This is a genomic window from Streptomyces poonensis, assembly GCF_014650915.1.
Classification (GTDB): Bacteria; Actinomycetota; Actinomycetes; order Streptomycetales; family Streptomycetaceae; genus Streptomyces; species Streptomyces poonensis.
On record NZ_BMVW01000001.1, the window covers coordinates 1,086,661 to 1,254,037 of the forward strand.

General features: G+C 70.5%; 148 protein-coding genes, 2 tRNA genes and 4 pseudogenes (1 of these 154 cut by a window edge). 76 read left to right on the forward strand and 78 right to left on the reverse strand.

Features of this window, described 5'->3' with window-relative positions; genetic code table 11:
- The 6 genes from rplW to gdhA form a co-directional block, all read right to left on the reverse strand.
- Positions 1-240 carry the 5' portion of a 50S ribosomal protein L23 gene (rplW, locus tag IE242_RS04830; RefSeq protein WP_189855539.1) on the reverse strand. The gene continues 180 nt to the left of window position 1, outside the view, so only the first 240 of its 420 coding nucleotides appear in the window; it begins with the start codon at positions 238-240; its stop codon lies beyond the left edge, outside the window.
- Positions 240-890: a 50S ribosomal protein L4 gene (rplD, locus tag IE242_RS04835; protein WP_030571201.1), complete on the reverse strand. Its 651-nt coding sequence runs from the start codon at positions 888-890 to the stop codon at positions 240-242. The genes rplW and rplD overlap by 1 nt, the downstream gene beginning before the upstream one ends.
- An 8-nt stretch (positions 891-898) precedes the next feature.
- A complete protein-coding gene (gene rplC, locus IE242_RS04840) occupies positions 899-1,543 on the reverse strand; it encodes a 50S ribosomal protein L3 (RefSeq protein ID WP_030571197.1) in 645 nt (214 codons plus the stop codon).
- A gap of 16 nt (positions 1,544-1,559) precedes the next feature.
- Complete coding sequence (gene rpsJ / locus IE242_RS04845; protein WP_003948644.1) at positions 1,560-1,868, reverse strand: 30S ribosomal protein S10; 309 nt, start codon at positions 1,866-1,868, stop codon at positions 1,560-1,562.
- Between the two features lie 425 nt (positions 1,869-2,293).
- Positions 2,294-3,097, reverse strand: coding sequence for a hypothetical protein (locus IE242_RS04850; protein ID WP_189855541.1), 804 nt, complete (start codon positions 3,095-3,097; stop codon positions 2,294-2,296).
- A gap of 161 nt (positions 3,098-3,258) precedes the next feature.
- The gene (gene gdhA / locus IE242_RS04855; protein ID WP_189855543.1) at positions 3,259-4,623 is read right to left on the reverse strand and encodes an NADP-specific glutamate dehydrogenase; all 1,365 of its coding nucleotides are present in this window, start codon (positions 4,621-4,623) and stop codon (positions 3,259-3,261) included.
- Positions 4,624-5,041: 418 nt separating this feature from the next.
- On the opposite strand from gdhA, the gene IE242_RS04860 reads away from it, so the two are divergent.
- Positions 5,042-5,542, forward strand: a complete 501-nt coding sequence (locus IE242_RS04860; protein WP_229858162.1) for a cupin domain-containing protein — start codon at positions 5,042-5,044, stop codon at positions 5,540-5,542.
- A gap of 71 nt (positions 5,543-5,613) precedes the next feature.
- A complete protein-coding gene (locus IE242_RS04865; RefSeq protein WP_189855547.1) occupies positions 5,614-6,240 on the forward strand; it encodes an NADPH-dependent F420 reductase in 627 nt (208 codons plus the stop codon).
- Here IE242_RS04865 and IE242_RS04870 read toward each other — a convergent pair.
- Positions 6,237-6,965 (reverse strand): NADPH-dependent F420 reductase, encoded by a 729-nt coding sequence (locus IE242_RS04870; protein ID WP_189855549.1) that lies wholly within the window; start codon positions 6,963-6,965, stop codon positions 6,237-6,239. The two genes, IE242_RS04865 and IE242_RS04870, sit on opposite strands and share 4 nt — an antisense overlap.
- Positions 6,966-6,972: 7 nt before the next feature.
- Here IE242_RS04870 and IE242_RS04875 point away from each other — a divergent pair, with 7 nt between their 5' ends.
- Entirely contained in the window at positions 6,973-7,326 is a 354-nt protein-coding gene (locus tag IE242_RS04875) for a winged helix-turn-helix transcriptional regulator (protein WP_189855551.1), read from the forward strand.
- Here IE242_RS04875 and IE242_RS04880 read toward each other — a convergent pair.
- Together IE242_RS04880 and IE242_RS04885 are read right to left on the reverse strand one after the other, a co-directional pair.
- Positions 7,321-7,515: a DUF397 domain-containing protein gene (locus IE242_RS04880; RefSeq protein WP_189855553.1), complete on the reverse strand. Its 195-nt coding sequence runs from the start codon at positions 7,513-7,515 to the stop codon at positions 7,321-7,323. The genes IE242_RS04875 and IE242_RS04880 overlap by 6 nt on opposite strands.
- The gene (locus tag IE242_RS04885) at positions 7,512-8,366 is read right to left on the reverse strand and encodes a helix-turn-helix domain-containing protein (RefSeq protein ID WP_189855555.1); all 855 of its coding nucleotides are present in this window, start codon (positions 8,364-8,366) and stop codon (positions 7,512-7,514) included. The genes IE242_RS04880 and IE242_RS04885 overlap by 4 nt, the downstream gene beginning before the upstream one ends.
- Positions 8,367-8,518: 152 nt before the next feature.
- Between IE242_RS04885 and IE242_RS04890 the strand changes: the two genes are divergently transcribed.
- The 3 genes and pseudogenes from IE242_RS04890 to IE242_RS04900 form a co-directional block, all read left to right on the forward strand.
- Positions 8,519-9,040 carry an ATP-binding protein gene (locus tag IE242_RS04890; protein ID WP_189855556.1) on the forward strand — a complete coding sequence of 174 codons (522 nt, stop codon included), beginning with the start codon at positions 8,519-8,521 and terminating at the stop codon, positions 9,038-9,040.
- 139 nt (positions 9,041-9,179) lie between these two features.
- Positions 9,180-10,223: a helix-turn-helix domain-containing protein gene (locus tag IE242_RS04895; RefSeq protein ID WP_229858169.1), complete on the forward strand. Its 1,044-nt coding sequence runs from the start codon at positions 9,180-9,182 to the stop codon at positions 10,221-10,223.
- Positions 10,207-10,545: pseudogene (locus tag IE242_RS04900) on the forward strand (hypothetical protein); the annotation flags it as partial. The gene IE242_RS04895 and the pseudogene IE242_RS04900, both read left to right, overlap by 17 nt.
- Positions 10,546-10,919: 374 nt before the next feature.
- Here the strand turns inward: IE242_RS04900 and galK are convergent.
- From galK to galT, 3 genes are read right to left on the reverse strand one after another with little or no spacing between them, the layout of a single operon-like run.
- Positions 10,920-12,104, reverse strand: coding sequence for a galactokinase (galK, locus tag IE242_RS04905; protein WP_189855558.1), 1,185 nt, complete (start codon positions 12,102-12,104; stop codon positions 10,920-10,922).
- A 60-nt stretch (positions 12,105-12,164) separates the two neighbouring features.
- Positions 12,165-13,151 carry a UDP-glucose 4-epimerase GalE gene (galE, locus tag IE242_RS04910; protein WP_189855560.1) on the reverse strand — a complete coding sequence of 329 codons (987 nt, stop codon included), beginning with the start codon at positions 13,149-13,151 and terminating at the stop codon, positions 12,165-12,167.
- Complete coding sequence (galT, locus tag IE242_RS04915; protein WP_189855562.1) at positions 13,148-14,227, reverse strand: galactose-1-phosphate uridylyltransferase; 1,080 nt, start codon at positions 14,225-14,227, stop codon at positions 13,148-13,150. Before galT ends, galE begins: the two co-directional genes overlap by 4 nt.
- A gap of 277 nt (positions 14,228-14,504) precedes the next feature.
- Here galT and IE242_RS04920 point away from each other — a divergent pair, with 277 nt between their 5' ends.
- Together IE242_RS04920 and IE242_RS04925 are read left to right on the forward strand one after the other, a co-directional pair.
- Positions 14,505-16,184 carry a sodium:solute symporter family protein gene (locus IE242_RS04920; RefSeq protein WP_189855564.1) on the forward strand — a complete coding sequence of 560 codons (1,680 nt, stop codon included), beginning with the start codon at positions 14,505-14,507 and terminating at the stop codon, positions 16,182-16,184.
- A gap of 21 nt (positions 16,185-16,205) precedes the next feature.
- A complete protein-coding gene (locus IE242_RS04925; RefSeq protein ID WP_189855566.1) occupies positions 16,206-16,505 on the forward strand; it encodes a hypothetical protein in 300 nt (99 codons plus the stop codon).
- A gap of 66 nt (positions 16,506-16,571) precedes the next feature.
- On the opposite strand, the gene IE242_RS04930 is transcribed toward IE242_RS04925, so the two are convergent.
- The gene (locus IE242_RS04930; RefSeq protein ID WP_189855568.1) at positions 16,572-17,462 is read right to left on the reverse strand and encodes an RpnC/YadD family protein; all 891 of its coding nucleotides are present in this window, start codon (positions 17,460-17,462) and stop codon (positions 16,572-16,574) included.
- A 64-nt stretch (positions 17,463-17,526) separates the two neighbouring features.
- On the opposite strand from IE242_RS04930, the gene IE242_RS04935 reads away from it, so the two are divergent.
- Complete coding sequence (locus IE242_RS04935; RefSeq protein ID WP_308436750.1) at positions 17,527-18,084, forward strand: DUF5753 domain-containing protein; 558 nt, start codon at positions 17,527-17,529, stop codon at positions 18,082-18,084.
- 10 nt (positions 18,085-18,094) lie between these two features.
- Complete coding sequence (locus IE242_RS04940; RefSeq protein ID WP_189855570.1) at positions 18,095-18,379, forward strand: DUF397 domain-containing protein; 285 nt, start codon at positions 18,095-18,097, stop codon at positions 18,377-18,379.
- Between the two features lie 328 nt (positions 18,380-18,707).
- Here IE242_RS04940 and IE242_RS04945 read toward each other — a convergent pair whose 3' ends face one another.
- The 9 genes from IE242_RS04945 to rsmI form a co-directional block, all read right to left on the reverse strand.
- Positions 18,708-19,412 (reverse strand): helix-turn-helix transcriptional regulator, encoded by a 705-nt coding sequence (locus tag IE242_RS04945; protein ID WP_189855572.1) that lies wholly within the window; start codon positions 19,410-19,412, stop codon positions 18,708-18,710.
- A 288-nt stretch (positions 19,413-19,700) separates the two neighbouring features.
- A complete protein-coding gene (locus tag IE242_RS04950) occupies positions 19,701-21,293 on the reverse strand; it encodes an outer membrane protein assembly factor BamB family protein (protein WP_189855575.1) in 1,593 nt (530 codons plus the stop codon).
- Positions 21,294-21,416: 123 nt separating this feature from the next.
- Positions 21,417-23,240, reverse strand: a complete 1,824-nt coding sequence (locus tag IE242_RS04955; RefSeq protein ID WP_189855578.1) for an ABC-F family ATP-binding cassette domain-containing protein — start codon at positions 23,238-23,240, stop codon at positions 21,417-21,419.
- A gap of 58 nt (positions 23,241-23,298) precedes the next feature.
- The gene (locus IE242_RS04960; protein ID WP_189855580.1) at positions 23,299-24,213 is read right to left on the reverse strand and encodes a 4-(cytidine 5'-diphospho)-2-C-methyl-D-erythritol kinase; all 915 of its coding nucleotides are present in this window, start codon (positions 24,211-24,213) and stop codon (positions 23,299-23,301) included.
- Positions 24,214-24,222: 9 nt separating this feature from the next.
- A complete protein-coding gene (rsmA, locus tag IE242_RS04965) occupies positions 24,223-25,125 on the reverse strand; it encodes a 16S rRNA (adenine(1518)-N(6)/adenine(1519)-N(6))-dimethyltransferase RsmA (protein ID WP_189855582.1) in 903 nt (300 codons plus the stop codon).
- A gap of 34 nt (positions 25,126-25,159) precedes the next feature.
- Entirely contained in the window at positions 25,160-26,797 is a 1,638-nt protein-coding gene (locus IE242_RS04970; RefSeq protein ID WP_271208563.1) for a resuscitation-promoting factor, read from the reverse strand.
- Positions 26,798-26,961: 164 nt separating this feature from the next.
- On the reverse strand, positions 26,962-27,852 hold the full coding sequence (locus IE242_RS04975) for a TatD family hydrolase (protein ID WP_189855584.1): 891 nt from the start codon (positions 27,850-27,852) through the stop codon (positions 26,962-26,964).
- Between the two features lie 57 nt (positions 27,853-27,909).
- Positions 27,910-28,314 (reverse strand): hypothetical protein, encoded by a 405-nt coding sequence (locus tag IE242_RS04980; RefSeq protein WP_229858172.1) that lies wholly within the window; start codon positions 28,312-28,314, stop codon positions 27,910-27,912.
- 290 nt (positions 28,315-28,604) lie between these two features.
- A complete protein-coding gene (rsmI, locus tag IE242_RS04985) occupies positions 28,605-29,456 on the reverse strand; it encodes a 16S rRNA (cytidine(1402)-2'-O)-methyltransferase (RefSeq protein ID WP_189855586.1) in 852 nt (283 codons plus the stop codon).
- Positions 29,457-29,532: 76 nt separating this feature from the next.
- Between rsmI and IE242_RS04990 the strand changes: the two genes are divergently transcribed.
- The 6 genes from IE242_RS04990 to IE242_RS05010 all read left to right on the forward strand — a co-directional run bounded on the left by IE242_RS04990 (position 29,533) and on the right by IE242_RS05010 (position 38,169).
- Positions 29,533-31,281 carry a dolichyl-phosphate-mannose--protein mannosyltransferase gene (locus IE242_RS04990; protein ID WP_189855592.1) on the forward strand — a complete coding sequence of 583 codons (1,749 nt, stop codon included), beginning with the start codon at positions 29,533-29,535 and terminating at the stop codon, positions 31,279-31,281.
- 1,499 nt (positions 31,282-32,780) lie between these two features.
- A complete protein-coding gene (locus IE242_RS38525; RefSeq protein WP_268249423.1) occupies positions 32,781-32,906 on the forward strand; it encodes a hypothetical protein in 126 nt (41 codons plus the stop codon).
- A 334-nt stretch (positions 32,907-33,240) separates the two neighbouring features.
- A complete protein-coding gene (locus tag IE242_RS04995) occupies positions 33,241-34,869 on the forward strand; it encodes a penicillin-binding transpeptidase domain-containing protein (protein ID WP_189856412.1) in 1,629 nt (542 codons plus the stop codon).
- 94 nt (positions 34,870-34,963) lie between these two features.
- Positions 34,964-36,694 carry a penicillin-binding transpeptidase domain-containing protein gene (locus IE242_RS05000; protein WP_189855594.1) on the forward strand — a complete coding sequence of 577 codons (1,731 nt, stop codon included), beginning with the start codon at positions 34,964-34,966 and terminating at the stop codon, positions 36,692-36,694.
- 72 nt (positions 36,695-36,766) lie between these two features.
- Positions 36,767-37,327, forward strand: coding sequence for a YbaK/EbsC family protein (locus IE242_RS05005; protein WP_189855596.1), 561 nt, complete (start codon positions 36,767-36,769; stop codon positions 37,325-37,327).
- On the forward strand, positions 37,324-38,169 hold the full coding sequence (locus IE242_RS05010; RefSeq protein WP_189855597.1) for a DMT family transporter: 846 nt from the start codon (positions 37,324-37,326) through the stop codon (positions 38,167-38,169). The genes IE242_RS05005 and IE242_RS05010 overlap by 4 nt, the downstream gene beginning before the upstream one ends.
- Positions 38,170-38,228: 59 nt before the next feature.
- Here IE242_RS05010 and IE242_RS05015 read toward each other — a convergent pair whose 3' ends face one another.
- Positions 38,229-38,900, reverse strand: coding sequence for a DUF4232 domain-containing protein (locus IE242_RS05015; RefSeq protein ID WP_189855599.1), 672 nt, complete (start codon positions 38,898-38,900; stop codon positions 38,229-38,231).
- Positions 38,901-38,950: 50 nt separating this feature from the next.
- Positions 38,951-39,586, reverse strand: coding sequence for a VanZ family protein (locus IE242_RS05020; RefSeq protein WP_189855600.1), 636 nt, complete (start codon positions 39,584-39,586; stop codon positions 38,951-38,953).
- Positions 39,587-39,743: 157 nt separating this feature from the next.
- Between IE242_RS05020 and IE242_RS05025 the strand changes: the two genes are divergently transcribed.
- The 5 genes from IE242_RS05025 to IE242_RS05045 all read left to right on the forward strand — a co-directional run bounded on the left by IE242_RS05025 (position 39,744) and on the right by IE242_RS05045 (position 43,759).
- On the forward strand, positions 39,744-40,955 hold the full coding sequence (locus IE242_RS05025; RefSeq protein ID WP_189855601.1) for a sensor histidine kinase: 1,212 nt from the start codon (positions 39,744-39,746) through the stop codon (positions 40,953-40,955).
- Entirely contained in the window at positions 40,952-41,599 is a 648-nt protein-coding gene (locus tag IE242_RS05030) for a response regulator (protein ID WP_189855602.1), read from the forward strand. The genes IE242_RS05025 and IE242_RS05030 overlap by 4 nt, the downstream gene beginning before the upstream one ends.
- 85 nt (positions 41,600-41,684) lie before the next feature.
- Entirely contained in the window at positions 41,685-42,296 is a 612-nt protein-coding gene (locus IE242_RS05035; protein ID WP_189855605.1) for an ArsR/SmtB family transcription factor, read from the forward strand.
- Between the two features lie 11 nt (positions 42,297-42,307).
- On the forward strand, positions 42,308-42,502 hold the full coding sequence (locus IE242_RS05040) for a hypothetical protein (protein WP_189855607.1): 195 nt from the start codon (positions 42,308-42,310) through the stop codon (positions 42,500-42,502).
- Positions 42,503-42,865: 363 nt separating this feature from the next.
- Positions 42,866-43,759 (forward strand): hypothetical protein, encoded by an 894-nt coding sequence (locus IE242_RS05045; protein WP_189855609.1) that lies wholly within the window; start codon positions 42,866-42,868, stop codon positions 43,757-43,759.
- An 18-nt stretch (positions 43,760-43,777) separates the two neighbouring features.
- On the opposite strand, the gene IE242_RS05050 is transcribed toward IE242_RS05045, so the two are convergent.
- A complete protein-coding gene (locus tag IE242_RS05050) occupies positions 43,778-45,871 on the reverse strand; it encodes a serine/threonine protein kinase (protein WP_189855611.1) in 2,094 nt (697 codons plus the stop codon).
- Between the two features lie 642 nt (positions 45,872-46,513).
- Here IE242_RS05050 and IE242_RS05055 point away from each other — a divergent pair.
- Positions 46,514-47,247: pseudogene (locus IE242_RS05055) on the forward strand (hypothetical protein).
- Between the two features lie 202 nt (positions 47,248-47,449).
- The gene (locus IE242_RS05060; RefSeq protein WP_189855613.1) at positions 47,450-47,725 is read left to right on the forward strand and encodes a DUF1876 domain-containing protein; all 276 of its coding nucleotides are present in this window, start codon (positions 47,450-47,452) and stop codon (positions 47,723-47,725) included.
- Between the two features lie 18 nt (positions 47,726-47,743).
- Here IE242_RS05060 and IE242_RS05065 read toward each other — a convergent pair whose 3' ends face one another.
- The 5 genes from IE242_RS05065 to IE242_RS05085 all read right to left on the reverse strand — a co-directional run bounded on the left by IE242_RS05065 (position 47,744) and on the right by IE242_RS05085 (position 52,160).
- A complete protein-coding gene (locus IE242_RS05065; protein ID WP_189856414.1) occupies positions 47,744-48,940 on the reverse strand; it encodes a serine hydrolase domain-containing protein in 1,197 nt (398 codons plus the stop codon).
- A gap of 85 nt (positions 48,941-49,025) precedes the next feature.
- Positions 49,026-49,475, reverse strand: coding sequence for an organic hydroperoxide resistance protein (locus tag IE242_RS05070; RefSeq protein ID WP_189855615.1), 450 nt, complete (start codon positions 49,473-49,475; stop codon positions 49,026-49,028).
- 81 nt (positions 49,476-49,556) lie between these two features.
- Positions 49,557-50,333 (reverse strand): energy-coupling factor ABC transporter ATP-binding protein, encoded by a 777-nt coding sequence (locus IE242_RS05075; protein ID WP_189855617.1) that lies wholly within the window; start codon positions 50,331-50,333, stop codon positions 49,557-49,559.
- Positions 50,321-51,082 carry a cobalt ECF transporter T component CbiQ gene (cbiQ, locus tag IE242_RS05080; protein WP_189855619.1) on the reverse strand — a complete coding sequence of 254 codons (762 nt, stop codon included), beginning with the start codon at positions 51,080-51,082 and terminating at the stop codon, positions 50,321-50,323. The genes IE242_RS05075 and cbiQ overlap by 13 nt, the downstream gene beginning before the upstream one ends.
- Before the next feature lie 10 nt (positions 51,083-51,092).
- Complete coding sequence (locus tag IE242_RS05085) at positions 51,093-52,160, reverse strand: energy-coupling factor ABC transporter permease (RefSeq protein WP_189855621.1); 1,068 nt, start codon at positions 52,158-52,160, stop codon at positions 51,093-51,095.
- Between the two features lie 275 nt (positions 52,161-52,435).
- On the opposite strand from IE242_RS05085, the gene IE242_RS05090 reads away from it, so the two are divergent.
- Positions 52,436-52,789 (forward strand): SsgA family sporulation/cell division regulator, encoded by a 354-nt coding sequence (locus IE242_RS05090; protein WP_189855623.1) that lies wholly within the window; start codon positions 52,436-52,438, stop codon positions 52,787-52,789.
- Between the two features lie 79 nt (positions 52,790-52,868).
- On the opposite strand, the gene IE242_RS05095 is transcribed toward IE242_RS05090, so the two are convergent.
- On the reverse strand, positions 52,869-55,145 hold the full coding sequence (locus IE242_RS05095; protein ID WP_189855625.1) for an MMPL family transporter: 2,277 nt from the start codon (positions 55,143-55,145) through the stop codon (positions 52,869-52,871).
- Positions 55,146-55,320: 175 nt separating this feature from the next.
- A complete protein-coding gene (locus IE242_RS05100) occupies positions 55,321-55,923 on the reverse strand; it encodes a TetR/AcrR family transcriptional regulator (protein WP_189855627.1) in 603 nt (200 codons plus the stop codon).
- A 225-nt stretch (positions 55,924-56,148) separates the two neighbouring features.
- Between IE242_RS05100 and IE242_RS05105 the strand changes: the two genes are divergently transcribed.
- Positions 56,149-59,847, forward strand: a complete 3,699-nt coding sequence (locus tag IE242_RS05105) for a S41 family peptidase (RefSeq protein ID WP_229858175.1) — start codon at positions 56,149-56,151, stop codon at positions 59,845-59,847.
- Positions 59,848-59,937: 90 nt separating this feature from the next.
- On the opposite strand, the gene IE242_RS05115 is transcribed toward IE242_RS05105, so the two are convergent.
- From IE242_RS05115 to IE242_RS05130, 4 genes are all read right to left on the reverse strand, one after another.
- Positions 59,938-60,159, reverse strand: a complete 222-nt coding sequence (locus IE242_RS05115) for a hypothetical protein (RefSeq protein WP_189855629.1) — start codon at positions 60,157-60,159, stop codon at positions 59,938-59,940.
- 80 nt (positions 60,160-60,239) lie between these two features.
- The gene (locus tag IE242_RS05120; protein WP_189856416.1) at positions 60,240-61,157 is read right to left on the reverse strand and encodes an SDR family oxidoreductase; all 918 of its coding nucleotides are present in this window, start codon (positions 61,155-61,157) and stop codon (positions 60,240-60,242) included.
- Positions 61,158-61,234: 77 nt separating this feature from the next.
- Positions 61,235-62,197: an alpha/beta fold hydrolase gene (locus tag IE242_RS05125; RefSeq protein WP_189855631.1), complete on the reverse strand. Its 963-nt coding sequence runs from the start codon at positions 62,195-62,197 to the stop codon at positions 61,235-61,237.
- The gene (locus IE242_RS05130; RefSeq protein ID WP_189855633.1) at positions 62,194-63,753 is read right to left on the reverse strand and encodes a flavin-containing monooxygenase; all 1,560 of its coding nucleotides are present in this window, start codon (positions 63,751-63,753) and stop codon (positions 62,194-62,196) included. Before IE242_RS05130 ends, IE242_RS05125 begins: the two co-directional genes overlap by 4 nt.
- Before the next feature lie 255 nt (positions 63,754-64,008).
- Here IE242_RS05130 and IE242_RS05135 point away from each other — a divergent pair, with 255 nt between their 5' ends.
- The gene (locus IE242_RS05135) at positions 64,009-64,656 is read left to right on the forward strand and encodes a MerR family transcriptional regulator (protein WP_189856418.1); all 648 of its coding nucleotides are present in this window, start codon (positions 64,009-64,011) and stop codon (positions 64,654-64,656) included.
- Positions 64,657-64,684: 28 nt separating this feature from the next.
- On the opposite strand, the gene IE242_RS05140 is transcribed toward IE242_RS05135, so the two are convergent.
- Positions 64,685-64,945, reverse strand: a complete 261-nt coding sequence (locus IE242_RS05140) for a GntR family transcriptional regulator (protein ID WP_189855635.1) — start codon at positions 64,943-64,945, stop codon at positions 64,685-64,687.
- A gap of 161 nt (positions 64,946-65,106) precedes the next feature.
- On the opposite strand from IE242_RS05140, the gene IE242_RS05145 reads away from it, so the two are divergent.
- The gene (locus IE242_RS05145; RefSeq protein WP_189855637.1) at positions 65,107-65,331 is read left to right on the forward strand and encodes a hypothetical protein; all 225 of its coding nucleotides are present in this window, start codon (positions 65,107-65,109) and stop codon (positions 65,329-65,331) included.
- Between the two features lie 43 nt (positions 65,332-65,374).
- Here IE242_RS05145 and IE242_RS05150 read toward each other — a convergent pair whose 3' ends face one another.
- Positions 65,375-66,178 (reverse strand): exodeoxyribonuclease III, encoded by an 804-nt coding sequence (locus tag IE242_RS05150; protein WP_189855639.1) that lies wholly within the window; start codon positions 66,176-66,178, stop codon positions 65,375-65,377.
- A 65-nt stretch (positions 66,179-66,243) separates the two neighbouring features.
- On the opposite strand from IE242_RS05150, the gene IE242_RS05155 reads away from it, so the two are divergent.
- Positions 66,244-66,726: a GNAT family N-acetyltransferase gene (locus IE242_RS05155; RefSeq protein WP_189855641.1), complete on the forward strand. Its 483-nt coding sequence runs from the start codon at positions 66,244-66,246 to the stop codon at positions 66,724-66,726.
- A 69-nt stretch (positions 66,727-66,795) separates the two neighbouring features.
- On the opposite strand, the gene IE242_RS05160 is transcribed toward IE242_RS05155, so the two are convergent.
- Together IE242_RS05160 and IE242_RS05165 are read right to left on the reverse strand one after the other, a co-directional pair.
- Positions 66,796-67,431: a response regulator gene (locus tag IE242_RS05160; protein ID WP_189856420.1), complete on the reverse strand. Its 636-nt coding sequence runs from the start codon at positions 67,429-67,431 to the stop codon at positions 66,796-66,798.
- Entirely contained in the window at positions 67,428-68,858 is a 1,431-nt protein-coding gene (locus IE242_RS05165) for a sensor histidine kinase (RefSeq protein ID WP_189856422.1), read from the reverse strand. The genes IE242_RS05160 and IE242_RS05165 overlap by 4 nt, the downstream gene beginning before the upstream one ends.
- A gap of 229 nt (positions 68,859-69,087) precedes the next feature.
- On the opposite strand from IE242_RS05165, the gene IE242_RS05170 reads away from it, so the two are divergent.
- On the forward strand, positions 69,088-69,825 hold the full coding sequence (locus tag IE242_RS05170) for an ABC transporter ATP-binding protein (protein ID WP_189855643.1): 738 nt from the start codon (positions 69,088-69,090) through the stop codon (positions 69,823-69,825).
- Positions 69,819-72,293, forward strand: coding sequence for an FtsX-like permease family protein (locus IE242_RS05175; protein ID WP_189855645.1), 2,475 nt, complete (start codon positions 69,819-69,821; stop codon positions 72,291-72,293). The genes IE242_RS05170 and IE242_RS05175 overlap by 7 nt, the downstream gene beginning before the upstream one ends.
- A gap of 70 nt (positions 72,294-72,363) precedes the next feature.
- On the opposite strand, the gene IE242_RS05180 is transcribed toward IE242_RS05175, so the two are convergent.
- From IE242_RS05180 to galU, 7 genes are all read right to left on the reverse strand, one after another.
- Positions 72,364-72,437 (reverse strand) — tRNA-Ala (locus tag IE242_RS05180).
- A 120-nt stretch (positions 72,438-72,557) separates the two neighbouring features.
- Positions 72,558-74,105 carry a divisome protein SepX/GlpR gene (gene sepX, locus IE242_RS05185; RefSeq protein ID WP_189855647.1) on the reverse strand — a complete coding sequence of 516 codons (1,548 nt, stop codon included), beginning with the start codon at positions 74,103-74,105 and terminating at the stop codon, positions 72,558-72,560.
- A gap of 232 nt (positions 74,106-74,337) precedes the next feature.
- A complete protein-coding gene (locus IE242_RS05190) occupies positions 74,338-75,003 on the reverse strand; it encodes a GNAT family N-acetyltransferase (RefSeq protein ID WP_189856424.1) in 666 nt (221 codons plus the stop codon).
- Positions 75,000-75,653: a MogA/MoaB family molybdenum cofactor biosynthesis protein gene (locus IE242_RS05195; protein ID WP_189855649.1), complete on the reverse strand. Its 654-nt coding sequence runs from the start codon at positions 75,651-75,653 to the stop codon at positions 75,000-75,002. The genes IE242_RS05190 and IE242_RS05195 overlap by 4 nt, the downstream gene beginning before the upstream one ends.
- A complete protein-coding gene (gene moaC, locus IE242_RS05200; RefSeq protein WP_189855651.1) occupies positions 75,650-76,129 on the reverse strand; it encodes a cyclic pyranopterin monophosphate synthase MoaC in 480 nt (159 codons plus the stop codon). The genes IE242_RS05195 and moaC overlap by 4 nt, the downstream gene beginning before the upstream one ends.
- An 85-nt stretch (positions 76,130-76,214) precedes the next feature.
- Positions 76,215-77,537 (reverse strand): molybdotransferase-like divisome protein Glp, encoded by a 1,323-nt coding sequence (gene glp / locus IE242_RS05205; RefSeq protein ID WP_189855653.1) that lies wholly within the window; start codon positions 77,535-77,537, stop codon positions 76,215-76,217.
- Positions 77,538-77,542: 5 nt separating this feature from the next.
- Entirely contained in the window at positions 77,543-78,445 is a 903-nt protein-coding gene (gene galU / locus IE242_RS05210; RefSeq protein WP_189855655.1) for a UTP--glucose-1-phosphate uridylyltransferase GalU, read from the reverse strand.
- Between the two features lie 60 nt (positions 78,446-78,505).
- On the opposite strand from galU, the gene IE242_RS05215 reads away from it, so the two are divergent.
- Positions 78,506-79,171 (forward strand): 5-formyltetrahydrofolate cyclo-ligase, encoded by a 666-nt coding sequence (locus IE242_RS05215; RefSeq protein ID WP_189855657.1) that lies wholly within the window; start codon positions 78,506-78,508, stop codon positions 79,169-79,171.
- An 83-nt stretch (positions 79,172-79,254) separates the two neighbouring features.
- On the opposite strand, the gene IE242_RS05220 is transcribed toward IE242_RS05215, so the two are convergent.
- Positions 79,255-82,059: a penicillin acylase family protein gene (locus IE242_RS05220; RefSeq protein WP_189855659.1), complete on the reverse strand. Its 2,805-nt coding sequence runs from the start codon at positions 82,057-82,059 to the stop codon at positions 79,255-79,257.
- 205 nt (positions 82,060-82,264) lie between these two features.
- Here IE242_RS05220 and IE242_RS05225 point away from each other — a divergent pair, with 205 nt between their 5' ends.
- The 6 genes from IE242_RS05225 (at position 82,265) to mscL (ending at position 88,125) form a co-directional block, all read left to right on the forward strand.
- Positions 82,265-83,836, forward strand: coding sequence for a potassium/proton antiporter (locus tag IE242_RS05225; RefSeq protein ID WP_229858180.1), 1,572 nt, complete (start codon positions 82,265-82,267; stop codon positions 83,834-83,836).
- A gap of 330 nt (positions 83,837-84,166) precedes the next feature.
- On the forward strand, positions 84,167-85,438 hold the full coding sequence (locus IE242_RS05230) for an MFS transporter (protein WP_189855661.1): 1,272 nt from the start codon (positions 84,167-84,169) through the stop codon (positions 85,436-85,438).
- A 69-nt stretch (positions 85,439-85,507) separates the two neighbouring features.
- A complete protein-coding gene (locus IE242_RS05235; protein ID WP_189855663.1) occupies positions 85,508-85,813 on the forward strand; it encodes an FmdB family zinc ribbon protein in 306 nt (101 codons plus the stop codon).
- Between the two features lie 102 nt (positions 85,814-85,915).
- Complete coding sequence (locus IE242_RS05240) at positions 85,916-86,764, forward strand: S-methyl-5'-thioadenosine phosphorylase (protein WP_189855665.1); 849 nt, start codon at positions 85,916-85,918, stop codon at positions 86,762-86,764.
- 161 nt (positions 86,765-86,925) lie between these two features.
- Positions 86,926-87,513 (forward strand): hypothetical protein, encoded by a 588-nt coding sequence (locus IE242_RS05245; RefSeq protein ID WP_189855667.1) that lies wholly within the window; start codon positions 86,926-86,928, stop codon positions 87,511-87,513.
- A gap of 126 nt (positions 87,514-87,639) precedes the next feature.
- Entirely contained in the window at positions 87,640-88,125 is a 486-nt protein-coding gene (gene mscL, locus IE242_RS05250) for a large conductance mechanosensitive channel protein MscL (protein WP_189855669.1), read from the forward strand.
- Between the two features lie 8 nt (positions 88,126-88,133).
- Here mscL and IE242_RS05255 read toward each other — a convergent pair whose 3' ends face one another.
- Positions 88,134-88,328 (reverse strand): hypothetical protein, encoded by a 195-nt coding sequence (locus IE242_RS05255; RefSeq protein WP_189855671.1) that lies wholly within the window; start codon positions 88,326-88,328, stop codon positions 88,134-88,136.
- Between the two features lie 162 nt (positions 88,329-88,490).
- Here IE242_RS05255 and IE242_RS05260 point away from each other — a divergent pair, with 162 nt between their 5' ends.
- Together IE242_RS05260 and IE242_RS05265 are read left to right on the forward strand one after the other, a co-directional pair.
- The gene (locus tag IE242_RS05260; protein ID WP_189855673.1) at positions 88,491-89,582 is read left to right on the forward strand and encodes a P1 family peptidase; all 1,092 of its coding nucleotides are present in this window, start codon (positions 88,491-88,493) and stop codon (positions 89,580-89,582) included.
- A gap of 181 nt (positions 89,583-89,763) precedes the next feature.
- Positions 89,764-90,513, forward strand: coding sequence for a DUF6227 family protein (locus IE242_RS05265; protein WP_189855675.1), 750 nt, complete (start codon positions 89,764-89,766; stop codon positions 90,511-90,513).
- A 38-nt stretch (positions 90,514-90,551) separates the two neighbouring features.
- Here the strand turns inward: IE242_RS05265 and IE242_RS05270 are convergent, their stop codons facing one another.
- From IE242_RS05270 to IE242_RS05295, 6 genes are all read right to left on the reverse strand, one after another.
- Positions 90,552-90,857, reverse strand: a complete 306-nt coding sequence (locus IE242_RS05270; RefSeq protein WP_189855676.1) for a hypothetical protein — start codon at positions 90,855-90,857, stop codon at positions 90,552-90,554.
- A 206-nt stretch (positions 90,858-91,063) separates the two neighbouring features.
- The gene (locus IE242_RS05275; RefSeq protein ID WP_189855678.1) at positions 91,064-93,187 is read right to left on the reverse strand and encodes a PTS fructose transporter subunit IIABC; all 2,124 of its coding nucleotides are present in this window, start codon (positions 93,185-93,187) and stop codon (positions 91,064-91,066) included.
- 115 nt (positions 93,188-93,302) lie between these two features.
- Positions 93,303-94,256, reverse strand: coding sequence for a 1-phosphofructokinase (gene pfkB / locus IE242_RS05280; protein WP_189855680.1), 954 nt, complete (start codon positions 94,254-94,256; stop codon positions 93,303-93,305).
- The gene (locus IE242_RS05285; protein WP_030579814.1) at positions 94,253-95,014 is read right to left on the reverse strand and encodes a DeoR/GlpR family DNA-binding transcription regulator; all 762 of its coding nucleotides are present in this window, start codon (positions 95,012-95,014) and stop codon (positions 94,253-94,255) included. Before IE242_RS05285 ends, pfkB begins: the two co-directional genes overlap by 4 nt.
- A gap of 759 nt (positions 95,015-95,773) precedes the next feature.
- Entirely contained in the window at positions 95,774-96,772 is a 999-nt protein-coding gene (locus IE242_RS05290; protein WP_189855682.1) for a sigma-70 family RNA polymerase sigma factor, read from the reverse strand.
- Between the two features lie 566 nt (positions 96,773-97,338).
- Positions 97,339-98,100, reverse strand: coding sequence for a dioxygenase family protein (locus IE242_RS05295; protein ID WP_189856428.1), 762 nt, complete (start codon positions 98,098-98,100; stop codon positions 97,339-97,341).
- Between the two features lie 252 nt (positions 98,101-98,352).
- On the opposite strand from IE242_RS05295, the gene IE242_RS05300 reads away from it, so the two are divergent.
- On the forward strand, positions 98,353-98,856 hold the full coding sequence (locus tag IE242_RS05300) for a MarR family winged helix-turn-helix transcriptional regulator (protein WP_189855684.1): 504 nt from the start codon (positions 98,353-98,355) through the stop codon (positions 98,854-98,856).
- A 49-nt stretch (positions 98,857-98,905) separates the two neighbouring features.
- On the opposite strand, the gene IE242_RS05305 is transcribed toward IE242_RS05300, so the two are convergent.
- Both IE242_RS05305 and IE242_RS05310 read right to left on the reverse strand, forming a co-directional pair.
- The gene (locus IE242_RS05305) at positions 98,906-100,471 is read right to left on the reverse strand and encodes an MFS transporter (RefSeq protein ID WP_189855686.1); all 1,566 of its coding nucleotides are present in this window, start codon (positions 100,469-100,471) and stop codon (positions 98,906-98,908) included.
- A 298-nt stretch (positions 100,472-100,769) separates the two neighbouring features.
- Positions 100,770-101,414, reverse strand: a complete 645-nt coding sequence (locus IE242_RS05310; RefSeq protein WP_189855688.1) for a TetR/AcrR family transcriptional regulator — start codon at positions 101,412-101,414, stop codon at positions 100,770-100,772.
- 405 nt (positions 101,415-101,819) lie between these two features.
- Between IE242_RS05310 and IE242_RS05315 the strand changes: the two genes are divergently transcribed.
- Both IE242_RS05315 and IE242_RS05320 read left to right on the forward strand, forming a co-directional pair.
- The gene (locus IE242_RS05315) at positions 101,820-103,127 is read left to right on the forward strand and encodes a M6 family metalloprotease domain-containing protein (RefSeq protein WP_189855690.1); all 1,308 of its coding nucleotides are present in this window, start codon (positions 101,820-101,822) and stop codon (positions 103,125-103,127) included.
- 35 nt (positions 103,128-103,162) lie between these two features.
- Complete coding sequence (locus tag IE242_RS05320) at positions 103,163-104,872, forward strand: IclR family transcriptional regulator domain-containing protein (protein WP_189855692.1); 1,710 nt, start codon at positions 103,163-103,165, stop codon at positions 104,870-104,872.
- Positions 104,873-104,982: 110 nt separating this feature from the next.
- Here IE242_RS05320 and IE242_RS05325 read toward each other — a convergent pair whose 3' ends face one another.
- The gene (locus IE242_RS05325) at positions 104,983-106,458 is read right to left on the reverse strand and encodes a serine hydrolase domain-containing protein (protein WP_229858183.1); all 1,476 of its coding nucleotides are present in this window, start codon (positions 106,456-106,458) and stop codon (positions 104,983-104,985) included.
- 402 nt (positions 106,459-106,860) lie between these two features.
- On the opposite strand from IE242_RS05325, the gene IE242_RS05330 reads away from it, so the two are divergent.
- Positions 106,861-107,616 carry a TetR/AcrR family transcriptional regulator gene (locus IE242_RS05330; protein ID WP_189855694.1) on the forward strand — a complete coding sequence of 252 codons (756 nt, stop codon included), beginning with the start codon at positions 106,861-106,863 and terminating at the stop codon, positions 107,614-107,616.
- A gap of 259 nt (positions 107,617-107,875) precedes the next feature.
- On the opposite strand, the gene IE242_RS05335 is transcribed toward IE242_RS05330, so the two are convergent.
- Both IE242_RS05335 and IE242_RS05340 read right to left on the reverse strand, forming a co-directional pair.
- Complete coding sequence (locus IE242_RS05335) at positions 107,876-108,517, reverse strand: 3'-5' exonuclease (RefSeq protein ID WP_189855696.1); 642 nt, start codon at positions 108,515-108,517, stop codon at positions 107,876-107,878.
- A 175-nt stretch (positions 108,518-108,692) separates the two neighbouring features.
- A complete protein-coding gene (locus tag IE242_RS05340) occupies positions 108,693-109,139 on the reverse strand; it encodes an arsenate reductase ArsC (protein WP_189855698.1) in 447 nt (148 codons plus the stop codon).
- Positions 109,140-109,227: 88 nt separating this feature from the next.
- On the opposite strand from IE242_RS05340, the gene IE242_RS05345 reads away from it, so the two are divergent.
- Both IE242_RS05345 and arsB read left to right on the forward strand, forming a co-directional pair.
- The gene (locus IE242_RS05345) at positions 109,228-109,536 is read left to right on the forward strand and encodes an ArsR/SmtB family transcription factor (protein WP_189855700.1); all 309 of its coding nucleotides are present in this window, start codon (positions 109,228-109,230) and stop codon (positions 109,534-109,536) included.
- Positions 109,533-110,621: an ACR3 family arsenite efflux transporter gene (gene arsB / locus IE242_RS05350; protein WP_189855702.1), complete on the forward strand. Its 1,089-nt coding sequence runs from the start codon at positions 109,533-109,535 to the stop codon at positions 110,619-110,621. Before IE242_RS05345 ends, arsB begins: the two co-directional genes overlap by 4 nt.
- A gap of 83 nt (positions 110,622-110,704) precedes the next feature.
- Here arsB and IE242_RS05355 read toward each other — a convergent pair whose 3' ends face one another.
- Together IE242_RS05355 and IE242_RS05360 are read right to left on the reverse strand one after the other, a co-directional pair.
- Positions 110,705-111,076, reverse strand: a complete 372-nt coding sequence (locus IE242_RS05355; protein WP_189855705.1) for an ArsR/SmtB family transcription factor — start codon at positions 111,074-111,076, stop codon at positions 110,705-110,707.
- Between the two features lie 4 nt (positions 111,077-111,080).
- Positions 111,081-111,296: an NAD(P)-binding protein gene (locus IE242_RS05360; protein ID WP_229858186.1), complete on the reverse strand. Its 216-nt coding sequence runs from the start codon at positions 111,294-111,296 to the stop codon at positions 111,081-111,083.
- A 168-nt stretch (positions 111,297-111,464) separates the two neighbouring features.
- On the opposite strand from IE242_RS05360, the gene IE242_RS05365 reads away from it, so the two are divergent.
- The 4 genes from IE242_RS05365 to IE242_RS05380 all read left to right on the forward strand — a co-directional run bounded on the left by IE242_RS05365 (position 111,465) and on the right by IE242_RS05380 (position 114,343).
- On the forward strand, positions 111,465-112,844 hold the full coding sequence (locus IE242_RS05365; protein WP_373299472.1) for an NAD(P)-binding domain-containing protein: 1,380 nt from the start codon (positions 111,465-111,467) through the stop codon (positions 112,842-112,844).
- A 107-nt stretch (positions 112,845-112,951) separates the two neighbouring features.
- Positions 112,952-113,371 (forward strand): DUF6086 family protein, encoded by a 420-nt coding sequence (locus tag IE242_RS05370; protein WP_189855709.1) that lies wholly within the window; start codon positions 112,952-112,954, stop codon positions 113,369-113,371.
- A 443-nt stretch (positions 113,372-113,814) separates the two neighbouring features.
- Positions 113,815-113,887 (forward strand) — tRNA-Arg (locus IE242_RS05375).
- A 114-nt stretch (positions 113,888-114,001) separates the two neighbouring features.
- Complete coding sequence (locus IE242_RS05380) at positions 114,002-114,343, forward strand: hypothetical protein (protein ID WP_189855711.1); 342 nt, start codon at positions 114,002-114,004, stop codon at positions 114,341-114,343.
- Between the two features lie 95 nt (positions 114,344-114,438).
- Here IE242_RS05380 and IE242_RS05385 read toward each other — a convergent pair whose 3' ends face one another.
- Positions 114,439-115,623, reverse strand: a complete 1,185-nt coding sequence (locus tag IE242_RS05385) for a tyrosine-type recombinase/integrase (protein ID WP_229858189.1) — start codon at positions 115,621-115,623, stop codon at positions 114,439-114,441.
- A gap of 54 nt (positions 115,624-115,677) precedes the next feature.
- A complete protein-coding gene (locus tag IE242_RS05390; protein ID WP_189855714.1) occupies positions 115,678-115,959 on the reverse strand; it encodes a helix-turn-helix domain-containing protein in 282 nt (93 codons plus the stop codon).
- A gap of 466 nt (positions 115,960-116,425) precedes the next feature.
- Between IE242_RS05390 and IE242_RS05395 the strand changes: the two genes are divergently transcribed.
- The 4 genes from IE242_RS05395 to IE242_RS05410 all read left to right on the forward strand — a co-directional run bounded on the left by IE242_RS05395 (position 116,426) and on the right by IE242_RS05410 (position 121,025).
- Positions 116,426-116,668 carry a helix-turn-helix transcriptional regulator gene (locus IE242_RS05395; RefSeq protein ID WP_189855716.1) on the forward strand — a complete coding sequence of 81 codons (243 nt, stop codon included), beginning with the start codon at positions 116,426-116,428 and terminating at the stop codon, positions 116,666-116,668.
- Between the two features lie 690 nt (positions 116,669-117,358).
- The gene (locus IE242_RS05400; protein ID WP_189855718.1) at positions 117,359-118,525 is read left to right on the forward strand and encodes a DUF3631 domain-containing protein; all 1,167 of its coding nucleotides are present in this window, start codon (positions 117,359-117,361) and stop codon (positions 118,523-118,525) included.
- A 305-nt stretch (positions 118,526-118,830) separates the two neighbouring features.
- A complete protein-coding gene (locus IE242_RS05405) occupies positions 118,831-119,331 on the forward strand; it encodes a plasmid mobilization relaxosome protein MobC (protein WP_229858196.1) in 501 nt (166 codons plus the stop codon).
- Positions 119,328-121,025 (forward strand): relaxase family protein, encoded by a 1,698-nt coding sequence (locus IE242_RS05410; protein ID WP_189855720.1) that lies wholly within the window; start codon positions 119,328-119,330, stop codon positions 121,023-121,025. Before IE242_RS05405 ends, IE242_RS05410 begins: the two co-directional genes overlap by 4 nt.
- Here IE242_RS05410 and IE242_RS05415 read toward each other — a convergent pair whose 3' ends face one another.
- Together IE242_RS05415 and IE242_RS05420 are read right to left on the reverse strand one after the other, a co-directional pair.
- Entirely contained in the window at positions 121,026-121,571 is a 546-nt protein-coding gene (locus tag IE242_RS05415) for a flavoprotein (RefSeq protein ID WP_189855722.1), read from the reverse strand.
- Positions 121,568-122,839, reverse strand: a complete 1,272-nt coding sequence (locus IE242_RS05420; RefSeq protein ID WP_189856436.1) for a helix-turn-helix domain-containing protein — start codon at positions 122,837-122,839, stop codon at positions 121,568-121,570. The genes IE242_RS05415 and IE242_RS05420 overlap by 4 nt, the downstream gene beginning before the upstream one ends.
- Positions 122,840-123,014: 175 nt before the next feature.
- Between IE242_RS05420 and IE242_RS05425 the strand changes: the two genes are divergently transcribed.
- The 8 genes from IE242_RS05425 to IE242_RS05460 all read left to right on the forward strand — a co-directional run bounded on the left by IE242_RS05425 (position 123,015) and on the right by IE242_RS05460 (position 133,399).
- Positions 123,015-123,446: an ATP-binding protein gene (locus IE242_RS05425; protein ID WP_189855725.1), complete on the forward strand. Its 432-nt coding sequence runs from the start codon at positions 123,015-123,017 to the stop codon at positions 123,444-123,446.
- A gap of 39 nt (positions 123,447-123,485) precedes the next feature.
- A complete protein-coding gene (locus IE242_RS05430; protein WP_189856438.1) occupies positions 123,486-124,769 on the forward strand; it encodes a carboxyvinyltransferase in 1,284 nt (427 codons plus the stop codon).
- Positions 124,766-126,001 (forward strand): bifunctional UDP-sugar hydrolase/5'-nucleotidase, encoded by a 1,236-nt coding sequence (locus IE242_RS05435; protein ID WP_189855727.1) that lies wholly within the window; start codon positions 124,766-124,768, stop codon positions 125,999-126,001. The genes IE242_RS05430 and IE242_RS05435 overlap by 4 nt, the downstream gene beginning before the upstream one ends.
- Positions 125,998-126,537: a dCTP deaminase gene (dcd, locus tag IE242_RS05440; RefSeq protein WP_189855729.1), complete on the forward strand. Its 540-nt coding sequence runs from the start codon at positions 125,998-126,000 to the stop codon at positions 126,535-126,537. Before IE242_RS05435 ends, dcd begins: the two co-directional genes overlap by 4 nt.
- A complete protein-coding gene (locus IE242_RS05445; RefSeq protein ID WP_189855731.1) occupies positions 126,534-127,070 on the forward strand; it encodes a dCTP deaminase in 537 nt (178 codons plus the stop codon). Before dcd ends, IE242_RS05445 begins: the two co-directional genes overlap by 4 nt.
- Entirely contained in the window at positions 127,067-128,188 is a 1,122-nt protein-coding gene (locus IE242_RS05450; protein ID WP_189855733.1) for a glycosyltransferase family 4 protein, read from the forward strand. The genes IE242_RS05445 and IE242_RS05450 overlap by 4 nt, the downstream gene beginning before the upstream one ends.
- Before the next feature lie 111 nt (positions 128,189-128,299).
- A complete protein-coding gene (locus IE242_RS05455; protein ID WP_189855735.1) occupies positions 128,300-129,343 on the forward strand; it encodes a serine hydrolase domain-containing protein in 1,044 nt (347 codons plus the stop codon).
- Between the two features lie 930 nt (positions 129,344-130,273).
- Positions 130,274-133,399, forward strand: coding sequence for a tetratricopeptide repeat protein (locus IE242_RS05460; protein WP_189855737.1), 3,126 nt, complete (start codon positions 130,274-130,276; stop codon positions 133,397-133,399).
- Between the two features lie 132 nt (positions 133,400-133,531).
- Here the strand turns inward: IE242_RS05460 and IE242_RS05465 are convergent, their stop codons facing one another.
- A complete protein-coding gene (locus IE242_RS05465) occupies positions 133,532-133,681 on the reverse strand; it encodes a hypothetical protein (protein WP_189855739.1) in 150 nt (49 codons plus the stop codon).
- Between the two features lie 144 nt (positions 133,682-133,825).
- Between IE242_RS05465 and IE242_RS05470 the strand changes: the two genes are divergently transcribed.
- The 3 genes from IE242_RS05470 to IE242_RS05480 all read left to right on the forward strand — a co-directional run bounded on the left by IE242_RS05470 (position 133,826) and on the right by IE242_RS05480 (position 139,789).
- Positions 133,826-135,559: a hypothetical protein gene (locus tag IE242_RS05470; RefSeq protein WP_189855740.1), complete on the forward strand. Its 1,734-nt coding sequence runs from the start codon at positions 133,826-133,828 to the stop codon at positions 135,557-135,559.
- A gap of 179 nt (positions 135,560-135,738) precedes the next feature.
- A complete protein-coding gene (locus tag IE242_RS05475; RefSeq protein ID WP_229858199.1) occupies positions 135,739-136,092 on the forward strand; it encodes a hypothetical protein in 354 nt (117 codons plus the stop codon).
- Positions 136,093-136,153: 61 nt separating this feature from the next.
- Positions 136,154-139,789, forward strand: a complete 3,636-nt coding sequence (locus IE242_RS05480) for a P-loop NTPase family protein (protein WP_189855742.1) — start codon at positions 136,154-136,156, stop codon at positions 139,787-139,789.
- Between the two features lie 425 nt (positions 139,790-140,214).
- Here the strand turns inward: IE242_RS05480 and IE242_RS05485 are convergent, their stop codons facing one another.
- From IE242_RS05485 to IE242_RS05505, 5 genes and pseudogenes are all read right to left on the reverse strand, one after another.
- Entirely contained in the window at positions 140,215-140,847 is a 633-nt protein-coding gene (locus IE242_RS05485) for a hypothetical protein (protein ID WP_189855744.1), read from the reverse strand.
- A gap of 253 nt (positions 140,848-141,100) precedes the next feature.
- Positions 141,101-142,217: pseudogene (locus IE242_RS05490) on the reverse strand (tyrosine-type recombinase/integrase).
- A gap of 210 nt (positions 142,218-142,427) precedes the next feature.
- A complete protein-coding gene (locus IE242_RS05495) occupies positions 142,428-142,958 on the reverse strand; it encodes a GNAT family N-acetyltransferase (protein ID WP_189855746.1) in 531 nt (176 codons plus the stop codon).
- 309 nt (positions 142,959-143,267) lie between these two features.
- On the reverse strand, positions 143,268-144,194 hold the full coding sequence (locus IE242_RS05500) for a hypothetical protein (protein WP_189855748.1): 927 nt from the start codon (positions 144,192-144,194) through the stop codon (positions 143,268-143,270).
- Between the two features lie 93 nt (positions 144,195-144,287).
- Positions 144,288-145,121 carry a hypothetical protein gene (locus IE242_RS05505; protein WP_189855750.1) on the reverse strand — a complete coding sequence of 278 codons (834 nt, stop codon included), beginning with the start codon at positions 145,119-145,121 and terminating at the stop codon, positions 144,288-144,290.
- Between the two features lie 815 nt (positions 145,122-145,936).
- Between IE242_RS05505 and IE242_RS05510 the strand changes: the two genes are divergently transcribed.
- Positions 145,937-146,197 (forward strand): DUF7683 domain-containing protein, encoded by a 261-nt coding sequence (locus IE242_RS05510; RefSeq protein WP_189855752.1) that lies wholly within the window; start codon positions 145,937-145,939, stop codon positions 146,195-146,197.
- Positions 146,198-146,416: 219 nt separating this feature from the next.
- On the opposite strand, the gene IE242_RS05515 is transcribed toward IE242_RS05510, so the two are convergent.
- Both IE242_RS05515 and IE242_RS05520 read right to left on the reverse strand, forming a co-directional pair.
- Entirely contained in the window at positions 146,417-147,730 is a 1,314-nt protein-coding gene (locus IE242_RS05515) for a hypothetical protein (RefSeq protein ID WP_229858214.1), read from the reverse strand.
- Positions 147,731-147,932: 202 nt separating this feature from the next.
- Positions 147,933-148,646, reverse strand: a complete 714-nt coding sequence (locus IE242_RS05520; RefSeq protein ID WP_189855753.1) for a VCBS repeat-containing protein — start codon at positions 148,644-148,646, stop codon at positions 147,933-147,935.
- Positions 148,647-148,870: 224 nt separating this feature from the next.
- Between IE242_RS05520 and IE242_RS05525 the strand changes: the two genes are divergently transcribed.
- Positions 148,871-149,068, forward strand: a complete 198-nt coding sequence (locus IE242_RS05525) for a DUF1737 domain-containing protein (RefSeq protein WP_189855755.1) — start codon at positions 148,871-148,873, stop codon at positions 149,066-149,068.
- Between the two features lie 554 nt (positions 149,069-149,622).
- On the opposite strand, the gene IE242_RS05530 is transcribed toward IE242_RS05525, so the two are convergent.
- Positions 149,623-150,858 carry an MFS transporter gene (locus IE242_RS05530; protein ID WP_373299449.1) on the reverse strand — a complete coding sequence of 412 codons (1,236 nt, stop codon included), beginning with the start codon at positions 150,856-150,858 and terminating at the stop codon, positions 149,623-149,625.
- A 116-nt stretch (positions 150,859-150,974) separates the two neighbouring features.
- Between IE242_RS05530 and IE242_RS05535 the strand changes: the two genes are divergently transcribed.
- From IE242_RS05535 to IE242_RS05550, 4 genes and pseudogenes are all read left to right on the forward strand, one after another.
- Positions 150,975-152,066 carry an ArsR/SmtB family transcription factor gene (locus IE242_RS05535; protein WP_189856447.1) on the forward strand — a complete coding sequence of 364 codons (1,092 nt, stop codon included), beginning with the start codon at positions 150,975-150,977 and terminating at the stop codon, positions 152,064-152,066.
- Positions 152,067-152,075: 9 nt separating this feature from the next.
- Positions 152,076-152,681, forward strand: coding sequence for a glutathione peroxidase (locus IE242_RS05540; protein WP_189855757.1), 606 nt, complete (start codon positions 152,076-152,078; stop codon positions 152,679-152,681).
- Between the two features lie 208 nt (positions 152,682-152,889).
- Positions 152,890-153,752: pseudogene (locus IE242_RS05545) on the forward strand (MerR family transcriptional regulator).
- Positions 153,753-153,972: 220 nt separating this feature from the next.
- The gene (locus tag IE242_RS05550; protein WP_373299450.1) at positions 153,973-155,715 is read left to right on the forward strand and encodes a DUF8823 domain-containing protein; all 1,743 of its coding nucleotides are present in this window, start codon (positions 153,973-153,975) and stop codon (positions 155,713-155,715) included.
- A 228-nt stretch (positions 155,716-155,943) separates the two neighbouring features.
- Here the strand turns inward: IE242_RS05550 and IE242_RS05555 are convergent, their stop codons facing one another.
- Positions 155,944-158,691, reverse strand: coding sequence for a D-alanyl-D-alanine carboxypeptidase (locus IE242_RS05555; RefSeq protein WP_229858218.1), 2,748 nt, complete (start codon positions 158,689-158,691; stop codon positions 155,944-155,946).
- A gap of 238 nt (positions 158,692-158,929) precedes the next feature.
- Here IE242_RS05555 and IE242_RS05560 point away from each other — a divergent pair, with 238 nt between their 5' ends.
- The 4 genes from IE242_RS05560 (at position 158,930) to IE242_RS05575 (ending at position 163,471) form a co-directional block, all read left to right on the forward strand.
- Positions 158,930-159,685 carry a GOLPH3/VPS74 family protein gene (locus IE242_RS05560; protein WP_189855761.1) on the forward strand — a complete coding sequence of 252 codons (756 nt, stop codon included), beginning with the start codon at positions 158,930-158,932 and terminating at the stop codon, positions 159,683-159,685.
- A gap of 521 nt (positions 159,686-160,206) precedes the next feature.
- Entirely contained in the window at positions 160,207-161,067 is an 861-nt protein-coding gene (locus IE242_RS05565; protein WP_189855762.1) for a helix-turn-helix domain-containing protein, read from the forward strand.
- A gap of 231 nt (positions 161,068-161,298) precedes the next feature.
- Positions 161,299-161,490 (forward strand): DUF397 domain-containing protein, encoded by a 192-nt coding sequence (locus IE242_RS05570; protein ID WP_189855764.1) that lies wholly within the window; start codon positions 161,299-161,301, stop codon positions 161,488-161,490.
- Between the two features lie 403 nt (positions 161,491-161,893).
- Positions 161,894-163,471, forward strand: a complete 1,578-nt coding sequence (locus IE242_RS05575; RefSeq protein ID WP_189855765.1) for a sodium:solute symporter family protein — start codon at positions 161,894-161,896, stop codon at positions 163,469-163,471.
- 187 nt (positions 163,472-163,658) lie between these two features.
- On the opposite strand, the gene IE242_RS05580 is transcribed toward IE242_RS05575, so the two are convergent.
- Positions 163,659-164,771 (reverse strand): ADP-ribosylglycohydrolase family protein, encoded by a 1,113-nt coding sequence (locus tag IE242_RS05580; RefSeq protein WP_189855767.1) that lies wholly within the window; start codon positions 164,769-164,771, stop codon positions 163,659-163,661.
- 185 nt (positions 164,772-164,956) lie between these two features.
- Here IE242_RS05580 and IE242_RS05585 point away from each other — a divergent pair, with 185 nt between their 5' ends.
- Positions 164,957-165,511, forward strand: coding sequence for a DUF2165 domain-containing protein (locus IE242_RS05585; protein ID WP_189855768.1), 555 nt, complete (start codon positions 164,957-164,959; stop codon positions 165,509-165,511).
- An 84-nt stretch (positions 165,512-165,595) separates the two neighbouring features.
- Here the strand turns inward: IE242_RS05585 and IE242_RS05590 are convergent, their stop codons facing one another.
- A complete protein-coding gene (locus IE242_RS05590; RefSeq protein WP_189855770.1) occupies positions 165,596-166,468 on the reverse strand; it encodes a DUF4231 domain-containing protein in 873 nt (290 codons plus the stop codon).
- Between the two features lie 107 nt (positions 166,469-166,575).
- On the opposite strand from IE242_RS05590, the gene IE242_RS05595 reads away from it, so the two are divergent.
- Positions 166,576-167,364 carry a WD40 repeat domain-containing protein gene (locus tag IE242_RS05595; protein ID WP_189855772.1) on the forward strand — a complete coding sequence of 263 codons (789 nt, stop codon included), beginning with the start codon at positions 166,576-166,578 and terminating at the stop codon, positions 167,362-167,364.
- The last annotated feature ends 13 nt before the right edge of the window (positions 167,365-167,377 follow it).

Below are 167,377 nucleotides of genomic sequence, written 5' to 3' on the forward strand. Positions count from 1 at the left end.
CTGGGTCTTGTTGGCCTTCGGGTCCACGATGAACGTGTACTTGCCCTCGTCGAGAAGCGCGTAGCTCTTCTCGGACACGACCGGCTTGATCAGGACGTCACGGGGGTCCGTGTACGCCTTGCTCGCCGGGGTGACGACGGTGTTCTTGCCCTCGGTGGCGTGGCGGCGCGCCTTGGCGACGCGCGCGGCCTTGGCGGCCTTGGCGGCCTTCGAGGCGATGCTCGGGTGACGCGTAGCCATCAGGCCTCGCTCCCTTCGGTGTCAGCGGCCTTGGGGCCAGACACGAAGGACTCGAAAGCGGCCTGGGTGAAGACCACGTCGTCCGAGACGAGAACGTCGTACGTGTTCAGCTGGCCCGGCTCCAGGATGTGGACCTGGGGCAGGTTGCGGGCGGACAGCCACGCGGCCTCGTCGGAGCGGTCGGCGACCAGGAGCAGGTTCTTGCGCTCCGAGATCTTGCCGAACAGCGTCTTGGCGGCCTTGGTGGAGACCTCGCCCTCGACCACGCCGGAGACGACGTGGATACGGCTGTGGCGGGCCCGGTCGGTGAGGGCACCGCGCAGGGCGGCGGCCTTCATCTTCTTCGGGGTCCGCTGCGAGTAGTCACGCGGCACGGGACCGTGCACGACGCCACCACCGGCGAACTGCGGCGCGCGGGTCGAACCCTGGCGGGCGCGACCGGTGCCCTTCTGGCGGTACGGCTTCTTGCCACCGCCACGGACCTCGCCGCGGGTCTTCGTCTTGTGCGTGCCCTGGCGGGCAGCGGCCAGCTGCGCGACGACGACCTGGTGGATCAGCGGAACGCTGACCTTGGCGTCGAAGATCTCCGCGGGGAGCTCGACGGTACCGGCCTTGTCGCCTGCCGGCGAAAGGATGTCAACAGTGCTCATCGGTTACCTCAGGCCCCCTTGGCCGCGGTGCGGACCAGGACGAGGCCGCCGTTCGGACCGGGAACCGCGCCCTTGATGAGCAGCAGACCCTTCTCCGCGTCAACGGCGTGGACGGTCAGGTTCTGGGTGGTGACCCGCTCGTTGCCCATGCGACCCGCCATGCGCAGGCCCTTGAACACGCGGCCCGGGGTGGCGCAGCCACCGATGGAACCGGGGGAGCGGTGCTTGCGCTGGGTGCCGTGTCCGGCGCCGAGGCCACGGAAGTTGTGGCGCTTCATGACACCGGCGAAGCCCTTGCCCTTGCTCTTGCCGGTGACGTCGACCTTGACGCCCGCCTCGAACACCTCGGCGGTGACTTCCTGGCCGAGGGTGTACTCGCTGGCGTCCGCGGTGCGGATCTCCACGAGGTGACGGCGCGGGGTGACGTCGGCCTTGGCGAAGTGGCCCTTGAGGGGCTTGTTCACCTTGCGCGGGTCGATCTCGCCGAAGGCGATCTGGACCGACTCGTAGCCGTCGACGTCGTTCGTACGGACCTGGGTGACGACGTTGGGGCCGGCCTTGACGACGGTGACCGGAACAACACGGTTGTTCTCGTCCCACACCTGCGTCATGCCGAGCTTCTCGCCCAGGATGCCCTTGATCTGCTTAGCCATTCTCAGATCACCGGCCTCAGAGCTTGATCTCGATGTCGACACCGGCCGGGAGGTCGAGTCGCATCAGAGAGTCAACGGTCTTGGGCGTCGGGTCGAGGATGTCGATCAGGCGCTTGTGCGTGCGCATCTCGAAGTGCTCGCGCGAGTCCTTGTACTTGTGCGGCGACTTGATGACGCAGTACACGTTCTTCTCAGTGGGCAGCGGCACCGGGCCCGCGACCGACGCACCAGTACGGGTCACCGTCTCGACGATCTTCTTCGCCGAGGAGTCGATAACCTCGTGGTCGTAGGCCTTGAGCCGGATGCGGATCTTCTGTCCCGCCATGGCTACTCAGTAGTCCTGTCTCTCATACGCTCCGGAACCCGGTGTTCCGCTGCCTTTCTCCGACCCACGCGGTCGGGCGTGTCGCGGTCCCGCTGACACAGATATCCCTCACGGAACATCCCTGCTGGGGGAACACGGCCCTACCGGAACCGCAAGTCGGGGACGAAAGGCCCACCGGGTGCCTGGTCGGTGCCGCGCCCACGCTTCCCGGAAGATTCCCGTACGTCCGCCCCACACGGGGACGACGAGTACTGTGGGACTCGCTTCCGGTCCTCCCGGCGGGAGGCGCGCAGCATCAACACTCGACCGAGCAACTCCGACAGTCTGCCATAAGGGGCAGGGGGTCCGCCAATCGAGCCGTAGAGATTACCCGGGGAGTGACGCAGGTCAAACCTGGGGCGGCTCCGGCCGGCTCGGGGCCGTTCTCATCCGCTCGCCGCCTCGGCCGCTTCGCGCTCGCCGGCGGTGCCGAGTCCGCCGGGCGCGTGCGGACAGCGCCAGATGCAGTAGCCGCAGGGTGGGGCTTCTCCTGCTGCTGGTCTTCGGGATCCGGCGGGCTCCGCTTCGGCCGAGGACTCTGCCGACTCGTTCTGGGGCGGTTCGAACACATTGGGCGCAGCGTTGCGCGCGGCAGCCTCGTAGTACTCGCGCGAGCGTGTGAGAAGTCGGCGGCGGACGCGGGCCGACATGGGCGCGTGCCTTTCCAGGTATATGTCCCGCCCGTATGTGAAGCTGCCGTCGAGACTGTTCAGGGGGTCCGCCAGGGCCCTTACGCTCGTCTCCAAGGAAGCCAAGTCCCGGTCACGTGCCTTCTCGTCCTCGGGCGGCGACTGGACGAAGTCGTCGATCTTCCTCCCAGTGCGGCCGAGTACGCGCTGGAAGTGGTCGAGGGCATACCCGTGCTGCCGAAGCTCGGTGCTGAGCTGGGCAAGCTCATCGTCACGCTGCGTGTGGTCCGCGAAAAGCTTCTGCCTTCCTTCGGCCGTCCGCACGCCCCCGCCAGCGCCTTCCCGCAGGGAGAGAAGCGCCTGCTCGCAGTCCTTCACAGCGGCCTCGGCCACTCCCCTGACACCTCCGCAGTAGGAGCTCAGACTGAGCAACAGGTCGGCCCAATCGTCCTGTGAAGCCTCGCCCCCACCCGTGACACGAGCTGCCCGCACGAGACCCACAGCGCCGATCACAGCAGTGATCAGAGCCGTGAGCAGAGTCAGGACGGCCTCGCTCTGCACGGTGCCCCCTTCGCGCAGCCGAGCGATGTCAGTGCTTGATCTCTAGGTAAGCATGTCGAACGCTTGTGGGACAGATGGTGTCGGTACTTCCGGAGAGGGCGCCGGAGAAACACCCGTCCTCCGTCCCCTGAGGTCGCAGAACCCCAGGGGACGGGGAACCGTCAGATGACGCCCTGCGCGAGCATCGCGTCCGCGACCCGTTCGAAGCCGGCGATGTTGGCGCCGGCCACGTAGTCGCCGGGGGCGCCGTAGCGAGTGGCGGTCTCGTGGCAGGTGGTGTGGATGTCGTTCATGATGCGGGCGAGCTCGCTCTCGACGCGCTCGGCCTGCCACGCCGTACGGGACGCGTTCTGCGCCATCTCCAGGGCGCTGACCGCGACGCCGCCCGCGTTGGCCGCCTTGCCGGGGCCGAAGGCGACGCCCGCCTTCTGGAGCAGGTGCACGGCCTCCGGCGTGGTGGGCATGTTCGCGCCCTCGGAGACCGCCTTCACGCCGTTGCGGACGAGGGTGGCCGCGTCGTCCTCGTTCAGCTCGTTCTGGGTCGCCGACGGGAGCGCGACGTCGGCCGGGACCTCCCAGACCCGCCCGCCGGGCATGAACCGCGCGGAGGCGCCCCGGCGCTCCGCGTAGTCGCTCACGCGGCCGCGCTCGACCTCCTTGATCTGCTTGAGCAGCTCCAGGTCGATGCCCTTCTCGTCGACCACGTAGCCGGTGGAGTCCGAGCAGGTCACGGCGTTGGCGCCAAGGGCCGCGAGCTTCTCGATCGTGTAGATGGCGACGTTGCCCGAGCCGGACACGACCGCCGTCTGGCCCTCCAGGTCCTCGCCGCGCTCGCGCAGCATCGCCGCCGCGAAGAGGACGTTGCCGTACCCGGTCGCCTCGGGCCGGACCAGGGAGCCGCCCCAGCCCTGGCCCTTGCCGGTCAGGATGCCCTCCCAGCGGTTGGTGATCCGCCGGTACTGGCCGAAGAGGTAGCCGATCTCCCGGGTCCCGACGCCGATGTCGCCGGCCGGGACGTCGGTGTGCTCGCCGATGTGCCGCTGCAGCTCCGTCATGAACGACTGGCAGAACCGCATGATCTCCGCGTCGCTGCGGCCGCGCGGGTCGAAGTCGCTGCCGCCCTTGCCGCCGCCGATGCCCTGCCCGGTCAGCGCGTTCTTGAAGATCTGTTCGAAGCCGAGGAACTTGATGATCCCGAGGTTCACGGACGGGTGGAATCGCAGTCCGCCCTTGTACGGGCCCAGCGCGCTGTTGAACTCGACGCGGTACCCGCGGTTGACGTGCACCCGGCCTTTGTCGTCCTGCCACGGGACCCGGAAGATGATCTGCCGCTCCGGCTCGGCGAGCCGCTCCAGGAGCCCCGGTTCCGCGTACTCGGGGCGGGCGGCGAGCACCGGCGCGAGCGTCTCCAGTACCTCGTGGACGGCCTGGTGGAACTCGGGCTGGGCCGGGTTGCGGTGCACGATCTCGTCGCGCAGGCGGTGCAGGGAGTCCAGCGAGGTCTTGGTGTCGAGGGGTGTCGCCACGGGGGCCCTTTCTGGCGCGGGGTGCGAGTGCAGATGACTGGTGCGGTCTTCGGTTCGTATACAGCCCACTTTCCACCACGTGCTCACTGCATGGAAGGCTGTGACCAGCGAACCTTTCCCAGGTGTCCGTCATCTGAGATGAAACGTGCCGAACTTCGTACACGTTCCGTCCAGGCCTGGGACTGCCGCGCCGAGAACTTACCGCCTCACGTGAACGTTCGGACGGATACGAGACAACGGTCGCGGCGCGGTCCCGGCCCTTCCCGCCCGGCGCGGGGCGCTCCCGGCCGAGGCGGGAGTTCGCCTTTCGATTTCGCTGGATTTCGCTAGATTTCGCTGCGGGAAGCCCAGAATGAGCAGGCGTTCCCGACAAGCGCGCCAGTACGGGAACCGGACGAGCTCCGAGCAGGGGGTCACTGTGACGTACTTCTCCGCACCCGCCGACAGCCCGGACCGCCGCTACGCACTCGGCCAGGAACTGCGGGTCACCGTCCTCACCACCGGGGAGGAGACCGACGGCCGGCACGATCTGACCGACTCCTTCATGCCCGCGGGCGCGGCCACACCCCTGCACCTGCACACGAAGTACGAGGAGCGCCTCTGGGTGGTCTCCGGTTCGCTGACGGTGTGGGCAGGTGAGAAGAGCATGACCTTACGGTCGGGCGACTTCTGCACCGTGCCCTTCAACACTCCGCACGCGATCGCGTCCGGTCCCGAGGGCGCCCGGGCCCTCAACATCTCCTCCCCCGCCGGTTTCGCCGAGCTCGTCGCCCGCGCCGGAACCCCGCTGCACCTGGCCACCCCGGACACCGAACTGGACGCGGACCTGTTCGCCGCCGTGTCCGAGGAACTGGGGGACGTCATCCTGGGCCCGCCGCCCGGCACGACGCACTTCACCCCGCAGACCCCACGGGACTAGGTCTCCGGTGCCGGTCCACCCGGGCCCGAGGTCCGATGCGCCCGAGTCCTGACGACAGCTAGCGTCACGCCATGCGCTTAGGACTACTTGGCACCGGCAATGTCGCCCGAGCACTGGCCCACGGCTGGAGTGCCGCAGGACACGACGTGCTCCTCGGTTCACGCCGCCCCGACGACCGGAAGGACCTCGGTCTCCCCGTGGCGAGCCTGAACGAGACAGCCGCTCACGCAGAGGTACTCGTCAACGCCACGCCGGGAACCGTCTCCGTGGAGCTGCTGCACTCCATCGGGGCACCGGCGCTGGCCGGCACCGTGCTGATCGATGTCGGGGTCGGCCTCTCCGACGACTTCACCGAGCTCTCGCATCCCAACAGCAGCCTGGGCGAACAGATCCAGAAAGCCTTCCCGCTGACCCCCGTCGTCAAGACGCTGTGCACCATGGACTCCACCGTGATGACAGCCCCGGACGGTCTGGACGGCCCGAGCACCGTCTTCCTCTCCGGCGACGACACCGAAGCCAAGCGGACCACCGGCCGGCTGCTCACCGACCTCGGCTGGCCCCCGTCGTCCCAGCTGGACATCGGCGGCATCAGCACCGCGCGCGGACAGGAGCACTTCGCCCTGCTCTTCATCGGAATCGCGGGTGGTCTGGGTTCGCACTCGTTCAACATCAACGTGGTCACCCGCCCCTCCGTCTAGCGGGTTCCCGCGTACTCCACCGGCGGCGCGATCGCCTGGGCGTCCGCCCCCTCGCCCACCCACAGACCGATCAGGAACGCGGCAGTCGCCTCCAGCAGGGCCGCCCGGTCGAGCCCACCGCCGTTGAGCGGCTCGCAGCCGAGGTCGCGCACGAGGCGGCGTACGGTGTCGAGGGCCTGTGCGTCGTCGCCGCAGATCGGGACCGCGAGGGGACGGCCGTCGAAGACGGGCGGGGACAGCCGCCATACGCTCTCGTGGCAGAGGTTGAAGGCCTTGACCACGTGTGCGTCGGGCGCGGCGGCGGCGATGCGTTCGGCGGCCGAGGGTCCGCCCTGGGTCGCGAGGATGAACCCCGGGGCCACCGGGTTGGTGCAGTCGATCAACGTCCGCGTCCGGTTCGCGAGGGTGCCGGCGAGGCCGGACACCACGCCCGCCGCCGCGGCGTACGGCACCGCCAGCAGCACCGCGTCCGCGCCGTGCTCAGCCGCGTCCCGCAGGTTCCCTGCCTGCCGTGCGCCGATCCTCTCGGCGAGGGCGCCCGCGCGACCGGTGTCCCGACCGCCGACCAGTACGTCGTGACCGGCCCGTACCCACTGTCCGCCGAGGGCCTCCGCCATGCTGCCGGTGCCGATGATCCCGATTCTCATGGTGTTCGTCCGCTCCCCTGTGCTCGTCCTGCCGATCGCCGAATCGGTAATGACGCTAGGGAGTCCTTTGGGCACCATTCGGTAAGTGACCGTTGACCAAGGCTTCCTCGCCGACTGCCGCGCCCGGCTCGCGTTCGACCTGTTGGCCAACACCTGGAACGCGGTGGTGATCTGGGCCCTGCGCGAGGGTGCGGAGCGACCTGGCCGACTGCGTGAGCGCATCGGCGGCATCAGTCCCAAGGTGCTCACCGAGACGTTGCGCCGACTGGAGTTCAACGGACTGGTCGAGCGCCGCGTGCGTGCGGGTGCACCGCCCCGTGTCGACTACGAGCTCACCGACCTGGGGCGAAGCCTCTTGCCGCCGATCGAGGCGTTCGGTGTCTGGGCGTTCGAGCACGGAGACGAGGTGATGGCCGCCCAGGAGCGAGGGGGGTCATGAGGTGGTGTACGTCAGGAAGTCCGCCCACGCGGACGGGGTGAAGGCGAGGCGGGGGCCCGGGAGGTTCTTGGAGTCGCGGACGTGGACGGTGACGGGAGTGGTGGCGATCTCGACGCACGAGTCGCCTTCATTGCCGCTGCTGTAGCTGCTTTTGAACCACTTCAGCTCAGCGGAGGCCTTGCGGATCATGTCTCTCCCAGCAGTTGCTCAACAAAGGCCAGCGAGTCGCTCGGGGAGAGAGCCTGAGCCCGGATGGTGTTGTACCGAAGCTCAAGAATCCGCAGCTGCTTCGGATCGGAGGTCGGCCTGCCGTTGAACGCACCGTCGGAGCGTCCCACTGCCGTTCCGTCCGGGAACTTCAGCACCTCGATCCTTCCGTCGAGCCCAGGGTGTGCCTCACAGTGCAACGGCATCACCTGCAAGGTGACGTGGCGCAACCTCCCCACCACCAGCAGCTGTTCGAGCTGCTGACGCCAGACCATTGTGCCTCCGATGGGGCGCCTCAACGCCGACTCTTCCTGGACGAAGCTCAGCGCCGGCGCGGGTGAGCGCTCGAAGATCGACTGCCGTGCCAGGCGGGCAGCCACCGCGCGCTCCACCTCGTCCAGCGAGTACGGCGGCTGTCGTGCCGTGAACACGGCCCTCGCATGATCCGAGGTCTGCAGCAAGCCGTTGAGGCTGTGGCTCTCGTACACACCCATCTCGACCGCTTGAGCCTCCAGCTTCACCAGCTCTCGAAGCCGCTTCGGGTACCGGACCTTCCGCACGTCCTCCTTCATCGCCGAGAGCAACCCACCCGCCCCCAGCACCTCGTCCGCCCTGTCCAGATACTCGGGACGGGGGATCCGCTTCCCGCCCTCGATCTTGTAGACCAGGTCCTCCCCGTACCCCACCGCCGTACCGAACTCGGCGGCACGCATCCCCACCGCTTCCCGCCGTAGCTTCAGCTGCCGCCCAACAGTGGCAATGACAGCGATGCCCCATTCGTCGTCGGGGTCCACTTCCCACCCCGGCTCGTCCTTCTCACCGTCCACCGACATGCGTCCCTCCGCCGTCCCGCGCCGTATCGCGACGCCCCACCCGTACGAACCGTCCCGACAGCCCGGACAGCACCGGACAAGCCCCGGACAGTGACCGTACGCACCCGTCCAACTACTCATCACGGTATGCACAGGCAGCCACGCTGAGTGACGTGAATCAGGAAAGCGACTTCCCGAACTACAGCGTGCGGCTGCCGTCCACACCCCATGGCGCACGCCTCGCCCGCCTGCTCGCGGACGAACAACTACGCCGCTGGGGACTCCCGTCCGAGGCCGCACGGCACATCGTGGCCGAGCTGGCGGCCAACGCCGCCACGCACGGACGCGTCCCGGGGCGGGACTTCCGTCTCACGCTCTACGTGATCGGCGGGACGCTCCGCATCGAGGTCACCGACACCCGAGCCGAACGACTTCCCCGACTCCGGCAACCGGCCACCGGCGCCGAGTCCGGCCGTGGCCTGCTGCTCGTGGAGGCACTGGCGCACCGCTGGGGAGTGGCGGAAGGTCGCTCCCCGCACAAGACCGTCTGGGCGGAACTGCGCACTCAGGCACCGGATCCCATCCCTTCATGCTCCGGTGACGTCGGCGCCTTTCTCCAAGAAACGAGAGGGGAAAAGGAACCCCACCAAGCCCCACCCCTCCCGCCCGTAGGTCGCACTCACTCGGGCGGGTGAACATCCCCGCATCGGCTGGCTTTCGCGGCCCCCGACACCCCTACGCTCAGCCGAGACAACCGCAGACATGCATCGGCCCCCGGCCGGGACTCGCAATCCCGATCGAGGGCCTGACCACGAGGAAGAAAGCACCTTCCCAATGGGTATCCAAAACCCTAGCGTGCCCTCGCACGCCCAGTCCGCCGTTGGCGGCAACGAACCCCACTACCGGGCGAGCTCACAGCTCCGCGTGCGCCCCTCCGCCGCCCACCAGCCGCCCGGCGTGACCCACGAGAACACCCGCCACGCCTCCCGGTTCACCGTGATCGGCAACCACCTCGCCCAGCACCCGAAGCTGTCCGGACTGGCCATCGGACTCGCCGTCCACATCCAGTCCCTCCCCAGCGGCGCCCGCGTCGACATCAAGACCCTGGCGAGCCGCTTCCCGGAGGGCACGACCCGTATCGCCGCCGCCCTGCGCGAACTGGAAGCCCACGGCTACCTCCGCCGCGAACGCGAGCGCACCCCCGCCGGCCGTATCGTCACCCGCACGATCTCCTGCAACCAGCCGAGGGCACCGCGGCGCCATGAGCCCGCCGCCGCTCCGACCATGCCGGATGACGTGGCGTCCGAGGAACATCAGCCGAGCAGCAAGCCAAGCGAACCTCGCAAGAAGCGCCCCCTGCCACCCGTGCCTCTGCCCGCCTACGCCTCCCCCACCCTCCTCCAGCAGGCCACCGACCTCCTGTCCGGCCTGGGTCGCCGCGACCCCCGCCTCCTCCTCTCCGCCTGCGACACCGGCCACCTCGCTCCCGGTGTCGCCGCCTGGCTGGAACGCGACGTCACCCCCGCCGCCGTACGCCACGCCCTCACCACAGCCCTCCCGCCCGAAGGCGTACGCCGCCCCGCCGCCCTCCTCGCCCACCGCCTCACCGCTCAGCTGCCGCCCCTGCCGCCGTTCCGCGCACCGGCCGCCGGGCCCCCACCCGTACCGCACCGCATGCAGAACTGCGACAACTGCGACCGTGCCTTCCGGGCCCCCGTACCCGGTCTCTGCCGCGACTGCCGTGAAACGGCGCCGGAGGCGTCTGCCGCCCGGACACACGGGGGCGCTCCGTTCCTACTCGCCCCCTCAAATACCTCGTCCAGGACGACTGACCTGGCCGGTGTGCTCCCAGGAGGACACCATGAGCACGCAGGCTGACCGCGGACACACGTTGGTGCCCCGTCCCGCGCAGACGCCGGACGCCCTGCGGGCAGCCCTCGCCGTCGTCGACCCCGCGCGGCTGCCGGAGATGCAGCAGACGAAGGACGAGGCCTTCGCCAAAGCTGTGGAATGGCAGTCCTTCAGCCCGGTGCGGAGCTGGGTACTCGCCTGGGCGAGGGACATCGAGATCGCCCGCCGCCCCGACCTCGCCACCCGCCATGCCCGTGCCCGGAGCGACCTCGAGCACCAGGACGCGGTCGTCGCCCGGGAAGCCCTGCGGGAGCTGAGCCTTGTCCTGGACGAGGCCATGAGCGCAGTAGCGCAGAGTCGTCGGCCGCTTCCAGAAGGGATGACGGAGGAACGTGCGATGACGGATCAGCTGCAGGAGCGAGCCGCCGCCGCGCGCAAGCACGCTCGCGAGGTCGTCGGCGTCGACATGAGCGACGAGGACTCCCGCGTCGACGTACTCGGCAATCTACGGAAGATCACTGCGGACAGGGTTCTCGCCATGCGGAAGTCCGCGGAGCCCCCGGCGTGATCATCCTGGACACCAGTGCCGTCGTCGCGCTTGCCACGGGGCACAGAACCCTCACCACGCTCGCCATCGGCATCGACTCCCCTGGCATGCTCGGCTTCCACTGAGGGCGGGCCTGAGCGGGTCGGGAACGCCCACCCAAGCTGCCCGTCAGACGGTCACACGACCCGCCGCGCCCCCGCCGAAGGCACCGCCGTGAACACCCGCGGAGCCGTGAAGCCCGCCGCCGCGAACGCCTCCTCCACCGCCTTCGTCACCGTGTCCTCGTCCGCCGCCTCCACCAGCACGATCGCCGAGCCGCCGAAGCCGCCGCCCGTCATGCGGGCGCCGAGGGCGCCGGAGGACAGGGCCGTGTCGACGACCAGGTCGAGTTCGGGGCAGGAGATGCGGAAGTCGTCGCGGAGGGAGGCGTGGCCCTCGGCCAGGATCGCGCCGATCGCTCGCGTCTCGCCCGATTCGAGGAGGGCGACCACCTTCTCCACCCGCTGGTCCTCCGTCACCACGTGCCGGACCAGGCGGCGCACCTCCTCCTCGTCGTCACCGAGGCGGGCGAGCGCCGCGTCCAGGTCGTCGTACGCGATGTCCCGCAGGGCGTCGACGCCCAGCAGGGCCGCGCCCTTCTCGCAGCCGGCGCGGCGCTTGCCGTACTCGCCCTCGCTGTGGGAGTGCTTGACCTGGGTGTCGACGACCAGCAGGCGCATGCCCTCGGCGGCGAGGTCGAAGGGGATCTGCTTCTGGGAGAGGTCGCGGGTGTCGAGGAAGAGGGCGTGGCCCTCCTGGCAGCAGGCCGAGGCCGTCTGGTCCATGATGCCGGTGGGGGCGCCGACGTAGATGTTCTCCGCGCGCTGGCAGAGACGGGCGAGCTGCCAGCCCTTCAGGTCCAGGGTGTAGAGGTCGTTCAGGGCCAGGGCTATGACCACCTCCAGGGCGGCGGAGGAGGAGAGGCCCGCACCCGTCGGGACCGTGGAGGTCAGGTGGACGTCCGCGCCCGTGACCGCGTGGCCCGCCTCACGCAGGGCCCAGACCACCCCCGCCGGGTACGCCGTCCAGTTGCGGTCCGACTCCGGGGCGAGGTCGTCGAGGCTCAGCTCCACCGGGGCGCCCTCCACGTCCCCCGAGTGCAGGCGCAGCACGCCGTCGGTGCGGCGCGAGACCGCCGCGACCGTGGCGTGCGGCAGGGCGAAGGGCATGACGAAGCCGTCGTTGTAGTCGGTGTGCTCGCCGATGAGGTTGACCCTGCCCGGCGCCGACCAGACTCCCTCCGGTGCGGCTCCGTACAGCTCCTCGAAGCGTGCGGCAACAGCCTCGGCCGCCACCCCGACCTGCGCGGCAGTCTCGCTCATCCCTGACCCCTGACCTTCCGTATCGGGCCTGCACAACCGTGTGGGCCCTCAAGTTACTTGTTACTGCGCGCGCCGCTGGGTGAACTTCCACGCGTCCGCGACGATCTCCGCCAGGTCCGCGCGGGACGGGTTCCAGCCCAGCTTCTCGCGGGCCGTGGCCGCCGAGGCGACCAGGACCGCCGGGTCGCCGCCGCGGCGCGGGGCCACCACCTCCGGGATCGGGTGGCCGGTCACCTGGCGGACCGTCTCGATGACCTCGCGGACGGAGAAGCCGTTGCCGTTGCCGAGGTTGCAGATGAGGTGGTTGCCCGGCTCGGCGGCGTCCAGGGCGAGGAGGTGGGCCTCGGCGAGGTCCGCGACGTGGATGTAGTCACGGATGCACGTGCCGTCCGGCGTCGGGTAGTCGTCGCCGTAGACGGAGATCGCCTCGCGCCTGCCCTGGGCGACCTGGAGGACCAGCGGGATGAGGTGGGACTCGGGGTCGTGGCGCTCGCCGCAGTCGCCGTACGCGCCCGCGACGTTGAAGTAGCGGAGCGACACCGCGCCCAGGCCGTGCGCGTTCGCCTCGCCGGTGATCATGTGGTCGACGGCCAGCTTGGATGCGCCGTACGGGCTGGTGGGCCGGGTCGCGGCGGTCTCGACGATCGGGGTCTCCTCCGGCTCGCCGTACGTGGCGGCCGTGGAGGAGAAGACCAGCTTGCGGACGCCCGCCTCGCGCATGGCGGTGAGCAGCGCCATCGTGCCGCCGACGTTGTTGTCCCAGTACTTCTCGGGCTTCACGACCGACTCGCCGACCTGCGAGAACGCGGCGAAGTGCAGCACCGCGTCGAAGGAGGGGTCGAGCCACTTGGCGGCGTCGCGGATGTCGCCCTCGATGAAGGCGGCGCCCGCCGGGACGCCCTCGCGGAAGCCGGTCGAGAGGTTGTCCAGGACGACGACCTCGTGGCCGGCCTCCAGCAGGTGCTGGGCGACCACGCTGCCGACGTACCCCGCACCCCCGGTGACCAGGTACTTACCGGTGCCGCTACCGATACCGCTACCGCTCATGAACTCGCTACCTCTCGCAGTCGCTCGGCCGCGCGCTCCGGCGGCACGTCGTTGATGAACACGTTCATGCCGGACTCGGAGCCCGCGAGGAACTTCAGCTTGCCGGAGGTCCGTCGGATGGTGAAAAGCTCGAGGTGGAGCGCGAAGTCCTCGCGGACCACGCCGTCGAACTCCTCCAGCGCGCCGAACGGCGCCTGGTGCCAGGCGGCGATGTACGGCGTGGGGGACTCCTGCTCGTTCCTTCCGTCCTGTCCGTCGAAGATCCGGTCGAAGCGCCTCAAGAGTTCCAGGTAGACCTGGGGAAACTCTGTGCGCGCGGCCTCGTCGAGGGCGAGCAGGTCCGGCACCCGGCGGCGGGGGTAGAGGTGCACCTCGTACGGCCAGTGCGCCGCGTACGGGACGAAGGCCACCCAGTGCTCGGTCTCCAGGACGACCCGCTCGCCCGCCAGCTCACTCTCCAGTACGGCGTCGAAGAGGTTCTCTCCGCCGGTCGCCTCCTTGTGCGCGGCCAGCGAGCGCAGCATCAGCGCCGTACGGGGGGTGGTGAAGGGGTAGGCGTAGATCTGCCCGTGCGGGTGGCCCAGGGTCACGCCGATCTCGGCGCCGCGGTTCTCGAAGCAGAACACCTGCTCGACGGCCGGGAGGTGGGACAGCTCGGCGGTGCGGTCGGTCCACGCGTCCAGCACCAGGCGCGCCTGCTCCTCGGTGAGGTCCTTGAAGGACGCGTCGTGGTCGGAGGTGAAGCAGACGACCTCGCAGCGGCCGGAATCGCCGGCGAGGGAGGGGAAGCGGTTCTCGAAGACGGCCACGTCGTACGAGGAGTCCGGGATCTCGCTGAGGCGGTCGCCCTGCGACGGGCAGAGCGGGCACTCGTCGGCCGGGGGGTGGTAGGTGCGGCCCTGGCGGTGCGAGGCGATCGCGACGGAGTCGCCGAGCAGCGCGTCGTGGCGCACTTCGGACGTGGTGACCGTCCGCTCCAGGGGACGCCGGTCCACCGCGTCGCGGACCGCGTCGTCCCGCAGGTCGTAGTAGATGAGCTCACGACCGTCGGCAAGCCGGGTCGAGGTCTTCTTCACTGTCGGACTCCTCAGCCACGCCCATCAAACACAATCCAACATAACAAACCACAAGGCAACAGTCACGTCAATCCCCGCGCGTAACCCGCACGGGGACACGGAGCGGATGCGGATGCGGGCGGGTGTGCGCGCGTGTAGGCAGGGAAGCAGGGGGCAGACGGTCCAAACCACCCCGCTCGATCACAATCAAACAAAGAACACCAGCGGGACTGTTCATTTCTTGAAGTTGGAAGCGTAAATTCCGGTCGGATCAGTTCACGCAACGAAGCGAGTACGCATGCAGTCCCCCACATATCTGGCCGAAGGACTCCGGCTCCCCACCAACGCCCTCGACTACACCATCCTGGCGATCTACTTCGTCGTGGTGCTGGGCATCGGCTTCGCCGCCCGCCGCTCGGTGAAGACCAGCCTGGACTTCTTCCTCTCCGGACGCTCGCTGCCCGCCTGGGTCACCGGCCTCGCCTTCGTGGCGGCCAACCTGGGCGCGACCGAGATCCTGGGCATGGCGGCGACCGGCGCGCAGTACGGCGTCGCGGTCACCCACTGGTACTGGATCGGCGCCATCCCGGCCATGGTCTTCCTGGGCCTGGTGATGATGCCGTTCTACTACGGCTCCAAGGTCCGCTCGGTGCCCGAGTTCCTGCTGCAGCGCTTCGACAAGTCGGCGCACCTGCTGAGCTCGGTCCTGTTCGCCTTCGCCGCGATCCTCATCGCGGGCGTCAACCTGTACGCGCTCGCGATCGTCGTCGAGGCGCTGCTGGGCTGGCCGCAGTGGGTGGCGATCGTGGTCGCGGGCTTCTTCGTGCTCGCGTACATCACGATCGGCGGCCTGTCCTCGGCGATCTACAACGAGGTGCTGCAGTTCTTCGTCATCCTCGCCGCGCTCATCCCGCTCTCCATCCTGGGCCTGAAGAAGGTCGGCGGCTGGGACGGTCTGACCGACTCGCTCACCGAGAGCCACGGCGACAACTTCCTCTCGGCCTGGGGCGGCACCGGCATAGGTGACCCCAACCCGCTCGGCGCCAACTGGCTGACCATCGTCCTCGGCCTCGGCTTCGTGCTCGGCTTCGGCTACTGGACCACCAACTTCGCCGAGGTGCAGCGCGCCCTGTCCGCGAAGAACCTCTCCGCCGCGAAGCGCACCCCGCTGATCGCCGCCTTCCCGAAGATCTTCATCGTCTTCGTGGTGATGATCCCCGGTCTGGTCGCCGCGGTCCTCGTCCCGAAGATCGGCACCGCCGGCTCGGACCTCCAGTACAACGACGCGATCCCGTACCTGATGCAGGAGCTGCTGCCCAACGGTGTGCTCGGCATCGCGGTCACCGGTCTGCTCGCGGCGTTCATGGCGGGCATGGCGGCCAACGTCTCGTCCTTCAACACGGTCTTCACGACGGACATCTGGCAGCGGTACGTGGCCAAGGACCGGGACGACGCGTACTACCTGAAGTTCGGGCGGCTCATCACCGCGATCGGCGTGCTGGCCTCGATCGGCACGGCGTTCATCGCGTCGAGCTTCTCGAACATCATGAGCTACCTCCAGACGCTCTTCTCCTTCTTCAACGTGCCGATGTTCGTCGTCTTCATCATCGGCATGTTCTGGAAGCGCGCCTCCATGAAGTCCGGTGTCTGGGGCCTGGTCGCGGGCACCACGGCCGCGATGGTCAACTACTTCTGGATCTACAAGCAGGGTGTCATCGACATCCCCAGCGACCAGGGCGCCAACTTCGTCTCCGCCATCGTCGGCTTCGTCGCCGGCGCGGTGGTCATGGTCGTGGTCACCCTGTTCACCGCCCCGAAGCCGGAGGCCGAGCTCGCGGGCCTGGTCTACGGCACGAAGTCCCCGGGCATGGAGGAGGCGCCGGAGGAAGGTGACGACGCCTGGTACCGCAAGCCGGCCCTGCTCGGCTGGGGTGCCGTCGTCCTCGCCGCCCTCTGCTACCTCCCCTACTCCTTCTGACCCTTTTCGGAGGCAACGACCATGTCCGACCTGCACCGCGAGGTCTCCGACCTGGAGACGAAGTCCGCGACCGCCGCCCGTCTCTTCGACATCCGGCGCATCATCGGCGGCCTGTTCGTGATCTACGGCGTCATCGTCACGATCGCCGGCGTCTTCGCGTCCGACGACGACCTGAAGAAGGCCCAGGACGTCAACATCAACCTGTGGACGGGGCTGGCGATGCTGGTCCTCGGCCTGTTCTTCCTGGTGTGGCTGAAGCTGCGGCCCGTCAAGCCGGGGCCGGTGCCGGAGGGGGCAGCGCCGGGGCGGGGGGCCGAGTAGCGGGTCAGCCGGGTGCACGGGGCCGGGGTCGCGGGGGCGACTTCGGCCCCGTACGGCTGTGCGGGCTCAGTTCCCGCTGTCGCGAAACAGATCTTCAACGCTCGTCGCACGGACCGCGCGTTCGGCCCAGTCTTCGAGCTGCTCCAGGTCGGAACAGGCCGTCACCCGCTCACGAACGGAGTTCGGGACCGGGATGCCGCGCCAGTCGAGGATCCGGAGAACCATTGATGCGCGCTCCTGCTCAATGCCCTCTTCGCGGCCTTGTTCCCGAACCTTCTCGGCGACCTCGTGCCGGAAGAAGTAGTTGACCGGCATCATCAGTTCCTTCCACGTCTGCTTCGCCTGCACATCCATCAAGCATGATTCGACAAACTGCGCGATCATTCCCGCGCTGTCCGTGTCCGTGGTCGCCAAGGCTGCCGCCAGCGGTTTCAGTATGGCAGCGGCATCGGGCCCCTTACCATGCGTCATCGCCGAGAAGGCCGCGAGGAATACGTCCCGCTTGGCCTCGGCCTCATCGGTGATCAGCGGCACGTTCTCCGGGCTCAGGACGAGCGGTCGTACGGTGAGCGAGTGCCACCCGGGCAGGCCCAGCCGGATCGGCCGTGTCGCCCAGCGGGCCGTGGATCTGCTCTGTGTGAGGACGACCAGCACCGGCTCCCAGCGATATTTCGCGTACAAGTACGAGAGGTAGTACGCCCAGCTCCCGCGCTTGTTCTCGTCCCGCTTGCCCTGGGACTCGATGACGAGGAGATACGTCCCCTCGTCCGTCTCCGCCCGCAGCAGCGTGTCCACCCGGCGCTCGACCGGCTCGATCTCTGTCAGATCCGCGTTGAGAACCGCGAAGTCACGCGGCTCGGGAAAGGGAATGTGCAGCACGCGCTGAAGGGTGCGTGTGAACCCCGCGGGCTCCTTCTGGCAGATGTGGTGCAGCGCCTCGTGTGACGAGCCGACCATCGGCTCTCCTTTCTGTACGCCGTGATCAACGCGCTACGCCGAGTTCCGGTGCACCCTTCCCGCAGTGTTCCTGGACGTCGCCGAGTTGGAGCACCACGCGACGTTCCTGCGCGAGGTCGTCATCACGCACGTACCCGGACTGTTCCAGACCCCTGACTACGCTCGCGCGGTCTTCGGCTACATGGGCCCGGAGCTTTCACTCAGTGAGTTGGAGCCCCGGGTCGAGCGCAGGATGCGCCGAAAGGCCGCCCTCCAGGGGGATGGCGCCGCCGAGTACGAGACGGTCGTCCACGAGTTCGCACTGCGCATTCTTGTCGCCGACCGCCAGGTGGCCCGCGCCCAACCACAGGAGATCCTGCGGCAGATCGAGCGGGGCCACACCGTCCGGGTCATCCCCATCGACGTGCAGGGTTTCGCAGGTGCCAGCAGCGCGATGATGTACGTCGGCGGACCACTGCCCCGACTGGACACCGTGCTCCGCGACTCGCCTCACGGCACCGCGTTCCTCGATGCGGAATCCCAACTGGACCGGTTTCGGAAGCTCTTTCGTAAGGTGAAGAAGGCAGCGCTCGATCCCGTGCCGTCGCGGGACCTCATCCATCGCATCGCCAAGGAACTGTGAGGCAATCGGCATGACCGATCACCTTCACTGGCAGAAGTCGTCCTTCTCCGAGGGAGGTGACGGCAACACCTGCGTAGAACTGGCGGCAGTGCGTACCCCCAGCCGCTGGCAGAAGTCGTCCCTCTCAGGCGGCGGCGAAGGCAACGACTGCGTCGAACTCGCCACCACCCCCGGCACCATCCACCTCCGTGAGAGCGACACCCCCGCCACCCGTCTCACCACAACTCCCACCCCACTGGCCCACCTGCTGGACTCCATACGCTCCGGGTCCCTCACTCACCCACGCACTCGCTGACCCGCCGAAGCCGGCCCACCATCCCGTACGTGGCTGCGGACCAGTACCACCCAGTCCACCAAGCGCGGAACACACCGCCCGGCTGCCCCGTCCACGGGGGCCGGATCGTCCGGCAACACTACGTCTGCGATCGCGAAGAGATCTGCCGATCGAAGGCGGAGCACAGACGCAGCAGGGCACACACATCCGGCTGCCCGCCCTCCGGCAACCGCTTCAGCCGCGCACCGAAGCCCGCTTCCCCCGTCACCGGGCCAGCATAGCCCGCGAGTTCACTCGTCTGCGACAGCGAAGCGACGTTTGCGACAAGCCCACGGCACCCGGCGGCCCGTCACCGCTGCGGCCCCTCCGACGGCGTCCCGTCACGCATCACCGGCCCCGCCCGGTCCAGCAACCCCGTACGCGCCGCCAGCGCCGCCGCCTCCAGGCGCGACCCCACGCCCAGCTTCATCAGCACCCGCTGGACGTGGGTGCGGGCCGTCGACGGGGCTATGCCCATGCCGGCCGCGATCAGGCGGGTGTCCTCGCCGTCGGCGACGCGGACCAGGACCTCGACCTCGCGCGGGGTCAGCATCTGCAGCAGGCGCTGGCCCTCGTCGTCCGGCTGGCTCGCCGGGTTCAGTAACTCGCTGAAGGCGCCCTGGAGCAGGGCCGGGGCCACCGCCGCCTCGCCCGCCCTGGCCTTCATGATCGCTCGCTCGACGCCCTCGATCCGCTCGTCGTGACGTACGTAGCCCGAGGCGCCCGAGGCGAACGCGGCGGCGATGCCGCGCGGGCTGGGTACCGGGCCCAGGACGAGGACCGCCACCTGGGGGCGCTCCCGTTTGATCTTGATCACCGGGTCGAAGATCCCCGGTTCGGCGGGAGTCGCCGTGCCGAGCAGGCACACCTCAGGAGCCCGTGTGATCACCAACTCCGCCGCACCCGCGGCGGGCGCGGCCGCCGCGAGCACCCTGTGCCCGCGCAGCTTCAGCGCCGAGGCCAGTGCCTCGGCGAGCAGTCGGTGGTCGTCGACCACCATGAGCCGCACTCCCATCGAGCTACCCCCCAGTCCCCCCAATGGCTGCCCACTATGGCCGTCCACCGGTCCCCACGTCCCCACGGACAAGAGCCCCCCGGCTCCCCCCGCCCCTTCATGCGCCCTTCATGCCCCCGGAAGCTACACGCTTGTTCGACATTGCGCTCCCCCTACGCGGGAGAACTGCCCTGGAATACCGAGAAGCCTCCCATTCGCGGGTGTTGGGGTGTACGTGAACGGCCCCGTTCCTGATTCGTCGCTGATCAGGGGCGAGGTCATCCCGCAGAAGCCAGGGGGCGTGTGGGATCACTTCACGCCGAAACCGAGCGCCGCGTACTCCTCGCCGTCCTCGGAGCGCGGCTTGCTCACCTGTTCCTTGGCCAGGAACAGCCGCCCGTCGGCATAGAGCACTTCGTCGGCGTACGGAATGATGCCGCTCATCGCCCCGAGCACCCGCGGGTGGGCCGGCGTCTCCAGCAGCACGGTGGCCTTCGACGAGGAGCCGTCGACGGAGATGACCTGATCGCCCTTGTCGAACACACCCTCCTTGTAGGCGATGAGGTCCGAGCCGTCCATGCGGAGCGGAAAGAGCGTGTAATCGTCGCCGGCCTCGACGCGTTCGCCGGTGGACCTGCCGGTGTCCAGCGAGAAGGACACGATCTCGTTCGTTCGACTGAATTCGGCGGTGCCCTCGCGATACTTGGTCGACACGTACAGCTTGCCGTTGCCGACCGTGATGCCCGCGCAGCCCCAGGCCTGGCCGCTGCCACAGGTGTGGTGGTACGTGTCGCCCGCCAGCTCGATCTTCGCGCGCAGCCTGCCGCTGTCGTCCAACGAGAAGACCTCGGTGGCATCGACAGGGTCGGCCTCGCTCGGGCCCACGGCGTAGACGACCGGCTCGGTGGAGATCACCTCGGCGGTGTCGACACCTGCGGGCAGCTTGTGACTCCACTTGCTGACGCCGGACTTCGGGTCCAGGAGCTGGATCTCGTACTCCTCCTCCCCGATGTCGCCGCACATGCGGACCACGACCAACTGGGCGCCCCCGGTGTACGCGGAGTCCAGGCAATCGCCGGTCTTGGGCGTCCACAGCGACTCGCCGGTCCGCGCGTCGAAGGCGGCGCCGCCCAAGTAGCCGGCGACCGCGACCGTGGTGCCCGAGATGACGACCTGGTTGAAGGTCGTTGCCGACCCTCTCTCCTCGACGGTCCTCGTCCACAGCTTCTCACCGTCGCTGACCTCGAAGGCGGTGATCCGCGAGCAGTACCCGCTGCTGCCGTCGCTGCCGCGCTTCTTGTCCTTGTGCACGACGACCGCGACACCGTCGTCGGTGACCTCACCGGAGCCCCCGCAGGTCTGACCGGACAGCGGGAGCGTCCAGGACCTGTCGCCGCTGTGCGCGTCGTATCCCACGATCTCGTCGACGCCGGCCTTGGCGTACACCGAGCCGGTCAGCCAGGAGCCCTTGACGCTGTCGATCCGCTGCCCCTCGGCCTTGGGCGCGGGCACCTTGAGGAGGAGCTCGGCCGGAGCCTTGTCCTGGCCGCCCTCCCCCTCGGTGCCGGTGCCCCCGGACGTTCCGCCCGTGCCGCCGCCGGAGCTCGCGGAGGTGGTTCCGTCCTCGTCCTTGCCGGTGGAGATGGCGTACCAGGCACCGCCGACGACGACCATCACGAAGGCGGCCATCGCCGCGACGACGAGGGCCAGCCGGGAGCCGGACAGTCCTCCGCCGCCCGGCGCGGGCGGCGGCCCGTACCCGTACGGAGGCTGGGCGTACGGACCCGGCTGCGGGCCGTGCGGGCCCGGCGGCGGGGGCGGAACGGGGGCGCCGAAGCCGCTCTGCGGCGGCTGGTTCGGCGGAGGAGGAGAGGCCGGCGGCCGGTCGGGAGGCTGAGTCATCAGCGCGGTCCCCCCTTTTTTTCGCTGCTTACGAGCCACCAGCCACCCGCGGTCAGCGTGGTGATGGAAACCAGACTGTTCTCAGTCGGCTCTTTCTACCACTGGGAGACCATGGGGACGCGCTCACGCGTCCTCGGCCAGTTCCAGCCAGCGCAGCTCCAGTTCATCCCGCTGCCCGCCCAACTCCCTCAGCTCCGCGTCCAGTTCGGCCACCTTCGCGAAGTCGGTCGCGTGCTCGGCGATGCGCGCGTGCAGCGACTGCTCCTTCTCGGAGATCTTGTCCAACTGCCGCTCGATCTTCTGGAGTTCCTTCTTCGCGGCCCGCTGGTCGGCGGCGCTCTTCTCCGGGACGGCCTTGTCGGAGGCCTTCTCGCCGGCTGCGGGCTTGGGCGCCGCGGCGGCCGCCGCCTCCTCCATGCGCCGGCGCCGCTCCAGGTACTCGTCGATGCCGCGCGGCAGCATCCGCAGCGTGCCGTCGCCGAGCAGCGCGTGCACCCGGTCCGTCGTCCGCTCGACGAAGAAACGGTCGTGGGAGATGACGATCATCGAGCCGGGCCAGCCGTCGAGCAGGTCCTCGAGCTGGGTCAGCGTCTGGATGTCGAGGTCGTTGGTGGGCTCGTCGAGAAAGAGGACGTTCGGCTCGTCCATGAGCAGGCGGAGGAGCTGGAGGCGGCGCCGCTCACCACCGGAGAGATCACCGACCGGCGTCCACTGCTTCTCCTTGCCGAAGCCGAACGTCTCGCAGAGCTGGCCCGCGGTCATCTCGCGGCCCTTGCCGAGGTCGACGCGGTCACGGACCTGCTGCACGGCCTCCAGGACCCGCCAGTTCGGGTTGAGCTCGGCGACCTCCTGGGAGAGGTAGGCCAGCTTGACGGTCTTGCCGACCCGGACCTGCCCGCCCGCGGGCTGCTGCTCCCCCTCGCTGTACGCGGCGTCGGCGAGCGCCCGCAGGAGCGAGGTCTTGCCCGCGCCGTTCACACCGACGAGGCCGATGCGGTCGCCGGGGCCGAGCTGCCAGGTGAGGTGCTTGAGCAGCACCTTGGGCCCGGCCTGGACGGTCACGTCCTCCAGGTCGAAGACGGTCTTGCCGAGCCGGGAGGAGGCGAACTTCATCAGCTCGCTGCTGTCGCGCGGCGGCGGCACGTCCGCGATCAGCTCGTTGGCGGCCTCGACGCGGAAGCGCGGCTTGGAGGTGCGGGCGGGGGCGCCGCGCCGCAGCCAGGCCAGCTCCTTGCGGACCAGGTTCTGCCGCTTGGCCTCCTCGGTGGCGGCGATGCGCTCCCGCTCGGCCCGCGCGAAGACGTAGTCGGAGTAGCCGCCCTCGTACTCGTGGACGGTGCCGCGCTGGACGTCCCACATCCGCGTGCAGACCTGGTCCAGGAACCAGCGGTCGTGGGTGACGCAGACGAGCGCCGAGCGGCGGGCGGCCAGGTGCCCGGCCAGCCAGGAGATGCCCTCCACGTCCAGGTGGTTCGTCGGCTCGTCGAGGACGATCAGGTCCTGGTCCTCGATGAGCAGCTTGGCGAGCGCGATACGGCGCCGCTCGCCACCCGACAGCGGGCCGATCACGGTGTCCAGGCCCTGCGGGAAACCGGGCAGGTCGAGTCCGCCGAAGAGGCCGGTCAGGACGTCGCGGATGCGTGCGTTGCCCGCCCACTCGTGGTCGGCCATGTCCCGGATGACCTCGTGCCGGACGGTGGCCTCGGGGTCGAGCGAGTCGTGCTGGGTGAGGACGCCGAGGCGCAGCCCGCCGGAGTGGGTGACCCGGCCGGAGTCGGCCTCCTCCAGCTTGGCGAGCACCCGGATCAGGGTCGTCTTGCCGTCGCCGTTGCGTCCGACCACGCCGATGCGGTCGCCCTCGGAGACGCCGAGCGAGATCCCGTCGAGCAGGGCCCGGGTGCCGTACACCTTGCTGACGCCTTCGACATTGACCAGGTTGACGGCCATTTCACTCCTGCACGCGGGGTCGGATCAGCCTCCCAGGGTACGGCGTGTTCCGGACCGGTCAGGCAGCGCGGCGGATCACGGTCGCCCCGGGCGCGGGCGAGTCCGCGACCCGGGCGGCCCGGCAGCTGCCGGAGGCGAGCAGCGCCCCCGCGACGACCTGCGCGGACTCCGCGTCGCGGGCGAGGAACGCCGTGGTCGGTCCCGAGCCCGAGACCAGCGCGGCCAGGGCTCCGGCCGCCCGTCCCGCCGCAAGGGTGTCGGCGAGCGAGGGGAAGAGGGAGAGCGCGGCGGGCTGCAGGTCGTTGGTGAGGGTGGCCGCGAGGGCGTCGGCGTCACCCTTGGCGAGCGCGGCGAGCAGCTCCTCCGACGCGACCGGCTCCGGGACCTCCGTCCCCTCGTGGAGCCGGTCGAACTCCCGGTACACGGCCGGGGTCGACAGGCCGCCGTCCGCCACCGCGAACACCCAGTGGAAGTCGCCGCCCACGTCCAGCGGACGCAGCCGCTCGCCCCGGCCCGTGCCCAGCGCCGCCCCGCCCACCAGGCTGAACGGCACATCGCTGCCCAGCTCGGCGCAGATGTCCAGCAACTCCTGCCGGGAGGCACGCGTGCCCCACAGCGCGTCGCAGGCGAGCAGTGCGCCCGCCGCGTCCGCGCTGCCGCCCGCCATGCCGCCGGCGACGGGGATGTCCTTGTCGATGTGCAGGTGCACGCCGGCGTCGGCGGCGCTGAGGCCGTGCCGCTCGGCGAGGGCGAGGGCGGCGCGGGCCGCGAGGTTCGTACGGTCCAGGGGGACCTGGTCGGCGCCCGGCCCGGAGCAGGTGATGCGCAGCTCGTCGGCCGGGGTGGCCGTGACCTCGTCGTACAGGCCGACGGCGAGGAAGACGTTGGCGAGGTCGTGGAAGCCGTCGGGGCGGGCGCCGCCCACCGCGAGCTGGACGTTGACCTTGGCGGGGACGCGGACGGTGACGCTCACGGCTTGGATCTACTCCTCGTCGGTGTCGGCGGAGTCGGCAGCGGGCTCGGCGGCGGGCTTGTGCTCCGCGATACGGGCGAACTCCTCGACCGTGAGGGACTCCCCCCGCGCCTGCGGCGAGACCCCGGCGGCCACGAGGGCGGCCTCGGCGGCCACGGCCGAACCCGCCCAGCCGGCGAGGGCGGCCCGCAGCGTCTTGCGGCGCTGGGCGAAGGCCGCGTCGACGACGGCGAAGACCTCCCGCTTGGATGCGGTGGTCGGGAGGGGCTCGGTGCGGCGGACCAGCGAGACGAGGCCGCTGTCCACGTTCGGCGCGGGCCAGAAGACGTTGCGCCCGATGGCCCCGGCCCGCTTGACCTCGGCGTACCAGCCGGCCTTCACGGACGGCACCCCGTACACCCGCGACCCGGGCCCGGCGGCCAGCCGGTCGGCGACCTCCGCCTGCACCATGACCAGGGTGCGCTCGATGCTCGGGAAGGTGTCGAGCATGTGCAGCAGGACGGGCACGGCCACGTTGTACGGCAGGTTGGCGACCAGGGCGGTCGGCGCGGGGCCCGGCAGCTCGCGCACGTGCATGGCGTCGGAGTGGACCAGCGCGAACCGGTCCGCCCGCTCGGGCATGCGCGCGGCGATCGTGGCGGGCAGCGCGGCGGCCAGCACGTCGTCGATCTCGACGGCGGTGACCCGGTCGGCCACCTCCAGCAGGGCGAGCGTCAGCGACCCGAGCCCCGGGCCCACCTCGACCACCACGTCGTCGGGCCGCACCTCGGCGGTCCGCACGATGCGCCGCACGGTGTTGGCGTCGATCACGAAGTTCTGGCCGCGCTGCTTGGTGGGGCGCACGCCGAGGGCCGCGGCGAGTTCACGGATGTCGGCGGGGCCCAGCAGGGCGTCTGGGGTGGGGCTGCTCACGCCCCAAGGGTACGGGGCCGCTCAGGTGTCCCTCTCACTCCTGCAGCTCGGCCCCGCAGTGCGGCCACGGGCTCGCGCCGCGCTCCAGGTACAGCTTCTTCGCCCGGTAGGTCTGTTCGTCCGCCGTCGCGTCCTGCGGGCGGCCGTGGCCGCCGAGGCTCTCCCAGGTCCGCCGGTCGAACTGGTAGAGGCCGCCGTACGTCCCCGAGGAGTCCACCGCGTTCGCCCGGCCGCCGGACTCGCAGACCGCGAGGCCGTTCCAGTCGAGGTGGTCGGTGCCCTGCACGGAGGACGGCAGCGGCTTGGTGCCCACCTTGACCACCTGGGTGCGCGGCGGGCGGATCATCTCGGAGTGCAGCCGGCGGGGTTTCTGCCTGACGCCGTTGACGGTGCGCAGGGAGTACGTGACCCGGCGCACGCCCGGTTCCCCGGCCCACTCGACGACCTCGGTGCCGCGGAACAGCGAGGGGTCCTCCGTCCGCTCCACGTCGAACGGGATCGGCTCCTCCCGGACCTCCTTCCTGCCCTTGATCCGCAGCACGGTGATCGTCTGCCCGTCCCGGGGGAAGCTCTCCTGCGGCACCGAGGTGGTGTCCTGTCCCTCCAGGGTGATGCCGGCCTGTTCCACGGCCTCCCGGACGGTCGCCGCGTTGGTCCGGATCCGGCGCGCCCGCCCGTCCGCCATGACGGTGACGGTGCGCTCGGTGCGGACGTCCAGCGCCAGTCCCGCGCGCCCGATCGGCCGGGCGCGTTCGGTCGACACGTACGCCCCTTCCGTGCGCACCCCGAGCTGCTGGAGCGCCCTCTCGACCGTACGTGCCGTCGTCCACACGTCCCGCCGCTGCCCGTCGAGGGTGAGGCGCACCGGCCGCCCGTAGGCGACGGCGACCTCGTCACCGGTGGTCAGGGGGGCGCCGAGGGCGGGCGCCACCCTGTCGTGGGCGCCCACGTCGACGCCCTCCCGGGCGAGCAGCTCGGTCACGTCGTCCGCGAAGGTGTGCAGCTCGCGCGGCTCACCGTCGACGTTCAGCTCGATCGCCTTGTCCTTGGCGACGAACGCGCTGGTGCCGCCCGCGAGGAACGCCACCACCAGGGCCTGCGGGACCAGCCGGCGCAGCGGTGCGGGGCGCTCGGCGGTGCGCCGGCGGCGGGCGGCCCGCCGGGCCCGTGCCCGTCCCCCGTCGGCCTGCCGCGGGAGCACGACCTCGGCCGCCTCGGGCATCTCGGACACCTGTTCACGGGGGTCGTCCTGCTGCGTCTCGGCCGCCTTGCGCGACCCGGCCCGCCGTGACTCGGCCCGCCGTGTCTCGGCCTTGCGTGCCTCCGCCCGCCGTGACTCGGGCCTTCGCGCCTCGGCCCGCCGCGACTCGCCTCTTCGCCGTCCGTCCTGCCGTTGCGACGTACCGTCCCGGGCCTCGTCGGCGACGGCGGGCAGGACGTCCTGGACCTGGGTCTCGTGGCCGGGCAGGTCCCCGTCCCGCTGGTAGACGGCGTACGGGAGCACGTCGTACGGGACGGTGTCCGCGCCGTACCGCGGGGACCCGGGCGGGGGCCCCGGCGGAGGCCCGCCGTGCCGGGGCCGGGTGCGCGGGTCGGGGGGCGGGGCCGGGGTCGCGCCGTACATCCCGTACTGCGGGTGAGGCGAGTACGGCGAGGGCTGCGCGTTGCTCACGACGAGACGCTCCAGAGGGGCCGGCCGGATCGGGCGACCAGAACCTAGCGGAGGCTTCGTCACTCTCCAAAGCGGTCCTACTACGCAGCGTAACCACAGCGGGCCGGGCTCCGTACCGGTGGTCACCCGGACGGCCCAGTGGGGCTGCCGGGGAGCGTGATGCGTCAGTAGGCGAAGGCGCGCGCGGTGTTCGCCGCGATCGCCGCGGCCAGCGTGTCCTCGTCGATCCCGCGCACGGCGGCCATGGCGCGCACCGTGACCGGAATGAGATACGGGGCGTTGGGCCGTCCGCGGTACGGCGAAGGGGTGAGGAACGGCGCGTCGGTCTCGACGAGGACCAGTTCCAGCGGGGCGACGGCCAGGGCGTCGCGCAGCGGCTGGGCGTTCTTGAAGGTGACGTTGCCGGCGAAGGACATGAAGTAGCCGGCGCGGGCGCACACCTCGGCCATCGCGGCGTCGCCGGAGTAGCAGTGGAAGACGGTCCGCTCGGGCGCGCCCTCCTCCTTCAGGATGCGCAGCACGTCGGCGTGGGCCTCACGGTCGTGGATGACCAGGGCCTTTCCGTGCCGCTTGGCAATCTCGATGTGGGCGCGGAAGGACCGCTCCTGCGCGTCCTTGCCCTCAGGGCCGGTGCGGAAGTAGTCCAGTCCGGTCTCGCCGACCGCCTTCACCTGGGGCAGCGCGGCCAGCCGGTCGATCTCGGCGAGCGCCTCGTCCAGCGCCGTGTCCCCGCCGGGCTCGCGGGCACCCTGCCGGCTCCAGCCGTCAGGGTCGCCGTGCACGATGCGGGGCGCCTCGTTCGGGTGCAGCGCGACGGCCGCGTGGACGGCGTCGTACGCGGCGGCGGTCTCGGCCGCCCAGCGCGAGCCGTTCAGGTCGCAGCCCACCTGCACGACCGTCGTCACGCCGACCGACGCGGCCTTGGCGAGGGCCTCCTCCACCGTGCCGGACTGCATGTCGAGGTGGGTGTGGGAGTCGGCGACGGGCACCTGGAGGGGCGCCGGGAGCGGGGGCGCGGTGTTCTTGTCGTCCTGGGCGGGGGTGCGGGAGGGCATGCCCCGATCCTACGAAAGGGGCATGCCCTCACCGCTGGGGGAGGCCGCCGAGGGCGGTCAGCAGGTCCTGCGCTGGAAGAGGTGCAGGAGGCCGGTGAGGTGCCGGGCCGGGGCAGCCGGGGGCTTGTCCGCCGTTGACTCGTCCGCCGGCGACTCGTCCGCGGGAACCCGTCGCTCCTGCCGGGGCAGACCGTTCTGCGCCGAGGAAACCTGTCCCGGTCGCATGATGCGCACCACGTGGCCGTCGCACCGCCGGCACATGGGCCGGCTCAGCGGCGACGGGACGACCTCGCCGTCCACCACGTACCGCACCCGCTCCCGGCCCTCGGCGTCGGGGTGGTGCTCTATCTCGTACGACTGCTCCCAGCCGTGCCCGCAGCGCATGCAGGCGAAGGAATACGACTCGTGAACGACGGCGGTGGCCGCTGTCCGGTCACCGATCTGCCCTGAGACGTCGGTCATGCCAGCTCCTGGTTGTCCGCTGGACAAGCACCCCGCACGGGGAAACCCCCCGGGATCCCCTGGGGTCCGGGGACGGGTGCGTCCCCTCGACCAGTGGACTCCTCCGTCGGCACGGGCGCACCGCACCTGCCAACTGTTGGAGCGGATTTGGCCTGTGCTTGTGGCGAAGCCCCTGGTCCCGGGGTTGCGCTTTACCTGGGGCCGACCGGCCTTTGCCCGCGGTTGGGGCGCCGGAACCGGCCGTGCGCCGCACCGGGCGCTCCCGGAGCGGAACGGCCGCCGCAGTGGGTTCAGCCGCGCCCGGCGTTCTTCGCCGCGACCACCGCGTCGAAGACCTCGCGCTTGGGCAGCCCCGCCTCGGCGGCCACCGCCGCGATCGCCTCCTTGCGCCGCTCCCCCGCCTCCTCGCGCACCCGCACCCGGCGCACCAGCTCGTCCGCGTCCAGTTCCTCGGCGCCCTTCTCCGGGGCGCCCTCGACGACGACGGTGATCTCGCCCCGTACGCCCTCGGCGGCCCACGCGGCCAGCTCGCCGAGCGGCGCCCGCTTGACCTCCTCGTACGTCTTGGTCAGCTCGCGGCAGACGGCGGCCCGCCGCCCGTCCCCGAAGACCTCGGCCATCGCGGCGAGGGTGTCGTCGAGCCGGTGCGGGGCCTCGAAGTACACGAGCGTGCGCCGCTCGTCGGCGACCTCCCGCAGCCGTCCCAGCCGCTCACCGGCCTTCCGCGGCAGGAACCCCTCGAAGCAGAACCGGTCCACGGGCAGCCCGGACAGCGCGAGCGCGGTGAGCACGGCGGACGGACCGGGGACGGCGGTGACGCGGATGTCCTTCTCCACGGCGGCGGCGACCAGCCGGTACCCCGGGTCGGACACGCTCGGCATGCCCGCGTCCGTGACCAGCAGCACCCGCGACCCGCCCGCCAGCGCCTCGACGAGCTCGGGCGTACGGGCGGCTTCGTTCCCCTCGAAGTACGACACGACCCGGCCGGCCGGCTGCACGCCCAGCGCCTGTGTGAGCCGCCGCAGCCGCCGGGTGTCCTCGGCTGCGACCACGTCCGCCGAGGCCAGCTCCTCGGCCAGCCGGGGCGGGGCGTCCGCGACGTCGCCGATGGGGGTGCCTGCCAACACAAGGGTTCCTGTCACGACAACCAGTCTCGCAGGAGCGCCCTTCATGGCCCGGGCACGGGACTGGCACAGACACGTTCCCTACGATGGCGCGGTGACGAGTACCGCGTCCTCCACGGACACCCCGGCGGGACAGGGGCAGACGACCGACGACCAGCGGCCGTCGTGGCAGCAGCGGCTGCACCGGTTCGGATACACCGGGCGGCCGAGAAGCGACGTCCGCGACCGGCTGGTACCCCCGTACACCGCGCCCTCCCCGCGTCTGTGGGCCGCGCTCGGGTTCCGCATGGACGCCGCCGCACGCATCATGCGCTGGTCGGCGTGGGGCGGTCCGCTGCTGGTGACGCTCGTCGCCGGGATCCTGCGGTTCTGGAACCTGGGCAGCCCGAAGGCGGTGATATTCGACGAGACGTACTACGCCAAGGACGCGTGGGCGATCGTCCACCGCGGATTCGAGGTCAACTGGGCCAAGAACGCCAACGACCTGATCCTGCAGAACAACGGGGACGTCCCGATCCCGACGGACGCCGCGTACGTCGTGCATCCGCCGGTCGGCAAGTACGTCATCGGGCTCGGCGAATGGCTGTTCGGCTTCACCCCGTTCGGCTGGCGCTTCATGACGGCGCTGCTCGGCACGCTGTCCGTGCTGATGCTGTGCCGCATCGGCCGCCGCCTGTTCCGCTCCACCTTCCTCGGCTGCCTGGCGGGCGCCCTGATGGCGGTGGACGGACTGCACTTCGTGATGAGCCGCACGGCGCTGCTGGACCAGGTGCTGATGTTCTTCGTCCTGGCCGCCTTCGGCTGTCTCGTCATCGACCGCGACCGGGCGCGCGCACGACTCGCGGCGGCGCTGCCCGCGGACGCCGACGGCGTCGTACGGCCGGACGCGGAGGTGGCCGACCACCTCGGCATGGCCTGGCGGCCGTGGCGCTGGCTGGCGGGACTGTGCCTGGGCCTGGCGTTCGCCACCAAGTGGAACGGTCTGGTCTTCCTGGCCGCGTTCGGCGTGATGACCGTGCTGTGGGACGTGGGCGCCCGCAAGGTCGCCGGCGCCCGGCGCCCCTACCTCGCCGTGATCAAGCACGACCTGGGCTGGGCGTTCCTCGCGACGGTGCCCGTGACGCTCGCGACGTACCTCGTCTCGTGGACCGGCTGGATCCTCTCGCCCGACGACGGCACCGGCGGCTACTTCCGCGACTGGGCGGTGACGGCCGGCAAGGACAGCCACTGGAGCTGGCTGTTCCCGGACTGGCTACGCAGCCTGTGGCACTACGAGAACGAGGTCTACGCGTTCCACAAGGGCCTGTCGTCGCCGCACACCTACCAGTCCAACCCGTGGAGCTGGATCGTCACCGGCCGCCCGGTCTCGTACTTCTACGAGTCCCCGGCACCCGGCAAGGACGGCTGCCCCACGGACGCGGCCGAGAAGTGCGCCCGCGAGGTGCTGGCCATCGGCACGCCCCTGCTGTGGTGGGCGGCCGCCTTCGCGCTCCTCTACGTCCTGTGGCGCTGGTTCTTCCGCCGCGACTGGCGGGCCGGCGCGATCGCCTGCGGCATCGCGGCCGGCTGGCTCCCCTGGTTCATGTACCAGGAACGCACGATCTTCTACTTCTACGCGGTCGTCTTCCTGCCGTTCCTCTGCCTGGCCCTGGCCATGATGATCGGCGCGATCCTCGGCCCGCCCGGCTCCACGGAACGCCGCCGCGTCGCGGGCGCGGCGGGCGCGGGCGTGCTGGTGCTGCTGATCTTCTGGAACTTCATCTACTTCTGGCCGATCTACACCGGGACCGCGATCCCGATAGACGACTGGCGGGCTCGGATGTGGCTGGACACGTGGGTCTGACCAGGCTGACGCACCACGGGGGCGCGGCGGTGAGCCGCGCCCCCGTGGTCGTTGTCGGTCGTCAGCGGCTGTCGCCGGCCGTCCTCGGACGGCCCGGAACCGGCCCAGCTGCCTGCGGGAGGCGACAGCTGCTGCAAGGCAACACCGCCACCGCCTGTCCCGGCCGCCGACGATAGGAACACGCCTTCTTCCGCACCTGCTCACCCGACCGGTTCCTGGCCACCACAGCCCCCGATTTCCCCATGCCGGTCAGACTTCACCTCCACATGCTGTACGCATCATTGGAGTGCTTCTCCAAGCTGATTCGGCATTACCGCGCAACAAGCGGATGATAGAGCCGTCACAAAAGGCCCGGCAATCTCGGGAAGGCTTCACAGAGGAACACCCATCGGCGTAGGCTGCCATACCTTGATGTACCAGCTCTTACCTACAGACGGGGGACAGTCTGTGGACACACCACTTCTGATTTTACTCGGAGCTGGTGGCGGATCATTGCGCGGACTGCTGGACGTACACAACCAGGTCATGGCCTGGCGAGCCGCACGCCACGAACATCGGACAAAAGCGGAACAGAGCGAGGAGCCGCCGCGCCTCCGCGACTATTTCGATGCACTTCCGGACATCGTCGCCGTAGTGGGGAACGCAGCCTTAGGCGCTATCACGGCGGGATTGTTCGCGATACAGGGCCAGATCAGCGGAGCGTACGCCGCCATCGCAGTAGGGCTGTCCGCGCCGGCGCTCCTTTTCCAGATCGGTCAGGTCCAGCCCGTAAGCGCATCCGTGTCCGGTGTACCGCAGAACTCAGAGCATCAGCCCACTGGGACTGATCATCAGGTCCCCGTTCCGCCCACCGGCCTCCCTCCGGCCCAGACAGCCACTACCGCCGCAAGCCGTGAGGGAGCCAATACATGACCGAGTCCTCCACCAGGCAGCGATGCACCGGGGCCCTCTTGGGCCGCCGGCAGTCCGCGCCTCCGGGGCCGCGCGCCCCCCAGAAGACGCAGCATTCACTCGGCCGTCGCATAATAGCGGCTCTTCTGGGTGTGCCATTACCTGCCTCTGGCGATTACCCGCCGGACGCCAATCACATCTACGCCGCCCGCAAGCCCAGTCACTGGAAGATGATGGCTCTCTGTGCTTGCTGCGCGATACTCACGGTTCTCACCACATCAATAGTGGTGAGTCACAACACCGAGGGAGGCGGCCCTAAACCGACAGCCGCGGATACGTCCACACCGACAGCCGGGGATACGTCCACGGATTCCCCTGGACACCAAGTCCCACCCGATCTACCCGACTCTGAAGCCGCGGATCCGGGGCCCGCACAAACTCCACAACCGCTTCCACCTTCACGCTTCCCACAGAAACTCGCGGGAGAGTGGTGCGCGGTCGGCTCGTCCTCTCACATCTCCCTCGAGAGCGACGGCACTTATCACGCCGATGATTACCGCGGACTGACCGATGGAATCGTCATCACCAGCGAGCAGGACGACCACTTGATGTACTTCTACGATCGCGACGACACTCAGTCACCCGCGCTCGAAGCAGAATGGTCGATCACGCCCGACCAGCAACACGGGAAGACGCTGCGTCTGGATGAGGACGTCTTCCACCGCTGCGCCTAGACGCGCACGTACGCTGCGGACGGAAGAGGACGTCACCTCGCATGCGCTGTGGAGCGGTGAAGGTGGGCACCGGCGATCCGACGAGCCGCTCCACCGGCGTGTCTGAGCATCCGTGAAGCCCGAGCAGCCATCGATCCGGCCCTTGCCGGTTCCCGGGCGGTGTCGTCGGCCGGCAGAGGCGCAACGCCTACGAATAAGACGTACGAACCGTCCGGGGCGGCGGAAGCCCGGGAAATCCGGGACTCCCCTCCCACCCTTCACTCCCGGCGCATACAGTGCGGTGACTGACGACCGAGTATCTGAACGCGTGCAGAACGTGGGGGAGGAGCGCGCCATGCGCAAGGGGGCGAAGGCCGCCATCGTCGGCGGCGTGTTCGCCGTGATGGTGGGGGGCGCCGGGTACGGCGCGTTCAACGTCGTGGCCGCTCTCAACGGGGACGCGGGCGCCGGGTCACCCGTCGTCAAGACCGGGCCGCCGGACGCCGACGAGGTGCGGGAGACGTCCGAGGCGTTCTTCGCGGCCTGGGAGAAGGGCGACATGAGCACGGCGGCGTCCCTCACGGACTACGCCGGGCAGGCCGGGGCCGTGCTGGCCGCCTACCGCGACAACGCCTACATACGCGACGTGCGGATCACCCCCGGCACGACCACCGGGCGCACCGTGCCGTTCTCCGTCAAGGCGACCGTGGAGTACGAGGGCAAGAGCAAGGAACTCGCCTACGACAGCGAGCTGTCCGTCGTGCGCGGAAAGACCACCGGCAAGGCGCTGGTCGACTGGGAGCCGTCCGTCGTGCACCCCGAACTGAGAGACGGCGACACGCTCGTCACCGGGGAGGCCTCGGCACCGCCCATCAAGGCCGTGGACCGCGACGGTACGGAGCTGACCGAGGAGAAGTACCCCTCCCTCGGGCCGATCCTGGACGCGCTGCGCGAGAAGTACGGCGAGCAGGCGGGTGGCGAGCCCGGCATCGAGCTGTCGATCCGGCGCGGCGGCGCGGCTGCGGAGGACACGGCCGACACCACCCTGCTGACCCTGGCCGAGGGCAGGGCGGGCCGGCTGCCGACCACGATCAGCGCGGGCGCGCAGGCGGCGGCCGAGAAGGCCGTGCAGAAGTACGCGGAGTCGTCGGTGGTCGCCGTGCAGCCCAGCACCGGCGAGGTGCTGGCCGTCGCCAACCACCGCGAGGACGCGTTCAACGCGGCCTTCCTCGGCCAGCTGGCCCCCGGCTCCACCATGAAGATCGTCAGCGCCGCCACCCTCATCGACAACGGCATCACCACGGCCGACGGCCCGGCGCCCTGCCCACCCGACGCCACGTGGCAGAGCGCGACCTTCCACAACCTGAAGGGCATGACCCCCAACGAGCAGGCCACCCTCTCGGAGAGCTTCGCCCGCTCCTGCAACACCGCGTTCGTGAAGTACGCGGACGAGGTCAAGGTCGACTCGCTGACCAGGGAGGCCGAGGACCGGTTCGGGCTCGGCCGGAACGACTGGAAGGTCGGCATCCCCTCCTTCGACGGCTCGGTCCCCGCCTCCGGCGGCCCGGACACCGCGGCCAACATGCTCGGCCAGGGCAAGGTGCAGATGAGCCCGCTGAACATGGCCTCCGTCACCGCGACCGTCGTGACGGGCCGTTTCCGGCAGCCGGTCATCGTCCCGCAGAACCTTGACGACCGCGAACTGGCGACCGCCCAGGGCCTGTCCGCGGGCACCGCACAGCAACTGCGCCAGATGATGAACCGCACCGCGACCAGCGGCACCGGCGCCGCCGCGATGTCCAAACTCAGCGGCGACATCGGCGCCAAGACCGGCTCCGCCGAGGTCGACGGGCAGGAGAAGTCCAACAGCTGGTTCACCGGCTACCGCGACGACATGGCAGCCGCGGCCATGGCCCAGGAAGGCGGCCACGGCGGCGACGTGGCCGGTCCGATTGTCGCGGCCGTGCTACGAGCGGGCGGCTGACTCACTCGTTGTCGTACCGGGACTCTAGGGTGGTGCTCTCGTTGGGGAGTGTGAGGGCACCGGGGGCCTGGGGACAGCGGAGGATCGGGAAGCTGTGGGCAAGAGAAGGCGCGTCACGCGCGTCACCGAGGAGAAGAGCAGGAACCGCCCGGCCGTCGTCGGCGGGCTGATCGCCGTCGTCGTCGGTGGCGGCGCGTTCGGCGCGTACGCCCTGTACGGCACGGACACGGAGGACGTGTCGGCCTCGACCGCCGCCGAGACCGTGAAGACCGGCCCCCTGTCGGCGGAGGAGGTCCGTACGGCCGCGTCCGGCTTCCTCACCGCCTGGCAGGACGGCTCGGTCGCGAAGGCGGCGGCCGCGACGGACGACGCCACGGCCGCGAGGACCGCGCTGACCGGCTTCCGCGAGGACGCGCGGATCACCGACGTCACGCTCACGCCCGGGAAGCGGTCCGGCGACGAGGTCCCCTTCTCCGTGCGGGGCACGGTGTCGTACGAGGGCGTCAGCAAGCCGCTGACGTACCGGTCGTCGCTGACGGTCGTCCGCGGCGCCGAGGACGGCGAGCCGGTGGTCGACTGGGAGCCGTCCGTCGTCCACCCCGACCTCCAGGAGGGCGACCGGCTGGTCACGGGCGAGGCGGGCACACCCCCGGTGAAGGCGCTCGACCGGGACGGCGGCGAGCTGACCGCCGAGGCGTACCCGTCCCTGGGCACCGTGCTGGACAGCCTGCGGGAGAAGTACGGCGAGAAGGCGGGCGGCACGGCGGGGGTCGAGCTGCGGGTGGTGCGCGCGGAATCCGCTGAGGCCTCCGAAGAGACGTCCGGGGAGGCGTCCTCGCGGGCGGCCGGCGCCAAGAAGTCGGCCGAGGACAAGGTCCCCGACAAGACGCTGCTGGAGCTGAGCGAAGGCACTCCAGGGACCGTGCGGACGACCCTCAGCCCCACCCTCCAAGAAACCGCCGAGCAGCAGGTCGCCGCCAAGGAGCGGGCCTCGGTGGTCGTGCTGCGTCCCTCGACCGGCGAGATCCTCGCCGTGGCGAACTCCAACCCGAACTTCAACACGGCCTTCCAGGGCTCCCTCGCCCCCGGCTCCACGATGAAGGTCGTCACCGCGGCCCTGCTCTTCGACGAGGGCCTGGCCTCGGCGGACAAGGGACACCCCTGCCCCAAGTACTCGTCGTACGGCGGCTGGAAGTTCCAGAACCTCGACAAGTTCCAGATCAAGAACGGCACGTTCAAGGCGAGCTTCGCCGCCTCCTGCAACACGGCCTTCATCTCCCAGGCGAAGAAACTGAAGAACGACTCCCTGACCAAGGAGGCCCAGGAGGTCTTCGGGCTCGGTCTGAACAACTGGTCCATCGGCGTGCCGTCCTTCGACGGCTCGGTGCCGGTGCAGAGCGACGCCCCGATGGCCGCCTCGCTGATCGGCCAGGGCGGCGTACGCATGAACCCGCTGAACATGGCGTCGGTGGCGGCCACCGCCAGGACGGGCACCTTCAAGCAGCCCTACCTGGTGTCCCCGTCCGTGGACGGCCGCACCCTCGCCACGGCCTCCCGCACGATGTCGTCCTCCGTCCACTCCCAGCTGCGCGAGGTCATGCAGTACACGGCGGCGGCCGGCACGGCGGCCGAGGCGATGTCGGGTCTCGGGCCCGACTACGGCGCCAAGACGGGCTCGGCGGAGGTCGACGGCCAGAAGAAGCCCAACGGCTGGTTCACGGCGTGGAAGGGTGACCTGGCCGCGGCGGGCGTGGTCCAGCAGGGCGGGCACGGCGGCTCGACGGCGGGGCCGATCGTGGCGGCGCTGCTGAAGGCGGGGAGCTGAGGCCGGGGGCGGCAGTGGCCGCCCCCGTAACCCGGTCGCGTGGGCCGTACACGTACCGCTAGCGTGCCCACCATGACCGCTTCCGACGCCACCACTTCCTCCGCCCACCCCCAATTCGCCGCGGCCCTGCGCGAGTTGGGTCTCGATCACCTCAACGACCGCATCCGCCGCTTCCCGGACGCCACCCGTACGGCCGCCGAGGCCGCGGCCGCGATCGGCTGCGGGCTGAGCCAGATTTGCAAGTCGCTGGTGTTCGCGGCATGGGGGTCCCCCCTGCTCGAGCGCAGTCGAGAGCTTGGGGGAGGCGTGCCGGTCCTCGTCCTGATGGACGGTGCGTCCCGGGTCGACGTCGAGCTGGTACGGCGGGAGCTGGGCGCCGGGAAGGTCACGCGGGCCAAGGCGGACGTGGTCCGGGAGACGACGGGGTACGCGATCGGGGGCGTGCCGCCCTTCGGGCACCGGACCAGGACCCGCGTCCTGGCGGACCGCGCGCTGCTGGAGCACGAGACGGTGTGGGCGGCGGCCGGCACCCCGCACACGGTGTTCCCGATGGACCCCAAGTCCCTGATCGCCCACGCGGGCGGCACGCTGGTGGACGTGCGCGAGCGGACGGGCAGCGAGCGCGCGGAGTGACGCCGCTCGTCACCACCGCCGTCCTGCTCGCCGCCGTCACCCACGCGAGCTGGAACGCCATCGCCCACCGCATCACGGACAAGCTGGTCGGCTTCACGCTGATCTCGGGCGGGGGCGCGCTGATCGGGCTGGCAGCGGTGCCGTTCGTGCCGGTCCCGGCGGCCGGGGCATGGCCCTACCTGATCGCGTCCGCGGTCATCCACCTCGCGTACTACGTCCTGCTGATGCGCTCGTTCCGGCTCGGGGACTTCGGGCAGGCGTACCCGATCGCGCGGGGCACCGCTCCGCTCGTGGTGACGGCGCTGGCGGCGGTGTTCGCGCACGAGGTGCCGGACGGCTGGGCGGCGGCGGGCATCGGACTGTCGTGCGCGGGCCTGACGGGCGTCGCGCTGTGGGGACTGCGGGGCCGTCGCCCCCACTGGTCGGCCATCGGCGCGGCGCTAACCACGGGCCTGTCCATCGCCGCGTACACCGTGGTGGACGGGCTGGGCGTGCGCGTCTCCGGTACGTCCCTCGGGTATATCGCCTGGCTGATGTTCCTGGAGGGCCTGGCGGTCCCGGTGTACGCGGCGTACCGCTGGCGCGGGCAGTTGGTGGCGGTGCTACGACCCGTCGCCGGGCTCGGTCTGCTGGGCGCCGCGCTGTCCGTGGCGGCGTACGGCCTCGTCCTGTGGGCCCAGACGAAGGCGGACCTGGCCCCCATCGCCGCGCTGCGCGAGTCGTCGATCATCGTGGGCGCGGCGATCGGCGCGGTGTTCTTCAAGGAGCGGTTCGGGGCGCCGAGGATCGCGGCGGCGGGGCTGCTGGTGGTGGGGATCGGGCTGATGCTGCACGCGGGCTAGGAGCTGTCCGGCGATCGTGATCGTGATCGCCGGACAGCTCCTGGGACCGACCGGAGCGGTCAGGACGTGAAGGGGACGGCGTCCTGCGGGTCGGTGTGCCAGTTGGTGACGAGGGGCTGATCGACGAGGACGCTGCCGACCTTGAGCGAGACGGGGTTGGGGTCGTCGCCCGTGACGGAGACGATCACGGTGCTGTACTCGGTGCCGCCGTCGCCGCTCGTGCTCTTCGGGCTGACACCGGCGTACACCGTCGTGCCGCCGGAGAGGGTGATCTCCTCGCCGACGACCTGCTCGGCGGGACCGGCCTGGGTGCCGCCCGAGCCGAAGGCGATGACGGGCAGGCCGCCGGGCAGGACGCAGGTGATACCCGGCTTGGCCTTGACGCTGACCTGGTAGTAGCCGCCGGCCTGGGTCATCTCCTTGGCACTCCAGGACAGGTCGTTGGTGCCGCAGGACTGGCCGTAGCCGGACTTGTCCCCGGCCTCGGCTTCCGTGACCTCCGTAACCTCCGTGGCCTCCGTGGCCTTCGTGGAGGAACCCGAGGTCGAGGCCGAACCCGAGTCCGCGGTCGGCTCCGAACCGCCCTTGCCGCTGTCGGTACCGGAGTCGGCCGCGGCGACGGGAGCGGCTCCGGCGGCTCCGGCCGTCCCCTCATCACAGGCGGTCATCAGGAAGCCGGCGGTGACGGCGGCGGTGGCGACGAGGGCGGCGCGCAGACGGCGGTTCATCATGGTGGGTCTCGCTTTCGGTGAAGGGTTACGGAGGTTCGGGAACGGGTGCGTCAGGGACGGATGACGGGGTCCGCGACCGGGGCCGGCCGGGGCCCCTCGGCGGCCGCTGTCCGCCGGCGGTCGTCCTGCAGCGCCGCGGAGCGGGGCAGCGCGGCCGCGAGAAGGGGCCCGCGCACGGCCGGCGCACGCAGGGCGAGGGTGACCAGGGCGTAGCCGGCGAGTCCGCCGAGCGTGTTGGCGAGGAGGTCGTTGACGTCCACGGAACGGCCGTTGTTCAGGACGATGTACGACAGCAGCTGGGCGGCTTCGATGGCCAGGCTGGCCGCCGCCGTCATCAGGGCCGCCCGTGACGGTGAGGTGGCGCGCCGGGACATCAGGGGCAGCAGGAAGCCGAACGGAACCATCATGATCACGTTGGGGACGATGGTGACGTCGGCGGTGAGCAGCGGGATGAAGTTGATCTGACTGATCCAGGGGGCCTGGTTGGCGTACTCGCCCCAGGTCACGTCCAGCGGGAAGATCGTCAGGGACAGCACGGCGGCGACGTAGACGGCGGCGGCCAGCTGCAGCAGGGCACGGCGCACGTTCCACGCGTCGCGCCACACCTGGACGGCGGAACCGACCGCGAACAGGACGAGCGCGGGGCCGAGAACGGGTGCGGAATCCACCGTGAAACGGATGTCCATGAGGGCTGATCCTTCGGTCGGGGCGAGCGGCGCTGACGTCGTTCAGCTTCCGTTCGGGACCCGGTCCGCCGGATCTGCCGAAAGATCCATTCCTCGGCAGCCGGCTACGACTTTCGGCAGAGGGGGCCCGGCTGCGGGCGCGGCTAGATTGCTCACCATGATCGGATCACCGCGCGCCGCGGCTGTCGGCCGGTTCGTCGGCGGCGCCCTGCTGCTCTGTGTCCTCGGGGCGGCCCTGCTGGTCGACGTCGGCACCGGCCTCCTCAGGTACGAGGGCACCGGGCTCCTGCTGTTCCTGTCGACTGCCGCGGCGGCGGCCGGTGCCTTCCCGGCCGCCGTGGGGATCAGGCTGCCTCCCGCGGTACTGGCGTGGGCGGCGTGCGGCGTGGCCCTGGTGTCGCTGGCCTGTTCGGTCGGGCTGCGCCTGGCGGCGGGCGGCGACGCGAACCTGGACGAGGCCTCGGACACCTACACCCTGTTCGAGCCGGCCGCCCTGATGGTGCTGCTGCACGTGACGGCGCGGCGGGGTTCCCCGGCCGGCACCGCCGTCGCCCTGCCGCTGCTCATGGCCGCCGTCATCCTGCGCCCGCTGGTGATCGAGGTGGACGAGGGCAGCAGCATCGTCGCGCTCGTCCTGACCCTGGTGGCCAGCGGCGCCCTGGCCTCCGGCCTCACGGTCCGGCTGGTCGTCGCCTCCCGTCGGCAGCGCGAGGAGCAGATCAGACTCGAACAGCGCCTCGGCTTCGCCCGCGACCTGCACGACTACGTCGCCCACCACATATCGGGCATCGTGGTCCAGGCACAGGGTGCCCGTGCCGTCGCGGCGAAGAAGCCCCAGGCGGTGGGCGACGCCCTCGAGTTGATCGAGACCACCGGGGCGGAGGCGCTGACCGCCATGCGCAAGATGGTCGGCGCGCTGCGCGAGGACACCGTCCCGAACCCGCGGGCACCGGGCACGGACGCCGTCCGCGCCCTCGTCGCCGACTTCCGGCTGCCCGGCGCCCGGGCCGGCTACACCGAGACCGGCCCGGCCGACAGCCTCCCCGCGGACGCCGCGCACCTCGTGGAACGCGTGGTCATGGAGGCCCTGACGAACATCCGCAAGCACGCCCGCGACTGCACCACCGCGCAGGTGCACCTGGACGTCTCCCGCCGCCGGGTGACCGCGCGGATCACCGACGACGGAACCCGGCGCCCGTCCGACGCCTCCGACGGCGGCGGCTACGGACTGCGCGGCCTGCGCGAGGTCACCGGCGCCGCCGGGGGCACACTGACCGCGGGCCCCGGCCCCGAGTCCGGTCCCGGGTCCGACGCCGGCTGGCACGTCGCACTCGAACTCCCCCTCCCCCTACGGCAGGTGTCCCGATGACCATCCGTGTCCTTCTCGCGGACGACCAGACGATCGTCCGCACCGGCATGGCCATGATCCTGGCGGCGGAGGACGACATCGAGGTCGTCGCCCAGGCCGCCGACGGCGTCGCCGCGATCCAGCAGGCGGACGAGCACCGCCCCGACGTCGTCCTCATGGACATCCGCATGCCGCGGCTGAACGGCATCGAGGCGCTGCGGCACCTGCACCGCCCCGGGGCCGCGCACACCCCGAAGGTCGTCATGGTGACGACGTTCGACGACGACGAGTACGTCCACCAGGCCCTGCACCACGGCGCCTGCGGCTTCCTCCTCAAGGACGCGGGCCCTCGCCTGCTCGCCGAGGCCGTCCGCTCCGCCGCCTCCGGCGAGGCCCTCATCAGCCCCTCCATCACCGTCCGCCTGCTCCAGCGGTTCACCCGCCCCGCCGCCGCCCCGGTTTCCAGTCCCTCGCCCCTCTCCCAGCGCGAGACCGAGGTCGCCGCCCTCGTCTCCCGCGGGCACACCAACACGGAGATCGCCGCCGCCCTGCACATCAGCGCGGGCACGGTGAAGACCCACCTCACCAACATCCAGAGCAAGCTCGGTGTCCGCAACCGGGTCGAGATAGCGGCCTGGGCCTGGGAGTCGGGGCTCGCCCGCTGACCGGATCGCGAGGCCCGATACTTACAAAGAGTCCGTTGCAAAGAAACCCTTGCAACGGACTCTTTGCATCGCTACCTTCGTACGCATGGACGAGCCGCAGAGCCCGCAGGACCCGAAGGACCCGAAGGACCCAGAGGTCCGCAGCCTCGACGCCCGCTCGCTGCGCGGACTCGCACATCCGCTGCGCATGCAGCTGCTGAGAGCACTGCGGCAAGGCGGACCGGCCACCGCGTCCCAACTGGCCGCGAAGCTGGGCGAGTCCAGCGGCGCCACCAGCTACCACCTGCGGCAACTCGCCGCGCACGGCTTCGTCGAGGACGCGCCGGAGCACGGCAAGGGGCGGGAACGCTGGTGGAAGACGGTGCACAGGGGTGTGCAGTTCGACGATGCGCTGTACGAGGACCGCAGTCCCGAGGTACGCGGAGCCGCCGCCCTCTACATGCACGAGATCGCGAACCACCACACTCGGGAGCTGGCGACCTGGATCGGCACCCGTGACAACTGGTCCGAGGAATGGAACCGCTCCTCGGACATGAGCGACTGGACTCTGAACCTCACGCCCGAACTCGCCCTAGAGCTCATCAACAAGATGCACGCACTCGTCGGCAGTTACCGCGCCCTGGCCCCTGACGACGGCACCCCGGGCACCGAGCAGGTGCGCGTCCACACGCACGTCATCCCCACCCACAAGGACTGAGAGGCCGCGCGATGCACCCCGAAACCCACCTCGCCCTGCACCACACCCGCGCCTTAGAACTCCGCGCCGAAGCCGACGCGTACCGACTCGCCGCCACGGTTCGGCGCCCCCGGGACTTCCGCACCCGCCTGGGCTGGACCCTCGTGGAGGTCGGCCTGCGCCTGGCCACCACCCCTCGGCCAGCGACTGCGGCCTCCTGCTTCTAGCCGGCACGGCCGATCGACACCTCCGCCCAGACCGTCTGGCCCACCGGACGACGAGGTGACGAACCCCAGCACGCGGCCAAAACGTCCACCAGGAACAGGCCACGACCCGACTCGCCCTCGGGGGACGCCGAGGGCGGGGTGTCGGGTGGCCGCTGTGACGCGCCCAACCCACTGTTGCTGGAATGCTGTTGCCGACTAATCGCCCCGTCGGACACCTCCCGCACGGATACCATCGTGGCCTTGCGATCGGAAGCACCATTTCGCCCGCGATGTCGTCGACCGTAGACGGAACGACCTCGCGTTCGGCAAGGCATGTCCGGTTCGTACTGTCATCGGCCGAAAGCTAGCCGGAAGGCGTCGTTTGTGGTCACAGCCCGGATGATGGCGCGACACCGGCGCGCCGCGGTGTTGTGTCGGCAGGCCGGACGTACGGGTGCCGCGCTGCTTGCCGCGGTCGTCACGTTGACAGGGTGCCGTGATCGCGCCGGTGAAGCGTCAGGACGGCCCACGTCAGATGCTGCGGTATCGGTGGCGTCTCGGGAGATCCGCAAGGTCGACTTCGCCAATCTCGAGTGGTTCGACTCGACGTTCGGGTCAACCGTGAAGCTGGTCGACGGTTCTGCCTGGCACGCCGCAGGCAACGACACCGGCGGATGGCAGTGGAACCTGTTGGGGAGGCCCCAGTTCGCCGACGTCGACGGTGACGGTCACGAGGACGCCGTGGCGGGGCTGGCGTCGAGTGGTGATATGGCGATGGGCCAGGCATGGTACGTCTGGTTGTGGCGCGATGGCCGGGCCCAGCAGCTGCGGGTGCCGGTCGTTGCATCGACGCGATGCGACCGGCGCATCGAGTCCGTGACGGCCGTCCCGCACGGGTTCGAGGTTCAGGCGTTCCTCTTCGTGGACGGGGACAGCTGTGCGGGAGGCGGCTCTGTGCCGATCACGTATGTGGTGGGGGTGCGAGACGGCTGGCCTGTGCGGCTGCGTCCGCAATACGGTCCACTGGACACCTGTGATCCGGGGAAGCTCACCGTGGCCCTGCACCCGCAGGGGAAGCCGGTGCTGTACACCTCGCCGGACGTGCGCTCCCCGACCGTGGAACCGGCCGCCCACTACGATGCGTTGCTCGTCGACGAGTACGCCGCCGATCCCGCGCTCTCCCCCGAGCTGGACTGGGTTCTGGGTATCGCGGTGAGCGGCGACCGCCGGGTGTGCGGGTGGGCACGTGCGGATCAGGTCCGGGGGGCGTGGCACTGACTTCGGCAGGGGCCCTTGCTACTGGGGCGGGTACTTCGCCCACAGCTCGACCAGGTCGGTGCCCGGGCTGTCCGTGACGGCGACTGCGAGCGAGAGCGAATCTTCGTCCTTCCACACCAGCGCCCGTTGGGTGGGGCTCCAGGCGAAGACATGGAGTCCCGACGGGGGTGCCTTCTCGCCGCCCACCGGACGGGCGGGCGGTGCGGCGTCGAAGTACGCACGCGAGACCTTGGCGAAGGTGTCCCGTCGGTAGTCGGCGAACATCAGGGTGAGGTTGCCGTCGTTGGTGCAGTAGCTGCTGTTCGTCGGCAGCCCGGCCTGTGACTCGTGGGCCGGGAAGTTACCGGTGAGGGCGGTCTTCCCGTAGCCGGACCGGCATCGGTTCCAGTTCGGGTAGCGGTCCCAGGCCCCGATGAACGTCTGCATGCCTGATCCCAGGTCGCTGGGCACACGGGGAAGCCCTGCGATGGTGTCGTCGCTCTGCGGAGCGGCGGGGTCGGACGTTCCTCTCGGTGACTCGTCGTCCAGGAGCGTGCCGAGGGGGACCAGTACGACGGTGGCGACGCCGATGGCGAAGAGGAGCAGAAGGGTACGCCGCCATACGGCCGGCAGGCGCAGGCCGGCGGGTTTCCGGCGGGCAGTCGCGGGTCCGGCGGGTCCGGCGGGTCCGGCCGCATCGGCCGGTGGCCGGGTGGGGTTTCCTGCCCCGGCAGGCTGCTGCGGGCGCAGCGCCAGCCGGATCCGGTGGTCCAGCGGGTCGGTGTCCGCCAGTCCCGGGAGGAGCGGTCCAGGCGCGGACCGGCGTAACACCGTGGCGATGACGGACGCGGCGTCTCCCGTTCTGGAGGACAGCCAGGCGGCGATCCCTCCGTGGACGTCCGGACTCACCCGCTCGCTCACTGCCAGGTGCAGTACGGCGTCGAAGGCGTCGTCGAGCAGGTCCCCCTGGGGCAGGCTCCCGGCGCGGTCGGCGATGGTCAGCAGCCATGTGATGGCACGGCCGTGGTCCGCGGCTTCCGACCCGGTCACGCCGCTCCCGTACAGCGAGCGGATCGCACGTACGACCTCCCCGACCGAGTGCGGATCGGCCTCCACGGCGGCCCGGAGATGGTGAGGATCGAGTGCGACGAGTACGTCCCGGAAGAAGGCGTGGTCGAGGTCGATCCGCGCCGCCAGCCGGAACAGCTCGACCAGGGCCGTCCGGTTCCCCGCACGCACGGCGGGGAGAAGGTGTCCGCCCCGGGCCGCCGGCTCGGTCGGCGCGTCGAACTCCGCCGTGACCATGGCGAGAAGTGCGTCGACTGTCGCGACCCTCCGGTCGGGGTCGTGCAGCGTCGCGGCCCGGACGATGGTGCGCCACGGCCCGGAGGGCGGCAGCAGCGGCACGTTCTGCTGTGGCCAGGTACCCGTGAGGGCCCAGCCGATGATCTGTCCGATGCTGTAGACGTCGGCTGCGGGTCCGGCGGTGTGCGCGTCGACCGCGAGCTCCGGCGCGGCGAACCCCTCCGTACCGAATCGGACGCCCACCTGTGTACGGCGAGGATGGGTGGTCTGTCCGCGGGGCCGCCTCCCCAGTCCCCAGTCGGCCACCACCCACCGGTCGTCGAACCGCAGGAGGTTGTCCGGCTTGAGGTCTCGGTGCACCCAGCCCTGCCGGTGAGGCTCCCGCAGCGCCGTGCACATGGCGGTCACGAGCTCACGTGCTGCCGCCGGTTCCGACAGTTCCTCTGCGAGGTGCCGTGCCGTGCCGTCCGCCGGCGGCATGACGAACCAGTCGTACGACAGGCTCCAGTCCAGGACCGGCAGGACATGGGGGTGACCGCCGAACAGGCAGGCCGCTTCCACCTCACGCCGCATCCGCGCGTGGGCATCGGGAAGGCGTGAGCCGAGTTTCTTGAACGCGACGCGTGCACCGGTGGGTTTGTGGACGGCGCCGAAGACGGTCGCCTGCCCGCCCCGGGCGATCGGCTGGGGATCGAGGGCGAAGTCCTTGCGCGAGCCCCGGGCTGCGAGCCGTACCGCCGCCAGTGCGGTCGTCAGCCGAGGATCGATCGGGTGGTCCGTCCTGGATGCCGTGTATGCCGAGGCCCTGCCACCTGGGTGCGTGGACATCAGCGGCAGGCAACCGGTGCATCGTGCCGACAGCCGTTCCGGCTCACGCCGAGCCACCTCCGTGTCTGTACCGACGGGACGCCTGCGAGCGGACGGCTGGGCGACAGCGCCGACAACGACGTGGACCGGTCGCTCTGTGACCTGCCACGTCCGACGTCTCGGTCGTCCAACCGGAGGATGAAGATTAGCGCGCGTCACACGGCGGTTTCCGCTTGATCGGGCGAAGGCCTCGTCCAGGAGGTGACTGCGCACCACGGTCGAACAGGGGTTGGTGACGACCGAGTTCGAGCCGCAAGAACCCACGGGGTCTTGGCGACCGGCTCCTGGGCTGCGTTCAGCAGCGGGTCGAGGGCCACGCACCACCGCGTCCGAGTCCACCACAATCCGGTCGCGAGCCCTTTTCCGGGCCCGCCGGTTCCTTGTGCACGAGGGTCCGGCGGGCCGCTGACCTCCGTAAAGAACCGGGGACAGAACTACCCGCCCACCCACCCTCCCGCCTGCGTCACCCGTCTGGGTGAGTGGCTTGCAGGGGCGGGATCCGGGCGGTTACGTTCGCCGCGACAACCGCAAACAGTTACGGCCCCCGGCCGGGACGGCAATCCCAATCGAGGGCCTGACCGATCAGGAAGAGACACCTTCCCGATGGCTGACCCGCAGTCTAACGCGCGCCTGCGCGCCGACGCCGGAGCTCCGACCTCCGGCGTGATTCACGTACGCACCCGGCTCGCAGCCGACTTCACCGTGATCTCCAACGCCCTCGCGCAACGGCGCGGCAGTGCCTGGAGGTGGCCGGGTACTTGGAGCGCCGCCGCGAGCGGGTGCCCGCCGGGCAGATCCGTACCCGGACGTACTTCTACGACGTACCCGGCGGCGACACTCCGGACGACCCTCCCGAGCCGCCGAAACCGCGCCGCCCCCGGAAGCAGCCCACTGCTGCCGCCGAGAACCCTCCCGCGCCCACGCGGCGCGAGGCCGATCCCCCGGCCGCCCCGCTCACCGACGCCGACCCGCAGGCCATCGCCGTACTCACCGCACTGCGCCGCGTCGACCCGCGTCTGATGCTCTCCCAGCAGGAGGCAGCCCGCCTGGCACCGGCCGTCGGCCAGTGGCTCGCGGCGGGCGTGGGAGCAACGCAGATCACCGACGTACTCACCACCGGCCTCCCCGACCGCTTCCGGGCCCGCCCGGCAGGCATCCTCGCCTTCCGCCTCCGCGAGACGCCCCTGCCCGCCCCGCCCCCGCTCACGCAGCCCGTGGAACGCCCGGCCGTCCTGCCCCTCCGGAACTGCGACGGCTGCGACCGGGCATTCCGCTCAGCGACTCCGGGACGCTGCCGGGACTGCCGGCCCGAGGACCGTCTCGGTGCGGCCGGCTGAGCCGATGAGTCACCGCGTACGCGGCCGGGCCGCCCTTCTCGATCGCGCGGTGGATCGCCTCACGGCGCTTGTCGAGCCTCCCGACCAGCGCCACGACCGCATCGAGCGGACGTGGCCCTGACGCTCCGGTCGGCCGTGCGCCGAGCGGCCGGGAGGAGCACCCTGGAACCACAGGGCAGCAGCGGATCCGGAGGTATTCGTCATGGTGCACACCATCGCGGGGTGGCATGTGGAGCTGGAGTTCGAGGAGGACCACCAGCGCACCCGGGCGGCGGCGCTCGTACGGCTGCCGGACGGGAACGAGGTGTACGCGCACGGGTACGCGACCCGGCACCGTACCGACAGCAACCAGCCCCGGGTCGGTGAGGAGATCGCGGGCGCGCGGGCGCTGAACGAGCTGGCGATGAAGCTGCTCACGAAGGCGCACGACGAGATCGACCAGGAGTCGGGGCGGGTGTCGCACCCGATCGCGATCTAGGCGCCGTCCGCGCCGGCCTCAGCCGCCCGCACCGGTCTCAAGGGATGCGCGGACTCCCCGTACCAGCGCCTGGGCGCGGGGGTCCGCCGTCACCGTCTTGCGGAAGCCGTTCGTGACGTAGCCGAAGGCGATGCCCGACTCCGGGTCGGCGAAGCCGAGCGGGCCGCCCCGGCCCGGGTGGCCGAAGGAACCGGGGAAAAGGAGCGGGGACGCCGGGCCGTGGAGCATGAAGCCGAGGCCGAAGCGGGTGCTGACCACGAGGGTGCGGTCCGGGCCCGCGGACTCCTCGCACCGGGCTGCCGCCAGCGTGGCCGGCGTCCACAGGCGTACGCCGCCGTCCACGTCGCCGATCAGCGCGGCGTAGAAGCGTGCCAGCGCGTCCGCCGTGGCTATGCCGTTGGAGGACGGGTGGGCGGCCGCCCGGTAGGCCGGGTCGTTGTCGTCGGGGGGCGGGGTGATCGCCGCGAAGGCGCGGGAGGTGACCGAGTCGGGGTTCGCGTACGCCTCCGCCACCGATCGCTTCGCGCGCATGCGGAGCCCCCCGGCGGTTTCAGGGGGCCGTACGGGACCTGAGCGGCCCACCCGGTGCGCCTGCTGCGGAGGCAGGCCCACCCAGAGGTCCACGTCCCCCAGCGGCCGGGATATCTCCGTGTCGATCCACTCGCCGATGCCCCGGCCGCCCGTGCCCTCGACCCTGCGGAAGAGTTCGGTGAGCATCCAGCCGTACGTGTGCGGGTGGTAGCCGTGGTCCGTGCCCGGTTCCCAGAGCGGGGCCTGGGCGGCGATCGCGGCGGCCGTACGGTCCGGGTCGGACGCCTCGGCCGGGGTCAGCGGGCGGTCCACGACCGGTACGCCCCCGCGGTGCGCCAGCACATGCCGGACCAGCAGCCGTTCCTTGCCGTGCGCCTTGAACTCCGGCCAGTACGCGGCGACCGGGGCGTCCAGGTCGAGTTCGCCGCGCTCGGCCAGCATCAGGGCCGCGGCGGACGCGACGCCCTTCGTCGCCGAGTGCATGACGTGGGCCGTGTCCCGCTCCCACGGCTCCGGGCGTTCCGTGCCGTCGACGTCCCGCGTGCCGCCCCACAGGTCGACCACCTTGCGGCCGTCGCGGTACACGGCGACCGCCGCGCCCCGCTCCCCGAGCTCCGCGAAGTTCCGTACGAACGCGTCCCGGACCGGCTCGTAGCCCTCGGCCACCGTGCCGTTCACGTTCACGTGCGCGTCCACGTATGCACTCCCGTCATGCCCACCTGCTCGCCTGCGACAGTGGGTGCAACGCCCACCCGCCGCCTGCGATTCCTCAGCCGAGCACGACCGTGACGTCCACGTTGCCGCGCGTCGCGTTCGAGTACGCGCAGACCTTGTGCGTCGCCTCCACGAGCTCGGCGGCGAGGTCCTGGTCCAGGACGGGCAGGGAGATGTTGAGGGCGATCGCGAGGCCGAACCCGTCCTCCTGGCCGGTGGGGCCGATGCCGACCTTCGCGCTGACCGTCGAGCCGGACAGGTCATAGCCGCGGCGTCGGCCGACCAGCATCAGCGCGTTGTGGAAGCAGGCGCTGTACCCGGCCGCGAAGAGCTGCTCCGGGTTGGTGCCGTTGCCGTCGCCGCCCAGCGCCGGAGGCAGCGCCACCTTCAGTTCCAGGTGGCCGTCCTGGCTGGTCACATAGCCTTCCCGGCCACCGTGCGCGGTGGCCTCGGCCACGTACATGATCTTCGTCGGGCGGGTGTCGACAGCGGCGCCGTCTGACATGGCGGGACCTCCCCCTGCGTCAGCGACTCACGAGTGCGCGAGTACTTCGCGATCAAGGTAACCGCCGAAGGTGAAGCCCGGTTACTCGGGGGTAGAGATCTTGATCGAGCGCGGGTCGAAACCGAAGGGGAGCTCCAGGCGGTGGGCGCGCATCAGGTCCTCGTCCGCGAGGAGGTCACCGGTCGCGCCGTCCGCGGCGATCACTCCCTCGCTGAGGATCAGCGCGCGCGGGCACAGTTCCAGGGCGTACGGCAGGTCGTGCGTGACCATCAGGACCGTCACGTCCAGCGAGCGGAGGATGTCGGCGAGCTCGCGGCGGGAGGCCGGGTCGAGGTTCGAGGACGGCTCGTCCAGGACCAGGATCTCCGGCTCCATGGCGAGGACCGTCGCCACGGCCACCCGGCGGCGCTGGCCGAAGGAGAGATGGTGCGGCGGACGGTCCTTGAACTCCGCCATGCCGACCTGGGCGAGGGCACGGTCCACGCGCGCCTCCAGTTCGGCGCCCTTCAGCCCGGCCGCCGCGGGACCGAACGCCACGTCCTCCCGTACCGTCGGCATGAAGAGCTGGTCGTCCGGGTCCTGGAAGACGATGCCGACCCGGCGGCGGATCTCGGCCATGTGCTTCCGGCCGACCGGGAGCCCGGCGACCTTCACCGTGCCGGCTCCCCCGGTCAGGATGCCGTTGAGGTGCAGCACAAGGGTGGTCTTGCCGGCGCCGTTGGGACCGAGCAGGGCCACCCGTTCGCCGCGCGCGATCGAGAAGTCCACGCCGAACAGGGCCTGGTGCCCGTCGGGGTAGGCGAAGGCGAGGCCCGAGACCTCGAGGGAGGGAGCAGCAGGAGCAGTCACAGGGTCCATCCCAGCACGCAGACGACGAGCGCGGTCACCGGGAGGGCCAGGGCGTACGACCACTGCGCCCGGGAGGCCGTCACCTCGTCGATCACCGGCATGGAGCCCGCGTAACCGCGGCTCACCATCGCCAGGTGCACGCGCTCCCCGCGTTCGTAGGAGCGGATGAAGAGGGCGCCCGCGGACTGGGCGAGCACGCCCCAGTGCCGTACGCCCTTCGCCTCGAACCCGCGCGACTCGCGGGCGATCCGCATCCGCCGCATCTCGTCGGTGATGACGTCGCCGTAGCGGATCATGAAGGACGCGATCTGCACGAGCAGCGGCGGGAGCTTGAGGCGCTGGAGGCCGAGGAGGAGTTCACGCAGTTCGGTGGTGGAGGCCAGCAGGACGGACGCGGCGACGCCCAGCGTGCCCTTGGCCAGCACGTTCCAGGCGCCCCACAGTCCGTTGACGCTCAGCGACAGGCCGAGGACCTCGACCCGCTCCCCCTGTGCCACGAACGGCATCAGTACGGCGAAGGCGACGAACGGGATCTCGATCAGCAGCCGCTTGAGGAGGAAGCCCGCCGGCACGCGGGCCGCGTACGCGACCGTGCCGAGCAGCGCCGCGTACAGCGCGAACGCCCAGACCGCCTCGCGCGGGGTGGAGACCACCACGACGACGAAGGCGAAGACGGCCGTGAGCTTGGTGTGCGGCGGGAGGGCGTGCACGGGCGAGTGCCCGTGCCGGTAGAGCCTGTGCGCGTGTCCTGCACCCATGACCGCGCCGTCAGACGTTCTCGCGCACGTCGGGCACGGATGTCGCCGACGGCGGCTCGCCGCTGCGGCGCCTGCGCACCGCCCAGAACACGCCGGTGCCCGCGACCACGGTGACGCCTACGCCGATCACGCCCGCGAGTCCGCCCGACAGGCGCCCGTTCGTGATGCCCTCCACGCCGTAGTCGGCGAGCGGCGAGTCGGCCGCCGCGTGCTCCTCGGCCTTGGCGTCGATGCCCTTGTCGGCGGCGACCTTCTCCAGGCCGTCGGGGCTGGCGGAGGCGTAGAAGCTGACGACTCCCGCGAGGAGCAGGGAGGTGGCGAGGCCGGCGAGCAGGATCTTGCGCGGGGAACGCGCGGTGGCGGGTGCGGCTACGGGCTCCGCGGCCGGTGCGTCGACCAGTTCCCCGTTCACCCGGAGCTTCAGCGGGGCGGTCAGGCCGCGGGCGCCGTGCACCAGGTCGGGGCGGACGGCGATCACGGCGCCCACCGTGAGCGCGGTGATCGCGGCCTCGCCGATACCGATGAGGACGTGGACGCCGACCATGGCGGTCAGGACCTGGCCGATGGGGACGTCCGTGGTGCCGCCGACCGCGTAGAACAGGGTGAAGGCGAGGGCCGCCGCGGGCACCGAGAGCAGCGCGGCGACGAACGCGGAGACGGTGACGGAGCGCCGCTTCCTCGGCAGGACCTTCACCAGGCCGCGGAAGACGGCGTACGCGACGACCGTCGTCACCACGGCCATGTTCGTGATGTTGACGCCGAGCGCGGTGAGGCCGCCGTCGGCGAAGAGGATGCCCTGCATGAGGAGGACGACGGAGACGCAGAGGACCCCTGTGTAGGGGCCCACGAGTATCGCGGCCAGGGCTCCGCCCAGCAGATGGCCGCTGGTTCCGGCGGCCACCGGGAAGTTCAGCATCTGCACGGCGAAGATGAACGCGGCGACCAGGCCCGCGAGCGGTGCCGTCCGCTCGTCCAGTTCCCGTCGCGCTCCGCGCAGGCTCACCGCGACGGCGCCCGCGGCGACGGCGCCGGCGGCCGCCGAGACCGGGGCGTTGATGAATCCGTCGGGGACATGCATGGGGAGGGCTCGCTCTCCGGGCTCATGGCTGGTTCGCCGTACGAAATGGCTGGAACCGTACGATGATGAGCCTCTTGCAACTGATTTGCAAGAGCGTGAGGATGCGAACAACCGGCGGAACCCGGCCCGGCGTCAAGCAGTGCGCCCGGGAGCCGTACCCCGGTAACTGTGCGACATTGGACAGACAGCGGATCCCGGATTCCAAGCTTCTGTTCCAGATCAACAGATCCAGCGATCGAGCGATCGAGCAGTCGAGCGTCGTGAGGAGCCGTCCGATGTCCGTCGTCGAACAGTACGCGCGCGCCCACATCGTCACGGACGCCCCGGAGGACCGGGACGTGGTCCCGGTACTGCTCCGGTACGACCCGCAGGACGACCCGCGCGCGATTCACGTCAGCCTTCCCGAATCCCACGACTGGACGGTCTCCCGCGATGTCGTCGAGCGCGGGCTGCGCGCCCCGGCCGGCACGGGTGACGTGCGGGTCTGGCCCTGCGGGCGGGTGACGGCCGTGCTGGAGCTCCACTCGGCGGGCGGCGCACGGGTGCTGCAGTTCGACTCCAAGGCCCTGCTCCGGTTCCTGCGCCGGACGTACGCGGCGGCCGAGGTGCCGGCGACCCACGTCCACTGAACGAGCGGCCCGCGCCACGGAGGAACCGTGGCGCGGGCCGGTGAGACGTGAGACGAGTGACAGGTGCCGTGGCCGGCCGTCAGGCGTTGACGAGCTCCTTGCGGTCGCCGCCGCCACCCCGTCCGTCCTCGCCGTCGGCCAGCTGCTGCTGCAGCTTCTCGCCCTCGACGTCGACGTTCGGCAGGGCCCGGTCCAGCCACTTCGGCAGCCACCAGGCGGTCCTGCCCAGCAGGGCGAGCACCGCCGGGACGATCGCCATACGGACGACGAACGCGTCGAAGAGGACGGCGATCGCGAGGCCGAAGCCGATCATCTTGACCATCTGCTCACTGGAGCCGATGAAGCCCGCGAAGACCGCCATCATGATGACCGCCGCGGCCGTGACGACCCGGGCGCCGTACTTGAAGCCGGTCACCACCGCCTGGGTCGGCTCCTCTCCGTGGACGTACGCCTCGCGCATCCGGGTCACGAGGAAGACCTCGTAGTCCATCGCCAGGCCGAAGACCACACCGACCATGAAGATCGGCATCATCGACATGACCGGGCCGGTCTGCTCGACGCCCAACAGGCCGGACAGCCAGCCCCACTGGAAGACCGCGACGACCGCGCCCAGGGCCGCGAGCACCGACAGCAGGAAGCCGAGGGCCGCCTTGAGCGGGACGAGGATCGAGCGGAAGACCAGGATCAGCAGGAGGAAGGCCAGGCCGACCACCAGGGCGAGGTACGGGAGCAGCGCGTCGTTGAGCTTCTGGCTGACGTCGATGTTCATCGCCGTCGAGCCGGTGACCAGGACCTCCGCGTCCGTGTCCGCCTTGATGTCGGCACCCGTGTCACGGATGGCGTGCACCAGGTCCTCGGTGTCGGCCGAGGACGGCTTCGAGCCCGGGATCACGGTGAGCATGGCGGTGTCGCCGGCCTTGTTGAACGTCGCCGGGTTCACCATGGCCACGTCGTCGAGGGCCTTGATCTCGTCGGTCACGGTGGCGACCGCGGCCTTCGGGTCGTCGCTCTTCTCCGTGTCGACCACGACCATGAGCGGACCGTTGAGGCCGGGGCCGAAGCCCTCCGAGATCAGGTCGTAGGCCCGGCGCTGGGTGGTGGAGGTCGGCTGCGCGCCGTCGTCCGGCAGGCCCAGCTCCAGCTGGGTCGCCGGCACGGCGGCCACACCGAGGCCGACCACACCGAGCAGCAGGACGGCCACCGGACGGCGGACGACGAAGCGGGCCCAGCGGGTGCCCATGTTGGGCTTGTCGGCGGGCTTGTCGGCCTGCGTCGCCTCGCCGCTGTTCCCGGTCCCCTCGTTCTTGCTCTTGCCGCCCTTGCCGCCGAACAGCTTGCTCTTCGCACCGGCGGGCTGGATCCTGCCGCCCGCGTAGCCGAGCAGCGCCGGAATCAGGGTCAGGGCCACCAGGACCGCGACGACGACCGTGCCCGCGGCGGCCGCGCCCATCTTCGTCAGCATCGGGATGTTGACGACGGCCAGGCCCACCAGGGCGATGACGACGGTGAGACCGGCGAACACCACCGCGGAGCCGGCGGTGCCGACGGCCCGGCCGGCCGCCTGCTCGCGGTCGCGTCCCTCGGCCAGTTCGGCCCGGTAGCGGGAGACGATGAACAGCGCGTAGTCGATGCCGACGGCGAGGCCGATCATCGAGGCGAGGATCGGAGTGGTGGAGTCCAGTTCGAGGGTGCTGGCCAGCGCCGTGATGGTGCCTACGCCGATGCCCACGCCGATGATCGCGGTCAGCAGCGGCAGCCCGGCCGCGACCAGCGAGCCCAGGGTGATGACGAGGACGACCGCGGCGATGGCGATACCGATGATCTCGGCGGCGCCCGTGTGCGGGACGGCGGAGAGCGCGTCACCGCCGATCTCGACGGTCAGCCCGCTCTCCTGGGCCTCGTCGACCGCCTTCTCCAGGGCGTCCTTGGAGGAATCCTCGAGCTCCAGGGCGGAGACCTCGTACGACACCTGCGCGTACGCGATCGTCTTGTCCTGGCTGAGGCTCTGGGTCACGTACGGGTCGGTGACGGAGACGACCTCGGAGCCGTTGCCGAGCTCCTTCACGGTCTGCTCGACGGTCGCCTTGTGGGCGGCGTCCGTCATCTTCCCGCCGTCCGGCGCCTGGAAGACGACCCGGGCGGTCGCTCCGTCGGCACTGGCGTTGGGGAAACGTTCCTCCAGCAGATCGAAGGTCTTCTGCGCCTCGGTGCCGGGGATCGAGAACGAGGTGGAGCCCGCGGCGGGGGCACTGGCCGCCCCGGCACCGACGAGGGCGAGCAGGGCCACCCAGAACAGGGCGACGAGATGCCGTCGCCGGAAGGCGAACCGGCCTAGTTTGTAGAGCAATGTGGCCACGGGGCGTACTCCCGTTCAGGTCGTGATGGGGCATACGGGCAGGGAAGGTTCCCCTGTGGGGACAGGGGGGACCGGCCCGACGACGAGAGCGGACGCGTCAGGCGATCAGCTGCCGGTCGGGCAGCAACCGCGGGGATTTCTCGGTGGGACGGGGTCCACCGGCGGGGCGGGGGCCCTACCGGTCGGTCGGCACGCCGAGGGCGGGGAGGACCACGGCATCGACGTACGAGGTCAGGAAGGCCCGCGTGGGAGGCCGCTGCTCGAGCAGCGCCCGGGTGGCGAAGGCACCGAGCATCATGTGCACCATGTACTCGAGCGCCGGGTTGTCCGCACGGACTTCCCCACGGTCGACGGCGCGCCGGATCACCCGGTGGAACTCCTTCATCTCCGGTTCCACGAGCAGTTCCTGCAGAGCCTGGAGGAGATCCGGGTTCGTGTGGATCGCCATGGCGAGGCCCCGCAGCAGTGCGGAGTTCTGCTCCATGACGGCGTCGTCCTCACGTCCCACCAGGGCGAGCAGATCGCCGCGCAGCGAGCCGGTGTCGATGTCGGCGGTGTTGCCCGGCTTGATGCACCGGACCGCCTTCACCACCAGCTCGGCCTTGCCGCCCCACTGGCGGTAGAGGGTGGCCTTGCTGGACCGGGTGCGGGCCGCCACGGCGTCCATGGTCAGGGCGTCGTAGCCGACCTCCCGAAGCAGGTCGAGCACGGCCGTGTACAGCTCGGCCTCGCGCTCAGGTGTGATCCGACTGCGGCGCGTCGTCGCGACTCCGGTCATCACCCCCACCTTCCTGCTCCTCGCCCAGGGCGTCAGGTTATCGCCCGACGGAACGTCGGCCCAGCCCTGAACGAAACGGTTTCGTACTGCTACGAAGATAGCCCGCGAACCTGCGAAACGAAACCGTTTCGTACGTGTGCTGGGTCACAGAACTCACGTCACCCCCCGGAGGCAGTCAAATCGTCATAAGTTGCCAGTGCCCCGCCCGCGGAAAAGCATGGGTGGGTGAGCGACGAGTACGAGCACGCGGCCGCGACCGGGACGGCCGAGGACACCGCAGCGACCGGGACGGCCGGGGACACCGCAGCGGTCAGGTCGGCCGAGAGCTCCACAGCGGTCAGGTCGGCCGAGAGCTCCACAGCAGCCGGGGCGGTCGAGGACACCACAACAGCCGGGTCGGCCGAGAACTCCGCAGCAGCCGGGGCGGCCGAGGACGACCACTCCCCCGGCTATCTCCGTTTCCCCCACCTCCACGGCGACCGGCTCTGCTTCGCGGCCGAGGACGACCTGTGGGTGGCCGACCTCGACGGGCCGCGCCGCGCCTGGCGGCTCACCGTGGACCGCACCAAGGCCGGGCACCCGCGCTTCTCGCCCGACGGCCGGCACATCGCGTACACGAGCTGGCGCACCCTGGACCCCGAGATCCATCTGACGCCGGTGGCCGGCGGGCCCACGGAGCGGCTCACCTACTGGGGCAGCTCCGACACCCGGGTCTGCGGCTGGTCCCCCGAGGGCGACATCCTGGCCGTCACCTCCTACGGGCAGCCCTTCTCCCACCTCACCTGGGCCCACAAGGTCCCCGTCGACGGCAGTCCGGGCGGACGGCTGCCGTGGGGCCCGGTCTCCGACATCCAGTGCGCCGACCTCGCCGACGCCCCCCGACTTCCCGGCTCCGGGGACGGACACAGAACCCTGCTGCTCACCGGCACCCCGCCGCACGAGCCCGCCTCCTGGAAGCGCTACCGGGGCGGCGCCACGGGCCGGCTGTGGCTGCACGGGCAGCGGCTGCTCGCCGGCCTCGAGGGCCATCTGCACTCGCCGATGTTCGTCGCCGGCCGGATCGCCTTCCTCTCCGACCACGAGGGCGTCGGCAACCTCTACTCCTGTGCGTACGACGGCTCCGACCTGCGCCGGCACACCGACCACGACGCCTTCTACGCCCGGCACGCCTCCTCCGACGGCCGGCGGGTGGTGTACCAGTGCGCGGGCGAGCTGTGGATCGTCGACGGCCTCTCCCCGGACTCCGGGCCGCGCCGCCTGGACGTACGGCTGTGCGGTCCGCGCGCGGGGCGCCGCACCCACCAGGTGCCGGCCGGGCAGCACGTCGGCGGCCTCTCGGTCGACGAGACGGGGCGGGCCAGCGCGGTCGTCGTCCGCGGCAGCCTGTACTGGCTGACGCACCGCGACGGCCCCGCCCGCACCATCGCCGACACCCCCGGCGTACGGGTGCGGCTGCCCGAGATGCTCGGCACGGGCGGCCAGGTGGCGTACGTGACGGACGCGGAGGGCGAGGACGCCGTCGAGATCGCGTACCTGCCGCGGGCCACCGGTCCCCGGGCGCCGCGCCGGCTGGCCTCCGGGCGGCTGGGACGGGTGCTGGAGATGGTGTCCGACCCGGACGGCGAGCGCCTCGCGATCGCCTCGCACGACGGGCGGCTGCTGCTGCTCGACGCGTCGGAGACGGCGGAGGGGCCGGAGGCGGCGGAGGGAGCGGGCGGCGAGGTGACGGAGCTCGTCCGGTCCGACAACGGGCCGGTGCGCGATCTCGCGTTCTCCCCGGACGGGGCCTGGCTGACCTGGGCGCACCCGGGCATCGGGCGGACCCTGCGGCAGATCAGGATCGCCCGGATCGCGGACCGGCTGATCGTCGACGTCACCGACGGCCGCTTCGAGGACGAGAGCCCGGTGTTCACCCGCGACGGCCGCTATCTCGCCTTCCTGTCGTGGCGCGGCTTCGACCCGGTGTACGACGTGCACACCGGGGACCTGTCCTTCCCGCTGGGCTGCCGCCCGTACCTGGTGCCGCTGTCGTCGGCGACCCCGTCGCCGTTCGCGCTGAACCCGGAGGGGCGCCCCGCGGCCGGCGGACTCGATCCGGGAGAGGGCACGGGCGACGGCGCGGCGGTCGTGGAGGTCGAGGGGCTGTCGAGCCGGGTGACGGCCTTCCCGGTCACGGCGTCCAAGTACTCGTCGCTGCACCCGGTCGAGGGCGGCGGGCTGGTCTGGCTGCGCTGGCCGATCTCGGGCGCGCTGGGCGAGACGTTCGCGAACCCCGACGACATGACCGGGCGGCCGACGCTGGAGCACTTCAACATCGCCAAGGCGAGACGGTCCGAGCTCGTCGGCCATCTCGACGCGTTCGCCGTCAGCGGGGACGGCTCGCGGCTGGTGGTCGTGGACGAGGGCGACCTGCGGGCGGTGCCGGCCACCGAGCCGGGCGACAGCGACTCGACCACCTGGATCGATCTGCGGCGCATCCTGCACGAGGCCGACCCCGCGGCGGAGTGGCGGCAGGCCTACGCGGAGGCGGGCCGGATCATCGGCGCCTACTTCTGGGAACCGAACATGTGCGGCATCGACTGGGACGCGGTGCTGGACCAGTACCGGCCGCTGGTCGAACGGGTCGCCTCCCCCGACGAGTTCGCGGATCTGCTGCGCGAGGTGCTGGGCGAACTGGGCACGTCCCACGCGTACGTGGCGCCCGCCCGCCGCAACGAGGGCCCGCCGCACTACCAGCGCCGACAGGGGCTGCTCGGCGCCGACTTCCTGTGCCGGGACGGACGGTGGACGGTGCGGCGGATCCTGCCCGGCGACTCCTCCGACTCCCGGGCCCGCTCGCCCCTGGCCGGCTCCGGGGTCCGCGAGGGCGCGGTGCTCACGCATGTCGACGGGCGGCCGGTGGATCCGGTGACGGGTCCGTACCCGCTGCTGGCGGGGGCGGCGGCCACGACGGTGGAGCTGACGTTCGTGCAGCCCGTGGGGCCCGTGCAACCTATGGAGCCTGTGGAACCTGTGGAACCTGCGGGGCCTGTACGGTCTGTGGGGCCCGTGACCGGCGGGGGAGACGCCCCGCGGGCCGACGCCACGGAGCCGGTCGAAGCGGCCGAGGTGCCCGAGGTGCCCGAGGTGCCCGAGGTAGTTGACGTACCCGAGGGATCCGAGGTTTCCAAGGTGTCCGAGGTGTCCGACGCGCGGCCCCGGCGGGTGGCCGTCGTCCCGCTCGTCGACGAGATGCCGCTGCGGTACCAGGCCTGGGTGGCGGGCCGCCGCGCGGTCGTCCGGGAGCTGAGCGACGGGCGCTGCGGTTATCTGCACATCCCGGACATGGGCGGCTCGGGCTGGGCCCAGTTCAACCGCGACCTGCGCATGGAGGTCTCCCGGCCCGCGCTGATCGTGGACGTCCGGGGCAACGCGGGCGGGCACATCAGCGAACTGGTCGTGGAGAAGCTGACGCGCCGGATCATCGGCTGGGACCTCACGCGCAACGCCCAGCCGGTGCCGTACGCATCGACCGCCCCGTGCGGTCCGGTGGTCGCGCTCGCGGACGAGGCGACCGCGTCGGACGGCGACATGATCACCGCGGCCTTCAAGCAGCTGGGGCTCGGCCCGGTCGTCGGCCGGCGCACCTGGGGCGGGGTCGTCGGCATGACCGGGCGGCACCGCCTCGGCGACGGCACGGTCATCACGGTGCCGATGAACGCCGCCTGGTTCGACGCGTACGGCTGGTCCGTGGAGAACCACGGCGTGGAACCCGACGTGGATGCCCTGCGCACTCCGCTGGACTGGGCCGAGGGCCGGTACGCGCAGCTGGACGACGCGGTCCGGCTGGCCCTGGACCTGCTCACCACGCATCCGCCCGCGTCCCCGCCGGACTACTCCGACGTACCGGACCGCAGACGGCCGGAGCTGCCGCCGCGGGCGTGATCCGGCCGGGCGGAGGAACAGGACAGAGACAACCGAGAAGGGGTGCCCCCATCGGGGACACCCCTTCCGTTCCGCATACATCCAGGCAGGTCAGATGTCGTACTCGTCGTCGAGACGGTTCCGCTGGTCCCGGTCCCGTATCGCGCGTTCCGCGTCCTGTCGGCCTCGCTGGCCCTGCTGCTGGGCGCGTTCGCCGGTCTGGCGGGCACGCTCGCTCGTCTCGTCGTGACCCTGGCCGATCCGGCTCTTCGCCTGCTGCGCCTGCTGCTTCAGCTGCTCGGCCTTGTCCTGGAACTGGTCCTTCATGCCCATGCTGTTCACTCCCGTTGTGGGTGAGGGGATTGGGCCTCGACCAGACTGACACGGCCGGACATTACACGCATTTCGAGCAGTTACGAACGGTCACCCACCGTGTCGCGCTCCTCCTCGTCGGCCGCTCCGCCCGCTCCCACGAGCCCCTTGCGCACACTGCCGAGCCGCGGTTCGAACCGGCGCATCTCCCGCTGGCCCACGGTCCCGATGAGCGCGGGCAGATACCCTCGGATGCCCTGCATCCCGCGCAGCCACCACTGCCCGTACACATGGCTCGACCGCCGCTCGATGCCGTCGACCATCCGGTCCACGGCCGGTCCCAACGGGTACGTCTTGTTCGACGGCCACGGCAGCCGCTGCCGCAACTCCCGCATCACGTCGTCCTGATCGGCGCCGCGCACCATGTCGGTGTCGGTCCACGAGAGGTACGCGACCCCGACCTTCACCCCCTTGTGGCCGACCTCGGCGCGCAGGCTGTGCGCGTACGCCTCCACGCCCGACTTGGAGGCGCAGTACGCGCTCATCATGGGGGCCGGGGTGATCGCCGCAAGCGAGGCCACCTGGAGCAGATAGCCGCGGCTCTCGGTGAGCGCCGGCAGGAACACCCGTGCCGTCACCGCCGATCCGATCAGATTCACCTCGATCACCCGCCGCCATGCCACCGGGTCGGAGTCGGCGAAGGGACCGCCGTTCGCGACACCGGCGTTGGCGACGACGATGTCGATCCTGCCGAAGCGTTCCTTCACCTCCTCCGCGACCCGCGCCATGGCCTCGTGGTCGGTGACGTCGGCGTGCCAGTACTCGCTCTCGCCGTGCAGCCGCGCCGAGACCTCCTTGAGGGCCTCCGGCTCCAGCCCGACGAGCGCGATCCGCGCGCCGCGCACGGAGAGCTTGCGGGCGAGGAGCTCACCGACGCCCCGCGCGGCACCCGTGATCACCGCGACCTTGCCGTCCAGCACGTTCCTGCCGTTGCCGCTCGTCCTGCCGTTGCCGCTCATCCTGCCGTTGCCGCTCTTCCCACCGCTCCCGCTGTTCCCACCGCTCCCGCCGCTCCAGCTCTTCCCGCCGCTCCCGCTCATGCGCTCGCCTCCTCGTTCGCCGCACCCGCGCTTTCCGCCGCCGACTCGTCCCCCGCACCCGGGAGGTACGTACCGACGAGCTCGCGGATGCGAGAGGTGACCAGTTCCGGGGCCTCGACCGGGGTCATGTGCCCGACGCCCGGCAGTTCGGTGACGCCGACGCACTCCGGCAGCGCGGCGGCCATCGCGCGCGAGTGCACAGGCGGGGTGAGCCGGTCCGCCGTACCGATGACGACGGCCGTGGGCACCCTCAACTCCCGTACCCCGTGCTCCAGATCGAGCAGGTCGAGCACGCCCGCCCAGGTGCAGCGGACGCCGGTCGGGCACGCGTGCACGATCCGCGCGCACGCCTCCACCATGAGCGGGGACGAACCCGGGCCCATCGTCGCGTACTTGAGGATCCGCATCCCGACCGGCGTGACCGGTCCGAGCGGCAGCCGCGCGCCGAGGATCTTCCGCGTGACGAAGGTGCGCAGCCCGCCCGCGGGCAGCGGCAGCACCAGCGACTCGGCGACCAGCTTCGAACTGCCCGTGCTGCACAGCAGGACCGCTGCCGCGTGCTCGCGGAAGGCAGGCCGCCCGGCCGCCGCCATCACGGTCATCCCGCCCATGGAGTGCCCGACGATCACGGCCTTCTCCCCTGGCGCGAGCGTGGCCCGCAGCACCGCCTCCAGGTCGTCGGCGAGGGCGTCGGTGCTGCACGTGGCCGCGGCCGGGGTGCGTCCGTGTCCGCGCTGGTCGTAGGCGACGACCCGGTGGTCGGCGGCCAGGGCCCGTATCTGCGCCGCCCAGAAGGCCGTCGAGCAGGTCCAGCCGTGGGCGAGAACGACGGCGGGGGCGCCCTCGGGACCGTGCACCTCGACGTGCAGCCGGGAGCCGTCGGCGGACCGGGCGGTCAGCTCACGCACGGGCACCGGCGGGGCGTACGGTCCGCTCTTCACATGCATGAGTCGGGTCATGCTCCGGCCTCCACCTTCGTGGTCTCCGTGGTCGTCCGAGGTGCTGCCGCCGGTGCCCGCAGCACCTCGTACTCGGCGAGGTTCACGCGGCGCGTCGCGCTGCGGAACTCCGCGGTCGTGCCGGGCCAGACGGTCGTGTTGCGGCCGCTGGCGTCCAGGTACCAGCTCGTGCAGCCGCCGGTGCTCCACACGGTGCGCTCCATGCGCTCCTGCACCCTGCGGTTCCAGCCCGCGACCGCGCCGGGCCGGGCGTCGAGGGCCGCGCGTCCGCCCAGCTCGTCCAGCTGCCGCAGGTAGTCGGCCATGTAGTTCAGCTGGGACTCGATCATCAGGATCATGCTGGAGTTCCCCAGGCCCGTGTTGGGGCCGATGATCGTCATCCAGTTGGGGAACCCGGCCGCGGACGCGCCCCGCAGCGCCTCCATGCCGTCCTTCCACGCCTCGGCGAGGGTGTGCCCGTCCGCGCCGACGACGCGTTCGGCGATGGGCATGTCGGTGACGTGGAAGCCGGTGCCGAAGACGATCGCGTCGACCTCGGCGCGCGTCCCGTCGGCGGCGACGACGGTGGAGCCCTCGACCCGGGCGAGCCCGGAGGCCACGACATCCACATTGGGCCGGGTGAGCGCCGGGTAGTACGTGTTCGACAGCAGGATGCGCTTGCAGCCGATGCGGTAGTCGGGGGTGAGCTTCGCGCGCAGGGCCGGGTCCTTGACGGCGCGGGCCATGTTCCGCCGAGCCAGCTTCTCCACCAGCCCGAGCTCCTGCGGGTGCTTGGTGAACGCCTGCACCTGCAACTCCCGGATGCCCCACAGCAGCCCGCGGCGGGCCTTCGCCGTGAAGGGCAGCTGCCGGTGCAGCCACCGTTCGGCGCCGCTGATGGGCCGGTCGACGCGGGGCATCACCCAGGGCGGGGTGCGCTGGAACAGGGTCAGCCGGCCGACCTCGGGCTGGATCTCCGGCACGATCTGAATGGCGGACGCACCCGTACCGACCATCGCGACCCGCTTGCCGCGCAGGTCGTAGTCGTGGTCCCAGCGGGCGGAATGGAAGACCTTGCCGGGAAAGGAGTCGAGCCCCGGGATCTCCGGGACCTTCGGGTCGGACAGCGGCCCGGCGGCGGACACGACGACATCGGCGGACAGCCGCCCGGAGGCGGTCTCGATGTCCCAGCACAGCCGCTCGGCGTCCCAGGTCATCAGCTTGACCTCGGAGTCGAAGCGGATGTGCGGCCGCAGCCGGAAGACGTCGGCCACGTGCTCCAGGTAGGCGCGGATGTGCCGCTGCCCGGAGAAGGTGCGTGGCCAGTCGGGGTTGGGCGCGAAGGAGAACGAGTACAGATGGGACGGCACGTCACAGGCGCACCCGGGATAGCTGTTGTCCCGCCAGGTCCCGCCGACGGAGTCCGCCCGCTCCAGGACGACGAAGTCGGTGATGCCCTCGCGCCGCAGCCGTACGGCGGCACCCAGCCCGCCGAACCCGGACCCGACCACGGCGACGCGTACGTGCTCGGTGCTCGACTCCCGCCCGGCCCCCGGCCCTCGCTCATGCTCGGCCATCCGACGCCTCCCTGGTCTCGTACGACTGCGCGAACCATGCCAGTGAACACTGGCACTGTTGGGAGGGTAGAACAGCGCCGTACTGATGGGTAGGGGTCGGAACGAAGGAAGTTACCGTCGGTACGGTCAGGGCCCTCATGAGCGGAAGGGCTCTCCGGGAGACACGGAAGGGATGCCGCCGCGCGCACCGCATAGGCTGCCGACGTGGCTACGGAACCGGAAGCGGGAGAACACCGCGGTCGACGCGAGTACCGCATGGAGGAGCTGGCCGAGAAGGCCGGCATCACGGTGCGCACCCTGCGCTTCTACCGTGAGCGCAAGCTGATTCCGCCGCCCCGCCGCGAGGGCCGTATCGCCTGGTACGACGACACCCACCTGTCCCGTCTGCGCACGATCTCCGCCCTGCTGGAGCGTGGCCACACCCTGAACGGCATCGCGGAACTGGCCGAGGCCTTCGACCACGGCCGCGACGTCGGCGAACTGCTCGGCCTCGGCGCCCCCACGGAGGAGACGCCGGTACGCCTGTCCCCCGAGGACCTCGCCGACGTCTTCGGCGGCCAGGCCACCCCGGAGAACCTTTCCTCGGCCATGGACCTCGGCTACCTCGCCACGGACGGCACCGAGATCGTCCACATCAGCCGCCGACTGCTCGACACCTCGGCGGCCCTGGTCCGCGAAGGCATCCCGCTCGCGGACATCCTGGCGACGGGCCACCGCGTCCGCGTCCACGCCGAGGCCCTGGCCGGACTCTTCACCGACCTCGTACTGGCCCAGGGCGACCGCACCCCCGAGGACCTGGAGCGGCTGCGGCCACTGGCGAAGAGCGTGGTGGAGGCGGAGCTGTCGATGGCTCTGGACCGGCGGCTGCGGGCACTGGAGGACGAGGAGTCGCGCGGCGAGTAGCGGGGCGCCCGGTACCGCGTGCAGGCGATCAGCCGTCTGCGGCGCCGGCCGACTGCCGCGGCACGAACGACCCACGCGCCGGAACGGTGACCACCTTCCCGCGGTCCCGCAGGATGGCCAGCGCCCGCCGCACGGTCTGCGAACCGACGCCGTACTCCTGCGCGATCGTCATTTCACCGGGCAGCCGCGTTCCCGGCGGCCAGGCACCGTTCTCGATCTTCGCTGCGAGCAGATCGGCGAGTTGTTCGTAGTGGTAGGCGGGGTTGGTCGGGTCGATGCCGTTGCTCATAGGGCGTGACCGTACGCGGTCGACCCCGATCACGCACCGCCGACATCGGGCGAAGTCGGTCAACCGCTACCGCCCGCTGTCGACCACGGTTAGCTTCGTCACAAGGCGCCCCGGCGATGCGGGCAGGCATCCCGGGGCCGGCCGACTACTGAGGAGTCGACGTGAGCGAGCGTACTGTCGTCCGGTACGAGGGCGGCGCCATCCACGTATCCGAGCCGGACCCGACCGAGGAACTGCTCATCACCAACGCCCGGCTGGTCGCGGGGCACGCGGCCCCGTTGCTGGACGCCGACAGGATGACCCGCCGCGAGGCACGGTTCACGGCACTGGAACTGGTGCGGTGCGTACGCGACCTGCTCGTGATCGTCGGCCACACGCGCGACTGATCTCCCAGCGCACGCAGGAGCGCTCCGGTAACGGCCCTCGGTCCTACAGGTCGTACACGACCGTCACGGGCGCGTGGTCCGACCAGCGCTCCGCGTGTGTGGCCGCCCGCTCGACGTATCCCTTGACCGCCCGTGCGGCCAGACCAGGCGTCGAGACATGGAGGTCGATCCTCCATCCCGAATCGTTGTCGAAGGCACGCCCCCGGTACGACCACCACGAGTACGGCCCCTCGACGTCCGGGTGCAGTGCCCGTACGACGTCGACGTAACCACCCTCCGCCGGATCGAGGACGCGGCTCAGCCACTCCCGCTCCTCCGGCAGGAACCCGGAGTTCTTCTGGTTCGCGCGCCAGTTCTTCAGGTCGGCCTGCTGGTGGGCGATGTTCCAGTCGCCGCAGACCACGACCTCGCGGCCGTCGGCGGCCGCACGCTCACGCAGTTCCTTCAGGTAGGCGAGGAACTCGTCCATGAAGCGGACCTTCTCGTCCTGCCGCTCGGTGCCGACCTCGCCGGAGGGGAGGTAGAGGCTGGCGACGGTGACACCGGGGAGGTCGGCCTCCACGTACCGGCCGCTCGCGTCGAACTCGGTCGAGCCGAAGCCGACCCGCACACGGTCGGGCTCGCGGCGCGTGTACAGGGACACCCCCGCCCGGCCCTTGGCCGCCGCGGGCGCGTGCAGGACGTGCCAGCCCTCCGGCTCCCTGACCTCCGCCGGCAGCTGCTGCGGCTCGGCGCGCACCTCCTGCAGACACAGGACGTCGGCCGAGGTCCCCGCGAGCCACTCCACGAAGCCCTTCTTCGCGGCGGCGCGGAGTCCATTGACATTGACAGAGGTAACAGTGAGCACACCGGAACGATACCGGCACAATGGACTGTCCCCTCGTGTGTTTGAGTGAATATACGGTGTGCAGCATGGATATACGCCGGGTCTCCTATGACCACCCCGACGCCCGCAAGCTCGACGACCAGGTCCAGGCCGAGTACGCCGTCCGCTACGGCGACGACGGTGACGCCACGCCCATGGCCGCGTCGGACTTCGAACCGCCGAACGGCATCTACCTGCTCGTCTACGACGAGAACGGGGTCCCGGTCGCCTCGGGCGGCTGGCGCGCCCAGGACGCCAACGACGAGGGCAACCGGGACGGCGACGCCGAGCTGAAGCGGATGTACGTGGTGGAGGAGATGCGCGGCCGGGGTCTCGCCCGCCGCGTCCTGGCGGCGCTGGAGGACGATGCCCGCGCGGCCGGCCGGGTCCGCATGGTCCTGGAGACGGGCACCAAGCAGCCGGAGGCCATAGCCCTGTACATCTCCAGCGGCTACGAGCCGTGCGAGAAGTTCGGCTACTACCGCTTCCACGACTCGAGCCTGTGCTACGCGAAGCAGCTGCAGGCGTAATCCGTGGGCCTGCCGTAGGTCAGCCGTAGGCCTGCGGGCGTGAGGGCGCCGGGAGTCCCGGGCGCCGCCTCACGCCCGCAGGTACGCCAGCACCGCCAGCACCCTGCGGTGCACGTCGTCGGCCGGAGGCAGGTCCAGCTTGGTGAGGATGCTGCCGATGTGCTTGCCGACGGCGGCCTCGGACACCACCAGGTGGCGCGCTATCGCGCCGTTCGACCTGCCCTCCGCGACCAGCGCCAGCACCTCCCGTTCGCGCGGGGTGAGCCGCTCCAGCGGATCGCGGCGCCTGCGCAGCAGCTGCCGTACGACCTCCGGGTCGACGACCGTGCCGCCGGCCGCTACCTCCCCCAGCGCGTCCACGAACTGCTCGACCTGGCCCACCCGGTCCTTCAGCAGATACCCGACGCCCGTTCCGTCGCCGGAGTCCAGCAGTTCGGACGCGTAGGCGCGCTGCACGTACTGGCTGAGGACCAGCACCGGCAGCGCGGGCCGCTCCGCGCGCAGCCGTACCGCCGCGTGCAGTCCCTCGTCCTGGAAGCCGGGCGGCATCCGTACGTCCGTCACCACGATGTCGGGCCCGTGCTCGGCGACGGCGGCGAGCAGCGCGGGCGCGTCGCCGACGGCCGCCACCACCTCGTGCCCGAACCGGGTGAGCAGACCGACGAGGCCGTCCCGCAGCAGCACGCTGTCCTCGGCCAGGACTATGCGGAGCGATCGGACACCGCGCTCGCCCCGCCCGACGTCCTCGCCGCGCCCGACTTCCTCGGCTCCCCCGACTCCCTCGGCCCGCTCGGCTCCCTCGGCCCTCTCGGCCCGCTCAACTCGGTCAGCTCGCACGGGATCTCCACACGCAACAGGGTCGGTCCGCCCGGCGGGCTGGACAGGGAAAGTCTGCCATCGAGGACCGACACCCGGTCCGCGAGACCGGTCAGCCCGCTGCCGCCGTCCGGGTCCGCGCCGCCGCGCCCGTCGTCGCGCACGGCGAGGATCAGCCTCCCCGTGCCGGGCTCCCCGCCTGGTCCCCCTCCTGGTCTCCCTCCTGATCCCCCGTCTGTTCCGCCGTCGTAGCCTCCGCGCACCTCCGCGCGGCTCGCCCCGCTGTGCTTGGCGATGTTGGCGAGCGCCTCGCAGACCACGAAGTACGCGGCCGTCTCCACCGACTGGGGCAGCCGTCCGGGCAGGTGCAGGTCGACGTCGACGGGGACGGTGCTGCGGTCGGCCGCGTCGGCGACGGCCGCCGCGAGTCCGTAGTCCGCGAGCACCTTGGGATGGATGCCGTGGATCAGCTCGCGCAGTTCGGCGAGGGCCCGGCCGGCCTCGTCGTGCGCCTTGGCGAGCTGGTCGGCGAGTGGTCCGGGCGGGACGTCGAGGCGGGCCAGGCCCAGCGTCATCGTCAGGGCGACCAGGCGTTGTTGCGCGCCGTCGTGCAGGTCGCGCTCGATGCGGCGCCGTTCCGCCTCGAAGGCGTCGACCAACCGGACACGGGACCGCGTGAGTTCGACGAGCCTGGCGTCGAGCTCGCCCTCGCGCGGGGCGATCAGCAGCCGGGTCAGCCCGGCCCGGGCGCCGGCCGCGACGCCGAGGACGTACGCGCCGACGGCCAGCAGGAGCACGCCCAGTACGGCGACTCCGCAGGCCGCCGGCCAGCCGGTGACCGTCCACTGCTTGAGCACCTTCGCCTCCCGGCCGTCGCCCACCGTCGCCAGCAGCAGCGGAGTGGCCGTCATCGACGCCGGGAAGAGCAGGGCGACCGTGACGACGAGGGCCTCGGCCGGCCACAACAGGACCGCGAACAGCAGAGTGTGGCCCAGCTCACGCCAGGTCAGGCGCTCCCGGACACGGGTGACGTACCAGCTCCACGGGCCCGGCCGGGCGGGCACGGCATGCGCGCCGGGTGCCGGGTCGCGGTCGACCAGCCGCAGCCTGCGCCGTTCGACCGCGGCCACGGGCAGGCCGACGAGGACCGTGGCGGCGAGGAGGGGAAGGCCGACCAGGACGATGGCCAGCACGCCGCCGACCGCCACCGTGGTCACGAGGGCCACCAGGACGGTCACACCGGCCACCACGCCCGTGAGCAGGTAGGCGGCGGCGCGCCAGGGCCACGCCGACAGCAGGAAGCCGGGCCGGGACATGGCCTGCCACACATGGGAGGGCGTGCTGCGAGGGTGCATGACGATCACCGTAGAAGGGCCGCGCCCGCCGTGCCATCGGGCCAGGCACCGGCTGAGGGTATGGCTGGCCATACCCCCAGGTCTCGGTCCTGCCGCACTGCGCCGCACCGCCGTCACGCGGTTTCGTTGAGTCACTCCACCACCAGTGCCGATCACCGGCGACGAGCAACGAGTGAGGACACGCGGCCAGATGACCGACCATGCGATCCAACTGCAATCCGTGACTCGGCGGTACGGAACGGGCAGCGGCCTCGTGACCGCGCTCGACCACGTCTCACTGGCCTTCCCCGCAGGCACCTTCACCGCCGTCATGGGCCCCTCCGGCTCCGGCAAGTCCACCCTGCTGCAGTGCGCCGCCGGCCTCGACCGCCCCACCGGTGGCTCGGTGCGGATCGGCGGCACCGAGCTGACGGAGCTGAGCGAGCGGAAGCTGACCCTGCTGCGCCGCGAGCGCATCGGGTTCGTCTTCCAGGCGTTCAACCTGCTGCCGTCCCTGACCGCCGAGCAGAACGTGGCGCTCCCGCTGCGCCTGGCCGGCCGGCGCCCGAAGAAGGCCCGGGTCCGCGAGGTGCTGCGCCAGGTCGGCCTCGGCGAACGGGCCGGGCACCGCCCCTCCGAGCTGTCCGGCGGCCAGCAGCAGCGGGTCGCCCTGGCCCGCGCGCTGATCACCCGCCCCGAGGTCCTGTTCGGCGACGAGCCGACCGGCGCCCTCGACTCGCGGACCGGCCGCGAGGTGCTGTCCCTGCTGCGCGGCATGGTCGACGCCGACGGCCGGACGGTCGTCATGGTGACCCACGACCCGGTGGCCGCCTCCTACGCCGACCGCGTCGTCTTCCTGGTCGACGGGCGCGTCCACGGCGAACTGGCCGGTGCCTCGGCCGACGCCATCGCCACCCGCATGACCGGACTGGAGGCCGTGCCGTGCTGACCCTCGCCCTGCGCACCCTGCGGACCCGCTGGACCACCTTCGCCGGCAGCTTCACGGCACTGTCGCTGGGCGTCGCCCTGCTCACCGTCATGGGACTGGCACTCGCCTCGTCGCTGGACGCCCCCGAGCGCCGGCCGGAGCGCTTCGCCGCCGCCCCGGTGGTGGTGAAGGGCAAGGACACCCTGCGCGTCACCACGCCGATCGGCGACCGGACCCAGGAACTCGCCCGGCCTAACGCCATACCCGCGCGCGTGGTGGCCGCCCTGAAGGAGCTGGGCACCGTCACCGAGGACCGTTCCTTCCCCGTGCGCGCCGAGGGCGGGCCCGACGACCTGGTGGGCCACCCCTGGTCGACGGCCGCCTTCGCCCCGTACGAGCTGACCGCGGGCCGCGCGCCGCAGGCGGCCCACGAGGTCGTCGTGACCGGCGACTGGGCTTCCGTCGGCGAGCGCCTGCGCACCGGTCACGGCACGGTGACGGTGGTCGGAACGACCGCGACCGCCCATGGAACCGGCTTCGAGAACGCCGTCTTCCACACCGACACCCGCGCCGCCCGCCTCTCCCCGCACAGCACCCAGCTCGTCGTGGACGCCGACGCCGCGGCCGTACGACGGGCCGTGGCCGGTACGGGCGGCGCGGACGGCGTCAGCGTCCTCACCGGCGACGCGCGTCGGCTCGCGGACGCCGACCCGGACCGGGACAGCGAGGCACTGGTCGCGCTGAACGCCCTGTTCGGCACGGCGGGCGGGGTCACGGGCTTCGTGTCGGTCTTCGTCGTGGCGTCGACCTTCGCCTTCGCGGTCGCCCAGCGGCGCCGGGAGTTCGGGCTGCTGCGCACCGCCGGCGCGACCCCGGGGCAGATCCGCCGGCTGGTCCTCGCCGAGGCCCTGCTCGTCGGTGTCCTCGCCTCGGCCGCGGGCTGCGCGCTCGGCGCCCAGGGCGCCCCTCACCTCGCCGAGTGGGTCGTCGACGGCGGCCTCGCGCCCGGCTGGTTCACGATCGGCGACCACATCTGGCCGTACCACCTGGCCTTCTGGACGGGCCTGCTGGTGGCGCTGTGCGGCGCGGTCGCCGCGTCCTGGCGAGCCGGGCGCACCGGCCCCACGGAGGCGCTGCGCGAGGCGTCGGTCGACAGCGGGACCATGACGTGGGGGCGCCTGCTGACCGGCGCGGCCCTGCTGACGGCCGCCGTCGTGACGCTCGCCCGGGCCCTGCTCACCGATCCGGGCGACCTGCTGCACCGCAAGACGTACGTGAGCCGCCCGATGCTGCTGATCACAGCGGTGGCGCTGCTGTCCCCGCTCCTCGTCCGCCCCCTGACCCGGCTGATCGCCTGGCTGCCCGCCCGACTGCCGTACGCGGGCGGCATGCTGGTCCGCGAGAACGCCGCCGCGGGCGTCCGGCGCACCGCCGCCGTCGCGGCGCCCGTTCTGGTGACGGTCGCCCTGACGGGCTCGCTGCTCGGGGCGACGGCCACCCTCAACGGGGCGAAGGCCACGGAGACACGCGACCGGACCACCGCCGACCTCATCGTCTCCGCCCCCACCGGAGCGGACTTCGACGAGGCGACGCTCGACCGGCTGCGGCAGGTACCGGGCGCCGAGATCTCCCCGACGGCGTCGAGTGCCGTGTACGTCCTGGAGGAGGGCACAGCACTGATCAAGTCGGAGGCGAGGGCGGCCGATCCGCGCCTGCTGGCCGCGACCGCACGGCTGCCCCTCACGGCCGGCCGCGTCAGCGACCTCGATGACGACTCGATCATCGTCAACGAGGAGTGGGAGCGGCACACCGTCGGCCAGGCCGTGACCGTCCACCTCGGCGACGGCACGAAGCGCAGACTGACAATCGCCGCGGTGATGTCCACCGGCACCGGCGACAACGGCGTGTACGTCACCCCGGCCAACGCTCCGCGCGCCCCGATCGACCGGGTCGACGTCCGCGTCGAGGCCGGCGCGGACACGTCGACCGTCGCCGCGGCCCTGCGCGAGGCGGCCGCGCCCACCGCCGCCCAGGTCCTCACCAAGGACCAATGGATACGGGCGACTCACCCCGAGACCGACGAGAAGACCCGTCTCGGCCTCCTCCTCGTCCTCGGCATCGCCCTCCTCTACACGGGTATCTCCCTGGCCAACACCCTGGTCATGGCGACCTCCGACCGCGTACGGGATCTGACGACCCTGCGGCTGACCGGTGCCACCACGGCCCAGGTACTGCGGCTGGTCGCCGGGGAGGCGCTGACGGTCGTGGCGGTCGGCGGAGTCCTGGGCCTGCTGGTGGCGGCGCTCAACCTGCTCGGCATGTGGGGCGCCCTGGGCCTGCAGTCGGTATGGACACCGCTCGAGATGCCCTGGCCGGCACTGGGCTCGGCCCTGGCGGCCTGCGCCGTCCTGGCGGTGGCCTCGGCGGTCCTGCCGGCCGCGTTGCTGGTGCGGCGGGGGGCGGCCCGGCCGGTGGGCGTACGGGACTGAAGGCGCCGCGGTACGGCCCGTGACACGACAGAACCCCTGTCGGTGCTCCCGACAGGGGTTCTGTGCTGCGTGGACCTGAGGGGATTTGAACCCCTGGCCCCCTCGATGCGAACGAGGTGCGCTACCGGACTGCGCCACAGGCCCTTGCAACGAGTGAAACTCTAGCATCCCCATCCGGGTGCTTGGAAATCCGTTCCCCGCTGGTCAACGGTGGCCCCCGGCGCGGCCGCAGAGGGCCACGCCTCCGGCCCTGGTCGCCGGGGCCTACTCGTTGGCCGCGCGGGGCCGGTCCCCGTCCTCGTACTGGTCGAACAGCGGCGTCCGTCCCCGTTCCCGCGCCCGACGTGCGGACGCGGCACGGCGGGCGTCGGTGCGCCCCCCGTCGGAACCGTCACCGTCCTCCGTGCCCTTCTCGGCCGAGGGGGACGAGGAAGGGGAAGGGGACGAAGCCTCGGGCGCGGCCCCGGATCCGGAGGCCGACCCGGGCGCGGTCCCGGGCAGCGGAGCCCCCAGCGTGGGCTCCGACTGCCGGTCCGACTCTCCCGCTCCCGGCTCGGCCGCGCTCGAGCGTGCCGAGCTCCACGCGTCCGGCGCTCCCATGTCGACGCTCGGGGTGGCCCGCGGAGCGACCGGAGCGGTCACGTACGTGGGGAGCGGCACCGGGACCGGGTCCCAGCTCTCGCCGTGGCCGGGCCGCCGCTGGCGCTCGCGCTGCTGGTCGATCCACTCCGCGTGGTCGGTCTGCTCGACGAGGGCCCGGCGGTCGGCCGCTAAGGCGGACAGATCCGGCCTGGTCTCCGCCTCGGGCCCGTCCTCCGGCTCGTCGGTGCCGTGGTCGGTCACCGGCCGGCGCGGGCGCTGCCGCTCGCGGAGCCGCTGCGCGGCCGCCTCGGCCCGCCGCCGGTCCATCGTGAAGGCGAACCGCCGCCGTTCCTGGGCGCGCAGATAGGCGATGTACGCGCTCAGCAGCACCGCGGGCACACCGGGCGCCCAGAGGAGCGCGAGCCCGCCGACCGCCGCGACGATCGACCCGAGCGTGAAGGCCAGGAAGAGCATCACGGTCGTACGCCGTCGGCGAGCGAGCGCCTTCGAGCGCTGCGCCCGGGCCGCGGCCTCCGCCGAGACACCTCGCCTCGCGAGCCCACCCGGCACCGGCTTCTTCCCGGCCCTGGCGGCGGGCGGCTGGGGCGCCTGGGACACCTGTGACGCCTCAGAGGCCGGAGCCTGGAACTGCGACGCCTGGGATGCCGGGAATGCCTGGGGTGCCTGGGACGACTCGGGTGCCTTGGCGCCTTGGCGCAGCTGACCGGACGGACCGGCGGAACGGCCCGACAGGGGTTCCTGCCGGCCCGGCGCCTTCTTGGTCTGCTGCGGCACCGCGCCGGACATCGGCCTCGGCGCCTGCTCCGTGCCGGTGAAGGACCCCACCGGGCCCTCCGCCGCGCCCGCGGGCCGTGCGCCGGACGACGCCGTGACGTCCGGGCCGGCCGGACCGGACCCGCCGCGTTCCGCCGGCAGCTGTGTCTTCGTCTCCGGTCGGTACGGAGGCATGGCGAAGGCCCGGACGTCCACCGAGTCGGTGACCGCCTCCGGGTCGACGGCGTGCTCCACCTCGTCGGCGGAGCGCGCCCGCAGGTCCTTGGCGTATCGGCGCTCCATACCCGCCCGTCCGGACAGCAGCCGGATGGCGGTGCTGAAGCGTTCCGTCGGACGGGCCTCGTTCAGCTCGTCCTGCCTACGGAGCCACATCGGCACCAAGTAGGCGGCCCAGGCCCCGACGATGACTGCGTAGATGAGGCCGCTGCTGCTCACGCCTCACACGGTAGAGGGGTTTGCATGAGGCCATCTGCCAATTGAGCCGGTGTGTCGCACGATCTGGCTGATATTTCGAGCTTTTTTTGTGACCGATGCGATCAGCAGCCCGCTGAGGCCGGGAGATTAACGCTTTGAGACGATCGGCAGCCGATCAATTTCGAACATGTATTTCATTTATGAGGCCGGTAACGCAATGCGTGAGGGGCATCGTGGTCACGCCGTGCTCGCGTCACGGGCGGTTCGGGCCGCTTCCCTCGGCGTTCCGCGCGTCCCGCGGAGCATTGCCGGCGCGAGCCTTGCGCCAGCGGGCCAGCAGTCCGCCCGGTACCTCTTCGGCGGTCAGCGCGTAGACCAGGTGGTCCCGCCAGGCGCCGTCGATGTGCAGATAACGCGGCCGCAGGCCTTCCTCGCGGAATCCGAGTTTCTCCACGACACGGCGGCTGGGCCCGTTCTCCGGGCGAATGCAGACCTCGATGCGGTGCAGGCCGACCGTGCGGAAGCAGTGGTCGACCGCGAGCGCCACCGCCGTCGGCATCACGCCCCGCCCGGCGACCGCCTCGTCGACCCAGTAGCCGACGTGCCCGGAGCACATCGAGCCCCAAGTGATCCCGGCGACCGTCAGCTGCCCGGCGAGCCGCCCCCGGTAGTCGATCACGAAGGGCAGCATCCGGCCCGCGCCCGCCTCCCGGCGCAGATGGCGGACCATCTGGCGGTAGGTCGGCCGGTGCCCGATCGGACCGCTGGGAGTGGGCGGCGGGATGGTCGCCTCCCAGGGGCGCAGCCAGTCCCGGTTGCGCTGGTTGACCTCCCGCCAGGCCTGCTGGTCGCGCAGCCTTATCGGCCGGAGGACGACATCGCCGTCGGCCAGCTCGACGGGCCAGGATGGGCTGTTCAGCTCGCACCCCCACTCGGTCGGGAGCCGTCCGCGCCGTCCGCAGGGGCGCCCCCGGAACCGCCGTGGTGCCCGGCGGACCCCGCGGTGCCGGGTGCCCCCGTGGCGTCGGCCGGCCCCGCGGTGCCGGTGGGCCTCGGGTGGTCCACGCCGCGCAGCTGGTCCACGGCGTGGATCAGCAGGGGCTCCAGTACGGCCAGGCCGTCCCGGACCCCGCCGGTCGAGCCCGGCAGGTTCACGATCAGGGTGCCGTCGGCGATCCCCGCCAGGCCCCGGGAGAGCGCCGCCGTGGGCACCTTCTCCCTGCCGTACGCCCTGATGGCCTCGGCGATGCCCGGCACCTCGCGGTCGAGCACGCTGCGGGTGGCCTCCGGGGTCCGGTCGGTGGGCGAGATGCCGGTGCCGCCGGTGGTCACGACGACGTCGTACCCGGCCCGGACGGCAACGCGCAGGGCGTTCTCCACGGGGTCCCCGTCAGGCACGACCCATGGGCCGTCCACGGCGAAGCCGAACGTCCGCAGCCCCTGAGCGATCAGCGGTCCGCCCTTGTCCTCGTACACACCCTTCGCCGCGCGGTTGGAGGCGGTGACGACCAGGGCCGAATACGGTGCGGTCAGGGCGCCTCCGGTGGGGGGCTCGTCCGGTGCCGTCATGTCCGGCTCCAGTCGCCCGACTTCCCGCCGGTCTTCTCCTCGACGCGTACGTCCGTGATGACCGCCCCCTTGTCGACCGCCTTGACCATGTCGATCACAGTGAGCGCCGCCACGGTGACCGCGGTGAGGGCCTCCATCTCCACGCCCGTGCGGTCGGTCGTCTTCACGGTGGCCCGGATCTCGACGGCGTCGTCCGCCACCGTCAGATCCACTGTGACACCCGCCACTGACAACGGGTGGCAGAGCGGGATCAGGTCGGGTGTGCGCTTGGCGCCCATGATGCCCGCGATGCGCGCGGTGGCGAGGGCGTCGCCCTTGGGCACCCCCTTGCCGCGCAGCAGTTCGACCACCTGCGGCGAGACGAGGACCCTGCCGCTCGCGCTCGCGGTGCGCGCGGTGACGTCCTTCCCCGATACGTCGACCATGCGGGCGGCTCCCGCCTCGTCGATGTGCGTCAGTCGGTCCTGCGTACTCATGTGGTGTGGCGCTCCCGGTCAGGGCCCGTCGCGGTGCGGCGCGTGGCCTCGTTGTGCGCGACACGGTACCCCCAAGCGCGAGCCCTCACCCCAGGAGGACTACCTCCACCTCGGTGCCGGGTTCGACCGACTCCACGTCCTCCGGGACGACGATCAGCGCGTCGGCGCGGGCGAGGGCGGCGACCAGATGGGAGGAGGCGCCTCCGACGGGGGTGACCTGGCCGTCGGCGTAGGTGCCGCGCAGGAACTGCCGGCGTCCCGCGGGCGAGGTGAGCGCCTTGGAGGCGTGGAGCGTCGCCCGGGCGGTGGGGCGGTGCAGGTCCTCCAGGCCCATCAGGGCACGGATCGCCGGCCGGACGAACAGTTCGAAGGAGACGTACGACGACACGGGGTTGCCCGGCAGCGCGAGCAGGGGTGTGTGGTCGGGGCCGATCGTGCCGAAGCCCTGCGGTTTGCCGGGCTGCATGGCGAGCCGGCGGAACTCGACGCCGCCGCCCGCCTCGTCCTCGTCGCCGACGGACTGCAGGGCCTCCTTGACCACGTCGTAGGCGCCCACGCTGACCCCGCCGGTGGTGACCAGCAGGTCCGCGCGGACGAGCTGGTCCTCGATGGTGGAACGGAGGATCTCGGCGTCGTCGGTGACGGCGCCGACCCGGTAGGCGATGGCACCGGCGTCGCGGGCGGCGGCCGTCAGGGCGAAGCTGTTGGAGTCGTAGATCTGGCCGGCGCCCAGGGCCACGCCGGGCGGCACGAGTTCGCTGCCGGTGGAGACGACGACCACGCGTGGGCGCGGGCGCACGCGGACCGTGGCGCGGCCGATCGCGGCGAGCAGCGCGATCTGCGGCGGGCCGAGGACGGTGCCCGCCGCCAGCGCCCGGTCGCCGGCCTGCACGTCGCTGCCCCGCGCGCGTACATGCGCGCGTGCCTCGGCGGCGCGGTGGACCTGCACCTGCCCGGTGGCGCCCTCGGGGGCGGCGCTGTGGGCGCGCATCCCGGCCGCGGGTCCCCGGCCGAGGCCGCCGTCGGTCCACTCGACGGGGACGACCGTCTCGGCGCCGGGCGGCAGCGGGGCACCGGTCATGATGCGTGCGGCCTCGCCCGGCCCGACATGGGGCTGTTCGCCCTGGCCCGCGGCCACGTCGCCGATCACCGTGAGGACGGCCGGGTACTCCTCACTCGCGCCCGCGACGTCCGCGACCCGCACCGCGTAGCCGTCCATGGAGCTGTTGTCGAAGGGCGGCAGCGAGACCGGCACCGTGACGTCCTCGACCAGGACACAGCCCTGGGCGTCGAGGAGTTGCAGCTCGATGGGGTCCAGGGGGCGGACCGTGGCGAGGACGTCCTCCAGGTGCTCGGTCACCGACCAGAGGCGGTCCGGGTCGGTGTCACGGGTCGCGGCGCTGCTCAACGTGGCTACATCTCCTCGGTCACATAACTGCGGAGCCAGGTCCGGAACTCCGGACCCAGATCTTCACGTTCGCACGCGAGTCTGACAATGGCACGCAGATAGTCGCCACGGTCGCCGGTGTCATAGCGGCGGCCCTGGAAGACGACGCCGTGCACGGGGCCGCCCACCTTCTCGTCGGCGGCGAGCTGCTGGAGCGCGTCGGTGATCTGGATCTCGCCGCCACGGCCGGGCTCGGTCTCGCGCAGGACGCCGAAGATGCGCGGGTCCAGGACATAGCGGCCGATGACGGCGTAGTTGGAGGGCGCGTCGGCCACGTCCGGCTTCTCGACCAGGCCCGTGACCTTGACGACGTCTCCGTCGTCGGTGGCGTCCACGGCCGCACAGCCGTAGAGGTGGATCTGCTCGGGAGCGACCTCCATGAGGGCGATGACGCTGCCGCCGTGCTGTTCCTGGACCTCGATCATGCGCTGGAGCAGGGGGTCGCGCGGGTCGATCAGGTCGTCGCCGAGGAGGACGGCGAAGGGCTCGTCTCCGACGTGCGGGGCGGCGCACAGGACGGCGTGACCGAGGCCCTTGGGGTCGCCCTGACGAACGTAGTGGATCATCGCGAGGTCGCTGGACTGCTGGACCTTGGCGAGGCGGCCGGCATCGCCCTTCTTCTCCAGGGCCGACTCGAGCTCGTAGTTCCGGTCGAAGTGGTCCTCCAGGGGACGCTTGTTGCGCCCTGTGATCATCAGGACGTCGTCGAGCCCCGCGGACACCGCCTCCTCGACCACGTACTGGATCGCGGGCTTGTCGACGACGGGAAGCATCTCCTTGGGAGTGGCTTTTGTGGCCGGAAGGAACCGTGTACCGAGACCGGCTGCGGGGATGACAGCCTTGGTGATCCTGGGCTTCGACTCAGTCATGGCCGAACCATATCCGGTGCCTTTGTGAGCACTCTGTGGATCCGGTTAATTCGTTCTCATATGAGCGGATTGAGAACAGTACGGGAGCATTTTGTGAGCCAGACCGGACACGGTGTCGAGCCTGACGAGCCTGACAAACGCACGTTGCGGCGATCCCTCCTGACGGTGAGAAACAGGTTGCCTGCGGATGACGTGCGGAAGACGGCGGACGCCCTCGCGCGGTGCGCCCTCGAACTGCCCGAACTCGCGCACGCGCGCACGGTTGCGGCGTACGTCTCCGTCGGCACCGAACCGGGCACCCTTCCGCTGCTCGACGCCCTCCACGCGCGCGGAGTGCGTGTCCTGCTGCCCGTCCTGCTGCCCGACAACGACCTCGACTGGGGCCCGTACGAGGGCGAGGGCTCCGTCCTGCCCGTTCAGTACGGCGGGCGGATGGCCCTCCTGGAGCCCGCGGGCGAACGCCTCGGGCCGTGGGCCGTGACGGAGGCCGACGTCGTCCTGCTGCCGGGCCTCGCCGTCGACGCGCGCGGTCTGCGGCTGGGCCGCGGCGGGGGCTCGTACGACCGCGTCCTCGCCCGGCTGGAGCGCGCGGGAACCGATCCGGCGCTGGTGGTGCTGCTGTACGACGCCGAGGTCGTCGACCGCGTCCCGGAGGAGCCGCACGACCGGGCGGTGCACGCGGTGGTGACCCCGTCGGGCGTACGGCGCTTCCGCACGCCGCACTGAACCACGCCAGCCCCTCCCCGTACGCGAAATGGCCCTCCACGCGCGCGTGGAGGGCCATTTCCGTCAGACCGCCGGGGGCGGGGTCAGGGCTTCAGCAGCAGTGTGTCGCTCGTGCTGTCCTTGACCGCCTTCTCCGTGAAGGACCAGGGCAACAGCTGCCCCTCGGCCCACTTGTCCGTCTGGTCGGTGTAGTGGGCGCTGTAGGCGTGTCCGGAGGCGCCGGTGAGGTTGATCCACCGGGATTTGTCGAGGTCGGCGAGGTTGACCACCATCCGCATCGACGGCACCCAGACGACGCCGTAGCCGCCGGCCGCGTTCCAGCCGGTCGCGTTGACCGTGGCCTCGCCGCCGCCGAGCTCCCAGGGGCCGCGGTTGAGCATGTACTGCAGGAAGCCGGGGCCCGAGGTGCCGAGGGTCTGGTTCTTCAGGAACAGGCGGTGCAGCCGGCCCCAGTTCCAGGTGTCCATGTCCTTGCCGAGCTTGGCGGTCAGCTCCCAGCGGGCGTCCTCCATGGCCCGCGCGAACAGCTCGTCACGGGTGTCGGCGGCCTCCTCCGTGCGCGTCGCCGGCGTGGACCACCAGTCGTTGTCCTCGTCGTCGACGATCCGGCGGACCACCTCGAACCAGCGGTCGCCGCCGTCCGGCTGCGCCTGGTCCGCGTCGCGCTCGCCGCACTCGCGCACCTTCTGGTCCTCGTCGGCCGGGCCGGTGCCGGTCGGCTCGACGTACAGGCACTGGCCCTTGACCCGCAGCTCCTTGGGCAGCTTGTTGCCGAAGGCGAGCTTGAGGATGTTGCGCCAGACCGCGTTGAAGTAGGCCGCCGCCGACGAGTCGGCGTCCTGGGTGTAGTCCCAGCCCTCCAGGAGCTTCTGCGCCTGGCGGACGTTCTTGTCGTCGACGTCGATGTTCAGCAGCTTGGGCACCAGCAGCCGGGCGATCTCGCTGCTGTTGTCGAGCTGCATCTGGCGCATGTCCTCGGTTGAGATCTTGCCGCCGCCCTTGATCTTCGACTCGATCAGGTCGGTGATCCGCTGGCTGCGCGTGCCGTAACCCCAGTCCGTGGTGAGCGTGTAGGGGTAGTCCTCCTCGTCGACGACGGCCTGGTTGGCGGTGACGATGTAGCCGCGCTCGGGGTCGTACTCGTGGGGCAGCTCGTCCTGCTTGATGTAGCCGGTCCAGTCGTAGTCGGAGTCCCAGCCGGGGGCCGGGACGGAGCCGTCGTGGCCCTCCGCGCGCGTGGGGATCTTCCCGGGCAGCTGGTAGCCGATGTGGTTCTCGGTGTCGGCGTAGATCAGGTTCTGCGAGGGGACGTCGAACAGGGCGGCGGCCTCGCGGAAGTCCGTCCAGTCCTTCGCCTTGTTCATCGCGAAGACGGCGTCCATGGAGGTGCCGGGGTCCAGCGCGGTCCAGCGCAGCGCGATGCCGTAGCCGTCGCCGCGGTCGGGGGCGGCGCTGTCCACGGTGGCCTTCTTGCCGACCTCGACGAGCTCGTCGTTGCGGTCGGAGAGCAGGGGGCCGTTGTTCGTGGTGCGGACGACGATCGTCTTGGACTTGCCGCCGGCGACCTTGATGGTCTCCTTGCGGGTCTCGAACGGCACCACCTTGCCGTCGTACTCGTAGCCCTCGCCGGTGAGCTTCTCCAGGTACAGGTCCGTGACGTCGACACCGGAGTTGGTGAAGCCCCACGCGATGTTCTGGTTGTGGCCGATGACGACACCGGGCATGCCCGCGAAGGTGTAGCCGGAGACGTCGTACTGGCACTTGGCGGAGACGCTGCGGCAGTGCAGGCCCATCTGGTACCAGACGGACGGCAGCGAGGCCGACAGGTGCGGGTCGTTGGCGAGCAGCGGCTCACCGGTGATGGTGTGGTCGCCGGAGACGACCCAGGAGTTGGAGCCGATGCCGTTGCCGTTCACGCCGACGGCGTCGGGCACGTCCTCCAGGACGTCGTAGAGGCCCATGAGCTGTGTCTGGAGCACCGCGGAGGCGTCGGTGGCGGTCCCGGTCCCCGCGGCCGTCCCGGTGCCCGTACCGCCCGTGCCGACCGTACCGCCCGTGCCGACCGTGTCGCCCGTGCCGCTCTGCGTGGAGCCGTCCGAGCTTCCCGTCCAGGTCTCGGTGAGCTCGTCGTACTGCCCCTCCTGCACGATCGCCTTGTTCCGGTCGTAGGGGTAGTCCGGGTACAGGTCGGCGATCTGCTTCGGGCCGAGGCGGCTGGTCATCAGGGCGCGGTCGATCTCGTCCTGCATGTTGCCGCGCAGGTCCCAGGCCATCGCCTTCAGCCACGCGATCGAGTCGACGGGCGTCCACTCCGCGGGCGCGTAGTCGTTGGTGAAGCCCAGGGCCGCGTACTCCAGGGAGATCTCCTCGCCCTTCTTGCCCTTGAGGTACGCGTTGACGCCCTTGGCGTACGCCCGGAGGTACTTCTTGGTCTCGTCCGACAGCTTGGACTCGTACTCCTCCTCGGCGACCCGGCTCCAGCCCAGCGTGCGCAGGAACTCGTCGTTGTCGACCTGGCTCTTGCCGAACATCTCGGAGAGCCGGCCCGAGGTCAGATGGCGGCGCACGTCCATCTCGTAGAACCGGTCCTGCGCCTGGACATAGCCCTGCGCCATGAACAGGTCCTCGTCGGAGGAGGCGTAGATCTGCGGGATCCCGTAGTCGTCGCGCCGGACGTCGACGGGTCCGGACAGGCCGTCCAGCGTGATGGATCCCTTGGTCTGCGGGAAGGAGGCCCGCACCGTGCTGACCGACCAGTACGCGCCGTAGGCGACACCGCCGATGATGGCCAGCACCAGGACGATCACGATAAGACGGGCTTTGCGCCCCTTCTTCCTGCCGGACTTGCCGGGCTTCTGTCCGGAAGAGGCGTTGGTGTTCGGGGGCATCGCTGTCCTTGCTGTCCTAACGCGAGCGGCAGGGCGGGCTGGTGCTTACTACTGAGCGCTGGGCGCTGGAGCAACCATAGGCGCAGGGCGGGGCACAGCTTGACGCGGAGTCGGCAACCAGCACGCACGGGCGTTCGATCATCGCCGCTGAAGCGTCAAGAAAGCGTCAAGAGTTAGGTAAGGTAACGAAGTAACTTGCACCGAAGTGCGCGCCGACGGCCTGCTACGTGTGGCGCGGTCACTGCCCGGTCCGGCGAGAAGGGAACAGCCCCTGACTGTCCACCACCTCAACCAGCTCCTGCTCATCTGCGCGGTCGTCCTGCTCGTCGCGGTGGCAGCGGTCCGGATATCGTCGCGCAGCGGGCTCCCCAGCCTGCTCGTCTATCTGGGCATCGGCATCGCCATGGGCCAGGACGGCATCGGGGACATCCACTTCGACAGCGCCGAACTGACCCAGGTCATCGGCTACGCGGCCCTCGTCGTGATCCTGGCGGAGGGCGGCCTCGGCACGAAGTGGCACGAGATCAGACCGGCCCTGCCCGCCGCCAGTTCACTGGCGCTCGTCGGCGTCGCGGTGAGCGTCGGCGTCACCGCCGCGGGCGCCCACTACTTGATCGGGCTGGAATGGCGGCAATCGCTCATCATCGGGGCGGTGGTCTCCTCCACCGACGCGGCGGCGGTCTTCTCCGTACTGCGCAAGATCCCCCTCCCCGCGCGCGTGAAGGGCGTTCTGGAGGCCGAGTCCGGGTTCAACGACGCCCCGGTGGTCATCCTGGTCGTCTCGTTCTCCACCACGGGCCATGTCGAGCACTGGTACGTCCTGCTCGCCGAGATCGCGATGGAGCTGGCCATCGGTGCGGCCATCGGCCTCGCGGTGGGCTGGCTCGGCGCCTTCGGGCTGCGGCACGTGGCCCTGCCCGCCTCCGGCCTCTACCCGATCGCCGTCATGGCCATCGCGGTCACCGCGTACGCGGCCGGGGCCCTCGCCCACGGCAGCGGTTTCCTAGCCGTCTACCTGGCCTCCATGGTGCTCGGCAACTCCAGGCTGCCGCACTGGCCCGCCACGCGCGGCTTCGCCGAAGGGCTCGGCTGGCTCGCCCAGATCGGCATGTTCGTGCTGCTCGGACTGCTCGTCACCCCGCACGAGATGGGCGACGACATCCTGCCCGCGATCGTCATAGGCCTGGTGCTGACCATGGTGGCCCGGCCGCTGAGCATCGTGATCGGCCTGCTGCCGTTCCGGGTGCCGTGGCAGGAGCAGGCCCTGCTGTCCTGGGCCGGGCTGCGCGGCGCGGTGCCGATCATCCTCGCCACCATCCCGATGGTGAACGGCGTCGAGTCCAGCCACCGGATCTTCAACATCGTCTTCGTCCTGGTCGTCGTCTACACCCTGGTCCAGGGGCCCACCCTGCCCTGGCTGGCCCGCAAGCTGCGGCTCGGCGAGGGGTCCGAGGCCGCCGACCTCGGTATCGAGTCGGCACCCCTGGAGCGGCTGCGCGGACATCTGCTGTCCGTACCGATCCCGGACGGGTCGAGGATGCACGGCGTCGAGGTCAACGAGCTGCGGCTGCCCACGGGCGCCGCCGTCACGCTCGTCGTACGGGACGGGACGTCGTTCGTACCGCTGCCGACCACGGTGCTGCGGCGCGGCGACGAGCTGCTCGTGGTGACCACGGACCCCGTCCGGGACGCGGCGGAGAGGCGCCTGCGAGCCGTCGGCCGGGGCGGCAAGCTGGCCGGATGGCTGGGAACGGGGAACGACGGGGCGAGCACGTGATCCTGCCCACAGGGGCAGGGGCGACGGGACGCGTTCCTCGCACGCACGCGATCGTGCTCACGGTCGGGGTTCGTCCAGGGCCGGGGCGGTTTGCACGATCAGGCTTGGCCACGGCCGGGGCGGTTTCCACGATCAGGGCTTGCGGTCGCGGCTTGTATACGATGAAGACCCATCTTGATCGGACCACCCCTGCCTGACGCAGGGCTGGCGCGACCGTATGGCGGCCGGGACACCCCCACGGCGGGCGCCGGTATCTACCGCAGTACGCGCGAGAGGACAGCCCTCGGCGCCCCCGCACGGGCGCTACCAGGCAGCAGAAAGGCACGGGCCGTGGCATCCACGGTCACCTCGACGTCGTCCCGCCCGGGTTACGGGCAGCTGCTGCGCACCCGCGGCGCCTGGACGTTTCTGCTCCCCGGCTTCGCGGCGCGTCAGCCGTTCGCGATGCTGACCATCTCCATCGTGCTGCTGGTGCAGCACACCACCGGTTCCTACGGGGCGGCCGGCGCCGTGGCCGCCGTCACCGGTGTCTCCATGGCGCTGTTCGCCCCGTACAGCGGCCGTCTGGCCGACCGGCACGGACAGCGGGCGGTGCTGATCCCCGGCGTGCTGCTGCACACCGTGGCGGGGCTCTCCCTCACCGCGCTGGCCCTGGCGGACGCCCCCCTGTGGACCCTGTTCGCCGCGGCTGTGCCCACCGGTGCCTCGGTGCCGCAGGTCGGGCCCATGGTGCGGGCCCGCTGGGGTGTGAAGCTCCAGGGCTCGCCCCTGATGACGACCGCGGCGGCCTTCGAGTCCGTCACGGACGAGCTGACCTTCGTACTCGGCCCGCTGGTGGCGACCGCGCTGTGCACCGCCGTGGACCCCGCGGCCGGCCTGGTCACGGAGGCGGCGCTGACGCTGCTCGGCGGACTGCTGTTCGCGGCACAGCGCGGTACGCAGCCTTCTCCCGCCGCCGACGAGCACGCGCGCGTGAAGCACGATCCTGCACTGCGGGTGCCCGGCGTACGTGTCCTGGTCGTCACGTTCCTGGGCATCGGCACCGTCTTCGGCGGCATGCAGGTGTCGCTCGCGGCGTTCACCGAGTCGATCGGCGAGCCGGGCCTGAACGGTGTCCTGTACGGCGTCTTCGCCGCGGGCAACATGCTCTCCGGCGTCGTCTGCGGCGCCATCGCCTGGAAGGCGGCCCCGCAGCGGCGGCTGGTCGTCGGGTACGCCGCGCTCGCGCTCACGGCGTCGGGCCTGTGGGCCGCCCACTCCGTACCGCTCCTCGCCGGCCTCGGCCTGCTGGTCGGCATGTGCATCGCCCCCTCACTGATCACCGGCTACACGCTGGTCGAGGACCTGGTCGCGGCGGGCGCCCGCACCGAGGCCTTCACCTGGCTGACCGGTGCGGTGGCGCTCGGCCAGGCGGCCGCCGTCACGGTCGCCGGCCAGCTGGAGGACCGCCTGTGGGACGGGGCCGGATTCCTGGTCCCGATGGCGGGCACCGTGCTGGCCCTGGTGACCCTCGTGGCCCTGCGGTCGCGCCTGGTGGCCCCGTCCCAGGGGCGCACGGTGGCGCGTGGCGTCGGTCACCGACAGGCGGTCCCAGTGGACTGATCCCCGGGAATACGTCACTATGGACCGTCGTTAGCACTCATCGAGTGAGAGTGCCAGGAGGAAGACACAGTGCCGACGTACCAGTACCAGTGCACCGAGTGCGGTGAGGGCCTCGAAGCGGTGCAGAAGTTCACCGACGACGCCCTGACCGAGTGCCCCAACTGCGGTGGCCGCCTGAAGAAGGTTTTCTCCGCGGTCGGCATCGTCTTCAAGGGCTCCGGCTTCTACCGGAACGACAGCCGCGGCTCGTCCTCGAGCAGCAGCCCGGCGTCGCCCGCCAAGTCGACGTCCTCGTCGTCCTCCTCGGACTCGTCGTCCTCGACCACGAGCTCGTCGTCCACGACCTCCTCGTCGAGCGGCAGCTCGGCCGCGTAAGCGGATCCGGGCGGTGCCGACGGGCACCCGAAGACTCACAGGACCCCGCCGTCGTACGACGGCGGGGTCTCTGGCATTCCCGGCCCCGGTTAGGGTGCGGGCATGGCGAACACGGGCAACGGCACGGCCGAGATCGGTGTCATCGGCGGTTCCGGCTTCTACTCCTTCCTCGACGACGTCACCGAGATACAGGTCGACACTCCCTACGGGCCGCCCAGCGACTCCGTCTTCCTCGGCGAGCTCGCCGGGCGCCGGGTCGCCTTCCTGCCCCGTCATGGACGCGGCCACCATCTGCCGCCGCACCGGATCAACTACCGTGCCAACCTGTGGGCGCTGCGGTCGGTCGGAGTGCGCCAGGTGCTCGGCCCCTGTGCGGTGGGCGGGCTGCGGCCGGAGTACGGGCCGGGCACGCTGCTCGTGCCGGACCAGCTGGTGGACCGTACGAAGTCCCGGGCACAGACGTACTTCGACGGACTGCCGCTGCCCGACGGCACCGTCCCCCATGTCGTCCACGTCTCGCTGGCGGACCCGTACTGCCCCATCGGCCGCAAGGTCGCGCTGGAGGCGGCGCGCGGGCGGGACTGGGAGCCGGTGGACGGCGGCACCCTGGTCGTCGTCGAGGGCCCGCGCTTCTCGACGCGCGCCGAGTCGCTCTGGCACCAGGCGCAGGGCTGGTCGGTGGTGGGCATGACCGGCCACCCCGAAGCGGCGCTCGCCCGGGAGCTGGAGCTCTGCTACACCTCGCTGACCCTGGTCACCGACCTCGACGCGGGCGCCGAGACGGGCGAGGGCGTCTCGCACGAGGAGGTGCTGGAGGTGTTCGCCGCGAACGTCGACCGGCTGCGGGGCGTGCTGTTCGACGCGATCGCCGCGCTGCCGCCGAACGGGACACGGGACTGCCTGTGCAGCGAGGCGCTGGGGGGAATGGATCCGGGGTTCGGGATGCCGTGACGGGTTCCGGAGTGCCGTGACGGGGCCGGAGTGCTGCGGAACTCTCCGTTCGGGTGCGGGAGTTATCCACAACCCGTTCGTTGTCCACGGGCGTCAGCAGACCACGCCGCGAAGCCTCATCGTGGGACCGCAAGCCGATCCCACGCAGCAGGCGGTGACTCATGTTCCCTCGTTCGCCCTCCTCACCCGTTCCTTCGGTCGCACCCGCTCCGACCGGCATCCCACTGGGTCCCGACGCGCCTCCGACCTGCGACGTTCCCCATTTCGCCCCACTGAGGACGCACGGGGCACGGGCGCGGCTGCGACGGCTGGCACGGTGCCGCAGGCGGGCCGTGGCGGCCGGGCTGGCCGTGACCGCGGCGGCACTGGTCGCGGCGGGACCGCGAGACGCGGAGGGGGTGCGGGACGGGCAGCGGGCGCGCGGCCATCCGGTGACCGAGCCGGTGCGGGAGGAGCGGCGGGCCGGGCAGCGGGCTGTCACGAAGGTCTCCGCACCGGTACGGATCGCCGACGCGGCCACCGTGCGGCTGCTCCGCCCCGGCGACCGGGTCGACGTGATCGCGGCCGAGGACTCGCCGGCAGCCGGCGGTCACGCGCGAGTGGTCGCACGGGGGGCGCGGGTCACGCAGGTACCGGCGGCGAGCTCCGCCGAGACCGGTGCGCTGATCGTTCTGTCCGTTCCCAGAGCCACGGCCGCGCGGCTGGCCGGCGCCGGCGCGACCGCACGGTTGGCGGTGACCCTGTGGTGAGGGTGGCGGAAGCGGCCCTGCCTGCGCCGGGTACCTGGCCCGGGTTCTGCGACTGGACAGGCCCGGGACGCCCTGCCGTAGGTTGCGGAGTCGATCGTTCCGCACAGAGCACGAGAGAGGTCTCCGGTGAGCGAGCAGAAGAAGCCGAGTGTCCTGGAGGGTTTCAAGGCCTTCCTGATGCGGGGGAACGTCGTCGACCTGGCCGTCGCGGTCGTCGTCGGCGCGGCTTTCACCAACATCGTCAACTCGGTGGTGAAGGGAATCATCAACCCGCTGGTGGGGACGTTCGGCACGAAGAACCTCGACAGCTACAGCGCATGCCTGAAGGGACCGTGCGAAGTGGCCGCGGACGGCACGGAACACGGCGTGCGGCTCCTGTGGGGCTCGGTGCTCGGTGCCACCCTGACCTTCCTGATCACCGCGGCCATCGTCTACTTCCTGATGGTCCTGCCGATGTCCAGGTACCTAGCGCGGCAGGAGGCCCGCCGGAAGCAGAAGGAAGGCACACAGGAGACCGTCGAGGTGACCGAGCTGGAGGTCCTCAAGGAGATCCGGGACGCCCTGGTGGCCCAGCGGGGTCCGGGGACGGGCCCGGGCCAGGACCGCGCATAGCGCGGGTCTCAGAGGTGGTGGGGCGGCTTCTCGTCGAGGAAGCGCTTCAGGTCGGCCGCCGCGTCGCCGTCACGGTCGCCGGAGAGCTCACCCCACCCGCGGTCGGTGTCGTCCGCCGACTGCTGGCTGAGCGGGTCGTCGAAGACCAGCGCGGCCTTGGGGTCGCGCGGCCCGGATGCGGATGCGGATGCGGCGGTGCTCATGTCCCCAGGGTACGGCGCTGTGCACGGACGACGGCGGGAGACAGCCGACCGGGGACCGGACGACGACGAGAAGCAGCCGACCGGAGATCGGACGACGGCGGAAAGCGGCCACCGGCTTCCGGGAGGCGACACAGTGGGGCCCGGCGGCGGAAGACTCCTCCCATGAGGGTCGACGCTCTGACGGATGTCATGGGGCTACGAGTGGGGCACGCCACCCGGATCGGCGCCGGCCGGCTCACCGGGACCACGGTCGTCCTCGCCCCGGAAGGCGGCGTCGTGGCGGCCGTGGACGTGCGCGGCGGCGGGCCGGCCACCAGGGAGACGGACGCGCTCGACCCACGGAACGTGGTGCAGAGGATCGACGTGGTCGTGCTGACCGGGGGCAGCGCGTACGGGCTGGACGCGGCGTCCGGTGTGATGGGCTGGCTGGAGGAGCGCGGGCGCGGGGTGCGGGTCGGGCCCGAACCGGCGCACGTCGTTCCGGTGGTGCCCGCCGCGTGCGTCTTCGATCTGGGGCGGGGCGGTGACTTCCGGGCCCGGCCCGACGCCGCCACGGGCCGCGCCGCGGTCGAGGCCGCCGCCGCGAACGCGACGGGCGCACCGGTCGAGCAGGGGTGCGTGGGCGCGGGCACGGGGGCCGCGGTGGGCCACCTCAAGGGCGGCGTGGGCACGGCGAGCACCCTGCTGGAGTCGGGCATCACGGTGGCCGCGCTGGTGGTGGCCAACGCGGCCGGGTCGGTGATGGATCCGAGGACGGGGGTGCTGTACGGGGAGTTGCTGGAAGAAGGGGGACGTACGGCAGTTCCGGCGGCCGCGGTCCACGAGGCCGCGCGGCGGCGGCTCGCGGAGGCTGCCGCGCGGAACGTCCCGTCCCCGCGGAACACCACCCTCGCCGTGGTCGCCACCGACGCCGATCTCACCCGTGCCCAGGCCCAGAAGCTGGCGGGCACGGCCCACGACGGCATCGCCCGCGCCGTACGGCCCGTTCACCTGCTCAACGACGGCGACACGGCGTTCGCCCTGGCGACCGCCGCCCGTCCGCTGTCTTCGGCGGGACCGCCGGCCATGCGAGCCGTGCAGGCCATGCAGGCTCTCCAGGCCCTCAACGAGGTGCTCGCGGCGGGCGCGGACATGGTGACGCGCGCGATAGTACGGGCGGTCCGCGCGGCCGAGTCCGTGGCCGGTCCGGGCGGGATGTGGCCGGCGTACAACGCGCTGTACGGGGAATACGCAGCACGCGGCGTGGTTGAGTGAAAGCCGGGTGAAAAAGGCCCTCACCAGGGGCCGTCAGCGGAATCGTGGGGCTGTTCGGGAACCTCGCGCGGGACTCGTGCGTTTTTTGGGCGTACGTTTTCTCGGTTTCCGGACATGATGTCCGACCGAGGGGCTACGGTATGCACCCACTAGGTGACATGCAGCAACGCCGGGAGAAACCTTGAGCGTTCCGTACGAGACGGCAGCGTACGAGCCACCCGAGTCGCCCGAGTCTCCGGAAGAGCACCTCGCGCGACTCCTCGGCCGCGCCCTGAACTCCTTCGAGTTGCCCGACGAGACGATAAGGCGGCTCGACTGCGCGCTGGCCCACGACAGTTCGCTGCACTCGGCGCACTACAGCGCGGGACTGCACCGGACGACGTACCGGCACACCTGGCTGCTCGCCGACGGGTCCGCGCTCACCCTGTGGGAGCTCGCGCACAACACGGCCCCGGACAGCCGCCCCCAGCACGAGCTGTACGTGGACGAGGAGGAGCTGCATGCCGCCACCGCGCGGCTGCCGCTGCCGCCGGACGCACCGGAGTTCGAGCTGCCGGTGACGCCGGAGGTGGCGCCACTGCCCGAGCCGCGTCACGAGTATCTGCCGGACGACTCCGCCGACCACGCGCGCCGGCTGCTGCGGCGCGCGGAGAACGCGGACCCGCCGGGCGGCGAGCTGGCCGCCCTGCTGCTGCGCACGGCGTTCGCGCACGAGATCACGCAGGCGTTCGGGCGTCCGACCCGGCCGGGCCACGCGGGGCCGAGCTTCTCGCTGTACGAGCACGCGTTCTTACTGACCGACGGGCGGGAGATCTCCCTGTGGGAGGTCGAGCACACGGCGACCCCGGACGGCCACCACATGTGCGAGGTCTACGCGACGGAGGACGCGGCCCGGGAGGCCATGGAACGTCGGGCGGCAAGCCGGGGGTGACCCGCGCGTGCCCCCGCGTGCCCCCCTCTTACGACTTCTTACGAGCGGTCGTCGGAGCGGTCACCGGAGCGGTCGTCGCTGAGCTGACGGACCAGGGCGAGGAAGGCGTCGCGTTCCGCCGAGGTCAGTTCGACGTCCTCCGCGTGAGAGGCCCGGTGGCGCTGGCGGGGCAGGGAATGGAGGGTGCGGGTGCGGGTACGGCGGCGAGGCGTACCCGTGAGGTGGCGACGGTGCACGGGGACGCCCCGGCGCAGGACGCGAACCAGCACGGCGACCCAGATGGCCGCCGACACCGCGAGGGTGGCCACGCCCACCAGCTGAAGGATCGACATGTGCTCAGGCATGCGTTCCAGTGAACACCACCATCCAGGACATCGGCGCTGCATCGTGATGCATCTCGCAGGTGGGGCGAAGAGGGCACGAACAGCGCACCACGGACAGGCATCACCGACACCCCGACACCGCCAGCAGGAACCACCGGCACACCGGCTGAAAAAGCGGCGGCCGCAGCCCCCTGTCCCAGGGCTGCGGCCGCCGTGCTGGTGGTGGCTCAGGCCGCCACCGGCTCCCTGGACTCGGTCCCGGACGCCGCAGCGGGCTCGCTCGCCGTGCCCGGCCGGCTCTTGCGCATGCCCTTCAGCACGATGACCAGGCCGGCCGTGACCGCCGTACCGGCCGCGATGGCCAGCAGGTACAGGAACGGCTTGCCGATCAGGAAGGTGACCCAGACACCGCCGTGCGGCGCGCGCAGCGTGGAGCCGAAGGCCATGGTCAGCGCGCCGGTGACCGCGCCGCCCGCCATGGAGGCGGGGATCACCCGCAGCGGGTCGGCGGCGCCGAACGGGATCGCGCCCTCGGAGATGAAGGAGGCGCCGAGGACCCAGGCCGCCTTGCCGTTCTCGCGCTCGGTGGCGGTGAACAGGCTCTTGCGGACCGTGGTGGCCAGGGCCATGCCCAGCGGGGGCACCATGCCCGCGCCCATCACGGCGGCCATCACCGCCATCGCGGAGTCGCTCGGGTCCTGGACGGCGATACCGGCCGTGGCGAAGGCGTACGCGACCTTGTTGACCGGGCCGCCGAGGTCGAAGCACATCATCAGGCCGAGCAGCAGGCCGAGCAGTACGGCGTTGGTGCCGGAGAGGCCGCTCAGCCAGTCCGTCAGCGCCTTCTGGGCCTCGGCGATGGGCTTGCCGATCACCACGAACATCAGGAAGCCGACGGCCATCGACGAGAGCAGCGGTATCACGACCACCGGCATGATGCCGCGCAGCACGGGCGGGATCTTCACCCGCTGGATGCCGAGGACGACCGCACCGGCCAGCAGACCGGCGACCAGACCGCCGAGGAAGCCGGCGCCGATGGTGGAGGAGATCATGCCGCCGACGAAGCCGGGCACGAGTCCGGGACGGTCCGCCATGCCGTACGCGATGTATCCGGCGAGTACGGGGATCAGGAAGTTGAAGGCGACGTTGCCGATCTGGAACAGCAGCGCGGCCCAGGAGTCGAGCTGGGTCCAGACGAAGTGCTCGGTGACCGGCTCGGCCCCGTTGATGTCGTAGCCGCCGAGCGCGAAGCCGAGGGCGATGAGCAGACCGCCGGCCGCGACGAACGGGACCATGTAGCTGACACCGCTCATCAGCCACTTGCGCAGCTTGGTGCCGTAGCCCTCGCCGGGCTCCCCCGCGCGCTCGACGGGGGTGGAGCCGGGCCGGGCCGCGGCCGTGACCTCGCCGCGCGCGGCCTTGTCGCGGACCTCGGCGATCAGCTCGGCGGGCCGGTTGATGCCCGCCTTGACGCCGACATCCACGGTGGGCTTCCCGGCGAAGCGTTCCTTCTCCCGTACGGGGACGTCATGGGCGAAGATCACGCCGTCGGCGGCGGCGATGACGTCCGGGTCGAGCCGGGTGAAGCCTGCCGAGCCCTGTGTCTCGACGGCCATCTCGACGTCACCGGCGTCGCGGCCGGCGTTCTCCAGCGACTCGGCGGCCATGTAGGTGTGCGCGATGCCGGTGGGGCAGGAGGTGACGGCGACGATACGGAACGGCTGGGCGCTCTTTCCCTCGGTGACGCCTGCCCGCTCCGGCTCAGCGCTCTCCGCCTCGGGGGCGGTCGGCGCGGGGGCGGTCGGCGCGGGCGAGGCACTGCCCGCGGCGGCACCGGAGGAGGCCGTTCCGTCCGGTGCCGCCGCGGAGTCCGCGGGTTCCTCGGTGGCACCCTGCACGTCGCCGGACTGCACGTCCCCCCGGATGAGCGCGGCGGCGCGCTCCGCGTCGTCCACGGCCCGCAGTGCGGTGGTGAACTCGGCGTTCATCAGCTGGCGGGCGAGGGACGACAGGATCGTCAGATGGGCGTCGTCGGCGCCGGCCGGGGCGGCGATCAGGAAGATCAGGTCGGCGGGACCGTCGGGCGCGCCGAAGTCGATGCCGGCCGCGCTGCGCCCGAAGGCGAGGGTCGGCTCGGTGACGTGCGCGCTGCGGCAGTGCGGGATGCCGATACCGCCGTCCAGGCCGGTCGGCATCTGCGCCTCACGCGCGGCCACGTCGGCGAGGAAGCCCTCCAGGTCGGTCACCCGGCCCTTGGCGACCATCCGCTCGGCCAGGGCGCGCGCCGCCGCTTCCTTGGTGTCGGCGGACAGGTCGAGGTCGACCAGGTCCGCGGTGATCATCTCGCTCATCGCGGGCTCCTTCGCTCGCGTATCGCCCGGGGCCGGGGGACGTCGGGCCGGGCGGGGGTGGGGACAGAGGTGTAGCCGGGACAGACGGGGAAGTGGGGGCGGCGCAGGTGAACGGTCATGGCACGGGCTCCGACAGCACGCGGTCCATCGGGATCTCCGCCGTCACCGTCACCGCGGCCGGCTCCAGGTCGGCCGGAGCCGGCATCACGCTGCCGGGGAGCTGTACGGCGGCCGCGCCGTGCGCCACGGCGGAGGCGAGGGCCGCGGGGCCGTCGCCGCCCGCGATCAGGAAACCGGCGAGGGAGGCATCCCCGGCGCCGACATTGCTGCGTACGGCGGCGGTGGCCACGCGGGCGCTGCCGAACCAGGCGCCCGAGCCGTCGACGAGCACCTGCCCGTCCGCGCCCAGGCTGGCGAGCACGGCGCCCGCGCCCAGCGCACGCAGCTCCTCGGCGGCCTTGACCGCGTCGCCGACGGTGGCGAGGGGGCGGCCGACGGCCCCGGCGAGTTCCTCGGCGTTGGGCTTCACCACGTCCGGGCGTTCGCGGAGGGCGGCCAGGAGCGCGGGGCCGGAGGTGTCGAGCGCGATGCGGACGCCGGCCGCGTGGGCGCGGGCGACCAGGGCGGCGTACCAGGAGGGCGCGAGCCCGCGCGGCAGGCTGCCGCAGCAGGCGATCCAGGAGGCGTCGCGGGACCGGTCGCGCACCGTCTCCAGGAGGAGCTCCTCCTCGGCGGCGGACAGCTCCGGCCCCGGGGCGTTGATCTTCGTCAGGACGCCGTCGGCCTCGGCGAGGGCGATGTTGGAGCGGGTGGCTCCGGCGACCGGAACCGGGGCGACCTCGATGCCCTGCGCGTCGAGCAGATCGGCGACGAGCGCGCCCGGCGCACCGCCCAGCGGCAGTACGGCGACGGTGCGCTGCCCGGCGGCGGCGACCGCCCTCGACACGTTGACGCCCTTGCCTCCCGGGTCCACGCGTTCGCCGGTGGCACGGACGACCTCGCCGCGGTCCAGCGAGGGGACCTCGTAGGTGCGGTCGAGGGAGGGGTTGGGGGTGACGGTGAGGATCATGCGCGTACTACTTCCGTGCCGCCGCGCTCGATGGCGGCGGCGTCTTCGGGGCTCAGCCCGCTGTCGGTGATCAGCAGGTCCACGTCGCCGAGGCCGCCGAAGCGGGCGAAGTGCTCCTGGCCGTGCTTGGCGGAGTCGGCGAGCAGCACGACCCGGCGGGCTGCGGCGACCGCCGCGCGCTTCACGGCGGCCTCGGCGAGGTCGGGAGTGGTCAGCCCGTGCTCGGCGGAGAAGCCGTTGGCGGCCACGAACAGCACGTCGGCCCGGATCTCCCCGTACGCACGCAGGGCCCAGGCGTCCACGGCCGCGCGCGTACGGGTCCGGACGCGGCCGCCGACCAGGTGCAGCTGGACGCCGGGGTGGTCCGCGAGACGGGCCGCTGTGGGGAGGCTGTGCGTCACGACGGTGAGCGTGGCCTCCAGCGGGAGAGCCGCGGCGAGGCGGGCGACCGTGGTGCCGGCGTCGAGGATCACCGTGCCGTCGCTCGGCAGTTCGGCGAGCGCGGCCCGGGCGATACGGTCCTTCTCGTCGGCCGCGGTGCCCTCGCGCTCGGCGAGGTCGGGCTCGAAGTCCAGCCGGCCCGCCGGTATGGCGCCGCCGTGCACCCGGCGGACGAGGCCGGCGCGGTCCAGGGCCTTCAGATCCCGCCGAATGGTCTCCGCCGTGACCTGGAACTCCTCCGCCAGCGACACCACGTCCACCCGGCCGCCGTCACGCGCGAGCCGGAGGATCTCCTGCTGCCGCTCCGGTGCGTACATGTCCGTTCGCCTCCGACTGATGCCCGAACTTGTGGTTTCAGGCAGGAGGCTACGCCCGAGTTTCCGGAAAGTAAACAGGTTCGGGCACTTTCGGGCACTCGGCGGACACAACCGGGCATCGCAGGTCGGACGGCTCCGCGCGCTCCCCGGCAGTCTTTGCCTATGTGGCACAATTTGCCACCCGGGTCACCCCGGGGTTCAGGTACGGGGTGGCCCTCTCGTCGTGGCCGCCGAGCGCGCACGGGACGCGGGGACGGGACCCGGCAGGGGCCCAGCACATGCTGGTCCTCGTACCCGCTGCGACCGGCCCATGACAAAAGGGGAGGAGCCGAGCTCCGGCGCCAGGGGGGAGGCGCCGAAGCTCGGCTCAGGAGAGTCCCGGCGCCGGGGGGAGTGCGTCGGGACTTGGCTCTGACGGGACCTGATCGTCCTCAGGAGACCCGGACTCGCGGTCCCGGGCGCTGTGGCTGCTCCGGGCCTTTCGATGTCATGGGCTTGCAAGTCTTGTGCCCCGGGAACGCGGGGTTGAAGCGGTATCGCACGGCCGAATTCGATGGCCGGGCCAGTGGCGTGCGTCACCGCCCCGGACCCGTCGCCGTCGGCCCCCGATGGGCGTGACGCACAGGTCACGGCACGGTACTGCCGTCCAACGAGTGACGTTTCTGCACAGTCACGGTCACGCGTCCGCATCGTGTTCACGTGAGCGTGACGTGCAGAAGCCGCCACGGGTCCGTGCGCCCCGGCCGGGGCGCGCGACGGTCAGGCCGCCGCGTCGAACCCCGTGTCCCGCGCGAGCTTCTTCAGCTCCAGCAGGGCGTGCTTCTCTATCTGGCGGATGCGCTCGCGGGTGAGACCGTGCTCCTTGCCGACCTCCGTGAGCGTGCGCTCACGGCCGTCCTCGATGCCGTACCGCATCTTGATGATGGAGGCGGTGCGCTCGTCGAGCCGCCCGATCAGGTCGTCCAGCTCCTCGCTGCGCAGCAGCGTGAGCACCGACTGCTCGGGCGAGACCGCGGAGGTGTCCTCCAGCAGGTCGCCGAACTGGGTTTCGCCCTCGTCGTCCACCGACATGTTCAGCGAGACCGGGTCGCGCGCCCAGTCCAGCACGTCCGAGACGCGCTCCGGGGTGGAACCGAGCTCGGCGGCTATCTCGGCGGGCTCGGGGTCACGGCCGTGCTCGCGGTTGAACTCGCGCTGCACCCGGCGGACGCGGCCCAGCTCCTCGACCAGGTGCACGGGCAGCCGGATGGTCCGCGACTGGTCGGCGATGGAGCGGGTGATGGCCTGCCGGATCCACCACGTGGCGTACGTGGAGAACTTGAAGCCCTTGCGGTAGTCGAACTTCTCGACCGCGCGCACCAGGCCGGCGTTGCCCTCCTGGATCAGGTCGAGCAGCGGCAGGCCGCTGCGCGGGTAGCGCCGGGCCACGGCGACGACGAGACGGAGGTTGGACCGGATGAAGATGTCCTTCGCCCGCTCACTGTCGGCCACCAGGGCCTCGAGCTCCTCGCGGGTGGCATCCGCCTTGGCCTCCTCCTCGCCGTCGAGGATCTGCCGCGCGAACACACCCGCCTCGATGATCTGGGACAGCTCCACTTCCTTGGCGGCGTCGAGCAGCGGTGTCCGCGCTATCTCGTCGAGGTACATGCCGACCAGGTCGCGGTCGGCGATCTCACCGCTCGAGGCGCGAACGCTGTTGACCGCGTCGTCTCCGCCGGAGGCGGACTTACGACGAGCGGCGACGGCACGGGTTGCCATGCGTGCTCCCTTGCGTATCGGAGTCCTCACTGCTCACGGCTTGCCAGGTGCTTCACCGTGTGCCGAAAAGAGGGCTGGCGGATGGTCCTGAGGCGCTGGTGACACCCTCCCGGGTGCCCCGCATCCGAAGGAAACAACGACTGGAATCGGGACAGAATTCCCTACGCGGCCCCCCATTTCTGCGATCATGCAGTACCCTGTCCGCCGCCATCCGGTCCGGATGCCGTGGAAACGCACAGAGACGCAGGTCAGACGGGGATCGCGGACACTCTCCCGAGCCTCGACAGCCCCACGCCCCCCACTCGGATGAGACGCCCATCACACGCCGTACCACGGTTTTCACGCCGGGGAGTCGCCGCCCTTGCCGCTTCCCCGCGCTGCCCCCTCACCCAGACAGACGGCCGACGACGCCCGATGGTTGCCGACGGCGGAAACTCACAGTGACCGCACAGCACAGCGCCCCCACCGCACAGCGGGCGCACAGCACGGCGGCCACACCGCCCCATGACCACACCCCGCAGCGACCCCACCGCACAGCGGGCGCCCGGAAGCCGGGTCCCCGGCCGTCAGCCGAACTGCACCGACCGCTTGGCCAGCCCCATCCAGAAGCCGTCGATCACCGACTTCTGCGCATCCAGTCCACCGGCGGCGTCCGCCGCGCCCATGGTCACGAAGAGCGGGGCGAAGTGCTCGGTGCGCGGGTGGGCGAGCAGCCCGGCCGGGGACTTGCGGGTGAAGTCGAGGAGGGCGTCGACGTCGCCCGCCTCCAGCGCGCGGTGGCCCCAGTCGTCGAACTCCGCGGACCACGCGGGGACGCCGGCGTGCCGCAGGGCCGCCAGGTTGTGGGTGAAGAAACCCGAGCCGACGATCAGGACGCCCTCGTCACGCAGGGGCGCCAGCCGGCGGCCGATGCCCATGAGGCGCACCGGGTCCAGCGTCGGCATCGAGACCTGGAGCACGGGGATGTCGGCCTCGGGGTACATCTCGGCCAGCGGCACGTACGCACCGTGATCCAGGCCTCGGTCCGGGATGTCCTGCACCGGCATGCCCGGCGCGCGCAGCAGCTTGCGGACCGACTCGGCGAGTGCGGGTGCGCCGGGGGCGCCGTACCGGACCCGGTAGTAGTGCTCGGGGAAGCCCCAGAAGTCGTAGACGAGGGGGACGGTCTCGGTGGCGCCGAGGGCCAGCGGGGCCTCCTCCCAGTGCGCGGAGACGATGAGGACGGCCCTGGGGCGCGGCAGGTCCGCCGACCAGGCGGCCAGCTCACCCGGCCAGACCGGGTCGTCGGCGAGCGGCGGGGCGCCGTGGCTCAGGTAGATGGCGGGCATGCGCTCCACTGCGGGGCGCTCTTCGGTGAAGGCGGACATACGCCGGCTCCTTCCGCGAGGACACGGTGACGCGGTGACGCGGTGACGCGGTGACGCGAGGACACGGTGACGGTTGCGGGGACGGGGTTGCGGGACGGTTCCGGGTCTTCGTGCTCGACCCGGACGAGATTGCTTGAAGTCTCAAGCTGTACGTCCCACAGGTTAGCCCTCGTTTGTTTAAGCTTCAAAGAAGGCCCTCGTAAAGTGGAGTACATGAACACGGCACCCGCTGAAGAACCGCGCTGGCTCACCGACGAGGAACAACGCGTCTGGCGCGCGTACCTGCACGCCACGATCCTTCTCGAGGATCATCTCGACCGACAGCTCCAGCGTGACGCGGGCATGCCGCACATCTACTACGGACTGCTGGTGGCGCTGGCCGAGGCACCGGGCCGACAGCTGCGGATGACCGAGCTCGCCAAGCACGCCAAGATCACGAGGTCACGGCTCTCCCACGCCGTGGCGCGGCTGGAGAAGAACGGCTGGGTCCGCCGGGAGAACTGTCCCTCGGACAAGCGGGGCCAGTTCGCCGTACTGACGGACGAGGGGTACGAGGTGCTCGCGCGGACCGCGCCCGGCCATGTGGCCACCGTGCGTCAGGCGTTCTTCGACCGGCTCACCCCCGAACAGCAGAAGTCCCTCGGCGAGATCCTGCAGATCGTCGCCGAGGGACTGCAACCGAAGGGGGCGGACGCGGACCTGCCCTGGCTGCGCTGACGGCCGGAGCCGTCGGACAGCCGGGGGGCGGTGCACCGTCAGTACACGGTCAGTGCATCGCCACCGGCACCGTCAGCTCGTCCTGCGCACCCTCGCCCGCACCCGCGCCGCCGGAGCCCGCGCCGGAGCCGGTGGCCGGTCCCGGGCGCCCGGCGTTGACGAAGGTCAGCGCGATGAGCCCGGCCGCCACCAGGATGCCGACCGCGAACCAGATGGCGCTGGTGTAGCCGTGCACCAGGCCCTCCAGCTGGACCAGCTGCTGCTGCGGCCGGGTGGCGGCCGAGCCGATGTGGCCGGTGATGTACGACGTGGTGGCCGAGGCGGCGATGGTGTTCAGCAGGGCCGTGCCGATCGCGCCACCCACCTGCTGCGAGGTGTTGACCATCGCGGAGGCGACACCGGCGTCCCGCGGCTCGACGCCCTGGGTGGCCAGCGACATGGCCGGCATGAACGCCGTACCCATGCCGAGGCCGAGCAGCAGCATGCCCGGGAGCAGCAGGGCCGCGTAGGAGGAGTCGACCTCCAGCTGGGTCAGGAAGCCCATACCGACGGCGGCGACCAGGAAGCCGGGGCCCATCAGCAGCCGGGCCGGGACCCGCATCATCAGCCGGGCGCCGATCTGGGTGGAGCCGGTGATCATGCCCGCGACCATGGGCAGGAACGCGAAGCCGCTCTTGACCGGCGAGTAGCCCTTGACGACCTGGAGGTAGTAGGTCAGGAAGAGGAACAGGCCGAACATGCCAATGACGGCCAGGCCGAGCGAGAGGTAGACACCGCCGCGGTTGCGGTCGGTGATCACGCGCAGCGGCAGCAGCGGCGACTTGAGCTTGGACTCCACGAGCACGAAGGCCGCCAGCAGCACCACCGAGGCGACGAACATGCCGATCGTCACGGCGTCGCTCCAGCCGTCGGACTCGGCGCGGGTGAAGCCGTAGACGAGCGCGACCAGACCGAGGGTGGACAGGATCACGCCGGGGATGTCGAGCGGGGAGCGGTTGCGGCCGCCCTCCGGCTCACGGACCACGAGCCAGGCACCGATCGCGGCGACCACGGCGAACGGCACGTTCACGTAGAACGTCCAGCGCCAGTCCAGGTACTCGGTGAGGAACCCGCCGAGCAGCAGGCCGACGGCGCTGCCGCCACCGGCGATGGCGCCGTAGATGCCGAACGCCTTGGCGCGCTCCTTGGCGTCCGTGAACATCACGGCGAGCAGGGACAGCGCGGCGGGCGCGAGCAGCGCGCCGAACACGCCCTGCAGGGCGCGGGCGCCGAACATCATCGCCTGTCCGGTGGCCGCGCCGCCCAGCGCGGAGGCCACGGCGAAGCCGGCCAGGCCGACGACGAAGGCGCGCTTGCGGCCCCACAGGTCGGCTATGCGGCCGCCGAACAGCAGCAGACCGCCGAAGGCGAGGGCGTAGGCCGTGACGACCCACTGCCGGTTGCCGTCGGAGATGCCCAGGTCCTGCTGGGCGGAGGGCAGCGCGATGTTCACGATGGTGGCGTCGAGGACGACCATCAGCTGGGCGAGCGCGATGAAGACGAGCGCCTTCCAGCGATTGGCGTCCGGCGCGGCGCCGGCGCCGGTGCCAGGAGCCTTTGCGGCTGACTGAGACATGGGTGTACCCACTTCGGGACTTCGGAGCTACGGGGAACGTCGGAGCTTCGGGATGGAATAAGACGGAATAGACGGAGCAGACGGAGCAGACGGAGCAGACGGAGCAGGACGAAGAAGAACGTGGCGGACGTAAGTGTCTAAACGAACGTTCGTAAGCAAACGTAAAGTAACTGCCCGCCCATGACGTCCCGTCGGTTACGGGCCGTCAGTGAGGGGCGGTGGGGCGGTGAAACGGCGAGTGGCGAATCGGGTGGGGCCGACGAACTCACTAAGCGGCTGAGCGGTCAGTGGTCGGTGGTCAGGCCTGACGCAGATCCTCCATGGTCGTGGCCGCACCGGGCAGGTCCGAGCGGGCCGGAGCCCGCAACCCGTCCAGGAACAGCTGCAGATGACGATGCGCGAACCGGTCGACGTGCAGGCACGCGGTACCGGCCGGGGGCCGGCTGAGCTGGGCGACCGCGACCATCAGGTCGCCCACGCCCACGTCCGGGCGGAGCTGCCCGGCCGCCCGGGCGCGCTCCATGAGCACCTCGATGAGGTGCTCGACCCGCTCGCGCGCGGCCTGCAGATCCGGGTGGTGCCGGTCGAAGGCGCTGGAGACCATCGGGCAGAGCGCGTTGATCCGTTCGTCGGCGGCGGTGTGCACGAAGCGGGAGAGCGCCTCGAAGGCGTCGCCCGTCTCGGTGAGCGCCCGCTCGGCCGCCTCGGCCGTACGGTCGATGACGGAGCAGACGACCTCCCCGACGAGCGCGTCGCGCTCCGGGAAGTGGCGGTACACCGTGGCATTGCCGACGCCGGCCCGGCGGGCGATCTCGTCCAGCGGCACCTCGGGGCCGAACTCGACGAACATCTCCCGGGCGGCTGCGACGATCCGCTCCCGGTTACGCAGGGCGTCGGCGCGTGGCCGGGGCGCCTTGCGCACTGTGGAGCTGACGGTCTGCACGGCGCACTCCTCGCTACTTCTCGAACTTCTCGAACTTCTGGACGGCTTCTCTCGAGTCTCTCCGCTTTCGGACCCCGCTGGCTACGGGTTTATCCGGTTCCTCCGGCTACGAGCCTCTTTGATCTTCCTCGCGGATCCGGGGAGTGATTCCCCGCTTCACTCGGACACCTGACTAAACGGGGAGGCAGTCCCCGGTTATTTCGCCCAGCCGACTCTTTCTCCTGTGACCTGCGTCATACCGGCCGCGTCGTGCCGGCCGCGTCATACCGGCCGCGTCATACCGGTACGGGCCGGTAACCCACGATCGGGCCGCTCCAGCGCGCGACCGCCCCGCACCCGCCCCAGGGTGATCGGAAAGGGTGCAGCCGGAAGACCGGCGGCTGCCGTGGAGCGAGGGGCCCGTGCATGCAGGCAGTGAGCCGGATACGCCCCGCCCGACGGGACACCCGCCGTCGGATACGACAGCGCCGTGCGGCCGCGTTCGCCTCGGTGACCGTCCTCACGCTCGCGGTCAGCACCTCCGCCGGCACCGGGCACCTGAGGGCGGACCCGACCACGGCGGCCGGCTCCACGGCACCCGGACACCCGACTCCCCTGGCGCCCTGCATGATCAGCGGACCGTCCGACGTCCAGATGACGGAGGGCATCCCTACCCCGCCCGGCTACTCCCGCTCCACGGGCACCGTCCGCGCCCTCAACCTGATGATCGACTTCTCCGACGCCCCGGGCGAGGGCACCGCTCTCGACCGTCTCGCGGAGTTCGCCCCGCAGACCCGCCAGTGGTTCGCCACCAGCTCGTACGGCAGGCTCGACTACCGCCCCGAGGCCCCCATCGACCACTGGCTGCGCATGCCGAAGCCGTTCAGCGCGTACGGCATGGAGCGCGGCGCCCCCTTCGAGCCCGGCTACCGGGAACTGGTCGAGGACCTCGTGGCCAGGGCGGACCCGAAGGTGGACTTCCGCGCGTACGACCTGGTGAACGTGCTGGTCACCCCGAACGCGGGCCCGTCCGCGCTGGACACCGTCCTGTCGGTGACCTTCGCGGGCAACCGTGAGGCGCCGGTCGCCGACGGGGTGCCGGTCGCCAACGCGTCCTTCGTCTACAGCCGTCAGGACGACGGCTCCGGCGCGTACGGGGAGACGGGCTACCGGGTGCTCCCCCACGAGAACGGCCATGCCTTCGGACTGCCCGACCTCTACACCCACGAGGGCGGGGGCGCCGTCGGGCACTGGGACATCATGAGCGAGGACTGGGGCGCCGACAACGACCTCCTCGGCTGGCACAAGTGGAAGCTGGGCTGGCTGGACGAGACCCAGGTGAGCTGCGCGGCCGCCGCGGGCACCGGCGAGTACACGCTCACCCCGCTGCCGCGGCCGGGCGGCGCCAAGCTCGTCGTCGTCCCGCTGGACTCCCGTACGGCGTACGCGGTCGAGCTGCGCACGCAGGGCGGCAACGACGTGGCGGTCTGCCGTCCGGGCGTCCTCGTCTACAAGGTCGACGCGACCGTGGACACGGGCGGCGGCCCGGTCCGGGTGTACGACTCGCGGCGCGACAGCGGTGGCTGCGTCCGCAGCCCCAACGTCCACGCGGAACTGTCGGACGCGGCGTTCGTGCCCGGGGAGACCTTCAAGGACCCGCGCGCGGGGATCGTCATCACCGTCGCGGGCACCGATCCGGCCGGTAACCACCGGGTACGCGTGACCCGGCGGTGAGGGGGCCGGGACGGGGCCGGGATTACGGTGACCCCATGGTCCCGAACGTCACCTCGGCTCCCGGCACCGCCGTGCCCGGTCCCGCCGGCCACGGCGCCGCCGTGCCCGCCGAAGCCGTCACCCCCCTCATGCGCGGCATCAGCGTGCTGCGGCTGCTCACCGAGGCCGACGGCGCGGCCGCGATCAGTGAGCTGGAACGGGCCAGCGGACTCGCCCGCTCGACCGTGGACCGGATCACCGCGACGCTCGCCCGCATGGGATACCTCCGGCTCGACGGCCGGGACGCCGTGCTCGCGCCCCGTCTGACGGAGCTCGGCAACGCCTACCTCGCCGCCCTGCGCCTGCCGAGGCTGCTGGACGCGCACGCGGACGCGCTCGCCGACGAGCTGGACGAGTCGGTGTCGCTCGCGGTCGCCGACCGGGACGGCATCCGCTTCATCCACCAGGCGACCCGGCGCCGCGCGATGTCGCTCAGCTTCCGCATCGGCGACCTGCTGCCCGCCGAACGCACCGCGCCCGGACCGCTGTTCGCGACGGAGTGGGACGGGACGGACTGGGCGCGCTGGCGCGAGCGGCGGGCGGCGGACCCGGAGGACCGCGGCTTCCCGGCGATACCGCCGCGTACCGCGCGGCACTCCGCGGCGGACGGCGCCGACGGTTTCGAGGACCGGGTACGGGCAGCCTGCGAGCACGGCTGGGCACTGGACGACCAGCTGATCGAGCCGGGCCTGGTGGCCGTGTCGATGCCCGTACGGGAGGCGGACGGCCGGATCGCCTGTGTCGTGAACGTGGTGAGCCACACCAGCCGGCACAGCGCCGACGATCTGCGCCGCACCCTGCTGCCCCGGCTGCGCACGGCGGTCGCGACGATGGAGCGGGAGGTGCGCGCGGCGGCCGCGACGGGGGAGCGGGAGATGCGCGCGGCGGCGCCCGCCGGACTGGCGACCTGGACGGGGGCCACCAAACAGGAGCTGGGCCGGGAGTTCGTCGAGTCGCTGGCGCGCGGCCTGACGGTGATCACCGCGTTCGGCGAGGGCCGCGCCGCGCTGACCCTCACCCGGGTGGCCGAGGCGACGGGCCTGGCCCGGGCGACGGCGCGCCGCGCGCTGATCACGCTGGAGCATCTGGGCCACGTCACCGCGCACGGCCGGACCTTCCGGCTCACGCCGCGTGTCCTGGAACTCGGCTTCCCGTCCCTGTCCCGGACGACACTGGCCGACATCGCGGCCCCGCACCTGAAGGCGCTCTCCGGGCTGCTGCACGAGTCGGCGTCCCTGGCTGTGCTGGCCGGCGACGACATCCAGTACACGGCCCGGGCCGCGGCCACCCGCATCATGAGCGTCAACCTCACGGTCGGGACCCGTCTGCCCGCGTACGCCACGGCGCTCGGCCGGGTGATGCTGGCGGACCTCGCGGACCCGCCGCTGCCCGGGCGCGGGACCGAGCCGCTGACGCCGCGCACCGTCACGGACCCCGGGGAGCTGAGGGCCGTCCTGGACCGCGTACGGCACGAGGGGTACGCGGTGGTCGACGGGGAGCTGGAGGAAGGGCTGCTCTCGATCGCGGTGCCGGTGCGGGAGTACGGGGGCCGCGCGGTGGCGGCGGTCAACGTCGCCCAGCACAGCAGCCGCCGTACACCCGGGGAATGCGTGCGGGAGGTCCTGCCGGAGCTGCGGGCCACGGCCGACCGCATCGAGGCGGACCTGCATGTGGCGGGGAGGTTCCGGAGGGTGCCGAGCAGCTGAGGAGCCGCCGTGCGCCGACGAGCGCCGACGAGCGCCGACGAGCGCCGACGAGCGCCGACGAGCGCCGAGAAGGACAACGAACCCCGCGTCCCCTTCCCTCCTCTCCTCTCTCATCCCACCTTGGGCGCCGCCCGCATCCCGATGTACACGCATCCGGTGCCGTCGGCGAGCGTGGAGAACACCACCGGCATCCAGTCCGCGCTGTACGCCCCGGAGCCCGGACCGGCGAACACGTTCGGCGCGACGGGCACGAGGTCCATCTCCAGCGGCGGCGAGAAGTCCTTCATCCCGTCGACGAACTCGTACACCAGATGCCCCTTGCCGCCCTGCTCGCTGACGGTGATGAGCACCCCTTCCCGCTTGTACGTGCCGGTCAGCGGGGTGATGTCCACGGCCGGCGGCTGCGCGGGAGGCCCGAACGGCTCCGGCATCCGCACCCCGGCGAGCTCCCGCAGCAACTCGCCGAACAGCTCCTCGTACAGCCGCCGCGCGTCCCCGCCATTGGTGAGCAGCACGAGCACGACGCCCGCTTCCGGCACCACGCGCAGGAAGGCGTACTGCCCGATCGAGGCCCCGTCATGCCCGAAACCGGACGTGCCCTCCCAGTCGTACAGGGTCCATCCGAGCCCCCACCCGTCCGCGCTGACCGTCCACTTGTCGGGCACATCGACCTCGCGCCGCTGCATCGCGCGCACGCTGTCCTCGGCGAGCAGCCGTGTGCCGTCCTCGGCGAGCCCCCCGTCGAGATGCATCCGGGCGAGCCGTACGACGTCCCCGGCGGTCGCGAGCACCCGCCCGTACGGACCGGCCGACCGCGGCATCGGATCCCATGCCGGTGCGGGGTCGGGGTCCTGCCCCAGCTCCCCGAGGTGCCCCATCGCCGCGCGGTGCGAGAGCGCCTCCTCGGGCAGGGTCATGGTCCCGGCCAGACCGAGCGGCGTGATCAGCCGCTTCTTGAGGGCCTCGTCCCAGGTGAGCCCGGTGAGCACCTCCACGATGCGGCCGAGCACGTTGTACCCGAGGCTGCTGTACGACACCGCCGTACCGGTGGGGCAGTCGAGCCCCACGTCCTTGGCGGCCTCGACGTAGCGGGCCAGGCAGTCGTCACCGCGCCCGGAGTCATAGGTGAAGTCGCAGGTGAGCCCGCTGGTGTGGGAGAGCAGCTGGCGGGTGGTGATGGTCTCGGTGGCCCCGGCGTCGGCGACGGCGAAGTCCGGCAGCACTTCCTTGACGGGCGCGTCGAGGTCGAGCCGCCCCTCGTCGACGAGCTGCATGACCAAGGTGGCCGTGTAGATCTTGGCAAGGGACCCCAGCTGGAAGACGGAGTCCGTCGTCGTGTCCACCCCGGTGCCGCGATGCAGCACTCCGCTCGCCACCTCGTGCACCTGACCGCGGGCGAGCACCGCCAGCGTGGCGCCCGGCACATGGTGGGACTCCCGCAGCCGGTCGAGCCGCGCCTGCCAGTGATCGAGGTAGAACTCCCGTCCACCGGAGTCCCTGGCCCCCCAGTTCCCCCTGGCATCCCAGTTCCCCTGGGCGTCCCAGCTGACGCTCTCCATGCCCTTGGCCTTCCGCGGCATCGACATGACCCCTCCAGCAGTGATGCGTACGACGTGCTCGACTTGCGAACACTGTACGCAAGTCGACGCACCGTACGCAACGACGACTCTCGGCCATCGGCCACCAGCCCGACCGGCCACAGGCCGGAGCACCGCCCCGCACCCCGCGAACCGCCCCACTACAGGACCAACCAGGCGCACGCCGACCCAGAACGCGCACGCCGTACGCACGTTCCATTCGCTGTACGCATCTGCGTATGCCGTGCACTAGGCTTGCCGAAGCCCACCAGGAACTGGTCGACCCCAGCGATCGGACAGGCGAACGCACACGCGCAGCTGCGCCGGCCAGAGCGACACGCCGACCGAGCACGTTGGGCACGCCGGGCACGCCGAGCCCGCCGACGCGGCAGGCGGTACAGGAGGAAGCCCATGCCATCCCGAACCCCTTCCACTCCGACGCCGTCCTCCCCGGAGCAGATGAATCCTTCGGTGTGGACGCGCCCGCGCGGCGGCCGGGAGCAGCCCGCGCTGAGCCGCGACCAGATCGTCGCCGAGGCGCTGCGCCTGCTGGACTCCGAGGGCATCGACGCGCTGAGCATGCGCAAGCTGGGCAACCGTCTCGGCGCGGGCGCCACCTCCCTCTACCGCCACGTGGCGAACAAGGACGAACTGATCGAGCTCGCCGTGGACGAGATCTACGGCGAGATCGAGGTACCGGACACCGCGGACCCGGCCCGCTGGCGCGAGGACGCCGCACGCTGCGCCCACAGCCTGCGCGCCACGATGCTCCGCCACCCCTGGATCGCCTCCGTCCTCGGCCAGATGGGCCTCTCCTACCTGGGCCCCAACTACATGCGCATCTCGGAGGCGATGCTCAGCGTCTTCACGACGGCGGGCTTCCCACCGGAGGAGGCGGACCAGGCGATGGCGACGGTCATCGCGTACGTCACGGGCATGGCCACCAGCGAGGCGGCCTGGCTGACGGTCCTGGCCCGCAGCGGCCAGAACGAAGAGGAATGGATCGAACGCCTCTACCCCGCCGCCGAACAGGCCGCCCAGGCCTACCCCCACCTCCGCGAGGGCCTGGCCGGACAACGCGGCAAGAACCCCCGCACAGCCCGCGAGGAAGGCTTCCAGTACGGCCTGGACCGCGTCCTCGACGGCTTGGCGACCCGCGTGAACTGACGCCCCGCACGGCACCCCATCACCGGGTCCGACAGAGGGCTGCCCCTACCGCGCCCCCTGCCGCGCCCCGGAACGGCACCCGGCACGGCAACCCAGTACCGGGGAGCCGACCCCGGACACGATCCGCTAGGCAGTCCCCGGTCGGCTTCCACCCGCCACGCCCCTCGGGGGTAGCGCCGCGTGTCTGGCGGAACAGCGCTCTCGCCTCTGCGCTGGAGGCGTCCTGTGGACGAGCCGAGCCGGCCGGGCCGAGCTTGTCTCAGCGCTTTCCGTCGGCTGCTTGCGTCCTGCGCCGACGCGTGGACGGCACCAGCTGGGCGGCCGTGGCCGTGGCCGGCCATGCCCCGCGGTCCAATAGGTCGAGGACGAGTGCGGCAATGTTCCACGCGTCGTCCTCGCCGCGGTGATGGCGTCCCTCGAGCGGCAGCCCTGCGATGCGTAGGGCTTGGTCCATACCGGGTCTTCTGCGCAGCCCGTAGGCCGCAGCAAATACGGCCTTCGCGTTGGTATGAGTGCCCTCCGCTGGAGAGCCGAATGGGTAAGCCACCCCGTCGGCCTGACTCTGCCGAGCGAATTGCCGACGGTCGTACTCACCCCAGCTCGCCCAGGGACGCTCCCCCGCCCCGTACTCCTCGACGAGGATTCGGCAAGCCTCGGCGAAGGGGACACCTCTTTCGACCTCGGCCTGCGTCAGGCCGGTCAGCTGGGTGCAGAAGTCGCTCACCGCGGACCGGGCGGGGCGGACCAGGACACGGTGGCGGGACACACGACGCCGTGCCGGCACGTCCACGACGGTGAGACCTATCTCGATGATCTCGTTCACAGAGCCGGGCGGCGGCTGCCCGTCCCAGCAGGTGGCTTCCACATCGATGACGTTCAGCAGAGCGGATTCGTGGCGCATGGGGCCGAGGGTAGGCAGGCGTGCCCGGATCCGGCACCGCACATCCTGTTTCCCGTCGGCAACGCACAGCAACTCGCCCTCTACGGCAGCACCTTGACTGCAGTGACCCGGCGATGCGAACCACTGGGCGGGTGACGGTGCAGCCCGCGTCCCGGCAGTCGGCGGCAAAGCTCAGTCAGGCGCGCCGCTTCGCGCCTGTCCCGGGCAGGAGCTCCGCGATCAGCCCCTCCACCAGGGTCTTGATCTCATCGCGGATCGGACGGACCGCTTCGACACCCTGGCCTGCCGGGTCGTCCAGCTCCCAGTCCAGGTAGCGCTTGCCGGGGAAGACGGGGCAGGCGTCGCCGCAGCCCATGGTGATGCAGACGTCGGACGCCTGGACCGCGTCGACGGTCAGGACCTTCGGCTTCCGCTCGGACATGTCGATGCCGACCTCACGCATGGCCTCGACAGCGGCGGGGTTGACCTGGCCGGCGGGAGCGGAACCCGCGGAGCGGACCTCGATGCGGCCTTCGGCCAGGTGGGACAGCCACGCGGCGGCCATCTGGGAGCGGCCGGCGTTGTGGACGCAGACGAACAGGACGGACGGCTTCGTGCCGCCGGTGCCGGGGGTCTCGGGCATGAGGAGCTCTTTCGTCTCACGGCGGCACAGCCACCACGACATCAGCACCCGCTGATATCAGCCAACAGTGATGTGAAAGTATCAGCGCATGCTGATGTCAGTCGATCCTGATGTGATCCGGGCGCTGGGAGATCCGCTCAGGCTGCGGATCGTGACCCTGCTGGCGCGCGAGACGCTGTGCACCACGCACCTGGTGGAGGAGACCGGGGCCCGGCAGACCAATCTCTCCAACCACATGAAGGTGCTGCGCGAGGCGGGGCTGGTGGAGACCGAGCCGTGCGGCCGCTTCACCTACTACAAGCTCAGGCCGGAGGCCCTGGCGGGGCTGTCCGAGCAGTTCGCCGCGCTCGCCGTCTCCGCTCGTGACGCCGCCGCGAACAAGAGGGCCTGCCCGTGAGCGCCGCCGCCGGCACGCAGGCCACGGCCGCCGGGGAGGAGTCGGTCGTCGCCCGCCTCTCCACCCTCGACCGGTTCCTGGCGGTATGGATCCTGCTCGCCATGGCGCTCGGGCTCGGGCTCGGCCGCCTGGTCCCCGGCCTGAACGACGCGCTGGCCGCGGTCGAGGTCGGCGGGATCTCCCTGCCGATCGCGCTCGGCCTGCTGGTGATGATGTATCCGGTGCTGGCCAAGGTCCGCTACGACCGGCTCGACGCGGTCACCGGCGACCGGAAGCTGATGGTCTCCTCGCTGGTCATCAACTGGATCGCCGGTCCGGCGGTGATGTTCGCGCTGGCCTGGATCTTCCTCCCCGACCTGCCGGAGTACCGCACCGGCCTGATCATCGTCGGGCTGGCCCGCTGTATCGCCATGGTGATCATCTGGAACGACCTGGCCTGCGGTGACCGCGAGGCCGCCGCCGTCCTCGTGGCGCTGAACTCGGTCTTCCAGGTCCTCGCGTTCGGCCTGCTGGGCTGGTTCTACCTCGACCTGCTGCCCGGCTGGCTAGGACTGGGCGACGGACAGGGCCTGGACGTGCCCGTGTGGCACATCGCGCTGAACGTGCTGGTCTTCCTAGGGGTGCCACTGCTGGCCGGCTTCGTCACCCGCCGCAGCGGCGAGAAGAGGCTCGGCCGCGAGCGCTATGAGGCCGCCTTCCTGCCGAGGATCGGCCCCTGGGCGCTGTACGGGCTGCTCTTCACGATCGTTGTCCTCTTCGCCCTGCAGGGCAGGACCATCACCTCGCAGCCTTGGTCCGTCGCGCGGATCGCGCTGCCGCTGCTGGTGTACTTCGCGCTGATGTGGTTCGGCACGTTCGCCCTGGGCAAGGCCCTCGGCCTGGCCTACGACCGCACCGCGACCCTGGCGTTCACCGCGGCGGGCAACAACTTCGAGCTGGCCATCGCGGTGGCCATCGCCACCTTCGGCGTCACCTCCGGCCAGGCCCTGTCCGGCGTCGTCGGCCCGCTGATCGAGGTGCCGGTCCTGGTCGCGCTGGTCTACGTGTCACTGGCCTGGCGCCGGAAGTTCACAGCCGCGCAGTGATGCGGCACGCTGTGGCGGTGATCGACGGCGGCCGGCAGCCTGGCATGCCCCCTCCAGCAAGCAGGCCTTGAGCAAGGCGGCATTCATGCGGTGGCTGCGTTGACGGCCAGGAGCTGGCCCATCGCGGCGAGCACGGACGGCTCGACGCGGTAGTACACCCAGGTGCCGCGCCGCTCGGAGGTGAGCAGCCCGGCCTCCTTGAGCTTCTTCAGGTGGTGGGAGACGGTCGGCTGGGAGACGCCGACGTCGGAGATGTCGCACACGCATGCCTCACCGCCCTCGTGCGAGGCGATGGCGGAGAACAGCCGCAGCCGGACGGGGTCGCCGAGCGCCTTGAACATCGGCGCCGCCGTCTCCGCCTCCTCGGCGGTGAAGGGGCGCTCGGTCAGCGGCGGGCAGCACGGCGCCACCGCCCGGCCCGGTGCCGCCTCCGGCAGCGCTTCTGCGTTCGACATCCTTCTATGTTGACACATGTCGAAGCAGGCGGCCGAGGTCCACCGGCAACGGCATGCCGGACAGGCAGCCGTAGCGGGGCGGGGAGAACAGGGTGAGGCTGTCGCAGTAGCGCGGCCACGGCCCGGCCGACCGGGCGGACGCCTCCAGCACCACCGGCTGCAGCCCCTGCCGCAGCAGGGCATGCGCGGCGGCCGACCCGGACCGACCACCGCCGATCACGGCGACATCGACAGGTATCGCGCACGGACTCCCATATCAAAACATCGACGAACGTCTATGTTGACGCTTATCGAAACAGGCGTCATGCTGACCGGGCAAGCCATCGACGGATATCGAAACAACCGAGGAGTCGCCGTGAGCGCACCCGCCGCTACTGCCGCCACCGGGCTGCCCGTGGTCGTCATCGGGGCCGGTCCGGCCGGCCTGGCCGCCGCCGCCCATCTGCTCGACCGCGGCCTCGAGCCGCTGGTCCTGGAGGCGGGAACGGCGGCGGGGGCGGCAGTGCGTGAGTGGGCGCACGTGCGGCTGTTCTCCCCCTGGGGCGAGGTGGTCGACCCGGCCGCCGAGAAGCTCCTCGCGCCCACCGGCTGGATACGGCCCGACGCGGCCGCCTACCCCTCGGGCGGCGACTGGGCCTGGCAGTACCTGCAGCCGCTGGCCGACGCCCTCGGCGAGCGCGTCCGCTTGAATGCCACCGTCACCGGCGTCTCCCGCGCCGGCCGCGACCGCATCGTCGACGCCGACCGCGCGGCCCAGCCCTTCACCGTCCACTACACCACCGCCGACGGGCGGGAGGAGCGCGTGCTGGCCCGCGCGGTGATCGATGCCTCCGGCACCTGGACCACCCCGGGCCCCGCGGGCGGCAACGGCCTGCCCGCCCTGGGCGAGAAGGCCGCGGCCGACCGCATCGCCTACCGCGTCCCGGATCTGACGGACCCGGCGGTACGGGCCCGGTACGCGGGCAGGCGCACCGCCGTCATCGGCTCGGGCGCCTCCGCCTTCACCGCGCTGGCCTCCCTGGCCGACCTGGCCACCTCCGCCGACGGGGCGGGGACGCGCGCGGTGTGGGTCCTGCGCCGCGGCCTGTCCGGATCGACTTACGGCGGCGGCGCGGCCGACCAGCTGCCCGTCCGCGGCGCCCTGGGACTGGCCGCCGCGGCCGCGGTCGAGGACGGGCACGCGAATGCGGTCACCGGCTTCCGCACGGAAGCGATCGAGCGCGACAGCGAGGACCGGCTGCTGCTGGTGGGCGAGGACGGGCGGCGTCTGGAGCCGGTGGACGAGGTCATCGTGCTGACCGGGTTCCGCCCCGAGTTGTCCTTCCTCTCCGAGATTCGCCTCGGCCTGGACGAGCGCCTGCAGGCCCCCATCGCCCTGGCGCCGCTGATCGACCCCAACCAGCACTCCTGCGGCACCGTCCACCCCCACGGCCACCGCGAGCTGTCCCACCCCGAGCCTGGCATCTACCTGGTCGGCATGAAGTCCTACGGCCGCGCTCCCACGTTCCTGGCCATGACCGGCTACGAGCAGGTCCGCTCCGTCGTCGCTGCCCTCGCCGGCGACCTGCAGGCGGCCGACCGCGTCGAGCTGACCCTGCCGGAGACCGGAGTGTGCGGCGGCGCCGGACTGTTCGACCAGCCCGAGGCCGACCAGGCGTCCAGTACAGGCTGCTGCGCCGCTCCCGAGCCCCGGCTAGTCCAACTCGGCACACCGGCCCCGGCCGCCTCCGCCGAGGAGGCGCCGGCGGGTGGCTGCTGCGGGTCGTGACCGTCCTCAGCACCCGCGCGAGCCGGGTCGCGACCGGAACTGGGGACCGGTCGCGGCCCCTTGACCGGCATGCATGACGACGCCGACGCCCGAATACGGTGACAGTGATGAGTTACATCTTCACCATCACCGAGACCGATGAGGACGTCTGGGAACCCGCCCTGGCCGTCGGCCAGTTGTTCATGGGCGGGGTCGATGCCCTGGGTCAGCGGATCCTCCGGGTGCCGACGGGGCTGGATGACGTCTCCGGCGACTGGGTCAAGGTCGACCCGCAGTTGTACGGGGAGTTCGTCACCCTGGCCCTCCAGCGGCGGGGCAGGTCGACCCACTGGGAGATGATCCAGCTCATGGACGGAGTACTCCCGCTCATGATCACGCTCGCCGACAAACTCGGCGTCGAGATCCCGGCGGGTTCGCTTGCGGAGCAGGCCTACCTCGAGTGGGCACGTGACGAGGACCGCGTCTTGTCGGGCCATGTCTGGGGCAACCGCGACGGCACGGTCTCATCTGAGGGGCCGCTGTGGTGAGCTGACCGTGCCGCACTGACGGCAGCGCTGTTTAAGGGTGATCCAGCCGCCCGGGCCATCCGGGCCATCCAGGCCGCCCGGGCCGTCCGGGCCGTCCGGGCCGTCCGGGCCGTCCGGGAGACGATCCGCCGTCACCGCGTCGACCCCGCCTCCTGGCAGAAGAAAGGCGGCGCCGACCGCACCGGTGCCAGCACCGGCACAGGCACCGGCACCGGCACCGGCACCGGCACCGGCACCGGCACCGGCAACAACCCCCTCGGCCGCAGCGGCGACACCCGCAAGCCCGCACGACCATGAACCGAGCTGAGTCACCAGCCACACCCCCACCACCCCACCCCCATCCGCTACCCTGTCTGTGACCGCCGCCAGCGGCGGTCACCACCCTTGCCAGGACTGGATGGATCATCACTCGCAGTATTCATCCACGTTTCACGCAAGGCCCCGCCTTCGTAGCTCAGGGGATAGAGCACCGCTCTCCTAAAGCGGGTGTCGCAGGTTCGAATCCTGCCGGGGGCACAGCGAAACGCCAGGTCAGAGGCCCTTCCGTCCGTCGGACGGGAGGGCCTTCGTACTCGCAGCACACATATGGCACACATGGGTGCTGCGGGCAGAGGTGGGGAGCTGTGCGATATGCCCGCGAAGGACGAGCTGGCTCGCCGCCGGTACGAGAGGCTGATCGACCGACTTGAGTCGATGATGCTGGCCGCGCTGAGGCCGGAGTACGAGGGGTACTACGGGCAGCTGATCCTTGGCGCTGACGATCTTGCGGAGATGGGCGAGCTCAAGGACGTCCGGCGTGCCGCCAGGGAGGCGGGACGGCGTCTCGGCTGGAAGACGACCACCCGCCTTGTCGGCGGGAGGCTCTTCGCCCTCGACGAGCGCGAGGTGCCCGAGAGAATCGAGCGGTTGGCTGGGGATGCGGCCGCTGCTGCGATGGACCGGTTCTGGGAGGAAAGCCGACGCCGCGACTGACCTGATCCGAGGAAGACGCAAGGGGGCACCCCACCGCATCAGCGCGGTGGGGTGCCCCCTTCGGTTACGGCGCCCCGGCACGGGTTAGGCACACATCACGCGGCGTCTTCCTCCAGGGCGGCCACGGTCTCGGCGGCCTCACGGGCCTTCCGCTCCGCTTTCTCCAGCTTGGCCTTCGCCTTGGCCAGTTGCTTGGAGCGGCGCTTGTGCATCTTCTTCGAGACCTCGTCCAGGCGGTCGGGAAAGAGGTGCCCGTAGGTGTCCAGGGTCAGCGTCGCGGACTTGTGGCCCAGCATCGTCTGTACGACGTTGACGTCCGCGCCGCTGGCGATGGCGAGCGAGGCCGCCGTGTGGCGCAGCTTGTGCGGGGTGACCTTGAGATGCCCCAGCCCGGCCTTTACGACCGCCGGCGCGAAGAACCGCTGACGGAAGTTGCGGGCCCGCAGCGGCCCGCCCTGCGGGGCGGTGAAGAGCAAGTCGTCATCCCCCCTCCCCTTGACGTGGGGCTTCAGCTCGTCGGCCAGGAACCGCGGGATCGGTACGGACCGGCGCTCGTGGTTCTTGGGGGTGTCGAGGTAGAGCTTGCCGTTGTCCTCGGCGTACGCCTCCACGATGTGGGCCCGACAGGCGTCCAGGTCGACGCGGCCCACCTTGAGCGCGGATGCCTCGCCCCAGCGCAGTCCGGTGTAGGCCAGCAGCAGGATGAACACCCGGTAGGCGCCTGACGCGTTAGCCAGCGCGTCGACCTGTATGTCGTCGAGGTACACGTGATCAGCGGGCATCGCCTTCGGCAGAGGCACGCCGACAGCCGGGTTGGCCGCCAGACGACGGGCCTTGACCGCGTAGCCGAGAACGCGGCTGAGGACGACGTACGCCTTGCGGACCGACCGGGGGCTGAGCTTCCTGCCGCCGGTCGCCTCGCCGGACAGCAGATCCGCGAGCCACTCGGCGACGTCCTCGAAGTGGATGCGGTCCAGCGGGGTGGTACCCCACTTGGGAATCACGTGGACGTCGAGAACACCGCGGTAGCGAGCCCGGGTTGAGCGCTTGAGGTGGAGCTGCGCCGCCAGCCAGGACTCCGCCACCTCTGCGAACTTCACCCGCGCGGCTGCGGGATCGCGATAGGAGCCGTCGTTGAGACGCGACTCCATCCTTATCCGCTCCGCCTCGGCGTCGACCTTGCGGGCGAAGGTCTTCATCTTCGGCTTGCCGTCGGGGTCGTACCAGCGCACGCGGTAGCGCCCCGGTGGCGTACGCCCCGCCCGCTTGGCGTCCGCCACGGCCCGTACATACGCCGCGTGCCCTATGCGGTTCTCAATCCAGACCCGCGCCAACTAGCATCCCCTCCAGTCGTTACCGGACACCGACGGGAGCGGCAGGAGCAGGGTCGTGGGAGAAACGCCGAGCGCGGTGGCGAGGGCGACGAGGTCGTCTACGTCGCATCGGCGGCGGGCGCGTTCGGTGCGGCTGAGAGCGGTGTTGGCCATCGGACGGCCCAGCGCGGTGCAGCGGGCGGCGAGCTGGTGTTGGGTCAGGCTGCGCATGAGGCGTAGGTGCTCGATGGCGCGGGCGGTGTGGAGGCCGACGGGGCCTATTTCAACAGGTCGGTTGGGCATGACAGATAGCTGTAACTTGCATCCGGGCACCATGGCAAGAGTTAGTTCTAAAACTCTCCAAAAGTCGTTCGGGGGCGAAGTGGCGTTCGTCTCGTCGAATTCCGGCACATCGCGAGGCGTTTCGACCGAGGTGCCGTGTTACCTTCCCTCTCCGTATTCGAGATAGGCGATTTAAACACACATCAGCCATGATGCCCGGCAGGTCATTCACGTCGTCCCTGACCGCCAGGTGTCACCTCTGAGCTGCGTAGGTACCGGATTCCGGCACCTCGACCGGTTGCTTCGCCGCAAAAAATTTCGGCCCCGGCGGGAGCGATTTCGGCAACCGGGAATCCACCCTTACTGTTTCCCTCTCCCCGGCCACACCGAAAGAAGTAGTGAGGAGTTTCAGAGCCAACTCTGGACTTTTCTCCGGGCGGTGTGGCTGCGTTGTCCAGCCCGTTGTTCAAGACCGAAAAGGAGCCCTATGCCGAAGACCCCTCCCCGTAGCACCAACGCCCCTGCCACCGCTGCGGCTGCCCAGCGTGGCCCGCTTGCCACCCCTGCAGAGGTCGCCGCCTATCTCGGGGTGCCGGTGAAGACCCTCTACCAGTGGAAGTACCGGGGCATCGGCCCCAGCGTCCACAAGGTCGGCCGTCACCTGCGCTACCGCTGGCGGGAGGTGGACGCATGGCTGGACACCCAGACGTCGTACGACCTCACGGCCTGACCCCGCGTCTCGCGCGGACAACGAAGCGGCCCCCGGCGCGCCAACGCCGAGGGCCGAAGACTTCCAACTGATCGCCCATCCCTGAACGAATGAATTGGTGAGGGGCGGGACCTTGCCCGTCCCGCCCCTCACCGGAGAGGAACGCCTATGGAGGACCCTACGTCCCCCAGCACCACCAACACCTCCCCCACCGCCTGGCCCACTCCCGCCGTCCCCGGCGAAGGCATCCCCTGGCGCCACCAGGATCAGCAGGACACACGGTCCCCCGCGTCGGGGACCGCCGAACACCCGGCGGAGGCGGAAGCACACGGGGACCGTCCCCAGCCGCCTGCCAATGCCGTTGCTGGGGACCGTCCCCGCGACGTGCTTGGGGACCGTCCCCACGAAGTGCCCGAGGCTCAGTCCCCGCACGTCCCGGTCCCCGTATCGACATCCGACGCAAACCCGCAGGTCAGCGGCGCCAAATCGGGGACCGGTCCCCAAGAGGCTGCAGTTGCACCAGGGGACCGTGATCACGGTCTCCGGCAGTTGCTGGGGACCGACAACCCCGTGGCGGGAACCACCCAGCAGGTGGGGACCGGTCCCGTCGACGTACGGGGACCGGATCACGGGACCGGCTCCCGGCCTCCGTGGGGACCGGCAGACCCTGGGGAAAGGGGTTCCGGTGAGGGTGCGGAACTGCTGGATGAGTTGCGGGCGGCGATCGGCAAGTACGTCGTGCTGCCCAGTGACGAGGCGCTGGCAGCGGTCACCCTGTGGGTGGCGGCCACGCACATCCAGACCGTTCTTCAGCACGCGCCGCGTCTGGCGGTCGTAGGTCCGACGAAGGGCTGCGGCAAGTCCCGTGTTCTGGACGTGCTTCACGAGACCGTCCACCAGCCGATCATGACGGTGAACATGTCCACGGCGGTGCTCTTCCGCGTCATCGGCAAGAACCCGCGCACGATCCTGGTGGACGAGGCCGACACCATCTTCAGCAAGGCCGGTGACAACGAGGAACTGCGCGGCCTGCTGAACGCCGGACACCAGCGCAACCGGCCCGCCTGGCGCATCTCCGGTCCGGAACACAAGCCGACCCCGTATCCGACCTTCGCCATGGCCGCACTGGCCTCGATCGGCGACCTGCCCGACACGATCACAGACCGGGCGGTCGTGCTCCGCATGCAAAAGCGCAAGCCGAGCGAGAAGGTGACCCCGTTCCGCTCGCGCTACGCCACACCGGAACTGAACGCGCTGCGGGACAAGCTGGCCGCCTGGCTGGGCCCGCTGCGCGGCACGGCCGGCCGCATGGCGCCGACCATGCCGGTGGAGGACCGGGCGGCAGACACCTGGGAACCGCTGGTCATCATCGCCGACCTGGCCGGCGGCCACTGGCCCGCCAGTGCACGTGCGGCCTGTGTCGCGATGACCCGGTTCGAGGCCGTCCAGGACGAGCAGACCAACCTGAAGACAAGGCTGCTGCGCGACATCCACCGCGTCTTCGAGGCACACGGCAACCCCGAAGCCCTGTCCAGCCTGGATCTGGTCACCGCCCTGCTCCAGGACGCCGACGCCCCCTGGGCAGAGCACGGCACCAACGGGCTCAACGCCTACCACCTGGGCAGAATGCTTCGGGACTTCGACATCCGCCCGGCCAACTACCGGTTCGACAAGGGCAGGCAGGCCAAGGGGTACGCCCGTAACCGGTTCCTAGACAGCTGGGCCCGGCACTGCCCCGACCTCACCAAGACGGCGCCTGCCACCGCGCATGACGCCACACCCGCGCGCCCGACCCAGGGCAAGCCGCCCGCCGCCCCGGCGGGTCAGCTGCCCATCGGCCCACCCGGCGGACCCGCCGGCCCCCAACGCGCCCGCTGACCCACCTCCCCCTGGGTCCGTATCACTGCGTCGCATCCGTCCCCGCGCAGGTCAGCGCGGGGACGGATGTCCTCACCGGGACGGACTTCTCCGTACCTGCCCGAGCGTCCGTACCTGTGCTGACCAGGCATGGGACGGATGCGACGCACGTGACACATCTCCCGCCCCCTCACCACCGGAGCACCCCCGTGCACGAACAGCACCACGAACTCCCGACAGCTCAACAGCCGACGCCTACGGCCTCAGCCCCAGACAGCGCAGCAAGTTGTCGGGTAAGGAGTCCTTACCCGGCTTCCGCCCCTGGAGTGACGGAGGCACCCGGCGCCGAGGGGGCACCGGGGTCGGCCGGCCCGGGGGCGCCGACCGAGACGGGAGCCACCAGACCGTCGCCCCACGCCGCGCAGACGCCGAAGCCGCAGCGCCGCCTGCGTCAGCCGCGCCTGCGCGAGCGCCGCGTCCATCCCCGTTACAGCGACAGCGAGTTCACCGATCTCGCCCACGCCGCCGCGCTCAGCCGTATGCAGATCGGCGGCTACGTCGCCGAGGCGTCGCTCGCCGCAGCCCGCGCCGAGGACCCCACCGCTGCGATCGCTGACTACCGCGCCATGGTGAAGGCGCTGATGGCCGCCAACCGCCAGCTGGGCATGATCGGCAGCAACCTCAACCAGCTCACCTGGCACCTCAACAAGGACGGGGCCTGGCCCGAGCCCGACGTCGTCCACCGGCTCGTGGCCCGTGTCGAAGCATCGATCGGCGACGTGGACACCGCCGTCGCTCAAGTCACCGAGGGAAGGCAGGACCGGTGATACCGAAGATCATCACCGGCAAAGGCAGCACCCGCCGTCTGATCGCCTACCTCTTCGGCAAGGGCGACGCCAACGAACACGTCGACCCACACCTGGTCGCCTCCTGGAACGACTTCGCCCCCGACCCCGGCCGAAGCCCACAACGCGACCCCAAGGAGGTGGAAAAGCAGCTCTACACCCAGCTCGACCAGCCAGTGGCCATGCTCGGCCGCCAGGCCCCCCAGACCACGGTTTGGCACTGCCCAGTCCGCGCCGCCCCCGAGGACCCCATCCTGTCCGACGACCAGTGGGCCGAGATCGCCCGCCGGATCGTGGCCGCCGCCGGCATCGCCCCCACCGGAGACAACGAAGCCTGCCGCTGGGTGGCCGTACGGCACGCCGACGACCACATCCACATCGCCGCCACCCTCGTCCGCCAAGACGGCCGCCGCCCCAAGCGCGACTACGACATCCGAGCCGTCCCGCGCGAAGCCCGCCAGATCGAAGTCGACTACGGACTGCGGCGGTTGAAGCCGGGCGACGGCACCGCCGCCAAACGCACCACCAGCAAGGAACACTTCAAGGCCAAACGCCAGGGCCAGGACGCCACCGCCCGCGAGATCCTGCGCATGCGGGTTCGCCGCGCGGTCGTCGCCGCGACCGACGAGGCCGAGTTCTTCTCGCTGCTGGAGGCGACCGGCGTGGACGTACGCCTCAAGCTCGCTCCCTCCGGCGACGCGCTCGGCTGCAACTTCGCCCTGCCCGGCAACGTGAACGAGGAAGGCAACCCGGTGTGGTTCGCGGGCTCCACCCTCGCCCCTGACCTCTCCCTGCCCAAGATCCGCGAACGCCTCGCCACCACCAGCCCCGAGCCGGCCACCATCCAGCCGGGCAACCCCTGGCACCAGGCCACCGCCGCCACCGAACGCATCCCCCACCACCTCACGAAAAGCGACGAGCAGACGGCCCAGGGCCAACTCGTCGCGCTCGGCGCGACGCTGGACCTGCTGCCCGTCATGGCACCGACCGCGGGGCGGGCCAAACTCGAACAAGCCGCCGCTGCCTTCGAGCGCGCCACCCGCTCCCGCATCGCCGCCGACCTCGACAGCACCCGCGCCCTGCACCGCAGCATCCAGACCATCTGGCGCGAGAGGCCACAGGACAGTGACCGCACCGGGCTCACCATGCTCCTGGACGCCGCACTCACCGCGGTCGCCTTCGCGCTGCACTGGCACCGCACCCGCCAGCACGCCCAGCAGGAGGCGGCAGCCGAACAGGCCCTCCTCCACCTGCAGACCGCGTACGCGCAGACCGCCGAGCCCGTCCTGGTCGGCCTCGCCAGCCGGGCACCCAGCCCGCAGACCAAGCGCCGCTTCGCCCACCACCTTCAGGATGTGGTTCCGGAGCACGCTGAGCGCATCCTCAACGACCCCGCTTGGGACGCACTCGCCACCGTGCTCGCCGAGGCAGAGGCAGCAGGACACAACGCAGCCACCGTCCTCAGCCAAGCGCTGCACCAACGCGCCCTGGACGACGCCCGCAGTCCCGCCCGCGCGCTGACCTGGCGCATCCGCCGCCTCGGCGAGCGCCACGTTCCCGGTCCTTGGGCCCAGGCAGCCAGAGCCCACAGTGCCATGCAACGGCCCAGCGTGCCGACCCACCCTGCGGCAGCCATTGCTCGGCCACCGCAGGGGGCACCGCCACGACGGCGCTGATCAGGCCGGGGCAGACAGCTTGGGCGCGAGGAGCTCCAGGGCTTCCTCCCAGCGGTAGCGGTCGGCCCCGCCGCCGGCCTTTGGCCGGTGCGGTTCGTACGAGCCGATCAGGACGCCCATCTCGCGTAGCCGTTCCAGACTCTGACGGTACGCGGGGTGGGCGGCCTGGGCCGAGTTCAGGTACGGCAGCACGGCGACCGGGATGCCCATGGCGGGTGCTTCGCACAGGACGCCCAGGGCGAGATTGTCGGAGATCCCAGCGGCCCACTTGTTGATGGTGTTGAAGCTGGCCGGGGCGACCGCGATCGCGTCCGCGGGCCGAGTCGGGCGCGGTTCGCCCGGTGATCGCCAGGCCGAGCGGATGGGGCGGCCGGTCTGGGTCTCGACCACCTCCGCGTCGAGGAAGCCGAGTCCTTGTGGGGTGGCAATGACGCTGACGTCCCAGTGCCGTTCATGTGCTGCGGTGATCAGTTTGCCGACGTCGGCGGCGACCCCGGACGCGCAGACCACGATCTGGAGGAACGGCTTGTCGGGCTGATCACTCACGCGGGCACTCCCAGTTGGCGGCTGAAGTGGTGCAGCTCGGGCAGTGCCCGGCGGCGGTCGCGGGCTGCCATGTCGGCGACCAGTTCGCGTACGGCCGGGCGGCGGATGTCCTGTGCCGCGCAGCTCTCGGCGATACGCAGGGCCTGGTAGCCCTCGGCGAGCCTGCCCTGCTGACTGTAGGCGCGGGCGGTCTCCACCCACAGCGCGGCCCGGCGCTCGGGGACAGGAATGTGCCGCCGCATGAGCGGCCGTGCGGTTTCCAGGGCGATGCCGGCGTCTCCGAAGGAGACGGCTGCGCTGATCTCGTGGAGTGCGACGTTGGTGGGGCTGAAGTTCGCCCAGGCGTCCGGCCGGTCGAAGGCGACGTAGCGAGCGACTTCCTTGGCCTCGGTGAGGAAGTCCTGGGTGGTGTCGCGGTCGCCGTTTCTGCTGGCGGCGGTCGCCCCGCGGAGCAACAGCAGACCAACCGCTGCCAGGTACCGGGGCGAGCGCTGGTCGTAGGAGCCGGTGAGCTGGTCGGCAGTGTGGCGGACCATGTTCACGGCCTGGGCCGTGTGCTTGTCCCGCACGAGGACGTGAGCGTGGACGCGGACACTCGCGGCGAGGACGACGGGATCCCCGGACCGTTCCGCCTCGGCCATGGCCCGACCGGCCGCGAGCCAGGCGTTGCCCTGATCGGCCCGCTTCAGCAACAGGCTCACCGACGTCTGGTAGGCGGTCGCGAGCAGCCCGGACACCTCCGCCGAGCCGGATGAGCCTCCGGCGGCCTGCCGCAGGTCGGCGATCAGACCCGGCAAGGTCTGCTCCAGTTCCGCGTAGTCGCACGTGCAGAACATCCTGCGTACGGCCCGTGCCCGGTCCCGCAGCTCGTCGAGGCCCAGGGCTTGACCGGTCGCCGCGGGGCTCGTGCCTGGCAACAGAACTTGGATCAGGTCGTGATGTGCCGCGCTCGACGACGGCGGAGCCGCGAGCGCAGCGACGCTCGCGGCAAGGAAGGTACGGCGGTGCATGTCCTCTGTTCCGGGCTCGGCGGGGCTGGCATCAGAAGCGGCGGCGAGGCCGAGACGTTGCGGCGGAATCTCCAGTACCTGCGCGATCTCACGCAGCACTCGCACGTCCTCGGTACCCCTGCCGCTCTCCAGGCGGCTCACCTTCGACTGGTGATACCCAAGCGCGGCGGCAACGTCCCTCTGCGAGCGCCGCTGTAACACGCGTGCCTGACGGATCACTTCGCCGATCCGTCTCGCTTCACTCTGTGCCTCGGCCATCTGTGCCACGGCCCCTTCTGCCGTCGCCGATCCTGCCTGCTCAACCGAGAGTAACCGAACGGCATTTGGCAGTGATGCAGCTCCTGCATAAGTGATGCAGCCCCGGCACACCGACTGGTTCCGCTTGCCTCCGGAGCGGTTGCGTGGAGTGGCTGAACCGACCAGGAGGCCGCTCATGGAAGCGCATCACATCCGGATTCCCGTCTCCGGCACGCCAACTGCCGCAGCGTCCGCGCGCCAGCAGCTCGCGGACGGGATACGGACTTTTGGCGCCCTCCTCGGCCCCGAACTCCTGGACGCGGCAGAGCTGGTGGCCGCAGAGCTCATCGCGAACGCGGTCCGGCACGCAAACGGCGGCCCGATCACGGCCGGCGCCTGCCTCAGCGACAAGGGACTGCGGATCGAGGTGACCGACGCCAACCCAGCCGTCCCACAGGTCGGCCTGTCGGATGTGGACGAGGAAGGCGGACGCGGGCTGTTCCTCGTCGCAGCACTCGCGGACCGCCACGGCTTCGATCCGCTTCCGCCCGGCAAACGCTGCTGGGCCGAGTTCAAGGTCAGCACCCCACTATCCACCGCATCACACCTGCCCCTGCAGAGGAGTTGACCGTTGACAGCCGTACGCATTCCCCCCGTCGCCGCAGAAGTGGTCGCCGTGCGACCCGGCAGCCCACTCGCCGGCTCCATCACCGTCGACGGCTCCAAGAACGCGGCCCTGCCCCTGCTGGCCGCCGCCGCGGCCCTGCACCGCCCGGTGCATCTGAGCAACGTCCCGTCGAACACGGACGTCGAGACCATGCTCGCCCTGCTCCAACAGGCCGGCTGGCACACGGCCCGTCCGGTCAGCGATCCGCACACCATCGTGATCCTGCCGAGCGACAAGCCCCAGCCAGGCCCCGATCCCGAGGTCGCCGCCCGCATCCGGGCCTCGTACTACCTCGTACCGGCCCTGCTCGGCGCGTCCGGGCGAGCCCGGCTGCCCTGGCCGGGAGGCTGCCGGATCGGGGAACGCGGGATGGAGCAGCACTTCAACGTCTACGAGCGCTTCGGTGACCGCACAACGGTCGATGGATGCGGCTACCTCGTGGAAGCTGCCACTGGTGGGACCGGAACCGTGTCCGTGGTGCTGCCATTCCGCTCTCGTGGGGCGAGCGTCGCTGCGCTCCTGCGCGCGGTCGTAGCCGACCGGCCACTGCGCCTTGGCCACCCCAATCTCTCGCCTGAAGTGATCAGCGTCGTGAAGGCGTTGCAGGTGGCGGGATGGGAGTGCGGGGTCAGTGAGTCGGCCCTGACGCTGTCACCACCCACTTCCGTCCCGACGGAGACCACCGTCTGGTCGGTGCCCGGCGACAAGGTCGAAGCCGGGACCCTGGCCTGTGCGGTCGCGGCGACCGGCGGGGACGCACGCATCTGTGGCGTACGCGGCGACGACGTCGCTCCCCTGGTCTCCGCCTTGAACTGGCTCGGAGTCCCCGCCGACGCCGAGGGCGATGCTCTCACCGTCCGGGCCCACGACGCCGAGCCGACCGGGCGATCGCTGCGCGCCATCGCCTCCCTTTCCCCCGACGGCTTGGACGCCGATTTCGAACCACCGCTGATGGCCCTCGCCCTCGGTCTGCCCGGCACTCACCTGTTCGCCGACACCATCAACCCCGGCCGTCACGGCAACCTGCTCCCCCAGTTCGCCCGCCTCGGCGCCGAGATCCACGAGCTCTCGCCCACCGAATGCCGCCTCACCGGACCGCAGCAGCTGACCGGCGCCGGTGTGGAGGCCACCGACATCCGCACGGGCTCGGCCCTGCTCATCGCCGGCCTCACAGCGAGCGGCGTCACCACCCTCGGCGGCCTCGAACAGCTCCGGCGCGGCCACGCCGACCTGCCCACCAAACTGCACGCCCTGGGCGCCGACATCTGCGAGGTCACTCCATGACCCGGCAGCTCCAGCGAATCACCGCCATGACCGACGTCCACTCCTCCTTCGCCCAGGCCACTCCGATGCTCACCTACCTCCACGCGGCCAGGGCCGAGAGCCTGGTCGTGGACTGCGGCGACTTCTTCGAAGGCACCGGCTTCTACCGCTTCGGCCAGGGGCAGATCGAGCGCGAGGTCCTCACCAGCCTGTACGACCTGCTCGCCCCCGGAAACCACGGCTGGCCGCACTACTTCGAACCGCAGCTGCACGAGATGACCGTGTGCGCGAACGCAGCCGACAGCAGTGGCAAGCCGCTCTTCGACCGCGTGCGCATCGAGCACATCGGCGGCCGGCGAATCGCCATCACCGCAGTGATCGGCCCGCAAGCCTTCAACGCGATCCCCGCCGAGCAGCGCACCGGCCACCACGTCACCGACCCGGCCCAGGCCCTGCGCGAGGTGATGCTGGAGCACCATCACCATGCCGACGCCTGGATGGTGCTGTCCCACTCGGGCTTCGACGAGGACCTGAAGCTGGCCGCCGCCTGCCCGTTCGCGGACGTCATCTTCGCCGGGCACTGTCACAGCGACACCTACGGCCCCGTGCCCGTCGGCGACACCCTCGTCGTCAAGGGCCACGAACTCGGCGTCGGGTACGCCACCGCCGAGCCGGTCGGGGCCGGCTGGGCCGCACGCGTAGGCGCCTTCCCCGACACCTCCGTAATCCCGGAGGACCTCGCCGTACTGCAGGAGAAGATCGCGCTCCTCAGCAGCACCCTGGGAAGCCGACTCGGCATCGTGAACGAGCCATATTTCAATACCCTGTTGGACCGACGCCTCCTCTTGGACGAGATCGCCACGCGCCTGCACACCGGCCTCGGAGCGGACGCGGTCATCCTCAACGAGACCGCTCTGCGCCCCGTACCGCTCGGCGATGTCCTCACCCTCGGCGACCTGCTCGCCATCGAGCCCTTCGACAACCAGCTCGTCCACGCCTTCCTCCCCAACGATCACTCCGAGGACCACGCCAAGCTGCTCGCTCATCTCGTCGACCACGTCGGCCCCTTGGTCGTCGCGCCTACACCTCTTCCACCGACGGCGCGCGTGGTGCTGACCACCCACTACATCGCCGACACCTATCTCGGCGGCCGAACTCATCAAGCCGGACTGCGTTTGGGCCAGGCGGTACGCAGCGTCCTCGCAGTCCCATTCGCTGACTCTGCCGACGCTCTTCAAAGGGGCGTTCCATGATCCTCACCGGGCCCGAGATCAACACGGCCGTCGCCGACGGACGCCTTCGCATCACCCCGTTCGACCCAAAGCAGACGAACCCCAACAGCTACAACGTCCGCCTGGGCGCCACCCTGCTGACGTACGCCACCAAGGTCATCGACGCCCACCACGCCAACCCCACGCACACGATCCGAATCGACACGGAGGGATACGTCCTCCAGCCCGGCGAGCTGTACCTCGGCCACACCGTCGAGGAGGTCGGCTCGGACCTCTTCATCCCACTGCTCTTCGGACGCTCCTCGGTCGGACGACTGGGGTTATTCGTCGAGATCACCGCCCCTATCGGTGACATCGGCTTCCACGGCCAGTGGACTTTGATGCTGTCCCCCATCCGCCCTCTGCGGGTGTACGCGGGCATGAAGATCGGGCAGATCATGTTCTTCGTCTCCACCGGGGACGTCGAGTTGTACCGAGGCAAGTACCAGGGCGCCGCCGGCCCTCAGCCTTCCCGCTACTGGCGGGATGCGGCACACGTGCAGGCGGGCGCCTCGTGATCCTCACCGGCTCCGCCATTGCCGCCGCCGTCAGCGCAGGCGAGATCACCATCGCGCCCTACGACCCGGCACGCCTGTCCCCCAACGCCTATGACTGGCGGCTGGGCGACACGATCCGCATCTGCGACGGCGACCTGGACGCCGCCGCCCCCACCACGTTCACCGAACTGGTCATCCCCGCCTCCGGATTGGTCCTGCAGCCAGGAATGCTCTACCTCGGCGTCACGTTGGAGAGGACCGGCTCGGAAACGTACGCACAGCTCCTCAACGGCAACCGCACCATCGGCGCCCTCGGCATCTGGGTCCACGTCTCCGCCCCACTCGGCCACCAGGGCCACGCGATCCGCTGGACCTTGGAAATCCGCGCCGCCAAGCCCGCCCGTGTCTATCCGGGAATGACCTTCGGCAAGCTCGTCTTCCTCACCACCCTCGGCACCCCGGCCAGCTACCAGCAACAGCGCGCCAAGTACGCCGCCACGCACGGCATCGACATCTCCCGCCTGTACGAAGAGATCCCCCAAGGAGCGCTGTGAGCCCCCTCGTCCGCCCGGCCGCGGGGCCGCTGGCCGCCACCTTCCTCGACCTCCCAGCCGGAAGCCCCGGCGGCAGCGTCGAACTCTTCCTCGACCTGTACACCGGCGACAAACCCCTCATCCCCGCACGGGCCTTCATGCTGGCCCCCACCCGCCCCAAAGCCCACCTTCCCGCCGGGCTCGACCTGCTGACGGTCGCCGGCAAGTGCCTGGAGGGCGCCGCCTTCGGCCGCTACGTCGGAGCCCTGCGCCGGGCGCTGGTGACCGCGATCGATCCAGCCCAGATCGGGGTACTGCACCTGCAGCACCTCACCTTCGGCGCCACGCCCGCCCTCCTCCGAGCCCTGCCGGCCCACCCCAGGATCGCCTTGGTCCACGGCACCGACCTGATTTTCGCCGAGGCCCATCGCGACCAGCTCCAAGTCCTGCGCGAGACGGCGAGGGCCGCCGACGTGATCGTGGTCCCCACCGGCGCGATGGCCGACCACCTTCTCAAGCTCGCCCCGCAGATCGATCGCCGCAAGATCGTCCGCGTTCCGTGGGGCATCCCCGACCATCTGCTCACCGATCCGCCAGCGCGGCCCGCCCGCACCTCCACCAGCCACCTACGACTGCTCTACGCAGGCAGGCTGACCGCCGAGAAGGGCGCAGAGCACCTGATCGCGGGCCTGGCGCCCATTCCAGGAGCCGAGCTGAGCATCGCCGCCCCCAGAGCCCAGTTCCACGCCTTGGCCCCGCTCCTCCAACGGACCGGAGTGCGGGCCCGGTACCTCGGCTGGCTCCGCCGTCCACAGCTGTGGAAAGCCTTCGCCGAGCACGACGTCCTGGTCATGCCGTCCACCACCCTGGAAGCCATGGGCCTGGTCGCGCTGGAGGCCCAAGCATGCAGTCTGCCTGTCCTGTACCAACCCGTGCCCGGCCTCAACGAAGTCGTCGCCGCGTCCGGATTGGCCACCGACTTCACCCACTCTGCCGCACTCGCCCGCGACCTCGACCGCTTACGGACCGCCCCTGGCCTGCTGCCCGCCCTGCGGCAAGCGGGCTACGCGAATGCCGCCCGGTTCCCCCTCACCGCTACCACCCAGGCCCTGGCCGACCTCGGCCGCCAGCTCACCTGAGACCGACGCCGACCAGCCCCCGCAGCCGACGTCCGACACGCCATTGCCCCACTGGTGCCGCCCGCGTCACTACGCTGATCCGGCGGGTTGGCCACGGCGAACAGGGAGACCATGACGTACAGCACCGACCGCATCGAAGCCCTCCTGAACGAAGGCGTCCGCGACAAGGTCTACCCCGGCGCCGTATGGGCAGTCGGTGACGCAACCGGCACCCGCGCCCAAGGCGCCACCGGGGTCCTCGACCCCAACGAGCCGAACGTGCCGATGCAAGCCGACACCGTCTTCGACGCCGCCAGCCTCACCAAGATCCTCGCCGTGTGGGCCTCGATCGGCACCCTGTGGGAGGAAGGCAAGCTCGACCTCGACACCCCGCTCGGTGCCTTCTGGTCCGAGGTCGACGGCCACCCGCTCCGTGCAGTGACCACCCGTCAACTACTCACCCACACCGCTGGCGTGCCGCTCCGCGCCCAGCTCAAAAACCTCTACGGCACCGACCCCCAGGACATCCGCGACGGTGTCCTTCACGAGGCCCTGCACCGCCCGCCCGGCGAGGCCGTCGAGTACACCGACCGAGCCGCCCTCATCCTCGGATACCTCGCCGAATACCTCTCCGGGCGACGCCTCGACCAGCTCGCCACGGAACGGACCTGGCAGCCGCTGGGCATGCACTCCACCCGCTTCGGACCCCTGCCCGCCGAGATCACCACGCGGTGCGCACCGACCGAACTCGACCAGGACACCGACACCCACCTCAAGGGCGTCGCCCACGACTTCTCCGCCCGCCTCCTGGGCGGAGTGTGCGGGATCGCCGGCGCCTTCACCGTCCTCGACGACCTCGCCGTCTTCCTGCGCTACCTGCTGGACACCTCAACCAGCCACGGGCAAGCCGGATTCGGCCCCGACTGGACCAGGCAGTCGCTGACCGTGCAGACCGGCACCCTAGAACCTGTACGCGGCCTGTTCTGGCACCCCGCCCCTGGTACGCGCCCCACCGACAACATCTGGGTCCACTACGGCTTCACCGGCACCGGCATGTGGATCTCACCCCACCAGGGGCGCTGGGCCGTACTCCTGACCAACAAGCTCTACTACACCCGCGACCGCCAGCCCCTGACCGACGTCCGCAACACCTTCCGTGCGCTTGCGTTTGTCTGAAGCAACCTGCGGCGAATCCGCTGAGAGGGGTACGGCCGGCCACGCATTGTGCGGTGCACGGTCCGAGATACACGGCTGGCAGCCCAGCGCCGCGGAGGCGCTCAGTCGGCCCTGCCGGTCGGGACGGCTGAGTATGCAGGGGAGTTCCAGCAACGGTTGTCGTTGAGCGCGGACAACACCGCGAGTTCGCGGGGAACGGTCTTGATGAGTTCCAGCAACACCTGTGGCTTGCGGTGAGAGCAGGAGGGTGCTCCATGCCGATGGGGCCGCCGATAGCGTCGAATTCGAGGTCTGAGCTGTACGCGGCGATCCGTCGTGACCATCGTGCCGGGCTGGGCAAGCGTGCTCTGATCGCAGGGGCACCGACGGTGTTTTCTTTGCCCCCTCCCGGCCAGACCATGGATACCTCGACAGTCCGTACTACAACGCGGGATCAAGGACGTGGGTCTCGGACGCTGACGTTGCCGTCGTCCGTACCGATTCGAGGTTCAGCCTCGATCTGTCCACGTCGATCGCCAGTTCTCTTTTCAGCGATTCGGCGGATACCGGGGCCGCGGCTGGGTCAGACCCACCCCGCGCCGTCTCTGGCGGCGACCAACCCGGCCCCGAAGTCCGTCACTAGCTGGTCCACCACCCCCACAAGAGGCCCGCCAGTGTCCGCAGCGCGGCACCGACAATCCACCGCACAACGAGCGTGGCGATCCGCCGCCGCAGCCTTGGCGTTCGCCACACATACCGGGCTTTACGACAGAGAATGCGCATTGTCTATCCCATCCGTGGACTTGACCAACCAAGCGATCGATCACACGTCACCTGACCTGTTCGGATCGGGGTTCGGCGAGCAGTAACTCCCGCCGAACCACAGGTATGTGGTGGTCAGACAGGCAAGGAATAGGGTTCGTAGAAGGTTCGGAACGAACGGGGAATGGCATGGTGGACGTCCCGGCAGCAGCCTCACGCCTGGCCGAGGAGCTGAGGGCAAATCGGCAAGCATCTGGGCTCACGTTCGGTCAGATCATCCAGCTGGGCAAGCGGCAGTCTCCTCCCGTCGCCCTGACCAAGAGCACTCTCAGCGCGTGGTTCAGCGCTCAGAGTGTTCCGCGGGCCGGGGCGTCTTTCGCCTTCCTGACCGAACTCCTCGATAGCCGCGCCGGTTCCAGGCCCGGGCCACAGTCCCGTGCTCGGTGGGAAAATCTGCGCCGAGCGGCCGAGCAAAGCAGAACCACAACCCGCCGCGACACTGCGGCGTCCGGGACTCGCACGCAGAAGCGGCTTGGCGATAAGCCCCGCAGCGCAAAGCCGCTGCGCATAGGTCTGGTCCCCGAACCAGCCGAAGTGCTCGTCGAGCGGGAACATCGCGATGCCCTGGCACGCGCCCTGGATGGCCCCGAGGACAGTGACATCGGGGACGCAGCCAGCACAGCTGTTACGGGCCGCGTGATCACAGGAGCCGGAGGCGTCGGCAAAACCAGCCTGGCCGCCGATTACTGCCACCGTGCCGCTGACGAGGCAGGCCGTGGAGTGGACATGCTGATGTGGGTGACGGCGAACAACACGCCCGCCGTGACCGATGCCTATGCTCAGGCAGCCCGCGATCTTGAGCTGGTACCCAGCGGTGAGAACACCGCGTATGCCGCTGAGCAATTCCTCAACTGGCTCCGTGTCACCGAACTCAGCTGGCTCATCGTCCTCGACGACGTGCAGTCCCCCGGCGCACTTGAGGGACTGTGGATGCCTCGACGCACCGCCGGTCGTGGGAGGGTCATCATCACCACGCGCAGCCGCGAAAGAGACCTCGTCACGGCAAGTGGACATCCGTTCCTATCGGTTGGCGTCTTCACTGCCGAGGAATCCCTCACCCACCTGCGCAACACGCTGCAACGGGCCGTGCCCGCCGAGGCCGACGCGGATCTGGCGGGGCTCGCCGATGACCTCGGTCATCTTCCCCTGGCTCTGTCACGGGCCGGCGCATACCTCGACTACAACGCCTCATGCAGCATCGCCCGTTACCGAAGCCTGCTCGCGGACCGCCGGCTTACCCTTGAACGACTGATCCCTGCTGTGCGCGGCAGTGCTACGACAAGCTCACTCGCAGCGCTATGGGACATCTCCGTCGACCAGGCCGACCAGCACACCGGCATGCTGGCTCGCCCCATGCTGGAACTGGCCGCCGTCCTCGACGGAACAACCGGCATTCCCGCCCCGCTGTTCACCAGCGGCGCCGCCCGCGCTTGGCTGACTGAGCGCAGCAGAACAGACCGACCCGTCGACGAGATCGAGGCCGAGCACACCTTGGCAACGCTGGACCGACTCCATCTCATCGATCACACCCCGGGCGAGGGCTGTGACGACGCATGGTTGGTCCGCGTGCACCAGCTCATCCAGCGTGCCGTGCGCGAGCAGCAACCTTCTGGCTCATCGCACGACGTCCTGACACAGCGTAGGGAGACCGTCCTGCCAGCGGCTGCCCACGCCCTGCTTGACATCTGGCCCGACACCGAGCGCGACCAGGACCACGCACTACGGCTGCGGGCCAGCGCCCGCTCGCTGGCCACTCACGACCAGGACGGCGAGAGCCACCCCCTGTGGCAGGACGACACCGCGTACACCGTCCTCTTCCGACTGGGCACCAGCGCGGGTGAATCCGGCGATATTTCCTGGGCACGCGACCATTTCGACGCGCTCCGCTCCCTCGCCCACCGGCACCTCGGAGCCGACCACCAGCACGCCCTTGTCGCCCGAAGCGAGCTGTCCCGCTGGCAAAGCCAAGCCGGAGATCATGCCGGAGCAATCCAGACCCTGGAAAGTCTTGAGACGGACCAGATCCAGTTGCTCGGCTACGAGGCCCCCGAGACGCTCGTGACTCGTCACAACCTTGCAATCGAGCGAGGTGCGGCCGGCGACACTAGCGGCGCCATCACGGCCCTCAATGAAATTCTCGCTGTCCGCCAGCGCAACGGAGCGAGCCGTGGGGCGATACTCGCTACTCTCCACAACCTTTGTTATTGGAAGGGCGTCGCGGGTGACGCAGTAGAGGCTGCTGCCGCTTACCGCAGGCTGATCCCCCTCATGGAAGAGGAGTTCGGTCCCGATGCCGATGGCACCCTGACCGCCCGCCACAATCTGGCCCGCTGGCTGGGCGAAGCAGGCAACGCTGCCGAGGCCGTCAGCTTGCTCGAAGCGCTGCTACCCGACCAAACACGAGCGCTCGGGCCCCGGCACCTGCGCGTCCTGACGACCAGGCAAAGCCTTGCCCGCTGGCAGGGAGCAGCGGGCGAGACGGATAAGGCCATCAACGGATATCAGGCGCTGATCCCCGACATGGGTGAGGTCCTGGGCCCAGATCATCCCGAGCTGCTCACAGCGCGCCACAACCTCGCCCGTTTGCAGGAAACAACCGATCCGGCCACCGCATCCGAGAACCTCGCCGCCGTCGTCGTCGACAGAACCCGAGTCCTCGGCCCTCACCACCCCGACACACTCAGCTCCCGACACAGCCACGCCCTGTGCTTGGGCCGGGCAGGAGAGCCCCAGAAAGCTGTACAAGCACTGGAGGACGTCCTCCGTGATCAGCAGCGCCGCCTCGTACCTGAAGGCGCAGAGATTCTCAGCACCCGCCACAGCCTCGCCGTCATGCGTGGCTTTGCAGGAGCACCCCACGCAGCCATCGCCGCACTGCAAGAGCTCCTCCCCGACCAGGAACGCGTCTTGGGCCCTGGCCACCTCCAAACTTTGACGACCCTCGATAGCCTTGGCCGCTGGCAGGGCGAAACGGGCGACGCACAGACGGCAAGCGATACCTACCAGGCCCTGCTGACCCACATCGAACGCCACCTTGGCACTGATCACGTCGCCACATTGTCGGTACTGGACAAGCTCGCCATGTGGCGCGGACGCGCTGGCCACCCCGGGGAAGCCGTCCGCATTCTCACTCGGATGCTCACAGACACACGACGCCTCGTAGACCCTGCTCATCCCATCATCACCACCATCAGCAACAACATCGCCTACTGGCTGAATCAGGCCGACATTGAGGAACACCGCCGCCGACGCTGAGACCCACCACCACCACAGGTTCCATGAAGCCGCAGATGTGCTCTGGCTTCGGTGGAGCCGTCCGCAAGGTATCGACCCACAGATTGGGAGATCAGGTGGCCCATCGCTGCAAGCTTCTCCGCTCCGGCAGGGTCATTCGCGGCCCATGAGTTGGGCAAGTAGTGCCACCACTGCAGTGGCTCCCACCAAGGCCGCGCCGACTTCGGGTGCATGCAGCGTCAGGGCGACGACGAGGGCTCCGACCAGCAGAAGGACTACTAGGCGCACGCTGATCTGTTCCATGAGGATCTACCTTCCGTCTGGCACCGACTGGGTTCTGCATCCAGCGTGGGTGCCTCCCGGACGGCCCTGACGACTCAAGACGATCGCTGACAGCATCGGCCAAGAACAGCCGCTGCATGACAGACATGACAGATCCTGACGCCCGTGAGTACAGGCGCCAACGCGCCTGATTTGGAAACGATGCAGAAGCACCAGGAGGGGGCAGAGATAGTGGTCGCTCAGCCGTGGAAGAGGCCCGATCTAGCTGACCAGCCTGACCTGAAGAAGCTGAACGACGAGCTCCACGATCTGAGGCTGGACGCGGGACTCCCGTCAGCACGCGCTATTCGCGACCGTGTCGGGAAGGACGCGCAGGACTACTGGATCGTGAATCACCAAGCAGTGTTGGACACTTTCCAGAAGCCAGACTTACCGCCGTGGGGCCGCCTTGAGTTGATCGCCCGTGTCCTGGCCGAATTCGCTCGATACAGCGACGTAGATGCCCAAGTTGATCGTTTCAAGGCTCTGTGGAAGCAGGTCGTCAGGGAAACGGTCGCCCAAGCATCAGTACACCCTCCGGCAGATACCACAGCATCCGCCGGAGACGGTGACGTGAACGACGCGACTGCCCCTTCCGAGGGCTTGCCGAAGCAGGACGCCGGAGCCCCAAGTGGGCAGGCAGCAGAAGAGCCACCAGCCGGCAAGGAGACACCGGCCAACGCCAGCCAAGACTCTGCGCAGTTCAACTACGCACATGAGTCATTGAAGGGACTGATCCTCAATGCGGCGCAGGCTCTGTGGCACGACAAGGACGCCTTGAGAGTGTTCCTTGGTGTAGTTCGCCGTAGTGAAGGCTTCGTCAGGATGGCTGACGCCGCAGAGGAGCAACGGCCAGCGAACGCGACGTTCTACGGAGTGAAGAGCAAAGAGTTCGAGGTGGACCGCTCCCCGGCGCGGATGGAGTTGGTCACGCTGCATCGCCGCCTTGACGAACACAGGCTGAAGCGCAAGTGGTCCTTCACCGATATGGAGGAGCAGACGGGGATCTCGTCGGATGCGTGGATCCGCTGGTACACCCACGATGAGCTGCCCGAGCGGGAGGCACTTGTCGCGTTCTCCCACATGGCGAGCCTGACGCAAGAGGATCACGTCCTGTTGCTCGGTCTGTGGGACGCAGCTCATGACGCGTTGGAGGTGCAGCAACGCACTGCCTCATTGCCGTCCAGCGTCAACTTCGATGAAGCGTGGACCATGCGCGATCCGGCGGCACCGAGGTTGTGGGCACTTGCGGGTGTCGCGGGCGACAACCTGGCCGCATATGGCCCTGATCTGGCCTCCGGTACTGCTCCCGCGTTCGTTGTGGCCGGGCCCGCAAAGTCAGGTCGCTCCACGGCACTGGTGAACATCGCACGCTCCCTCCTCGCATCTGGCGCCCAGCTCGTCTTAGCCACGCCCAGGCCGTCGCCTCTAGGGGAGTTGGCCGATCGGGAGGGCGTGGTTGCTTGCTTCGATCAAGACAACATCGGGCACGACGAACTCGAGGAGGCCCTGTCAGTGGCGTCCGCTGAGGAGCCGGTCGTTGTCGTGATGGACGACGCGGAGGTCTTGGGCGAGTGCGATGCCCAGCGTGTACTGCGGAACTTACTAGAGCATGGCTTCGAAGAGGGTATAGCGCTGGTCTTGGCCGGCGATGAAGACAAGCTCGGGCCGAGCTACCCCTGGTTGGGCAAAGCGAAGAGAGCCCACCGCGGACTCCTGCTGTCTCCTCAGGAGCGGCACGCTGGTGATTGGATCGGCATCAAGACGGGAGACTCCGTTGTCGGCCGCCCTCTCGCTCTTGGCCGGGGCTGGCTCCACCTCGGGGACGGCAAACTTATGGCAGTGACCGTCCCACGGTAAGGGCTGCCACCTTGTGGGGCGCCCGTTCCGCTTAGCCCGCCCAGGTGGCCACCGTGTGGAACCAGTCGTCCCGGAGAAGTTCTGCGCCACAGCCGTCTGCTCTGGGGGCCGAGAGGCGCTCAAGCCCAAGATCGAGGCTAACGGGCCCAGAGCAGCGAGAAAACAGCGATGATGGGGAGATGACGGGTCAGCAGCGGTTCGTGGTGGTGATCTTCAGCGTGGTGGTCGCGGCCCTGGCGGGGGTGTTCTGTTTCCTCAGCTGGGAACGCGCGAACCAAGTGGCCGGGATCGTCTCAGCCCTGGTGAGCATCGGTTCACTGGGGGCTGCACTGTGGGCAACCTTGGCGACGGTGTCAGGTACACGCGTGTACGTGTCCCGGACGGGCAGTGCCACCGCGCGTGCCGGTGGTTCGGCCAATAGCGGCGCCATCACGCCCTCCAGTGGTGCTGCGGCGGACACGATTCGAGTGGACAGAACCGGAGATGCGGAATCCGAGGGTGGACAAGCCAACTCGGGCTTTTCCACTCCGTAATTAGCTGTTCAGGCTAATTGTCCCAGGAAGCCCCTTCGAACGGTGGTAGTGGAGTCAGCACATGTCAGACCGAATGTCGGTGAAGGCTACCGGCGATGCTCGGGCGCAAGGGCCCGTAGGGCTCATCAACACCGGTCTCGTCAATGGCGATGTTGTGCTGGCTCCGGTACGGCTGACCGTTTCCGGCTACCTGCACCAGGTCAGACGCCTCGCCGCGGATCGCTTCGAGGGCAGGGAGAAGGAGCTTGCGGCCATGGCCGCCTTCTGTACCGCCCCGGACGAGGGCGTCAGCACTCAGGGGCTGTGGTGGCGCTGGTTGGCACCAGCATGGGCGGGCAAGACCGCGCTCATGGCTCAGTTTGTTCTCAACCCGCCAGCCAGCACTGTAGTCATCTCGTTCTTCATCACGGCCCGCCTGGCCGGTCAAAACAATCGTGCCGCTTTCTGTGAGGTCGTTCAGCGCCAGTTGTACGCCCTCCTTGGCGAGGAGGAACCCGCGGTCACCGAGTACACACGCGATGAGGTCCTCCTCCATGCACTGGAACGAACGGCAGAACGCTGTGCTTCCCACGGGCAACGCCTCGTCTTGGTGGTCGACGGCCTCGACGAAGACCGCGGCGTCGACGCCGAAGGCGGAGGCCATAGCATCGCGGCTCTCCTTCCCGCCACGCCCCCGCACGGCGCTCGTATCTTGGTCGCTGGACGCCCTCACCCGCCGATTCCCAGCGACGTTGCTGACGGCCATCCACTGCGCACTGACGCAATCAACCGCCCTTTGGAGAGGTCATCCTTTGCAGCTGCGGTGCGCGTAGAGGCCGAGAACGCCCTCGATGCTCTTCTAACAAGAGGTGGAACGGCCTGTGAATTGCTCGGTCTAGTCGCTGCAGCGGGCGGTGGCCTGAGCAATGACGACCTTGCACACCTCGCGGATACCCGTCCCTTGCGTGTCCGTCGGACCCTGGCCGGGGTGACCGGACGCCTTTTTCGCACCAGTTCAGGAGTCTGGGACCGGGCCCAGGAGTCCTACGTCCTGGCCCATGAAGAAATCCAGAACGCCGCCTTGGAACTGCTGGCGGAGACCGAACTTGCTGCCTATCGCGAACGCATTCACGCTTGGGCCGATCGCTATCGGTCAAGTGGCTGGCCAGCTGGTACGCCTGAGTATCTGCTACGCGGCTACCCGCAGCTTCTCCGTGCTAGCTCGAACGGTGACAGGCTTGTGGCGCTCGCGAGCGATCCAGCTCGTCATCACCGCCTGTGGCACACTTCCGGCTCCAACCTGGACGCCCTCACCGAGATCAGCGCTGCATTCGAGGCTCTCCGCGCCCACGCGGGTCCGGGCGGTCCCGACGTCAGCAAGGCTCTCGTCCTCGCAATCCGGCGTGACCTACTGCACCACAACAGCAGCAACATCCCGGTTCATCTGGTGACGGCATGGGCGCTTCTCGGGCAGACCGACCGTGCCATCAACATCGCTCTTGCCTATCACGATGTGCATAAGCAGGCACGAGCCTTGACCAGCGCCGCATGCACGCTGGCAAGAAGCGACAAGGGAAGCAGCGCAGCCGCGCTGGCGAACACGGCCGTCGATGCATCCCTGGCCATCACGGACCCGGGCTCGCGGGACCGGGCGCTAGGTGAGGCCGCCACCGCCCAGGCGCTCACAGGCCAGTACGACCGAGCACTCCAAACTGCTCGTGACATAAGGAACCCGGACTGGGGCACCGGGGCGCTTATTGGCATCGCTCGCGCCATGTCAGAAACAGGCCAGCAAGACGAGGCAGCCCGGGCGGCGACGGAGGCCGCCCGTGTCGCACGCTCCATCACTGCAAAACGGTGGCAGGACCGGACCCTGCAAGAAGCCGCGATAGTCCTGGCCGAGACGGGCCGGCTCCAACAAGCCCTCGACATCGCCAATTCCCTCGCCGATCACGCACGGCGGTCCGAGGCGAGAGCCAGCGTCACCCGCGCAGCGGTGCAACGTGGTTGGCACGAACCGGTCCCCGGGATTCCAAGGGTCGGCCACCCCGACAATCCAGTCCGGGCAATAGTTGAGCCTGCTACCTCGGCCGCACCGCAGGAGTCCAAGCAGATTCTCGATATCGCCCGGTCTATCGGCGATCCCAGCACGCGCGCGGACATGCTGGCGGAGGCGGCCTGCGCCATGGCGACGGCAGGCGTATACAAGCCAGCTGCAGAACTCGCGGAGACAGCGGCTGCCACGGCCCATGGCATCGTCGCTCCTCTCTGGCGGGCTCGGGCGCAATCCGCCGTGGCCGAGGCGATGGCCCGAGTGGGGGCGTACGAACAAGCCGTCGAGGTGGCCTGCGCCATCTCCGAAGCTGCCTGGCGTGACCAGTCGCTGAGCGACGTTGTGCAGACCGTGATCGCGGCGGGTCGGTGCGAACAGGCCCGGGAGATTGCCCGCGCGATCTACAGCTCAACAACGCGCAGCCGGGCGCTGGCTGGGGTGGCACACGCTATGGCGAAGGTGGGGTGGCACGAGGAAGCCTTGATTATTACCGAGTCCATAACGGCCCCACGCTCACAAGTCGAAGCGTTGGGACACATCGCTTGCGCCTTGGCTAGTTGTGGACAGGGCGACCAAGCCATCGAAATAGCCCGTCGCATGAATACGATCGGCTCGCGCAGCGGGAGGTTGACTGAGGACAGGCACCTTTTGGCGCAGGCGGAGCGTGAAGAGTCCTCATTCATCGGGCCACGCGTCTACAGCCGGCCGCACATCGAGGCGGGGCCGCTTGCCGACGTCGCCCTCGCCATTGTGGAGACGGGCCGCCACGAGGAGGCGTTGGAGATCGCTCGCTCCATCGGTGACGGCACAGCACAGGCCAGAGCTCTGGGCGGTATCGCCCGCGCTGTCGCGCAAGCGGGTCAGGTCGAACAGGCCCTTGAGATCTGCCGCTCCATTGGCGACGGCACAGAACACGGCAGAGCCCTGGGCGGTATCGCCCGCGCTGTCGCGCAAGCGGGTCAGGTCGAACGGGCCCTTGAGATCTGCCGCTCCATCAGCGGGAAGAAACAGCTAGCTCAAAAGGCACGCGTCAGTTGGGGCCTCGCCAAGGTGTCGGCCGAGGCCGTGAGTGGTGTGGGGTGCGCCATCGCGGAGGCGGGTCAGGTCGAACAGGCCCTTGAGATTGCCCGTTCCATTCCGCAGACTGATATGCAGATCGCGGCCTTGAGCGCCATCGGTCATGTCGCAGCGGAGCTGGGCTGGCACGAAGATGCCTTGGCCATCTACGCCGAGGTTTTGAGTACGTCCCCTCACAACGACCTTGTGCTGCGGACCCACCTGTTGATCGACACCGCCACCGCCATGGCGCGTGGAGGCCAGGCCGAGGAGGCACTGGCTCTGGTCGATGAGGCCGTTCGAATCACCCGCACTATTGTTAAGCGCGGATCGCGGCCGGGCCCATTGATTGATATCGCCCGCGCGATGGCGCAGGCAGGTCACCATCAGAAGGCCCTTGAGATCGCCCATGCCATCCCCAACGCCGCCACGCGAATCCGGACGCTGGCCGGGATTGCGAGCGTTAACGGTCGCTCCGCCGAGGGACGCAGCATGTTGGCTGAAGTACTGCAGACGAGCCCCTGGCTGGTCTCCTGCGACGCGCTTCCGCTCCTCGCACCGGAAGCCGTCGCCGCTGCTGCGCACTGCCTGCGGGAGCAGGCGGTATAGAGGAGCATGCCGTCTTCGTGTGCACGGCGCCGATGATCACCTACGTGCGGGGCTTCGGCAGCGTACCGAGAGGCAGACGCGCACCAGCCCGATCACATGAGCAATTGACGCCTCGCCAGGAAGGCATCCCAGTGGAACACATACGGCACACATGAGGGCGGGAAACCCCGTGAACAGCTGAGAACCACGGAGGGGAATTTCCCCAGGCCGGACACATTGCCCTCGCCGTTTCCGCAGGTCACAGCCCTACCCAGAGAAATCTCCTAAAGCGGGTGTCGCAGGTTCGAATCCTGCCGGGGGCACCAGCGCAAAGGCCCCGGACCGATCATGGTCCGGGGCCTTTGACATCCACAGGTGACGTCCACGGGCGTGGTCACTCACGACCGGGGCACCTCCTGCTCAGCGGGTGGAGAGTCCGGCATGTGTCATATGTTGGATCGCCGGATGCGCATGCGGTGTGAGACGGTCCGCCCGTTGCCACCGGACGCACGGTCGACACGAGCGAACTGGAAGTACCTGTTGGCCGTAGGAAGGAACATCAGCACCACGGCGGAGAGTACGGCAGCCACATGCACCACTCGGCTGGCCCCGAAGACGAGATCCAGCGCTCCGGCCTCCCTCAACACCACGCCGAGAGTGCGCCCCTGGGCCAGGGCGTGGATCGGAGCAATCACCATCGACGCCGTACCCACCACACCGAGGCCGAGCGTCAGAACGATACGGGCCCAGCCGTAGCCGCGGCGCATCCGGAGCGCCACCAGGAGCGCAGCGGTAAAGACCGGCAGCCTCACCGCGAGACCTGCAGCGATCTCGGCCGTGGAGCCCGAGCCCTCGGCCACGAGTCTGCCCACCGCCAGCATCGTCTCGAAAGCACCGGCGGCCACAGCCACCACCCACAACGCGAACGCGCCACGTACCGGTGCGGGCGGTTCCTGGGCGTCGGGCACCACACCCGCCCCGGCTGAGGCGCGAGCGCGGCCGGTGGAGAAGCTTCGTTGCACAGAGCGCGACATCATGGCCTCGATTCGTGAGTGGCGGTTCGGTGCGATCAGCAGCACCCCCGATACTCCAAGCACGACAGGGCCCGTGGCCCGCCCGCTGGCCTGTGGATTCCTCCGGGGGTTATCCCTACTCCGCCGCTGAAGCGAGTCGCAGAAGGCCCTGAGCACCCAGCCGGGGATCGGCTCCAATCACCAGCAGAAAGAGAAGGGACCAGATCACGGCTTACACCGCTGCCGATGCCGATGCCGAGACCCAACGCAAAGCCCCAGATCGATTACGGCCCGGGGCTTCTGACATCAGCGGGGACGGTCACTTACGACCGGGATGCCTCCTGAGCAGCCGGTCCATGTGGCTCTTGGCCTCGCGCTGCGTGTCCTGCACGACGTGGGTGTAGACGTCCATGGTGATGCTGATCTGGCTGTGGCCGAGGATCTCCATCACGACGCGGGGCGCGACTCCGGCCGCGGTGAGGAGGGTGGCCGTGCCGTGCCGGTCGTCGTGGAGCCGGATCACGCGGAGGCCGGCGGACTGGGCGACGCGGGTGAAGGAGCGGTAGACGCTCCGCGGCTCCGACCTGGCGACCGGTGCGCGTGGTGAAGACGTAGCCGGACTCCTGCCACTCCTCCCCCGCCTTGGCCCGTGCCGCTGTCTGCCGCGTCCGGTGCCAGCGCAGGGGCGCGATACAGAGCGCGGGCAGCGGGACAGCGCGACGGCGACGGCTTTTGGGGTCGTCGTCGTACAGGACGCCTCGGCGGCGTTGCGTCTGCTGGCGGACGTACAGGACGCGATTATCGAGATCGAGGTCCGACCAGCGAAGGCCGACGATCTCTCCCCGCCGGAGCCCCATGGCGATGGCGAGGACGAAGGCCGCGTAGAGCGGGTCTTTGCGGGACGCGGCGAGGAAGAGGAAGTCGAGCGTCTCGTTCAGGCTCCAGGGCTTGAGTTCGTGGTTGTCCGTGCGGGGCGGCTGGGCGAGCTTGGCGACGTTGCGCGTGATCAGTTCCTCGCGGCAGGCCGAGGAGAGCGCGGAGCGCCGCACGCGGTGCGACTCCTTGGCCGTTGCCGCGGTGGTCTCCTTCTCCAGGCGGACGAGGAAGCGGCGCACGTCCGCGACGCCGAGGGACTCCAGCCGCTTCGCGCCGAGCAGGGGGAGGAGGTGGAGCCGGACGTGCGCCTCGTACTTGTCGTACGTGCTCAGCTTCCGCCGAAGCTGGATGATGTTGTCCAGCCAGTACGGCAGCCACTCGGCGAGCTTCGCCGATCTGGTGGGCACGGGCACGCCCTGGTCGACCTTGTCCGGCAGCTCCCGGCGCTTGGCGTCGCACTCGACCCAGGTCTTGCCGTAGGCGAACTTGCGGGCGCGTGTGCCGTCCGGCTGGAGGACGTAGACCGCGCACTGGTAGCGGCCGTCCTTGCGCTTGGTGATGGTGCCGGCGCCGTTGGGAGCGAGTCCTCTGCCGGCTCGGTCACCCGGAGGCCGGTGACGGTCCCCACCATGGTGAGCTTCTCAAGGGTGGCGTCGGGCAGGAAGGGCCTGGTCGCGGGCCCGTCTGCCGGGCCGCTGTACTCGGAGCTGCTGCAGGCGGTAAGGAGCAGTGCAGGGCAGTGAACGGCTCCTCGGGCCGACGAGCAACTGTCAGGAATCGTGGGTTGGCTGGGATGCTGGTGCGTTCTTGCGCTCCAGCAGCGTGACCGTGACGCCGGGCGCGATCTGGCGCTCGCCGACAGGGTTGAATCCGCGCCGACGGTAGAGCGCGACCGCGGGCAGGTTGGCGGTTCCGGTGGAGACGACGGTCAGTTCCGCGGGTTCGATCGAGTCCAGAGCGTCGAGCAGTGCCGTTGCGACACCGCGGCGATGCGCGACGGGATGGACCACGAGGCGGCAGATGTCCAGAGCACCGTTCGGCAGGCGGGACCAGCTGACCGCTCCGACAAGTCTGGACTCATCTCGGACCCCGAGGAAGGACTCGTCACATGCGCGCAGTTGCTCAAGGGACTCGTGCAGGGGCGGGATGCCGTCGAAGCCGATGAGCCGGGCTTCGATCGTGTAGGAGGCCCGCTGAAGGTCCCAGAGATGACGCAGGGTGTCGGGATCGGACAGGTCTAGCCGGACCGGCTCAGTGAAGGGCCGGTGGGATCGGGTGGCGGTGTGGCGTTCGCCTGTCATGCGGTGATCCTCTCAGATCGCTCGAGCAGGACTCCGTTCACGGACTGGGCGTCCGCACGGGCGCGCGGCACGAGGTGGGCTCCGGTGGTCGCGCGCCGGTGTGCCAGGGCGGGCTCGACGAGCATGAACCGCACGCCGCCGGGCGACTGTCGCGTACGGCGGGCTGCACCCTCGGGGCTGCAGCCCGCCGCAGTCGGTCCGTCGTTGCGGTGCGCTCCTGTACGGAGCGCCTCAGAACTCACCTGGCCGTACCGCGCCCTGCCCTGTTACCGCGTCGCGCGGCTCAGCTGGACAGTGATTGCTCAGCCGTTACTTCCTGGCGAGCTGGAGGGAGCCGCTGTAGTCAGCCGTGATCGTGTGGCCGTAGAACGGATCCGTGCCGGTGGTGCGGGCGGTCACCGTGGCCTCGCCGCGCTGGAAGGGCACGTTGCCCGTGGGAGTGGCCTCCGCGGTCCACGGCGTGGGCGTGCCCGGTACACACGCCACCTGCGTGCTGTAGGAGCCGCGGACGGTGACGCCGTCGACGGTCTGGCTCACCGTGCCGTACGACCTGACCGCGACGGGCGACGTGCATGTCACCGTGCCGTGGACGACAGCCCGCCCGTTGTCCCTGTCGGCCATGCCGTCGGCGGCGACCTGCAGACCCAGTGCCGTCTCGGCGGGCGGCTCCGGATTGGTCAGGCGGACCTCGCCGCGCACCGACTCCGTGGCTCCCGGACAGTGCTGTTCGAAGGAAGCGTCGAGAGCCTTCACATAACCGTGGGTCGCGAACTCCACCGAGCGGATGGTGAAGGAGCCCTCGGCGAGGCAGTCCCGGCCGTTGCCGCGCAGCTCGATCCTGGGCTCGCCGGGTGCCGGATTGGCCTTGGCGCCCGTGTAGGTGCCGGGGACCAGCGGCTGGGACGGGCCCCACGGCGCCTCGAGGTGCAGAGACCACGTGTCGCCGTCGGCACTGTCGACGAACACGCCGAGGCCGGTGCCGACGCCCTCACTGGTGGTGTAGCCCTGGACGGACATTCCGTCCTGTGATCCCTCGCCGTCGGTGTAGGCGTACGACTGTCCGGCGCTGATGTATTCGCCGGCATCCCCGCTGAAGGCGAAGGTTCCGGACTCGACCTCGTACGCCTGTGCCGTTCCGCCGCCCAGCAGTCCCGAAGCGACAGCTGTGAAAGCGAGCGCCGCGGCGAGGCCCGGGGCGATGCGAGTCAGTGCGTTCTTGCGTGCGTGAATTCTCAAGCTGGCTCCCAAGTCTGAGGAGGAGAGAAACGGAGAAGAGAGATGGGGAGGAATGGAAGGAAGAAATGGAGGGGTGCGGCTGCGGGATCCCGTTCAGCTCCTACGGAGAGAGACGTCGGACGTTCCCAGGTCGGTGACGACCGTGTGCCCGTACACCGGGTCCGGTGCCTGTGCCTTGAACTCGACCGTGGCGTTGCCTCGTTCGAAGGGGACGCCGCCGTTGGTGGTCCCGGTCGCCGTCCAGGCGGCCGGAGTGCCCGGTGTGCAGTCCACCCGCGTGTAGTAGGAGGCAGTCGCGAGGGAACCCTTGGTCACGACTTGGTCGATGCGGCCGTTCACCAGCACGTTGACCGGTTCTGTGCAGGTCACGGTGCCATGCACGGTGGGTACGCCGTCTGCTCCGACAGTGCCGGAGTCGGCGAGGCCGACACCCAGCGCCAGCTCTGCGGGCGGCGGGGGGTTGGTGAGGTGCACCTGGCCGGTCAGCCCGGGTTCATGTCCCACGCAGTGCTGCTCGAAGCTGGCATCCAGTGCCTCCACATAGCCGCGCGGCCCGAGGACCATGCGGTCGATGGTGAAGGATCCCTCGGACTCGCAGCCGTAGAACGTGCCGCTGACGTCGAGCCTCGGCGCACCGAGCGTGGGTGTGTCTGCGGCGTCGGTGTACGTTCCCGGGGCCAGTTGCTTCCCGTACTCGGCGCCCATGACGACGTCCCACCGGTCGCCGTTGGCGCCCAGGACGATGACGGTGAGCCGGTTGCCGTCGTCGCTCCAGCCGGCGTGCATGGCGTCGGCCGATCCTTCGCCATCGGTGTACGCGTACGGGTAACCACCGCCGACGGGGTCACCGATTTCGCTGACGACACTGAAGGTCCCGGATTCCACCTCGACGGCCTGCGCCGGGGAACTTGCCAGGAATTCGGTCACCGCCCCAAGGGAAAGAGAAGCGGCGATGAATCTGGTGGTCCTGGCAAGCCGTGAGAATGCGCGTGATGGTACACGCATGGCATAACCCCCCAATGAGTTGACCATTGAGCCTGTTGAGGCTCCTGCCGTGGGGGATGGCGGGAGGGAGTATGCCAATCTCCGAGCGATCTTCACAACCCCTTTTTTGCTGCCCCGCAGAGCCCTGTGTCCTCATCACACCGAACGACCTGAAAGGTCATGAATCCGCGGGTCGTGGCGGGTTATCAGCCGAGAATTCAGTCGCGTTCCACGGAACGCGGGGCATCGAACGCGGGGCGTCGAGCTCGGGGCATCGAGCGCGGGGCGTCAAACTGGCCCGTGTCCTGCGTGCCGACGGGAAGATGATCGTCCGCAGCACGTTCCGTGAACGGCTGGGCGCGGTGGTCTACGACTACGGAGGAGGTCACCTCCTTCGCCCAGCCGGTGACGGCGAGCCTGGACGACTACCACGCCCGGCTGGTCACGCGGCCGCAGTCGAAGTTCACCACCTCACCACCGAGCAGTTCCGTGAAGGGCTCGCCCGCATGGAGGCCGCGGCCCGAAGGGAGGCACTCGGCGAACCGCGGCCGGTCCTCGAACGCTACGACGTGGCCGTGTTCTCCCGCTCCTGGGCGCCGCCCGTCGGCGGGTGCAAGCGATGCCGCCCGGTGGCACCCTCTCAGGAGCACAGCGCGGCACGCAGTACGACGGTCCCCTGATCGTTCTGCCTGGTCGGGAGACTCTGACTACGTCGAGGGACTCTGACTACGTCGGTTGACTCTGACTACTCTGAGCCCATGGAGGCAGAAGCACCGCATGTCGTGTGGTCCCTCGACGGATTCAGCAAGCAGGACGAGTTCCTGCGCACAGGACTGCCGATCAGCCGGGAGCAGATCATCCAGCTCCGCGAGGTGATCACTCCCGATGCGGGCGACCCTTGGATGCTGGGCTGCTACGCCGTTCCGCTGAGCGCGTGGCCCGCAGTGGACGCGATCCTTCACTGTGGACCGCCGGATCAGACGCTCGACTATATGATCTCCGCCGGCGCGGCCGACTGAACGAGGTCGAGCGCACGGTCGACCGGCTCCGGACACGCGCTACGACTGTGACCGACGGACACTGCTCAGCGCATCCAGCGAGGGGTTCTCACGCCCGTGAAATCATTCCAGGCGTGACGGTACTGAGTCGGGCCAGCGCATCTCTCACGCCCTCGGCCCCGGACCATGAGCGGTCCGGGACCTCTTCGCTGCCACTCGCGGCAGCGGGCGCCACCTCGGTCAGACGTTGTCCGCGGCCTTGCGGCGGCGTACGACGACGACCACTCCGACACCGAGTACGACGGTGACGGCGCCCGCGACAGCGAGCGGTCCCATCGCGGAGGACGTACCGGTCGTGGCGAGGGCTCCGTCGGCGTCGGTTCCGGTGGCTGCCGCCTGCTCGGACGTGCCGCCCTGCGGCGAAGTGCCCGTGTCCGTGCCGGGCTTCGCAGCGCCCGGCCGCTTGTCGTCGTCCTCGCCGGGCTGGCCGGGCTTGGCTTCGTCGACCGGGCCGGGGTTGCTGCCCGCGGGCAGGAGTTCGAAGTCGTAGCGCTTCATCGGGCCCAGCACGCAGGGGTTGTACGCGTCGGAGGCGTCGCCGGCGAACAGGGCGAGGGCATCGGCGTCCTGGGCCTCGGAGTCGACCGTCAGCCGCAGCTTCACGTCGCTCTGCCCGCCCGGCTTCAGGACGTCGATGTGGGCGATGTGCTCGGGCTCGGTGCCGCTGAGGGTCTGCCAGTCCGCGCCGTTGGACCATTCCGCCTTCAGGGCGCTCTTCTCGCCGCGGCCTTCGCCGTTCACGTGGAAGAACACCAGGGGGTCCACTGTCAGCGTGCGCTCGGTTCCGTTGGTCACGCGCAGGGTGAAGTCGACGGTGGTCCCGGCGACGATCTTGGACGGCAGCCCCACCGCGAGCGAGGTCAGCCCGTCCTCGCGGACACACTTCTTGGCGGCGGCGAGTGCTTCCTCGGCGGCCTTCTTGGCCTTAAGGGCCTTCTCGGGGGCGTCCTGGACCAGGCTGTACTCCTGGGTGGCCGCCACCCTGGCGTCGCTCACCGCGGTGCCGGCCGCCTCGGCCGCGGCGTCGGCCGCCTTCTTGGCCTCGACCGCCTTCGCCAGGTCGGCCTCGGCGGTTTCGAGGGCTTGCTGCGCTTCGGCCTTCTCGGCGTCGCCCTGGGCCGCTTCGAGCCTGGCCTTGGCGTCCGCGACAGCCTTCTCGGCCGCCTCCTGGGCGTCGGCCGCCTCCTTGGCCTCCTTGTCCGCCGCGATCTCGGCCGCCCTGAGGGGGTGGGTGTCGGAGGACAGGGCGTCCAGGGTGGCCTTGACCTTCTCGAGCGCCTTCTCCTTGGCGGTGACGGCTTCCTCGTACGCCTTCTTCGCGTCGTCGGCGGCCTTCACCAGCTCCTCGTACGTCGGCTGGTTCTGCATCTGCGTCTGCGTCTGCGTCTGCGTCGCGGACGTGCCGGCGGCAAGCGCCGGAGCGGCGGTGAAGAGCACGACGGGCGTGGTCAGCGCTGCGGCGGCGGCCACCGCGAGGGAACGGGAAAGCTTCACAAAAGTTCTTTCTTGACTCGGCATGCAGAAAGACGTCGGCGAAAGGCACGCTTAGGGAAGTCGGGATTCCGTTCAGCTTATAGCTCAGGTAAAGGACGGGTCGGAGCTTTTTCCACCCAGCGGTTCCGAGCGAGGGGGTATTCGACTGGATAAAACGGAAGAACGAGGAGGGTTGTCCATACCACTCTTATTTCTCTGTGACTTATGTCACCGCGACGCGGGCGGTGTCTGCGGGAGCCGACTCTTTGGCGGCTCTTTGGCGGCTCTTTGGCGGCTCTTTGGCGGCGCTGCCGTCGCCGTCGCCGTCGCCGTCGCAAGGCGGGTAGAACGTCGTCGGATCGGCCTCGGGCAGAGACTCGGGGGTCTTCTGGTCGGTCTGATCGGCTTCCCTCATGTACCGCCTGTTCATTTCGTCGGGCTTCCGGTCGAGGCCCTCCTCGCTGCCGAGGCGAGCCCACGTCATGTAGACGCCGTCGCCCTCGTGACCGTAGGACGCGAGGTCCGGGTAGCGGTCGTCGTTGTAGTCGGCGACGGCGACGGCGCGTGGCTCGGTCAGATCGACGTGGTGATCGCTCTGTCCGCGTCCGCGCGCCGAGAACGGTCCGAGCCGCAGTTCGGAGACGTCCGGCTCCAGCGCGTCGTCACCCCCGAACGCGTCGGTGGCGACGACGAAGAGGTCGTTCCAGCCGTCCTGGTCGAAGTCGGCCACGACGGCCAGTACGTCCTCCGCATCCTCGCCGCGATCCCCGACGAGGTCCCGGGGCCCCACCTTCGTGCCCCGCCCGTCCTCGGCTCCGGCTCCGGCTCCGGCTCCGAAGGTGATCGTCAGGTCGGCTCCGGTGAGGGAGGAGGAAGAGACGTGGTCGGCGGTGCCGTCGCCGTCCAGGTCGGCCACGAGGTTCCCGGAAGACGTCACGCAACTCCTGATCGCCGGCCCGGCAGCCGGGCGCGAGGGCGGATCGCCTCGGCCGTCGCCGCATCCGGCGACGAGCGCGGCCGATGCCACGAGCGTCAGTACGCGGCATGCCCGCCCGGCTGCCCGTCCTCCCTCACCCACGATGTGGCTGCCTTTCCCGGGACGTGGTCGGTGGCCGAAGGGGGCCGCGGGGCCGGCCCGGCCGGTCTGCGATCCTTGGCCCCATGAGTACACCGCCGGACGGACTGCCCACCTACCGAGTTCTCACCGGCCCCGATGACGAGGCGTTCTGCCGTCGCGTCAGCGAGGCGCTGGCCCTCGGTTACCGGCTGCACGAGGGGCCGGCGGTGACGTACAACGGGGAGCGCGTCATCGTCGCCCAGGCACTCGTCTGGCCGGGCGCGGGCGCGGGCACACCCTAGGCATCGATACTGCCCGTCCCGTCGATACTGCCCGTCCCGTCGATACTTCCCTGGGCCGCTCGGGGAAGGGGACCACGTGCAGAGTGCTGAACGGGACCCCACCTGCACGCCCCCCGTCGAAACCCTGGTGCCCGGCATTGCACTGAGCAAGAATTGACGTGCCGTCGGAGCGGCCGCCGCCGAACATGGGTTGGCGCCCTCGGCGACGGCCGCGTGCGCGGGGACGGTCGCGGTTCCCGTCCGCGACCTCCACGCGCGGGGCGTCCTCACCGGACCCCGGGGCGCAGCGGGAGTGCACCCCGGCTCGAACGGCCGGGAGGACGAAGTCCGGAGCCGTTGTGTCCGCTGCGGAACACGGCTCCGGGCGCCGCCCCTGTGAGGGGGCGCCGTCCTTGGCCCGGGGACTGGGGGCGCGGGCGTTTCGCGTACGGTCGCCGAGTTGGAATGCCCGGCGGACATATGCCCGTGTGTGGATCGTAAGGCATCCCCACCGCCGCGAACCAGTGACCGGAACGTGGGGATATGGAGGAGAAAGTTGAGGTGCCCTTGTCGCCTCAACCGCCCACCGGCCGCTGCCCACCGGCCGCTGCCCTCCGGCCCGCCGTCCACAGGGCCAGCGTCACCGTCACCGACGCGGCCGCCATCACCGTCATCGCCGTCGCCGGTGACGTGAGCTGGGCCAGTGCGCCCGCCAGGGCCGCGCTCAGCCCCTGGAGCGCGAGCATGCCCGCGGAGTGCAGGCCGAGGGCGTGTCCGGTGAGGTCGGCCGGGGTGAGGGAGAGCAGGCGCTGCTGCTGGACCAGGCTCGCGGCGAAGCCGACGGACGCCAGGGCCGCGCAGCCGGCCGCCACGGGTGTGGACGGGCGCAGGGCGAACAACAGGTACGGGGCGGCCAGAAGCAGGAGGAGAGGGGTGGCCAGGGATGGCCGTATCCGCTCCGGGACGTACCGGCCCGTGGCCACGTCCCCGACGAGCATCCCGAGCGCCGCCGCGGCGAAGAGCAGGCCCGCGTGGGCGGGGGCGTACGGCACGAAGAGGGACTCGCAGCCGACGACGAGACCGTTGGGGACCCACAGGCCCAGGTAGGTGAGGCGGCGCGGGGCGTACGACAGGAGGTGGGCGTTCGCGTGCCAGGTCGCACGGACGGACGGGCGGCCGGAGGCACGGGGAGCGCGCGGGGTCAGGCCGAGACGATGGGTCAGGGCGGCCGCCGCGTACAGGGCCGCCGACACGAGCAGCGTGGTGCGCGGGGACACGAGGGCGACGAGGAGGCCACCCGCCGCGTATCCCGTGATCTGCAGGACGCCGTTCACGATGTTGAAGAGCGAGCGGCCCGGCAGATAGGCGTCCTTCGGCAGGATCTCGTTGAGAAGGCCCCAGCGCACCCCTCCCGTGACGGACGAGACCAGGCCGAGGGCGAGGATCAGCGGGAACACCGCCCAGGTCGGCAGGGACGGAAGGGCCGTCAGCGCCATGACCGCCGCGAAGGCGGCGGCCGTCGCCGTCAGGGCCGTTCTCGGGGGCACGCGGTCCGCCGCGGAGAGCAGGGTGGTCGCGCCCAGCATCTGTGCCAGTGACGGGCCGAACATGCTCAGGGCCGACAGCAGCGGGGAGTCCGTCGCCTCGTACACGAGGGTGCCGAGGGCAAGGCCTCCGACCGTCGACGCTCCGGCCTGGAAGGACGAGGAGAGGAAGAGCGGGGTGAACTCCGGCACGGCGAACAAGGACTTGTAGGTGGTGATGTGGGTGCCGGTACGGGTTTCGGTACGAGTGTCAGTACGGGGACGCATGTAGGGAGAGTGGGGTGGGGGCGCGGTCCGCCGTTACTGTTTCGCGGCAGCGCGAAAGGTCGGCGGAGGGCCGGAGCGCCCTGAGACTGTGGGTCGTGGCGGAGAGGGGCGGATCCGTGGGCTGGTGGCAGGTGAACGCCGACACGCTGGCGGGGAGCCGTTTCGTGGTCTCGCCGATGGCCGAGGTGTTCGCCTCGCTGAAACTGCTGCACGCGGGGGCGGGCTCGATGCCCGGCGAGCGGGAGTGGCTGGCCCGCCATCTGCCCGGCTACCGGGCGCGGCTGGCCGCCGACCCCGTCACCGCGCTGCTCGTACGGGCGGGGGTCGGGCGGAAGTGGATCGCCGACTTCCTCACGCCGACGCCGGTCGAGGGAGCCTCGTTCGAGGCCGAGGTGGCCCGGGTCCGGGACACCGATCCCGCGGAGGCCCGCCGGCACCTCACCCTGTCGCTGCCCGGCCCCGTCCCGGAACGGCTGTGCCGGGACGATCTGCCGCAGCTGGCCGCCCGGCTGCTGGAGTTCGTGTGGGAGGAGGCCGTACACCCGTACTGGGAGCGGCGCCGGCGGATTCTCGAAGCGGACGTGGTCGCCCGTACCGCGCGCATCAGCCGGGGCGGGTGGGCCGCGGCGCTCGACACTCTGCGTCCGGGCACACGCTGGCTCGGCGGGGACCGGTTGCAGGTCAACCTGCACGAGCATCCGCCGCGGGAGATCTCCGGGGCGGAGCTGCTGTTCGTCCCGGTGACGCCGAAGGCCGGGTGGGTGTCGTGGGAGGACGGAAAGCGGTACGCGGTGGTGTATCCGTGCGCGGGGGTGCTCGCGGACGCCGGGCGTGCAGGAGCGAGCACCGTGGTCGGAGGCGCGCCCAGCACACCCGGCATACCTGGCATGCCCGGTTCGCCCGCTATGCCCGATGAACCCGGTGTCCTCAAGGTGCCCGATGGGCTCGGTGCGCTGCTCGGCCGGGGACGGGCCCGGGTGCTCGTACTGCTGGACTCCCCCTTGAGCACGACCCAGTTGGTCGCGCTGACCGGGCAGGGGCTCGGCTCCGTCGGGCGTCATCTGAAAGTGCTGCTGGACGCGGGGCTGGTGCGCAGGCGCCGGGCGGGGCGGTCCGTGCTGTACTACCGGGCGCCCGCGGGTGATGTGCTGGTCGCGGCGCCAGAGGCCACGGCACACCGGACGGGCACGAGAACCCGCCGGAGCTAGCATCCGCTCATGACCAGTGACCAGAGCGCCCAGACCGCCCAGACCGCCCAGACCGCCCCTGCCGACCGGACCGGTTCCTCCACCCCCTCTGTTCCCTCTGCTGCCTCTGTTTCCTCTGCTCCCTCTACCCCCTCTGTCCTCGATGTGGGGATCGGCGCGCTGCGCGGCGGTTCCGCCGACCTCGCGCAGTACCGCGGCAAGGCCGTGCTCGTCGTGAACGTCGCCTCCAAGTGCGGGCTGACACCGCAGTACGCGGGACTCGAGCGGCTGCACGAGCGGTACGCCGAGCAGGGCTTCACCGTGCTCGGGGTGCCGTGCAACCAGTTCCTCGGGCAGGAGCCGGGTACTTCGGAGGAGATCGCGGAGTTCTGCTCGGCGACGTACGGGGTCACCTTCCCGATGACCGAGAAGGTCGAGGTGAACGGTGCGGGCAGGCATCCGCTGTACGCACGGCTCGTGGAGCACGCCGACGCCGACGGCCACACCGGGGACATCCGCTGGAACTTCGAGAAGTTCCTGATCGGACGGGACGGCTCGGTGGTGGCACGGTTCTCGCCGCAGACCGAGCCGGAGGCGGCGGAGGTCCTGGCGGCGGTGGAGAAGGCACTCGGCTGAGGCGATCCCCCAGGGGACTTGCGGCACTGCCCGTACCGCCGGTACCGGGCAGTGCCCATCTATACGGGCAGCGCCGCCGCGCCGTACGACGTCATTGACCCTCCCCCTGGGACAGAGTGCACCGTTCCTCCCGCCGGGCGGCAGTCGCCCGGCGACGGAGGGGCGGCCGGAGGACGTACTCGTGGACGACGTGAGCAATGCGCACGACATGGCCCCGGCACACCAGGACGGGCTGCTCACCATCGGCGCGTTCGCGGCACGCGTGCGGCTGTCGCCGAAGGCCCTGCGGCTGTACGACCGGCTCGGTCTGCTCGCGCCGGCGTACGTCGACGAGGTGAGCGGCTACCGGTACTACCGGGCCGCGCAGGCCGAACGTGCCCGGCTCGTGGCCCAGCTGCGTCTGCTCGACATGCCGCTCGCGCGGATCGCGGAGGTCGTCGGGCTGGACGGCGCGGCGGCCGAGGAGCGGCTCGCCGCCTACTGGGCCGAGGCCGAGGCACGGTTCGCCGCGCAGCGGACGCTGGCCGCGTACCTCCGTGGACGGTTGTCGGGAAAGGGGCCCGGGATGTTCGGGACGTTCGTGGTCGAGACGGTCGAGGTGCCGGAGCAGGTGCTGCTGACGCAGTCGCGGCACACGCTGGCGGACGAGTTGCCCACGTGGATCGGGGCGTCGCTGGAGCGGCTGGAGGAGGGGGCCGCCCACTGCGGCGGGGTGACGGGGGCGTCGTTCGTCGTCTACCACTCCGACGTGTCCATGGAGAGCGACGGGCCGGCGGAGTCGTGCGTGCCGGTGGCGGACGAGGCGGCGGCCCGGGCGTGGGCGGCCGGGCAGGGGCGGTCGTGGCGGACGGCGGTACGCGTGGAGCCCGCACGAGGCTCGCGTACACGCGGATCAGCAAAGCGCAGGTGGCGTACCCGCAGATCATGGGGGCGTACGAGGCGGTCGAGGAGTGGATCGCCGAGCGGGGCCTGACGATCGCCGGGCCGTGCCGTGAGATCTACTTCGCGGACTGGGACACGGCGCGCCCGGAGGACCCGGTGTGCGACGTGGCCTTCCCGGTCGAGGGGTGAGGGCGGGCGGGCCGCAGGCGGACGTCCCCGACGGCCCCGGGCGCTGTCAGCCAACTCTCGGCCAGTGGTTAACGTCTACCTAAAGGCAGCAACACAGGAAAGCAACAGAACACCCACCGACCATCCACCATCCGCCATCCGTCATCCGCCATTCGCCCGCCGCCCGTCCGCTCACCGCCCGTCCGCCCACCCGCCCGACCGACCGGAACGGAATGCCGTAGTGGCCTCTGCCGAGTTGTCCCCACGCCGCCCCGGCCTGCGCGCCGACGAACCCACGGAGGCCCGCGAGCCCTGGCACTCGCTCCACCGCGTCCCGCTCGTGGTCACCGCGTGCCTCGTGCCACTGTACGTCCTGTGGTGGGCGGTCTTCGCGACCGGCGGCGGCGATCTCGCGGCGCAGGTGGCCTGGGCGGAGTTCGCGAAGATGTACCCGAACTCCGCCTACAACCTCTTCTGGTACGGCGGTCTGCACACGGCGAACTACAGCGTGATCTCGCCGTACGTGATGGCGGCGTTCGGTGTGGTGCCCGTCACGATGCTGTCCGGGCTCTCGGCGTCCTGGCTGGCCGGAGCATTCGTCGTGCGCACGGGGGTGCGCAGACCGCTGTGGCCCGCGCTGGCGGTGGGGTTCTCGTTGTGGTGCCAGGTGGTGTCGGGGCGCTCGACGTTCATGCTCGGCATGGCCTTCGCGATGGCGGCCATGCTGGCGGCCGTGAGCGGACGGCGGCGCCTGTGGGTGGCCGCCCTGTGCGCGGCGCTGGCCACCATGGGGAGCCCCGTCGCCGGGCTGTTCCTCCTGGTGGTCGGCGCCGCGTATCTGCTGTCGCGCGACTGGCGCCGGGCGGTCTCGCTCGTCGCACCGCCGGTCGCCGTCGTCGCCGTGACCACGCTGCTGTTCCCGTTCGAGGGCGAGCAGCCGATGCCGTTCTCGCGGATATGGCCCTCGGTCGTCATGTGCGCGGCCGTGCTGCTGACGGCACCGCGCAGCTGGCGAGTGCTGCGGTTCGGGTCCGCGATCTACGCGCTCGGAGTGGTGCTGTGCTACCTGATCGCCTCGCCGATCGGCACGAACGTCGAACGGCTCACGGAGATAGCGGCGCCCGCGGCGCTGCTCGCCATCGCGGTGAGCGCCGGCCGGCGCGATGTGACCGGCCCGCCGCGCATACGGCTGCCCCTCAAGGGATTCACGCCCGGGCGCGGGCGGTTCGCGCCCCGGCGGCAGCGCGTCGTCTGCGTCGTCGCCATGGTCCTCTCCCTGGTCTGGCTGTCCAGCCGGACGGTCGCCGACATAGTCGTCAACACCAAGGTGCCCGAGTGGGCCGTCAAGACGGACGGGGTCGTCGCGGAGCTCGAACGGCTGGGCGCCGAGCGCACCCGGGTCGAGGTGGTCCCGGCCCGCGACCACCGGGAGGCCGCGGTCCTCGCCCCGTACATCAACATGGCGCGCGGCTGGAACCGCCAGGCCGACGTCGAGCGCGGGCGGCTCTTCTACGAGGGGCACGGCGGGACCGAGGTGCCGGAGGGCACCTTCTCCTCCTCCGCCTACCGGGCCTGGCTCTCCCAGTGGGCCGTGGGCTTCGTCGTGGTCTTCAAGGGCGAGCCGGACGGCCCGGCGGAGCTGGAACACAAGCTGGTGTCGAGCGAGCCCGACTATCTGGAGCGGGTGTGGGCCGACGCCAACTGGAAGATCTACCGCGTGAAGAACGCGACGCCGCTGGTCGACCAGCCGGGAACCGTGGTCAGCTCCGACGGCGCCAACCTCGTCGTCCACATGCCGGAGCCGGGCGCGGTCACCGTACGGATCGCGTACTCCCCCTGGCTGTGGGCGGACAACGGCTGCCTGACCGCCGACGGCGAGTTCACCCGCCTCACGGTCCAGGAGGCCGGCGACGTCAGAATCAGCTCGACCTACGGCGGACCGTCGAGGGAGACCCCTCTGGCCTGCGAGGCCGACGAGAAGTGACCGCAGGACGTATGACTGCATGACGTACGACCGCGTGACCGCGTAACTATGTGACCGCGTAACCACGTGACTGCGCGACTGCGCGACTGCGTGGACGCTCAGCTGAACGGAAGCGCCCTCTCCGATCTGCACGGAGAGGGCGCTTCTGTTCTGAGTTGAGTCTGTTCTGGATCTGTCCTCAGCCGAGAGGGCGCGCGGGCGGTGCGCTCCGACGCGCTGCCGCGGCGGTCAGCCGATCCGGGTCAGCCTCGCGCCGAAGCCGGGCTCGGTGAGGTCCGACTGGAGCACGACGGGCACCTCGACGGCCTCCCCGGTCTCGCCCTTGCCGTCGCCGACAGCGAGCACACCGACCTCGGTACCGGCCGCGGCCTCGTGCGGGATCACCGTGCCGTCCGCGCCGACCGAGCCGTCCTTGCCGTCCTCGCCGTCCTCGCCGTCCACCAGCTTCAGTCTCACGGTCTTTCCGGCCCAGCCCACCGCGGAGACGTCCTTGGCCGCCACGACCGGGGTGCGGCCGCCGAGCCCGTCGTCGACGTACCCGACCACGTCCCCCTTCTTCAGGATCTTCTCCGAGGTCAGCACATCCTTGGCGGCGAGCATCGCCGTCTTGCTGACCGCGTTGACCGTGTCGATGATCGCCGGCTTGTGCTGGCCGAGGACCGCGCCGACCACGGTGACGGTCTCCCCGCCGACCTCCTGCGTGGCGGCGAAGAGCAGATTGCCGCCGGCCTTGGTGGTGGAGCCGGTCTTGATGCCGATCGCGTTGTCGTACGGCACGAGGCGGTTGAAGTTGCCCCACTCCTTGCCGGAGGGGTCCGTCCAGGTCGGCAGCTTGGTGATGTCCGTCAGGGCCTTGATCTTCACCAGTTCGTTGCCGAGCTTCACCTGGTCCTCGGCGGTCGAGACGGTCGACTCCTCCAGACCGGACGGGTCGGTGTACGTGGTGTTGGTCATGCCGAGGTCCTTGGCGGCGGCGTTCATCTTCTTGACGAACGCCTCCTCGGAGTCGGCGTCCCACCGGGCCAGCAGCCGCGCGATGTTGTTCGCGGAGGGGATCATGATGGCCGCGAGCGCATCGCGCTGGGAGAGCTTGTCGCCCTCCTTCACCGTGTTCAGCGTGGACTCGCCCTCGGCGTCGTACCCGCCCTCCTTCTCGGCGAGGGCGTCGACGGGGATGGACGGGCCGTCCGCACCGGCCTTCAGCGGGTGCTCCTTCAGGATCACGTACGCGGTCATGGCCTTGGCGACCGAACCGATCGGGACGGCCTTCTGCTCGCCGAAGCTGTCCATCGTGCCGATGCCGTTGACGTCCATCCAGCCCTGCCCCTCGTCGGGCCACGGCAGGGACACCTTGTCGCCCTCGAAGGTGTACGTCTCCTCCGCGGTCAGCGCGAGGGTGGGCGCCGGGAGAGGCCGCACGTACTGTACGACCGCAAAGACGATCACCAGCAGGATGACCAGCGGCGTCCAGATTTTGACCCGTCGGACCAGCGTGCGCATGGGGGTCGGCGGGGGCGGCGGGGTGTTCGTCAGCTCGGCCAGCAGGTCGAGCGGCGGCTTGGGCGGCAGCGGCTGCTGCGTGGTCCGCTCGGGCCCGACCTGCGGGAGCGCGGCGGTGGCCTCCGCGGGGGTGACGCGCGGGGTGCCCGTGGGGGCGGAGGACGCCGAGGACGCCGGGGGTGCGGTCGGAGCGGTCCGGGACTGCGGACGGGCCGACTCGTCCAGTGACTTGAGCGCGACGAATTTGCTGGTGCGTTCGGAATCGCGCTCGGGAGCCTGAGCGGATGCGGACTTCGGCTTGACGTCGGCGTCAGATTCGGAGCCCGCGTCCGATTCGGCGTCGGCGTCGGCGTCGGATGCGGGATCAGCCTTGGAGGCGGAGGCGGACGCCGCGGGCTTGGCGTCCGACTTCGGGGCGCCCGTCTTGGACTCGCCCGTCTGGGACGCGCCCGCCTTCTCGGTGCCCGTCTTCGGCTCGCCCGCATTCGCGCCGGACTTGGTGTCCGGCGCGGCGTCGGGCTCGCCGGCCGGGCGCTTGTCGCCCAGCTTGAGCATGGTGGTCGGCTGGTCGACCGCAGGCGTGCGTACGGCCTTGAAGATGGCAGTGGGCTGGTCGACCGCGGGCCCGGCAGCCTTGTCGGAGACCTCGTCGGAGTCGTCCGCGCTCTTGGCGTCGGCCGTGGTACCGGTCTCGGCCGGGCTGCCGGACTTGCTCTTGGTCCTGCTCTCGCTCTTGGTGTCGCTCTGGGTTTCGCTCCGCGACTCAGCGGCAGGCTCGGCCTTCGTCTCAGGCCCAGATGCCGACTTGGGTTCGGTCTCGTCACCCGCGCCGGCTGCCGCATCGGCCGCGCCGTCGTCGCCCCCGTCCGCCGAACCGTCGGTGCCGGTTTCGACCACCTTCACGGCATCCCCGGCATCCCCGGAGCCCTCAGATCCCTCAGAGCCTCCGGAGCCCTCAGAGCCCCCGGAGTCTTTCGCATCCGCAGACGCGACCCACGCCGCCACCGCGGACCGCAAGCGGTCGCTGCCAGAATCGAACCCGGCGTCCCGGCCCTTCGCGCCACCGCCGCCCTTCGAGACGGACTCGTCCTTCGAGTTGGACTCGTCCTTCGAGTTGGACTCGTCCTTCGAGACGACGCCATCCTCCGAGTCGGTCTCGTCCTCCGAGTCGGGCTTCGCCTTCGATGCGGTCTCGGTCTTCGAGACCGTCTCCCCCTTGGCCGCGGTTCCGCTCGTCGGGGCGGTCCCGCTCTCCGAGACACCGTTCCCGCCCGCCGCTTTCTCCAAATCCCGTCGGGAGAACACGGCCGTCGCCTGGTCGGTGCCCTGAGCGGCACTCCCCCGGGCCACCGTCAGACGGGGGTCGCCCGACGCGGGAACGGCCGCGCCCGGCTCCGGAACCGCAGACTGGCTCCCCGGCGTCGACTCCGTCGACGACTCGTACCGCTTCGACCTGTCGGGGGACTCGCCCGCCACCGATGCCTCCTCCTCGCCGCCCCGCCGCCGGGACGCGCGTCCTGCAAAGCCTGAACCGCCGCCGGACACCGCTCTGAGCCGCTGTCCGAACCATGTACCAGTGTCCTGTGTGTGGGCTTGACCCATGCGGTAGACGAGAACGACATACCTACTGGTTCCACTACGAACCGGTCACGCACCCTCGACAGACCAATGTGAGAGGGGTCACCCTGTCATTCATCCACGCGGGGAGGCATGGATGGGCAGGAGCCGCAGAACACTTCCGGAGGAGCTTCTGCTGCTGGCACTGGACCCGACCACGGGTACCACTGCGCAGCCGCAGTCGCTCGACCTCGGTCTGGCCGGAGCACAGCTAGTGGAGCTGGCGCTGGCCGGACGGATAGCCCCAGACGGGGATCGTATCGCCGTGGTGGTGCCACGGCCGACTGGAGATCCAACTTTGGACTCCGCGTTGGAGTTGCTGCGCAGGCGCGGCGCTCCCGTGCGGGCCGTCCACTGGATCGGCGGGCCGCGTCTCGGGCTCCGCCAGACCTACCTCTCGCATCTGGAGCGCTGCGGCATGGTGCATGCCGTGGCGGGCCAGATGTGCGGGGTGCTGCCGACGACTCGCTACCAGGCGACGGACACGGCCATCAGCCGGGAGATCAGGGCCCGGCTGGATTCCGCGATCCGAACCGGCGTCCCACCGGACCCACGGACCGCGGCGCTCGCCGCCCTGGCCCACGCGGTCGGGCTCGGCAAGCATCTGTATCCCGGTAACGAGGGGCGGTCGTCCCGCTCCCGGCTCAGGGATCTGATCCGCCACGACCCCATGGGCGGCCTCGTGGCGCACGCCGTGATGGACGTCCAGAACGGTGTGGCCGCGCAGCCGCGCCGCAGCCCGGCGCCGTCCGGCCGCCAGGCCGCTGCCGGAGCCAGGGGCGCGACGGATCCCGCGAGGGGCGTTCCGATGCAACCGCACCACGGTTCCATGGCGCGCGTCGTGGCCCACTGAGTCACCGGGCCACCTGAGGCCCGACAGCACAACGAGCAGTACAAGCACCGACGCACGACGAGCACCACACACGCACCACAAGCACCACAAGCACCACAAGCACCACAAGCACCGATGCAGCACACGCACCGGCGCACGCGCACCACACGCATCGACGCATCGACGCACTGACGCACCACAAGTACCGACGCATGCATGCAGTACCGACAGCGCCGCACCGGAGTTCCCCCAGGACCGGTTCGGGAGCCGCAGGCCCGCGCGGGGCCCGTGGCGCCGTGTGTCCGGACGACACCACGGCGCCACGGCCCCGCGCGGCCGCATCTACGGCACGTGCGGCCGGATGCCGCCACTCCGCGGCCGGAATCAACCGGACCCGGTGACAGTCGGCCACAACTCTGGCCCGAACTGGCCCATGCTCGGCGCATATCCGCTGTTTCCCAGCGGTAGTAAGCACCTTGGTGGCAATCTGCTCATTGGCAGATACGTAAAGTTGTCGGGCCCCAGCCGGAGGTGCACGTCCCGTGGCGTCCAATGTCAATCCCACTGTCCGGCGACGCCGGCTGGGCCAGGAGCTCCGCCGACTCCGCGAGCAGAGGGGCATGACGGCCGAGGAGGTCGCCGAACGGCTGCTGGTGTCCCAGTCGAAGATCAGCCGGCTGGAGAACGGCCGCCGCAGCATCAGCCAGCGTGACGTCCGCGACCTGTGCGGGGTGTACGAGGTCGAGGACCGCCGCGTCGTCGACTCGCTGATGCAGATGGCGAAGGACTCACGCCAGCAGGGCTGGTGGCACGCCTTCGGCGATGTTCCGTACAGCGTCTACATCGGCCTGGAGACGGACGCGGCCAGTCTGCGCGTCTACGACCCGCAGGTCGTACCGGGCCTGTTGCAGATCCCCTCGTACGCGGAGCACCTCATCACGGGTGCGCTGCCCGAAGCGGTCCACGCCGACGTCGAGAAGCGTGTCAAGGTACGCATGCGCCGAAAGGAACGTATCTCCTCATCGTCGGAGACTCCGTTGCGCCTGTGGACCGTGCTCGACGAGGCGGCGCTGCGCCGCAAGGTCGGCAACGCCCAGATCATGATCGAGCAGCTGGACCACCTCGTCGAGATGTCCCAACTGCCCAACATCACCGTCCAGGTGCTCCCCTTCTACATGGGCGCGCATCCCGGCGTGAGCGGGCAGTACGCGATCCTGGAGTTCCCCGACGCCGCCGACTCCAGCGTCGTCTACATCGAGGGCGTCACCAGCGACCTGTACCTGGAGAAGGCTCAGGACGTGCAGAAGTACAGCGTCATGTACGAGCACTTGCGGGCCCAGGCCCTGAACGCCGACGAGAGCCGTGAGTTCATCCTGAAGGTGGCCAAGGACTTCACCCACTGAAGTTCTTGGACGAGGAGCAAACCGTGCAAATTACACCTCGGTGGGCTTGGGCGGAAGACTCCGATGGAATATGCCACCCAGTCGAGTGAATAGTCCCTCCGGAAACCGATGTTGGCGAGTAGCGTCGATCACGCCACAGAGCGACACCGTTTGGCGCAAAACCGTACAGCGGGTTCCGCTTGGGACCCGCGGCGGAACTCACCAACCTAGCAACTGGCTACCGGAGCAACCATGGCAATCAAGCAGGGTGCCACGCACGCGTGGACCAAGTCCTCGTACTCCCAGGGCAACGGGGCATGCGTAGAGGTCAAATCCGCGGTATCGGCGGAGCTGGCCGTCAGGGACTCGAAGATCCCCGACGGCCCGGCCCTGGCCTTTCCCGCCGACGCGTGGATCCACTTTGTCGCGTCGGTCAAAGGCTGACTGCCGAAACCTTTTGATCTCGGCTTCTCGCCCACGACAAGCACATACGCACCACAGACAGAACCCTCTCGACTGGCCCGCCGTCCCGGCCGAGGGGGTTCTCCCCTTTTCGCGGCTTCCTCGCCTCCCGGTGAGACCAGGACATGACGTCGTCCACATGCTTGTCCGCCCCCGAAGCGGCGGGATGAAAGCAGCCGTGCGACGTTCAGCTCGCTGAACGCAGGTCACCCTCCAGAACCATTTTACCTCCTCTTGACCTTACGGGCCGTTGCCGCACGCACCTCACCGATCCCACGATGAGCGGGCACTTCACGGCCCCTTGGCATGCTCTGGCCATCCCCGCACCGTCGAAGTGCCGTGCACGTCAACGCAGTTGGCAGGGCGGATTCCCGGGAGGGAGCACATGAACGGTCTCGACTGGGCCGTGCTCATCGGCTACTTCGGCGTGATGGTGGCGATCGGTCTCTGGTCGCACAAACGCGTGGACAGCGTCAGCGACTTCTTCACCGCCGGCGGCAAGATGCCGTGGTGGCTCTCCGGCATCTCGCACCATATGTCGGGCTACAGCGCGGTCATGTTCACCGGGTTCGCCGGGATCGCCTACCAGTACGGCGTGACGTCGTTCGTCACCTGGTCCTTCCCGATCGCCGTCGGTATCGCCATCGGTGCCCGGCTGTTCGCGCCCCGGCTCAACCGGCTGCGCTCCCGGCTCGGGGTGGCCTCACCGCTGGAGTATCTGAAAGACCGGTACAACCTGAGCACACAGCAGGCGCTCGCCTGGTCCGGTGTGCTGCTGAAGATCGTGGACGTGGGCGCCAAGTGGGCGGCCATCGCGACACTGTTGTCCATCTACACCGGTATCAGCATCACTCAGGGCATCTTCATCACCGGCATCATCACCGGCATCTACTGCACGGTGGGCGGTCTGTGGGCGGACGCGCTGACGGAGATGGGGCAGTTCGTCATCCAGTTCTTCGCGGGCATCGCGATGCTGGTGGCGGTGATGGTGGAGCTGGACGGCATCGCCACGCTGTGGACCATCTGGGACGACCTGCCGGACGGGCATGGCTCGCCGACGGCAGGGCCGTACACCGTGACCTTCTTCGTGGCGATCACCTTCATCAAGACCTTCGAGTACAGCGGCGGCATGTGGAACCAGGCGCAGCGGTACATGGCGACGGGGTCCGCGCGCGAGGCGACGCGGTCGGCGCTGCTGTCGGCGGCGCTGTGGCTGTTCTGGCCGCTGGTGCTGTTCTTCCCGATGTGGTGCGCGCCGCTGCTCGTCGAGGCGCAGAAGCCGGACGCATCCGACAGCTACGCGCTCATGACCGAGCAGTTGCTGCCCCACGGACTGCTGGGGCTCGTCATCGTCGGGTTCTTCTCGCACACCATGGCCATGTGCTCCTCCGACGCCAACGCGATCGCCGCGGTCTTCACCCGGGACATCGCGCCGGCCATCGCCAAGCAGGCGCGTACCTGGTCGGACAAGACCGGGCTGGTGGCGGCCCGCTGGTCGACCGTCGCCTTCCTGCTGCTGTCCATGGCGATCGCGACCCAGGTCAACTCGCCGACGTTCCAGAACATCATCACGGTGGTCGTGAAGTGGGTGGCCGGGCTGATGGGGCCGATCGCCATCCCGTTCATGCTCGGCATGCTGCCGGCCTTCCGCCGCTCCGGCCCGACGGCGGCGCTGACCAGCTGGGCCGCGGGTCTGTTCGCCTTCTGGGTGATGAACTACCCGGTCGACTGGGCCCTCGAGGACGGCACCCCGCTCCAGTACCAGATCTCCGTCCCGCTGGCCGTGTCGCTGGTGCTGTACGTGCTGATCGGCTTCGTGAAACCGGAGGACACGCCCGCGCGCGTCGCGGTCATCGAGCGGATCAACGCGGACGGGGACGGGGCGGCCGCGGTACCGGGCCCGACGGGGCCCGTGGACGACACGGTGGCCGGGCCGTCGGTGAAGAAGCGGGTACGGGACTGAGCAGGCGGGAACACGCGGGCGCGCGGGTCACCGCCGCGCCCGCGGGCGCGCGGGCGTCCGTCGGCCCTGTGGGGGGGTGCGGGCGCCCGTCGGGCCCTGTGCGGGGCGCGTGGGCGCTCGTCGGGCCCGCAGGCCGCGCAGGCGCCTGCGAGACCCGTAGGGCCCGTGACGCGCGGGCGGGCGGTGGTTACGCGCGCGGGTAGCGTGTCAGCCAGGCCGGGGACGAGCTCGCCGGGCCGTGGAGCGCCGGGCCCTGGGTCATCTCCATCGCGAAGTCGTCCGCCAGGACCAGCATCGTGGGACGGCCCTCCAGTTCGGCCAGCCAGGCCGGCGGAAGGACCGTCTCGCCGTGCAGGGCGCCGAGCAGCCCGCCCGTGAGGGCCCCCGCGGCGCTCGACGGGCCGCCGTGGTTCACCGCGAGGCACAGCCCGTGCCGTACGTCCTCGCCGACCAGCGCGCAGTACACGGCCACCGCGAGCGCCCCCTCCGCCCCTCCGTCGCCGGCGAGCTCCTCGACCCGGTCCGGAGTCGGCAGACCCTGGCGTACGGCGCCCAGGGCGTGCTCGAGGGCCTCGGTGACCGGTTCGTGGCCGGGACGCTCGGCGAGGAGCGCCAGCGCCCGCTGTACGGCCGCGTCGAGGTACTCACCGCGCGCGAGCGCGTGCACGAGGGCGGCGTACGCGCCGGCGCTCAGATACGCCGAGGGGTGCCCGTGGGTCTGCGCCGCGCACTCCATCGCCAGCTGCACCACGAGCTGCGGCTCCCAGCCGACCAGGAGCCCGAACGGGGCGGAGCGGGCGACGGCCTCCGGGCCGGGCTCACCCGGGTTCTTCGGGGCGTCCAGGGTGCCCATCGTCGTGTCGCCGAAGCCGAGGAGGCAGGCGCGGGCGGGGTCGCGGCGGACGTACAGCCACTCCTCGCGCGCCAGCCAGCCGTCGTCCGTGCGCCGCTCGTCCGGTCCCCAGTCGTGCTGGGTCGCCGCCCATCTCAGGTACGCGCGGTGCAGATCCGTCGGCGGGTGCCAGGCGCCGGTGTCGCGGCGCACCTGGGCGCGGATCAGCCCGTCGACGGTGAAGAGCGTGAGCTGCGTGAGGTCGGTGACGGCGCCGCGCCTGCCGTACGCCGGGGCCGGGTCGGTGAGCCCCTGCGCGCCGTGTGCCTCGCGGATCTCCTCCAGGGTCAGCCCGTCGAGCGGTGCGCCCAGCGCGTCCCCGACGGCCGTGCCCAGCAGGGTCCCGCGCACCCGGCTGCGGAAGTCCTGCTGCTCCGCCCGGCCCCAGAAGGCCCCGCCAGTCGTCATCGCCCGCCCCCTCCGCCCCTCGCACACCGTTGAGCACTGTAACGAACAAGAGCGGTCTGTTCAGGGCGCCAAAGAACGTCAAATGATCGCTCCGAGTGCCTGCCCTGGCCGCGCCGGACACTCAGTGACTGAACACGCGCGACACGCCCTGGAGTTGACGGACGCGGCGGGGACATAGTTGAACCATGACCCCAAACCGGACCGCCCGTCCCACGGCTCCCCTCCTCCTCGCCTCCACCCTTCTCACCGCCACGGTCGCCCTCTACATGGCGCTCGTCGCGTTCGGCAACATCACCGACTTCGGCACCAACCAGCAGTTCGTCCAGCACGTCCTCGCGATGGACACGACGTTCAAGGACGAGGACCTGATGTGGCGGGCCATCGAGTCGCGCGCCTTACAGGACACGGCGTACGTCCTGATCATCATCTGGGAGACGCTGTCCGCCCTCGTCCTGATCACCGCGACGGTCCTGTGGGTGACGGCCCTGCGGCACGGCTCCGCGGCCCGTGCGCGCCGCTGGAGCATCCTCGGGCTGCTGATGGTGATGCTGCTGTTCGGCGCCGGGTTCATGGCCATCGGCGGCGAGTGGTTCGCCATGTGGCAGTCGGCGGACTGGAACGGCCTGGACGCCGCCCTCCGCGTCTTCGTGCTCAGCGGGGTCGTCCTGCTGGTGGTGAACCTGCCGGGCACGGCGGGGCACGTGGTGGTGGACGGGCAGGAGGACGGCCGTACGAGGTGAGCCGGCGGGTGCGGCGGCCCCTGTGCCGCCGCACCCGCGACGCCGGCCGAGCACCACCACGCTCGCGATGCCGACCGAGCGCCGTCAGCCGACCCCCCGGGAAGCCCGCCACATGGTGTGCTCCCGGCTGATCGCGTCCTCCGCGTCGGCGACCTCCTCGGCCCAGGAGCCATCGTCCGTGTGAGTCAGGCGCTCATGGATGACGCTCAGCTCGGTGGCGGCGAAGGTGTAGGCACGCCCCAGCGTCTCGTGCTGCCGGACCGCGAGCCATGCCGAGCCGGCTCCCAGCACGGCCGCGAGGATGCCCGCGAGATCGAACGTGAACAGGCCGAGAAGGCGCAGCACCGCCGCCGCCAGCCCCAGCCCCTCGACGCCGACGAGCACCAGGCGCCACCGTCGGGCGTTGACGACATTGGCCGCCGCCTTGGACGTGTACCACTGCTGCTGATCCTCGATACGGTGCCGCAGGTAGGCCTGTTTGCGGTCGGCGAAGGAACGGGCTCGCAAGGTCTTCATGGCATCGGTGACAGCGATCGATCCCACCGGCGCGAGACTCGAGACGGGCGCCTCCCGCAGCAGCTCCCCCAGGCGCCGCTGGAAGCGGCGGTGCGCCTCGCTCTGCGACAGGTCCGCGGGGAACGGGGCACCGCCCACCGCGAAGCGCCAGGCCAGGGTCTTCGTGGACTCGGCCAGGGCACGGCCGTCGTACCAGGACTGCTCGGGGCGCCCCGTGAGCAGCCAGACCTCCACACAGATCGTGAGCACGAAGACCGCCACCAGGCCCATGAGGGCCACCTGATGATCGAGGGCGCCGCACAGGGCCGCGGTCACCGCCAGTACCAGCCGGAACTTGGTGCCCCGGATGTAACTCCGCTGCCCGGTCAGTGATGCGGCGTCCGAGGACCGGAACACCACGGGCAGATCGTCCTCGGCCAGGCCGTGCACCGCGCCACTCACCTTCGCTCCCCTTGCTCCTGGATAAGGGCACTCAACTCCGCTTTTTGACCGAGTTCTCCAGAACCAGCGTGTCCGAGGACGCCGTCCATGTCTCCAGGGTGTCTCCGGTGACTGCCGGCGGCCACGGCTTCGGCGGGCCGACCCTCATCGCCGCGCGGGCCGACGGCGACATCACAGTGGTGCCGCCCAACGGCTCCGTACTGGTGGTCGACCCCGCCACCGGTGAACGCTCGACGGCGGTGAAACCGCGCGAGTCCGACCCGACGGCCGGCGACCGGAAGCAGCACGGGACGGAGTGGTACCAGCGGGCGGTCGGCGGACAGGGTGGTCTGGCGGCAGTGACCGCCGCGGACGGCCGCGTCGATGTCCACGAGCTGCCTTCCGGACGTCGTCTGCACGAGCTGGTCACCGGCGCCTCATCCGTCGACCGCCTGTTCCTGTCGGAGGAGACCCGCACCCTGTTCGCCGTCGTCGACGGCGATGCCCTGGAGCGGTGGGACCTGGCCACGGGCAAACGCAGTTGGCGTTCGGACGGCGCAGGAGAGTGGGGCATCGCCGCGGACCCCAGTGGACGTTGGGTGGCCACCATGGCCGGGGACGGAACCGTCTGGCTGTGGAACGCCCGCACCGGTGACCGGCTGGGCACCATTGTCATACCCACACCGTCGACGGTCGTCGGTGTAGCGCAGAGCGGCCAGCAGACCTCCTTGGCCTTCTCCCCCGACGGCGAGAAGCTCTGGTCCGTGACCGAAGGCGGCGAACTGCTCTCCTGGGACACCTCCCCCGACGCCTGGATCGAGCGCTTGTGCGACCGCGTGGGCCGTACTCTCACGGAGCCGGAGCGCAGCCGCTACCTGACCTCCCTGTCCGACGGGATCACGGCCTGCGGCTCGTGAGGTGGGGGGTGCG

Coding starts and splice junctions, on each gene's coding strand:
- rplD (WP_030571201.1), bottom strand. CDS start 890: ATGAGCACTGTTGACATCCTTTCGCCGGCAGGCGACAAGGCCGGTACC.
- rplC (WP_030571197.1), bottom strand. CDS start 1,543: ATGGCTAAGCAGATCAAGGGCATCCTGGGCGAGAAGCTCGGCATGACG.
- rpsJ (WP_003948644.1), bottom strand. CDS start 1,868: ATGGCGGGACAGAAGATCCGCATCCGGCTCAAGGCCTACGACCACGAG.
- IE242_RS04865 (WP_189855547.1), top strand. CDS start 5,614: ATGCGCTTAGGACTACTTGGCACCGGCAATGTCGCCCGAGCACTGGCC.
- IE242_RS04870 (WP_189855549.1), bottom strand. CDS start 6,965: ATGGTGCCCAAAGGACTCCCTAGCGTCATTACCGATTCGGCGATCGGC.
- IE242_RS04880 (WP_189855553.1), bottom strand. CDS start 7,515: ATGATCCGCAAGGCCTCCGCTGAGCTGAAGTGGTTCAAAAGCAGCTAC.
- IE242_RS04885 (WP_189855555.1), bottom strand. CDS start 8,366: ATGTCGGTGGACGGTGAGAAGGACGAGCCGGGGTGGGAAGTGGACCCC.
- IE242_RS04895 (WP_229858169.1), top strand. CDS start 9,180: ATGGGTATCCAAAACCCTAGCGTGCCCTCGCACGCCCAGTCCGCCGTT.
- galK (WP_189855558.1), bottom strand. CDS start 12,104: ATGAGCGAGACTGCCGCGCAGGTCGGGGTGGCGGCCGAGGCTGTTGCC.
- galE (WP_189855560.1), bottom strand. CDS start 13,151: ATGAGCGGTAGCGGTATCGGTAGCGGCACCGGTAAGTACCTGGTCACC.
- IE242_RS04920 (WP_189855564.1), top strand. CDS start 14,505: ATGCAGTCCCCCACATATCTGGCCGAAGGACTCCGGCTCCCCACCAAC.
- IE242_RS04925 (WP_189855566.1), top strand. CDS start 16,206: ATGTCCGACCTGCACCGCGAGGTCTCCGACCTGGAGACGAAGTCCGCG.
- IE242_RS04930 (WP_189855568.1), bottom strand. CDS start 17,462: ATGGTCGGCTCGTCACACGAGGCGCTGCACCACATCTGCCAGAAGGAG.
- IE242_RS04940 (WP_189855570.1), top strand. CDS start 18,095: ATGACCGATCACCTTCACTGGCAGAAGTCGTCCTTCTCCGAGGGAGGT.
- IE242_RS04945 (WP_189855572.1), bottom strand. CDS start 19,412: ATGGGAGTGCGGCTCATGGTGGTCGACGACCACCGACTGCTCGCCGAG.
- IE242_RS04950 (WP_189855575.1), bottom strand. CDS start 21,293: ATGACTCAGCCTCCCGACCGGCCGCCGGCCTCTCCTCCTCCGCCGAAC.
- IE242_RS04955 (WP_189855578.1), bottom strand. CDS start 23,240: ATGGCCGTCAACCTGGTCAATGTCGAAGGCGTCAGCAAGGTGTACGGC.
- IE242_RS04975 (WP_189855584.1), bottom strand. CDS start 27,852: ATGCCCTCCCGCACCCCCGCCCAGGACGACAAGAACACCGCGCCCCCG.
- IE242_RS04980 (WP_229858172.1), bottom strand. CDS start 28,314: ATGACCGACGTCTCAGGGCAGATCGGTGACCGGACAGCGGCCACCGCC.
- IE242_RS38525 (WP_268249423.1), top strand. CDS start 32,781: ATGTACTTCTACGATCGCGACGACACTCAGTCACCCGCGCTCGAAGCA.
- IE242_RS04995 (WP_189856412.1), top strand. CDS start 33,241: ATGCGCAAGGGGGCGAAGGCCGCCATCGTCGGCGGCGTGTTCGCCGTG.
- IE242_RS05005 (WP_189855596.1), top strand. CDS start 36,767: ATGACCGCTTCCGACGCCACCACTTCCTCCGCCCACCCCCAATTCGCC.
- IE242_RS05015 (WP_189855599.1), bottom strand. CDS start 38,900: ATGATGAACCGCCGTCTGCGCGCCGCCCTCGTCGCCACCGCCGCCGTC.
- IE242_RS05020 (WP_189855600.1), bottom strand. CDS start 39,586: ATGGACATCCGTTTCACGGTGGATTCCGCACCCGTTCTCGGCCCCGCG.
- IE242_RS05025 (WP_189855601.1), top strand. CDS start 39,744: ATGATCGGATCACCGCGCGCCGCGGCTGTCGGCCGGTTCGTCGGCGGC.
- IE242_RS05030 (WP_189855602.1), top strand. CDS start 40,952: ATGACCATCCGTGTCCTTCTCGCGGACGACCAGACGATCGTCCGCACC.
- IE242_RS05035 (WP_189855605.1), top strand. CDS start 41,685: ATGGACGAGCCGCAGAGCCCGCAGGACCCGAAGGACCCGAAGGACCCA.
- IE242_RS05040 (WP_189855607.1), top strand. CDS start 42,308: ATGCACCCCGAAACCCACCTCGCCCTGCACCACACCCGCGCCTTAGAA.
- IE242_RS05050 (WP_189855611.1), bottom strand. CDS start 45,871: ATGTCCACGCACCCAGGTGGCAGGGCCTCGGCATACACGGCATCCAGG.
- IE242_RS05060 (WP_189855613.1), top strand. CDS start 47,450: ATGGTGCACACCATCGCGGGGTGGCATGTGGAGCTGGAGTTCGAGGAG.
- IE242_RS05070 (WP_189855615.1), bottom strand. CDS start 49,475: ATGTCAGACGGCGCCGCTGTCGACACCCGCCCGACGAAGATCATGTAC.
- IE242_RS05075 (WP_189855617.1), bottom strand. CDS start 50,333: ATGGACCCTGTGACTGCTCCTGCTGCTCCCTCCCTCGAGGTCTCGGGC.
- cbiQ (WP_189855619.1), bottom strand. CDS start 51,082: ATGGGTGCAGGACACGCGCACAGGCTCTACCGGCACGGGCACTCGCCC.
- IE242_RS05085 (WP_189855621.1), bottom strand. CDS start 52,160: ATGCATGTCCCCGACGGATTCATCAACGCCCCGGTCTCGGCGGCCGCC.
- IE242_RS05090 (WP_189855623.1), top strand. CDS start 52,436: ATGTCCGTCGTCGAACAGTACGCGCGCGCCCACATCGTCACGGACGCC.
- IE242_RS05100 (WP_189855627.1), bottom strand. CDS start 55,923: ATGACCGGAGTCGCGACGACGCGCCGCAGTCGGATCACACCTGAGCGC.
- IE242_RS05115 (WP_189855629.1), bottom strand. CDS start 60,159: ATGGGCATGAAGGACCAGTTCCAGGACAAGGCCGAGCAGCTGAAGCAG.
- IE242_RS05120 (WP_189856416.1), bottom strand. CDS start 61,157: ATGAGCGGCAACGGCAGGACGAGCGGCAACGGCAGGAACGTGCTGGAC.
- IE242_RS05125 (WP_189855631.1), bottom strand. CDS start 62,197: ATGACCCGACTCATGCATGTGAAGAGCGGACCGTACGCCCCGCCGGTG.
- IE242_RS05130 (WP_189855633.1), bottom strand. CDS start 63,753: ATGGCCGAGCATGAGCGAGGGCCGGGGGCCGGGCGGGAGTCGAGCACC.
- IE242_RS05135 (WP_189856418.1), top strand. CDS start 64,009: ATGGAGGAGCTGGCCGAGAAGGCCGGCATCACGGTGCGCACCCTGCGC.
- IE242_RS05140 (WP_189855635.1), bottom strand. CDS start 64,945: ATGAGCAACGGCATCGACCCGACCAACCCCGCCTACCACTACGAACAA.
- IE242_RS05155 (WP_189855641.1), top strand. CDS start 66,244: ATGGATATACGCCGGGTCTCCTATGACCACCCCGACGCCCGCAAGCTC.
- IE242_RS05165 (WP_189856422.1), bottom strand. CDS start 68,858: ATGTCCCGGCCCGGCTTCCTGCTGTCGGCGTGGCCCTGGCGCGCCGCC.
- IE242_RS05170 (WP_189855643.1), top strand. CDS start 69,088: ATGACCGACCATGCGATCCAACTGCAATCCGTGACTCGGCGGTACGGA.
- IE242_RS05195 (WP_189855649.1), bottom strand. CDS start 75,653: ATGACGGCACCGGACGAGCCCCCCACCGGAGGCGCCCTGACCGCACCG.
- moaC (WP_189855651.1), bottom strand. CDS start 76,129: ATGAGTACGCAGGACCGACTGACGCACATCGACGAGGCGGGAGCCGCC.
- galU (WP_189855655.1), bottom strand. CDS start 78,445: ATGACTGAGTCGAAGCCCAGGATCACCAAGGCTGTCATCCCCGCAGCC.
- IE242_RS05215 (WP_189855657.1), top strand. CDS start 78,506: ATGAGCGGATTGAGAACAGTACGGGAGCATTTTGTGAGCCAGACCGGA.
- IE242_RS05220 (WP_189855659.1), bottom strand. CDS start 82,059: ATGCCCCCGAACACCAACGCCTCTTCCGGACAGAAGCCCGGCAAGTCC.
- IE242_RS05240 (WP_189855665.1), top strand. CDS start 85,916: ATGGCGAACACGGGCAACGGCACGGCCGAGATCGGTGTCATCGGCGGT.
- IE242_RS05245 (WP_189855667.1), top strand. CDS start 86,926: ATGTTCCCTCGTTCGCCCTCCTCACCCGTTCCTTCGGTCGCACCCGCT.
- IE242_RS05255 (WP_189855671.1), bottom strand. CDS start 88,328: ATGAGCACCGCCGCATCCGCATCCGCATCCGGGCCGCGCGACCCCAAG.
- IE242_RS05260 (WP_189855673.1), top strand. CDS start 88,491: ATGAGGGTCGACGCTCTGACGGATGTCATGGGGCTACGAGTGGGGCAC.
- IE242_RS05270 (WP_189855676.1), bottom strand. CDS start 90,857: ATGCCTGAGCACATGTCGATCCTTCAGCTGGTGGGCGTGGCCACCCTC.
- IE242_RS05275 (WP_189855678.1), bottom strand. CDS start 93,187: ATGAGCGAGATGATCACCGCGGACCTGGTCGACCTCGACCTGTCCGCC.
- pfkB (WP_189855680.1), bottom strand. CDS start 94,256: ATGATCCTCACCGTCACCCCCAACCCCTCCCTCGACCGCACCTACGAG.
- IE242_RS05285 (WP_030579814.1), bottom strand. CDS start 95,014: ATGTACGCACCGGAGCGGCAGCAGGAGATCCTCCGGCTCGCGCGTGAC.
- IE242_RS05290 (WP_189855682.1), bottom strand. CDS start 96,772: ATGGCAACCCGTGCCGTCGCCGCTCGTCGTAAGTCCGCCTCCGGCGGA.
- IE242_RS05295 (WP_189856428.1), bottom strand. CDS start 98,100: ATGCCCGCCATCTACCTGAGCCACGGCGCCCCGCCGCTCGCCGACGAC.
- IE242_RS05300 (WP_189855684.1), top strand. CDS start 98,353: ATGAACACGGCACCCGCTGAAGAACCGCGCTGGCTCACCGACGAGGAA.
- IE242_RS05305 (WP_189855686.1), bottom strand. CDS start 100,471: ATGTCTCAGTCAGCCGCAAAGGCTCCTGGCACCGGCGCCGGCGCCGCG.
- IE242_RS05315 (WP_189855690.1), top strand. CDS start 101,820: ATGCAGGCAGTGAGCCGGATACGCCCCGCCCGACGGGACACCCGCCGT.
- IE242_RS05320 (WP_189855692.1), top strand. CDS start 103,163: ATGGTCCCGAACGTCACCTCGGCTCCCGGCACCGCCGTGCCCGGTCCC.
- IE242_RS05325 (WP_229858183.1), bottom strand. CDS start 106,458: ATGTCGATGCCGCGGAAGGCCAAGGGCATGGAGAGCGTCAGCTGGGAC.
- IE242_RS05330 (WP_189855694.1), top strand. CDS start 106,861: ATGCCATCCCGAACCCCTTCCACTCCGACGCCGTCCTCCCCGGAGCAG.
- IE242_RS05335 (WP_189855696.1), bottom strand. CDS start 108,517: ATGCGCCACGAATCCGCTCTGCTGAACGTCATCGATGTGGAAGCCACC.
- IE242_RS05340 (WP_189855698.1), bottom strand. CDS start 109,139: ATGCCCGAGACCCCCGGCACCGGCGGCACGAAGCCGTCCGTCCTGTTC.
- IE242_RS05345 (WP_189855700.1), top strand. CDS start 109,228: ATGCTGATGTCAGTCGATCCTGATGTGATCCGGGCGCTGGGAGATCCG.
- IE242_RS05355 (WP_189855705.1), bottom strand. CDS start 111,076: ATGTCGAACGCAGAAGCGCTGCCGGAGGCGGCACCGGGCCGGGCGGTG.
- IE242_RS05370 (WP_189855709.1), top strand. CDS start 112,952: ATGAGTTACATCTTCACCATCACCGAGACCGATGAGGACGTCTGGGAA.
- IE242_RS05380 (WP_189855711.1), top strand. CDS start 114,002: ATGCCCGCGAAGGACGAGCTGGCTCGCCGCCGGTACGAGAGGCTGATC.
- IE242_RS05390 (WP_189855714.1), bottom strand. CDS start 115,959: ATGCCCAACCGACCTGTTGAAATAGGCCCCGTCGGCCTCCACACCGCC.
- IE242_RS05395 (WP_189855716.1), top strand. CDS start 116,426: ATGCCGAAGACCCCTCCCCGTAGCACCAACGCCCCTGCCACCGCTGCG.
- IE242_RS05420 (WP_189856436.1), bottom strand. CDS start 122,839: ATGGCCGAGGCACAGAGTGAAGCGAGACGGATCGGCGAAGTGATCCGT.
- IE242_RS05425 (WP_189855725.1), top strand. CDS start 123,015: ATGGAAGCGCATCACATCCGGATTCCCGTCTCCGGCACGCCAACTGCC.
- IE242_RS05435 (WP_189855727.1), top strand. CDS start 124,766: ATGACCCGGCAGCTCCAGCGAATCACCGCCATGACCGACGTCCACTCC.
- dcd (WP_189855729.1), top strand. CDS start 125,998: ATGATCCTCACCGGGCCCGAGATCAACACGGCCGTCGCCGACGGACGC.
- IE242_RS05455 (WP_189855735.1), top strand. CDS start 128,300: ATGACGTACAGCACCGACCGCATCGAAGCCCTCCTGAACGAAGGCGTC.
- IE242_RS05460 (WP_189855737.1), top strand. CDS start 130,274: ATGGTGGACGTCCCGGCAGCAGCCTCACGCCTGGCCGAGGAGCTGAGG.
- IE242_RS05465 (WP_189855739.1), bottom strand. CDS start 133,681: ATGGAACAGATCAGCGTGCGCCTAGTAGTCCTTCTGCTGGTCGGAGCC.
- IE242_RS05475 (WP_229858199.1), top strand. CDS start 135,739: ATGACGGGTCAGCAGCGGTTCGTGGTGGTGATCTTCAGCGTGGTGGTC.
- IE242_RS05480 (WP_189855742.1), top strand. CDS start 136,154: ATGTCAGACCGAATGTCGGTGAAGGCTACCGGCGATGCTCGGGCGCAA.
- IE242_RS05495 (WP_189855746.1), bottom strand. CDS start 142,958: ATGACAGGCGAACGCCACACCGCCACCCGATCCCACCGGCCCTTCACT.
- IE242_RS05510 (WP_189855752.1), top strand. CDS start 145,937: ATGGAGGCAGAAGCACCGCATGTCGTGTGGTCCCTCGACGGATTCAGC.
- IE242_RS05525 (WP_189855755.1), top strand. CDS start 148,871: ATGAGTACACCGCCGGACGGACTGCCCACCTACCGAGTTCTCACCGGC.
- IE242_RS05530 (WP_373299449.1), bottom strand. CDS start 150,858: ATGCGTCCCCGTACTGACACTCGTACCGAAACCCGTACCGGCACCCAC.
- IE242_RS05540 (WP_189855757.1), top strand. CDS start 152,076: ATGACCAGTGACCAGAGCGCCCAGACCGCCCAGACCGCCCAGACCGCC.
- IE242_RS05560 (WP_189855761.1), top strand. CDS start 158,930: ATGGGCAGGAGCCGCAGAACACTTCCGGAGGAGCTTCTGCTGCTGGCA.
- IE242_RS05570 (WP_189855764.1), top strand. CDS start 161,299: ATGGCAATCAAGCAGGGTGCCACGCACGCGTGGACCAAGTCCTCGTAC.
- IE242_RS05575 (WP_189855765.1), top strand. CDS start 161,894: ATGAACGGTCTCGACTGGGCCGTGCTCATCGGCTACTTCGGCGTGATG.
- IE242_RS05580 (WP_189855767.1), bottom strand. CDS start 164,771: ATGACGACTGGCGGGGCCTTCTGGGGCCGGGCGGAGCAGCAGGACTTC.
- IE242_RS05585 (WP_189855768.1), top strand. CDS start 164,957: ATGACCCCAAACCGGACCGCCCGTCCCACGGCTCCCCTCCTCCTCGCC.